The sequence below is a fragment of the Bacillus methanolicus genome (assembly GCF_028888695.1).
GTDB classification, from domain to species: Bacteria; Bacillota; Bacilli; order Bacillales; family Cytobacillaceae; genus Bacillus_Z; species Bacillus_Z methanolicus_B.
In genome coordinates, this window is the sequence record NZ_PNFF01000002.1 from 820,344 (window position 1) to 1,051,029 (window position 230,686).

196 protein-coding genes, 1 tRNA gene, 3 rRNA genes, 5 pseudogenes, 2 CRISPR repeat arrays and 6 riboswitches (2 of these 213 only partly in view) are annotated in these 230,686 nt (G+C 38.9%); of the genes and pseudogenes, 157 read left to right on the forward strand and 48 right to left on the reverse strand.

Annotated elements, in window-relative coordinates; genetic code table 11:
* From C0966_RS15830 to tnpC (C0966_RS15845), 4 genes and pseudogenes are all read left to right on the forward strand, one after another.
* A protein-coding gene (locus C0966_RS15830; RefSeq protein WP_274856633.1) for a cation:proton antiporter crosses the window boundary here: on the forward strand, window positions 1-1,133 show its 3' portion. 94 nt of this gene lie to the left of the window's left edge; only the last 1,133 of its 1,227 coding nucleotides appear in the window; its start codon lies off the left edge, out of view; it ends in the stop codon at window positions 1,131-1,133.
* A gap of 562 nt (window positions 1,134-1,695) precedes the next feature.
* Window positions 1,696-2,022 (forward strand): IS66 family insertion sequence element accessory protein TnpA, encoded by a 327-nt coding sequence (gene tnpA, locus C0966_RS15835; RefSeq protein WP_274856634.1) that lies wholly within the window; start codon window positions 1,696-1,698, stop codon window positions 2,020-2,022.
* Complete coding sequence (tnpB, locus tag C0966_RS15840; protein ID WP_274856635.1) at window positions 2,016-2,282, forward strand: IS66 family insertion sequence element accessory protein TnpB; 267 nt, start codon at window positions 2,016-2,018, stop codon at window positions 2,280-2,282. Before tnpA (C0966_RS15835) ends, tnpB (C0966_RS15840) begins: the two co-directional genes overlap by 7 nt.
* 198 nt (window positions 2,283-2,480) lie before the next feature.
* Window positions 2,481-4,018: pseudogene (gene tnpC / locus C0966_RS15845) on the forward strand (IS66 family transposase); the annotation flags it as partial.
* Between the two features lie 50 nt (window positions 4,019-4,068).
* On the opposite strand, the pseudogene C0966_RS15850 reads toward tnpC (C0966_RS15845), so the two are convergent.
* Together C0966_RS15850 and C0966_RS15855 are read right to left on the reverse strand one after the other, a co-directional pair.
* A pseudogene (locus C0966_RS15850) lies at window positions 4,069-4,476 on the reverse strand (undecaprenyl-diphosphate phosphatase); the annotation flags it as partial.
* A 259-nt stretch (window positions 4,477-4,735) separates the two neighbouring features.
* A complete protein-coding gene (locus C0966_RS15855; RefSeq protein ID WP_342456749.1) occupies window positions 4,736-5,704 on the reverse strand; it encodes a sporulation protein in 969 nt (322 codons plus the stop codon).
* Between the two features lie 112 nt (window positions 5,705-5,816).
* Between C0966_RS15855 and C0966_RS15860 the strand changes: the two genes are divergently transcribed.
* The 4 genes from C0966_RS15860 (at window position 5,817) to C0966_RS15875 (ending at window position 9,975) form a co-directional block, all read left to right on the forward strand.
* On the forward strand, window positions 5,817-7,031 hold the full coding sequence (locus C0966_RS15860) for an ISL3 family transposase (RefSeq protein ID WP_425535952.1): 1,215 nt from the start codon (window positions 5,817-5,819) through the stop codon (window positions 7,029-7,031).
* A gap of 421 nt (window positions 7,032-7,452) precedes the next feature.
* Window positions 7,453-7,848: a MerR family transcriptional regulator gene (locus C0966_RS15865; protein WP_274855688.1), complete on the forward strand. Its 396-nt coding sequence runs from the start codon at window positions 7,453-7,455 to the stop codon at window positions 7,846-7,848.
* Window positions 7,849-7,864: 16 nt separating this feature from the next.
* A complete protein-coding gene (locus tag C0966_RS15870; RefSeq protein WP_274853333.1) occupies window positions 7,865-8,560 on the forward strand; it encodes a zinc metallopeptidase in 696 nt (231 codons plus the stop codon).
* A gap of 77 nt (window positions 8,561-8,637) precedes the next feature.
* Window positions 8,638-9,975, forward strand: coding sequence for a hemolysin family protein (locus C0966_RS15875; RefSeq protein ID WP_274856637.1), 1,338 nt, complete (start codon window positions 8,638-8,640; stop codon window positions 9,973-9,975).
* A gap of 259 nt (window positions 9,976-10,234) precedes the next feature.
* On the opposite strand, the gene C0966_RS15880 is transcribed toward C0966_RS15875, so the two are convergent.
* From C0966_RS15880 to C0966_RS15935, 12 genes and pseudogenes are all read right to left on the reverse strand, one after another.
* Window positions 10,235-11,310 (reverse strand): IS3 family transposase gene (locus C0966_RS15880; RefSeq protein WP_274856638.1). Its coding sequence is split into 2 segments (ribosomal slippage): window positions 10,235-11,109 and window positions 11,109-11,310, totalling 1,077 coding nucleotides; the frame shifts between segments, so codons are not numbered across the junction.
* A gap of 41 nt (window positions 11,311-11,351) precedes the next feature.
* The gene (locus tag C0966_RS15885; protein ID WP_274856639.1) at window positions 11,352-11,804 is read right to left on the reverse strand and encodes a DUF1653 domain-containing protein; all 453 of its coding nucleotides are present in this window, start codon (window positions 11,802-11,804) and stop codon (window positions 11,352-11,354) included.
* Window positions 11,805-11,941: 137 nt separating this feature from the next.
* Window positions 11,942-12,712, reverse strand: a complete 771-nt coding sequence (gene istB / locus C0966_RS15890) for an IS21-like element helper ATPase IstB (RefSeq protein ID WP_274856640.1) — start codon at window positions 12,710-12,712, stop codon at window positions 11,942-11,944.
* Complete coding sequence (locus C0966_RS15895) at window positions 12,712-13,689, reverse strand: Mu transposase domain-containing protein (RefSeq protein ID WP_274856641.1); 978 nt, start codon at window positions 13,687-13,689, stop codon at window positions 12,712-12,714. The genes istB (C0966_RS15890) and C0966_RS15895 overlap by 1 nt, the downstream gene beginning before the upstream one ends.
* Entirely contained in the window at window positions 13,650-13,979 is a 330-nt protein-coding gene (locus C0966_RS15900) for a DDE-type integrase/transposase/recombinase (protein ID WP_274856642.1), read from the reverse strand. Before C0966_RS15900 ends, C0966_RS15895 begins: the two co-directional genes overlap by 40 nt.
* The gene (gene istB / locus C0966_RS15905) at window positions 13,976-14,734 is read right to left on the reverse strand and encodes an IS21-like element helper ATPase IstB (RefSeq protein ID WP_274853383.1); all 759 of its coding nucleotides are present in this window, start codon (window positions 14,732-14,734) and stop codon (window positions 13,976-13,978) included. Before istB (C0966_RS15905) ends, C0966_RS15900 begins: the two co-directional genes overlap by 4 nt.
* A complete protein-coding gene (istA, locus tag C0966_RS15910; RefSeq protein WP_274856643.1) occupies window positions 14,734-16,017 on the reverse strand; it encodes an IS21 family transposase in 1,284 nt (427 codons plus the stop codon). Before istA (C0966_RS15910) ends, istB (C0966_RS15905) begins: the two co-directional genes overlap by 1 nt.
* A gap of 88 nt (window positions 16,018-16,105) precedes the next feature.
* Complete coding sequence (locus C0966_RS15915) at window positions 16,106-16,456, reverse strand: helix-turn-helix domain-containing protein (RefSeq protein ID WP_274856644.1); 351 nt, start codon at window positions 16,454-16,456, stop codon at window positions 16,106-16,108.
* A 109-nt stretch (window positions 16,457-16,565) separates the two neighbouring features.
* Entirely contained in the window at window positions 16,566-16,856 is a 291-nt protein-coding gene (locus C0966_RS15920) for a hypothetical protein (RefSeq protein WP_274856645.1), read from the reverse strand.
* A 133-nt stretch (window positions 16,857-16,989) separates the two neighbouring features.
* A complete protein-coding gene (locus tag C0966_RS15925) occupies window positions 16,990-17,250 on the reverse strand; it encodes a hypothetical protein (RefSeq protein WP_274856646.1) in 261 nt (86 codons plus the stop codon).
* A gap of 722 nt (window positions 17,251-17,972) precedes the next feature.
* A complete protein-coding gene (locus C0966_RS15930; protein WP_274856647.1) occupies window positions 17,973-19,166 on the reverse strand; it encodes an ISL3 family transposase in 1,194 nt (397 codons plus the stop codon).
* Window positions 19,167-19,269: 103 nt separating this feature from the next.
* Window positions 19,270-19,584, reverse strand: a pseudogene (locus tag C0966_RS15935) (YitT family protein); the annotation flags it as partial.
* 135 nt (window positions 19,585-19,719) lie between these two features.
* On the opposite strand from C0966_RS15935, the gene istA (C0966_RS15940) reads away from it, so the two are divergent.
* Both istA (C0966_RS15940) and istB (C0966_RS15945) read left to right on the forward strand, forming a co-directional pair.
* Entirely contained in the window at window positions 19,720-21,279 is a 1,560-nt protein-coding gene (gene istA / locus C0966_RS15940) for an IS21 family transposase (protein WP_274856648.1), read from the forward strand.
* The gene (istB, locus tag C0966_RS15945; RefSeq protein WP_274853113.1) at window positions 21,276-22,022 is read left to right on the forward strand and encodes an IS21-like element helper ATPase IstB; all 747 of its coding nucleotides are present in this window, start codon (window positions 21,276-21,278) and stop codon (window positions 22,020-22,022) included. The genes istA (C0966_RS15940) and istB (C0966_RS15945) overlap by 4 nt, the downstream gene beginning before the upstream one ends.
* Window positions 22,023-22,069: 47 nt before the next feature.
* On the opposite strand, the pseudogene C0966_RS18715 reads toward istB (C0966_RS15945), so the two are convergent.
* Window positions 22,070-22,650 (reverse strand): annotated as a pseudogene (locus C0966_RS18715) (YitT family protein).
* A gap of 539 nt (window positions 22,651-23,189) precedes the next feature.
* Here C0966_RS18715 and C0966_RS15960 point away from each other — a divergent pair.
* Window positions 23,190-24,332: a cation:proton antiporter gene (locus C0966_RS15960; protein WP_274856650.1), complete on the forward strand. Its 1,143-nt coding sequence runs from the start codon at window positions 23,190-23,192 to the stop codon at window positions 24,330-24,332.
* A 627-nt stretch (window positions 24,333-24,959) separates the two neighbouring features.
* Here the strand turns inward: C0966_RS15960 and C0966_RS15965 are convergent.
* Window positions 24,960-25,508 (reverse strand): DUF3231 family protein, encoded by a 549-nt coding sequence (locus C0966_RS15965; protein WP_274856651.1) that lies wholly within the window; start codon window positions 25,506-25,508, stop codon window positions 24,960-24,962.
* A 712-nt stretch (window positions 25,509-26,220) separates the two neighbouring features.
* Between C0966_RS15965 and C0966_RS15970 the strand changes: the two genes are divergently transcribed.
* The 42 genes and pseudogenes from C0966_RS15970 to purD all read left to right on the forward strand — a co-directional run bounded on the left by C0966_RS15970 (window position 26,221) and on the right by purD (window position 74,631).
* The gene (locus tag C0966_RS15970) at window positions 26,221-26,883 is read left to right on the forward strand and encodes an SAF domain-containing protein (RefSeq protein WP_274856652.1); all 663 of its coding nucleotides are present in this window, start codon (window positions 26,221-26,223) and stop codon (window positions 26,881-26,883) included.
* Window positions 26,884-26,898: 15 nt separating this feature from the next.
* On the forward strand, window positions 26,899-28,050 hold the full coding sequence (locus C0966_RS15975) for an AAA family ATPase (RefSeq protein WP_274856653.1): 1,152 nt from the start codon (window positions 26,899-26,901) through the stop codon (window positions 28,048-28,050).
* Window positions 28,051-28,062: 12 nt separating this feature from the next.
* The gene (locus C0966_RS15980; protein WP_274856654.1) at window positions 28,063-29,415 is read left to right on the forward strand and encodes a CpaF family protein; all 1,353 of its coding nucleotides are present in this window, start codon (window positions 28,063-28,065) and stop codon (window positions 29,413-29,415) included.
* A complete protein-coding gene (locus C0966_RS15985) occupies window positions 29,412-30,338 on the forward strand; it encodes a type II secretion system F family protein (RefSeq protein WP_274856655.1) in 927 nt (308 codons plus the stop codon). Before C0966_RS15980 ends, C0966_RS15985 begins: the two co-directional genes overlap by 4 nt.
* Window positions 30,339-30,342: 4 nt before the next feature.
* Window positions 30,343-31,275, forward strand: coding sequence for a type II secretion system F family protein (locus C0966_RS15990; protein WP_274856656.1), 933 nt, complete (start codon window positions 30,343-30,345; stop codon window positions 31,273-31,275).
* A gap of 24 nt (window positions 31,276-31,299) precedes the next feature.
* Window positions 31,300-31,506, forward strand: coding sequence for a hypothetical protein (locus C0966_RS15995; protein ID WP_003351236.1), 207 nt, complete (start codon window positions 31,300-31,302; stop codon window positions 31,504-31,506).
* 123 nt (window positions 31,507-31,629) lie between these two features.
* Window positions 31,630-32,934 (forward strand): vWA domain-containing protein, encoded by a 1,305-nt coding sequence (locus C0966_RS16000; protein ID WP_274856657.1) that lies wholly within the window; start codon window positions 31,630-31,632, stop codon window positions 32,932-32,934.
* Window positions 32,935-32,946: 12 nt separating this feature from the next.
* Entirely contained in the window at window positions 32,947-34,572 is a 1,626-nt protein-coding gene (locus C0966_RS16005; RefSeq protein ID WP_274856658.1) for a hypothetical protein, read from the forward strand.
* Complete coding sequence (locus tag C0966_RS16010; protein ID WP_274856659.1) at window positions 34,562-35,149, forward strand: hypothetical protein; 588 nt, start codon at window positions 34,562-34,564, stop codon at window positions 35,147-35,149. Before C0966_RS16005 ends, C0966_RS16010 begins: the two co-directional genes overlap by 11 nt.
* A gap of 407 nt (window positions 35,150-35,556) precedes the next feature.
* The gene (locus tag C0966_RS16015; RefSeq protein WP_274856660.1) at window positions 35,557-36,228 is read left to right on the forward strand and encodes a hypothetical protein; all 672 of its coding nucleotides are present in this window, start codon (window positions 35,557-35,559) and stop codon (window positions 36,226-36,228) included.
* Window positions 36,221-36,700 (forward strand): hypothetical protein, encoded by a 480-nt coding sequence (locus C0966_RS16020; protein ID WP_274856661.1) that lies wholly within the window; start codon window positions 36,221-36,223, stop codon window positions 36,698-36,700. The genes C0966_RS16015 and C0966_RS16020 overlap by 8 nt, the downstream gene beginning before the upstream one ends.
* Window positions 36,663-37,070 carry a TadE/TadG family type IV pilus assembly protein gene (locus C0966_RS16025; protein WP_274856662.1) on the forward strand — a complete coding sequence of 136 codons (408 nt, stop codon included), beginning with the start codon at window positions 36,663-36,665 and terminating at the stop codon, window positions 37,068-37,070. The genes C0966_RS16020 and C0966_RS16025 overlap by 38 nt, the downstream gene beginning before the upstream one ends.
* Entirely contained in the window at window positions 37,067-37,735 is a 669-nt protein-coding gene (locus C0966_RS16030; protein ID WP_274856663.1) for a hypothetical protein, read from the forward strand. The genes C0966_RS16025 and C0966_RS16030 overlap by 4 nt, the downstream gene beginning before the upstream one ends.
* A gap of 133 nt (window positions 37,736-37,868) precedes the next feature.
* Window positions 37,869-38,138 (forward strand): hypothetical protein, encoded by a 270-nt coding sequence (locus tag C0966_RS16035; protein ID WP_274856664.1) that lies wholly within the window; start codon window positions 37,869-37,871, stop codon window positions 38,136-38,138.
* Window positions 38,116-39,276, forward strand: a complete 1,161-nt coding sequence (locus C0966_RS16040; protein WP_274856665.1) for a VWA domain-containing protein — start codon at window positions 38,116-38,118, stop codon at window positions 39,274-39,276. The genes C0966_RS16035 and C0966_RS16040 overlap by 23 nt, the downstream gene beginning before the upstream one ends.
* A gap of 235 nt (window positions 39,277-39,511) precedes the next feature.
* Window positions 39,512-41,191 (forward strand): DUF6044 family protein, encoded by a 1,680-nt coding sequence (locus C0966_RS16045; protein WP_274856666.1) that lies wholly within the window; start codon window positions 39,512-39,514, stop codon window positions 41,189-41,191.
* A 20-nt stretch (window positions 41,192-41,211) separates the two neighbouring features.
* Entirely contained in the window at window positions 41,212-42,249 is a 1,038-nt protein-coding gene (locus C0966_RS16050) for a glycosyltransferase family 2 protein (RefSeq protein ID WP_274856667.1), read from the forward strand.
* Window positions 42,218-42,631: a GtrA family protein gene (locus tag C0966_RS16055; protein WP_274856858.1), complete on the forward strand. Its 414-nt coding sequence runs from the start codon at window positions 42,218-42,220 to the stop codon at window positions 42,629-42,631. Before C0966_RS16050 ends, C0966_RS16055 begins: the two co-directional genes overlap by 32 nt.
* A gap of 334 nt (window positions 42,632-42,965) precedes the next feature.
* A complete protein-coding gene (locus C0966_RS16060; protein WP_274856668.1) occupies window positions 42,966-43,922 on the forward strand; it encodes an AAA family ATPase in 957 nt (318 codons plus the stop codon).
* A gap of 2 nt (window positions 43,923-43,924) precedes the next feature.
* Window positions 43,925-45,142 carry a DUF58 domain-containing protein gene (locus tag C0966_RS16065; RefSeq protein WP_274856669.1) on the forward strand — a complete coding sequence of 406 codons (1,218 nt, stop codon included), beginning with the start codon at window positions 43,925-43,927 and terminating at the stop codon, window positions 45,140-45,142.
* Entirely contained in the window at window positions 45,139-47,349 is a 2,211-nt protein-coding gene (locus C0966_RS16070) for a DUF4129 domain-containing transglutaminase family protein (RefSeq protein ID WP_274856670.1), read from the forward strand. The genes C0966_RS16065 and C0966_RS16070 overlap by 4 nt, the downstream gene beginning before the upstream one ends.
* A gap of 33 nt (window positions 47,350-47,382) precedes the next feature.
* Window positions 47,383-47,484: riboswitch (purine riboswitch) on the forward strand.
* 388 nt (window positions 47,485-47,872) lie between these two features.
* Complete coding sequence (gene guaA / locus C0966_RS16075) at window positions 47,873-49,393, forward strand: glutamine-hydrolyzing GMP synthase (protein WP_274856859.1); 1,521 nt, start codon at window positions 47,873-47,875, stop codon at window positions 49,391-49,393.
* Between the two features lie 109 nt (window positions 49,394-49,502).
* Window positions 49,503-49,604: riboswitch (purine riboswitch) on the forward strand.
* A 143-nt stretch (window positions 49,605-49,747) separates the two neighbouring features.
* A pseudogene (locus C0966_RS16080) lies at window positions 49,748-51,079 on the forward strand (NCS2 family permease).
* Window positions 51,080-51,226: 147 nt separating this feature from the next.
* Window positions 51,227-52,069: a glucose PTS transporter transcription antiterminator GlcT gene (glcT, locus tag C0966_RS16085; RefSeq protein WP_274856671.1), complete on the forward strand. Its 843-nt coding sequence runs from the start codon at window positions 51,227-51,229 to the stop codon at window positions 52,067-52,069.
* A gap of 182 nt (window positions 52,070-52,251) precedes the next feature.
* Window positions 52,252-54,312 (forward strand): glucose-specific PTS transporter subunit IIBC, encoded by a 2,061-nt coding sequence (gene ptsG, locus C0966_RS16090; protein ID WP_274856672.1) that lies wholly within the window; start codon window positions 52,252-52,254, stop codon window positions 54,310-54,312.
* 251 nt (window positions 54,313-54,563) lie between these two features.
* Entirely contained in the window at window positions 54,564-54,761 is a 198-nt protein-coding gene (locus tag C0966_RS16095) for a hypothetical protein (protein ID WP_274856538.1), read from the forward strand.
* Window positions 54,762-54,817: 56 nt separating this feature from the next.
* A 16S ribosomal RNA gene (locus C0966_RS16100) occupies window positions 54,818-56,369 on the forward strand.
* Window positions 56,370-56,771: 402 nt separating this feature from the next.
* Window positions 56,772-59,704 (forward strand): 23S ribosomal RNA (locus C0966_RS16105).
* A 219-nt stretch (window positions 59,705-59,923) separates the two neighbouring features.
* A 5S ribosomal RNA gene (gene rrf / locus C0966_RS16110) occupies window positions 59,924-60,039 on the forward strand.
* The 16S, 23S and 5S rRNA genes sit together here, the layout of an rRNA operon.
* A 967-nt stretch (window positions 60,040-61,006) precedes the next feature.
* On the forward strand, window positions 61,007-61,210 hold the full coding sequence (locus C0966_RS16115) for an NETI motif-containing protein (RefSeq protein WP_274856673.1): 204 nt from the start codon (window positions 61,007-61,009) through the stop codon (window positions 61,208-61,210).
* 84 nt (window positions 61,211-61,294) lie between these two features.
* Window positions 61,295-61,396, forward strand: a riboswitch (purine riboswitch).
* Between the two features lie 135 nt (window positions 61,397-61,531).
* On the forward strand, window positions 61,532-62,020 hold the full coding sequence (gene purE, locus C0966_RS16120; protein WP_274856674.1) for a 5-(carboxyamino)imidazole ribonucleotide mutase: 489 nt from the start codon (window positions 61,532-61,534) through the stop codon (window positions 62,018-62,020).
* Window positions 62,007-63,158: a 5-(carboxyamino)imidazole ribonucleotide synthase gene (purK, locus tag C0966_RS16125; RefSeq protein WP_274856675.1), complete on the forward strand. Its 1,152-nt coding sequence runs from the start codon at window positions 62,007-62,009 to the stop codon at window positions 63,156-63,158. The genes purE and purK overlap by 14 nt, the downstream gene beginning before the upstream one ends.
* Before the next feature lie 3 nt (window positions 63,159-63,161).
* Window positions 63,162-64,454, forward strand: coding sequence for an adenylosuccinate lyase (gene purB / locus C0966_RS16130; protein ID WP_274856676.1), 1,293 nt, complete (start codon window positions 63,162-63,164; stop codon window positions 64,452-64,454).
* A 135-nt stretch (window positions 64,455-64,589) separates the two neighbouring features.
* Window positions 64,590-65,315 (forward strand): phosphoribosylaminoimidazolesuccinocarboxamide synthase, encoded by a 726-nt coding sequence (purC, locus tag C0966_RS16135; RefSeq protein WP_274856677.1) that lies wholly within the window; start codon window positions 64,590-64,592, stop codon window positions 65,313-65,315.
* On the forward strand, window positions 65,303-65,557 hold the full coding sequence (purS, locus tag C0966_RS16140) for a phosphoribosylformylglycinamidine synthase subunit PurS (RefSeq protein ID WP_274856678.1): 255 nt from the start codon (window positions 65,303-65,305) through the stop codon (window positions 65,555-65,557). The genes purC and purS overlap by 13 nt, the downstream gene beginning before the upstream one ends.
* Window positions 65,554-66,240 carry a phosphoribosylformylglycinamidine synthase subunit PurQ gene (purQ, locus tag C0966_RS16145; RefSeq protein WP_274856679.1) on the forward strand — a complete coding sequence of 229 codons (687 nt, stop codon included), beginning with the start codon at window positions 65,554-65,556 and terminating at the stop codon, window positions 66,238-66,240. The genes purS and purQ overlap by 4 nt, the downstream gene beginning before the upstream one ends.
* Window positions 66,224-68,443 carry a phosphoribosylformylglycinamidine synthase subunit PurL gene (gene purL / locus C0966_RS16150; protein WP_274856680.1) on the forward strand — a complete coding sequence of 740 codons (2,220 nt, stop codon included), beginning with the start codon at window positions 66,224-66,226 and terminating at the stop codon, window positions 68,441-68,443. The genes purQ and purL overlap by 17 nt, the downstream gene beginning before the upstream one ends.
* Complete coding sequence (purF, locus tag C0966_RS16155) at window positions 68,428-69,843, forward strand: amidophosphoribosyltransferase (protein ID WP_274856681.1); 1,416 nt, start codon at window positions 68,428-68,430, stop codon at window positions 69,841-69,843. Before purL ends, purF begins: the two co-directional genes overlap by 16 nt.
* Window positions 69,844-69,916: 73 nt before the next feature.
* The gene (purM, locus tag C0966_RS16160; RefSeq protein WP_274856682.1) at window positions 69,917-70,942 is read left to right on the forward strand and encodes a phosphoribosylformylglycinamidine cyclo-ligase; all 1,026 of its coding nucleotides are present in this window, start codon (window positions 69,917-69,919) and stop codon (window positions 70,940-70,942) included.
* A 16-nt stretch (window positions 70,943-70,958) separates the two neighbouring features.
* On the forward strand, window positions 70,959-71,561 hold the full coding sequence (purN, locus tag C0966_RS16165; protein WP_274856683.1) for a phosphoribosylglycinamide formyltransferase: 603 nt from the start codon (window positions 70,959-70,961) through the stop codon (window positions 71,559-71,561).
* Entirely contained in the window at window positions 71,540-73,078 is a 1,539-nt protein-coding gene (purH, locus tag C0966_RS16170; RefSeq protein ID WP_274856684.1) for a bifunctional phosphoribosylaminoimidazolecarboxamide formyltransferase/IMP cyclohydrolase, read from the forward strand. Before purN ends, purH begins: the two co-directional genes overlap by 22 nt.
* A gap of 281 nt (window positions 73,079-73,359) precedes the next feature.
* A complete protein-coding gene (gene purD, locus C0966_RS16175; protein WP_274856685.1) occupies window positions 73,360-74,631 on the forward strand; it encodes a phosphoribosylamine--glycine ligase in 1,272 nt (423 codons plus the stop codon).
* Here purD and C0966_RS18605 read toward each other — a convergent pair.
* On the reverse strand, window positions 74,609-74,722 hold the full coding sequence (locus C0966_RS18605; protein WP_342456742.1) for an EYxxD motif small membrane protein: 114 nt from the start codon (window positions 74,720-74,722) through the stop codon (window positions 74,609-74,611). The genes purD and C0966_RS18605 overlap by 23 nt on opposite strands.
* Window positions 74,723-74,894: 172 nt before the next feature.
* Complete coding sequence (locus tag C0966_RS16180; protein ID WP_274856686.1) at window positions 74,895-75,173, reverse strand: YgaP family membrane protein; 279 nt, start codon at window positions 75,171-75,173, stop codon at window positions 74,895-74,897.
* A 166-nt stretch (window positions 75,174-75,339) separates the two neighbouring features.
* Between C0966_RS16180 and C0966_RS16185 the strand changes: the two genes are divergently transcribed.
* The 11 genes from C0966_RS16185 to C0966_RS16235 all read left to right on the forward strand — a co-directional run bounded on the left by C0966_RS16185 (window position 75,340) and on the right by C0966_RS16235 (window position 90,404).
* Complete coding sequence (locus C0966_RS16185; protein WP_274856687.1) at window positions 75,340-77,082, forward strand: adenine deaminase C-terminal domain-containing protein; 1,743 nt, start codon at window positions 75,340-75,342, stop codon at window positions 77,080-77,082.
* A 66-nt stretch (window positions 77,083-77,148) separates the two neighbouring features.
* A complete protein-coding gene (locus C0966_RS16190) occupies window positions 77,149-78,195 on the forward strand; it encodes a DUF3048 domain-containing protein (protein WP_274856688.1) in 1,047 nt (348 codons plus the stop codon).
* Between the two features lie 34 nt (window positions 78,196-78,229).
* Window positions 78,230-78,538 (forward strand): YerC/YecD family TrpR-related protein, encoded by a 309-nt coding sequence (locus tag C0966_RS16195; RefSeq protein ID WP_274856689.1) that lies wholly within the window; start codon window positions 78,230-78,232, stop codon window positions 78,536-78,538.
* Window positions 78,539-78,639: 101 nt separating this feature from the next.
* Window positions 78,640-79,326: a heptaprenylglyceryl phosphate synthase gene (locus C0966_RS16200; protein WP_274856690.1), complete on the forward strand. Its 687-nt coding sequence runs from the start codon at window positions 78,640-78,642 to the stop codon at window positions 79,324-79,326.
* 72 nt (window positions 79,327-79,398) lie between these two features.
* Window positions 79,399-81,606 carry a DNA helicase PcrA gene (gene pcrA / locus C0966_RS16205; RefSeq protein WP_274856691.1) on the forward strand — a complete coding sequence of 736 codons (2,208 nt, stop codon included), beginning with the start codon at window positions 79,399-79,401 and terminating at the stop codon, window positions 81,604-81,606.
* 55 nt (window positions 81,607-81,661) lie between these two features.
* Window positions 81,662-83,668, forward strand: coding sequence for an NAD-dependent DNA ligase LigA (ligA, locus tag C0966_RS16210; RefSeq protein WP_274856692.1), 2,007 nt, complete (start codon window positions 81,662-81,664; stop codon window positions 83,666-83,668).
* A 14-nt stretch (window positions 83,669-83,682) separates the two neighbouring features.
* Window positions 83,683-84,855, forward strand: coding sequence for a CamS family sex pheromone protein (locus C0966_RS16215; RefSeq protein ID WP_274856693.1), 1,173 nt, complete (start codon window positions 83,683-83,685; stop codon window positions 84,853-84,855).
* 160 nt (window positions 84,856-85,015) lie between these two features.
* Complete coding sequence (gene pruA / locus C0966_RS16220; protein ID WP_274856694.1) at window positions 85,016-86,563, forward strand: L-glutamate gamma-semialdehyde dehydrogenase; 1,548 nt, start codon at window positions 85,016-85,018, stop codon at window positions 86,561-86,563.
* Window positions 86,564-86,810: 247 nt separating this feature from the next.
* Window positions 86,811-88,403, forward strand: a complete 1,593-nt coding sequence (aceB, locus tag C0966_RS16225) for a malate synthase A (protein ID WP_274856695.1) — start codon at window positions 86,811-86,813, stop codon at window positions 88,401-88,403.
* 37 nt (window positions 88,404-88,440) lie between these two features.
* A complete protein-coding gene (gene aceA / locus C0966_RS16230) occupies window positions 88,441-89,727 on the forward strand; it encodes an isocitrate lyase (RefSeq protein ID WP_274856696.1) in 1,287 nt (428 codons plus the stop codon).
* Window positions 89,728-89,951: 224 nt separating this feature from the next.
* The gene (locus C0966_RS16235) at window positions 89,952-90,404 is read left to right on the forward strand and encodes a YueI family protein (protein WP_274856697.1); all 453 of its coding nucleotides are present in this window, start codon (window positions 89,952-89,954) and stop codon (window positions 90,402-90,404) included.
* Window positions 90,405-90,412: 8 nt separating this feature from the next.
* On the opposite strand, the gene C0966_RS16240 is transcribed toward C0966_RS16235, so the two are convergent.
* A complete protein-coding gene (locus C0966_RS16240) occupies window positions 90,413-90,991 on the reverse strand; it encodes a DUF7010 family protein (protein ID WP_274856698.1) in 579 nt (192 codons plus the stop codon).
* 459 nt (window positions 90,992-91,450) lie between these two features.
* On the opposite strand from C0966_RS16240, the gene gatC reads away from it, so the two are divergent.
* From gatC to C0966_RS16275, 7 genes are all read left to right on the forward strand, one after another.
* Window positions 91,451-91,741, forward strand: coding sequence for an Asp-tRNA(Asn)/Glu-tRNA(Gln) amidotransferase subunit GatC (gene gatC, locus C0966_RS16245; protein ID WP_274856699.1), 291 nt, complete (start codon window positions 91,451-91,453; stop codon window positions 91,739-91,741).
* Between the two features lie 12 nt (window positions 91,742-91,753).
* A complete protein-coding gene (gene gatA, locus C0966_RS16250) occupies window positions 91,754-93,211 on the forward strand; it encodes an Asp-tRNA(Asn)/Glu-tRNA(Gln) amidotransferase subunit GatA (protein WP_274856700.1) in 1,458 nt (485 codons plus the stop codon).
* Between the two features lie 12 nt (window positions 93,212-93,223).
* Entirely contained in the window at window positions 93,224-94,651 is a 1,428-nt protein-coding gene (gatB, locus tag C0966_RS16255; RefSeq protein WP_274856701.1) for an Asp-tRNA(Asn)/Glu-tRNA(Gln) amidotransferase subunit GatB, read from the forward strand.
* Window positions 94,652-95,016: 365 nt separating this feature from the next.
* Window positions 95,017-95,090: transfer RNA gene (locus C0966_RS16260), tRNA-Pro, on the forward strand.
* A 234-nt stretch (window positions 95,091-95,324) separates the two neighbouring features.
* A riboswitch (TPP riboswitch) is annotated at window positions 95,325-95,434 on the forward strand.
* A 112-nt stretch (window positions 95,435-95,546) separates the two neighbouring features.
* Window positions 95,547-96,068: an energy coupling factor transporter S component ThiW gene (gene thiW, locus C0966_RS16265; protein ID WP_274856702.1), complete on the forward strand. Its 522-nt coding sequence runs from the start codon at window positions 95,547-95,549 to the stop codon at window positions 96,066-96,068.
* 83 nt (window positions 96,069-96,151) lie between these two features.
* The gene (gene thiC, locus C0966_RS16270; protein WP_274856703.1) at window positions 96,152-97,921 is read left to right on the forward strand and encodes a phosphomethylpyrimidine synthase ThiC; all 1,770 of its coding nucleotides are present in this window, start codon (window positions 96,152-96,154) and stop codon (window positions 97,919-97,921) included.
* Entirely contained in the window at window positions 97,899-98,102 is a 204-nt protein-coding gene (locus C0966_RS16275; protein WP_274856704.1) for a hypothetical protein, read from the forward strand. Before thiC ends, C0966_RS16275 begins: the two co-directional genes overlap by 23 nt.
* 195 nt (window positions 98,103-98,297) lie before the next feature.
* Here the strand turns inward: C0966_RS16275 and C0966_RS16280 are convergent, their stop codons facing one another.
* Window positions 98,298-98,807 (reverse strand): MerR family transcriptional regulator, encoded by a 510-nt coding sequence (locus C0966_RS16280; protein ID WP_274856705.1) that lies wholly within the window; start codon window positions 98,805-98,807, stop codon window positions 98,298-98,300.
* Window positions 98,808-99,185: 378 nt separating this feature from the next.
* On the opposite strand from C0966_RS16280, the gene C0966_RS18610 reads away from it, so the two are divergent.
* Window positions 99,186-99,500 carry a nitronate monooxygenase gene (locus tag C0966_RS18610; RefSeq protein ID WP_342456743.1) on the forward strand — a complete coding sequence of 105 codons (315 nt, stop codon included), beginning with the start codon at window positions 99,186-99,188 and terminating at the stop codon, window positions 99,498-99,500.
* On the forward strand, window positions 99,463-99,687 hold the full coding sequence (locus tag C0966_RS18615) for a nitronate monooxygenase (protein ID WP_342456744.1): 225 nt from the start codon (window positions 99,463-99,465) through the stop codon (window positions 99,685-99,687). Before C0966_RS18610 ends, C0966_RS18615 begins: the two co-directional genes overlap by 38 nt.
* Before the next feature lie 66 nt (window positions 99,688-99,753).
* Here the strand turns inward: C0966_RS18615 and plsY are convergent, their stop codons facing one another.
* The gene (gene plsY, locus C0966_RS16290) at window positions 99,754-100,371 is read right to left on the reverse strand and encodes a glycerol-3-phosphate 1-O-acyltransferase PlsY (protein ID WP_274856706.1); all 618 of its coding nucleotides are present in this window, start codon (window positions 100,369-100,371) and stop codon (window positions 99,754-99,756) included.
* A 465-nt stretch (window positions 100,372-100,836) separates the two neighbouring features.
* Here plsY and C0966_RS16295 point away from each other — a divergent pair, with 465 nt between their 5' ends.
* The 9 genes from C0966_RS16295 to C0966_RS16335 all read left to right on the forward strand — a co-directional run bounded on the left by C0966_RS16295 (window position 100,837) and on the right by C0966_RS16335 (window position 109,790).
* Window positions 100,837-101,307 (forward strand): low molecular weight protein-tyrosine-phosphatase, encoded by a 471-nt coding sequence (locus tag C0966_RS16295; protein ID WP_274856707.1) that lies wholly within the window; start codon window positions 100,837-100,839, stop codon window positions 101,305-101,307.
* Entirely contained in the window at window positions 101,304-102,170 is an 867-nt protein-coding gene (locus C0966_RS16300; RefSeq protein ID WP_274856708.1) for a fructosamine kinase family protein, read from the forward strand. The genes C0966_RS16295 and C0966_RS16300 overlap by 4 nt, the downstream gene beginning before the upstream one ends.
* Before the next feature lie 311 nt (window positions 102,171-102,481).
* Window positions 102,482-103,048 (forward strand): sigma-70 family RNA polymerase sigma factor, encoded by a 567-nt coding sequence (locus tag C0966_RS16305; RefSeq protein WP_274856709.1) that lies wholly within the window; start codon window positions 102,482-102,484, stop codon window positions 103,046-103,048.
* The gene (locus C0966_RS16310) at window positions 103,045-103,557 is read left to right on the forward strand and encodes a hypothetical protein (protein ID WP_274856710.1); all 513 of its coding nucleotides are present in this window, start codon (window positions 103,045-103,047) and stop codon (window positions 103,555-103,557) included. The genes C0966_RS16305 and C0966_RS16310 overlap by 4 nt, the downstream gene beginning before the upstream one ends.
* Window positions 103,554-104,612, forward strand: a complete 1,059-nt coding sequence (locus tag C0966_RS16315) for a hypothetical protein (RefSeq protein WP_274856711.1) — start codon at window positions 103,554-103,556, stop codon at window positions 104,610-104,612. Before C0966_RS16310 ends, C0966_RS16315 begins: the two co-directional genes overlap by 4 nt.
* A 103-nt stretch (window positions 104,613-104,715) precedes the next feature.
* The gene (locus C0966_RS16320; RefSeq protein WP_274856712.1) at window positions 104,716-105,663 is read left to right on the forward strand and encodes a hypothetical protein; all 948 of its coding nucleotides are present in this window, start codon (window positions 104,716-104,718) and stop codon (window positions 105,661-105,663) included.
* A gap of 125 nt (window positions 105,664-105,788) precedes the next feature.
* A complete protein-coding gene (locus tag C0966_RS16325; protein WP_274856713.1) occupies window positions 105,789-106,619 on the forward strand; it encodes an undecaprenyl-diphosphate phosphatase in 831 nt (276 codons plus the stop codon).
* Window positions 106,620-106,882: 263 nt separating this feature from the next.
* Complete coding sequence (locus C0966_RS16330; RefSeq protein ID WP_274856714.1) at window positions 106,883-107,797, forward strand: diacylglycerol kinase; 915 nt, start codon at window positions 106,883-106,885, stop codon at window positions 107,795-107,797.
* A 523-nt stretch (window positions 107,798-108,320) separates the two neighbouring features.
* Window positions 108,321-109,790: a nicotinate phosphoribosyltransferase gene (locus tag C0966_RS16335; protein WP_274856715.1), complete on the forward strand. Its 1,470-nt coding sequence runs from the start codon at window positions 108,321-108,323 to the stop codon at window positions 109,788-109,790.
* Between the two features lie 112 nt (window positions 109,791-109,902).
* Here C0966_RS16335 and C0966_RS16340 read toward each other — a convergent pair whose 3' ends face one another.
* The gene (locus C0966_RS16340; RefSeq protein WP_274856716.1) at window positions 109,903-110,235 is read right to left on the reverse strand and encodes a hypothetical protein; all 333 of its coding nucleotides are present in this window, start codon (window positions 110,233-110,235) and stop codon (window positions 109,903-109,905) included.
* 231 nt (window positions 110,236-110,466) lie between these two features.
* Window positions 110,467-110,574: riboswitch (SAM riboswitch) on the forward strand.
* A 173-nt stretch (window positions 110,575-110,747) separates the two neighbouring features.
* Here C0966_RS16340 and C0966_RS16345 point away from each other — a divergent pair.
* The 5 genes from C0966_RS16345 (at window position 110,748) to C0966_RS16365 (ending at window position 118,251) form a co-directional block, all read left to right on the forward strand.
* On the forward strand, window positions 110,748-111,914 hold the full coding sequence (locus tag C0966_RS16345; protein ID WP_274856717.1) for an acetyl-CoA C-acyltransferase: 1,167 nt from the start codon (window positions 110,748-110,750) through the stop codon (window positions 111,912-111,914).
* A gap of 1 nt (window position 111,915) precedes the next feature.
* On the forward strand, window positions 111,916-113,904 hold the full coding sequence (locus C0966_RS16350; protein WP_274856718.1) for an AMP-binding protein: 1,989 nt from the start codon (window positions 111,916-111,918) through the stop codon (window positions 113,902-113,904).
* Window positions 113,897-115,102 carry an acyl-CoA dehydrogenase family protein gene (locus tag C0966_RS16355; RefSeq protein WP_342456751.1) on the forward strand — a complete coding sequence of 402 codons (1,206 nt, stop codon included), beginning with the start codon at window positions 113,897-113,899 and terminating at the stop codon, window positions 115,100-115,102. Before C0966_RS16350 ends, C0966_RS16355 begins: the two co-directional genes overlap by 8 nt.
* A 78-nt stretch (window positions 115,103-115,180) precedes the next feature.
* The gene (locus C0966_RS16360; RefSeq protein WP_274856720.1) at window positions 115,181-116,014 is read left to right on the forward strand and encodes a MetQ/NlpA family ABC transporter substrate-binding protein; all 834 of its coding nucleotides are present in this window, start codon (window positions 115,181-115,183) and stop codon (window positions 116,012-116,014) included.
* Window positions 116,015-116,424: 410 nt separating this feature from the next.
* Complete coding sequence (locus tag C0966_RS16365; protein WP_274856721.1) at window positions 116,425-118,251, forward strand: APC family permease; 1,827 nt, start codon at window positions 116,425-116,427, stop codon at window positions 118,249-118,251.
* Window positions 118,252-118,424: 173 nt separating this feature from the next.
* On the opposite strand, the gene C0966_RS16370 is transcribed toward C0966_RS16365, so the two are convergent.
* A complete protein-coding gene (locus tag C0966_RS16370) occupies window positions 118,425-118,895 on the reverse strand; it encodes a hypothetical protein (RefSeq protein WP_274856722.1) in 471 nt (156 codons plus the stop codon).
* Between the two features lie 279 nt (window positions 118,896-119,174).
* Here C0966_RS16370 and map point away from each other — a divergent pair, with 279 nt between their 5' ends.
* The 3 genes from map to rlmD all read left to right on the forward strand — a co-directional run bounded on the left by map (window position 119,175) and on the right by rlmD (window position 122,018).
* Window positions 119,175-119,918 (forward strand): type I methionyl aminopeptidase, encoded by a 744-nt coding sequence (gene map / locus C0966_RS16375; protein ID WP_274856723.1) that lies wholly within the window; start codon window positions 119,175-119,177, stop codon window positions 119,916-119,918.
* Between the two features lie 113 nt (window positions 119,919-120,031).
* A complete protein-coding gene (locus tag C0966_RS16380; protein ID WP_274856724.1) occupies window positions 120,032-120,202 on the forward strand; it encodes a hypothetical protein in 171 nt (56 codons plus the stop codon).
* A gap of 427 nt (window positions 120,203-120,629) precedes the next feature.
* Entirely contained in the window at window positions 120,630-122,018 is a 1,389-nt protein-coding gene (gene rlmD / locus C0966_RS16385) for a 23S rRNA (uracil(1939)-C(5))-methyltransferase RlmD (RefSeq protein WP_274856725.1), read from the forward strand.
* A 133-nt stretch (window positions 122,019-122,151) separates the two neighbouring features.
* Here rlmD and C0966_RS16390 read toward each other — a convergent pair whose 3' ends face one another.
* Window positions 122,152-122,436, reverse strand: coding sequence for a DNA-binding protein (locus C0966_RS16390; RefSeq protein ID WP_274856728.1), 285 nt, complete (start codon window positions 122,434-122,436; stop codon window positions 122,152-122,154).
* Window positions 122,437-122,860: 424 nt separating this feature from the next.
* Window positions 122,861-124,141: an IS110 family transposase gene (locus tag C0966_RS16395; protein WP_274854009.1), complete on the reverse strand. Its 1,281-nt coding sequence runs from the start codon at window positions 124,139-124,141 to the stop codon at window positions 122,861-122,863.
* Window positions 124,142-125,191: 1,050 nt separating this feature from the next.
* Between C0966_RS16395 and C0966_RS16400 the strand changes: the two genes are divergently transcribed.
* The 6 genes from C0966_RS16400 to C0966_RS16425 all read left to right on the forward strand — a co-directional run bounded on the left by C0966_RS16400 (window position 125,192) and on the right by C0966_RS16425 (window position 135,237).
* Window positions 125,192-128,053, forward strand: a complete 2,862-nt coding sequence (locus C0966_RS16400) for an SNF2-related protein (RefSeq protein ID WP_274856729.1) — start codon at window positions 125,192-125,194, stop codon at window positions 128,051-128,053.
* 16 nt (window positions 128,054-128,069) lie between these two features.
* Complete coding sequence (locus C0966_RS16405; protein WP_274856730.1) at window positions 128,070-129,758, forward strand: site-specific DNA-methyltransferase; 1,689 nt, start codon at window positions 128,070-128,072, stop codon at window positions 129,756-129,758.
* A complete protein-coding gene (locus C0966_RS16410; protein WP_274856731.1) occupies window positions 129,755-132,454 on the forward strand; it encodes a DEAD/DEAH box helicase family protein in 2,700 nt (899 codons plus the stop codon). The genes C0966_RS16405 and C0966_RS16410 overlap by 4 nt, the downstream gene beginning before the upstream one ends.
* A gap of 197 nt (window positions 132,455-132,651) precedes the next feature.
* Window positions 132,652-133,551, forward strand: coding sequence for a group I intron-associated PD-(D/E)XK endonuclease (locus C0966_RS16415; RefSeq protein ID WP_274856732.1), 900 nt, complete (start codon window positions 132,652-132,654; stop codon window positions 133,549-133,551).
* Window positions 133,552-133,569: 18 nt separating this feature from the next.
* Window positions 133,570-133,899 carry a DUF262 domain-containing protein gene (locus C0966_RS16420; protein ID WP_274856733.1) on the forward strand — a complete coding sequence of 110 codons (330 nt, stop codon included), beginning with the start codon at window positions 133,570-133,572 and terminating at the stop codon, window positions 133,897-133,899.
* A 210-nt stretch (window positions 133,900-134,109) separates the two neighbouring features.
* On the forward strand, window positions 134,110-135,237 hold the full coding sequence (locus C0966_RS16425; RefSeq protein ID WP_342456745.1) for an HNH endonuclease family protein: 1,128 nt from the start codon (window positions 134,110-134,112) through the stop codon (window positions 135,235-135,237).
* Between the two features lie 160 nt (window positions 135,238-135,397).
* Here C0966_RS16425 and C0966_RS16430 read toward each other — a convergent pair whose 3' ends face one another.
* The 4 genes from C0966_RS16430 to C0966_RS16445 all read right to left on the reverse strand — a co-directional run bounded on the left by C0966_RS16430 (window position 135,398) and on the right by C0966_RS16445 (window position 138,792).
* Window positions 135,398-135,628: a hypothetical protein gene (locus C0966_RS16430; protein WP_274856734.1), complete on the reverse strand. Its 231-nt coding sequence runs from the start codon at window positions 135,626-135,628 to the stop codon at window positions 135,398-135,400.
* A 177-nt stretch (window positions 135,629-135,805) separates the two neighbouring features.
* Entirely contained in the window at window positions 135,806-136,552 is a 747-nt protein-coding gene (gene istB / locus C0966_RS16435; RefSeq protein WP_274853113.1) for an IS21-like element helper ATPase IstB, read from the reverse strand.
* Complete coding sequence (gene istA, locus C0966_RS16440; protein ID WP_274853114.1) at window positions 136,549-138,108, reverse strand: IS21 family transposase; 1,560 nt, start codon at window positions 138,106-138,108, stop codon at window positions 136,549-136,551. Before istA (C0966_RS16440) ends, istB (C0966_RS16435) begins: the two co-directional genes overlap by 4 nt.
* 132 nt (window positions 138,109-138,240) lie before the next feature.
* Complete coding sequence (locus C0966_RS16445; RefSeq protein ID WP_274856735.1) at window positions 138,241-138,792, reverse strand: recombinase family protein; 552 nt, start codon at window positions 138,790-138,792, stop codon at window positions 138,241-138,243.
* A 147-nt stretch (window positions 138,793-138,939) separates the two neighbouring features.
* Here C0966_RS16445 and C0966_RS16450 point away from each other — a divergent pair, with 147 nt between their 5' ends.
* From C0966_RS16450 to tnpC (C0966_RS16465), 4 genes are all read left to right on the forward strand, one after another.
* Entirely contained in the window at window positions 138,940-140,220 is a 1,281-nt protein-coding gene (locus tag C0966_RS16450; RefSeq protein ID WP_274854009.1) for an IS110 family transposase, read from the forward strand.
* Between the two features lie 423 nt (window positions 140,221-140,643).
* The gene (gene tnpA, locus C0966_RS16455) at window positions 140,644-140,970 is read left to right on the forward strand and encodes an IS66 family insertion sequence element accessory protein TnpA (RefSeq protein WP_274856736.1); all 327 of its coding nucleotides are present in this window, start codon (window positions 140,644-140,646) and stop codon (window positions 140,968-140,970) included.
* Window positions 140,964-141,320, forward strand: a complete 357-nt coding sequence (gene tnpB / locus C0966_RS16460; protein ID WP_274856737.1) for an IS66 family insertion sequence element accessory protein TnpB — start codon at window positions 140,964-140,966, stop codon at window positions 141,318-141,320. The genes tnpA (C0966_RS16455) and tnpB (C0966_RS16460) overlap by 7 nt, the downstream gene beginning before the upstream one ends.
* Window positions 141,321-141,392: 72 nt before the next feature.
* The gene (gene tnpC, locus C0966_RS16465) at window positions 141,393-142,976 is read left to right on the forward strand and encodes an IS66 family transposase (RefSeq protein ID WP_274856738.1); all 1,584 of its coding nucleotides are present in this window, start codon (window positions 141,393-141,395) and stop codon (window positions 142,974-142,976) included.
* 617 nt (window positions 142,977-143,593) lie between these two features.
* Here the strand turns inward: tnpC (C0966_RS16465) and tnpC (C0966_RS16470) are convergent.
* The 4 genes from tnpC (C0966_RS16470) to C0966_RS16485 form a co-directional block, all read right to left on the reverse strand.
* The gene (gene tnpC, locus C0966_RS16470) at window positions 143,594-145,171 is read right to left on the reverse strand and encodes an IS66 family transposase (protein WP_274856739.1); all 1,578 of its coding nucleotides are present in this window, start codon (window positions 145,169-145,171) and stop codon (window positions 143,594-143,596) included.
* A 61-nt stretch (window positions 145,172-145,232) separates the two neighbouring features.
* Window positions 145,233-145,589 carry an IS66 family insertion sequence element accessory protein TnpB gene (gene tnpB, locus C0966_RS16475; protein WP_274856740.1) on the reverse strand — a complete coding sequence of 119 codons (357 nt, stop codon included), beginning with the start codon at window positions 145,587-145,589 and terminating at the stop codon, window positions 145,233-145,235.
* Window positions 145,583-145,903 carry an IS66 family insertion sequence element accessory protein TnpA gene (gene tnpA, locus C0966_RS16480; RefSeq protein ID WP_003352856.1) on the reverse strand — a complete coding sequence of 107 codons (321 nt, stop codon included), beginning with the start codon at window positions 145,901-145,903 and terminating at the stop codon, window positions 145,583-145,585. The genes tnpB (C0966_RS16475) and tnpA (C0966_RS16480) overlap by 7 nt, the downstream gene beginning before the upstream one ends.
* 168 nt (window positions 145,904-146,071) lie before the next feature.
* Window positions 146,072-146,212: a hypothetical protein gene (locus C0966_RS16485; RefSeq protein ID WP_274856741.1), complete on the reverse strand. Its 141-nt coding sequence runs from the start codon at window positions 146,210-146,212 to the stop codon at window positions 146,072-146,074.
* A gap of 613 nt (window positions 146,213-146,825) precedes the next feature.
* On the opposite strand from C0966_RS16485, the gene C0966_RS16490 reads away from it, so the two are divergent.
* The 6 genes from C0966_RS16490 to tnpC (C0966_RS16515) all read left to right on the forward strand — a co-directional run bounded on the left by C0966_RS16490 (window position 146,826) and on the right by tnpC (C0966_RS16515) (window position 155,503).
* The gene (locus C0966_RS16490; RefSeq protein ID WP_274856742.1) at window positions 146,826-148,754 is read left to right on the forward strand and encodes an ATP-dependent nuclease; all 1,929 of its coding nucleotides are present in this window, start codon (window positions 146,826-146,828) and stop codon (window positions 148,752-148,754) included.
* On the forward strand, window positions 148,747-150,669 hold the full coding sequence (locus C0966_RS16495; RefSeq protein ID WP_274856743.1) for an ATP-dependent helicase: 1,923 nt from the start codon (window positions 148,747-148,749) through the stop codon (window positions 150,667-150,669). The genes C0966_RS16490 and C0966_RS16495 overlap by 8 nt, the downstream gene beginning before the upstream one ends.
* 573 nt (window positions 150,670-151,242) lie before the next feature.
* A complete protein-coding gene (locus tag C0966_RS16500; RefSeq protein ID WP_274856744.1) occupies window positions 151,243-152,745 on the forward strand; it encodes a malate:quinone oxidoreductase in 1,503 nt (500 codons plus the stop codon).
* 427 nt (window positions 152,746-153,172) lie between these two features.
* Window positions 153,173-153,490, forward strand: coding sequence for an IS66 family insertion sequence element accessory protein TnpA (gene tnpA, locus C0966_RS16505; protein WP_274854035.1), 318 nt, complete (start codon window positions 153,173-153,175; stop codon window positions 153,488-153,490).
* Window positions 153,484-153,840, forward strand: coding sequence for an IS66 family insertion sequence element accessory protein TnpB (tnpB, locus tag C0966_RS16510; RefSeq protein WP_274854034.1), 357 nt, complete (start codon window positions 153,484-153,486; stop codon window positions 153,838-153,840). Before tnpA (C0966_RS16505) ends, tnpB (C0966_RS16510) begins: the two co-directional genes overlap by 7 nt.
* A 79-nt stretch (window positions 153,841-153,919) precedes the next feature.
* Window positions 153,920-155,503: an IS66 family transposase gene (tnpC, locus tag C0966_RS16515; protein WP_274854033.1), complete on the forward strand. Its 1,584-nt coding sequence runs from the start codon at window positions 153,920-153,922 to the stop codon at window positions 155,501-155,503.
* Window positions 155,504-155,619: 116 nt separating this feature from the next.
* Here tnpC (C0966_RS16515) and C0966_RS16520 read toward each other — a convergent pair whose 3' ends face one another.
* Entirely contained in the window at window positions 155,620-156,165 is a 546-nt protein-coding gene (locus C0966_RS16520; RefSeq protein ID WP_274856745.1) for a hypothetical protein, read from the reverse strand.
* Window positions 156,166-156,400: 235 nt separating this feature from the next.
* Between C0966_RS16520 and C0966_RS16525 the strand changes: the two genes are divergently transcribed.
* Together C0966_RS16525 and C0966_RS16530 are read left to right on the forward strand one after the other, a co-directional pair.
* Entirely contained in the window at window positions 156,401-158,716 is a 2,316-nt protein-coding gene (locus C0966_RS16525) for an AAA family ATPase (protein WP_274856746.1), read from the forward strand.
* Window positions 158,717-158,718: 2 nt separating this feature from the next.
* Window positions 158,719-159,975: an McrC family protein gene (locus tag C0966_RS16530; RefSeq protein ID WP_274856747.1), complete on the forward strand. Its 1,257-nt coding sequence runs from the start codon at window positions 158,719-158,721 to the stop codon at window positions 159,973-159,975.
* Between the two features lie 225 nt (window positions 159,976-160,200).
* Here the strand turns inward: C0966_RS16530 and C0966_RS16535 are convergent, their stop codons facing one another.
* Window positions 160,201-161,364, reverse strand: a complete 1,164-nt coding sequence (locus tag C0966_RS16535) for an acyl-CoA dehydrogenase family protein (RefSeq protein ID WP_274856748.1) — start codon at window positions 161,362-161,364, stop codon at window positions 160,201-160,203.
* Window positions 161,365-161,826: 462 nt separating this feature from the next.
* Between C0966_RS16535 and C0966_RS16540 the strand changes: the two genes are divergently transcribed.
* The 4 genes from C0966_RS16540 to C0966_RS16555 all read left to right on the forward strand — a co-directional run bounded on the left by C0966_RS16540 (window position 161,827) and on the right by C0966_RS16555 (window position 165,114).
* The gene (locus tag C0966_RS16540) at window positions 161,827-162,702 is read left to right on the forward strand and encodes a transporter substrate-binding domain-containing protein (RefSeq protein WP_274856749.1); all 876 of its coding nucleotides are present in this window, start codon (window positions 161,827-161,829) and stop codon (window positions 162,700-162,702) included.
* A gap of 199 nt (window positions 162,703-162,901) precedes the next feature.
* Entirely contained in the window at window positions 162,902-163,609 is a 708-nt protein-coding gene (locus C0966_RS16545) for an amino acid ABC transporter permease (protein ID WP_274856750.1), read from the forward strand.
* A 12-nt stretch (window positions 163,610-163,621) separates the two neighbouring features.
* Window positions 163,622-164,335, forward strand: coding sequence for an amino acid ABC transporter permease (locus C0966_RS16550; protein ID WP_274856751.1), 714 nt, complete (start codon window positions 163,622-163,624; stop codon window positions 164,333-164,335).
* A 23-nt stretch (window positions 164,336-164,358) separates the two neighbouring features.
* Complete coding sequence (locus tag C0966_RS16555) at window positions 164,359-165,114, forward strand: amino acid ABC transporter ATP-binding protein (protein WP_274856752.1); 756 nt, start codon at window positions 164,359-164,361, stop codon at window positions 165,112-165,114.
* A 377-nt stretch (window positions 165,115-165,491) separates the two neighbouring features.
* Here C0966_RS16555 and C0966_RS16560 read toward each other — a convergent pair whose 3' ends face one another.
* A complete protein-coding gene (locus C0966_RS16560; protein ID WP_274856753.1) occupies window positions 165,492-166,394 on the reverse strand; it encodes a LysR family transcriptional regulator in 903 nt (300 codons plus the stop codon).
* A gap of 124 nt (window positions 166,395-166,518) precedes the next feature.
* Here C0966_RS16560 and gltB point away from each other — a divergent pair, with 124 nt between their 5' ends.
* From gltB to C0966_RS16590, 6 genes are all read left to right on the forward strand, one after another.
* Window positions 166,519-171,081, forward strand: coding sequence for a glutamate synthase large subunit (gltB, locus tag C0966_RS16565; protein WP_274856754.1), 4,563 nt, complete (start codon window positions 166,519-166,521; stop codon window positions 171,079-171,081).
* Window positions 171,082-171,131: 50 nt separating this feature from the next.
* Complete coding sequence (locus C0966_RS16570; protein WP_274856755.1) at window positions 171,132-172,613, forward strand: glutamate synthase subunit beta; 1,482 nt, start codon at window positions 171,132-171,134, stop codon at window positions 172,611-172,613.
* Window positions 172,614-173,163: 550 nt separating this feature from the next.
* The gene (locus C0966_RS16575) at window positions 173,164-174,282 is read left to right on the forward strand and encodes an NAD(P)/FAD-dependent oxidoreductase (protein ID WP_274856756.1); all 1,119 of its coding nucleotides are present in this window, start codon (window positions 173,164-173,166) and stop codon (window positions 174,280-174,282) included.
* Window positions 174,283-174,682: 400 nt separating this feature from the next.
* A complete protein-coding gene (locus C0966_RS16580; protein ID WP_274856757.1) occupies window positions 174,683-176,221 on the forward strand; it encodes an MFS transporter in 1,539 nt (512 codons plus the stop codon).
* A 448-nt stretch (window positions 176,222-176,669) separates the two neighbouring features.
* Window positions 176,670-177,662: a VanW family protein gene (locus tag C0966_RS16585; protein ID WP_274856758.1), complete on the forward strand. Its 993-nt coding sequence runs from the start codon at window positions 176,670-176,672 to the stop codon at window positions 177,660-177,662.
* A gap of 145 nt (window positions 177,663-177,807) precedes the next feature.
* A complete protein-coding gene (locus C0966_RS16590) occupies window positions 177,808-178,101 on the forward strand; it encodes a DUF5316 domain-containing protein (protein ID WP_274856759.1) in 294 nt (97 codons plus the stop codon).
* A gap of 65 nt (window positions 178,102-178,166) precedes the next feature.
* Here the strand turns inward: C0966_RS16590 and C0966_RS16595 are convergent, their stop codons facing one another.
* Window positions 178,167-179,624, reverse strand: a complete 1,458-nt coding sequence (locus C0966_RS16595; protein WP_274856760.1) for a PLP-dependent aminotransferase family protein — start codon at window positions 179,622-179,624, stop codon at window positions 178,167-178,169.
* Between the two features lie 144 nt (window positions 179,625-179,768).
* On the opposite strand from C0966_RS16595, the gene C0966_RS16600 reads away from it, so the two are divergent.
* The 5 genes from C0966_RS16600 (at window position 179,769) to C0966_RS16620 (ending at window position 183,937) form a co-directional block, all read left to right on the forward strand.
* Entirely contained in the window at window positions 179,769-180,380 is a 612-nt protein-coding gene (locus C0966_RS16600; protein WP_274856761.1) for a LysE/ArgO family amino acid transporter, read from the forward strand.
* A gap of 240 nt (window positions 180,381-180,620) precedes the next feature.
* Window positions 180,621-181,376, forward strand: a complete 756-nt coding sequence (locus tag C0966_RS16605) for a YbaK/EbsC family protein (protein WP_274856762.1) — start codon at window positions 180,621-180,623, stop codon at window positions 181,374-181,376.
* Between the two features lie 465 nt (window positions 181,377-181,841).
* Window positions 181,842-182,498, forward strand: coding sequence for a 5-bromo-4-chloroindolyl phosphate hydrolysis family protein (locus C0966_RS16610; RefSeq protein WP_274856763.1), 657 nt, complete (start codon window positions 181,842-181,844; stop codon window positions 182,496-182,498).
* Complete coding sequence (locus C0966_RS16615) at window positions 182,495-183,670, forward strand: toxic anion resistance protein (RefSeq protein WP_274856764.1); 1,176 nt, start codon at window positions 182,495-182,497, stop codon at window positions 183,668-183,670. Before C0966_RS16610 ends, C0966_RS16615 begins: the two co-directional genes overlap by 4 nt.
* Window positions 183,671-183,751: 81 nt before the next feature.
* Window positions 183,752-183,937 (forward strand): DUF4083 family protein, encoded by a 186-nt coding sequence (locus C0966_RS16620; RefSeq protein ID WP_274856765.1) that lies wholly within the window; start codon window positions 183,752-183,754, stop codon window positions 183,935-183,937.
* Window positions 183,938-184,060: 123 nt separating this feature from the next.
* Here the strand turns inward: C0966_RS16620 and C0966_RS16625 are convergent, their stop codons facing one another.
* Window positions 184,061-184,723, reverse strand: a complete 663-nt coding sequence (locus tag C0966_RS16625; RefSeq protein ID WP_274856766.1) for a YcnI family protein — start codon at window positions 184,721-184,723, stop codon at window positions 184,061-184,063.
* Between the two features lie 301 nt (window positions 184,724-185,024).
* Here C0966_RS16625 and C0966_RS16630 point away from each other — a divergent pair, with 301 nt between their 5' ends.
* From C0966_RS16630 to C0966_RS16640, 3 genes are read left to right on the forward strand one after another with little or no spacing between them, the layout of a single operon-like run.
* A complete protein-coding gene (locus C0966_RS16630; RefSeq protein WP_274856767.1) occupies window positions 185,025-185,585 on the forward strand; it encodes an IMEF encapsulin system ferritin-like cargo protein in 561 nt (186 codons plus the stop codon).
* Between the two features lie 24 nt (window positions 185,586-185,609).
* Window positions 185,610-186,458: a family 1 encapsulin nanocompartment shell protein gene (locus C0966_RS16635; RefSeq protein WP_274856768.1), complete on the forward strand. Its 849-nt coding sequence runs from the start codon at window positions 185,610-185,612 to the stop codon at window positions 186,456-186,458.
* A gap of 13 nt (window positions 186,459-186,471) precedes the next feature.
* Window positions 186,472-186,816, forward strand: a complete 345-nt coding sequence (locus C0966_RS16640; RefSeq protein ID WP_274856770.1) for a 2Fe-2S iron-sulfur cluster-binding protein — start codon at window positions 186,472-186,474, stop codon at window positions 186,814-186,816.
* A 35-nt stretch (window positions 186,817-186,851) separates the two neighbouring features.
* Here the strand turns inward: C0966_RS16640 and C0966_RS16645 are convergent, their stop codons facing one another.
* Both C0966_RS16645 and C0966_RS16650 read right to left on the reverse strand, forming a co-directional pair.
* Window positions 186,852-187,331, reverse strand: coding sequence for a hypothetical protein (locus C0966_RS16645; RefSeq protein WP_274856771.1), 480 nt, complete (start codon window positions 187,329-187,331; stop codon window positions 186,852-186,854).
* A gap of 363 nt (window positions 187,332-187,694) precedes the next feature.
* A complete protein-coding gene (locus tag C0966_RS16650) occupies window positions 187,695-187,991 on the reverse strand; it encodes a hypothetical protein (RefSeq protein WP_274856772.1) in 297 nt (98 codons plus the stop codon).
* Window positions 187,992-188,478: 487 nt separating this feature from the next.
* Between C0966_RS16650 and C0966_RS16655 the strand changes: the two genes are divergently transcribed.
* The 7 genes from C0966_RS16655 (at window position 188,479) to C0966_RS16685 (ending at window position 195,650) form a co-directional block, all read left to right on the forward strand.
* The gene (locus C0966_RS16655) at window positions 188,479-190,278 is read left to right on the forward strand and encodes a PAS domain S-box protein (RefSeq protein WP_274856773.1); all 1,800 of its coding nucleotides are present in this window, start codon (window positions 188,479-188,481) and stop codon (window positions 190,276-190,278) included.
* Between the two features lie 358 nt (window positions 190,279-190,636).
* Window positions 190,637-191,815, forward strand: a complete 1,179-nt coding sequence (gene tnpB, locus C0966_RS16660; RefSeq protein ID WP_274856774.1) for an IS200/IS605 family element RNA-guided endonuclease TnpB — start codon at window positions 190,637-190,639, stop codon at window positions 191,813-191,815.
* An 81-nt stretch (window positions 191,816-191,896) separates the two neighbouring features.
* Window positions 191,897-192,739, forward strand: coding sequence for an arginase family protein (locus C0966_RS16665; RefSeq protein ID WP_274856775.1), 843 nt, complete (start codon window positions 191,897-191,899; stop codon window positions 192,737-192,739).
* A gap of 167 nt (window positions 192,740-192,906) precedes the next feature.
* Window positions 192,907-194,139 carry an MFS transporter gene (locus C0966_RS16670; protein ID WP_274856776.1) on the forward strand — a complete coding sequence of 411 codons (1,233 nt, stop codon included), beginning with the start codon at window positions 192,907-192,909 and terminating at the stop codon, window positions 194,137-194,139.
* Window positions 194,140-194,358: 219 nt separating this feature from the next.
* Entirely contained in the window at window positions 194,359-194,559 is a 201-nt protein-coding gene (locus C0966_RS16675) for a hypothetical protein (RefSeq protein WP_274856777.1), read from the forward strand.
* Between the two features lie 372 nt (window positions 194,560-194,931).
* Window positions 194,932-195,369, forward strand: a complete 438-nt coding sequence (locus C0966_RS16680) for a hypothetical protein (RefSeq protein ID WP_274856778.1) — start codon at window positions 194,932-194,934, stop codon at window positions 195,367-195,369.
* Window positions 195,357-195,650, forward strand: a complete 294-nt coding sequence (locus C0966_RS16685; protein ID WP_274856779.1) for a YxcD family protein — start codon at window positions 195,357-195,359, stop codon at window positions 195,648-195,650. The genes C0966_RS16680 and C0966_RS16685 overlap by 13 nt, the downstream gene beginning before the upstream one ends.
* Window positions 195,651-195,777: 127 nt before the next feature.
* Here C0966_RS16685 and C0966_RS16690 read toward each other — a convergent pair whose 3' ends face one another.
* Window positions 195,778-196,350 (reverse strand): permease, encoded by a 573-nt coding sequence (locus tag C0966_RS16690; protein ID WP_274856780.1) that lies wholly within the window; start codon window positions 196,348-196,350, stop codon window positions 195,778-195,780.
* Window positions 196,351-196,983: 633 nt separating this feature from the next.
* Here C0966_RS16690 and C0966_RS16695 point away from each other — a divergent pair.
* Window positions 196,984-197,883 carry an aldo/keto reductase gene (locus C0966_RS16695; RefSeq protein WP_274856781.1) on the forward strand — a complete coding sequence of 300 codons (900 nt, stop codon included), beginning with the start codon at window positions 196,984-196,986 and terminating at the stop codon, window positions 197,881-197,883.
* 379 nt (window positions 197,884-198,262) lie between these two features.
* Here the strand turns inward: C0966_RS16695 and C0966_RS16700 are convergent, their stop codons facing one another.
* On the reverse strand, window positions 198,263-198,748 hold the full coding sequence (locus tag C0966_RS16700; RefSeq protein WP_274856782.1) for a QueT transporter family protein: 486 nt from the start codon (window positions 198,746-198,748) through the stop codon (window positions 198,263-198,265).
* Window positions 198,749-198,756: 8 nt separating this feature from the next.
* A riboswitch (PreQ1 riboswitch) is annotated at window positions 198,757-198,801 on the reverse strand.
* Between the two features lie 411 nt (window positions 198,802-199,212).
* Between C0966_RS16700 and C0966_RS16705 the strand changes: the two genes are divergently transcribed.
* Window positions 199,213-199,635 (forward strand): DUF1801 domain-containing protein, encoded by a 423-nt coding sequence (locus tag C0966_RS16705; RefSeq protein WP_274856783.1) that lies wholly within the window; start codon window positions 199,213-199,215, stop codon window positions 199,633-199,635.
* Window positions 199,636-199,781: 146 nt separating this feature from the next.
* On the opposite strand, the gene C0966_RS16710 is transcribed toward C0966_RS16705, so the two are convergent.
* On the reverse strand, window positions 199,782-201,044 hold the full coding sequence (locus C0966_RS16710; protein WP_274856784.1) for a hypothetical protein: 1,263 nt from the start codon (window positions 201,042-201,044) through the stop codon (window positions 199,782-199,784).
* A gap of 114 nt (window positions 201,045-201,158) precedes the next feature.
* Complete coding sequence (locus C0966_RS16715; protein ID WP_274856785.1) at window positions 201,159-201,464, reverse strand: DUF3892 domain-containing protein; 306 nt, start codon at window positions 201,462-201,464, stop codon at window positions 201,159-201,161.
* A gap of 661 nt (window positions 201,465-202,125) precedes the next feature.
* Here C0966_RS16715 and C0966_RS16720 point away from each other — a divergent pair.
* The 6 genes from C0966_RS16720 (at window position 202,126) to C0966_RS16745 (ending at window position 207,803) form a co-directional block, all read left to right on the forward strand.
* Window positions 202,126-203,142, forward strand: coding sequence for an ABC transporter substrate-binding protein (locus C0966_RS16720; protein ID WP_274856786.1), 1,017 nt, complete (start codon window positions 202,126-202,128; stop codon window positions 203,140-203,142).
* Window positions 203,143-203,163: 21 nt separating this feature from the next.
* On the forward strand, window positions 203,164-204,036 hold the full coding sequence (locus C0966_RS16725) for an ABC transporter ATP-binding protein (RefSeq protein WP_274856787.1): 873 nt from the start codon (window positions 203,164-203,166) through the stop codon (window positions 204,034-204,036).
* A gap of 3 nt (window positions 204,037-204,039) precedes the next feature.
* A complete protein-coding gene (locus C0966_RS16730; RefSeq protein ID WP_274856788.1) occupies window positions 204,040-204,870 on the forward strand; it encodes an ABC transporter permease in 831 nt (276 codons plus the stop codon).
* A gap of 14 nt (window positions 204,871-204,884) precedes the next feature.
* Window positions 204,885-206,237, forward strand: coding sequence for an LLM class flavin-dependent oxidoreductase (locus C0966_RS16735; RefSeq protein WP_425535953.1), 1,353 nt, complete (start codon window positions 204,885-204,887; stop codon window positions 206,235-206,237).
* Between the two features lie 361 nt (window positions 206,238-206,598).
* Window positions 206,599-207,216: a hypothetical protein gene (locus C0966_RS16740; protein WP_274856790.1), complete on the forward strand. Its 618-nt coding sequence runs from the start codon at window positions 206,599-206,601 to the stop codon at window positions 207,214-207,216.
* A 170-nt stretch (window positions 207,217-207,386) separates the two neighbouring features.
* Window positions 207,387-207,803, forward strand: a complete 417-nt coding sequence (locus tag C0966_RS16745) for an SEC-C metal-binding domain-containing protein (RefSeq protein ID WP_274856791.1) — start codon at window positions 207,387-207,389, stop codon at window positions 207,801-207,803.
* A gap of 92 nt (window positions 207,804-207,895) precedes the next feature.
* On the opposite strand, the gene C0966_RS16750 is transcribed toward C0966_RS16745, so the two are convergent.
* A complete protein-coding gene (locus C0966_RS16750) occupies window positions 207,896-208,225 on the reverse strand; it encodes a nucleotide pyrophosphohydrolase (RefSeq protein WP_274856792.1) in 330 nt (109 codons plus the stop codon).
* Between the two features lie 342 nt (window positions 208,226-208,567).
* Window positions 208,568-210,002: a CRISPR direct-repeat array (repeat unit 30 nt; unit sequence GTTTTTATCTTACCTATGAGGGATTGAAAC).
* 340 nt (window positions 210,003-210,342) lie between these two features.
* Between C0966_RS16750 and C0966_RS16755 the strand changes: the two genes are divergently transcribed.
* The 11 genes from C0966_RS16755 to cas2 (C0966_RS16805) all read left to right on the forward strand — a co-directional run bounded on the left by C0966_RS16755 (window position 210,343) and on the right by cas2 (C0966_RS16805) (window position 221,863).
* Window positions 210,343-210,477, forward strand: a complete 135-nt coding sequence (locus C0966_RS16755; RefSeq protein WP_274856793.1) for a hypothetical protein — start codon at window positions 210,343-210,345, stop codon at window positions 210,475-210,477.
* A gap of 105 nt (window positions 210,478-210,582) precedes the next feature.
* The gene (locus tag C0966_RS16760; RefSeq protein ID WP_274856794.1) at window positions 210,583-212,556 is read left to right on the forward strand and encodes a TIGR02556 family CRISPR-associated protein; all 1,974 of its coding nucleotides are present in this window, start codon (window positions 210,583-210,585) and stop codon (window positions 212,554-212,556) included.
* A 13-nt stretch (window positions 212,557-212,569) separates the two neighbouring features.
* Window positions 212,570-213,508 carry a type I-B CRISPR-associated protein Cas7/Csh2 gene (cas7b, locus tag C0966_RS16765; protein ID WP_274856795.1) on the forward strand — a complete coding sequence of 313 codons (939 nt, stop codon included), beginning with the start codon at window positions 212,570-212,572 and terminating at the stop codon, window positions 213,506-213,508.
* Window positions 213,509-213,522: 14 nt separating this feature from the next.
* Window positions 213,523-214,257 carry a type I-B CRISPR-associated protein Cas5b gene (gene cas5b / locus C0966_RS16770; RefSeq protein WP_274856796.1) on the forward strand — a complete coding sequence of 245 codons (735 nt, stop codon included), beginning with the start codon at window positions 213,523-213,525 and terminating at the stop codon, window positions 214,255-214,257.
* A gap of 52 nt (window positions 214,258-214,309) precedes the next feature.
* Window positions 214,310-216,793 carry a CRISPR-associated helicase Cas3' gene (cas3, locus tag C0966_RS16775; RefSeq protein WP_274856797.1) on the forward strand — a complete coding sequence of 828 codons (2,484 nt, stop codon included), beginning with the start codon at window positions 214,310-214,312 and terminating at the stop codon, window positions 216,791-216,793.
* Window positions 216,781-217,293 carry a CRISPR-associated protein Cas4 gene (cas4, locus tag C0966_RS16780; protein WP_274856798.1) on the forward strand — a complete coding sequence of 171 codons (513 nt, stop codon included), beginning with the start codon at window positions 216,781-216,783 and terminating at the stop codon, window positions 217,291-217,293. Before cas3 ends, cas4 begins: the two co-directional genes overlap by 13 nt.
* Window positions 217,293-218,300, forward strand: coding sequence for a type I-B CRISPR-associated endonuclease Cas1b (gene cas1b, locus C0966_RS16785; RefSeq protein ID WP_274856799.1), 1,008 nt, complete (start codon window positions 217,293-217,295; stop codon window positions 218,298-218,300). Before cas4 ends, cas1b begins: the two co-directional genes overlap by 1 nt.
* 8 nt (window positions 218,301-218,308) lie before the next feature.
* On the forward strand, window positions 218,309-218,572 hold the full coding sequence (gene cas2, locus C0966_RS16790; protein ID WP_274856800.1) for a CRISPR-associated endonuclease Cas2: 264 nt from the start codon (window positions 218,309-218,311) through the stop codon (window positions 218,570-218,572).
* 9 nt (window positions 218,573-218,581) lie between these two features.
* A complete protein-coding gene (gene cas6 / locus C0966_RS16795; protein ID WP_274856801.1) occupies window positions 218,582-219,328 on the forward strand; it encodes a CRISPR-associated endoribonuclease Cas6 in 747 nt (248 codons plus the stop codon).
* 198 nt (window positions 219,329-219,526) lie between these two features.
* Window positions 219,527-221,228: direct repeats of the CRISPR family, unit length 30 nt; unit sequence GTTTTTATCTTAACTATGAGGAATTGAAAC.
* Window positions 221,229-221,312: 84 nt separating this feature from the next.
* A complete protein-coding gene (locus C0966_RS16800) occupies window positions 221,313-221,642 on the forward strand; it encodes a hypothetical protein (RefSeq protein ID WP_274856802.1) in 330 nt (109 codons plus the stop codon).
* Window positions 221,594-221,863 carry a CRISPR-associated endonuclease Cas2 gene (cas2, locus tag C0966_RS16805; protein ID WP_274856803.1) on the forward strand — a complete coding sequence of 90 codons (270 nt, stop codon included), beginning with the start codon at window positions 221,594-221,596 and terminating at the stop codon, window positions 221,861-221,863. Before C0966_RS16800 ends, cas2 (C0966_RS16805) begins: the two co-directional genes overlap by 49 nt.
* 167 nt (window positions 221,864-222,030) lie before the next feature.
* On the opposite strand, the gene tnpC (C0966_RS16810) is transcribed toward cas2 (C0966_RS16805), so the two are convergent.
* Genes tnpC (C0966_RS16810) through tnpA (C0966_RS16820) form a run of 3 tightly spaced genes read right to left on the reverse strand, consistent with a single transcriptional unit; the run spans window position 222,031 to window position 224,348 of the window.
* The gene (gene tnpC, locus C0966_RS16810; RefSeq protein WP_274853325.1) at window positions 222,031-223,626 is read right to left on the reverse strand and encodes an IS66 family transposase; all 1,596 of its coding nucleotides are present in this window, start codon (window positions 223,624-223,626) and stop codon (window positions 222,031-222,033) included.
* Window positions 223,627-223,675: 49 nt separating this feature from the next.
* Window positions 223,676-224,032, reverse strand: a complete 357-nt coding sequence (gene tnpB, locus C0966_RS16815; protein WP_096549681.1) for an IS66 family insertion sequence element accessory protein TnpB — start codon at window positions 224,030-224,032, stop codon at window positions 223,676-223,678.
* Window positions 224,022-224,348 carry an IS66 family insertion sequence element accessory protein TnpA gene (gene tnpA, locus C0966_RS16820; RefSeq protein ID WP_274853324.1) on the reverse strand — a complete coding sequence of 109 codons (327 nt, stop codon included), beginning with the start codon at window positions 224,346-224,348 and terminating at the stop codon, window positions 224,022-224,024. The genes tnpB (C0966_RS16815) and tnpA (C0966_RS16820) overlap by 11 nt, the downstream gene beginning before the upstream one ends.
* 813 nt (window positions 224,349-225,161) lie before the next feature.
* Between tnpA (C0966_RS16820) and C0966_RS16825 the strand changes: the two genes are divergently transcribed.
* The 5 genes in view from C0966_RS16825 to C0966_RS16845 are tightly spaced (at most 14 nt apart) and all read left to right on the forward strand, a layout consistent with a single transcriptional unit that may run on beyond the window.
* A complete protein-coding gene (locus tag C0966_RS16825) occupies window positions 225,162-226,358 on the forward strand; it encodes a CRISPR-associated protein (protein ID WP_274856804.1) in 1,197 nt (398 codons plus the stop codon).
* A gap of 5 nt (window positions 226,359-226,363) precedes the next feature.
* Window positions 226,364-227,692, forward strand: a complete 1,329-nt coding sequence (csx2, locus tag C0966_RS16830) for a TIGR02221 family CRISPR-associated protein (RefSeq protein WP_274856805.1) — start codon at window positions 226,364-226,366, stop codon at window positions 227,690-227,692.
* A gap of 14 nt (window positions 227,693-227,706) precedes the next feature.
* Window positions 227,707-228,609 (forward strand): type III-B CRISPR module RAMP protein Cmr1, encoded by a 903-nt coding sequence (gene cmr1, locus C0966_RS16835; RefSeq protein ID WP_274856806.1) that lies wholly within the window; start codon window positions 227,707-227,709, stop codon window positions 228,607-228,609.
* Window positions 228,606-230,264 carry a type III-B CRISPR-associated protein Cas10/Cmr2 gene (gene cas10 / locus C0966_RS16840; RefSeq protein ID WP_274856807.1) on the forward strand — a complete coding sequence of 553 codons (1,659 nt, stop codon included), beginning with the start codon at window positions 228,606-228,608 and terminating at the stop codon, window positions 230,262-230,264. Before cmr1 ends, cas10 begins: the two co-directional genes overlap by 4 nt.
* A protein-coding gene (locus tag C0966_RS16845) for a type III-B CRISPR module-associated Cmr3 family protein (protein WP_274856808.1) crosses the window boundary here: on the forward strand, window positions 230,236-230,686 show its 5' portion. The gene runs 689 nt beyond the window's last position; only the first 451 of its 1,140 coding nucleotides appear in the window; it begins with the start codon at window positions 230,236-230,238; its stop codon lies off the right edge, out of view. The genes cas10 and C0966_RS16845 overlap by 29 nt, the downstream gene beginning before the upstream one ends.

Genomic DNA, 230,686 nt, shown 5'->3' on the forward strand with positions numbered 1-230,686 from the left:
TTCTGATTATTCTAGGTATGCTAGTTGGACCACACGCCCCACAGATTGGGATTATTGACTTAACCTTTATTGAAAGTAACGACATTATCCAATTTTTAGGGCGTATGGGTGTACTATTTTTACTATTCTACTTAGGATTAGAATTTTCAGTTGGCAAACTGATGAAATCAGGCCGGAATATTGTAATAGGTGGGAGTATCTATGTAGCCATCAATTTTGCTTTAGGTTTTTTATATGGATTTATCGCAGGCATACCATGGATGGAAACCCTTATTATTGCCGGACTCTTTAGCGTGTCCTCTTCTGCAATTGTAGCGAAAGTTCTTGTCGATTTAAAAAGAACAGCAAATCCGGAAACAGAGCTGATTCTTGGGATGATTTTATTTGACGATATCTTCCTAGCTTTATTTTTAACGACAATGTCAGGTGTTTTGCTTGCCGGCTCTACTTCCTCCCTCGATATCATCACTTCCGTTCTTATTTCGGTTGGTTATATGTTAATGTTTTTTATTATTGCACGAAAAGGTGCTCCTTTATTTAATAAATGGTTAAATATAAAATCCGATGAGATTTTCATTATTGTTATATTTGCTACATTATTCTTTGTTGCTGGATTTTCAGAAACGCTTCATGTGGCAGAAGCGATTGGCGCCTTACTATTAGGATTAGTTTTTTCTGAAACTGAGCATCGAGATCGTATTGAACATTTGGTCGTTCCGTTCAGAGATTTCTTCGGAGCTATTTTCTTCTTCAGCTTTGGACTAAGCATTGATCCGTCTACATTAGCTGATGCGATTTGGTTGGCATTAGGCGCTGTTATATTAACAATTGTCGGAAACTTTGTTGCCGGCATGATTTCCGGAAGAAAAGCTGGGTTATCTCATAAAGCATCAACTAATATTGGTTTAACAATCATGGCTCGTGGAGAATTTTCAATCATTGTAGCCAATTTGGGGATTACAGCAGGATTAAATCCAATTTTAACACCTTTTACTGCCCTTTATGTTCTTATTTTGGCAACTGCAGGACCACTTATGACGAAAGAAAGCAAGAAAATTTACAAGTATTTAAACAAGATTTTTAAATGGAGTAAAGAACCGAAAAAGAAAAAAATTGAAGTTACAGAAGGTTGAAATAATACTTTTTTCCAAGTAACTATAAGTTTTTACCTCTAACTATGGCAAAAGGTAATGCAAAACATTTTAATGCTAGTTGAACTACACAGGCGGAACCTCTTTATAAAATCAAGATAATGATATAAAAATAAGAGTCTATTTTTATATCCGTAACAAAGTGTATAAGTATAGGACAGTTTTGAATTGTCATATATTTCAAAAAACGCCATACATTAGGCGTTTTTTTTCTTCTTCTTTTTAAGTGGGATTCCATATTTGTTTGCATTATCGATTATTTTTTTTGCTATTGCTGAAACCTCTTTTTTTCATTCTTTATTCTCCTTCCCTAGTTTATCCAAATTTCTTTTTATCAATCTTCACTAGGAACAAAAAGACAGTGTCCCGAACTTAAGTTTGGATTTTTGGAGGGGAAAATGATGATAAAAGAGAAGGGGAGACGTACCCGATCAGATAAAAAACGAGATGTGAAACCGACGTAACCGTAAAATAGTTCCCACCTATTAACCTAGATGATACTTTGAGATAATCTCTTCAAATCAATATTTGAGGAGGTTTTTTGATGTCTCGAGCAGAATTGCGAAAAGAATGGGAACTTCGGATCGCTGAGTTTAGGGCAAGTGGACAGACCCAATCCAAATGGTGTGCTGACAATAATGTGAAGCTCCATCAATTAAAATATTGGCTTAAGAAAATTGAAAACACAAATCGGATCTCAACACCATCAACTAATTGGGTCTCAATCACAATGGATGAACAATATGCCGAATCAAAAGACTCTTCATTATCCTTACAGATTAAAATAGGTCAAGCATCCATAGAGGTTAAACCAGGTTTCGACCCATCTTTCCTTGCGGAAGTCGTCAGGACGTTAAGATCGCTATGTTAAACGAAACAATGATCGCGAATGTTTACCTCGCCCGAGGGAGTACAGATTTGCGCAAATCCATTGATGGATTGGCTGCGTTGGTGAAAGAAGGGTTTGATCTAGACACCTTTTCGCCTAGCTACTTTGTCTTTTGTAATCGTAATCGGGATAAACTGAAAATCCTTCATTGGGAGCACAATGGCTTTTGGCTCTATTATAGACGTTTAGAGCGCGGAAAATTTCAATGGCCAACGGAAGAAAGTGATGTACCGCTAAAATAAAGCCGACGCCAGTTCCGTTGGTTACTTGATGGACTTCCACTTGAACAGCGCCAGGCTCATCCTGAAGTTACTGCGAGGACAGTCATATAAAATCATATTTTTTATTTACACACCAATTTTTAAAAGGGATTGATCAACATTTGTCGAATAGATAAAGTATGAAAAAGACAACAAAAACACCCACCCACCCAACCAACTGAAAATCTTCAAAAACGATGTGAATCCCTTGAAAAGCAAGTCGCTGAACTGACGGTGAAGCTAAAAGGGTATGAGGAACAGTTTCGCCTCAGCCAAAAAAGACGATTCGGCTCTTCAAGTGAAAAAACACATTCCGATCAACTAGAGCTTTCGCTCTTTAATGAAGCAGAGGTAGAAGCAGCCTCCAATTTAGAGGAGCCTGCTTCTGAAACCATTACCTACCGTCGTCGTAAAAAACGTGGTCAACGTGAAACGATGCTAGAAGACCTGCCTACGGAAACGGTTGAATACCGCCTTTCCGCAGAAGATCAGGTCTGTTCGTGCTGCGGTGGATCTTTACATGAAATGAGCACGGAAGTGCGTCAAGAAATCAAAGTCATTCCAGCTGAAGTAAAAGTGGTTAAGCATGTCCGTTATGTCTACGCCTGTCGCCATTGTGAACGTGAGGAGATCCATACACCGATTGTCACAGCGTCTATGCCGGCACCTGTCTATCCGGGCAGTTTAGCTTCTCCTTCAAGTATGGCGTATGTGATGAGTCAAAAATATGTGGAAGGGTGCCTCTTTATCGCCAGGAAAAGCAGTTTGAGCGATTTGGGTTTACATTATCCCGGCAGACGATGGCGAACTGGATGATCTATGGCGCAGATCAGTGGTTACGTTTAATTTATGATCGGATGAAGGATCATTTACTTAAACAGGAGATTCTCCATGCGGATGAAACCACTTTGCAGGTGCTCCATAAACCAGGTCGAAAGGCAACATCCACTTCTTATATGTGGCTTTATCGCACTGGAAGAGAAGGTCCGCCGATTACTCTTTATGATTACCAACAGACACGGGGAAAGGAACATCCTCGCAAGTTTCTGACTGGTTTCAAGGGCTACCTTCATGTGGATGGCTACTCTGGTTATCAAGGGATGCCTCATGTGACCCTAGTAGGTTGCTGGGCGCATGCAAGGCGTAAGTTTGATGAGGCCTTAAAGGTTTTGCCGGCTTCAAAACAATCCGCTTCGGTAGCTGCCAAGGAAGGGCTCAATTTCTGTAACCAACTTTTTGCGATTGAGCGTGACTTAAAGGATTCAACTCCTGAAGAACGCCATAAAAGTCGTTTGGAACGCAGCCAGCCAGTGCTGGATGCTTTTTCAGCATGGCTAAAAACGCAAAGGTCAAAAGTCCTCCCAAAAAACGCCCTTGGCCAGGCAATCCAATATTGCCTGAACCAATGGGATAAATTAGTGGGCTTTATAAAAGATGGTCGGTTAGAAATCGATAATAACCGTAGCGAACGTTCAATCAAACCATTTGTAATTGGCTGCAAAAATTGGTTGTTTGCCAACACCACACGGGGCGCTCAAGCCAGTGCAACGATTTACAGTATTATTGAGACAGCTAAAGAGAATGACTTGAATCCATTTACCTATCTTTTTGAGAAACTACCAAACATGGATACTAAAGATAAAGATGCCTTGGATCAATTAATGCCTTGGTCATCAACGATCCCATTAGTTTGTCGAGTGTTTAAAAAGAATACTTAAATCATAACTAAATCCCCATCTACTTATAGGTGGGGATTATTTGACGCTTACATTAAAATCGCCCCTACGACTAATCCTATGAGCACTGTATTTATAGAAAATAAATGTTCATCGATATAGTCTTCAAATAATAAACCAAGTATAGTTGCCGGCAATAGGCCAACTATTACTTGTTTCAATTCTAATTTATGCTCACGCTTTTGGTTTCCGGTTGGTTTTTTCTGTAATCCAAGTAAACTTATAAACCGATCTTTAAATAGAATGACTACGGCTAAAATGGAGCCTAATTGAATCACCACTTTAAATGTATTTGCCACTTCTGGTGAAAATAATTCTTTTGATTTAAACATGATGTCATCGACGATAATCATGTGACCGGTTGATGATACCGGTGCAAATTCAGTTAGTCCTTCAACGATTCCCAAGATAGTTGCGACAAAAATTTCCCACAAATTCATTTTTTCTCCTTTACAGACAGCCAAATAAGATGTATAAATCTCGGATTGCTGTTTTCTATTAAATTAACTTATATAGAGCAAGTTCACTATCTGGAATTATAAAAAAATTTATTATAGTCTGAATACTCTAAATATTTCCAGTTAACATATGTATTGGAAAAAAGCTTGGGTTTTGTATGAATCCAAGTTTTTTTACGTTGCAAAAAAAGTAAAATGGGGTTTCTCCATTATTTTTTAAAATAGATGATCATCTATATTCTTAGTCCTCATTATCAGAAAAATCACCAAAATCCATACCAGCTAAATCAATATCCTCTTCATCTAAACCTACGGACTCTGCTACATCTTCTAACATTTCATCTGCACCAAGGTTATCCATTATTTCATTTAATAACATACCACCTAAAACACCCATCGCCAGTCCTCCGACCATGCTTCCAATGCCACCTGCTATACCGCCTTTATGATGAGGTTGATAAGCATGATAGGAAAAAGGTTGTCTATACAATTCCGGTTGCTGGACTGTTTCTGCAATATACTGTTTGATAGAGGATACCAGCTTATCTTCATTCTCTAGTAATTCTTTTGACAAAACAAACTCTCGTTTTGCTTCAATTTCTCCGTAGCCAGATCGACAATCAACTTCCATCCAAATCTGGATTCCTGTTTCAACATAAGCAAAACGGATTTCTAATTCATTGATTTGGCCCGCAAACAACTGCGTAGGAAAAAACTCAAACTCCTGGCCATATGCATCAAGTTTTCCTGTAGTAGATTTTTCTCGGAAACCTAAACGGGAAAGAGCATTAAAAATGGATTGAATTTCTTTCGATTCTCCAATTGTAATATAATCAATATCTGTCCGGTCAACGCCTCCCTCAATATCAAGATGGGTATCAAAGTAATAAGAAACAGGCCCTCTTGATAACGGAAGAGTTGGTGGTATACGATAATGAAAAAGAAAGCGTTTTTCTTCTTTTTTTGAAATAACAAACGATCCCGTTAATGGCACCATTTCAACTTCACGTGAAATAGACTGGCCATTCTTTGTTGTGACAGTCATCATAAACTTAACTGCAAGCTGATTGATCTTTTGATCTACTTCGCTTCCTTTTAAAATAACCTCTCCTTGTACAACCTCATTAATCTGATAAGGACGATTTTCAATTTGTAAATCTACTGTCGCAGCTCCCTTACCTAATTTCGCTAAAAATTTTGGCTCTATAATATTTGTTGGGGTTTAAACACACTTTCGTTTGCATAAAAAATACACGCAAACATCCAATTCCTTTATACTTGAATTGTCCAGAAACAAGTTTAAAGAATGGAGTTGCGTGTATATGAATCTTATCATGAATATTCCTGGTTTAAAAGAGGTTGTCCTGACCAAAGTGGAACAAGTTGGGGAAGTTGTACAGTTTCATGTGGAGATGGAACGAAAGATGCATCGTTGCCCCCGTTGTAACAGAAAGACAAGCCGTGTTCATGATTACCGGATCCAGAAAATCCAGCATTTGAAATGGTTTGAGCGAAAGACCCAGATTTTTTATAGACGGCGGAGATATGTATGCAGCTGCGGGAAACGTTTCTCTGAGAAAAACTCCATAGTCGAGCGCTACCAACGCACTTCCATTGAGTGGAACCAGGCCGTATCCATCCGGGCCATCAAAGGAAAGACCTTCAAGGAAACCGCTGAGAACTATGGCACTTCTGCGTCGACGGTAGTCCGTCGGTTTGACCGCTTGGCGAGCAGTGAAATCCGTGCGGTTGAGGAATTGCCGAAAATCATTGCCATTGACGAATACAAAGGCGATACGAAGGAAGGCAAATACCAATTAATCATAGCCGACGGGGTGACAAAAAAGCCATTGGATATCCTCCCCAATCGGTATAAAAAAACCATTAAGCAATACCTTCAAAAGCACGGAAGCCAGGTCCAAGTGGTCATTATGGATATGAACCAATCGTTTAAAGCAGCCGTCCAGGCAGCGCTGGGCCGTCCGGTTATTATCGCAGATCGATTTCACTTCTGCCGATATATCTACTGGGCGCTTGATGCGGTGAGAAGGCGAGTCCAACAGGATTTTCACGACTATGACCGTAAAAAGTGCAAGCGAATGAAACATGTCTTCCACAGGGCCAGTGACCGCCTTACAGAAGAGGAACGCTGGTATTTAGAGCGTTATCCGGAGATGTCCGAGGAGCTCAGGAAGGCATACGAACTCAAAGAGGCCTATCGAGAATGGTTTACACGTGCCAAAGAGATTGGCAGGGATCAAATTGCCGTGGTGAAAGAGGAGTTAAAAGCGTTTTACCGATTGGTTGAAGCTTCGGAAATCCCAGAGATGGAGAAAGCCATAAAGACCTTTCAAAACTGGCGGACAGAAATTCTTAACAGTTTTGTTTATGACTGTTCCAACGGATTTTTGGAAGGGATCAATAATTTAACCAAAGTACTAAAACGGAATGCCTTTGGCTTCAGAAGCTTCAAACGCTTCAGGGCTAAAATTTTATTATCACATCAGTATAAAGGAATTGGGGTTCACATTGGATAGGGGTGAGGACACAAAGTCATCACCCCAACATTTGACGGAGAACCAAAATTTTTTGAGCATTCTCTTATCTCCTTTCAGTCTATACTTAATTTTATAATTTAAATTAGGAATAAAAAACCGGATGATCAACTCAAGATTGTTTATATTTTATTTTTCATTCCATCTCACTCATTTTTAAATTTTAATGAGATCTCTACACAAAAGATATTATAATCAACAAATGTTCATTAAATTGTCACTTTAAATGAAAACCAGATTTTCGATATAATGTGTTGTATAATAATAATAATAGCTTAGAATTTTGAAACCTTTTGTTACATCTTACGTATAACATAACAAATTGGTTTTACTTTTTGTCAAACCATCACGTTATACTTTGATTATTTTAAGGGGGTGATTCGATGGGGCTAAAAAATACCGAATTGGCGAACTTGCAGAATTGGCGAATGTTACAAAGCGTACCATCGATTATTACACAAATTTAGGATTACTAAAAGCAGAACGTACTGCTTCTAATTATCGTTATTACTCTCAAGAAGCATTAGAAGATTTAAGGTTTATCGAAGCCTGTAAAAAGCAACAACTAACCTTGCAGGAAATCAAAGAAGCACTTGTAAGGAGAAAACAAGGAAAGCAGACTGACATTGTTAATCAAGCAAATGATATAGCAAATCAAATTCATCACTTAAAAGAAAAAATTGAAGATTTATTGCCTTTAATTGAAAATCTTAATGAAAAAGAACGAAAACACATTACAAAAAGGCTGTCACCTGAAAGTATAACACTCATTCAAACTTTACTCATGTTATTAGGTTAAAAAGGAGGAACCAAACATGTTTTTTCATCCAATGGATTTCTTGATTCTTATTGCATTTGGACTTTCGATTTGGGCACAATTCAAAGTAAAAGGAAATTTCAATAAGTGGTCAGAGGTACCAACACGTTCTGGGTTAACCGGTGCTGAGGTGGCAAGACGCATTCTCGATCGGAATGGCTTGCATCATGTTCCTGTTGAAGTAGTTCCAGGTACTTTAACAGACCATTATGATCCGCTTAGTCGTGTTGTTCGTTTATCTGAACCCGTTTACTACGGATCATCCATTGCTTCGATTTCTGTTGCTGCTCACGAAGTTGGTCATGCGATTCAACACCAGCAATCTTACGGAGCATTAGTCTTACGCCACCGTATGTTCCCGTTAGTGAACTTTACATCCGGAATTGCTCCATTTTTGTTGTTAGGCGGATTTTTATTCCAAAGCCTCTCACTGATCGGTATTGGAATTATCTTTTTCTCAGCAGCTGTTGCCTTCCAATTAATTACTCTGCCTGTTGAGTTTAATGCCAGCTCAAGGGCTAAAAATTTAATGTTGGCTGAAGGAATTATGTATAATGAAGAGGAAAAAGGCGTTAATAAAGTGTTAAATGCTGCTGCTTTAACATATGTAGCCGCTGCTTTAATTTCCGTCTTAGAGTTAATCAAATATGTCATGATTTTCTTCCAGGGACAAGGACAAACAGAAGAAGAGTAAAACAAGATTTTTAACCATTTTTCATTTAATAGGAGGTGCTCCTGACTCGTTTCGTCTATACGAGTCAAGGATAATCAGTGGAAATAGTTAACCTGATATTAGTTGCCATTTTAATCGGACTTACGGCATTTTTCGTTGCTTCCGAATTTGCCATGGTAAAAATCAGATCGACACGAATCGATCAATTAGTCGCAGAAGGAAATAAAAATGCGATTGCCGCCAAAAAAATTATTTCGAACTTAGATGAATACTTGTCCGCCTGCCAGTTAGGTATTACAGTGACAGCATTGGGATTAGGATGGTTAGGTGAACCAACCGTTGAACACCTGTTGCATCCTTTGTTCGAAAAGCTAAATTTAGATGAGTCTCTTGTAAGCATTCTTTCTTTTACTTTTGCCTTTGTATTGATTACGTTTTTACACGTCGTAGTCGGTGAGTTGGCTCCAAAAACGTTTGCCATTCAGAAAGCAGAATCCATTACAATGTTATGTGCACGTCCTTTAATGTTCTTCTATAAAGTCATGTACCCATTTATTTGGGCATTAAATGGTTCAGCACGTGCATTTACAAAATTGTTTGGCTTTAAGCCGGTATCGGAACATGAAGTGGCTCACAGTGAAGAAGAACTGCGTATCATCCTTTCGGAAAGTTATAAGAGAGGTGAAATCAATCAGTCTGAATTCAAATATGTAAATAACATTTTTGAATTCGATGACCGGCTTGCCAAAGAGATTATGGTTCCCCGTACAGAAATCGTCAGTGTTTCAAAGGATGACACCATTGAGGACTTCTTAAAAATGGCAAAACATGAAAAATTTACTCGTTATCCTGTTGTATTGGAAGGCGACAAAGACCACGTCATTGGATTGGTCAACATAAAGGAAGTATTAACAGACTGTGTCCATGGGATGGATAAGAACCAAAAAACAATTGAATCCTATACGAAGCCAATCATCCAGGTAATTGAATCCATTCCCATCCATAATTTATTACTAAAAATGCAAAAAGAAAGAATTCACATGGCTATCTTGATGGATGAATATGGTGGAACAGCCGGGCTTGTAACCGTTGAGGACATTTTGGAGGAAATCGTAGGTGAAATCCAAGATGAATTCGACATGGATGAAGTACCTGAAATTCAAAAAGTACAAGAAAATCACTATATCTTTGACTCCAAAGTCTTAATTGATGAAGTGAATGATTTATTAGGAACAAATATTGAAAAAGAAGATATGGATACGATTGGCGGCTGGATACTCACCCAGAACTTCGATCTCGAAAAAGGTGAATCTGTGGTGTTTGGCGGATATGAGTTTAAGGTACTTGAAAGAGAAGAACACCATATAAAACGAATTGAAGTTTTTCCAGCCAAGGTCAATTCTGAGGTCCTGCAAGAAAAAGAGGTAACGTTCTAATAGTACAAGGCAAAGGCATGTACAAACAAGAGTGTACATGCCTTTTCTTTGGTGTTGCCCCTTCTTTTATTTACAAGGAGAAGTTTGAGTGTATAGCTGATCGCTAAATAAACTTCATGCTATGAGATTGCAAGTAATTTCTTTATTAATTCTGCGTAATTAAAGAAGATCGTTTAAAAAAATTCCTGTTTTAAAGGATTTACTCATGCCGGTTCATGTTCTTGAAAAAAGATCTGAAAGCTGGTATGTCAACACTAAACTAGACAATTTTTTTAAGGTGTTCCTTTTTGTATTCAATAGGGCTTAAATACCCGAGTGTTCCGTGAATTCTTATATGATTAAACCAATGTACATAATCATCTAATTCCAATTTTAATTGCTCTAAACTTTCAAAATATTTTCCTTTTACAAATTCTGTCTTGATAATTTTAAATGTGGCTTCGGCTACTGCGTTATCATATGGGCAACCTTTCATGCTTAACGACCGTTTAATCTCGAATGTTTCTAAAGCTTCATCGATTGTCTTGTTTTTAAACTCGTTTCCTCGGTCTGTGTGAAATAATTGAATTTGTCTTAAATCAGCTTTAATCATTGATAACGCTTGGTAGACTAGTCCAGCATCTTTATTAGGACCGGCACTATGCCCAACAATTTCTCGATTATAAAGATCGACAAATAAACAGATATAATGCCAGCTTTTTTCCACTCTCACGTATGTTAAGTCGCTGACTACAACTGTCAATTCTTTTTGTTGATCAAATTCCCTATTCAACACATTTTCAACTTTAGATTCATTACATTTATCCACATGTGGCTTAAACTGGGCAACTGTATATTTTGATACTAGCCCATTTTCTTTCATGATTCGGCCAATACGTCTTCTGGATGCAATTTTACCGAGTTTTTTCAACTCATGTTTTATCTTACGAGTGCCATAGTTCTGGCGGCTTTTATGAAAAATATCGACGATGGTAACCGTAAGTTCATCATCTGATTTGGATTGTTCTTTTGCTTCATAATAATAAGTGCTTCTTGGGAGTTGTAGGACGTCGCACATTGCTGATATCGAGTATTTGTGACGATTATTTTTGATCACATTTACTTTCGTCCTAGTATCAGCGCAGCTTGCTTTAAAATATCATTCTCCATCAGTAAACGCTGATTTTCTTTACGGAGTTTGATCAACTCTTCTTCTTCAGGTGTTCGGTTATCCTTCTCTTTAAATGAACCAGAGGTTTGGCTCTGTTTCACCCATTTGTCCAATGCAGAAGGAGTTAAATTGTATTCACTTAAAATGTCTTTTCTAGGCTTTCCATTTTCATATAGTTTGACCATTTGAGCTTTAAATTCATGAGTAAATGTTCTTCTAACTCTTGTTATATCGGTGCACCTCCATTAACTGAATGAGATGAAGTAGACTTCCAAATGTAGTGGGTAACCACCGCAACTTGACAAGGAGCCTCTACGGGCATGCTTTCCCAGCCAGGAAACCAGATGATGAAAACATCTGGCTTGCCAAACAGGCTAGCATACCCGCCTCTCCTAGTAAAGTTGCTGGTATGGGATCTCTTACGCTTGTTAGCAGTATACCCAGATTGGATGGTTAGTCTACCTGACCTTAATTTTTTTGTCCAGTTAAGTGTAGCCGATTCAAATCTTGGAACTAATTTACCTTCATGCTCTACTTCATCAAAGAACATTTCGTAAGGTCTAGCAAAGATTTTGCCTTTATCATCTTTATAAATAACTAATTTTTCGCCAGTTTCAGAATGTATAGCAATACAAATAAATTCGTAAATGTTCCCTTTAAAATGCCTATATTTTTTCACTTTGTTCTCAGTCCTTTTCTAGTCCTCAATAATATATGGTAAAAATAAAGTTAAAGCCATAATAATTCCAATACCCCACACAAATGGCTATGCTTTTTCGTTGTAACCGTCAAGTAGTTTTGAACACTTTTTGCTCGTTAATTTTGAACACTTTGTTTCTCAAAAATGGTAGTTCGATGCTTCGTTTTGTAACTGTCATTTTCATTTAGCTGAATGACCTCTACTCGATGAAGCAAACGATCCAAAATAGCCATCATGATCCCTTGGTCTCCCATCAATTCACTCCATTCTTCTGGTCCTTTGTTAGAGGTTAGAATAATGGAGCTACGTTCGTATAGATGGTTTACTAGATGAAAGAACAAATTTGCTTCCCTTTGATCGATAGCCATGTACATTAAATCATCAATGATGACTAAATCTGATTCTCTTATTCTTTTAAGCTGGATTTGCGACTTCCTTATATACTCTTCCGTTTTTAATTGGTGTACAAGCTCTCCCATAGTTGAAAAAGCAACCTTATAACCCTTATGAATGGCTTCTATCCCTAATCCAATTCCAATATGAGTTTTACCCGCCCCTTGAGGGCCTAATAGAATCAGATTGTATTGTTGCTCTAGCCAATTGAGTTCTCTTAATTGGTTTAATTGACGCTTACTAAGAGATTTCTGCTCTTCGATATAAAATTCATCTAATGTCTTTTGATAAGGGAACTGTGCCCATTTCAATCTCTTTTCCACATTCTTTTCTTCTCTTCGTTTTAACTCATACATTAGGAGCTCCTGTAGAAACTCTTGATAGGTCCACGACATTTTTTCTGCATTCCGAAGTAACACTGGCAGTTCATTAGCCGTTTCCGTCATCCGCAGATGGCGGAAATTTTCTTGAAGGATTTGTACCGTTTTCGTCATTATAAAGCGCCTCCTAATATCTTGATATAATCATCCATGTCCCTAGTTGCTGCTGTGGCTTTTATTGCGGGGTTGATATTTTTAGGTTCTTGAATCGAAGATGCTTTCGAAGTTTTTGTTTCTTTTAATCGAGTAAAATGTTGGGCAATATCCCGAAGATCATTGGCACTCCATAACTGATCTTTGATACAAACAGCTAGGGCTTTATCTATATCTTGTCGATATTGGGTGATGGCACATTGAATGACTTGTAATTGGTCCCGAATGTATCTTGGATAACGGATTCCAACCTCATGGATAAACTGCTCTGCTTTTTCTTGATCCTTAAACTGCCGAATTACGGTTTCTTTGTATGCTTGAATTCCTTTTGAGCGATCTCTTGTATGTTGACGGTTCTTTATCAATTCTCCTTTTCCGTGGCATAGTGGGTGTCTGGCCAAGACTTCTCCATGTGGTTCTCTTCTTATGATGAGCTCTTCCTCTTGGATTTCTACATACACCGTATTGTCTCCCCTTGGGCGATATGTCCCTAATGGAAGAGAATAACGATTGGATTTATATTTTATGACGTTGTCCTTATGAACCGTTCTTGGTATACTTGATACATGAGTGTTCTCGAAAGAGAGCAGGGAAGAGACTGGTATTAAGTGTTGCTTTTCGAGGGCGTGCACTTCTACCGGTCTCTTTTTAGTTGTATGATGTACATTGTAATTTCCTGTTCTTTCTAGCCATGCTAAACACTTTTCATTCCAAGCCTCTAGATTGGCATATACTCTATTTTTCGCAAAGTTCTTCTTTACAAATTTTACAACATTTTCCACTTTACCCTTACTCTGCGGATCTGCTTTTCTGCATAGGTAGATTCGAAATCCGCGTTCTTGCTTGTAAGCCTGAAATTCACTAGTTAGGATGATATCACCCGCATTTTCACTTACAGTTATAAGATGATCTTGATCATATACGATTTCCTCTGGCATTCCCCAAAAAACTGGAACGCTTTTTCATGACATCTGATCGTATCTCTCGTTGTAAAAGGTCGATCAAGCCATTCTACATATTTATAGCGAGAGTGGGAGAGAACAAAAGTAATAAAGTATAGTTTCACATCTTTATTTTCAGAATTCTTTATGATGATTTCCCCCCAATCCACTTGAACTTGTTGCCCCATTGGTAATTCTTCCACAGCTTCATGCGTTCGAACACGAATTACTATAAATGTCAACACAAATATGTACACTTTTGCTTGTTTAAGGATGTACAAAATCACTCGTTTTCTTTCGCCAAATGATCCTTTAAACGATAAGAATCTCCAATGATAGAGACAACGGTTGCGTGATGTAAAATGCGGTCTAAAATCGCATTGGCCAGCTTGGGTTCTTGAAAGATTTCATCCCATGCTTTAAAATTCACATTCGTTGTAAGAATCGTACTACGCTTCTCATAACGCATATCGATGAGTTGGAAGAAAAGCTTTGCGTCCTCGGCATCAATCGGTAAATAACCGATCTCATCAATAATTAATAGTTTATATTTTGTATAGTGTTTTAATCTGCTCTCTAACCGATTTTCTAAACGTGCTTTCTTCAGATTTTGAATTAAATCATGGCACTTAATGAAATAAGTGCTTGTACGTTTCTTCGCTGCCTCAATCCCAATGGAAGTGGCTAAATGTGTTTTTCCTACGCCACTTGGCCCTAGAAAAACTATGTTTTCATTTGCCTCGATAAATCGAAGCGTTAAAAAATCTAAAATTTGTTTTTGATTTATTGACGGTTGAAAACTAAAATCAAAATCTTTTATTTCTTTCAAATGCGGAAAAGCCGCAACCTTCACCATCGATTGAATCATATTTTGTTCACGTACATCAATTTCGTAATTCGTCAGTTTCACTAGCGTATCTACCAGTGACAATTGATGGTTAACGCTGAAGTCTAAGACTTCATTTAAATGCAAGGACATTTGCTTGAGCTTCAAATAATCTAAGTTTTGTATGAGTTGTTGATAGTTTGTTGGAGGATTCATTATTTATACACTTCCCCAATCGTTGCTAAATTCCGTTTTGCTAGATCATCAATATCCGGATAATTGGGCATGGAAACGCCCAAGGCTTCTTGATAATGTGCTTCCTGATAATTTAATTTCTTGTTACTTATAGGGTGTTGCGCAATCAGTTCCGTGTTATAATAAATCCATAAATGATTATCATACACTTGTAAGCCTACTTTCTTTCCTTGGTATTGTGCTGGTACCGAGTATTGGTTTGATTTGTAGGAAATCATGTTGGATGCATTGACTTTTACAAGCGTATGTTTGATCCGATAGGAATCTCTTACTTTCTCGGCTGGTAACTGGAGTAGGTGATTCCTTTCTTTTTTGAATTCTATCGCAGGAATTTTTCCAGTTCCTTGGTGGACCTCATGGTTCACCCGATGAGATAAGTCTTGCACAAATTGATGTAATTCTTCCAAGGTCAACTGACCTTGATAAGCATGAATTTCATCTAATATTTTCATTGTGGTTTCGACTTTTCCTTTTGTCCGTGGACGTCCAGCAATGCATGGCTTCACCTCAAAACCAAAATCCTTAGCGAATTGTGCAAACTTGGCATTTACTCTTCCTGGGGAATGTTCTGTTCTTGCCTCATCCATAACGGTTTTCATATTATCCGTGATTATTTCAGCCGGCACCCCTCCAAGAGCTTCGAATGTTTCTGTTAAGAAGGAAAACAGGACACTTTGTGATTTAGAAATACTCATTAGGAAGGTTCTGAAACGTGAATGAGATAGAATCAGTATTGCAACATTGATTTCAACGTTCTGACCATCCTTTGTTTCAAAAGGAATACTCTCTTTCCAATCCAATTGTGCTTGTTTTCCTATAGGCGTTTCAAAACGTACTGTGCCTTTAGGAGAAGGAATCCGTTTATCCTCTTCAAAGTAAGCATTAAATTCGGGCGTTTTTGCAATATACGCTCGAAACGTCGATGCTGCACAATCCAGTCCATGATTATCCTTTAAATACTGCCATAGCACACGTCGATAATAAAACTTCTGCTTAGCATCTTCCGAAAGTAGTGCCGCAATGATTTCATAGTATTCATCAATTTTGGAATGCTTCTTTCGTGTACGTTTAGGAATAAATCCATTTAAATATTTATCAATGGTTCTACGATCTACACCTAGATCTCTAGCTAATTGACTTTTATTAATTTTCATCTTCAAATGCTCCATTAGTTGTTTTAATTTTGGTAAGTCTTTAAGACTCTTAATCTCAAAATCAGATTCGACATTAATCGATATGTACATACTAACCACCTCATGATTAGTATGAAATCTAAAGTCAATTTTGTACATTATTATTCAAGCATTTGTGTACATATTTAAATTATCATTTCTAAATTACTTTAGGGATATGATAGATATCTCTCATTTCACTTACATAAGAGCGAACGGTACTTCCACCAACGTCCAATGTTGGATATCGTTCTTTTAACCAGTCCTCCACTTGAGCAGAAGATAGGTCTGGATGTTCCTTTAGCCAGCTTAATATCTGATTATGATACGGGTCTAATTTTTTTCTCCTGCTTCCTAAAGATGTAATCCACTCAGAGGCCTCCTCTAAGCTCATATCCAAATACTTGTAAACTGTGTTTCTAGAAATCTCTAATTTTTTTGCGATGGCTGCGACTTTAAAGCCTTGTTTCTTTAGTTGTTGTATTTCCACAAACAATAGTAATTTTTCCACCTTTCATGTCCTCCAGCTAAACAAATGATTAAAACTATCATATCTTAGCCGAGAGGAAAATTGGTAAAAAAGTGTTCAATCTTATTTGGCGGAAACTGTTGATTATAATTTAGCAGTTACATTCGTTAACAGCATAAGAAATTAAGATTGTTAATATTACATTAATAATACCAATAAAAAGACTTAATTTTTTATTTTTCTTCCTTATGGGAGTATTTTCATTATATGCATCAATTTCTTCTCGAATCATTTTATCAACATCACGCTCAATAGTATCGCCCAACAGAGCTAATAAACGTTGTTTTTCATCTTCTGGTGTTATATGGTACTTATCCTTTAATAATTCTTTTAGGGTTTCTTCTTTTTGAACTTTGATCAGCGACTCACGTAGTCTGCTCATCCAATTCACCTAATTTTTCTCTAATAACTTGGGCGTAGCGTTTATTGAAATAAAAAGTACATGATATACTAATGCAACTTTCCTCATTTCTATTACATTTTTATGGATAATTGAAAATGAAAAAAACTTCCCTTTAAGGAAAAGTTTTCCAAAAAATATCCATGTCCGGGATATGTTCCTTGTCGAGTGCCTGGACCTTCTCTGTAATATCCTGTTCTCCGTTGTAAACCACCTTCTCAATGACTGTATTCCTGTACCCAGTCTCCCTCTTAATCTGCCGGATCCATTCATGAGCGATTCCTGGAATATCTTCTTCTCTTCGAGCGGTGAAGTATCCGGATCGCATTAGTTTATTGCCTTCGATATCAAGATGGATTGTTAGTTTAATCTTCATTATTTATTAGTTGTATATCTTTTCGTTTGATATTGTTCTTTTTAGCTCATTCGGATAAACCTTTCTGAAGTGTTTTCATTAAATCCCCGTTTCAAATAAAAAGAGGACACCAATCAAACAGCAACATTGCTGCTCAATCAGTGTCTTTAGGATTTTGGTCTTGGATATATTTGGTTTTGTTTCCATTGTGAATCAGGGAATTCACTATGTTAAACCTATCAATATACACAATATCTATGAGATTCTCATACTACTTACGAGAAATTTAATGACTTCATTTAAACTTACCTTAGAGAATTTAAAGATCTTCTAAATTCTCATAAATAATCCTTGGTATATCTACAAAAAAGTCGCTATTAGGATGTACTTTGTTGATATAGCAGTCTATCCAGAAACGAGGATATCCAATTGAAAATACTTTGAAGGGGCTTTAAGATTCTATATAGGAGCGTAAAACTACGAATACCAAGGTTAGTGACTTGTTGTTTTATTATTAGTTTTGTTAGTAATTTAGAAAAAAGACACATTAATGAAGTCTCTTCACCATATTCTGTGATGTCCACACAATTCCTGAAATAAGTTAGCTAGATTGGTACTCAATCTAGAGTAGCCCCTTCATCAGCTTAGTGACCACTTAGTTGGTAGAAAGGAAGCTGTCAAGTGCTTTCCTTGACGGCTTCCTTTCTACCAACTACACTGTGGAAAGCTGATGAAGGACAAGGTCAGGCAGCCTGATTTTTATAAGTTTTACCTGTACATTCTAAAAATACACGGAGTCTAAATCTGTCTAAATTCCTAAAACCAAATGCACGTCTTTTGATATTCTTGATTTTATTGTTTGTGCCTTCAATCCGGCCATTTGTAAAGGGTGTAAGAAAGTATTGCAAAATTTGTGCTTTCCAATTTTCTAAGGTCTTGGCTACTTGATGGAATGACGGAAATGGGCTGCTCCATGCAAGTTGGATCCATTCTTCCAAGAGTGAATCAGCTGTATCAAAGTCCGGTGCTTGGTAAACTTCTCTAAATAGCTCTTTTAGAAAATAGGCATATGACAACTCTAGGTGCTCTTCGAGCATTTCGTCTAATTGTTGTTTTTCATTAGCCGTTAGCTTTTCAGAACCTTTCAAGAGCTTAAACCGTTCTTTTTTCAGGCCAGGAATATTCTTCCTTACTTGATCAAGTGCTTGGGTAACTTTTTGCACTACATGATACTTATCAATGACGATACAGGCCTCTGGAAATACGGATTTAACAGCTTTATGAAAGGGATCCCACATATCCATGACAACGGTTTGAACACACTTATTAGCCAGGATCTCCTTGGAGAGTAAGGTTAGAGTAGAATCATAACTACGTTGATGTTCCATACCAAGAACACTGCCGGATTGGGCATCCATTAGAACGGTTTCATATCGGTGACCCTTTCGAACAGCGATCTCATCAAGGCTAAGGACTAGTTCATTGTTTTCTAAAGCACTATCAAGATGTTCTAAATGCTCCATTTCTTTTTCTTTAGCGATGGAATAAAAAATTCTTTCTACTGTCGTATAAGGAACTTTTTCCTTTCGACTTACTTCTTGAATAGTGGATCCATTGCACATTTGATACAGATATTCTCTGTATCGATTGGTCTGATGTTTTTTAGGGCTAATCGATTCAAATGTTTGGGAAAATACCTCATTACAGTTGTGACAACGGTATCTGTTCACTCTGACAAATAAGAAAAGGGGTTTGCCTAATATAGATAGATCACGAACTTTTCTTGTCCGCCAGTCGTGGACATTACTGGTAAAAAAGCCGCAAAAAGTACAACGTTCTTCCATCGTATTTTTCTCAACATGTAACAGATTGCAATCTTCAAGAAATACTTGTTTAACAACTTCAAATTCTGGCAAATCTAGTGATACAAAAAACACTTACAGAACCTCCTGTTATGTTAAGTAGGCGCTAACATTATTGCCAGGAATCTGTGAGTGTTTTCATTTTTATTGGTTAAATCACAAAATGTGGTGATGAATCTTAATGAATATCTCTTTTCTTAAAACGTCCACCACGTACTTCAGCCATATCTGCTATAGCTAAAAAAGCATTTGAGTCATTTTCTTCGACAATTTCTTTAAGTTTAGCTTCCTCAAGACGAGTAATAACACAAAATATTACTTTTTTATCGTCACCAGAGAAAGCTCCTTCTCCACTCAAATATGTAACCCCACGACCTAATCGATTTAATATAGCCTCCCCAATGGTTTTAGCATTATCACTAATAATCCATGCTGACTTCGTTTCATCTAATCCTTTAATGACAACATCAATCGTTTTAAAAGCGATCACATGTAACCGATAAAATATAATTGACAGTTTCCGATAAATAAAATTTTACACATTTCATGTTCAAACTATTAAATTAGTTTTCTATCGCTGTTAGTATTTTTATTGTCGAGATATTAACGGTGATGGAGGATTTGAAAGGTGGACAAGTTTGAAGTGTATGTGGAGATACGACAATTATTGGAATTGGGATTCAGTAAGGCTAAAGTGGCTAAGAAGTTAGGAATCTCTAGGCCCACACTGTACCGGTATCTTAATCAAAACCCTAAGGAGATGGTTGAATGGATTGACTCTACTAATACAAGATCTAAAAAGTTAGATCCATATAAAAGCCAAATATTAACTTGGCTTAAAGAGCATCCTGACATGTCAGCTGCCCAAGTGGAAGATTGGTTAAAGGAAAGATATTCAAGTTTGGAAGTTTCCGAAGGTACCGTTAGGTCCTATGTTCGTGAACTGAGGATTAATTACGGAATTCCAAAGGAAACACTCCCCAGATCTTATGAAGCTGTTCCAGAAGTAGAAATGGGAGAACAAGTACAAGTTGATTTTGGGGAGACTCATCAATATACGCGAGGGAAGAAAAAAGTAAAACTATATTTTATAGCGTTTGTACTTTCCCATTCACGATATAAATATATGGAATGGTTAGATCGACCTTTTACTACTCGTGATGTCATACGTTGTCACGAAAATGCATTTCAATGGTTTGGGGGCATCCCTCGTGAAATTGTTTATGACCAGGATTCATTAATACTTGTTAGTGAAAATGGTGGAGATCTCATATTAACAAAGGAGTTTGAATCCTATCGACAAGAAAGAAAATTAAAATTGAGAGTATGCCGTAAAGCTGATCCGGAAAGCAAAGGGAAAATTGAAAACGTTGTAGGATATATCAAACATAACTTTGCTAAACATCGGGAATTCACAAATATTGATGAATGGAATGAGGCTGGCTGGGAATGGCTGAACCGCACTGGTAATTATAAAATACACAATACAACGAAAAAAAGACCAGTCGAAGTATTTCAGAAAGAAAAGCAATACTTAAGACCAGTCCTCAACAAATTATCTAACTTAAATCCTTACTCTAGTATAACAAGGGCTGTTCGTAAAGACAACACTATACGATATCAATCAAATCGTTATTCAGTCCCTCTTGGAACATATAACAAACAAAAAGAAGTTTATATAACTGAATCTGATGGATACTTGTTTATTTATGAAAAAGCAGACGGTCCTTTGATCGCTAAACATAAAATATTCCCTGGCAAAGGACAATTAATCCAAGATCGTCAGCATACACGAGACCGAACAAAAGGTATTGATGCTTATATTGAAACGGTCTCACGTTATTTCACAAATTCTGAACTTGCCAAATCCTATTTACAAGAAATTCGAAAAAAGAAACCTCGTTATATACGGGACCAATTACAAATTATTTTGAAGCAAATCCGATTAATAAAGCAGTCCGTAGTGGATAAAGCTTTGGAGGAATGCATGAATAAAAAGCTTTATACAGCAACCGACTTTACCGATATGGCTCAGTACCTTCAACAACAAAAACAAATAAACAGCAGCAGTAAGGATAAGGAACAAGTGGTAATACCAGTTGTGGAACGTAAAAATCAAATCAACCAAATCAATACGCAAAAACGTGATGTGAATAAATACATATCTGTATTGGAGGGGCAAAAATGAACTCATTATCAAAATCACAAGAGCTTTTAAAAGCTCTTCGTTTGAAGGAAACGGCTCATTATTTGCCAACTTTAGTTAAAGAAGCCGAAACGAACGATTCCTCATATCTCACTTTTCTTAATTGCATTTTAGAATACGAGCAAAAAAGAAGGGAAGAAAAGCAGTTAGAAAAGCGACTAAAGTGGGCAAATTTTCCGTTTCAAAGAACAATAGATGAATTTAATTTAGAGGAGCAACAATCATTAAGCAGGAAGCAATTGAATCAACTTAAGGAATTAACATGGATTGAACAATTGTATAACATCATTTTCCTTGGACCGCCAGGTGTCGGAAAGACCCACTTGGCGGTGGGTTTAGGATTTGTAGCTATAAATCAAGGCTATAAAGTGATGTTTATTACAATGGGAGAGCTGATACATACATTGAAAACAGAAGAAATTTCACGTAAATCTCAAACAAAAATAAAAAGAATCCGAAGTGCAGATTTGATTATTATAGATGATCTTATGTTTATGGCCATGGACCAACATGAAGCTAACTTATTCTTCCACCTAATTAACGATTTATATAATAAGTCGTCTATTATACTAACATCTAATAAAGCGCCAAAGGAATGGGGGGAATTATTAGGTGATCCAGCGATTACCACTGCCATCTTAGATAGAATTCTTCATAAAGCTGAAATTATTCACCTAAATGAAGATAGTTATAGAATGAAACATAGATCCTCTATATTTAATTAAAAGTGTAAAAAATTAATTATCGGAAATTGTAAAATTTCACTTGACGGTCACATCACATAGGCTAAAATTGAATACATCGCTCGATCCCAAGCGAAGACAAATCCAGCAGCACCTAGAATGAAGATATTAAAAAACATAATGATTTCGCCAACGGAGAAAGGGAGTTTTTTGTTCATGAGTATGGCGAGTATTTCAGTGCCATCTAATGCGCCACCATATCGAATGACAAGACCTACCCCCATCCCGAGAATCATCCCCCCGAAAATGGTAGCTAATAAAATGTCTTCTGTGAAGGCAGGTACATGGTGAAACAAAGTTGTAAAAATGGATAAAACGGTAATCCCAAACAATGTGGAAATAGCAAATGTTTTGCCAATTTGCTTATAACCCATAAAAAAAACGGTAAGTTTAAAAGAAAAATAAAGATCCCAAGCCGAAACCCTGTAATATGCGAAAGCATAATTGAAATACCTGTAATGCCTCCATCAATAACGTTATTAGGAACTAAAAAAATTTCAAGTCCTACTGCCATTAGAACAGCCCCGATAAAAATAGCAGTTGCCCTTTTAATGATTTTAGCTTTAGATAACCGTTGATGTCGAATCTGCATCTTACTCAATTCAGTCATTTTTTCCCCCTAATTTTCTAAAATTATTCTGCATATTTTTTATTATAACAAATTACGAAAGTAGCCTAAAGAAAATCAGCAAGATAGACGTCTCGGGCAGACTACGGGACGAGAAGGGGAGATTCCGGTCAAAATCCGAACTGCCGGTGGAGGGATCAAAATACGGATCGGGTAGGGAGATTAGACCTGTTAAAGTGAAGGGTACCTATGGAACATACTTAGTAACAACAAAGTTCTTTCAGATGGTGTTGGTTTAAGATAAAGTTTGATCAAATTTGTGCTAGCAATCGTTGGTAAATTGCTAATGAAAGAAATCTTTTATAGTTGAATAGAAAGATTAGTTCACACAGGAAAAAAGAAATGAAGAGTGAAATTTTACCTAAAGTATGATATGTTAAATATTAAAATTAATACTAATGTATTTTAGGAGGAGTCTGTCACCGAGGGATAATTATACCCATTGGTGACAGGCTCTTTTCTATTTATTAAGTTTTTAAGTTTGAAGCAAAATATAATTAATGAAAGGTGGGTATTTTTAGGTGATAATACTTCAGTTAGCCATTATTTTAATTGCATCAAAAATTGCTGGCAGTCTAAGCCTTAGATTAGGGCAACCTTCGGTTCTAGGCAAACTCTTGATCGGGATTATTCTTGGACCATCGGTTTTGGAATTAATAACAGAAACGGAAACTCTAGCGGAATTTAGTCAAATCGGTGTTATCTTGCTTATGTTTATTGCTGGATTAGAAACCGATGTTGATGAGTTTAAACGAACCGGAAAAGCTTCTACCTATGTGGGTTTAGGTGGTATTATAGTTCCTCTTGTTTTAGGATATTTTGCAGGAATAATACTTAACCTTACAACAATACAGTCTTGGTTTTTGGGATTATTACTCTCCGCTACCAGTGTCAGTATATCTGTACAAGCACTGAAAGAAATGAATCAAATAAAAACTCGTGAAGGAACCACTATCCTTGGAGCTGCGGTCATTGATGATGTAGTTGTTATTATCGCATTGGCATTTTTAGTGAGTTTTGCTGGGGGAGATGTTAATTTAACCACAGTGATTTTAAAGAAAATATTATTTTTCGTAACAGCCATTCTTGTTGGTTGGAAAGTAGTTCCTTGGTTCTTGAAAAAGTTTTCATCATTAAAAGTTACAGAAACTGTGATTTCGTCTGCTCTAATTATTTGTTTTGTTTATGCATATCTAGCAGAATACACAGGTGTCGCTGCCATAATCGGAGCATATATAGCAGGTCTGGCTATCAGTGTAACAAACTTCAAAAATAAGGTATTTGAGAAGATTGAAACGATTAGTTATTCTATCTTTGTTCCTGTATTCTTTACTTCCATTGGTGTCACTGCCCAATTTTCAGGTATTACTCAAAATTTAGGTCTAATTGTTTTATTAAGTAATATAGCTATTCTAACAAAATTAATTGGTGCATCAATTGGGGCAAAATTGGCTGGATTCAATTGGAATAGCTCATTAGGAATAGGTTCATCTATGGTGTCCAGGGGAGAAGTAGCATTAATTATTGCAACAATTGGTTTAGAATCTAAACTGTTAACTCAAGATATGTTTGCTGTCATTGTTGTTGTGATATTGGTTACTACTATTGTCACTCCCCCAATGATGAAATGGTTTTTAAATCAAAAATACAAGCAAGAGATTTAGCATAATCTTTTATGTAGAAGATAAAGCCTCCAAGTATTCTTGGAGGTTTGTTTGTTCATTTAGGAGTAGTTTTTTCTTTTTGAAAATATCAACATTAATATTTAATAAAGTTTTAAATTGTCAAAATCTGAACCGCTAGTGGAATAATTAAAATTCGGATTGGCTAGAAAGATTAAATTGGTTAAAGTGAAGGGGAGCTATAGAACGTACCTTGTACAAACAAGGTTTCTTTCTGACGGAGAGAAGGATTTAGTACTAATGGCTGGCTTTCTAATAGTGATGGCAATAATCTTTTAATGTTTTTGGTGCCACATTGATGCCAGTCTGAATATTATTCCATATCGTTGAGTGAATTTTCTTTAGACGAAAACGCACATATAAATAGGTAGAAACAAGGAAAAATTATTCGATATTATTCAAAATTATTGCCTAATGCATGGGCGGCATGATGTAATATAGCCGGCTTCTCTTCTGAGAACTAGTCACGTAGATGATTTTATTCCAAAGTATAGACTACTTCCTAAAAAAGGAGGTAGTCTTTTTTTTGTTATAAAAATTTTCAAAAAGGCTTATTCCTTTCATAAAAGAGAAAAAGCCCCCTAAGTGGAGGAGGCTAAATGAAATTTTCTATACGTGTGCAGGTTCAGGTATTTGTACGTGAAGTGGTGGAGGAATTAACCACCCTTTTTCTTTATTGATCCGTAATAACCTTACTCCATATTGTGCTTTTGTGATATGGAATTGTCCAAACATCATACCAATGTCTTCTCTTATCGATTGCCCCATAACTTGACTACATGCAACTAGTCCAGCCGCTATATCTTTAGCTACAGACGCGGCAATTTCAGGATCACTAAATCTTGCCCCAACTGGAATACTTTCTAATGCCGCTGATGGTCTTTCAGGTGGGGAAGGTGGTAGACCAATACCATTGGCTTTTAACAAATCTTCTATTTGTTCTATTTCTTGCTTCATGGTTTGGACAGTATCCTCAAGAAACTTTTTTAGGTCAGTATCACCAGTATGGTTAATGAATGTTTGGTACCCGGCTAAATAACCTTTTGTACCTGATAGATAACTCCAAACACCAAAAACTTCACCGTAGTGCATCGGTTCATTTTGTGGATTATCACTTAATATTCCCATAATTGTCCTCCCTAGTTTCAATATATCCATTTTGCGACCTCCCTTTCTCAACGTATGGTCACGTTTTTTATAATCCCAAAAAAGAAAGACGCTATTCGCCATTTATTATGATGGTTATTAAAGGAATATATTGTAATTTAAACATAATTGGTTTTATATATTCCTTAACGAATAGTGTCTAATGAAGCTGGGAACATTATTTTTTAAAAAGGAAGGAAACCATGCACTCAAAAGGATGTCTTTCTTGTTTTTAGTGATTTTTCAAGCGCAGCCGATCTTTTTATTGCACACCAAAAAAGAGAAATAAGTCCTACAAAATTTAACATTTGTAACATAAATTACAAAAAATTAATAAAAACAAAAAATATTTTGAAATTTCCTCTCTTATCCTCCTACGTCCCTATCTAACTTTTTCCCTAAAAAATATCTTGATTTCTAGATTTTGTAAGAAAAACATACCAGACAAACTTCGACAAACTCGTTCGCAAGTTTGACAGCATTATAAACAAATGGTAGTAAATTAAGTAAAAAGCAAGAAATTTTTTCTAAATATTGGTTTTTGTAAAGAATTAATCTCCATTTTTTGTATACATAAAAAAACCTTTTTTGGGAGAGAAGATGCAGGATGTTGGAGTCGAAGAGAAGATCCGCAATATTTTTAAGTCTTGCCTTCCTTTTAGCTTTGACGGCGGGATATTTAGTTTTACAGAAGGTTAAGGATCTAAATGCTGAATTGGGAGGAATGACAAAAATTTATGTTGCCAAGGAAGACATTCCGGCACGGACACTTATTCAGGAAAGTCAAATTACCACAATGGAGATACCGAATAGGTTTGTGAATAAGGCTCATGTGACGGATAAAGATGATTTAGTGAACAAAGTACTGGTTGTTCCTTTATCTAAAGAAGAGATCATCACAAAAAACATGCTCAAACCTTTTTCTAATTTACGTAATGAGAACAATCGATTAGTGGCCATGTATCCATCTGAGAAAGTCCAATTTGATCAGGTGATCGAAACTTTAGACAGAGTCGATATTATTGTTTCCACTGAAAACAACGGAAAGCCAAAAACGGAAATTTTCATGAGAGATGTTCCGGTAGCATTTGCACAAGGGGAAGGAGAGAAATTTGCAGGGGTTGCCCTGGAAGTCAGTATGGAGGATGCTCCGAAACTGATACATATGCAAAATTATGCAGATAAAGTTAGAGTACTAAAAGCAAATGTAGGAAAGGATGATTCGGGAGACATAACCAACGAATCGCAAGAAGCTGCTGAACAAGCGGCTGCAACGGAGAAGGCAGAAAAGACACACTCTCATACGAATCAACCACAAACAAAACCGTCTGCAAATCCTTCTGAACAAAAAATAAATCGTGCAACTAGCGAAAAGCCAAAACAATAAGCAAGAGGGAATACGATGGAACCGAATCTTAAAATTTTATTAGTCAGTGATGATGAGGTCATTCACAATCAAATTTTAAATGCTGTTTCAGGCAGTTATACTGTTCAATTAATCAACACCGGAGATGTGGTTCGCGAAGTGAACAGGGATGTTCAAGATATTGTGATCTATGTACAGCCTGAAAGTGATGTTGCTGTAGAAAGCATTCAGTATATTAAGTCGGTAAGCCCGTCCACATTAGTGATTTTTATTGCTAAAGGCTACGATTTTACCCAGCTGAGAAACATTACAAAAGCGGGAGCTGCTGAATTTTTTGTCTATCCGGAAGAACATAGTCTGTTTGTGAGCCGCTTTCCTGCCATTTTTCAAAACTATGAAAATCAGAAAATAAAAAAAGATGAGGTTTTTTCATCTTTTACGAGGGGAAGAGGCCAAATTCTCTCTATTTTTAGCGGAAAAGGCGGCAGCGGCAAATCGAATCTTGCTTCAGCCTTGGCGCAAACCATCAAGCTCGAGTCGACGGCGGAGGTCATTCTCATTGATTTGAATCTGCAATTCGGAGGGATTGAAACCCTTCTTTCCATTGAATCCAACCGTTCTATTGCAGATTTAACTCCGGTGATTAATGAGTTAAACGAAAGCCATATCCGCAATGTCTCGCAGAAACTTGAAACCTCTATGCTCGATGTGCTTATCAGTCCGTGTGATGCTGAAGCTGCAGAAATAATTACTGAAGAATTTGTCGCTAAACTGCTTAGAACATGCAGACGAAGTTTTGATTTTGTCGTTGTAGATTTGCCATCCTATATCAACAGCCAGGTTGTCACCGCACTGGAAGAATCAGATCAAATTTTCTATGTCCTTACTCCGGATACTCCTGCTTTGAAAGTATTAAAACAATTTGAAGAACTTGCAGTCAGATTGGGAATTGAACTTCCTTCAAGAACGTCGATTATCCTTAACAAAACCGGAAAAGAGAATGAAATCCAAGAAAAGGATTTAAAAAGTGTTCTCAGATTTCCGATTGCTGCATCCGTTCGTTTTGATCATAAAGGGCTTCAGCCTTTCCTGAATAAAGGGGAGCCGGTAAGAAAAACAGCAAATGAGAAAAGACTCATTCCTTTTGCGAAAGATGTGAAAAAATGGGCGCTTTCTGTATTGAAATAGGGGGATTTGCTAATGGCATCTTTATTTGAAAAGCGCAAAGAGAAAATGATAGGTTCAGCAAAGCTTCAATCCTATCAATATGAGAATCATCTTGTCGATGAACTGGTAGAACACTATAAGGCAAGATTGCTGAGGGATACAAACCTTGAGGCGCTCACTAAGCTTTCTCAGGGAGAGATGAGGTTAAGGATTGAACAGCTTGTAAGCCAATTTATGGCGGAAGAAAAAGTCATTATCTCCCGCCATGATAAAGAAATTTTGATTACTCGCATTCTTGATGAATCAGTGGGATATGGCCCCCTGGAGCCTTTAATCAATGACCCGTCAATTACAGAGATCTTAATTAACGGCTGGAACGAAGTGTATGTAGAGCGGTTTGGAAAACTTGAACTAACGGAAGTGACATTTCGTGACGATGACCATGTCCGCCATATCGTCGACCGGATTGTCGCACCGATTGGAAGAAGGATCGATGAAAGTTCACCGATGGTTGATGCCCGCTTGCCTGATGGAAGCCGGGTAAACGCGGTTATTCCACCGATTAGTTTAAACGGCACATTAGTTTCCATCCGGAAATTCCGAAAAGAACCGTTTAAGATGGAGGATCTATTAAACTTTCATACTCTTAACTCCGCGATGGCCGATTTTCTTGACGGCATTGTTAAGGCGAAGATGAATACGTTAATATCCGGCGGTACGGGAAGCGGGAAAACAACGATTTTAAATGTTCTTGCTGCATCCATTCCATACGGAGAACGGGTCATCACGATTGAGGACTCTGCAGAGCTGCGGCTGGACCGTCCAAACGTTGTCGGCTTGGAAGCGAGACCCGCAAACGTGGAGGGTAGAGGGGAAGTTACCATCCGTCAGCTTGTGAAAAATGCACTCCGGATGAGACCGGACAGGATCATCGTTGGAGAGGTGCGAAGCGGTGAAGCATTTGACATGCTTCAGGCCATGAACACTGGTCATGAAGGATCGATTACAACGGTTCACGCTAATTCACCTGATGATGCCCTCCGGCGTGTGGAAGCGATGGTTGTCATGGCCGGCATGGAACTTCCAAGCCATATTATTCGGGAATATATCGTTGGGGCACTTGATATTATCATTCAGGCTGCAAGGCTTACTGATGGAACCCGGAAAATAATTTCCGTTTCTGAGGTAGTTAAAAGATCAAACGGTTCCCATGAGATAAAAGAAATATTTCATTTTAAAAGGATAGGAATGAAATCGGATGGAACGATTGAAGGATATTTTACACCGACAGGTTACATCCCAGAATGCTTAGACAGATTAAAAGTGTTCGGAATTTTAATTCCGGAGGCAGCCTTTACTCCCGTATATGAGGAGGTGAATCCATGATACCGTTCATGTTCGCCACTGCAGCAGCTTTTTCTTTTATTCTCTCGATCTATTACTTTTTGGATTATCGAAAAGATAAGCGGGAATGGAGAAAGAACGTAAACGATTTTTATCATGGAGGAAAAAAGCGAAAAAGCATCATCGTTTTAATGGGCGACCGGTTTGATCGAACGGAAGCGGCCCAGCCGATTTATGAAAAGCTGCGGGCAGCAAACATACCGTTCACGCCTTCCGAATATATAGGCGCGTTGATCGTTTCCTATATGGGTATCATCATTATCTTGCAAAATTTTTTCAGTATTAATTTTCCAATTAACTTTGTTGTTGCAGGGCTCGTGCTAGAGGCTGGAAAAAGGGTGCTTTTTCTAGTGAGAAAGAATCGGATGAAGCAGCGGATTGTTGAGCAGCTCCCGGAAATTTGCCGGACTCTTGCAAATGCTACCCGGTCAGGAATGACGCTAACCCAGGGAATTAATCTCGTTGCCCAGGAAGTAAGTCAGCCGGCTAAAGGGGAATTTCAAAGGCTTGCACAGGAAATTGCTTTAGGCATTGATTTTAATTCAGCACTAAAAGCAATGGAAAAACGAATTGAAAGCAGGGAATTTCAGTTGTTTGTCGCCACTTTGCTGATCCAAAAGAAAGCAGGAGGAAACCTTTTCTCTGTGTTGGATGAAATGAGCCAGACTCTCGAAGAACGAAAAATTTTGCAGCAGGAAATTAAAACGATGACAGCCGAGCAAAGATATATTTCGTATCTTGTTCCAGCTATCCCTATTTTTCTAGTTTTAATGATGAACAATGTGGTAGATGGATTTTTGGATCCTTTATTTTCCGGTATTGGGATTATTCTTTTGATATTTTTCTTGGGAGGGACTGTTTTAACGTTCATTCTTGTTAGAAAGGTAACCAATATAAGGGTGTGAAAAGATGGATGGATTAATTGTCATTATCATTTGCTTGTCCCTCATTTTTTTAGCCCTTTCCTTGAGAAGTTTTTATAACTATTTGGTATTGAAAGAAGAACTGAAAGAGGAAATTAAGGAAAAAACGTTAATCTACAATGCTTTTGAAAAGAAAGTCACGAGAAAAGATAAGGCTATTTCGAAAATGCTGCAATATGCCGATGACTTTACCGCAATAGGCCAGAGGATTAATTTCTTCAGTGAGAATCACGATGTTCAAAAATTGCTGATGCAGGCAGGCTTTCCTTATCAATTAACAGTAGAGAGATTCCAAGGATTAAAAATATTCCTTCTCGTAGTCGGTCTAATCATTGGGGGAATTTCACTCGTATTAAGGCTGCCTTTTGCAGAGATTGCCGTCATTCTGTTCCCTGTTGCCGGTTACATGGGGGCGATTTTCTGGTTAAAACAGAAGGCGAAAAACCGTCAGGAAGAATTATCGTTTCAGCTGCCTGATTTTTTGGACACAATGAGTGTCACCCTCCAGGCGGGTGTCGGCTTGGATCAAGCTTTGAGGGATATCGTTCCTTATTTTGAAGGACCGATCAAGGATGAATTTGGACGATTTATCCAGGAAACGGATGTTGGTGTTCCGAGGACAGAAGCATACCGGTCACTCCTTGACCGAAATGACAGCCGGGAATTTCAAATGCTCATTAAATCGCTTATCCAGGGAGAGAGACTCGGGGTTCCGATTTCCCGGACGTTTAAACAACAGGCTGAAGAAATGAGGAAAATCAAAAAAGAAAAAATAAAAGAGCAGGCAGCGAAAGCATCTCCGAAAGTAACATTGATCACGACGTTCATCGTCATGCCTTCCGCCCTCATCTTAATTGGCGGCTTAATGGTGATCAATATGTTTCAAGACAATCGTAATCTATTTAATTTATTTAAATAAAAAAATTTAAAAGGAGAGATTGACATGAAAAAAATGATGATGAAAGTTTGGACGAAAATGATGTATCCGGTGAAAAATGAAAAAGGTGCTCAGTCTTTAGAGTGGCTTGGATTGGCGGCGTTGTTGATTTTGGTTCTTGGGATTATTTCACAGGCTGTTGATGGCCAAAAAGATGGAATTGGAAAAGTAATTGAAAATATTTTAAATAAAATTAATCAAATGGTTGGATAAAAAGGGGGATTTACCCATTCATATTGAAAGGCTGGTTGAAAAGTGAAGACATTATTAAAATCCCTATTTTTATTTCTTATAATACTAACCGTTTTATCAGCATGTAACAAGGAAGAGAAAGAAATGGATGGCCAAGTAAAACAGCAAGCGGCTGACCAACCAACAAAACAAGTATCTGAAAAAGAATATGAAAACAAAAATAGACATGAGGATGAGAGTATTGAACCAGAACCACTTCCGAGCACATATGAGGAGTTAGCTGCTCTTCCAGTTGGTGAACACGTTAATTTTAATCCCAAATTGGGCGAACCTGAAAAGACCCTTGAGGCCTTTAAAGGTTTGCCTGATATTTCATCTAATCCTTCAAAAAAAGAGTTGGACCATTTTTATAGAGAATTGTTAAAAATGGTGCAGAAAGATTTTAAAGGGCCGGAAGACCTTATTAGGCAGTTGAGGTTCCAATCAATTGGAAATCCCGATGTTGAAGATTCAAGATATCAGTTCAAAGAAAATCTGAATGTAGAAATTATTTTGGATGCTTCCGGAAGTATGGCCCAATCAACCGGCGGAAAGGTGAAAATGGATGCGGCAAAAGATTCGATTCTAGATTTTGTGAACCAGCTTCCTGAAGGAGCGAAAGTCGGGCTTCGAGTTTACGGGCATAAAGGCAGCAATGCAGATTCAGATAAGAAACTATCTTGTAGCAGCAGTGAAATTATGTATCCAATTTCACCATATAATGAAGGAAAATTTCAATCTGCTCTTAATAAAATTAAGCCGACCGGTTGGACGCCAATCGGATTGGCTCTTAGAGAAGCAAAGAAAGATTTGGATCAATTTGAGGGAACGAATAACACAAATATTGTTTACCTTGTAAGTGATGGAGTGTCTACATGTGATGACAATCCTGTTCAAGCAGCAAAAGATTTATACAATTCAAATATCTCTCCGATTATCAATGTAATTGGATTTGATGTAGATGCTGAAGGTCAAAATCAACTAATTCAAATTGCTGATGCAACTGAGGGTATCTATCAGAAAGTAAATGATGAAAGTGAACTAAAAAAAGAGCTTGAGAAAATAACAGACTTGGCTGAAACGTGGAAAGATTGGAAAGAAAAAAACATGCAAAAGATAGAACGCAAAAAAATCCAAAATGAACTTGATATCTTTGGCTACATTACAGGTGAAGAATACAATGCTTCATTTGAAAGGACTGAGATTGAATTAATTATTAGTATATTAGAGCAAAGTGGAAAAATGGATGATGATTCTCAGCAATATTTAGATCAGAAAAATAAGGAATATCATGATTGGATCTTATCTGAAGTTGGTAAGTTTAAAGAAGAATTGAAAAAACTTAATGAAAAAAGTTATGCAGAAGCAATAAAAGCTTTGGAAGAAAAGTACCAACAAAATACCCGGTAAAGGGGTGAAAAAATGAGTGAAAGGACCTTAAGCAGACTAGCTGCTCTTTTGATGATTACAGTCCTTCTATTTTGGAACTCTTTTCCGATCATCAGCTATGCAGGAAGTTTTATTACCCCTGGAAAGCCAATAAATCCGGGGAAAGCATTAACTCCGGGACAACCGATCAAGGGAGGTCAATTTATTATTCCGGGTCAGGTATATAATCCCGGAAAAGCAATTGCACCGGGAGAAGCGGGGCTACCAGGCAAAACAGGGGGAGCTTCCGGCCGGCCGATACTACCGAAGAGCCCATACCAAAATGGGACATTTATCATTCCAAACGCACCGCCGGTTCCACCTGGATTACTATATTGGCAATTAAAGAATCTAGAGACAGATGGCGCTCTTAAAGGGGGAACCCCTATAAATGGAGGAAACAGTTCTGCAGGCGGCCAAGGTCCGAGCGGCGGTAAAAATATAAATGGAGGCCAGGAACCAAATGGTGGTCAAAGTATAAATGGTGGTCAAGGCATAAATGGAGGCCAGGAACCAAACGGTGGTCAAAGTATAAATGGTGGTCAAGGCATAAATGGAGGTCAGGGACCAAATCGCGGCCAAGGACTAAATAGTGGTCAAGATGTAAATGGAGGACATGGTCCAAATGGGGGCCAAGGAATAAATGGTGGTCAAGGACCAAATAGCAGTCAAGGTATAAGCGGAGGCCAAGGAGCGAATGCAAATTCCGGACAGGAAGAAAAAATCCCATCTTTACTGAATGTTTTTCTTAAGTCAACTGATGGCGAGAAAGGGATTTTTGGACACATATCAGGATTTATCAGTGACTTCAAAACTTACGGACTTGGATTATTTTTAAATAGCAAAGTGGCTGGTGGCGCATTATCGTGGATAGCAGGATTTAAGATTGAAAAAATAGAAGGAACTTCAAATTATAAAGTATATGGAAAAAACAAATTAAATCATAAACTTCTTGATCGGCTTTACCAGAAATACAAGAACTATGATTTTAATGGTGAGGAAAAGACGCTTGGACCAAACTCCAGAAGAATTAGCGAAGCAAGATATAATTCTTTTTTGAAAAGTAAAAATCTTCGAACGACTGACTTAAGCATACTCGGATACGTAAAACAGTCACTTAAAACTGCTTTACATGACGGGTGGAACCCTTTTACAAAGGGTGCTATCAATCCTAAAAACTGGATTAATGGCAATGCATTTAATAAAAGTTTCTTTGCTAAGAGCAACATTTTAAAAATGAGTGGACCTGTAAATTATCTTATGGCTTCGGCAGGTACCGTATATGATTACGGATGGGGAAAAAATGTTAACAAAGGATTTGGTTCGACTGACTTTGCTGCAGATTTAACAACAGAGGTTGCATTTGGGGTAGGATCAACAGCTATTGGAAGTTTGGCCTCAAGTGTTGCTACCGGAGCATTAGCCGGTTCCGTAGTGCCTGGATTAGGAACAGTTATCGGAGCAGGAGCAGGATTGCTAGCTGGTGCTGTAACAACTTATCTTATTAATGGAACTGCAACAGGAAGAAGAGTAAAAAAAGCGGTCTCTAAAGGAATAAAGTGGGCTTATGACGGAGTAGTTTCAGGTTTCAGAAAGTTGGGTGGTTTATTTGGTTCATAGAAGCACAGATTTTAAAAATAGTTCAGTTTCGGGGCTTATTATATTAAATGTGATGTTTGGAACTTTTGCAAGCTTAATTCCAACAGGCTCTTTAACGATTTTCCTGCTGAACATGGGATTAACGATTATTGAAGTTGCAATATCATGGCATTGGTGGCGTACAATTCCGAATGAAGTACGATATACATCACTGGTTTGTTTTCTCATGTGTATAACATTTGGAATCTTTGCAACAATCCCATTACTAAGATTGACTTTTGGAACTCTGCTATTCTGGTTAATTTTATTGCTGTATTTAATGGTATTAGGCTATTCAATATACTGGAAGGAATTACTTTTCCAGGCTTTTCACAGGCCTGGAAAATCAAAACTATCAAAAGGAATTGCTGCTTTTTTATTTGTATTGATTATTATTGGTGCTCTTTCTTTTAGAAACGGACAGGAAATGCTGATATTGAGCATTCTTAATGATCATCAAGGTGCAATCTTCGTCTCTTTATTTTCTTTTATTATTGGGCTGTTCGTGACTTTTACAGCTTCGTCTCTTCTAAAAAAGCCGGAGGAAATATCAAAATAAGCATGGAATTGAAATCATTATTTATGGGGGAATAAAAATGTTTGATGTTTCAGGGTTTTTAAAAACATTAGGGATTGTACTGTTAACAACCATCATAATATCCTTCATAATGGGTCTATTCAATATTGGCAATATCACATTATTTCTCTTATTAATGTACTCTTGTACTTATATTTTGAATGGAATCTTGGCACCAATATGGAATTCAAAAGCCCCCTATTTTGCAAGCTATCTTTCAAGTATTACATTGACAGTTATTAACTTGTTATTTGCGTTTTTTGTATTGGATATAATGGTTTTTTCAGATCCAGTAGAAATTAATCGAGGACTGGTCCTGAATTCAACTTTATCGTTATTCGCAACTTTGCTTACTTTGAAAATATTAAAAAGAAGACGGGAGATTCATAATGGTTAGAGATATTATTGACATCTATAACCGCAATGTTATTACAATACTAATCCTAAGCTTGGTTCTCGTTTTTCCGGTTACTTTCTTTGTGTATTTTGCATCAATTTACTTATATCAAGCAGATTCAATTGAGTATGCAAATTTACCCGTTTTATATTTGCTGGTATTAAATTTCACTGTATTATTTCCCCCATTTTTTTCTCTTGCTCAAAATGATTTAAATGATAGGCTTTATAAAAAAAGGAAACTTATAATGATTTTTATTAATAAATTCGGATATATTACTTTTTTAACACTAGCCTTTTTCTTTATTGGTATTTTCGGTTCGTTTTTCTTTTTTATTCCCACATTTATTGCTGGATGCTTAATGCTACTTTTCCCCCTTTTTTCAGATGAAGGAAAAGTTGGGATATCCATTCGGAAGACGTGGACTATTTTTAAAAAGGAACATATCTTTATACTTTTGGACATTTTATTATTAATTTCATTAAATGTACTCGCTTGGGCAGGTGCGACTTATTTAGTAGCTAATTTTGAGAATAATACGATGGTCTATATTCTATTAAGAGCAATAATTAATTCAATAATATTTCCATTAGTATATTTTTACTTAACTATTAAATATAGAAAAGATTCTAACTTTTATATACAGGAGAAAGATTATGTTTAAAAGAACATCCCAAATGTCGAATCAGAGCAGCCTGAAAAAAGTAAATGTAGCGCTAGTAGTTTTGTTAAGTATTTTAACTATGGGAGTATATTTAGGATATTGGATTTTAAATAGAAGAAAAAGCATAGAAGCTATCAGTAAAAACAACTTTATTCCTTTTAAGTGGTGGTGGGCTTGTACTATATATCTAATTATTTCATTGGTTTATAAAATAATAGGAACATCTATCTTAACAGCCTATGGAATGGCGATCTTTGATTCAGTTGATATTATTTTGTCTTTTTATTTCTTAGGACTTCTTTATTATTCAGTATTTAGAATAAAAGAATTGCTTGAAAATATTTATAGTGAAGAAACATTCAGGCCATGGATGCTTGTTTTATTCCACTTCTGGTACCTTCAATTTAAAATAAACCGATTGGAGGGGATGACAAATGAGAAACCCGGAATCGAACAAGCGCTGGCAAAATGAAAAAGGTTCGGTAAGCATTGAATTTCTCGGTATCCTTCCGTTTTACTTTATGTTATTCCTGCTGCTGTGGCAGGTGGTGGCTTCAGGATACGCGGTATTTACTGCTAAAACAGCGGTCAATAATGCGGCAAAAACTTATGCGGCTACAAATAAAATAGATCAAGCAGAGAAATCTGCTAAAGAAACTCTCGGCAGCAGTAACGTTATTACGTATAAAGACCTTGTCCCTACGGATTTAGGAAACGGGAAGTTTAAATTAATCTTATATACGAATCACTCCCTTACGTTTATTCCTAAACAATGGAGAGAAAAAGCATCTTTGGAATTGGAGCAGGAAGCCATCGGCAAGGTGCTGGTGCCAGTGCCATGAAATATGTCCAAAATGAAAAAGGCAATGCCGCATTTTATCTGCTCTGGCTGCTTGGAATAGTGGCGATCATTTTTGTCCTTACCATTAATATTGTCAAAGTATACGTAGTGAAAGAGCATGCCAATCTTGCCGTTGAACAGGCGGCATTGGGAGGTACAGCAGTTCTGTTAGAGAAAACGGAGGAAGCCGTTGAGGAATTTGATACAAGCATTGATCTACAATCTATTGCTCAAAAAGGATTAGATGGTCGTAGTGTCGGGGAGCTAATTGAGGAAAAGAAAAAGGAGTACATGGACAATGGAGCAGATGAAGCAGATGCTTATATAAAAGCAGCGAACGAGATATTGCCTGATAAACTACAGAAATACCCACTTTTGAAATATGAATTTACGAAACGCTTCGGCAGCTCCGCCTCTGAAATTCCGGAAAAAGTTCGTTCAACCGTACAAGACATTATTATTGAAAATAAAGCAAATACCGAAGATACAGAAATAGAGTTCTCACAAGAGAAATGGCGCCTCGAAATAAAATCTACCACAACATTTGAATCCATTTCCGATCATAAATTTATTTCGAAGTTCTTTAAAGATATTCCTCAAGAAGGGTATGGCCCGAGCCTCAAATATATGGAGAGTGTTTATTCCGAGACTGGTATACTGCCATGAGAGCAAGACTGTTAATACGATTTTTTAAAAATAGTAAAAAAAACTTGGAAACGAAAACAGGTTTAATAAAGTAAGTATACGGAAAATAAATTCTGAAATATAGGAATAATTCCATAATACTGGAGGTTATCGAATGGAACGTTTCAAACGAAGGGGATTATTTCTTTGGATTTTATGCTTGTTTCTTATAGCCGGCTGTTCCCACAAAACAGAAACGGAGACAAAAGAGCCTGGAAAAAACTCAAAAGCCGCAAGTGAAGAAAAACAGGAAATACCGAAAGCAGCCCGGACATTAGAAGAAATGATTGACCAAAAGGAAGGCGTGCTTGTAGCTAAATATATGGATCAAGAAATCGAAACGATCACAGGCTGGAACGGGCATGGACTACAATCATTTTTATAATGAAACGTTCAAGCCGAAATCAGAGAAAGAACTCCGTACATACTTTGAAAAACAGAAAGATTTAACAGGTGACGAAGTCTATGATTATCTTGTTTATATGCTTGGATCCGGAAAATACAGAGAATACTATGATCAGTTAATCGCTTATGATCACGGATTTGTCATGCCTGAGCTCCCGGAAGGACGTGATGAAATTGAAACGAAACAAAAGAAGATGAATGTCGTCGTTTTAATGGATGCGAGCGGAAGCATGAAACAGAAAGTATCCGGCGGTGTGAAAATGGATCTTGCCAAGGATGCAATTGGAAAATTTCTTGAGCAAATTCCTGAAGAAGCGAATGTTTCGCTGCTGGCTTACGGCCATTTGGGGACAGGTAAGGATTCGGATAAAGCGAAATCATGCTCTGCTGTAGAGCCGGTCTACCAGTTGAAACCGTATGTTTCCACTTCCTTTACCAAAGCTTTGAACTCATTCAGCGCAAGCGGATGGACGCCTCTGGCGGGGGCAATCGAAAAAGTTCATGACATGCTGAAACCATATAATAATGAGGATTATCACAATGAGGTGTTTATTGTCAGCGACGGGATTGAAACGTGTGGAGGCGATCCTGTCCAGGCTGCAAAAAAGCTGCAGGAGAGCAACATAAAGGCTAAAGTGAACATTATCGGTTTTGATGTGGACGATCAAGGACAGCAGCAATTAAAGCTGGTTGCGGAAGCCGGAGGCGGAGAATACGCAACGGTTCGAGATAAATCCGAACTCGAAATCACCGTCTTGAAAAAATGGCGGCCAACGATCGGGCAGCTTGTTTTTACACAGGGAGTCGGTTTAAAAGAAATGGAAGAAGCCATGAAAAGAATGAACGATATATACAATCCGCTATATGAAATATCAAACAGGGAAATGCACCGGATCAAAAACGCCGCATACTTCTTAAATTCGGAAGAGCTGATAAGTGATGAGGTCGAAGGCGAAGTGCTCCGGCTCGCAGATGATATGTATGAACGAAGGCAAAGCCACTTCGAAGAAATCAAAACAAAGAAGGAAGCGGAAAGGGAAGCCGCGAGCAAAGAAATCAATGACAAAGTTGAAGCATGGCGGAACAAATGGAAAGAAGAGATCTGGGAAGATACTTAATAATGTATATCACTCATTTCCTTAAGCAGCTATAAGGGGCTGACTCGTAAGGGTCTGACTCCCTCCGGCAAAGACAATATATAGAATGGCTTTTTCAAAGTTTGTCTATATGTTGTATTGGAGGGGTCTGACTTTTTGCTTAAGAGTCAGCCCCGCTTTTTTATGCGGCAAGAATGGAATAATTTCCTCGATATTGCAAACTTTATAAGTAACCCTTCGATTCGAGGTGTAAGGCGTGGCTTCAAAATTCATTCAAGCGGAGCGAAGGCTTGTGGTTTTTGCTCTTCTGTTTATTGCAGTATTTCTTTCTCCTTTATTCATTCTCGGAGAAAATGCTCACATTCGGGTTCATGATAATCTCGATTCCAATATTGCCTGGTATAAGGTGTTGGCAGAGAGCGGGGAACTATTCGGGCCCATCAAGGCAACGATTCCACAAATCATTAATGGAAACTTGTCGAGAAATGCATTTGGAACGGAGTTTAGCGGGATTGTTTGGCTGTATGCTCTTTTTCCGACGATGGTCGCTTATGGATTGAGCCAGGCAATTACGAGATTTATCGCTTTTTTAGGAATGTACCTACTCTTGAAAAAGCATTTTATCCAGAAACCTGAATGGGCTTGGATTCGGGTCGGGGTGGCTCTGGCGTTTGCGCTCCCGCCATTTTGGCCGTCCGGCATGCTAAGTACGCTTGGAATGCCGCTTGCACTTTGGGCTTTTTTGAATATCCGCAATGGGGAAAAGTCATGGAAAAACTATCTTGTCTTAACGCTTTTGCCTTTTTACTCAAGCATTGTGCTCGGGTTTTTCTTTTTCTTAAGTGCAATGGGGATTCTCTGGCTGACCGACGTTATGAGAGGAAAAGGATGGAATCTTCGTTTTTTGTGGTCGATTGTCTATATGACGCTTGTTTATTTCATTGTGGAGTATCGGCTAGTCTATTCATTTCTGTTTGAAAATGAGCCCAACAGCAGGGATGAATATTTTCATGCCCGCCATGAATTTTGGAGATCTATTCGCCTGTCTGTCAAAAATTTTGTGCTTGGCCACCACCATGTGATGACGGTACATACTTTTGTTATTCTCCCGGTTATTTTTGTTGCCTTTTATTTTGTGATAAAACATCGTCTCTGGAAAAAGGAAAGAGTGTTTGTGTTTTTATTCTGGTTGAACGTTGCCTTATCTGCCTGGTATGCTTTTTGGTTTAATAAGGCATGGCTTCCTTTGACTGAGAGATTTCATTTTCTCGATACATTTAACTTTGCCAGGTATCATTTCTTAAGGCCGCTTGTTATTTATTTGCTGTTTGCCCTGGGCTTGCGAATCATGTGGGTGCAAGGTCCGAGGTGGAGACAGGCGGCAATCGCCTGCATCTTTGCCCAGGTGATCCTTCTCAGTTTTTCTAATGAAGAAATTATTTTTCAAAATAAGCCTACGGTAAAACAGTTTTTTGCAGAAAAGCAATTCAATGATATTAAAGAATACATTGGGCTTCCTCAAGAACAATACCGGGTTGCGTCGATCGGGATCCATCCGGCGATTGCCCAATATAACGGATTTTATACACTGGACACGTATAACAACTTCTACCCGCTTTCATACAAATATCAGTTCCGAAAGATTATTGAAAAAGAATTGGAAAAAAACAAAACGATCCGGACTTATTTTGACGAGTGGGGCGGCCGCTGCTACATTTTTACGGATGAGCTCGGGAAGCACTATATGATTAAAAAAACGTCGAAAAAACGGCTGAAACATCTGGAATTGAAAATCGAGCCTTTTAAGGAAATGGGCGGACGCTATATTTTCTCTGCCGTGCCGATCGATAATGCAGAAGACAATCAGCTTCATCTCGAAAATATTTTTGAATCAAAAGAATCAGCCTGGAAAATTTACTTATACAAAGCAATGTAAACCTCAGGAGGAAAACAGCTATGAAAAAACCGGTTCTTACGATTGTTGTTCCCTGTTATAACGAGGAAGAGGTTTTGCCTGAAACTTTTTCCCGGCTTCACAGCCTGCTAATCGATTTAATGCATGAGGAGCTCGTTGCCGAAAACAGCAAAATCTTATTTGTTGATGATGGCAGCAAAGACAGGACATGGATGCTCATTCATAAAGCGAGTTTGAAAACGGACTTGATCCGCGGTTTGAAATTGTCGCGAAATGTTGGGCACCAAAATGCATTGCTGGCGGGCTTATTTACAGCGAAAGCGTCATCGGATTGCGTTGTTTCCATCGATGCCGATCTGCAGGATGATATATTTGTTATTCGCGAATTTATCCAAAAGTTCAATGAAGGCTATGAAATTGTGTACGGCGTCCGCAAAAAGCGCGAGACCGATACGTTCTTTAAGCGAAACACGGCACAAGGTTTTTATAAATTAATGCAAAAAATGGGCGTGAACCTTGTCTACAACCACGCCGATTTTCGGCTGATGAGCAGGCGGGCGCTTCAGGAGCTTGAACGATTTGAAGAGGTGAACCTGTTTTTAAGAGGGATTGTGCCCTTGATCGGATTCAAATCAACGTCGGTTTACTATGGACGTAAAGAGCGATTTGCCGGGGAAACGAAATATCCTTTAAAGAAAATGCTCGCGTTTGCCTTTGACGGAATCACTTCCTTTTCGGTGACGCCGATCCGGTTCGTGTTATTTATCGGCCTGGCCTCATTTTTTATTAGTCTTATTTTCGGAGTCTATTTTTTAGGGTTAAAATTTTTCGGTCAGACGGAAACCGGCTGGACTTCGTTAATTGCCTCGATTTGGCTGATTGGCGGGCTGCAGCTGATTGCGATCGGGCTCGTTGGTGAATATATTGGGAAAATTTATAAAGAGTCAAAGCGCCGTCCGCGGTTTATTATTGATGTTGACTCCTTCAACATGCCAATGAAGTTTCCGTTAAGAGATAACCAGGAGATAAACGATGAGTTATTTCACTATGATCTTCGAAACGTATCTGAAACGAACTAACTCGTTTGTCCGTTTTTTGGCAGTTGGAGTCGTCAATACATTGATTGGTTTGACGATCATGTTTTTGCTTATGCATGCTGTCGGATTGTCTTATTGGCTGTCGACTTTTCTCGGAAACATGATCGGCGCGATGGCGAGTTACTTCTTGAATCGGAGTTTAACGTTTGGCAGCCATGTTCCGATCATAAAAGGAGGATTCCGATTTGCAGCAGTGATTTGTTCCTGTTATTTCATTTCCTATACGATCAGCCGAATGCTGGCGGAGGGAATAAGAGGTGATTTTCCATTACGTGAAAAAGATTTCGCCGTTATCATGGGAACAGCCATCTATACTGTTACCAATTATTTGGGGCAAAAATATTTCGTATTCAAACGAGAGTAACCGTGTCGTGAACGGGAGTAAAAGCCCCGTGAGCGGGAGTAACCAGCATCTGAACGAGAGAAAATACACCTTGAAAGAGAGTAACCACCCGTCTATTTTTGAAAGGAAATAGAACGGGTTTTTTTGTGTTTTCAGTTAGTGTAATTGGCAAATGTTTGTTTTTAGAAAATAAATGAAACTTCATTTAGTGGCAACCCGTCTATTAATTAATTGGGAATTTGCCTGTAATTTTTACAGGATTTTTACAAATTTTGGCGAATATATTTATTTGTTTCTTCCCCTTGCATTTCGGGGTTTCAAAATACTTTTTAAAGAAATTTCAGGAGGATAAATAATGTCATTCGATCAAATGAACCCAACGATTGAAAGAATTTTGCAAAATATTGAGAAAGTTATGATCGGAAAAAGAAAAGTAGCTGAGCTGTGCCTTGTTGCCTTATTGGCGGAAGGACATGTATTGCTTGAAGACGTTCCCGGTGTCGGGAAAACAATGATGGTACGAGCCCTTGCAAAATCTGTGAATGCAAATTTTAAAAGGATCCAGTTTACTCCCGATCTATTGCCTTCAGATGTAACAGGTGTTTCGATTTATAATCCTAAGGAATTGGAATTCCAATTCAGACCGGGTCCAATCATGGGCAATATCATTCTTGCAGATGAAATAAACAGAACGTCTCCAAAAACCCAGTCTGCCTTGTTAGAGGGGATGGAAGAGGGCAGTGTGACAATTGACGGTGTTACCCGAAAGTTGGAAAAACCGTTCTTTGTTATGGCGACTCAAAACCCGATTGAATACGAAGGAACATATCCGTTGCCTGAAGCTCAGCTTGACCGGTTCTTATTAAAAATGAAGATGGGTTATCCGGAAATCGATGAAGAAATGGAAGTACTGAACCGGGCTGAAAAAATTCCGCCGATTGAAGAACTGCAGCCGGTAATCAGTCTTGAAGAACTAAGAGAATTACAAAATCAAATAAAAAACGTATATGTTGACCAAACAATTAAACGTTATATTGTGGACATTGCCAATGGTACAAGATCACATTCAAGCGTTTATTTAGGGGCAAGCCCGCGCGGATCGATTGCTTTAATGAAAGCAGCTCAAAGCTATGCATTCATGTATGGAAGAGATTACGTCATTCCGGATGATATTCAGTACCTGGCTCCGTATGTTTTTGCTCATCGAATTATTTTAAAATCAGAAGCAAAATTTGAAGGCATTTCAGCTGAAGAAATTGTGAACCGGGTCTTGGCGAGGGTCCCTGTTCCCGTACAAAGGTTAGTGAAATAATAATGAGGACATTTTTTGCGGCACTTAAAGGAATTTGGAAATTAATCGTGTTGTTGTTATTAATCCTTCTTACTTTTTCATACGCCATGTTTCAAGGAGGGTTTGTAAGCTGGTTTTTGTTTTATAGCTTTCTGCCTTTCGCGTTTTATGCACTTGCCTTGTCTTTCTATTCATTAAAAGATATGAAAGCTGAGAGGGTTTTTGTTAAAACGGAATATAATGCCGGAGAAACTGTAAAGATTCAGGTCCATTTTACGAGGGCAAAAGGTTTTCCGTTATTTTATATGGTCATTGAAGATGGTTTGGAAAATCCGCTTTCATACGCCAGACAGAAGAAAAAAGCGAAAACTTTTATTTTTCCCGGCTTTCGAAAAAAGATTTTCATAGAGTATTTAATCGAAGAAATACCGAGAGGAGAACATTTTTTCCGGACGATTCGGATAAAAACGGGAGATCCGCTTGGTTTAATCGAAAAAGAAAGGATGCTTCCTTTAGAAAATAAAATTCTCGTCTATCCGGCCTATGAAGAACTTATTTACAGGCCTCTTGAAAATCATTATGACCAGGGAATGACCGCATCGAAGGAACGGGTGCAAAGGGATACTTCCATGGCCATCGGAATTAGGGAGTATCAGCCGGGCGACCGTTTTTCATGGATTAACTGGAAAGCGACCGCAAAACGGAACGAAATTATGACAAAAGAGTTTGAACAACGCCAATCCCACGATGTTTATATCATTATGGACTGTTCACCTGATCCACGTTTTGAGGTAATTGTTTCATTTACGGCATCCATCACAAGAGCGATCTTAAAGAAAGGAGCACAGGCAGGCCTTCTCACATCAGGAGCGGAACGGGGCGCTTTTCCGATTCGCGGCGGAGAAAGCCAGCAGTTAGAGCTGTATTACCACCTTGCAAAAGTAAAGGATAACAGCCCGGTTACACTAGATCGAATTGTTGAATCTGAGAGGTTTTTCACGCAACAAAACGTTACGCTTATGCTTGTAACGGCCCAGTTAACAAAGCCTTTAATTGAAAAAGCAGGGTTTTTCACTCAGCGAAAAACTCCCTGCATTCTCTTCTTAATAAAAAAAGCGGGGGAAGCTGCTTCTAAGCAAGAACTCTCTTTAAAAGCCGCCGCTAATGCCCGGGGGATCAAACTTGTCATGGTTCAGGACGGCCAATTTCAAGATGCGTTTTCGGAGGTGAACCTGCGATGACCGCTAACGAAACAAAGAGAAATGCTGCACATTTTCTTTTGTATACTTTCGCATTTTTACTGTTGTGGGAGTGGCTGAGACCTTTAGAGCAGCTAACCGATACAGCCTACATTTGGATTTTTTTACTTTTTCTATTTATTTCGCTTGCCATGTCTTTTTTGGGAATAAAAATGGCTGTTGGTGCTGCAGTGAAGATTATATATATTTTGTATGTCCTGAATTATTTGTATTTCGAAGGATCATTCTTCAGCTTTCAATGGATTCCCCTTTTGATCGCTGATTCACAGGAAAACATTGGATATCTGTTTGAAATGGATTGGCAAAGCCTTACCAATGTGTTTCGAAGTTTGCTGTTATTTATTTTGCTATGGCTCATGACATATCTTTTGCAGTATTGGCTAATTATCCGCAGGAAGATTCTTATCTTTTTCTTTATGACATTAGTTTACGTCACAGTACTTGATACGTTCACTCCTTATGCTGCTGATACTGCAATTATCCGGACTGTCATCAGTGGTTTTGCTGTCATGGGAATGTTGACTTTTTACCGATTAATTGAAAAAGAAGCAATCAGAAAAGATGATAAATTTTCAAGAAAATGGATGATTCCGTTAGCAGGAATGATTGCTTTTAGTGTTCTATTTGGTTATGCTTCACCAAAAGCCGAGCCGATTTGGCCTGATCCTGTTCCTTATATTAAATCGTACAGCCAAAAAAATAACGGAAATGGAAATGGCTCTGTTAAGCGTATTGGATATGGAACAGATGATTCGCGGCTCGGCGGGCCATTTATTGGTGATAATCAAGTTGTTTTCAGGGCGCAAATAGAATCGAGGCATTATTGGAAGGTTGAAACAAAAGATGTATATACAGGGAAAGGCTGGGAAGCTTCTGACGATAAACCAAAAAGAGTTACGATCCTTCAGGAAGACAAAGTACCTTTTTCATCGTTTGCAGCAGGAGTCAAAACAGAAAAAGAAACAGCTTCTTTATTCTTTAGCAAGAGGTATCCTCATATTGTCTATCCTGCCGGTGTACAGAATATTGATGCCGGTCCTAATGTTTCGTTTGAGCTTGATATGAACACGGAAAAAATTTACTCATTTAAAGACGGACAGGCAGAACCTTTAACTCAATACTCGTTAAACCACGAAATTCCGACGTTCAGCGTTTCCGCATTAATGAAAACAGTCAGTGCGGATACAAGCAGGATGAGTAAGGAATTTATCCAGAGGTATACACAACTGCCGGACAAATTGCCGCAAAGGGTCAAGGAGCTGGCTATACAAATTACCTCCGGAAAAAAGACATGGTTTGAGAAGGCCAGGGCAGTTGAGGATTACTTCCGCCGCAGCCCGGAGTTCATTTACGACCAGCTGAATGTTCCGGTTCCCGGGGAAGGCGACGATTATGTTGATCAATTTTTATTTGAAACAAGACGCGGCTATTGTGATAATTTTTCCAGTTCCATGACTGTTCTTCTCCGGACTCTTGGCATTCCGGCCCGCTGGGTAAAAGGATATACAGAGGGAGAATTTAAAGAGCTTGGTGAACAAAATCATCGTATTTTTGAAATTACCAATAACAATGCCCATTCATGGGTTGAGGTATATTTCCCAAATGCCGGCTGGGTTCCATTCGAACCGACGAAAGGTTTTTCAGGCAATGTTCACTTAAATTTTGATACGTATAAAAACAATCAGACAAGCAGAGAAGATACAGAAAAGCTAGAGAAGCCGCAAGATACGCCAACACCGGAAAAATCGGATAACAAAACAAATACTAAGTCTTCTTTCTCATATTCCGAACTATGGAACAAAGTAAAGACATTTTTTGCGAAACGCTGGCTTGAGATGTTTCTTGTTGGAGTTCTTTTAATAGCTGTTTTGTTGGGAGTTTATAAAAAACGGTCAAGGTGGCTTCCATACTATTTAATCTGGAAATATAAACGAATTGATAAGGATGAACAGTTTGCAAAAGCGTATTCTGCATTGTTGAAACAGCTGGAACTGATTGGTTTAAAGCGGAAAAATGGCCAGACGTTAAGAGAATATGCCCGCTATGTTGACACCTTTTTCTCATCAAGTGAAATGAGCAAGTTAACGAACCGTTATGAGCAATTTTTATATAGAGGGAAGCTTCAAACCGGTTCGTGGGATGAATCGAAAGAATTATGGGAAAATTTAATTAAAAAAACGATAGCTTGACCGCGATTTTACCCTATTGTTACAATAATTTTATATATGAATATTGTAACCCTTCATATATCCTCGATAATATGGATCGAAAGTTTCTACCAAATCACCGTAAATGATTTGACTATGAAGGCAGATGATTCTATATGTTGCTCACGCACCTAAACTAGAATTCTGCTTTTTTATTGGAAGGAGAGTTCTAGTTTTCTTTTTATTCATCAGGGTTTGGCAGAAAACGTGCATGTGTTTTAAACTCCCAACCCTAACATGGAAATAGGGTTCATTTTAAAACATAACCAATAAAATAAGGCGGTGTGAGCGAAGCCAAGCACAAAATATTTACAAAGCTAAAACATGTATCTTTCTAAAAATAGGTTGCTTTTTTATTTTTGTTAGCTCAGCTCCGCCCCTTTTCCACAGAAAAAATGAAAAGTTTCGACAATTGCTGAGAACACTAGAAATTAGTGATTGAATAATATCTTTTATCAATGAGGTGAACAGCTTGCCAGGAAAAACAGAGTTGCAAAACCAGGAAATGATTGTTGTTCTCGATTTTGGAAGCCAATATAATCAATTAATCACGAGAAGAATCCGTGAATTCGGCGTCTACAGTGAACTTCATCCTCACACAATTACAGCTGAAGAGATAAAAAAAATGAATCCTAAGGGAATCATTTTTTCCGGTGGACCAAACAGCGTATATGAAGAAAATGCATTTCGCTGTCATGAAAAAATCTTTGAACTGGGCTTGCCGATTCTTGGAATTTGTTACGGTATGCAGTTAATGACAATGCATTTCGGCGGGAAAGTAGAAAGAGCAAAGCATAGGGAATACGGAAAAGCTGCCATAAATATTGAGCATCAAAGCAAACTGTTTGAACAGCTTCCGAAGGAACAAGTTGTGTGGATGAGCCATAGTGATTTAGTTGTTGAAGCACCGGAAGGTTTCACAGTTGATGCAGTTAATCCTTCATGCCCGATTGCTGCTATGAGCGATGAAAGCCGAAACTTATATGCGGTTCAATTCCATCCCGAAGTCCGCCACTCTGTCTACGGAAATGAAATATTGAAAAACTTCGTATTCGGAGTTTGCGGCTGTAAAGGCGACTGGTCGATGGAAAATTTCATCGAAATGGAAATTGAAAAGATCCGTCAAACAGTAGGGGATAAGAAAGTTCTTTGCGCACTTAGCGGCGGTGTTGACTCATCCGTTGTTGCCGTTTTAGTTCACAAAGCGATCGGCGATCAATTAATTTGTATTTTTGTTGATCACGGCCTGCTTCGCAAAGGGGAAGCAGAAAGTGTGATGAAAACTTTTGCTGACGGCTTTAACATGAATGTGATTAAAGTCGATGCAAAGGATCGCTTCCTGAATAAACTGAAAGGCGTCACCGATCCTGAGCAAAAGCGGAAGATTATCGGAAATGAATTTATTTATGTATTTGATGATGAAGCTGCAAAACTGGAAGGAATTGAATTTTTAGCCCAAGGTACTCTTTATACAGATATTATTGAAAGTGGTACGGCAACTGCTCAGACTATTAAGTCCCACCATAATGTTGGGGGTCTTCCGGAAGATATGCAGTTTAAGCTGATTGAACCTCTTAACACGCTTTTTAAAGATGAAGTGCGCGCTTTAGGAACAGAGCTTGGAATTCCTGACGAAATCGTTTGGAGGCAGCCTTTCCCTGGTCCTGGACTTGGTATTCGCGTACTTGGGGAAATAACAGAAGAGAAATTAGAAATTGTTCGTGAATCGGATGCGATTTTGCGGGAAGAAATTAAGAAAGCCGGCCTTGACCGCGATATATGGCAATATTTTACGGTATTGCCTGACATCCGCAGTGTCGGAGTAATGGGAGATGCCCGCACATATGATTATACAATCGGCATCCGCGCTGTTACATCGATTGACGGCATGACATCCGATTGGGCGAGAATACCGTGGGATGTTCTTGAAGTCATTTCAACGCGGATCGTGAATGAAGTAAACCATGTTAACAGAGTCGTCTACGACATCACAAGCAAACCGCCTGCGACAATTGAGTGGGAATAAGTAGTTGAAGGTTAAAATCATAAAACACGAACAAAACAAAAAAACGAACAGATAATGTTCGTTTTTTTGTTGACGTGCTTCTGAAGCCCTGTTAAAATAAAAACGAAATGAATAATTTGTCTCATTACGTCGTATAATCTTGGGGATATGGCCCAAAAGTTTCTACCGAGCTACCGTAAATAGTTCGACTACGAGGTAAGTGTTTTGATAATGGGGTTATTAATGTACATGTCTTTATTTTTTCGTCTTAAAGCCCCTTGTTTTTACACAAACCTGTTGTCGGCGCTCCGGTATTTCGGAGCGTTTTTGTTTTGGGGCTGACCAATATGACGCAACTTTATAGGGGGAAAAATAATGAAAAAATACTTCCAATTCGAGGAACTTGGAACGAATTATCGCCGCGAATTTTTAGGTGGGCTGACAACGTTTTTGGCTATGGCATATATTTTGATTGTCAATCCGCTTACATTGACACTTGCGGATGTAAAAGACTTGCCTGATGCCTTAAGAATGGATCACGGAGCAGTATTTGTGGCAACAGCGCTTGCAGCTGCTGTCGGTTCCATTATTATGGGACTTGTCGGTAAATATCCGATCGCACTTGCGCCAGGCATGGGTTTAAATGCATTTTTTGCCTATACAGTTGTTTTAAAGCACGGGGTACCGTGGCAGCATGCGCTTGGAGCCGTTTTTATTTCAGGTGTGTTTTTCTTATTACTAACGATTACCGGGCTTCGTGAAAAGATTATCAACGCGATTCCTGTTGACTTAAAATATGCAGTAGGAGCAGGAATTGGTTTGTTTATTACTTTTATCGGGCTAAAGGGTGCAGGCGTTATCGTAAATAATGATGCAACACTTGTCGGTTTAGGGGATTTATCAAACCCTAATACGCTGCTTGCGATTTTCGGTTTAGTGATTACTGTGATCATGATGACAAGAGGGATTAACGGAGCTGTGTTTTACGGAATGATCATTTCCGTTATCGTTGGGATGATTTTTAATTTGATTGAAGTTCCGAAACAAGTGGTAGGTGCGGTTCCAAGTTTGGAGCCGACATTCGGGGCCGTTTTTTCTTCCTTTGGAGATCCTTCTTTCTATACAACAACAATGCTCGGTATTATCTTAACGTTTTTATTCGTAGATTTCTTCGACAATGCCGGAACATTGGTAGCGGTAGCCAATTAGGCCGGTTTGATGAAAGACAACAAACTGCCGCGTGCGGGCAAAGCATTATTTTCCGATTCGATCGCATCTATTGTAGGGTCCATTTTTGGAACATCAACAACAACATCTTATATTGAATCATCTGCAGGGGTTGCATCAGGCGCAAGAACTGGTTTTGCATCCTTGGTAACAGCCGGGTTTTTTATCCTTTCACTGTTCTTCTTCCCGGTATTATCAGTCGTAACATCACCGGTAACCGCACCTGCTTTAATTATCGTTGGTGTATTAATGGTTTCTTCCTTAGGAAAAATTGATTGGACTCGATTTGAAATAGCGGTGCCTTCTTTCTTAACGATGATCGCAATGCCTCTTTCATACAGTATTGCCACAGGGATCGCGATAGGTTTCATTTTCTATCCTATCACGATGATGGTGAAAGGACGGACAAAAGAAATTCATCCAATTATGTACGTGTTCTTTGTCATCTTTGTTCTTTACTTTATGTTCTTGACGGAATAGTGTATGCGGGGATTCAGCAATAAGCTGTTTCCCCTTTTTTATGTTTAGCTAAAATATGAATGCGTTTACTTTTTTGATTGACTTCTTTTTCCCTCATATAACATAATAGGGTTATATCGAATGCTGTCGAAAAATCGGAGGATGCGGATGCCGAGTTTAGTTGTTACCAAGATTTTGAATAATAATGTCATTATTGCCGAACATCCCGCTTACGGAGAAGTCGTAGTCATCGGAAAAGGGATCGGGTTTAACCGGAAACAAAAAGATCTGATTGAAGCTTCGGCAGCTGAAAAACTTTTTGTTTTACGTAATGAAAAAGAACAGAAAAACTATTTAAAGCTGTTGCCATTTTTAGAGGATCATTTACAAGAAGTCATCATTTCGGCAATTGAACTTATAAAAGCGAGAACGGCCTCGCAATTAAATGAACATATACATGTAGCTCTGACAGACCATCTCATGTTTGTTGTCAATCGGATCTCAAAAGGGATGGAGATACGCAATCCGTTTCTTGTTGAAACAAAAGCTTTATATCCAAAAGCATTTGGAATTGCAAAGGAAGTTGTCGATTTATTTACGGAAAAGACGGGGATTCAACTCCCTGAAGGCGAGGCAGGCTTTATTGCCCTTCATATCCACAGTGCAGTGGCCAATAAAGATTTGTCTGAAGTAAATCAACACTCCCAACTTATCACAAAACTGATCAATATGATTGAAGAGCAAATGGATAGTAAAATTGATAAAGAAAGCATAGATTATATGAGGCTCGTACGCCATCTCCGCTTTACAATCGAACGGGTAAAAAATGGCGAAAAAGTTGAAGAACCGGAAAAAATATCATTGCTATTGAAACAAGAATACCCTTTATGCTATAATCTCGCGTGGAAGCTCATTAAGGTTATGCAGCAAACGTTAAAACAACCAGTGTTTGAGGCTGAAGCGGTTTATTTAACGATGCACTTGCAAAGGCTTCAGAAAAAAATAAAATAGCGATTAACTTTTTACGTGTTACTGATTCGATCAGGCATGAGTAAAGAAGATAATTGGATTAAAGTTTTATGGGTACTATATATCTGTAGAACTTTTTCATTATTCTCTTCTTTTCTCATGCTTTTTTATTTTGTTCAAAAATGAAAACGCTTAATGGGCTAATAAATATTGGAGGTTTTGTTATGTTTAAAAAGGCTTTTGGTGTTTTGCAAAAAGTCGGTAAGGCATTGATGCTGCCAGTTGCATTACTTCCTGCAGCAGGTATCCTTCTTGCGTTGGGTGCTGCTCTTAGAAACCCGGCTTTATTAGAATTAGCCCCATTTTTAGATAACAGCGGAGTAGATATGGTTGCTGCTGTTATGCAAAAAGCAGGGGATATTGTTTTTGGAAATCTTCCGTTGCTGTTTGCTGTCGGTGTTGCAGTTGGGCTAGCGGGAGGAGAAGGTACGGCAGGCCTTGCTGCGATTATTGGTTACCTGATTATGAACGTTACTATGGGTACAGTACTTGGCATTACCTCGGAAGATGTTAACGGATTAAACTATGCCAATGTGCTTGGTGTTCCAACCCTGCAAACAGGTGTATTTGGAGGTATTATTGTTGGTATTATTGCAGCAGCTCTATACAATAAATTCTATGAAATTGAATTGCCGTCTTATTTAGGCTTCTTTGCCGGAAAACGTTTTGTTCCGATTATCACTGCAGGGACTGCCGTTATTTTAGGTTTGATTATGATGGTTGTCTGGCCGCCAATTCAGTCCGGACTTAATGCATTCTCGCAAAACATGGTTCATGCCAACTTAACATTATCAGCTTTCATTTTCGGGGTCATTGAACGGGCACTGATTCCATTTGGTTTGCATCATATTTTCTACTCGCCATTCTGGTATGAGTTCGGTGAATATGTAACGAAGGCAGGAGAAGTGGTTCGCGGTGATCAACGAATTTTCATGGCGCAAATTACTGATAATGTTCAAAATCTGACTGCCGGTACATTTATGACAGGTAAGTTTCCGTTCATGATGTTCGGTCTTCCTGCTGCGGCATTAGCAATTTATCATGAAGCTCGTCCTGAAAGAAAGAAAGTGGTTGGAGGCTTAATGGCTTCTGCTGCCTTAACATCTTTCTTAACTGGTATCACAGAGCCGATTGAATTCTCATTCTTATTCGTAGCACCTATGTTATTTGCAATTCATACGATTTTTGCCGGCTTATCCTTTATGACGATGCATTTATTAAATGTTAAAATCGGGATGACATTCTCAGGCGGTTTAATTGACTATATCTTGTTTGGTTTAATAAACCCACAAACAAATGCATGGCTGGTAATCCCAGTAGGTCTTGTCTTTGCGGTTATTTATTACTTTGGGTTCCGTTTCGCAATCCGTAAATTTAATCTGATGACACCTGGGCGTGAAGCAGCTGAAGAAGAAGTGGAAGAATCCAAAGGTGAGGCTGGCGATCTTGCATACAACATTCTTGAAGCGATGGGCGGAAAAGAAAACATTTCTCATTTAGATGCTTGTATTACGCGTTTGCGTGTTTCAGTCAATGACGTTAAAAATGTAGATAAAGAACAGTTGAAAAAACTTGGCGCAGCAGGGGTGCTTGAAGTAGGAAACAATATTCAGGCAATCTTTGGCCCTCGCTCCGAAACCATTAAAGGACAAATGAAAGACATCATGGATGGAAAAAAACCTCGAGGTGTGGAATCAAATCCTGCCAAAGAGGTTGAACAGCAAATAGAAGAAGTGAACCCTAGGGCATTGCAGACAGAACACAATGCAGACGATGTGTTTGTATCTCCAATTAAAGGGGAAATCAAACCAATTACCGATGTTCCGGACGCAGTTTTCTCAGGGAAAATGATGGGTGACGGATTTGCGATTGTTCCGGCAGAAGGTACAGTTGTTTCTCCTGTAGACGGTAAGATTGTAAACTTTTTCCCAACAAAACACGCCATTGGTTTACTTTCAGATTCAGGCCGGGAAATTCTTATTCACTTCGGAATCGATACAGTGAACTTAAAAGGTGAAGGTTTTGAAGCACTTGTTTCGGAAAATGATCGTGTTCAAAAGGGGCAGCCATTATTAAAGGTTGATTTAGAACATGTCAAAAATAATGCAAAATCAACAATCACTCCGATCGTATTCACAAACCTTTCCGAGGGAGAAAAAATTGTTATCAATAAAACCGGAAATGTAGACTTAAAAGAAGAGAACATCATTTCAATTAGCAAGTAAAAATGATTTTGTAACCGGCTGCCAGTCGTTTTGTTTCCCTGGCAGTCGGTTTAATTTTTGGATAAAATTAGTAGTAATATTTTATTATAAAATGTATTGACTCTATTTATATTCGGTGATATTATATGAAAGCATTGTCGCTAACAACGACAAATTATTCATCTACTTTAAATAAAAAATGTAGTTGACACAGTATCAACGACATGATATATTAGTAAAGTCGCTTCTGAGCGATAGAAAACAATTGCTCTTTGAAAACTGAACAAACAAAAGCGTCAACAATTAAAAGTGGAGGCGACCGGTTAGCTTCGAAGGGCATTGGAGCTTCTGGCGGAAAAGTCCTTAAAGACTTTGACAGAAGAAGCGAAATGACCTCGCTGCTTAAAGCATCACCTAAAGGTCATGCTTTGCGCAAAATTGCGAAGAAGCTAATTCAAGCAGCTATTTAGCTGGGAGCCGAAACTAGCCAGAGTTAATTCTATTATTTATGAGCATATCTTACTCTTTTTTGGAGAGTTTGATCCTGGCTCAGGACGAACGCTGGCGGCGTGCCTAATACATGCAAGTCGAGCGGACTGATGGGAGCTTGCTCCCTGAAGTCAGCGGCGGACGGGTGAGTAACACGTGGGCAACCTGCCTGTAAGACTGGGATAACTTCGGGAAACCGGAGCTAATACCGGATAATCCTCTTTCCCGCATGGGAAAGAGCTGAAAGATGGCTTCGGCTATCACTTACAGATGGGCCCGCGGCGCATTAGCTAGTTGGTGAGGTAACGGCTCACCAAGGCGACGATGCGTAGCCGACCTGAGAGGGTGATCGGCCACACTGGGACTGAGACACGGCCCAGACTCCTACGGGAGGCAGCAGTAGGGAATCTTCCGCAATGGACGAAAGTCTGACGGAGCAACGCCGCGTGAGCGAAGAAGGCCTTCGGGTCGTAAAGCTCTGTTGTCAGGGAAGAACAAGTACCGTTCGAATAGGGCGGTACCTTGACGGTACCTGACCAGAAAGCCACGGCTAACTACGTGCCAGCAGCCGCGGTAATACGTAGGTGGCAAGCGTTGTCCGGAATTATTGGGCGTAAAGCGCGCGCAGGCGGTTCCTTAAGTCTGATGTGAAAGCCCACGGCTCAACCGTGGAGGGTCATTGGAAACTGGGGAACTTGAGTGCAGAAGAGGAGAGCGGAATTCCACGTGTAGCGGTGAAATGCGTAGAGATGTGGAGGAACACCAGTGGCGAAGGCGGCTCTCTGGTCTGTAACTGACGCTGAGGCGCGAAAGCGTGGGGAGCAAACAGGATTAGATACCCTGGTAGTCCACGCCGTAAACGATGAGTGCTAAGTGTTAGAGGGTTTCCGCCCTTTAGTGCTGCAGCTAACGCATTAAGCACTCCGCCTGGGGAGTACGGCCGCAAGGCTGAAACTCAAAGGAATTGACGGGGGCCCGCACAAGCGGTGGAGCATGTGGTTTAATTCGAAGCAACGCGAAGAACCTTACCAGGTCTTGACATCCTCTGACAATCCTGGAGACAGGACGTTCCCCTTCGGGGGACAGAGTGACAGGTGGTGCATGGTTGTCGTCAGCTCGTGTCGTGAGATGTTGGGTTAAGTCCCGCAACGAGCGCAACCCTTGACCTTAGTTGCCAGCATTCAGTTGGGCACTCTAAGGTGACTGCCGGTGACAAACCGGAGGAAGGTGGGGATGACGTCAAATCATCATGCCCCTTATGACCTGGGCTACACACGTGCTACAATGGATGGTACAAAGGGCTGCTAAGCCGCGAGGCCTGAGCCAATCCCAAAAAACCATTCTCAGTTCGGATTGCAGGCTGCAACTCGCCTGCATGAAGCCGGAATCGCTAGTAATCGCGGATCAGCATGCCGCGGTGAATACGTTCCCGGGCCTTGTACACACCGCCCGTCACACCACGAGAGTTTGTAACACCCGAAGTCGGTGAGGTAACCGTAAGGAGCCAGCCGCCTAAGGTGGGACAGATGATTGGGGTGAAGTCGTAACAAGGTAGCCGTATCGGAAGGTGCGGCTGGATCACCTCCTTTCTAAGGATTATTCGAAAAGCGAAGGCGACTGTTTAGCCTCGACAGCTGCTTGCGCTTCTGGCGGAAAAGTCCTAAAGACTTTGACAGAAGAAGCGAAGTGACTCGAGAGGCTAGGAGCCGTAGCTAGACAATAAAACATGAAGAGTTGATCGCTTTTGTTTGTTCAGTTTTGAGGGAGCAATTCCTTCATTAATAATAAGGTGAATCAGAAGCGAGCTATTTGAGGAAGCAAACGAGCGAAGACCGGAGCGTACCTGATTGTACGTGAGGATCTGAGTGAGTGAAGCTGACGAAGAAAAGCGAAGCTTATCATTTGCCGTTCGTTCTTTGAAAACTAGATAATTGTATTGAAGAAGGCAAAAGAAGAACCGAGTATCGCCATTTTAGGTTTCAAACCTTTTAGGTTAAGTTAGAAAGGGCGCACGGTGGATGCCTTGGCACTAGGAGCCGATGAAGGACGGGACTAACACCGATATGCTTCGGGGAGCTGTAAGTAAGCATTGATCCGGAGATTTCCGAATGGGGAAACCCCCTATCCGTAATGGGATAGGATCCTAACCTGAATCCATAGGGTTAGGAGGGCAGACCCGGGGAACTGAAACATCTAAGTACCCGGAGGAAGAGAAAGCAAACGCGATTCCCTGAGTAGCGGCGAGCGAAACGGGAACAGCCCAAACCAAGAGGCTTGCCTCTTGGGGTTGTAGGACACTCTGTATGGAGTTACAAAGGAACGGGGTAGACGAAGAGGTCTGGAAAGGCCCGTCAGAGAAGGTAACAACCCTGTAGTCGAAACTTCGTTCCCTCCTGAGTGGATCCTGAGTACGGCGGGACACGTGAAATCCCGTCGGAAGCAGGGAGGACCATCTCCCAAGGCTAAATACTCCCTAGTGACCGATAGTGAACCAGTACCGTGAGGGAAAGGTGAAAAGCACCCCGGGAGGGGAGTGAAAGAGAACCTGAAACCGTGTGCCTACAAGTAGTCAGAGCCCGTTCATGGGTGATGGCGTGCCTTTTGTAGAATGAACCGGCGAGTTACGATCACATGCAAGGTTAAGTCGAAAAGACGGAGCCGCAGCGAAAGCGAGTCTGAACAGGGCGAATGAGTATGTGGTCGTAGACCCGAAACCAGGTGATCTACCCATGTCCAGGGTGAAGTCCAGGTAACACTGGATGGAGGCCCGAACCCACGCACGTTGAAAAGTGCGGGGATGAGGTGTGGGTAGCGGAGAAATTCCAATCGAACTTGGAGATAGCTGGTTCTCTCCGAAATAGCTTTAGGGCTAGCCTCAAGTGTAAGAGTCTTGGAGGTAGAGCACTGTTTGGACTAGGGGCCCTCATCGGGTTACCGAATTCAGACAAACTCCGAATGCCAAAGACTTATCCTTGGGAGTCAGACTACGAGTGATAAGATCCGTAGTCAAAAGGGAAACAGCCCAGACCACCAGCTAAGGTCCCAAAGTATACGTTAAGTGGAAAAGGATGTGGAGTTGCTTAGACAACCAGGATGTTGGCTTAGAAGCAGCCACCATTTAAAGAGTGCGTAATAGCTCACTGGTCGAGTGACTCTGCGCCGAAAATGTACCGGGGCTAAACGTATCACCGAAGCTGTGGGTGGACACCGTTGGTGTCCGCGGTAGGAGAGCGTTCTAAGGGCGTTGAAGCTAGACCGCAAGGACTGGTGGAGCGCTTAGAAGTGAGAATGCCGGTATGAGTAGCGAAAGATGGGTGAGAATCCCATCCACCGAATGCCTAAGGTTTCCTGAGGAAGGCTCGTCCGCTCAGGGTTAGTCGGGACCTAAGCCGAGGCCGAAAGGCGTAGGCGATGGACAACAGGTTGATATTCCTGTACCACCTCTTTTCCGTTTGAGCAATGGGGGGACGCAGGAGGATAGGGCAAGCGCGCTGCTGGATTAGCGCGTCCAAGCAGTTAGGCCGCTGACGAGGCAAATCCCGTTAGCATAAGGCGGAGCTGTGACGGCGAGGGAAATGTAGTACCGAAGTTCCTGATTCCACACTGCCAAGAAAAGCCTCTAGCGAGGAAAAAGGTGCCCGTACCGCAAACCGACACAGGTAGGCGAGGAGAGAATCCTAAGGTGAGCGAGAGAACTCTCGTTAAGGAACTCGGCAAAATGACCCCGTAACTTCGGGAGAAGGGGTGCTTTTCTGGGTGCATAGCCCGGAAAAGCCGCAGTGAATAGGCCCAGGCGACTGTTTAGCAAAAACACAGGTCTCTGCGAAGCCGCAAGGCGAAGTATAGGGGCTGACGCCTGCCCGGTGCTGGAAGGTTAAGAGGAGGGGTTAGCTTACGCGAAGCTCTGAATCGAAGCCCCAGTAAACGGCGGCCGTAACTATAACGGTCCTAAGGTAGCGAAATTCCTTGTCGGGTAAGTTCCGACCCGCACGAAAGGCGTAACGATCTGGGCACTGTCTCAACGAGAGACTCGGTGAAATTATAGTACCTGTGAAGATGCAGGTTACCCGCGACAGGACGGAAAGACCCCGTGGAGCTTTACTGCAGCCTGATATTGAATTTTGGTACAGCTTGTACAGGATAGGTAGGAGCCTGAGAGACATGAGCGCCAGCTTGTGTGGAGGCGTCGGTGGGATACTACCCTGGCTGTATTGAAATTCTAACCCGCGCCCCTGATCGGGGCGGGAGACAGTGTCAGGTGGGCAGTTTGACTGGGGCGGTCGCCTCCTAAAAGGTAACGGAGGCGCCCAAAGGTTCCCTCAGAATGGTTGGAAATCATTCGCAGAGTGTAAAGGCAGAAGGGAGCTTGACTGCGAGACCTACAAGTCGAGCAGGGACGAAAGTCGGGCTTAGTGATCCGGTGGTTCCGCATGGAAGGGCCATCGCTCAACGGATAAAAGCTACCCCGGGGATAACAGGCTTATCTCCCCCAAGAGTCCACATCGACGGGGAGGTTTGGCACCTCGATGTCGGCTCATCGCATCCTGGGGCTGTAGTCGGTCCCAAGGGTTGGGCTGTTCGCCCATTAAAGCGGTACGCGAGCTGGGTTCAGAACGTCGTGAGACAGTTCGGTCCCTATCCGTCGCGGGCGCAGGAAATTTGAGAGGAGCTGTCCTTAGTACGAGAGGACCGGGATGGACGCACCGCTGGTGTACCAGTTGTCTTGCCAAAGGCATCGCTGGGTAGCTATGTGCGGAAGGGATAAGTGCTGAAAGCATCTAAGCATGAAGCCCCCCTCAAGATGAGATTTCCCATAGCGTCAAGCTAGTAAGATCCCTGAAAGATGATCAGGTTGATAGGTCTGAGGTGGAAGCGTGGCGACACGTGGAGCTGACAGATACTAATCGATCGAGGACTTAACCAATGAAAAAGCGGAAGAAGCCCGCTTGATTAAAATGATACTCATTGTTCTTCATGCTTCTTCATGCATTATCTAGTTTTGAGAGAATGAAAAAATTCTCTTCTACATAATGAATATATAAAACATTGTTGATGTAAGTCTGCTCCTGCGGCATAGCATATTCGAAGGTGAAACTGTTCACCTCGTCGCAAGCCAGCAGGGTTGATGTTTCAATGATGTAGGCTTGGTGGCGATGGCGAGAAGGTCACACCCGTTCCCATACCGAACACGGAAGTTAAGCTTCTCAGCGCCGATGGTAGTTGGGGCATTGCCCCTGTGAGAGTAGGACGCTGCCAGGCAAACGAAAGAACAACCGAAACTGGTTGTTCTTTTTGTATTTTGACGGTGATTTTATCAAAAAAAGAGCCGTTTCTTAGCTGAAAAGTAGAAATAACACCTGATTTTTAGAGGTTTACTCGTTCTGAATTCTGCTCTTCGGAAGGTTATGAGCCTTTATTTCATTTTATGAGCTTTCATTTTGATATATGAGCCTTTATTTTTAGATATGAGCCTTCATTCTGATAAATGAGCCTTCGTTTTGATTTATGAGTCCTCGTACCGAAATATGAGCCTTCGCTCCAACATATGAGCCCTCGTACCGAAATATGTTCCTCGTTCTGAAAAATGATTCCTCGTTTCGAAATATGAACCTTCGTTCCGAAAAATGAACCTTCGTTCCGAAATATAATCCCTCGTTTCGAATGAACTCTCGTTCCAAAATATGCACCTTCATTCCGACCTATAAACCTTCTTTCCGAAATATAAGCCCTCACTCCGACATATGACCCCCTTACTTTCATTTATGAGCCGTGACCCACTTTTATGAGCTTTCATCCCAAGTTAAAAGCAGCCTCCACTTTGCTGTCATATATTCTTCTGCCGAAAAAGTTAGGATTGCAAACAGGCATTCTGGCTTGATTTAAAAGCCATTTTCAAGATCATCCCGTTTCTAAAGTCTTTCCATAAACATATAAATCCCTGTAAAATAAGATGATTAGTCCACTGTCTTTCGAGTAACTATACTCTTTAATAGTATTTCATTTAAACGCAACCGAAAATTTCATACATATAATAATGAAAAGATGTCCATTGAACGGAATTTGTACCATCGGTCCTTCAGGAAATTGTAAGTACATATCATTAGCATTAATCGTACAACGTATAAGTATTGAGAAGGTTAAATTAACCGTATTGGTACATAGACAAATCTAAAACCATTAACAGCGATCTCGGACTAAAATCTGTAAAGAGAGGAAAATCATTTTCATGAGCAAAGAAAAAAAGAAAATGCTATTTGAAGTCCAAGAAAATGAGACGATTGATCAATGTCTTGAGCGGATGAAGAATGAAGGATACACTCCGGTAAGAAGAATGGAAAAACCTATTTTCAAAGAAGTGAAAACAGGCGATTCGATTCAATATGAGCCGATTGGAAGGCAAATTGTCTTTGAGGCCAAACAAATAAAATAGAAAAACCGAACATTCTTTTACTAAAATAATACATTGTTCGATATTTGGTTGACAAATTCATTTGTAAGCTGTTATGATGAAGACATAAAATAAACGTTTTGCCCTCGTATAATCATGGGAATATGGCCCATAAGTCTCTACCCGGCAACCGTAAATTGCCGGACTATGAGGGAAAGTTGATATGGCCGGATAAGACTAGTAGTATCTTTTTGAAGAGATATATTTTTACGTTTGTATTTTATGCCCGGGCAGATCACTTTCTCTTTAGTTTGAGAGAAGTGTCTGTTGCGGGTTTTTATTTTGAAATCTGGAGGGAAAAAGATGGAAGTTCAGGTTGGGGTAATTATGGGGAGCGTTTCCGATTGGGAAACGATGAAACATGCGTGCAATGTGCTTGATCAATTACAAATTCGCTATGAAAAAAACGTCGTGTCAGCCCACCGGACTCCTGACCTCATGTTTGAATACGCAGAAAATGCCCGCAAGCGGGGATTAAAAGTGATTATAGCCGGAGCAGGCGGAGCGGCCCATTTGCCTGGAATGGTAGCAGCGAAAACGACTTTGCCAGTCATTGGGGTTCCTGTACAATCAAGAGCTCTGAACGGACTTGATTCTCTGTTGTCGATTGTCCAAATGCCCGGAGGAGTTCCTGTTGCAACCGTGGCAATCGGCAAGGCCGGCGCAACGAATGCCGGACTGCTTGCGGCCCAAATCATAGGAGCGTTTGACCCGGCAGTTGCCGAAAGGCTTGATAACCTAAGAGAAGAAACGAAAAAGTCAGTTTTAGAAAGCAGGGATGGTCTTGTTTGATAAAACCATATTACCCGGACAAACAATAGGGATTATTGGCGGAGGACAGCTTGGGCGGATGATGGCAATTGCTGCAAAAGCAAGCGGCTTTCGAATTGCGGTGCTGGATCCTGTTGAAGATTCGCCATGCGGACAGGTCGCCGATTACAAAATCATTGGCCAGTATGGCGATTTAGAATCTGTTCAAAAATTAGCGCGGGTAAGTGATGTGATTACCTATGAATTTGAAAATATAAATGCAAAGGCATTGGAATGGCTTTGCGAAAATGCGTATGTTCCACAAGGTTCAAACCTATTGTATATTACGCAAGACCGCATTCAAGAGAAGGCAGCGATTCAAGCTGCGGGCCTTGAGGTTGCTCCTTATGCAGTCATCAGAACAGTGCAGGATATTTATGATAATATTAAGAAGCTTGACTACCCTGCGGTTTTAAAAACAGCCAGAGGAGGCTATGATGGCAAAGGCCAATTGGTGATCGAGGCAGAAAAGGATATTGCAGGCGCAAAAGAGCTTTTAGAAACGGGCGCATGTGTTCTTGAAAAGTGGATTCCATTTGAAAAAGAAATATCAGTGATTGTGGCAAGAAGTCCAAGGGGAGAAACTGCCGTTTTTCCGGTCGCAGAAAATATCCACCGGGACAATATTCTTCACGAAACGATCGTGCCGGCGAGAATACCGGATTCGATAAAAAAGGATGCAGAGGCAAAGGCGATTGGTCTCGCTGAATCACTTGGACTGGTCGGAACGCTTGCAGTTGAAATGTTCTTAACAGCGGACGGAACAATTTTTATTAATGAACTTGCTCCGCGTCCGCACAATTCAGGCCATTTTTCAATTGAAGCGTGTGAGACGTCACAATTCGAACAGCATATACGGGCGATCTGCAATTGGCCGCTCGGAAGTACAAAGCTATTAAAACCGGCTGTTATGGTCAATATATTAGGGGAACACCAGTCAAGCATCATTGAGAAACTGCCGGAGCTGCCTGATTGGAAAATCCATTTATACGGAAAAGATGAAGCAAAAGCAAAGCGGAAAATGGGGCACGCCACCATTTTGCGGGATTCGCTTGAGGCGGCTCTTACAGAAATTGAACAAAGCGGCATATGGAACAGTGAAGTTAAGATCGGAGGCTAAATCATGATAGAACGTTATACAAGACCAGAAATGGGAGCGATTTGGACGGAAGAAAATCGCTTTAAGGCTTGGCTTGAGGTTGAAATTCTCGCCTGTGAAGCTTGGGCGGAACTCGGTGTCATACCGAAAGAAGATGTAAAAAAAATTCGCGAAAACGCGTCCTTCAATATTGAGCGCATTAAAGAAATCGAAGAGGAAACAAGACACGATGTTGTTGCATTTACACGTGCCGTTTCCGAAACATTGGGTGAAGAGCGCAAATGGGTCCACTATGGGTTAACGTCAACTGATGTAGTTGATACAGCTCTTTCTTACCTCTTAAAGCAAGCGAATGAAATTCTTTTAAAAGATATTGAAAACTTTATTGAAATCCTTAAAAACAAAGCGCAAGAACATAAGTATACAGTGATGATGGGGCGCACCCATGGCGTTCATGCAGAACCGACAACGTTTGGATTAAAGCTTGCACTTTGGTATGAAGAAATGAAACGAAATCTTGAGCGTTTCAAGCAAGCGGCCGCAAACATTGAAGTCGGAAAGATTTCCGGAGCGGTTGGAACGTACGCAAACATTGATCCGTTTGTTGAAAAATACGTTTGTGAAAAACTTGGGTTAAAACCTGCGCCAATTTCCACTCAAACATTACAGCGCGACCGCCATGCCCATTACATGTCGACAATCGCATTGATTGCAACATCAATTGAAAAATTTGCCGTTGAAATTCGCGGTCTGCAAAAAAGTGAAACACGCGAAGTCGAAGAATATTTCGCTAAGGGGCAGAAAGGATCTTCGGCTATGCCGCATAAACGAAACCCAATCGGCTCGGAGAATATGACTGGAATGGCTCGCGTCATCCGCGGTTATATGATGACCGCTTATGAAAATGTTGCCCTTTGGCATGAAAGAGACATTTCGCATTCATCTGCCGAGCGGATCATTTTGCCGGATGCAACGATCGCATTAAACTACATGCTGAATCGTTTCGGGAACATTGTAAAAAACCTGACTGTTTATCCGGAAAATATGAAGCGCAACATGGACCGGACACTAGGTTTGATCTATTCGCAGCGCGTGCTTCTTGCGCTTATCGATAAAGGATTCTCCCGCGAAGAGGCATATGATACCGTTCAGCCGAAAGCAATGGAAGCTTGGGAAAAGCAAGTGCCGTTTCGCAGTTTAATTGAGATGGACGAAAAAATCACTTCTCACCTTTCGCCGGCTGAAATCGATGATTGCTTTGATTATAATTACCATTTACAACATGTAGACACGATCTTTGAAAGGTTAGGATTATAAAGGCACGAATTTGCCAAAAAATTCTTAATGCCGGACATGAACGATTAATATTAAAAGGGTAAGGATTTTCCCTTACCTTTTTCAAACCCAATTATACTGAAGATTCCTAATTTTCGTGCTAAGGAGGCTCCCTTGATGGAAAAACGAGCACTGTTATATGAAGGTAAAGCCAAAAAGGTTTATCAAACGGAGGATGACAATGTCGTCTGGATTGAGTACAAAGATTCTGCTACCGCCTTTAATGGTGAAAAGAAAGCAGAAATCACCGGAAAAGGCCGGTTAAACAATGAAATTACCAGTTTGCTATTTTCAAAGCTTCATGATGAAGGAATCGAAACCCACTTTATCAAGCGCTTGTCAGAAACAGAACAGCTGGTGAAAAAAGTTGCGATTATCCCTCTTGAAACAGTTGTTCGAAACGTTGCCGCAGGAAGCTTTTCAAAAAGATTAGGAATTGAGGAGGGAACACCATTCTCAAAACCGATTGTGGAATTTTACCTGAAAAATGATGAGCTTGGTGATCCACTTATTACAGATGCCCATATTCTTGAACTAAAGCTTGCCACTGAAGAAGAACTAAAAGAGCTAAAAGAAAAGGCATTGAAAGTAAATGACATCTTAATCAGCTTTTTTAAAGAAATTGGAATCCGCCTTGTGGATTTTAAATTAGAATTTGGGAAAGACGCTGACGGACGCATTATTCTTGCTGATGAAATTTCGCCGGATACATGCCGGCTGTGGGATGTAAACACAAATGAAAAGCTCGATAAAGATGTGTTCCGCCGCGACCTTGGAAATTTAACGGAAGCGTATGAAAATATTCTTGCCAGATTAGGAGGCCAACAAGCATGTACAAAGTAAAAGTTTACGTGACATTACGTGAAAGTGTATTAGACCCTCAAGGAACTGCCGTGAAAAATTCTCTTCACTCTTTAAACTACAGTGAAGTAGCGGATGTGCGAATCGGCAAATATATGGAGTTAACGATCGACAAAACCGACCGGGATGTGGAAACAATCGTAAACGAAATTTGCGACCGCCTGCTGGCCAATCCGGTTATTGAAGACTATCGCTACGAAATTGAGGAGTGTGTTGCTCAGTGAAATTTGCGGTCATCGTCTTTCCGGGATCAAATTGTGACGTGGACATGTACCATGCCATTAAAGATGAGCTTGGCGAAGAAGTGGAGTACGTATGGCATGATGCTGATAGTTTAGAAGAATACGATGGAATCTTGCTTCCGGGCGGTTTTTCATACGGAGACTACCTTCGTTCCGGAGCGATTGCTCGTTTTAGTAAAGTGATGAAAGAAGTTGTGAAAGCTGCGGAAGCAGGTAAGCCGGTTTTAGGTGTGTGCAACGGATTCCAAATTTTATTGGAAGCAGGGTTGCTGCCTGGTGCCATGCGGCGCAATGAAAGCTTAAAATTCATTTGCCGGCCTGTCGAGTTAAAAGTGGAAAACAATCGGACGATGTTCACTTCCGCTTACAATGAAGGGGAAATTATCACCATTCCAATTGCTCATGGGGAAGGAAATTACTATTGTGACGAAGAAACGCTTGCCAAATTAAAAGCGAATAACCAAATCGTTTTTACGTATCATGGAACGAATCCGAACGGCAGTCTTGCAGATATTGCCGGGATTATGAATGAGCGCGGGAATGTTCTTGGCATGATGCCGCATCCGGAACGGGCGGTTGATGAGCTTCTTGGCGGTGCGGATGGTCTGAAACTTTTTCAATCAATCGTAAAACATTGGAGGGAAACATATGTTGTCAACGCTTGAACCGACTCCTGAACAAATTAAAGCAGAGAAAATTTATCAGCAAATGGGCTTGTCAGATGAAGAATTTGCGATGGTTGAAAAAATTCTCGGACGCCTTCCGAATTATACAGAAACGGGCCTTTTTTCAGTCATGTGGTCAGAGCATTGCAGCTATAAAAATTCAAAGCCTGTGTTAAAAAAGTTTCCGACAACCGGAGAACGAGTGCTGCAGGGACCTGGAGAAGGAGCCGGAATTGTTGATATCGGCGATGAACAAGCGGTTGTTTTCAAAATTGAAAGCCACAACCATCCGTCTGCGATCGAGCCATACCAAGGTGCAGCAACAGGTGTGGGCGGAATTATTCGCGATGTCTTTTCAATGGGCGCAAGACCGATCGCTCTCCTTAACTCTTTACGGTTTGGAGAACTCGATTCTGCTCGTGTCCGGTATCTATTTAAAGAAGTAGTCGCAGGAATTGCCGGATACGGCAACTGTATCGGAATTCCGACAGTAGGCGGCGAAGTGCAATTTGATCCGTCCTACGACGGCAATCCACTCGTGAACGCCATGTGCGTAGGCATTATTGACCATAAAGATATTAAAAAAGGCCAGGCGCACGGTGTAGGAAATACCGTTATGTACGTTGGTGCAAAAACAGGCCGGGACGGAATACACGGGGCAACCTTTGCATCGGAAGAATTAAACGAACAGTCTGATGAAAAACGTCCTGCCGTACAAGTCGGCGATCCGTTTATGGAGAAATTGCTGCTTGAAGCCTGCCTCGAGCTCGTTAAATCGGATGCTCTTGTCGGTATCCAGGATATGGGTGCGGCCGGCCTTACAAGCTCGTCGGCCGAAATGGCGAGTAAAGCAGGTTCAGGAATCGAAATGAATTTGGATCTTGTTCCTCAGCGGGAATCAGGAATGACGGCATATGAAATGATGCTGTCTGAATCTCAGGAGCGGATGCTGATCGTCGTGAAAAAAGGCCGCGAACAAGAAATCATTGATCTTTTTTCTAAATATGGACTTGAAGCTGTTGCGATTGGCAAAGTAACGGATGATAAAATGCTTCGCCTCCTTCATAAAAGAGAAGTAGTTGCAGAGGTTCCTGTTGATGCGCTTGCGGAAGATGCACCTGTTTATCATAAACCGTCTAAAGAGCCGGAATACTTCCGTGAATTCCAAGCGATGGAGAACGACATACCGGAAGTGGCTGATTATAAGGAAACACTACTTGCCCTTTTAAAGCAGCCGACGATTGCCAGCAAGGAATGGGTGTATGACCAGTACGATTACATGGTGAGAACGAATACTGTTGTCGCGCCTGGTTCAGACGCTGCCGTTGTCCGTATCCGCGGCACGAAAAAAGCTTTGGCGATGACGACGGACTGCAACTCCCGATATATTTATCTCGATCCGGAAACAGGCGGAAAGATTGCCGTTGCAGAAGCAGCGAGAAATATCATTTGTTCGGGGGGAGAGCCTCTCGCAATTACGGACTGCCTGAACTTTGGAAATCCTGAAAAGCCGGAGATTTTCTGGCAGCTTGAAAAAGCGGTCGACGGAATGAGTGATGCGTGCCGCATGTTAGGTACCCCGGTTATCGGTGGAAATGTGTCCTTATACAATGAAACAAGCGGTGCGGCTGTTTATCCGACTCCTGTTGTTGGAATGGTCGGGCTTGTGGAAGATTTAAAGCATGTGACAACGCAAAACTTTAAAGAAGCCGGCGACCTTATCTACCTTGTCGGGGAAACGAAAGACGAGTTTGGCGGAAGCGAACTGCAAAAGTTGACATACGGACGTATTTTCGGAAAGGCGCCTGAATTGGATCTCGAAACAGAGAAAGTAAGACAGCAGCAAATACTGAATGCAATCCGAGAGGGCCTTGTAGCTTCTGCCCATGATGTAGCAGAAGGCGGATTTGCCGTAGCTGTGGCAGAAAGCTTATTCGGAACAGCCGGGTTAGGAGCAGATGTGAAAATTTCAGGCAACATTACGTCTGCATTATTCAGTGAAACCCAGTCCCGCTTCTTGCTTTCTGTGAAAAAAGAAAACAAAGAAGCTTTTGAAAAGCTTGTTAATGCAACTCTAATTGGAGAAGTGACCGATTCATCAGTGCTAAGGATTGTGTCTGAAACGAATGAAGAGATTATCTCGGCAGATGTGAAAGAATTGGAAAGAGCTTGGAAAGGAGCCATCCCATGCTTGCTGAAATAAAAGGAATGAATGAAGAGTGCGGGGTTTTTGGCATTTGGGGCCACCCTGATGCGGCACAAATCACCTATTACGGTCTTCACAGCCTCCAGCACCGTGGACAGGAAGGTGCCGGGATTGTCGTGACAGATGGACGCCACCTTACAGGTGTGAAAGGTGAAGGGCTGGTTACTGAAGTATTTACGGCAAATTCGATGGAAAAGCTGAACGGGAAAGCTGCAATCGGCCATGTCCGTTATGCAACTGCCGGCGGAGGCGGATATGAAAATGTCCAGCCTCTCCTTTTCCAATCCCAGAGCGGCGGATTGGCTGTTGCCCATAACGGCAACCTTGTAAATGCTAATGCGCTGAAGTTCCAATTAGAGGCGCAGGGGAGCATTTTTCAAACAAGCTCTGATACGGAAGTACTTGCCCATTTAATAAAACGCGCCGGATTACCTGAATTAAAAGACCGCGTCAAAAATGCGTTAACGATGCTGAAGGGGGCTTATGCGTTTCTAGTTATGACGGAAACGGAATTAATGGTCGCGCTGGATCCGCACGGTCTTAGACCGCTCTCGATCGGCATGTTAGGGGATGCCTATGTTGTGGCATCTGAAACATGTGCATTTGATGTAGTTGGAGCGCAATATTTGCGCGATGTCATGCCGGGAGAGCTCTTGATCATCAATGATGAAGGAATGAAATCTGAGCAGTTTTCGATGAATACAACCCGGGCTATTTGTACGATGGAATATATTTATTTTTCTCGCCCGGACAGCAATATTCACGGCATCAACGTTCATACAGCAAGAAAAAACCTCGGCAAAAAGCTGGCAATGGAAGCGCCGATTGAAGCCGATGTGGTAACGGGTGTTCCTGATTCAAGCATTTCCGTTGCAATCGGATATGCGGAAGCGTCAGGCATTCCTTATGAAATGGGTCTAATCAAAAATCGCTACGTCGGACGCACGTTTATTCAGCCATCCCAGTCGCTTCGAGAACAGGGAGTAAAGATGAAGCTTTCTGCGGTCCGCGGGGTTGTTGAAGGAAAACGGGTTGTCATGGTCGATGACTCGATCGTAAGGGGAACAACGAGTAAGCGGATTGTGTCGTTGCTAAGAGAAGCGGGCGCAACAGAAGTTCATGTTGTGATCAGCTCTCCTCCGATTAAGCATCCTTGTTTTTACGGAATTGATACTTCAACAAGAGAAGAACTGATTGCATCGGACAATTCGGTTGAAGAAATCCGCCAGTTGATTGGCGCTGATACGCTTACGTACTTGTCAGTAGAGGGAATGATTGAGGCGATTGGCAAGAATGAAGACGGTGAAAATCGAGGGCACTGCCTCGCTTGTTTTACAGGAAAATATCCGACGGAAATATATCCGGATACTCTCCAGTATTATTATCAAAAAAATTAACGAATAGCAGAAGGGCCATTTGAGCCCTTGATGCCTTTTTCCTTTCCAAGAGACTTTCTAAGGAGGATCATCAATGGCGAACGCTTATAAACAAGCGGGTGTGGATATAGAAGCAGGATATGAAGCGGTTTCGCGCATGAAAAAGCATGTGCAAAAAACGATGCGTGCCGGTGTTTTAGGCGGCCTGGGCGGATTTGGAGGCATGTTTGATCTTTCATCCCTTCAATTAAAAGAGCCTGTGCTTGTTTCCGGTACGGACGGAGTCGGAACGAAACTAATGGTTGCGTTTTTAATGGATCAGCACGATACGATCGGAATCGACGCCGTCGCCATGTGTGTGAATGACATAGTTGTTCAAGGAGCAGAACCGATTTACTTTTTAGATTATATTGCTTGCGGGAAGGCAGATCCTGTGCGGATTGAAGCCATTGTGAAAGGAATCGCCGATGGTTGCGAACAGGCAGGATGTGCTTTAATTGGCGGAGAAACAGCTGAGATGCCAGGAATGTATGAAGAAGATGAATACGACTTGGCAGGATTTGCAGTCGGCGCCGCAGAAAAGGCAAACCTTATTTCAGGCGAAAGGATTAAGGCCGGCGATGTGTTAATAGGATTAGCCTCAAACGGAATCCATAGCAACGGCTATTCACTTGTACGAAAGATCTTTTTCAAAGATGCCGGAATGTCTATTTCCGATCATGTTGCAGAATTGGGCTGTACATTAGGGGAAGAGTTGCTTCGTCCGACAAGGATTTACGTAAAGCCGATTCTATCAGCCCTTCAGAGTTTGGAGATAAAAGGGATGGCCCATATAACCGGCGGAGGGTTTATTGAAAATATTCCACGCATGCTGCCGGAAGGGCTTGGTGCAGAAATTCACGAAGGTTCATGGCCGGTGCTGCCGATTTTCCATGTGATGGAGTCTGTCGGAAACTTAGAGCGCGGCGAAATGTACAATATTTTTAATATGGGTATCGGCATGGTTTTAGCTGTGGATGAAAAAATAGCAGCTGATGTGATCGAGCATTTCAATAATAGTGGAGAAAAAGCTTATCAAATCGGAATTGTTACGGATCGAAACGGAATCGAAATTCGTTGAAAAACGGAGGATAGTCATGAAAAACATCGCCGTATTTGCTTCGGGAAGCGGCAGCAATTTTCAAGCGATACTTGATGCCATTAACAATGGGAGCCTTGAAGCCACTATCAAGCTTCTTGTAAGCGATCAGAAAAATGCGTATGCAATTGAAAGGGCAAAGGCAGCCCAAATCCCGCAATTTGTTTTTACAGCAAAAGATTATATCAATAAAGAAGAATACGAAAAAGAAATCGTGCACGAACTAAAGAAATATGGCGTCGAATTTATCGTTCTCGCAGGCTACATGAGGTTAATTGGTCCAACTTTATTAAAGGAATATGAGGGCCGAATCGTCAATATTCATCCATCCTTGCTTCCTGCTTTTCCGGGCAAGGATGCGATCGGACAGGCATTAGCGGCAAGGGTGAAGGTGAGCGGTGTGACTATTCACTTTGTTGATGAAGGGATGGACACGGGGCCAATTATTGCCCAGCAGGCTGTTAGCATTGAAGATTGTGAGACTCGCGAAAGTTTACAAAGAAAAATTCAGGCCGTCGAGCACAAGCTATATCCTGAAGTATTGCAAAAGCTCTTTTCTGCATCAAAGGAGGAAGAACAATGGGAAAAAAGCGTGCACTAATCAGTGTCTCAAATAAAGAAAATATCGTGGAATTTGCCAGACAGCTAGCCGAACTCGGTTTTGAAATTATTTCAACGGGAGGTACAAAAAAGGTCCTTCAGGAAAATAAAATCCCTGTAATTGGCATCAGTGATGTTACTGATTTTCCGGAAATATTGGAAGGCCGGGTTAAAACGCTTCATCCGAAAATCCACGGAGCTCTTTTAGCTAAATTTGATGATAAAGATCATCAGCAGCAAATTGCCTATCATCAGATTAAGCCAATCCAGCTTGTTTGCGTGAATCTTTATCCGTTCCAGGAGACGATTGCAAAGCCTGATGCAACGGTCGAAGATGCGATAGAAAACATTGACATCGGCGGTCCGACAATGCTAAGAGCATCAGCGAAAAACCATGAGCATGTAACAGTCGTGGTCGATCCGGCTGATTATGAAACAGTTTTATCTGAATTAAGAAATTCCGGAGAAGTGCAAAAAGAGACGCGCCGGAAGCTTGCGGCAAAAGTTTTCCGCCATACAGCCGCTTATGATGCGTTAATAGCAGAATATATGACGGAATTGGTGGAGGAAAAAACACCTGAAAAATTAACGGTAACATATGAGCTGAAACAACCGCTTCGCTACGGGGAAAACCCGCATCAAAAAGCTGCTTTTTATAGGAAGCCGCTAGGTTCAAAGTTCTCTATTGCCAATGCCGAGCAATTGCACGGAAAAGAGCTTTCCTATAACAATATCAACGATGCCGATGCCGCGCTGCAAATTGTAAAAGAATTTACAGAACCTGCAGCTGTGGCCGTAAAACACATGAATCCTTGCGGCGTTGGCACAGGTGAAACGATTTTTGACGCGTTTTCAAAAGCGTTTGAAGCAGATCCTGTTTCAATTTTTGGCGGAATTATTGCTTTGAATCGTGAAGTGGACGCAGAAACGGCCAAGAAGCTTCATGAAATCTTCTTAGAAATTATTATTGCGCCTTCTTTTTCAACAGAAGCTCTTGAAATTTTAACATCGAAAAAGAATTTGCGTTTGTTGACTATTCCGTTTGGTGAACAGCAAGCCGGCGAATTAAAGCTTACCTCTATTGAAGGCGGCTTGCTCGTTCAGGAACAGGACGCGTTTACGCTTGACGATGCAACGATTTCTGTTCCAACAAAGCGGGAACCAACCGAAGAAGAATGGCAGGCTTTAAAGCTTGGCTGGAAAGTTGTTAAGCATGTAAAATCAAACGCAATTGTTGTAGCCGGCAAAGACATGACGCTCGGTATCGGCGCAGGGCAAATGAACCGGGTCGGGGCTGCGAAAATCGCTCTTGAACAGGCTGGTGAAAAAGCAAACGGAGCAGTGCTTGCATCTGATGCGTTTTTCCCAATGGATGATACTGTTGAAGCGGCAGCAAAAGCCGGAATTACAGCAATTATTCAGCCTGGCGGTTCGATCCGCGATGAAGATTCGATTAAGAAAGCAGATGAATACGGAATCGCCATGGTCTTCACTGGCGTAAGGCATTTTAAACATTAATCATCAACTGGTAAATATGGAACTGGCTCATAAAACTTGAAAAGTGGCTCATAAAACTTGAAAAGTGGCTCATAAAACTTGGAAAGTGGATCAAAAAACCTGGAAAGTGGATCAAAAAACTAACTTGGAAAATGGATCATAAAACACCAAAAGTGGATCATAAAACTGCAAAACCGGCTCATAAACCATAAAAACTGTTTATAAAACCAGAAATGGCGCATAAAACAGCAAAATTGGCGAAATATCATAAAATAGAAGTTCACACTTGCGAGGTGGAAAAATTGAAGGTACTTGTCATTGGACGGGGCGGCCGTGAGCATGCCATTTGTACAAAAGTCCGCGAAAGTGCATTGGTCGATAAAGTATTTGTTGCTCCTGGGAATCCAGGAATGGAAAATGCGGCCGAACGGGTTTTCATTGAGGAACATGATCATGAAAAACTCCTCGAGTTCGCAAAAAAAGAAGATATAGGCCTCACCATCATCGGACCGGAAGTTCCACTTCTAGAAGGGCTGGCCGATCGCTTCAGCGAAGCCGGATTAAAAGTATTCGGCCCGAAAAGAGAAGCGGCCTTAATCGAGGGCAGCAAATCCTTTGCGAAAGAACTTATGAAAAAATATGAAATTCCGACAGCAGAATATCAAGTTTTTTCAAATTATGAGGAAGCAAAGGAATATATTTTGGAAAAAGGCGCTCCGATTGTTATCAAAGCGGATGGGTTGGCTGCAGGAAAAGGAGTAACTGTCGCCCTTACGGTAGATGAGGCACTCACAAGCATTGAAGAAATGCTGCTTCATGAAAAGTTTGGTGCTGCATCCTCAAGTGTAGTGATAGAAGAATTCCTTAGCGGCGAAGAATTTTCTCTTATGGCTTTTGTTCATGGAGAAACGGTCGTTCCTCTTGAAATCGCACAAGATCATAAACGTGCTTATGACGGGGACAAAGGTCCTAATACAGGGGGAATGGGGGCGTATTCTCCGGTTCCGCACATAGGCGAGGATACAGTTGAAACGGCGATTGAAACGATTTTAAAACCGGCTGCAAAAGCGCTTGTTGCGGAAGGAAGAAGCTTCTCCGGCATCCTTTATGCGGGCCTTATTAAGACGGAAAAAGGTCCGAAAGTAATTGAGTTCAATGCCCGTTTTGGCGATCCGGAAACGCAAGTTGTTTTGCCGAGAATGAAATCGGATCTTGTGGCCGTGATATTGGATTTATTAGATGGAAAAAAACCTGAAGTCGAATGGGATCAGCAGGCAATGCTTGGAGTTGTAGTCGCGGCAGAAGGCTATCCTGAGTCCTACAAAAAAGGTTCTGTTTTAAATGGGCTTCCTGAACTTGAAAGAGAACTGACGGTTTTTCACGCCGGAACCGAGAAAAATGAAGAAGGTCACTATATTACAAATGGCGGACGAGTGCTGCTTGCAGGTGCAAAAGCGGAAACCCTGAAAGAAGCGCAGGATAAAGTTTATTCAGGGCTTGCAAATTTACAATGCAGTGACGTGTTTTACCGTAAAGATATCGGCCATAAAGCTATCGTACTCGCTTCTTTTTAGTTTTTCGGACATAAACAAAAAGAAGGGCAACAATGCTTCCAATTAACGTAATTAAAACAAATGACATATCCATCACATATTCCAGAAACATTTGAAGTTATCTCCTTTCATAACAGGGCTGACTTTTAAGGGTCTGACTCTCTTAACAATGACAATGTATAGAATGGTTTTATTAGTGCTATATGTTGTATTGTAGGGGTCGACCCTTTTGCTTTTATGCCAGCCCTTATCTTTGTTGTTTGAAAAATTGAGAAAAACGGGAATTACGATGGATTATACGGAAGCATTTGATCCTCTTGTTCGTTGTTGCCGCGGATGTCATTGTTAACCGTCGTTTCTTGTGCTCTTTCAAACAGGGCAGTCACAGGACAAAAACGAACAATTCCTTCCGCCACCTTCATTGCCCCGATCAAAGCCATAAAAAGATAAGAATCCCGCCAAGGCCTTTTTACAAGCTTCGCAGTGCTCCATGATAGAATTGTCAAGCCGATTGTAATCCGAATTAATGCATTTACAATTCCGATATTTGTTTTTACATTCATAAACGAAAACACTCCTTACAAAATTGTAATAATCAATTTACGATTCTTTAATGCGTTAAACAACGAAATATGATAATATATTAAACAACCCTAAATGTAAGGGCTTTCTTTTGCGATATTACTGGCTTTTTAAAATAAAAATATTTCAAAAATGGGAGGGAGCAAGGTGCTGGAACAGCGTTATCAGTGGAAAAATAAGCACTTGCGTGAACATGTTTCCGTTTTGGATGGAAAACTGCCACCGACGATACTTTTAAAAAACGCCCGTTATTTAAATCAAACATTCCGCAAATGGATGACAGCAAATGTATGGATTTATAAAGACCGCATAGTCTATGTCGGCGAAAAAATGCCTGAAAACATAGAAGGATGTGAGACGATCGATTGTTCTGATGTGCTTCTGGTTCCGGGTTATATTGAACCGCATGCCCATCCATTTCAGTTATATAATCCCCATTCATTTGCACGGTATGCATCACAATTCGGCACGACAACGTTGATTAATGACAATATGGTTATTGCTTTGCAATTAGAAAAAAAGAAAGCGTTTTCTTTATTGAGCGAATTGCGAAATATCCCTGTATCAATGTATTGGTGGTGCCGATTTGATGCTCAAACAGAATTACTAAATGAAGAAAATGTTTTTTCGCATGGAAATATAAAAGCATGGCTTGACCATGATGCTGTTTTACAGGGCGGTGAATTGACCGGATGGCCGAAACTCCTTGACGGAGATGACATGATGCTCCACTGGATACAGGAAGCGAAAAGAATGAGGAAAAAGATTGAAGGACATTTTCCGGGAGCCTCGGAAAAAACACTTGCAAAAATGATGCTATTGGGAGCAGATTGCGACCACGAAGCCATGACCGGGAAAGAAGTATTGAACAGGCTGTTGCAAGGATATATGGTTTCGCTTCGTTATTCTTCTATTCGCCCTGATTTGCCGCAGCTTCTGGATGAAATCCATGAGATGGGAATCGGTGTGTACGATAAATTCATATTTACAACGGATGGAGCTTCATCTTCATTTTACGAACAGGGAATTATTGACCAGATGATCCGAATTGCAATTGAGAAAGGCGTCCCGCCAATTGATGCTTATAATATGGCAACCATTAACGTTGCGAAATATTATAATTTCGAACATTTGCATGGAAATATCGCGACAGGAAGAGTTGCTAATATCAATTTTATATCAGATGAGAAGAATCCTACTCCTGTTTCCGTTCTTGCTAAAGGGAAATGGGTGAAGCGAGATGGAAAAGATTGCTGGGATAGTCCGTCTCTTGATTGGAGCGAAAATGGATTTGAACCGTTCTCAATCGATTGGGAATTGACTTCCGATGATTTGCAATTTTCCATGCCTTTCGGTATTAATATGGAAAATTCTGTTATTACAAAACCGTATTCCATAAACTTAGATGCTTCGGTTGATAAACTATCCATGTCACATGACGAATGTTTTTTCATGTTGATTGACCGAAACGGAAAATGGAGGATTAATACGCTTGTCAAAGGATTTGCACGTGAATTGCACGGACTCGCAAGTTCATTTTCTAATACCGGTGACATAATTTTAATAGGCAAGAATAAACAGGATATGTTTGCTGCGTTTAATCGGATGAAAGAAATCGGAGGAGGTATCGTAATTTCTGAAAACGGGGAAATTGTGCTGGAAATTCCTCTTCAACTTAAGGGACTTATGTCTTCGAAAAATGTGGAGGATTTGATTAAGGAAGAAAAACAATTGCTGCAATACTTGCGAAAAAAAGGATATCGATTTGCCGATCCGATCTATTCATTGTTGTTTTTTTCTTCAACCCACTTGCCCTATATACGGATTACCCAGCAAGGAATGTACGATGTCATGAATAAAATAGTACTCTTTCCGTCAATAATGCGTTAAAATATAAAAGTGATAAAGGAAAATGAATAACGGAAGAAGAGTTAGGGTATGTAGGAGTGTGTTTATATGGTAAAAAAATGGGTCGTTGCCGGATCCATTATGCTTCTGCTTTTGACAGGCTGCAACAAGCAGGAAAAAGCAGAAGTAGCCGGGGAAAAAGAATCAGATGAAGTGGTTCAGGAAGAAAAAACAGATACAGAGTTTTCCTACCAATTTCCTTTGACGGGAATCGGTACAGAAGAACAATCGACACGCCGGGCAATCGCAGTTGTAATTAATAATCACCCTGCTGCCAGGCCGCAGTCAGGCTTGCAAAAAGCAGACATTGTTTATGAGGTGCTGGCAGAAGGGGATGTAACAAGGCTTCTTGCCGTCTTCCAAAGTGAAATGCCTGATCAGATTGGCCCTGTCCGTAGTGCAAGGGACTATCTTATCGAACTTGCCAAGGGGTTTAACAGCTTGTTTATTGCGCACGGTTACAGCCCTGAAGCCAAAAAAATGCTTGAACAAGGATATATTGACAACTTAAACGGGATGACTTATGATGGCACTCTGTTCAAGCGGGCAGATTTTCGAAAAGCTCCTCACAATTCATATATTTCTTTTGCAAATATTACAAAGGGAGCTGAGCTAAATAATTATGAATTAATGGAAAGTCCTGATCCGCTGAAATTTTATCAAAAAGAAGAGCTTGACCAGATAACTGGAAAGCAAGCTAGTTCCGTTATGATTTCTTATTTTTCCAATGATTTGTTTAATGTCAGCTACGAATATGATCCTGAAATTGAGAAATACAGACGCTATACAAACGAAGAACAGACAGTAGACTATGAATCAAAAGAGCCGGTGCGTGTTGACAATATTTTGATTCTTGAAATGGAACATAAAGTGGTTGATAATTACGGCAGGCGCGATATCAACTTAACTTCAGGCGGCAAAGGATATTTGCTGCAAAAAGGGAAATGGAACGAAGTAGAATGGAGAAACGAGGACGGCAAAATTGTTCCATATTTCAATGGGAAAGAAGCATCCTTCGTGCCCGGAAAAACATGGGTCAATGTGATTCCATCTGATCCGGGATTAACGGAATCCGTTTCTTTTGAATCCAACTAAAATAATATTTCTAGCTTAAAAAGGGGTATTAAGTATGCAAATTGATAAATTAAGAGGAAAGCAACTTGATCAATTGTTTAAGGCAATCCTTTCTTTAAGAGATTTGGAAGAATGCTACCGTTTCTTTGATGATCTTTGCACAGTCAATGAAATCCAGTCGCTGGCCCAGCGTTTAGAAGTAGCCCGCATGCTCCGTGAAGGAAATACGTATCATAAGATTGAAACAGAAACGGGAGCCAGCACTGCTACGATCTCACGCGTGAAGCGCTCTTTAAACTACGGAAATGATGCCTATGCAATTGCATTAGATCGAATAAAAGAACAAGAAACTGTAAGTGATTAAACATCTCTTAAACCGAAGACTGGCTTCGGTTTTTTCTTTTTGGATTACTTTTATCAATGCTATAATGGTGTAATGGAAGTAATAATAGGAGGCAGTTGGCAATGTATGATATTCGCGAGTGGCGCCATGTGTTTAAGCTCGATCCAAATAGATCCATAAACGATGAAGATCTCGAAAGAATCTGTGAATCCGGCACCGATGCTGTTATTGTAGGGGGAACGGACGGCGTTACCCTCGAAAATGTTCTTGATTTAATGTCTAGAATTCGCAAATTTTCGGTTCCATGTGTGCTGGAGGTTTCAACCATTGAATCTGTCACACCGGGGTTTGATTACTATTTTATTCCAACTGTATTAAACAGCCGCGACCCTAAGTGGATCACAGGCTTGCATCAGCAAGCAGTGAAGGAATACGGGAAGATTATGAACTGGGAAGAAATTATTATGGAGGGCTACTGTATATTAAATGAAGACTGTAAGGCTGCCCGGCTAACAAACGCAGATGTAAACCTTGATCAAGAGGATGTCGCGTCATTTGCGATGATGGCTGAAAAAATGTTCCATTTGCCGATTTTTTACCTTGAGTACAGCGGCAAATACGGTGATCCGGAATTAGTCCGCGAGGTAAAAGAAGTGCTCGAAGAAACGGTTCTTTTTTATGGCGGCGGAATTGAATCAGAAGAACAGGCAAAGGAAATGGCAGCCCATGCGGATGTAATCGTCGTCGGTAATGCTGTTTATAAAAATTTGGACAAGGCCTTAAAAACAGTCTCAGCAGTTAAATCATAAAATTCCGGTTGAAGAAGGCATAGTGTCTAATGTAAAATGAGAACAAACGTTCGTATGGTGGTGAAAAATAACATGCAATTTTTAACTGATAAATTGTTGAGCGGATTGAATCCGCAGCAGCAAAAGGCCGTCAAGGCAACGGACGGGCCTCTTTTAATTATGGCCGGAGCCGGAAGCGGAAAAACGAGAGTGCTGACGCACCGCATTGCCTATTTGATGGTTGAAAAAGGAGTAAATCCGTTCAATATTCTGGCGATTACGTTTACAAACAAAGCGGCCCGTGAAATGAAGGAACGGATTCAACATTTGATGGGCGGTGCCGGAGAGGAAATCTGGATATCAACCTTTCACTCCATGTGTGTAAAAATCTTGCGAAGAGATATTGACAGGATCGGATTTAACAGAAATTTTACCATTCTCGATGCAACAGATCAGCAATCAGTGATTAAAGGTATTTTAAAAGACAAAAACATAGACCCGAAAAAGTTTGATCCGCGGGCGATTTTAGGGTCAATCAGCTCGGCAAAAAATGAACTAATTGATCCTGAAGAATTTGCCAAGACAGCCGGAGGTTATTACGAACAGGTTGTCAGTGATGTCTACACTGAATACCAGAAACGGCTAAGCAAAAATCAGGCGCTTGATTTCGATGATCTGATTATGACAACCATTCAACTGTTCAAGCGCGTTCCTGAAGTTCTTGAATATTATCAGCGAAAATTTCAGTACATTCATGTCGATGAGTATCAGGATACGAATAAGGCACAATATATGCTTGTAAAGATGCTGGCAGCACGATTTAAGAACCTTTGTGTTGTCGGAGACTCGGATCAGTCAATCTACCGCTGGCGAGGAGCGGATATTGCCAATATTTTATCATTTGAAAAAGATTACCCCAATGCACAGGTTATTTTATTAGAACAAAATTACCGCTCGACAAAAAGAATTTTGTCAGCGGCAAATGAAGTGATTGCCAATAACGTAAACCGCAAGCCTAAAAATCTTTGGACGGAAAATGCTGAAGGAAATAAGATTGTTTATTACAGGGCGGTTAGCGAACAGGCAGAAGCACAGTTTGTTGCGGGAAAAATTAAAGAAATGGTTGAAAGCGGGAAGCGTCGGCTATCTGATATTGCCATTTTGTACCGGACAAATGCCCAGTCGCGTGTAATGGAGGAAGTGCTGCTGAAATCAAACATCGAATATTCGATTGTCGGCGGTATTAAATTCTATGACCGCAAAGAAATTAAAGATATCCTCTCTTATCTTCGCTTGATTGCCAATCCGGATGATGATATCAGCCTGCAGCGGGTTATCAACGTACCGAAAAGAGGCATAGGATCAAGCTCGATTGATAAAATTGCGAACTTTGCGCTGACCCATGATATGTCGATGTACCAGGCGCTGGAGGCAATTGACATGATTGGCTTGAGCCCAAAAATTGCGAAAGCTGCGGCTGAATTCCGCGATTTCATTCAAAATTATACAAGAATGCAAGAGTATTTATCTGTTACGGAACTTGTTGATGAAATCCTTGATAAATCAGGCTACCGTGAAATGCTGAAAGCGGAAAAATCACTTGAAGCCCAGAGCAGGCTGGAAAACTTGGAAGAATTTCTATCTGTTACGAAAAACTTTGAAGAAACGAGTGAAGATAAAAGCTTAATAGCTTTTTTAACAGATTTAGCGCTTGTTGCAGATATTGACAGCCTTGATGAAGACGGCCAAAAATCGGATGCGGTCGTGTTAATGACGCTGCACTCCGCAAAAGGGCTGGAATTTCCGGTAGTCTTTTTAATTGGCATGGAGGAAGGAGTATTCCCACACAGCCGTTCGTTAACGGAAGAAGCGGAAATGGAAGAGGAACGCCGTCTTGCCTATGTCGGAATCACACGTGCCGAAGAAGAGCTTTATTTAACTAACGCTCAGATGCGGACGCTTTTTGGACAGACAAAAATGAATCGTGAATCCCGTTTTATTAAAGAGATCCCTGAAGATCTTTTAGAGGCAATTCATAAGGTTCAGAACGAGGCTGCTCCTTTTGGAATGACATCCAGACAACCCGAAAGGCGCCCGGTTTTGAGACCGGCGGCAGCCTCTACCGGAGGCGATCGTATCGACTGGAAAGTGGGCGACAAGGCCGAACATGGCAAATGGGGGATCGGCACCGTTGTCAGCGTAAAAGGCGATGGTGAAGGAACCGAGCTTGATATTGCTTTTCCGAACCCGATTGGAATTAAGCGGCTGCTGGCAAAATTTGCACCGATTAAAAAAGTGTGAGATCCTTTTCACATTTAGTTTCTAACGATAATCTTTATATGGAAGGGTTGGGCTTATGGATTTACAAACAGCTGAAAAGCGGATAAAAGAATTGCAAAATCTTCTTAATCAATATAACTATGAATATTTTGTCCTCGATAAGCCATCCATACCAGATGCCGAGTATGACCGTCTTTTGCGTGAATTGATTGAATTGGAGTCCCAATTTCCACAATTCAAGACTCCTGATTCACCAACCCAGCGTGTCGGAGGAGAAGTTCTTGACATGTTTAAAAAGGTGGAGCACCGGACGCCGATGCTCAGTCTTGCCAATGCGTTTAACGAGCAGGATTTGCGTGATTTTGACCGGCGAATCCGCCAAATGATCGGGAACGACTTCTCCTACGTATGTGAACTGAAAATCGACGGCCTTGCCGTGTCTCTTCGCTATGAAGACGGCCTGTTTGTTCAGGGGGCAACAAGAGGAGACGGCACAACTGGAGAAGATATTACAGCGAACTTGAAAACAATTCGCTCAATTCCATTGAGGCTTAATGAGCCGGTTACAATCGAAGTTCGCGGAGAAGCTTTCATGCCTAAGCGGTCTTTTGAAGCGCTAAACAAAGTCCGGGAGGAACGCGGCGAAGAGCCGTTTGCTAACCCGAGAAACGCAGCTGCCGGTTCTCTAAGGCAGCTTGATCCCCGAATCGCTGCTTCCCGCAATCTTGACATCTTCCTGTATGGAATTGGTGATGTCGGCCAAACCGGTGTTGTCAGCCATAGTGAAGGCCTTGATTATCTTGAAAAGCTCGGATTTAAAACGAACAAAGAGCGCAAAACTTGCGCAAACATTGATGAAGTGATTGAGTATGTCAACAGCTGGATTGAAAAACGCCCGACTCTTGAATATGACATCGACGGCATTGTTGTTAAAGTAGACTCTTTAGAGCAGCAGAGAAAGCTTGGAACAACGGCCAAAAGTCCCCGCTGGGCGATTGCCTATAAGTTTCCGGCAGAGGAAGTTGTCACGATTTTAAAAGATATCGAACTGAGTGTAGGGCGTACAGGAGTTGTCACTCCAACAGCGATTTTAGAACCTGTCCGGGTTGCAGGGACAACGGTGCAAAGGGCGTCCTTGCACAATGAAGATTTAATTCGTGAAAAAGATATTAAGATCGGTGACCATGTCGTTGTGAAAAAAGCCGGTGACATTATTCCGGAAGTTGTTAATGTGCTGGCAGATGTGAGAACCGGTGATGAAAAAGATTTCAACATGCCGACCCATTGCCCGGAATGCGGGAGCGAATTAGTCCGGCTTGACGGAGAAGTGGCTCTTCGCTGTATAAATCCGAAATGCCCGGCTCAAATACGTGAGGGTCTTATTCATTTTGTTTCAAGAAATGCGATGAATATAGAAGGGCTTGGGGAGAAAGTCATTTCCCAGCTTTTTGCCGCAAATCTTGTCCATGATGTAGCCGACATTTATAAATTAACCCGGGAACAGCTGCTCGGATTGGAACGAATGGGGGAAAAATCCGTCAATAATTTGCTTCAGGCCATTGAAGCATCGAAGCAAAATTCACTTGAAAGACTTCTTTTCGGGCTTGGAATTCGACATGTCGGTGCAAAAGCAGCCAAAACGCTTGCGATGGAATTCGGTACAATGGACAGGCTGGTTTCTGCAAGCAGGGAAGAGTTGACAGCCATAAATGAAATTGGGGAAAAAATGGCTGATTCCATCGTGACATTTTTTGAAAAAGAAGAAGTCAGAGAATTAATCAAGGAATTAAAAGCTGCCGGTGTTAATATGGAATATAAGGGTACAATCCCAGTATCGCCTGCCGAATCAGATTCGTACTTTGCCGGAAAGACGATTGTGTTAACTGGGAAATTAGCACAGCTAACACGAAATGAAGCAAAGGAAAAAATTGAGGCTCTTGGCGGTAATGTTGCCGGAAGCGTGAGTAAGAAAACGGATCTTGTCATTGCAGGAGAAGATGCCGGTTCGAAACTCGCAAAGGCAGAGGAACTTGGAATTGAAGTTTGGAATGAGGAGAGGCTGCTTGAAGAATTAACGAAATAAGAGGTGGAAATGCGGTGAGAAAACTTTCAATAATCGCGTTATCTCTCATCCTCTTGCTGACTGCATGTGCGCCGAACTTTCAAAAGCAGGAGGAAGTCGTCCAAAAAACAGACGACTCGAAAAAAGAAAAAGCGATTATTCCTAAATACAAAATTTCGGAAAAATACTATCGGACAATTATGCCTTTTGAGCCGAGTGAAGCTCGCGGCCTTGTCGTGAACAATCTTAATACGAGATATGACATTAGTGAATTTGAAACAGGCTTGATCAGGCTTGCCCAAAATACATTTGATCCTGATGAATATGTGTTTAAAGAAGGACAATATCTTGACCGGAAAACGGTACAACTTTGGTTAAACCGAAAGTTTACACCTGAACAGTTAAAGGAAGAAAATCTCAGCGAAGAAGAAAACATTGGGCTTAACCCGCTCGATGACGGAAAAGGCGACATCAAAGAACGGAATAATAGGAATCCGATTTATCTTGCCCATATTTTGGAACACGACTACCTTAAAAAAGGAGAAAATGAAACATATCATCTTGGCGGTGTTGTGATCGGCCTAGCTTTAAATTCAGTCCATTATTATCAAACAGAACAATTTGGAGCCACCTTTGAAAAGAAAATCCCACATGATGAACTTGAGAGAGAGGGGAAAAAAATAGCTGAAGAAGTGGTCAAACGGTTAAGAAAAATGGATGGATTAAAAGATGTGCCAATTATGATAGGGCTGTTTGAACAGGAAAGCCGTTCTTCAGTCGTACCCGGCAACTTTTTTGCTTACACGAATGTAGCAGAAGGCAGTTCAAGTATTGGTGAATGGGAAAAAGTGAATGAGGATTATATGCTGTTTCCTTCTCCGGAGGCAGAAGAGAAACACCGTGACGATTGGACAATGTTTCAAAACTTTAAACAGGATGTAGAAGAATATTTTCCTAACTTTAACGGCGTTATCGGCAAAGCTTTTTATGCAGAAGGACAGCTGCAGGAACTAAATATTAATATCCCGATCCAATTCTACGGAAAAGCCGAAGCAGTAGGATTTTCCCAATATGTAACCGGATTGGTAATGGAACATTTTCCTGATTATATTTCTGTTAGTGTGAACATTACATCCGTAAATGGTCCGGAAGCATTAATTGTCCGAAAGGCCGAACAGGATGAGCCGTTTGTTCATATTTACGAGTAAAATGTGTAGCCAGAGGGTTTTCTGGCTCTTTTTTATTTTGGATATTAATCTTTAGGAATACTGGGAAAAATAAGAATATTTCCTATGTTTGAAGTGAAGAAAAGAAACATGATAGAATGGTAACTGTGTGTAAACGCTTAATTCATAAGGAGGCAGGAAAATGGTACAACCATACAAACATGAACCTTTTACAGACTTTACTGTGGAAGAAAACCGCAAAGCGTACCTGCAAGGCTTAAAAACAGTTGAGAGCTATTTAGGTCAAGACTATGATTTAGTCATTGGCGGTGAGCGCATCTCAACAGAAGATAAGATTGTTTCCATCAATCCTTCCAATAAAGAGGAGGTTATCGGCCGCGTTTCAAAAGCAAACAAAGAGCTTGCTGAAAAAGCGATGCAGGCTGCCGTAGAAGCGTTCAAAACATGGAGAAAAGTAAAGCCGGAAACACGTGCAGATGTACTGTTCAAAGCTGCAGCGATCCTTCGCCGCCGCAAACATGAATTTTCAGCGTTATTGACAAAAGAAGCAGGAAAGCCGTGGAAAGAAGCGGACGCCGATACAGCAGAAGCGATTGACTTCCTTGAATACTATGGACGCCAAATGCTTCGTATTAAAGATGGTGTACCGGTAAACAGCCGTCCAAATGAGTTCAACCGCTACGACTACATTCCATTAGGAGTCGGAGTCATTATTTCCCCTTGGAACTTCCCGTTGGCGATCATGGCGGGAACAACGGTTGCGGCTATTGTATCCGGAAATACAGTTGTGTTAAAACCTGCATCTGCCACTCCGGTTGTTGCAGCGAAATTCGTAGAAGTGATGGAAGAAGCAGGCCTTCCAAAAGGCGTGTTAAACTTTGTTCCTGGAAGCGGTGCAGAAGTAGGCGACTACTTAGTTGATCATAAAGATACTCGATTTATTTCCTTCACGGGATCCCGCGATGTGGGCTTGCGCATTTACGAACGAGCATCGAAATTAAGTGAAGGCCAAATCTGGCTGAAGCGAGTGATCGCGGAAATGGGAGGAAAAGATACCATTGTCGTTGATAAAGAAGCTGATCTTGAATTGGCAGCACAATCGATCGTAGCGTCTGCGTTCGGATTCTCCGGGCAAAAATGTTCGGCTTGTTCCCGTGCGGTTATCGTTGAGGATGTATATGATCAAGTATTAAACCGCGTCGTGGAGTTGACGAATCAATTAACAGTTGGAAATCCTGAAGATCAAAACACTTTCATGGGTCCTGTGATTGATCAAAACGCGTACGATAAAATTATGGAATATATTGAAATCGGGAAGAAGGAAGGCAAACTGATGACAGGCGGGGAAGGAGACAACTCTAAAGGCTTCTTCATTAAGCCGACTGTATTTGCCGACCTTGATCCTAATGCGCGCATCATGCAGGAAGAAATCTTCGGACCTGTTGTCGGCTTTGCAAAAGCAAAAGATTTCGACCATGCAATTGAAATTGCGAACAACACTGAATATGGTTTAACAGGTGCGGTTATCTCAAATAATCGTGAACACATCGAAAAAGCGCGCGAAGATTTCCATGTCGGAAACCTGTACTTTAACCGCGGATGTACTGGCGCCATCGTTGGGTACCAGCCGTTTGGCGGATTCAACATGTCCGGTACAGACTCAAAAGCAGGCGGTCCTGACTACTTGCTTCTTCACATGCAAGCAAAAACAACTTCAGAAATGTTCTAAGAACTTTCAGCCCCTTCCCATTTTGGGAAGGGGTTTTTTGCGTTTCTTCAAACTTTTTTCCATCCCCTAATCCCCAATAGTAAAGCCACTGGCATGAATCAAAACACCCTGAAGATAGGCTTTAAAATGTTTTATTAAAAAAATTTTTTCAAAAAATTATTAAAAGGGTTTCATTTTTAAAAAATCTGTTATATAATACAAAATATAAACAATATGTGTATTATAACAAAGGGGTGTATCAAAACTCATGTCCACTCAAACGACAGGCATTGAAATTGTTGGTTCGATGAAACTAGGATATGAAGAAATCCTAACGACTGAAGCACTCAACTTTATTGAAGAATTGGAAAAAAAGTTTGGCCCGCGGAGAAAAGAACTGTTACAGCTCCGGCAAAAACGGCAAGAAGAAATCAACCAGGGAAAACTCCCGGACTTTCTTCCTGAAACAGAGCATATTCGAAACGGAGATTGGACAATAGCGCCGCTTCCGGACGATCTCCGCGACAGACGCGTGGAAATTACCGGACCAACTGATCGAAAAATGATCATAAATGCGTTGAATTCCGGTGCCAAAGTCTTTATGGCGGATTGTGAGGACGCCACTTCGCCAACTTGGGAAAACATCGTCGAAGGGCAGATCAATCTTAGAGATGCAGCGAACCGGACGATCTCGTTTGAAAATCCAAACGGCAAGAAATATGAATTGAACGAAAAAACAGCCGTACTTCTTGTTCGTCCTAGAGGACTTCATCTTGAAGAAAAACATTTGCTTCTTGATGGAAAACCGATTTCCGGCAGTTTCTTCGATTTTGGAATGTACTTTTTCCATAATGCGAAGAATCTGATTGCGAGAGGAACCGGCCCGTATTTTTACTTGCCGAAGCTTGAAAGCCATCTTGAAGCAAGGCTTTGGAATGACGTATTTGTTTATTCACAGGAAAAGCTAGGTATCCCTCAAGGAACAATTAAAGCAACGGTTCTTATTGAAACGATTTTGGCTGCGTTCGAAATGCATGAGATTTTATACGAATTAAGGGATCATTCCGCCGGATTAAACTGCGGGCGCTGGGATTATATTTTCAGCTACTTGAAAAAGTTCCGCAATCACGAGAATGTCATCTTGCCTGACAGATCACAGGTGACAATGACTGTTCCGTTTATGAGATCTTATTCACTGTTGACAATTCAAACATGCCATCGCCGAAAAGCACCGGCAATTGGAGGCATGGCGGCACAAATTCCTGTTAAAAACGATCCGAAAGCAAATGAAGAAGCTTTTGCAAAAGTACGTGCCGATAAAGAGCGGGAAGCACGCGACGGTCATGATGGGACATGGGTAGCACACCCTGCTTTAGTTCCGGTAGCGCTTGAAGTTTTCAACCGGGAGATGCCTAATGCCAATCAAATTGAAACAAAAAAACTTGAAGATCTCAACGTTTCAGCCAGCGATTTGATCGAAGTTCCTGAAGGCACGATCACTGAAAATGGTGTCCGAATGAACATCAATGTCGGAATTCAATATGTTGCATCATGGCTCGGCGGCAGAGGAGCAGCGCCAATTCACAATCTTATGGAAGATGCTGCTACAGCCGAGATTTCAAGGGCGCAGCTTTGGCAATGGATCCGCCATCCAAAAGGTATTTTAGATGACGGCAGAAAAGTGACCGTTGAGATGTACGAGCAGTTTAAGAAAGAAGAGCTTGAAAAAATTAAGCAGGAAATTGGTGCGGAAAGCTTTGCAAATGGCCGATTCGATGAAGCGGTTGAATTGTTTGACAAGCTGATTTTAGAAGATGAGTTTGCTGATTTCCTAACTCTTCCGGGTTATGAAATTTTATAGATAAATAGATTTATAAATTTTAAGGAGGATATTAAACATGACAGATTCTAGAGTACAACAATTGCAGGAAAGCTGGGAAAAGGATTCTCGCTGGAAAGGAATTACCCGTCCTTATTCAGCAGAAGATGTAATCAAATTACGAGGATCAATTGACATTGAGTATACACTGGCACGCCGCGGAGCGGAAAAACTTTGGAAGCTTGTAAATGAAGAAGATTTTATTAATGCACTTGGCGCGCTTACAGGTAATCAGGCTGTTCAGCAAGTAAAAGCAGGTTTGAAAGCTATTTACTTAAGCGGCTGGCAAGTTGCAGCTGATGCAAACCTTGCTGGACATATGTACCCTGACCAAAGCTTATATCCGGCAAACAGTGTGCCGCAAGTAGTAAAGCGTATTAATCAGGCTCTGCAGCGCGCTGACCAAATCCATCATTCTGAAGGAGACAATTCAATTGATTGGTTTGCTCCGATTGTAGCCGATGCGGAAGCAGGCTTCGGCGGCCAGCTGAACGTGTTTGAATTGATGAAAGCGATGATTGAAGCCGGAGCTGCCGGAGTACACTTCGAAGATCAGCTTTCTTCAGAAAAGAAATGCGGACACCTTGGCGGAAAAGTATTGCTTCCAACACAAACTGCAGTGAAAAACTTGATTGCAGCCCGCCTCGCAGCTGACGTAATGGGTGTACCAACTGTATTAATTGCCCGCACGGATGCGAACGCAGCGGATATGGTAACAAGTGATGTGGATCCGTACGATGCTCCGTTCATTACCGGAGAGCGTACAGAAGAAGGATTCTTCCGCACAAAAGCCGGTTTAGATCAAGCGATTGCCCGCGGATTGGCGTATGCACCGTATGCTGATATGATCTGGTGCGAAACATCTGAGCCAAATTTAGAGGAAGCAAGACGTTTTGCGGAAGCGATTCATGAGAAGTTCCCTGGTAAACTGTTAGCTTACAACTGCTCGCCATCATTCAACTGGAAGAAAAAGCTTGATGATGAAACAATCGCGAAATTCCAGGTTGAACTTGGAAAAATGGGCTACAAGTTCCAATTCGTTACACTTGCAGGATTCCATACTTTGAACCACAGCATGTTCGAACTAGCAAGAGGCTACAAAGATCGTGGAATGGCAGCTTACTCAGAACTGCAGCAAGCGGAGTTTGCAAGCGAAAAGTACGGCTACACTGCTACAAGACACCAGCGTGAAGTCGGAACAGGCTACTTCGATGAAGTTGCAATGGTGATCTCAGGCGGAAAAGCTTCAACAACTGCTTTGAAAGGCTCAACAGAAGAAGAACAGTTCACCGTCGCAGCAAAGTAATAGCTATACCTTTTATTGCCATGATTTTTCACCTTAATTTCACCTAAATTTCTCCCAAATTCTTTACCTTCTTTACCACTTTAAAGCACAGCGGGCCAGACCCGCACCGCTTTAAAGTGGTAAAGGAGGATTTTTTTGCTCTTGATGGATACGATGAGAATGCACTTTTTTTTGGGTATGTTACATACAAAGATAGTAGCCTTATGGTAAAGGAGGAATTGGTGTTGCCGAAACAAAATGTTGATGATTATATCCAGCAGGGGATTCATGGCCCGAAAGAAACCAAACCGGATGAACGGCGAAAATTTTTAGGCACACTGAGAGAAAGGATTGTCGTTGCCCTTACACAACAGCAAGTGAGAGAAAACGGGATTTATAAAGAAGCTGAGACTTTAATGATGGAAAACCCGAAAGCCCACCTCTACTTAAACGGGAATATGGATTATTCCCATTTGTCCAAATATATAAAAGTGGCAAAAAAATACAAAATTGAGTCTACAATCGTGGCAAATAAAGACCATGACACAGAAATTGGCCTTGTACTTGCCTATGATCATGCAATCGATAAGGAAGATATTTATCTTTCGAAGCAGAAAGAGGAAAAGCAGCAGTCCCAAAAAGGAAAAAGCAAAAAAGGCCTGCTGTCCGTTTTCAGAAACGTTTTTAAAAAAGGATAGAGCGGATGCTACTGGTTCGTTGACACTCCCGATCTGTTTTGCATACCGGTACGGGATAGATTTTCTACTTCTTTATTCAAACGGAACGCCGTTATCGAGTAAACAACTATTAAAACAAACGGCAAAATTTTATAAGCTTCAGCCATGTAAATATAACCGATCACGGTTGATGCTGCGACTTGAGCAACCGTTTGAAATAAATAGGCATTGCTTTTATAAATCCAAACATACGGGAAAAAATGTGCCCCTGCAAGGATGCCGATAATAAACGGAATCCATTGGGGTTCATTCATCATGACAAGAATAACGACAGGGATAAAGAATATTTGCACCCCTCCGACCAGGCCTCCGACTGTAGAAAGAGGATTATCCTTTGCTAAAAAGTCAATCTTAAGCAGTTTCGCGATTGCAAATCCGAGCGGCAGGATCAGCCCGATACCGTAAACATATATCCAAATAAGGATATTTTGTGGAAAAAGAAACCCGGAAATGCCGGCTGCCAGCCAGAAGAAAATGCCCGCATAAAACATAGGGACTCCTTTTTTCGCACGTATTGATAGATCTTCATGCAATTTTTCAATACTCATGAAATCTTCTCCTTTTTTCAAAATATCTTTACGCACGTCTTTATCAAACCGGAATTTTCTTACATACTGACTTAATTATAAGAAATGTTTCTTCCAAGCGACAGTATATTTTTTCTGAATTTAAAAAGTTTTTCAGCAACAATAAACATGCGGACCATCACATTTACTGATGAAAACAAACTGTTTAGGCTGTGCGATTGCAAATGGACAGTGTGAAGCTATGGGCGGAGTTAATGCGAAAACGCGATTTTCATGTTCATTCGAAATATGGAAAAAGAGCAGTCAAACAGTAAGAACTTGATTAAATTCATGTTAAAATAACGAAAGATATGATGTTTTGAACCTTTCTTCATTTTTGAAAATTGCAGGAAAGAGTTTCAAACAATCTTGCTCTAAAGCGCTAAAGTCTGATATGATCATATTATTTGAGTGAAAAGGAAACATTCGGAGGTGACTAGCATGTCAAGGATTTCAAAAGACCAGGTGAAGCATGTCGCCCATCTGGCAAGACTTGCGATTACAGAAGAAGAAGCTGAAAAATTTACGAAACAGCTGGACGCAATTATTTCGTTTGCTGAGCAATTAAATGAGCTTAATACGGAAGACGTAAAACCAACTTCGCACGTTCTGGAAATGAAAAATGTGCTGCGCGAGGACAAGCCTGAGAAAGGACTTCCACAGGAAGAAGTATTAAAAAATGCTCCGGAACATGAGAAAGGACAATTCAAAGTACCGTCCATATTAGAATAAGGAGGGATAAAAGTGAGCTTATTTGATCATAAAGTTTCAGAGCTCCATGAGCTTTTACATAAAAAAGAAATCAGCGTTTCCGACCTTGTTGATGAATCGTACAAACGAATCAGCACGGTTGAGAATAAGGTGCAGGCATTCTTAACATTGGATGAAGAAAATGCCCGTGCTGCTGCCAGAAAAATGGACGAAAAGCTAGGTGCAGATGAATCAAAAGGATTGCTGTTTGGCATGCCAATCGGAATAAAAGACAATATCGTTACGAAAAATTTGCGAACTACGTGTGCAAGCAAAATTCTCGAAAACTTTGATCCTATTTATGACGCAACGGTCATGAAAAAATTACATCAAGCAGAAACCATCACAATCGGAAAGTTGAACATGGACGAATTTGCGATGGGTTCTTCTACTGAAAACTCCGCTTTTCAAAAAACACGCAATCCATGGAATTTGGAAACGGTGCCTGGAGGGTCATCCGGCGGCTCAGCGGCCTCTGTCGCAGCAGGCGAAGTGCTTTTTTCTTTAGGTTCTGATACAGGAGGATCCATTCGCCAGCCGGCAGCGTTTTGCGGTGTAGTAGGACTAAAACCGACATATGGACGCGTTTCGCGCTTCGGCCTCGTTGCGTTTGCGTCTTCTCTTGATCAAATCGGGCCGATCACCCGAAATGTTGAAGATAATGCATATTTATTACAGGCGATTTCAGGTATTGATCCAATGGATTCCACATCAGCGAATGTGGATGTGCCGAACTTTGTGGACGCACTGACAGATGATATTAAAGGGTTAAAAATTGCAGTTCCAAAAGAATACCTCGGAGAAGGGGTGCGAGAGGAAGTACGCCAGTCTGTCCTTGATGCGTTAAAGGTGCTTGAAAAATTAGGCGCTGTATGGGAAGAAGTTTCCCTTCCGCATTCAAAATATGCACTGGCTACTTATTATTTGCTTTCTTCTTCAGAAGCATCCGCCAACCTTGCTCGATTTGACGGCGTCCGTTACGGATACCGGACTCCAAATGCGGAGAACTTGATTGATATGTACAAAAAGACTCGTGCTGAAGGCTTTGGCGATGAAGTCAAGCGGCGAATCATGCTCGGTACGTTTGCTTTAAGTTCGGGATATTATGATGCTTATTACAAAAAAGCGCAAAAAGTGCGTACGCTTATTAAAAAAGACTTTGAAGATGTCTTTGAAAAATATGATGTAATTATCGGACCGACTACTCCGACACCGGCCTTTAAAATCGGGGAACAAGTGGATGATCCGTTAACGATGTATGCAAACGATATTTTAACGATTCCTGTCAATCTTGCAGGTGTTCCGGCAATCTCTATTCCTTGCGGCTTTGCAAATGGCTTGCCGCTTGGCCTGCAAATTATCGGCAAACATTTTGATGAAAGCACCGTATATCGTGTTGCCCATGCGTTCGAACAGGCAACTGATTTTCATAAACAAAAACCACAGTTGTAAGGGGTGAGAAGAATGAAATTTGAAACAGTGATAGGCCTTGAAGTACACGTAGAATTAAAAACTGATTCCAAAATCTTTTCGGCAAGCCCGAACCAATTTGGCGCTGAACCTAACACAAATACTTCTGTTATTGAACTCGGATATCCGGGCGTACTGCCTGTTTTGAATAAAAAGGCTGTCGAGTATGCGATGAAAGCGGCCATGGCACTAAACTGTGAAGTGGCAACAGAAACGAAGTTTGACCGCAAAAACTATTTTTATCCGGATAATCCGAAGGCATATCAGATTTCCCAATTCGATAAGCCGATCGGCAAAAACGGCTGGATTGAAATCGAAGTGGACGGGAAAAAGAAAAAAATTGGAATTACCCGCCTACATTTAGAGGAAGATGCAGGGAAATTAAACCACGAAAACGGCTATTCCCTTGTAGATTTAAATCGCCAGGGCACGCCGTTAATTGAAATTGTTTCGGAGCCGGATATCCGTACTCCTGACGAAGCGTATGCCTATCTTGAAAAATTAAAATCAATCATCCAATATACGGGTGTGTCTGATTGTAAAATGGAAGAGGGTTCCCTACGCTGTGATGCAAATATATCAATCCGCCCGGTTGGCCAAAAAGAATTCGGAACAAAAACCGAGTTGAAAAACTTAAACTCTTTTAATTTCGTCCGAAAGGGTTTGGAGTATGAAGAAAAACGCCAGCGGGAAGTGGTGCTTGCAGGCGGAACGATTCAGCAGGAAACGCGCCGGTATGATGAAGCGACAAATACGACGATTTTAATGCGTGTGAAAGAAGGTTCGGATGACTATCGCTACTTCCCGGAGCCTGATCTTGTGGAATTGTATATTGATGAAGAGTGGAAAGAACGCGTAAGAGCAGAAATTCCTGAGCTGCCTGATCAGCGGAAAAAACGCTACATCGAAGAACTTGGACTGCCTGCTTATGATGCTGCTGTTTTAACAGTAACAAAAGAAATGGCTGACTTCTTTGAGGCGACTGTCAAAGCCGGTGCAGATCCAAAACAAGCATCCAACTGGATGATGGGAGAGGTGTCTGCTTACTTAAATGCGGAACAAAAAGAGCTTCACGAAGTGTCTTTAACGCCTGAAAGCCTCGCGGGCATGATTAAGCTGATCGAAAATGGCACAATTTCTTCGAAAATCGCCAAAACAGTATTTAAAGAGTTAATTGAAAATGGCGGAGATGCAGAGCAAATTGTCAAAGAAAAAGGACTTGTTCAGATTTCCGACGAAGGAGCGCTTCTAAAAATTATTGCAGAAGTCATTGAGGCGAACCCACAATCAGTACAAGACTTTAAAAATGGGAAGGGTAAAGCGATCGGCTTCCTTGTCGGCCAGGTAATGAAAGCGACAAAAGGACAAGCCAATCCGCCGTTGGTCAATAAATTATTAAATCAAGAATTGCAAAAGCTATAATTCTGTAGAGGCTGTCTTATAAGGGTCAGACCTCATGTGCATTTATCGATATATAGCACATTTATCCAACATTATGTCCTATATATTGTGGTATAGGGTCTGACCCTAGGCTTTTGAGATAGCCTCTTTTTAATTTTTAGCAGATTAAGATCGGTCTTCTGGTCGGCACTGTTTTTGTCGAAATGAGCTTAGCAGCATTTGACAATTTCCGCATCTATTTCCCGGGAAAAATGTATGATATTCATGCACTCTTTCGAAAATTAATCAAACGTTTGATTAATAATTTGTTCATCGTTTTTTGAAGAATGGTGTAGAAAAAGGATATTGGCACATACCGAGTGAATATAGTAAAATATATGTGCCGTCGGGATATAGCTCAGCTTGGTAGAGCACTAGCATGGGGTGCTAGGGGTCGCAGGTTCGAATCCTGTTATCCCGATTTTTAATATTCAAGAGTTATTATCAAAGGGGGGGCTGATTCAGAAGCAAAGGATCAGCCCCCTCACTAAAAAACATTCTACATATTGTCATTGTCGGAGGGGCCAGACCCATAAAGGGTCAGCCTCTTTTTTGTCTTCTCTTAATTAAATAGAATTTTCGAAAGGGAGAAAAAAATCAAAAAAGTCCTTGCAATCATCAATGACTGTGATATATTAAACTATGACAATAATATAATTGGCACTAGGGGTGCCGGAGAATGGCCGGCTGAGATAAAGATCCGAATCTTTGACCCTTTTACCTGATCTGGTTAGTACCAGCGTAGGGAAGTGTATTGACTTAGTCATACAAAAGCAGATTCCTTCCGTTGGAGTCTGCTTTTTTTGACTCCGGCGATAATGAATATTTGCATGGTATTCCCTATCCCCCAGTGCCTGAACATTGGAGGGATTTTTTTGTGAAAAAAACACAGAAGCTTACGTTAACTGCCATGATGATTACGATTGGTACACTGACAAGCCACATGTTTTTTATCCCGATAGGATTTGCCAAAGTTTTTCCAATGCAGCATTTTATTAATGTTTTGTCAGCAGTTTTATTAGGTCCGTATTACGCAGTGGCTCAGGCGCTTTGCGTATCCATTTTAAGAAATCTAATGGGAACCGGCTCCGTTTTTGCGTTTCCGGGGAGTATGATCGGGGCCTTTTTGGCAGCATATTTATTTTCAAAGACGAAAAAGACATCTATGGCTTTTGTTGGTGAAGTCACCGGAACAGGTTTGTTGGGTGCTCTTGCTTCATATCCGATTGCAGTCCTTTTACTGGGAAAAGAAGCAACAATATTTGGATTCATTCCTTCGTTTATGGTCAGCTCCTTATCAGGTGCTTTTATCGGTTATGTCATTCTGACTGTTTTTTTGAGAAATACTGCGGCAAAAGAGAAGTTACTTGAAAAGACATCTTTTCATAACAGGATTTGAATATTTAGACAAATTTGCACCATATCAGCTCTTTAAAGCCGCATGTATCAAATAAATATTCAATTTTGAGGAGGAACTATTATATGACAAACGATTTTACTCAAATGATGTATACTTTTCCGGGAAGCAAAAAAGTGTATGTGGAAGGATCAAGACCTGATATTCAGGTCCCGATGCGGGAAATCTCGCTCAGCCCGACAGAATCCATGTTTGGAAAAGAGGAAAATAAGCCTGTGCGTGTGTATGATACAAGTGGTCCATACACTGATCCGAATTATGAGGTTGATTTGAAAAAAGGGCTTCCAAAGCTTCGCAGAAAGTGGATTTTGGAAAGAGGAGATGTTGAGGAATATCAAGGCAGATCTGTTAAGCCTGAGGACAATGGCTACCGCAGCGAAGAAGAAGCAAACCGGAAGATCGAGGTTTTTCCAAATACGAACAACCGTCCGCTGAGAGCGAAAAAAGGGCGCAATGTCACGCAAATGCATTATGCAAAAAAGGGAATCATTACCCCTGAGATGGAGTTCATTGCGATCAGAGAACAGCTCGATCCTGAATTTGTCCGCAGTGAGGTAGCTAGGGGAAGAGCAATCATTCCGGCAAATATTAATCATCCTGAGGCCGAGCCAATGATTATTGGGCGCAATTTTCATGTGAAAATTAATGCGAATATTGGGAATTCGGCTGTATCCTCGTCAATTTCAGAAGAAGTTGAAAAAATGACTTGGGCCGTCCGCTGGGGTGCCGATACGATCATGGATTTATCGACAGGAAAAAACATACATACAACAAGGGAATGGATTATTCGAAACTCTCCGGTTCCAGTCGGAACAGTGCCAATTTATCAAGCACTTGAAAAAGTGAAAGGCGTGGCCGAAGATCTGACATGGGAAGTTTACCGGGACACATTAATTGAGCAGGCGGAGCAAGGTGTTGACTACTTTACGATACATGCCGGAGTTTTACTTCGCTATATTCCTCTGACTGCAAAACGGACAACCGGGATTGTTTCCCGCGGAGGATCGATTATGGCTCAATGGTGCTTGGCACATCACGAGGAAAATTTCTTGTATACTCACTTTGAGGAGATTTGTGAGATTTTAAAAGCGTACGACATTTCCGTCTCATTAGGAGATGGTCTAAGACCGGGTTCAATTGCCGATGCAAATGATGAAGCGCAATTTGCAGAACTTCAAACGTTAGGCGAGCTTACTGAAATAGCGTGGAAGCATGATGTCCAAGTAATGATTGAAGGCCCGGGACATGTACCGATGCATCTTATAAAAGAGAATGTGGATAAGCAAATGGAAATTTGCAAAGAAGCTCCATTCTACACATTGGGACCTTTAACAACAGATATAGCACCGGGATATGATCATATTACATCAGCGATTGGTGCGGCGATGATCGGCTGGTTCGGCACAGCGATGCTTTGTTATGTTACGCCAAAAGAGCATTTAGGCTTGCCGAATAAAAATGATGTAAGAGAAGGGGTTATTGCTTATAAAATTGCGGCGCATGCAGCTGATTTAGCAAAAGGCCATCCTGGTGCCCGCATAAGAGATGACGCACTTTCAAAAGCACGTTTTGAATTTCGCTGGAATGACCAGTTTAATCTATCTCTTGATCCTGATCGGGCGAGGGAGTATCATGATGAAACACTTCCAGCCGAAGGAGCAAAAACAGCTCACTTCTGCTCAATGTGCGGTCCAAAGTTCTGTTCGATGCGGATTTCACAGGATATTCGAAATATGGCAAAGGAAAAGGGCATGACCGAAGATGAATTTATTAAGACTGGAATGAAAGAAAAAGCACAGGAGTTTGTCGATAATGGATCAGTTATATATAAATAAAGATCGGGAATCTCTTGTTGTCGAAGAGTTGCAGGAAGAGGTGAAACGTCTCAAGGAAAATATTAATCAACTAGAACAGCAAATTCACTTCATTCAAAAGAATTGTAAACATGTTTTCCTTGAATTTGAGGGCTTTCGAAAATGCATAAAATGTCAAAAAATTGATGTTCAATATTATTAAAAGTAAGAAAAAATGACTTAAAAACATACTAAGATTAGTAGCACAGATCACGGCCATGATCTGTGCTACTATTTTTTATAGTAGAAGGCTGACCCGTAAGTTCCCGGCTCCCGTCAGCAGTTATTAAATATTGTAGAAACATTGTTTCAATATTTAATAACTATGGGTGCCAGGCTCTTCTGGGGTCAGCCTCTCTTAAAATCCGAACAGCATACTGATAAATTTTTTTCTCTGTTTCTTTTTTTGGCCAGACTGATCAAAAACAAGCAGGTTTTCTGATTTTTTCTTCTCGCTATGCTTTTGCTCAAGAAGTTCAATACGTTTATGCAGTTTTTTTATTTCATTTTGCAGTTCCTCGATTTCGCGTCGGTGCTGGAGAAGCTGATAGGAGACGACGGAATCTGCTTTATCATCAAGTTTTCTTTCCAAATCATTTATTTTATTGACTAGTTCCTCGTTTACTCTATCATTATTTGATGTCTTAGCCGTACCTTTGCGTGTTTTTTTTGCAGTTACGGCAAGATCTTGAAGAGGAACACCGTTTTTGAGCTGTTCATGAACTTGTTTTAAAAGTTCAATATCTTCATCAGTAAACACATAATGTCCAAGTTCATTTCGTTCCATTTTAAGATTCAGCTGCTTCACCCATCGCTGAACCGTGCTTTGTGAAACTCCTAATAACTTTGCAACAGCACTTGTATTCATCATGATCCCCCCTCTTTAATTTTACAGTTCGATGTTCTTTTGGAAATTCCTTTCCGGTTGACAAAACAAGTTTTTATTCGGCAAAGAAAGTGGTTTCTTACGATTTTTTTTTTAAGGATGTCGATAAATAAGAGAAGGTTATCGAATGCTTAAATAAATTAGCCTTATAAAAAGAACTTTACAAATGGCGCATTGATGCATTTAAAAAATAGAACAAAAGGTAAGCTTTTATTTAAGAATTCACAATAATTATGTAAAAAACTATTTTAAAAAAAGGAATTTAATTTTGGGAATCGAAATTTAATACATATTTTTAAGTAGAAAGACCGTCTTACAAAAATTACTTCTAATTTTCTTACGAGAAAGGGGTGGCCGACGGTGGCATGGAATGAAAATCAAGTTACAAAACTATTAAACATTCAATACCCGATTTTCCAGGCACCAATGGCAGGAGGGATTACGACCGCAGAATTAATCAGTGAAACTTCCAATCACGGGGGTCTTGGAATCATCGGGGCGGGCTATATGAAGCCGGAGGAGATCCGAAATGAGATTCTTAAAGTCCGCGAACGAACTTCAAAGCCGTTCGGGGTGAATTTGTTCGTTCCGTCATTAAGTGTTGACGAAAGTTTTTTCAGGACGGCTGGCAAGGGGATTGAAAAATATATTTATAGAAGAAATGGCGCCTTATGAGGAGCAGATTCCGCCGTTCCCAATCCAAAATACATTAACTGGAACGATCCGCAAAAAATCAGCCGCTTTAAATAACAAAAAATATATGTCCCTTTGGGCAGGCCAAGGGGTGCGTCTCGCAAAACAAACCACCGTAGCAAAACTAATGGCAAAACTCGTGCAGGACATAGATGCTTTAACACGTTAATGCACTGCGGGTCTGGCCCGCAGTGCGTTAATGCGTTAACGCTTTACTGTAGTGAGGGCAAGACCCTCAAAGGGATGCAGGGGGATTGATTCTGTCGTTTTTTATTCGTTTGTCATTGATTTTTGGTTCTTCTTTATTGATGAAGTTCCGGATGTTGGAGCGGTGCAAGAAAATAAGAAAAATCGTAAAAAGTGCAAAAACAATCGAATAGAATGTATCCTGCTGAATTAACGAAAAAATGAATAAAGATATACCGACTGAAATCGAACCGAAAAACACATATTTTGTAAGGGAGATCACCAGAAAAAAAGAAGTGTAAGCAATCACAAACATCCAAATATTTGAAACGAGAAGCACCCCTGCGGTAGTCGCAATTGCCTTTCCGCCCCGAAAGCCGGCAAAAACGGGGAAACAATGGCCAATAACTGCAACTAGCCCAAAATACAGAGGATCAATTTGGACGGAAAACATAGCAGGCAGCAAAGAAGCAAGCGCACCTTTTCCGACATCGACGAGCAATACCACAATTGCAGCTTTTTTCCCCAATACTCTCAATGTATTTGTTGCTCCGGGATTATTGCTTCCATGCTCCCTTATGTCTATTTTGAAAAAATATTTGCCGAAAAACAAAGCAGTTGGGATGGACCCCAAAAGATATGCTAAAAGAAAAAGAAACCATGTCATAATTTATTTCTCATCCCTTTCAGTGGAAAGGGGCGGAGCTGCGTTAACAAAAATAGAAATGCCAACCTACTTCAGGAAGATACAAATGTAGATTTGCAAATATTTAGAGCCTGGCTTCGCTCACACCGCCTTATTTTGTTGGTTATCTTCTAAAATGAAACATAGTTCCATGCTAGGGTTGGGAGTTTAAAACCTATGCCTCGTTTTTTGTTTAAGACGTCTCTATTCCATCATTCGTTTCATAACTTAAGAGAACTATATGATCTCCCCCGTAAACAAACGATGAACAAACCCTGTCTTAATTGTATTCAACTTCATTTTACCATATAATATTTTTATCGTAATATTCTAAAAAATACTTTCCATACTGTTCAGCATGTTTGTTATGTTTGTGTTTTAAAATTGCAAACACAAAAAAATTCCGCTACAAAAGCAAAGATACTTTTGATTGAAAGGAGGTCAAACATGGTTAAAGTACTGTTTGTCTGTTTGGGGAATATTTGCCGCTCACCAATGGCTGAAGCAGTTTTTCGACATAAAGTTAAAGAGGCAGGACTGGAGGATAAAATTTCTATAGATTCGGCTGGAATTGGCCACTGGCATGTGGGGAAGCCCCCTCATGAAGGCACCCGACGGATTCTCACTGAGAACAACATTGACTATGCTGGCATAACAGCCAGGCAGATAAGCTCGGAAGATCTGGAAGAGTTTGATTATATTATCGCCATGGATGAGGAAAATGTCCGCCATTTGAAGAAGTTGGCTCTGGAGGAGCACCATTCTAAAATTGTCCGTTTGCTGGAACTTCTCCCCGGCAGTGACATTCTGAATGTACCCGATCCTTATTATACGGGAAACTTTGAGCATGTGTATGAGCTGATTAATAATAGTTGCGAGCATTTGCTGCGCCATATCCAGCAGCGTGAGCAGCTATGATACATAAAGTAGAGGCCATTTTGCATGAAATGGGAGACCAATCAGCACTGAATGAGGTGACACCTGTTTCCGGTGGTGATATCAGCCGGGCCTTTCAAGCGAAAACAGCCAATGGTGTCTATTTTATTAAAATGAACGATAAGGCTCCTGAGGATTTCTTTCAGAAAGAGGCTGAGGGACTAAACCTTTTACGACAAGCAGGCGCTTTATCTGTTCCAAAGGTATATCATGTCAGCCCCTCATCAGCCGATGACGGGTATATCGTCATGGAATGGGTTAAAGGGGAGCCGGCACCTGATGCGGAATCCCGTTTAGGGCATGGCCTTGCATTATTACATCAGCACACCCATACGCACTATGGATTGGCTGAAAACAACTATATTGGCAGGCTGCCACAGCCTAATGGCTGGGAAAAGAGCTGGACTCGTTTCTTAAGAGAACAGCGCTTAGGATTTCAAGCAAAATTAGCCGATAAAAGAGGGAGACTCCCCACAGGACGAAAAATAAGGCTTGAAAAGCTGCATGACAGACTTGAGCAATGGGTTCCCGATTATCACCAGCCTGTCCTTCTGCACGGGGATCTGTGGAGCGGGAACTGGTTGGCCGGCCCACGGGGAGAACCTTATCTGATTGATCCGGCTGTCTTCTATGGAGAACGGGAGTTTGAACTTGCTTTTACCGAACTGTTTGGAGGCTTTTCCCCTCGTTTTTATGCCGCTTATCGGGATGTCCAGCCATTATCCGATTACTATGAGGAAGTTCGCCCCCTTTATCAGCTGTATTACTTGCTTGTGCACTTGAATCTGTTCGGTGAATCCTACGGTCCGGCTGTGGATCGCATTTTAACATACTATGTAGGCTAAGAGGAGCATACCTGAAGTACAGAAATAGAATAATATGGTTAATTCTTCGACACTGTACTGGAGATTTCCTGAATCGTCTACTTTTCATCTATTTTATGATAATATTAACTTTTTTCCATTTGTAAAACTCCAAAAATTGGATAAAAGCTACTGAAAAGGAAAAATGAAAAAAGGAGCTGCAGCAGCAGTTTCTTTTTTTGTTTTTTCTGCAGATTATAGGTTTTTATGTGATTGATAAAACCATATAGAAATAAAAATAAAAAAAATCATTTCCCCTGTAGGGATTACCTAAAAAACTTTCGTCTATTAAGGTGAAAGCTGCAAGAAAGGAGGGGAGAGAGATCAGCGACGAGGTTCTGATTCAAAAAATAAAAGAAGGCAGTGACCATGCTTTCAGTCTTTTAGTCGAGAAATATCGCACGGATGTGTTCCGGACCATTTTTGCTATATTAAGAGACCAAAGAGAAGCAGAAGACGCTGCCCAAGAAGTATTTTTAAAAATTTATCATTCTCTCCCCAACTATGAAAATCAAGGTCTTAAAACTTGGATCATGCGGATTGCCGCTAATCATGCCATTGATGTAAAACGGAAGATGGACAGGCGCCGGGAGGAGATCATCGATGCGATTGATCAAATGACTCCGGGAGAGAGCGTCGAATTAAAAATAATTAAGAAGGAACAGCGAAATCTTGTGAGGCAAAGGCTTCACGAGCTTCCGGAAAATTACCGGGATGTCATATACGGTTTTTATATAGACGAAAAAAGCTATCAACAGATGGCAGAGGAACAGCAGGTTCATGTGAAGACGATCGAGACAAAGCTCTACAGGGCCCGCAACTGGATGAAAAAGCATTGGAAGGAGGACGATTTTTCATGACACATTTTCCTTATGAAGAATGGGAGAAATACATAAAAAATGAACTAAATGAGGATGTCCGGGAGAAGTTAGAGGATCATCTTTATTCGTGCGACCAGTGCTTAGATATTTACCTTCAGGCGGTTACTGAACATGAAAATGAACTTCCTATGATTTCCAGTGAATCAGATTTTACCGATCGAATTATGACCGAAATCGGAAAAATGAAAGAAGCGGAACCAGATTTGGAACCGGCTAGGAAAGCCGGGCAGCCAATTCCGATTGACGAAGGAAGAAAAAAAGCAAAGCCTTTTTACGATACAGCTGTTTTCCACTACTTCCTGGCAGCGGCAATGACATTGCTGTTAATGGCAACCGGGGTTTTTCAGTCCATTACAAACTATACTGACAAAGTAAGAACAACACACATCCAAGAAAAACAGCCTTCGGTAACAGAAGGGATTATGGACAAAACGTTTGCTTGGATGGACAATTTTGACGCAAAAATCAAGGAGGCGAATAATGAATGAGAAAGCCGTCAATTGCATTTTTACTATCTGTAATACCGGGGCTTGGACATATTTATTTAGGGAAAGTATTTCGGGGGATATTTTATCTTTTGGCATCGGCGGGACCGGTTTTTCTTGCGCTTTTATTGATTCTGATGTCCAATAACGGCGAATATATCGCTGTGGCGTTTATTGGCATTTTCTTTTACATGATCAGCTTCATTGATTTTTGGATTGTTTTCTCAAAACAAAATCGTTCAGTTGAACAAAGTAGAGAAAACGATCAAGAAGTAACCCGTTTCTATACGATCATCCTTTCATTTGTTCCCGGACTTGGCCATTTTCAACTCGGTTTAATGAACAGAGGACTATCGTATCTGGCAACGTTTCTCGGACTAGCTGTAATGATATTTTTTGTCGCCATTCTTTCAAAACGGAGCGAGTTTCTCGTATTTTTAGCCATATTGCCGGTGATCTGGGTTTACGGTTTTTTTGATGCGATGCAGCAGCTGAATAAAAAACAGCGCGGAGAACAGCTAGTAGATCGGACAATATTAGAGGACTTTGAAACAAGACGTGAAGATGGGAGAAAAAGCAAAGCCATTGCCACATTTTTGTCCATTTTTCCGGGGGCGGGCCATCTTTATCTCGGCTACCAACGCCGTGGAATTCAGCTGATGGCTGCGTTTCTGTTCTCGATTTATATTTTGGATATTTTGCGCCTCGGGATCTTTCTGTTTTTCATTCCGATCATTTGGTTTTACAGCTTTTTTGACGGTTTACAAAAGGCATCAAAATATGGAGAAGGGCCAATCGATGATACCCCGATTATTTCCTATTTTGTGAATCACCAGAGATGGATCGGGATCGGGCTCATTCTTTTAGGGCTTTACTACTTAACGACGAATATTGTGATCCCGGCGATTTCGCCAATGTTGCATGATGTGATTGACATTGATTTGACATATTGGTTTGACCGTTATTTCCAAATGGTGGTTGTATGCATTTTACTGATTGGCGGGGGATTGAAACTGCTTTTTGGCAGTAAAACAAAAGACGGGGAGGCAACAAAATGAAAAAGAAACGGGGAATGATGAAAAAATTGATCGGTGCTGCAATGATTGGCGGAGGGATCACCCTTCTTTTCGGCAAAAAAGGAAAAAGAAGGGCGGTGGCAAAATGAGAACGTGGCGTGTTGGCACAATTTCAATGGGGGCATCCCTTCTTCTTCTCGGTATTTTGCTCCTCTTGTTCCAATGGATGGGCTATGATGTAATGAATATCATGGTGTCTTGGTGGCCGTTCATTCTGATCGTGCTCGGGCTGGAAATACTCGTTTACCTTTTTATCTCCCGCCAGGAAAAACCTTTCTTAAAATACGATTTTCTCAGTATTATCTTTATCGGCGTTTTAGGAATGGTTGGAATTGGTTTTGCGGTTTTAAGCTCAACAGGTATAATCGATAAAGTAGAGGAAATGCTGGCACGGGAAGAAAAAACATTTCAACTCCCTGAGTATTCACAAAAAGTCGGTCCTGATGTAAAAAGGATTGTCGTTCAAACGGACCGGTATCCGATCACGATAGAGGGCACGCATGAAAAAGAAGTATCGATGTTCGGCACATACCGGGCTTGGACCGGTGAAAAGGAAGAACTAGTGAAAAAAACAGAGGATTATTTATCTGTTCAGCAAAAAGGAGATTCTCTTTATGTCAATGTGATCAGCCTTCCGAGTGAATCTGGGATGTTCGATCGGTTTGCGACATTAAATGCAACGCTTCTTGTTCCAACCAGTGTGAAATTGGAAGTAATCGGACAGGACAATTCGATTACGTTAAAACCGCGCACACTGATGAGCGATTGGAGCGTCGACAGTGCCTCAGATGTTCTCGTGCATTTACAGAAAAACAGCGATGTTTTATTATCAGCAATAGGTGCCCAAGAATTGTACAGCGCGCATCATCAGTGGCAGGTTGAAGAAAACAAGAGTGAACGAGCCGCCAAAGAGGGCGCTGAACAAGGATTTTCCGAAGAACCGTATCAAAACGGCACTTTTAAGCTCGGAAACGGGACTCACAGCTTACAAATTATGAACGCTTTTCGTGTAAGCCTTATTTCTGTTCAGTAACCGTTGCCGGCATAGGTTATATTTTGCAGTTCCACTTGGACTATGGCATGATTTTAGAGAAAGGGAGTAAAAAAGCTGCTCCCGGTTTTTGTTTTAGAGAATAATACGAGGAGAAACGTAGCACTATGGATTTCATTACGATTTTAAAAGCGATTATTTTAGGAATTGTAGAAGGATTGACAGAATTTATACCTGTTTCGTCGACGGGCCACATGATTATTGTGGATGATATGTGGCTTAAATCAGAGGAATTTTTAACAAGATATGGAGCAAATACGTTTAAAGTTGTCATTCAGCTCGGCTCGATTTTAGCTGTAGTGGTCGCTATGAAGGACCGATTTATTGATTTATTAGGTTTGGGCCGCCGCAACAAAGTAGGCTTTGAAGAGCAGGGGCGACTAAAGTTAACACATGTGATCGTCGGCTTAATTCCTGCAGGTGTGTTAGGAGTATTATTTGAAGATTATATTGATGAACATTTATTTACGACTGGCAGTGTGTTAATCAGTTTGGTTTTTGGTGCTTTTTTGATGATTATTGCTGATGTATTCGGCGGGAAAAACCCGAAAGTTCACACTGTTGATCAAATTACATATAAGCAAGCTTTAACAATAGGGCTTATTCAATGCTTGTCTTTATGGCCTGGATTTTCCCGTTCCGGTGCGACGATTTCCGGAGGCGTTTTAACAGGGTTGAGCCACCGGGCTGCCGCTGATTTTACGTTTATTATGGCAGTGCCGATTATGGCCGGTGCCAGCGGGATTTCATTATTGAAAAACATTGAGTATATTTCGTTCGATGCCATGCCGTTTTTTATTGCCGGCTTTATTAGTGCATTTGTATTTGCTTTGATCTCAATTAAATTTTTCTTAAAGCTTATTGGAAAAATTAAACTCGTACCGTTTGCGATTTATCGGATACTTTTAGCTCTCGTTATTTATATTGTTTATTTTTAATCAAACAATTTTTTCGAAAAATGGTATCTTTTTTTTCGTTCATTTCGTCTATATATAAAGTAATGTATGATCTGTCATGTTCTTAATAATCGCTAATAAATGCTTTTTCTTTGGAAAAATGCCTGAAAAAGGTATATGATTATGTCCGGTAGAACAGGGTATAAGTGTGTATCATGAAACCGACAATGTTTAAGAACAGTCCATAAGAAGTTCTGTGTTATTTATGAAACCTAATAAGTAATTTTATTAATAGGATGATGGGTATGAAACGAGCAAGAATCATTTATAATCCGACTTCAGGCCGTGAATTGTTTAAAAAGCACCTTCCGGAAGTGCTGCAAAAGCTAGAAATGGCCGGTTATGAAACGTCCTGCCATGCAACGACCGGCGAGGGTGATGCAATTCAAGCAGCAAGGACCGCGGTGGAGCGCCGCTACGATATTGTCATCGCTGCCGGCGGAGACGGCACGATCAACGAAGTGGTAAACGGGATGGCGGAACAGGAATATCGGCCAAAGCTAGGGATTATTCCGGTGGGAACAACCAATGACTTTGCCCGGGCTCTACATATTCCGCGGGACGTCGAGGCGGCGGCAGATATTATTGTAAAAGGTGATACGATTCCAGTCGATATCGGAAGAATGAATAACCGTTATTTCATTAATATCGCCGGGGGCGGCCGGCTGACAGAGTTGACGTATGAAGTGCCGAGCAAGCTGAAAACAGTGCTTGGACAGCTCGCCTATTATTTAAAAGGGATCGAGATGCTTCCGTCCATTCGGGCAACAGAAGTCAGCATCGAATATGACGGTAAGCTGTTTGAAGGGGAGGCGATGCTGTTCCTTGTGGCCTTGACGAATTCTGTCGGCGGTTTTGAAAAGCTGGCTCCTGACGCATCCATTAATGACGGATTGTTTACGTTAATAATCCTGAAAAAAATCAATCTTGCTGATTTTATCCGGATCGCAACATTGGCGATACGCGGAGAACATTTAAATGATGAAAATGTTATTTACACAAAAGCAAACCGGGTTAAGGTGCATTCCAAAGAAAAAATGCAATTGAACCTTGACGGAGAATACGGTGGATTACTTCCGGCGGAATTTGAAAACCTGTACCGGCATTTCGAAGTATTTGTGCCAATTGAAAAAATTCGTCCGCAAGACCGTCCATTATAAAAAGGGGGCCAGGCCCTCATTTTATTTAACGTTATTTGGGAAGTATTTGACAAGAAAGTGCTTGTAAAATTTATGTAAATAAATGTTGTAAATGAGATGGTACCGGGAATTCTCCTCCCGGTCTCATCTCTTTTTTCTATTTCCCTGCCATTCATCCCCCGCTTCAATTCTCCGAAAAGAGAAAGGTGCATGCCACTTTTTTGTATTTTTGCAATATTTTTAATTACAAAAATACTCTTAATATGATAAAATACTACACGAACTCTAGTTCTAAAAATCTCCTATCATTTAAAATCGGTAGATATAGTATGCAGAAGTTCAATTGGCGTTAGAGGCGTATTGTTTTTTTTCGTAAGGTCTTTTAGCATATAATAAAGGGAAATGAAGGCAATTGCTATTCTGGGAAATATTCCATTCGAAAGTTTCAATGCAGGAAAAATAGGGGAATGCTCTTAAGAGACAAATTCGCTTGCAGAAAAGGGAATATCTTGACAATGTGGACAATGTGGTTGGAGGGAAAAAAGTGAAACAAATTTACAATGATGACAGCTTGACACTGCATACCGATCTTTATCAGATTAATATGGTTGAGGCATACTGGCGCGATAACATCCATAACCGGAAAGCGGTATTTGAAATGTTTTTCCGGAAACAGCCGTTTGGAAACGGATATGCTGTGTTTGCCGGATTGGAGCGAATAATTCAATATATTCAAGATTTTCGCTTTACCGATAGCGATATTGAATATTTGCGGGAAGAAATCGGTTTTAGTGAGGATTTTCTTAGTTATTTAAAGGACTTGCGCTTTACCGGAAACATCCGCTGCATGAAAGAAGGAGAATTGGTTTTCGCGAATGAGCCGATTCTCAGGGTTGACGCTCCGCTTGCTGAAGCGCAGCTGATTGAGACGGCCCTCTTGAATATCGTGAACTACCAAACGCTGATTGCAACAAAGGCTGCCCGTATCAAGCAAGTTGTCGGAGATGAAGAAGTAATGGAGTTCGGTACGAGACGAGCACAGGAAATGGACGCAGCCATCTGGGGAACAAGAGCGGCGTATATTGCCGGCTTTGATTCAACCAGCAACGTCCGTGCCGGAAAATTGTTTGGCATCCCTGTTGCCGGAACTCTTGCTCATTCTATGGTGCAGGCATACAAAGATGAGTATACTGCATTCCTAAAATACGCGGAGGCTCATAAAGATTGTGTCTTCCTTGTTGATACGTATGATACGCTTCATTCAGGCGTGCCGAATGCAATTCGTGTGGCGAAAGAGCTTGGAGATAAAATTAATTTTAGAGCGATCCGTCTCGACAGCGGCGACCTTGCCTATCTATCGAAAGAAGCACGCAAAATGCTCGACGAAGCCGGTTTTCATGACACGAAAATTGTCGCTTCAAGCGATCTTGATGAATATACGATCAGCAACTTGAAGTCCCAAGGTGCGAAGATCAACAGCTGGGGAATCGGTACGAAGTTGATCACCGCCTACGATCAGGCTGCTCTAGGAGCTGTTTATAAGCTTGTCGCTATCGAAGATGAAAACGGTAACATGGTTGATTCAATCAAAATTTCATCCAATCCTGAAAAAGTGACGACACCCGGACTAAAAAAAGTTTATCGAATCATTAATACTGTCAGCAACAAAGCAGAGGGGGACTACATTGCGCTGGAGGATGAGAATCCACAACAGGAAAACCACCTGAAAATGTTCCATCCGGTCCATCGGTACATAAGCAAATCAGTCACTAATTTTATCGCAAAAGATTTGCATGAAGACATTTATGTAGACGGCAAGCTTGTTTATGAGCTGCCATGCCTTGAAGAGTCACGCGAGTATGTCCGGAAAAACCTCGCTTTGCTATGGGATGAATACAAACGCACGATGAATCCTGAGGTATATCCGGTTGACTTGAGCCAAAAGTGCTGGGAGAACAAAGTACGAAACATCGCAGAAGTCCGCGAGAAGGTTAAGAAAATGACGGAAAGTTAAAAGGAAAGGGTCTGGATTCTTTCGACGATGACAATATTATAGAATGGATTTTTAGAGTTTGTCTATATGTTTACGGGAGGGGCCTGTTCCCTCCTGATTTTCTAATCATTAATTAAGAGTTCGTACAGGAACTGGCAGTTATCATTTCGTTAAAATAACTTTTTAGCAAAATCCACCGGGCGGGATAAAGATGAATATAATCTTCTATCACTTCCGGTGAGTACATTACCAGGCAATCAAGATTCGGTTTGTTCAACTTTAAATCATATAAAAGAGCATGCGGAATGGTGTAATGGTCATAAAGTTGATAGGGATTAAGCTTGACCATTTGGATCTTTTTATTCTCTGCTAAATCGAAAAGTGCCTCTTTCTGCAGCTGGATGCTTTCATTGATTGATAAGCCAAATAATCTTTTCCTCTCATTAATGAAAAAAATGCCTTGCATATGAAACCTCCGTTCCATTTTGATTATTACTGTTATCGCCAAAAAGGAGCGAAAGCACACACTTCACTGAAAAGGGCTTGAAAAATTAACGCAGAAAAGAAAAAATTTTTTTCCTTACAATACCAATGATGTAAACGCTCTCTATATTTTTGTTGGCAAAAAATTAAGTTGACAATAGCGCAAATGGGTTTTAATATTCAAACTATCAAGAAAGTTAAAAAATAAAATAGACTCTTATCAAGAGTGACCGAGGGAACAGGCCCTATGACGTCCGGCAACCTCCTTTACGGAACGGTGCCAAATCCTGCAGAATGAGATTTTCATTCTGAAAGATAAGGTGAAACAGAACGGAAAACAGTAGCCTCTTTCAGAATGAAAGAGGCTTTTCTTATTGATAATAATAGTACCATGAGAATTCGGCGCCGGATAAGGTTTTTGGATTAGTGCGAAACCCTCTTGGTTAGGGGACAATTTTTATAACCCATTAATTGAACAGGAAAGGATAAGAGAGTATGGCAACCGTAATTTTAGAAGGAGTCCGCACCCCATTTGGAAAATTTAGAGGAAAACTCGCAGATGTAACAGCTAAACAGCTGGGAACCGTCGCAGTTAAGGAATTGCTTCGCCGGATTCCGGAAGCGAAAAAGGCAGACGGAGTTTTGCTTGCCCAAGTAATTCAGGCCGGAGAAGGACAAAACCCGGCACGAAAAGTGGCCGTAGAGGCGGGAGTGGATCTTTCGGTACCTGCCATTACGCTTAATAATGTTTGTCTTGCCGGATTGGCTTCCGTATCGGATGCTGCCCGCCGGATTGCTTTACAGGAAGGGCAGTTATTCATAGTAGGGGGCTATGATTCGATGACGAACGCTCCGCACACAGCCAACTTGCGAAAAAGTGTCCCGCTTGGAAAAGCAGAGTTTACGGACACATTAATCAATGACGGCCTATGGTGCTCCCTCTCAAACGAATCAATGGGTGTATTGACTGACAAGAAAAACAAAGAACTGGGAATCACTCGAAAGGAACAAGATGAATATGCATGCCTTTCACAGCAACGGGCTTTTTCAGCATTAAAAGAAAACCGTTTGCAGGAAGAAATCACTCCTGTATACGTAAATGAAGAATTGGTAAAGGAAGATGAAGGCATTCGCCCAAACACCACTATTGAAGGATTAGCGAAACTCCGTCCCGTTTTTACAGAAGATGGAACGATTACAGCAGGAAACGCATCGCAAATGTCAGATGGAGCAAGTGCCGGAATTGTCGCAAGTGAGACGCTTGCTGAAAAACATGGATACACACCTCTTGCAAGAATTATCGGTTGGGCAGATATTGCGGGTCCGGATACGAGCCTCCATTTAAAACCGGCTCTGGCAATTGAAAAAGTCCTCGAGAAGACGGGGCTTGCGGTTAATGATATTGACTTGTTTGAAATTAACGAAGCGTTTGCCAGTGTGGCAATTGCCAGCTGCAAAAAGCTCCGGATTCCATACGAAAAAGTGAATGTTAACGGCGGAGCGATCGCTATCGGCCATCCTTTAGGAGGCACCGGTTTCCGGCTGCTCTTAACTCTTGTTCATGAATTAAGACGGCGCGGCGGCGGAAAGGGAATTGCGGCACTTTGCGGCGGGGGCGGCCAGGGAACAGCAGTCCTAGTAGAAGTTCCGGAGAGGTGGTAACATGACAGCAAATATTCAAGAAACTTTTGATTTCCTCAACCAGCAAGATCCGGTGTGGTATCCTGATAAAACACTCATTGAAAATGCAAACATCCAATTATTCATGAAAAAACATAGTATCCCTAACATCGAAGAACTCCACAGAAAGTCGATACAGAACCCTGAATGGTTTTATGAAAGCGTGCTTGAAGAGCTTGAAATACCATGGCGAAAGCCGTATGAACAACTTTTGAATACAGAAAAAGGCATTCCATTTGCAAAGTGGTTTACAGGTGGAAAAACCAATCTTCATTATTACACCATTGAAAAACAGATCAGCCTTGGAAGAGGTAATAAGATTGCATTGATCTGGGAAGGAGAAGATGGCTGCTCGATATCTTTTACCTACAAAGAACTAAACGAAAAAGTAAATGAGCTTGCAGCTGCCCTTAAATCCCTTGGAGTTTCTAAAGGAGACCGCATCGGGATTTACCTTCCGCCCATTCCGGAAGTGCCAATCTCTTTATTTGCCTGTGCAAAAATTGGTGCGGTTGTTATTCCGGTGTTTTCAGGATACGGGGCCGAGGCCGTCGCATCAAGGCTGATTGACGGAGAAGCAAAAGTATTGATCACAGCCGACGGTTTTTATCGCCGTGGAAAGACCGTCAAGATGAAGGAGGAAGCTGATCGGGCAATTGAGCTGGCTCCATCGGTGCAGCGAGTCATTATTGTGAACCGCTTAAACAGGAACATTGCCATTAATCCGAGTAAAGATATATGGTATGAGGAGTTAATTAGAAACCATTCATCCCAGGCGACTGAGACCGAATTCGTCGATTCCGATGATCCTTTCATGATTTTGTATACATCCGGTACGACCGGACGGCCGAAAGGAACCGTTCATACACATACAGGATTTCCGTTAAAGAGCGCGCTAGATTTGTATTTTTGTTTCGATTTAAAAAGAACGGACCGCATATTCTGGCTGACAGACTTTGGCTGGATGATGGGCCCGTGGCTGCTGCTCGGTGCCGCAGTGCACGGCGCAACAGTTATCCTCTATGATGGGAGCCCGGATTTTCCTCATGAGGGGCGGCTCTGGGAATTAATCGAACGCCATCAAGTTTCAATCTTTGGGATTTCTCCTACTCTCATCCGCTCACTGATGACAAAAGATGTTGACGTGCCTAATCTTCCGTCTCTACGGATTCTTGGCTCGACAGGGGAACCGTGGAATCCGAATGCATGGTACTGGTATTTAGAAAAAGTCGGGAACGGGCGGTGCCCGATTATTAATTATTCAGGAGGTACAGAAGTGTCAGGAGGAATTTTAGGCACCTATCCCATTTTTCCACTGAAACCATGCGGGTTCCATGGGCCAATACCTGGAATGGCTGCCGGCGTTGTCAATGACCGCGGAGAAAAAGTGGACCATGCAGTCGGGGATTTAACCATAACGGCTCCGTTTGTAGGGATGACGAAATCATTCTGGAACGATGATAAACGCTATTTAGAAGCCTATTGGTCTAAGTGGAAAGGAATTTGGGCGCACGGTGATTTTGCCGCAGTGGACCGCCATGGATTCTGGTATTTGCTTGGACGTTCCGACGACACAATCAAGGTGGCCGGGAAACGGATCGGCCCCCCAGAAATCGAAGCAGCGGTAACGGCTCATGAAGCTGTAAAGGAAGCGGCAGCAGTCGGAATCCCGCACCCGGTCAAAGGAGAAGTTCCTGTCGTTTTTGCCGTTTTACACAATCGCGAGTCTTTACACCCTGAATTGGAACAAGAATTGCAAACTTATGCAGAACGCTCTCTCGGGAAAGCCTTGAAGCCGGATAAAGTCCATATCGTTTCAGAGCTTCCATATACACAGAGCGGAAAAATTGCCAGAAGGGTCATCAAATCATCGTATCTCGGCGAGTCGCCGGGGGATATTTCGACCTTGAAAAACAGCGAAGCGCTAAAGGAAATTACCGAAAGGGGAAAGGGAATTGAGTATATTGGCTAAAGAACGTAAACAAATCGATCTATCTGAAGAATTGTCTAGGCCTTTTATTCAAAATGAACGCCAGGAAGCTCTTTTTCGCCAGGCAGCGGTGCTTGCAGATCGTTTTCAAACGAGGGCGGCAGAAATCGATGAAGAGGGGAGGTTTCCGTTTGAAAATTTTCAGGATCTGAAAGACTCCTCCTATGTTTCTCTTTCCGTTCCCGAAAAATTTGGAGGCAAAGAAATTTCGCTTTACGAATTTCTCCTGCTGCAGGAAAGGATCGCCCAGGGTGATGCTTCGACCGCTTTATGTATTGGCTGGCACGTTGGGGTTATTTACGACCTCAGGGAAAGGCAGACATGGGAAAGCGCCAAGTTTGAATGGATTTGCCGCGAAGTTGTGCAAAACAAGGTGTTGATTAACCGTGCGGCCACAGAGATTGCAACAGGAAGTCCAACGAGAGGCGGCAAACCGCAAACTACCGCAGTTAAAAAGAATGGCAAGTGGATAATCACAGGAAGAAAGTCGTTTACGTCAATGGCCGTTGGCCTTGATTATTCATTAGTAACAGCAACGATCGAAGAATCAGGTGAGGTCGGCTCCTTTTTGGTTGATCATCGGCTTAAAGGAGTCAGTGTGGAAGAAAACTGGGATATGCTCGGGATGCGCGGTACGAGGAGTGATGACCTTGTGCTTGATCAGGTCGAGCTGCCGGAGGATGCGCTTGTAGAATTGGATCAATTAGATAATCCGAATGCTAAGACTTCGAGGGCATGGCTGCTTCATATTCCGGCCTGCTATCTCGGAGTTGCGATTGCGGCCAGAAATTATGCGGTTACTTTTGCGGCAGAATATCAGCCGAACAGTCTTCAAAGTCCAATTAAAAATGTTCCAGAGGTGCAAAGGAAAATTGGCGAAATGGATTTGGAGCTTTTAAAAGCAAGAAACGTTCTATACTCTGTAGCACGGCGCTGGGATACAGAACCCGACAAACGTGAAGGAATGGCCGGAGAACTGGCGGCAGCCAAACATATCGCAGTCAACAGCGCCAATGCAGTGGTTGATTTAGCGATGAGGATTGTAGGGGCAAGAAGCTTGCAAAAATCCAACCCGCTTCAGCGTTTTTACAGGGATGTCAGGACAGGGCTTCACAATCCGCCGATGGATGATGCAGTTATTTCTTTGCTCGCAAAACAAGCATTGCAAAATTTTAAATAAAGTAAAGTAAATAATCGATTTGAAGTGGAAAATCCGGTATTAAACACATGACTTTCAATTGAAAAAGGAGGAAAAGAAATGAGAACTTATAAAATAGTATTTTTTGCAGTCGCGCTGGTGTTTACCATGGTCTTATCTGCATGCTCGGGCTCGGATCAACAAGCAAATGGTACTGAGAAAAAGGAGATTAAAATCGGTGCTACAGCAGGGCCATACAGCGACCAGGTAACTGAGGGGATCAAGCCTTACCTTGAGAAAAAAGGATATAAGGTCGAAGTCGTTGAGTTTAATGATTATGTTCAGCCGAACATCGCCCTTGATAAAGGATCGATTGACGCAAACGTGTTTCAGAACGAGCTCTACATGAAGGAGTTTGCTAAATCAAGAAACTTGGATATCGTCGAGGTGATCAAAGTTCCGACAGCCCCGATTGGAATCTATTCCAAAAAGCATAAATCGATAGACGAAGTCGAGGAAGGAACTACCGTAGCGACATCCAACGACCCGGTAAACCAGGCGCGCGCTCTTATCATGCTTGAACAGCTCGGCTGGATCACCTTAAAAGAAGGAATAGATCCGACAAAAGCGTCTGAAAAAGATATTGCCAAGTATAACAAAAAAATCGTCATTAAGCCGCTTGAACCTGCGCAGCTTCCTAGAGCGCTTGAAGATGTCGATTACTCTTTTATTAATGGAAACTTCGCTATTTCGTCCGGGTTTAAGTTGAAAGATGCCGTCTTATTGGAAAAAACTCCTCCCCATTATATGATAGGAGTTACGGTTAGAGGGAAAGATAAAGACGCCCAATTCGTCAAAGACATTATAGAAGCTTATAAATCAGAAGAATTTAAAAAATTAAATGAGGAAAACGAAAAGTATGAAGGTTACGTTTGGCCGGACTGGATGAAATAATTGGACCATATTTAAAAATTTTGTGAGGCTGACCCAAAAATAAGAGTCAGGCACCCTTAGCTGCTAAATATCGTTTCTGCAATATTTAGTAACTGCTTACGGGAGCCGGGCACTTATGGTTCAGCCTCTTTTTTAATTGAAAGTTAAAAAACCATTGTATTTTTTTGCTTTTAAAATGTTACTGTCACAAATAATTACCATATAATGAAATTTTCACTTTACAAAACACTTTTTCAGGGGTATATTTGCTGAGTGATTTAATTATTCAATACATATCTTATACCGTTTTTCCCTCTAAACGGAATAAATAAGAAAAATACCATATTACAGTACTCATTAATTGAGTGATATATCTCCATACTATTTACATACTTATTCATGAATTCTGTTTGTGAAACAGGAGTGTTGCTATGCGTTTATCAATGTTCAAAAAGGTCCTGATTGGAAAGCCTCTCAAAACAAGTGAATTAGGAGAACAAAAACTAAATAAATTAAAGGCTCTTGCCGTCTTGTCGTCAGACGCCCTTTCTTCAGTTGCATATGGCACTGAACAAATTTTAATTGTTTTAGCGACGATAAGCGTTGTTGCGTTTTGGTATTCAATTCCAATTGCGATAGGCGTATTAGTTCTATTAACTGCTTTGATTTTATCTTACCGGCAAATTATTTATGCTTATCCCCACGGGGGCGGCGCTTACATCGTTTCAAGGAGCAATCTTGGGGAAAATCCCGGGCTTATTGCGGGGGGTTCGTTGTTAGTAGATTATATTTTAACCGTAGCCGTGAGCGTTTCAGCCGGAACGGATGCCATTACATCCGCCTTTCCGGGATTACACGATTTTAAGGTAATCATCGCTTGTTTATTAGTTGTTTTTATCACGATTTTAAACCTTAGGGGTGTTACGGAATCTGCTTCGATTCTCGCCTATCCCGTTTATTTATTTGTTTTCGCATTAGTACTCTTAATAGGTGTAGGAACATGGAAAATACTCACTGGTCAAGTGCCGGCGGATTTACATACACCGATCGGCACAGCTGTTCCCGGGATTAGTTTATTTTTGCTGCTAAGAGCTTTTTCATCCGGTTGTTCAGCCCTTACCGGCGTAGAAGCGATTTCGAATGCGGTCCCAAACTTTAAAGAACCTGCAGCAAAAAATGCAGCCAATACATTAGTTATGATGGGAGTTATCCTTGCAATTCTTTTCTCAGGCATTACGTTTCTTGCTTATTGGCTGGGAATAGCACCGAAAGCTGAAGAAACCGTTGTCTCCCAAATCGCATCAGAAGTCTTTGGAAGAAATCTTTTCTATTATTTCATTCAAGGAACTACGGCTCTTATCTTAGTTCTCGCAGCAAATACCGGTTTCTCTGCTTTCCCGCTGCTGGCCGTTAACTTGGCTTCAGATAAATATATACCGAGAATGTTTTTAATTCGCGGAGACAGGCTTGGCTATTCCAATGGAATTATCACCCTGGGCATCGCATCCATTTTCCTGATTATTGCTTTTAGAGGGGAAGTAGAACATCTCATTCCGTTATACGCAGTTGGGGTTTTTATTCCTTTCACTCTTTCGCAATCAGGCATGATTGTCAAATGGCTGAGAGAGAAGCCGGCAGGATGGGTATATAAGCTGACCGTTAATTTAATTGGAGCCCTTATTTCCTTAACTGTCGTGATCATTTTCTTTACGACGAAGTTTTCTCAAGTTTGGTCTGTGCTTGTTTTCTTACCGGTCATTGTATTTTTGTTTCATCGAATTAAAAGCCATTACGAAGCTGTGGGAGAACAGCTCAGGATCAATCAAAATGAGGAACCTCTGAAGCTGGAAGGGAATGTAGTGATTGTTCCGGTTGCAGGGATTACAAAAGTGGTTGAAAATTCATTGAACTACGCCCGCTTAATTGGGGACACAGTTATTGCCGTTTATGTCGCCTTTGACCGTGAAAGCGAAAAACGGATGGAGGAAAAGTGGAAGGAATGGAAGCCTGATATTCGCCTCGTAACCCTGTATTCCCAATACCGAAGTGTAATGAAACCACTTGCCCGATTTCTTGATTTAGCCGAGGAAAAAGCTGAGGAAAACAATCACACTCTAACAGTGTTAATACCTCAGTTCATCACAAAGAAAAGATGGCACGATATCTTGCATAATCAATCAGGATTACTTTTGAGGTTATACCTCCTTTATCAAAAAAATGTGATTGTCACGACGGTACCGTATCGATTAAAAAAATAAAATGCTGGATCTTTTGCACCGTTTTTAAAGAAGCCTTTTTTGGGCTTCTTTTTTTAAAACGGATTAAAGTTTACAAAAAATCATACGACACAAAAAGGAAGCGGCTTTAGCTTGAGAAATATTAATTCTTTTTTAAAAAAGAATAAGGCTGGCAGAACCAGCCCTAATAAAAATTAACTTCCCTCACTTTGCTGCTCGCTTCCGTTTGCAGAAGAAATACCCATAGACCGCAAAGTTTCTTTTGCTTGATTTAAAGTAGTTTCGGCTTGTTTCTGCCAGTTCATAATCAGTTTGATGAAGGGTTTAAATTCAGGAGCCGCATTTTGTTCCATTATTTTCAAACCTTCTCGTACTTCTTTATCCTGATTCTCAGCATTTTTTATACACGTGACAAGTGTGTCAATAATGGATTTCCGCTGCTCTCCATTTGCTAACCTTTGGGCTGAACCTGTTGCGCTAACCCGATGATAGGAAGCAGGGACTAAATGATTATGCATTTCACTATTTCCTTTTAAATCTTTTGTTGCCGGAATATGGTACAGCTCACTGCTCATAGCACATACCATTTCTTCAGCATATAAACTTTGATTTAGTAAAGCTAAAACTTGTGTCCAGTTATTCACACGATAATAATAAGGATACAATTGATCAGCTCCCTTCGCAGAAGAGTGTTCCCATCACTATTTTTATGATGATCGTTTAAATTTCATGCAATTAATGTTGAGTGATGGATCGCCTTTTTAGAGCAAACTTAATTATGAGAAAAAGTATTTGGAATTTTCTTAGCAGTGTATTAAAAAACATGTATAATAGTAAAACAGCGATTTCAAATCGAAGTCGAACTTTGTTTAAAAATGAATATACTTAGTACTCATTTTTTTATTTTGAAAAATTGAAAAGTAGATGCAGGAGGATTAATAGTTGTGATAGTAAAAACGGAAGAAGATCTTAAAGGTCTGCAAGAGATAGGGAAAATTGTCGCAACAATACGCGATGAAATGATTCAAAAAACAAAGCCCGGTATTACAACAAAAGAATTGGATAATTTTGCAGGAGATCTTTTTGAGAAATTTGGAGCAGTTTCAGGGCCGAAAAGTCAATATGATTTTCCGGGCTTTACTTGTATAAGCGTGAATGAAGAAGTCGCCCATGGGATTCCGGGGCAGCGTGTCATTCAAGAGGGCGACTTAGTAAATATTGATGTTTCCGGCTCTAAGAATGGCTATTTCGCAGATACCGGGTTATCTATTGTGGTTGGACAAGGAGATTCGGTTCTATTTAACCTATGCGAAGTTGCGAAAAAAGCCTTTGAGGCAGGATTAAATAAAATCAAAGCGGCTTCAAGAAAAAACGGAATTGGAAAAGCTGTTTATCAAACTGCCAGACAACATGGTTTTACAGTAATCAAAAATCTTACCGGGCATGGAATTGGTTTAAGTTTGCACGAACCTCCGGACCATATCTTAAATTATTATGACGCCTGGGATAGAGAATTGTTAAAAGAAGGCATGGTCATCGCGTTCGAACCTTTTATTTCAACAGGTGCGGAAGAAGTGATAGAGAAAGGGGACGGCTGGACATATATTACAGAAGACAAAAGTTTTGTCGCACAAATTGAACATACAATCATCATCACAAAAAATGGACCTTTGATTGTTACGCTTTAAGAAGCTTAAAGATCGAAGGTGGGCAAAAATTTCTTCTGAAAAAATAGCTTATGGTTTAAAAATTTTCGCAACAGACGAAAATAGAAATAGAGTAACAAAGAGAGGGGAGCTCAATGCTAATATTAAAACATTATTTCTTAAGTGATATTGAACGGTTCCAGAAAGAAAAAATAGTCCTTGATTCAATGAAAAGCATAACAGAAGAAGAAGTCTTCGTAATGGATGATAGAGAGCTATTGGAAATATACAACGAATGTGTTAAAGAAAAGCTTATCACAGGATAGGCTTTTCTTTTTGAATGATGATTGGCACCCTGGGATTGTGAATTATCTTTAGACTCGAATATTAGAATGAGGGCTCATAAAAGAGAAATTCATCAAGGGTTTCGCTGCTTGAAAATGGCTTATGCAGGGACATTCTGGACTTTAATCAAACGTTTGATTAAGACTCATAAATTTGGAAAATCGCTCAAGAATTAGGCGCCATTCGTTTAGGAGAGTTTCTTAAAACTTTCTGGTTATCGACCACATTTTGAATATATTAACCACATTTCATGATTTATCGACCACTTTTTAAATATATCGGCCACATTACATAATTTATCAACCACTTTTTGAATTTATCGACCACTCTTTCGCAATACGGCCGTCTTTGTGCTACAATCTTTTCTGTCAAATCGTACACTAAAATTACAAGCAAAGGAAGAAAGCAATGAGCAAAACACTTCCGGTTCAAAAAAACGAATATATAGATGTTACTTTTGAAGACTTAACACATGATGGAGCAGGCGTTGCCAAAGTGGATGGATACCCGATTTTTGTACCAAAGGGACTGCCGGGCGAAAAAGCAAAAATAAAAGTCATTAAAATAAACAAAAGCTATGGCATCGGCCGGCTGATTGAGATTTATGAAAGGAGTCATTACAGGGTTGACGTGGCAAGCTCCGACGCCCACAAATACGGCGGCTGCCAGCTACAGCACATAAGCTATGAAGGCCAGCTGAAATATAAGGAAAATCAAGTCCGGCAAGTGCTCACCCGCATCGGTAAACTTGAAGATGTCAAGGTCCATCCCATTTTAGGCATGGACAACCCATGGCACTACCGAAACAAAGCGCAAGTTCCTGTTGGTGAAAAAGACGGTAAACTCATTGCCGGCTTTTTTAAACCGCGAAGCCATGAAATCGTCGATACAAATGAAAGTTTGATTCAGCTTCCTGAAATAAATGAAGCGGTTCGGACAGTGAAGGAAATTTGTATCGAGCTCGGAATTCCGGCTTATAATGAAGAGGCACATAAAGGTGTTCTTCGCCATATTATGGCCCGCTGCGGCAAGCAAACAGGGGAGCTTATGGTTGTCATTATTACCAGAACAGCCGAAATCCCGCACAAAAACAAACTAGTTGAGGAAATTATCGCCCGTCTCCCGAAAGTAAAATCGATCGTCCATAACGTAAATCCTAAACGGACGAACGTCATTTTAGGTGAGAAGACAACCGTACTTTGGGGAAATGAAGTCATCTATGACTATATCGGAAACGTGAAATTTGCCATCTCTGCCTTGTCCTTTTACCAAGTGAACCCTGACCAGACGAAAGTGCTGTATGACAAAGCTCTGGAGTATGCCGGATTGACAGGGGAGGAAACAGTCATTGATGCATACTGCGGCATCGGAACGATTTCACTGTTCCTGGCCCAAAAAGCAAAAAAAGTATTCGGCGTTGAAGTTGTGCCTGAAGCGATTGAAGATGCAAAGCGTAATGCCGAATTAAATGGAATCACCAATGCTGAATTTGCCGTCGGTGAAGCGGAAACCGTCATACCGAAATGGTATAAAGAAGGAAATCGTGCAGAAGTGCTCCTTGTCGATCCGCCCCGTAAAGGCTGCGATGAGGCGTTATTGAAAACTATTATAGACATGAAGCCGAAGAAGGTTGTTTACGTATCATGCAACCCGGCTACACTTGCCCGTGATTTGAGGATCTTAGAGGATGGCGGATATAAGACAGTTGAAGTGCAGCCGGTGGATATGTTTCCGCAGACGACGCATGTTGAATGTTGCGCGAAGATAGTTTTAAAAGAAGAAACAGGTACTAATTGAGTAAATAATTCCATTGTTGTGGAGTAAAAATCCACTGTAAATCACATAATAAATAGCGATCATAAAAAGCTTGAGGAAAATTTGTCCTCAAGCTTTTTATCGTTTGTCTCTATTTAATTATGAATGCGATAAATTAATTTTTATAAATTTCATTGGATGAGAGCCATTCTAAAAAATGTTGATACGGATAGTATGTAGTTCCATTTAACTCAACTTTTGGTGCATTTGGACATTTTCTTAGTAGCTCATTTACCTCTTCTTTACTTAACCCTAAATAAAGATATAAATCCTTTTCTTTAATTAAAGTGGGATACCCGGAGAAACTTCCTTTTGGATTTTTAAAATTTTTCAATCCATCTCCTATGAAATAGCCCAGAGCTGCTAACCCTAAACCGACCCAAAAAGAACTTATTTCCATTCTTATGACCTCCCTCTATATACTTTAAAATTCTCCCGAATACTCACGTTTTCTCTAAATTTCATTAACACCTAATAGTTGATCCACCGAAAATCATGGTTATAAATTGAATTTATTTAAATTTCTTACAGATGGGGGGCCATCCTACCAACCAAACTGGTATTGTTTGGTAATAACAGTTATGACCGTGCGCAAAATCTCCACTCATCTCACGGTCGCTAACCCTCCCATGTATCACCGGATTGGGATCCATACATTCCTTCGTCCTGCGTATCCATGAGGTGGAGGTCGGATAAGCTCCTCAGCTGGGTCATAAGCCCGTATGGTAAAAATAAACTCCGACTCGGCACTATTGGTGTTTGTCTTTAGAAATACTTGAAGTATTCGATAGTAATTTGATTAACAAATTGGTTAATAAATCGGTTTAAGCAACTTGTAATGTAATTTGAGGCAAGCCTTGCAATAATTTTGAACCATCAAATTCACACTGTTTTTGACCAATGACAAATAAGACACGTAATAGCTTACAACACAAAGCGATGAGAGACTGTTGCTTTTTTAAAGGCCTTTCAGATCGTTTTGTATAGTATTGATGTAAAGCTTTAAAAGTTGGATTATGGGCAACGAGTGGCCGAATCGCTAGGTACAGAGCTTTACGCAGCCTGCTTCGTCCCCGTTTCGTTATTCTGGTTTGTCCTTTAAATTTTCCAGAACTATGCTCACGTAATGAAAGGCCTGCCAGATTAACTAATTGCTGAGGGTGACTGTACTTTGTGAGATCACCCACTTCAGCGAAGAATAGAGCGACTGTTGTAACACCTAACCCAGAAATATTCATCATTTGCTTAGCACCTGGGATCGTTTCTACAAGAGCTTCTAGCTCCTGATCCAACTCTTCCAACTGCGTTTGATAAAGCTCATATTGGTCAATCAGATATTCCATTTCACGTTTGGCAAACTGAATCCCGATTTGAATTCCAATGCTCTTTTTGGCCGTTTCCACTAGTTTCGTTGCTCGCTTCATTCCAACTCCTCGTTGTACAAATGGCTTCCACTTTGAGAGAATCTCTTCAGGTGTCATTTCTTTAATTTGAGAAGGAAATGGAAACAGTTTTAGCGTGCAAAGAGCTGCTTTTCCTTCCCAATCCCCGAAAACATCGAAAAACTCCGGAAAATAACGTTGAATCAAATTTTGAATACGTCCTTCTGTGATGGCAAGCTGTTGAGTGAGCTGATCTCTTATTTTGACGCCTTCTCTTAGTTCCGCGTAAATGCCGTCTAAGAGATTTGGTACGGAGTATCGGCCGTCTTTAATCAGCTGTGCAATCACTCTGGCGTCTTTTGTATCGTTTTTTGTTGGAGAGTTGTCATCAAGCTCTTTGCTTTTCTTTACATGCATCGGATTGACTAGCACAAAGTCATAGCCCTTTGCGGTAAGGAAATAAGCGAGATTTAACCAGTAGGGCCCGGTTGGTTCAACCCCAAAAATCACATGGTTCTTATCATTTTCTTTTTGGTGTCGATTCACCCAATCTAAAAGCATTTGGAAACCATGTATGCGATTTTCAAAGATCAAGCGTTTTCCAAATTCAATTCCTCGATCGTCTTGTGCCCGTGCCACGTGTTTGTCTTTGGCAATATCAATGCCGATTATTAATGTTGATGGTGTGATTTGCGAGATTTTTCGATTTTGAGTATAATTCATTATTGAGTCCTCCTTGGTAACTTATTAATTCGGGGTCAATGCATTGACACCCTGTACTATACCAAGAGGGCTCTTTTTGTTTCAAACCTCAAATTTCTTCATTACAGGAATGCTCCTTATCTTAATAATACGGATCTATAATTATCATAGTTTCAGAAATTTATTATAATTTAGAATCTCCCAACGTTCGTCATGAAACTTCAAAACATATCCCGATGTTTACACGGAAAAGGACATTCTTCATTACAAATTGACAGATAAAACGAAAGTCTAATACATCGGAAAACATAATCACATCTTTGGAAGAGTTACCGTAATTTCTTGCCCTGCTAGGTAAGAAAGTGTTCATTTCTACTTGGCGGTTACATCATATCGTCAGCTAACAGATTGATGTATCTTCTTTTAAGATTTTTTAATACATCAATCTGTTTATTTATTTTATCAATTTTCTTTTGGTAGCCACTTTTCAATAAAAAATCCGCAGAATTACATAGCCTAGCGATAGCTAACGGCTAGGTAACTTCAGCGGATCTCGCTTTTTCGGTTTACACTATTCGTTTTTACTGCTCTTTTTTATATTGGATTGTTTTCTAGCCTTGATTAACTGACTTAACCTTTTGGATTCATGTTCATTTAACCAAATGTAAACACTTAATTTTGTAATTTCATCGTGAAAGGTATCAATTGTTTTGTCTACAGTAACGATATGGACTACTTTCTTCATTTTACAAAGGTAAATTAGTTCCCTCGATAATTCACTATTTCTTAAAATTCTAGAAAAATTAGTAGCAACATTAACTCAGTATAAACAGAATCAAGTTGCCAATCCTTCTCAGAAATAAAGGCTTTAATCATTTCTTTTAATAGGGTTTGAAGAACTTTTTTAAAAAAATATATTTATGATTCACATTAAGATTTGAATTGTTGCTAATATAGCATATTAGTTATTTAATGGAAATAGATAGCAATATTTTTTAATGGTAAAATAGAACCAAAATTATTAACGGAAAATAGTATTACATAAGAAGATTTGTGATGTGGGGGGGTAAAATGAGTACTTATTATCATAGCCAGTATTATGCATATGAATTAACAAAACAAAACTCATCTTCTTCAATTGGAAGACTAAGCCAATCATTAATAAATGCAACAGTTGATTTAAATCCCCATCAAGTTGAAGCGGCATTATTTGCTTTTCGCGCACCATTGGAAAGAGGGGCTTTATTGGCCGATGAAGTTGGGTTAGGGAAAACAATTGAAGCGGGATTAATAGTTAGCCAATTGTGGGCAGAAAGAAAAAGAAATATTTTAATTATAGTACCGCCTCCATTACGCAAACAATGGAGTCAAGAATTAATGGATAAATTTTACATACCTTCTATTATTCTAGAAAATAAAAATTTCAAAGAGATGCAATCTACTGGAGTAATAAATCCATTTTATCATCAAGATTTAGTAGTAATAACGTCTTTTCAGTTTGCAAAGAATAAGGCTAGTGAAATAAGAAGAGTAAATTGGGATTTAATTATTATTGATGAGGCACACCGTTTAAGAAATGTTTATAAGAAGTCTAATAAAATAGGTCGGGCATTACGTTCAGCAACGGAAGGGTTTCCTAAATTATTATTGACCGCAACACCATTACAAAACTCATTAATGGAATTGTACGGACTAATTAGTTTTATTGATCCACATATCTTTGGAGATGAAACTTCTTTCAGAAAGCAATTCTCACGTGGATCAAGAGAAATGTCACAAGCTGACTTTATTGATTTAAAACAACGTATAAGTCCCGTTACTCACAGAACTTTAAGAAGGCAGGTAACGGAATATGTAAAATACACTAAACGTATTCCAATGACACAAAAGTTTATGCCAACAGAAGCAGAATGGGAATTATACGAAAAAGTATCTTCATATTTGCAAAGAGATTTATTATTTGCTTTACCAAAAAGTCAGCGATCATTAATGACATTGGTAATTCGTAAAATACTGGCTTCTTCATCTTTTGCTTTAGCTGATACACTTCATTCCCTTATTAAAAGATTAGATGATCTTTTAATTGAGGAAAAACAAGAAGATCAAGGGAATAATCAAGAAATTTATGAAGATATTGATGAATTTAATGATACCTTGGAAGAATGGAATGAAGAGAATGAAACAATTGAATTTAATGAGTTAACTGATGAAGAGATTAAAAAGTTAATTTTATCAGAAAAAAGAGAATTAGAATCCTATTATGAAGCTGCGAAGTCAATTACGAATAATGCAAAGGGAGAAGCCTTACTCCTTGCTCTTGAAAAAGGCTTCCAAAAAATGAAAGACTTGGGAGCGAATGATAAAGCCGTAATATTTACAGAGTCAAGAAGAACTCAATTATATTTAAAAGAAATGCTTGAGGACCAAGGATATAGTGTTGTTATGTTTAACGGTCAGAATTCGGATCCAGAAGCTAAAAGGATTTACGAATGGTGGCTGGAAAAACATCAAAATGATGATAAGATTACAGGTTCAAAGACCGCTGACATGAGAGCGGCGTTGGTTGAATATTTCCGCGAACATGCTGAAATCATGATCGCAACTGAATCTGCTTCAGAAGGAATAAATCTTCAATTTTGTAGTTTAGTAGTAAATTATGATTTGCCTTGGAACCCTCAAAGAATTGAACAAAGAATAGGAAGATGTCATCGCTATGGGCAAAAATATGATGTTGTTGTAATAAATTTCTTAAATCAAAAAAATGCTGCAGATCAAAGGGTATATGAATTACTATCAGAGAAGTTCAAGCTTTTTGAAGGATTATTTGGTTCATCTGATGAAGTATTGGGTTCATTAGAGTCGGGTGTTGATTTTGAGAAAAGAATTCAAGAAATCTATCAAACATGTAGAACTGCAGAAGAGATTGATAATGCGTTTACTAGATTGCAAGAAGAATTAGATGAACAGATCCGAAATAAAATGAAAGAAACACGGATAAGTTTAATGGAAAATTTTGACGATGAAGTCAGAGAAAAATTAAGGGATAATTATGAACAGACTAACCTACAGTTGAACAGACTGGAAAGATTTTTATGGAATCTCTCAAAAATAGAAGGTGAAAGAGAAGCTTTCTTTGATGACAATTCACTTAGCTTTATAAAAGATAATAAAAAATATCAATTAATGTCTCATTTAAAGAAGGGACAAAATAATGAAAATGTTGTTCATTATCGATTATCACATCCTTTAGCGGAAAAATGGGTCGGAAAAGCAAAAAGCAGAATTTTAATACCTAAAGAACTCACCTTCAGGTATTGCGATTATGAAGGGAAAATTAGTGTTATCGAATCAATGGTAGGAACGGAAGGTTGGCTTTCATTGGATTTGTTAAATGTAGAATCTGTTGAAGTTGAACAGCATCTAATATTTTCAGCAGTAGATAGTAATGGAAACCAACTTGATCAAGATATTTGTGAGAAATTATTCTTATTACCGGCTGTTGAACATGAAGAAATTGAAATTCCTACTTCGATTAATAATACACTTCAATATATTAGAGAATGCCAAGAAGAAGCAGTATTAAACAGTATAATGGAACGTACGGCGGAATACATGGATTCCGAACTAGAAAAATTAGATAGATGGGCAAAAGATTTAAAATTAAAGCTTGAAGTGGAAATTGATGAACTTTCTGTTGAAATTGATTATCTGAAAAAGGAATCCAAAACCATTCGTAATTTACAAGAAAAACTTGAAATGAATAAAAAAATTAAAGAACTCGAAAAGAAACGAAATGATATGAGACGAAATTTATATGATCAACAGGATCAAATTGATGAACAAAAAGATAAATTATTTGAACAAATTGAAGCAAAGCTGCAACAAAAAGTTACGAAACAGCATTTGTTTTCATTGAAGTGGAGAATTGTTTAGGAGAGGTGTTAAAGTCTTGAGTAAAAATAGGCTTGAACTAACATGGATTGGAAAAGATGAAAAATTAAATTTGGAACCGAGAATCTTGATAGAGGATCGTGAATATTCATATCATGCAGAAAAAAAATATAGTGAAGATGAAATATTTGATAATAGATTAATTTTTGGTGATAATCTCCTTGCATTGAAGGCACTTGAGGAAGAGTTTACAAATAAAATTAAGTGTATTTATATTGATCCTCCGTATAATACAGGAAATGCTTTTGAGCATTACGATGATGGATTAGAACATTCTATTTGGTTAAATATGATGAAACCAAGATTAAATATATTAAGGACCTTATTGAAAGATGATGGTGCAATATTTATTCAAATAAATGATGAAGAAATGGCTTATTTAAAAGTATTATGTGATGAAATATTTGGAAGACGAAATTTTATTACAAGTATATGTGTTAAAATGTCCCATCTAAGTGGTGTTAAAATGAGTCACATAGATAAGAAACCACCAAAAATAAAGGAATTTATTTTAATTTACGCTAAAGATAAAGAAAAGGTTAGATTTAATCCTATTTACGAAAAAGATGACTGGTTTAATGTTTTTGATCGTTATAAAAGTTTCTTAGTGAAGGATGAGAGTGATCCAGATGATATATCTAAATGGAAGGTGATTCCACTAAGAGAAGCTGCTATTAATAATAACATTAATCCAAATAATAAAGAAGAATATGAAGAATTTTGTATTAATAATGCAGACCGTATATTTAGGACTGCTCGAAATCGTAGTAAACAGTTTGAAGAATTACCTAATGATGATGTTTTTCGTGAAATTGTTACCCCAAGTGGAATGAAAAAATTAGTTTATAAAAAAGAAGAAGTATTATTTTGTATCGATAAAATGAAAGAAATTGATGGGAAACTTTCACCAGTTAAGCCATTGGGGGATATTTGGCTTGATATTGGAATTAATAATTTGCATAATGAAGGATCTGTAGATTTTAGAAATGGAAAAAAACCAGAAAAATTGATTAGGCGTATAATCGAAATGGTAACAGATAAGGGAGATTGGGTATTAGATTCATTTGCCGGTTCAGGTACAACAGGTGCTGTAGCTCATAAATTGAGAAGAAAATGGATAATGATTGAATTAGGTGAACATTGCTATACACATATAATTCCTCGGTTAAAAAATGTTATAGATGGTAGTGATCAAGCTGGTATTAGTTCTGCTGTAGGCTGGAAAGGAGGAGGAGGATTTAGATTTTATAAGTTAGCTCCTAGTCTTTTGGAAAAAGATAAGTATGGTAATTGGGTTATTAGCAAACAATATAATGCTGAAATGTTGTCAGAGGCTATGTGTAAACTTGAGGGATTTAAATATAACCCGGATAAAAGCGTTTATTGGAAGCATGGTCAGTCAACAGAAAATGATTATATCTATGTAACAACTCAATTTGTTAATCAGCAGTTAGCAGCAGATATTGCTGATCAAATGAAAGAAGATGAAACATTATTAATTTGCTGTAAAGCATTTAATGTAAACCAAGAAGACTTTCCAAATATTACATTTAAAAAAATACCTCAGTCTGTATTAAAAAAATGTGAATTTGGTAGGGATGATTATAGCTTGAACGTTCAAAATCTTCCTATGATGGAAAAGGAACCAGAGCAGATGGAATTGTTTGATGAGGGGGATGTGGAATGAATCGATTTGTAAATCAGATCTCAAGTCGTCTTAGCCTAAGAGACCCGCAAAGGGAATCTTTGGAAATATTAGCTGAAGTAGTAGAAAACATCTCCCTAGAAAAAAACACAACAAGTGAGCAACTTCAGCAAAAACTAAATGTTATTAAAAATCTTTTTCCTAGCGTTGAAGATTTTGAAAGGGATTTTCCTTCTATTTGTTTTGCACTTGCTACAGGTGTTGGTAAGACAAGATTAATGGGGGCCTTTATTTCATATTTATATCTGACGAAGGGCATCAAAAACTTTTTTGTTTTAGCACCAAATTTGACTATCTATGAAAAACTAATTCAAGACTTTACTCCGAATACAAAAAAATATGTATTTAAAGGAATTTCACAATTTGCTACAAATGAACCTTTAATAATTACTGGAGAAAACTATGAAGAAAGTGCATTGCTACTACTTGATCCAGATCGTGTAAAGATAAATATTTTTAACATTGCAAAAATCAATGCTGAAGTAAGAGGTGGAAAATCCCCTCGGATTAAAAGATTAAGTGAGTATATTGGAGAAAGTTATTTCAAATATTTATCTTCATTACCTGATTTAGTCTTATTAATGGATGAATCACATCGTTATCGGGCTTCTGCAGGAGTTAAAGTGTTAAATGAATTGAATCCAGTTTTAGGGTTAGAACTAACGGCAACACCACAAGTTGAAAAAGGGCAGAGATCCATTCCATTTAAAAATGTGATTTATAGTTTTCCATTATATATGGCAATGGAAAAGGGTTATGTTAAAGAGCCAACTGTTGCTACTCGTGAAAACTTTGATCTATCTAATTATTCTGATGAGGATTCATTAGAACTCATTAAACTTAATGACGGTATATTGGTACATGAAGAAACAAAAGTTGAACTTGAAGTATATGCAAGGGAGAATAACAAACCCATTGTAAAACCATTCATTCTAATCGTTGCTCAAGATACAGAACATGCTGAAAAATTATTGAATATCATTAAAAGTGATGATTTCTTCAATGGAAAATATAAAGATAAAGTAATTACTGTTCATTCAAAACAATCAGGTGAAGAAAAAGACGAAACGATTCAAGAACTGCTTGCATTAGAGGATCCAAACTCTAATATTGAAATTGTAATCCATGTTAACAAGTTAAAAGAGGGTTGGGATGTTACAAACTTATATACAATTATCCCATTAAGGGCTGCTAATTCAAAAACTTTGGTTGAACAATCCATTGGCCGTGGACTTCGTTTGCCATATGGAAAACGAACAGGAGTTAAAGCGGTTGATAGATTAACAATTATCGCTCACGATCGATTCCAAGAAATTATTGATGAAGCCAATAATCCAAATTCTGTTATTCGTAAAGGTGTTTACATTGGTAAAGATGTTGCGAAATCACAAAAGAAGGTTGTTTCTGTTGAATCTAATGTGAAACAAAGTATTATTCAAAAAATCGCCGGAGATGACTTAAGTAAAGAAGATGATAGTGCTAAGCAAAGGGTAGAAATTAAAAGAAATATTGCAGAAACAACACTCAGGACAATTCAAAAGTTAACTGAAATTCCATCTAATACTCATTTAACAAAACCGGAGATAAAACAAAAAATTATTAAAGAGGTAAACTCTACATACCCTGTAGGTCAGATAGAATTTGTTTTTGAAGATCAATCAAATATAGTTGAAGAAATTGTTGATACTGTCACTGAATACATTGTTGAGAAAACGATAGACATTCCAAAAATCATTCTTCAACCAAAAAACGAAATTACTTGGGGATTTGAAGATTTTGATTTAAAAGTTTCAAATATTAATTTACAACCAGTTACTCAAGATATTCTATTACAGGAACTTAGAACTAGACAAAGAGATACGTTGCATTTCAAAGTGGAGATTAATGAAGATGAACCATTAGAGAACTATATTATATCTAGATTAATTGATTTTGATGATATTTCATACGAAGAGCATGCTAATTTGCTTTATAAATTAGTAGGTCAATTAATTGACCATCTAAGATCGTACTTAAAAGATGACAATGATGTGAGAAATGTTTTGTTATATAATCAACAACTATTAGCAAATAACATACATGCACAAATGTTAGAGCATTATGTGGAATCAAAAGTCGAGTATGATGTTCATGTGAGAAGTGATTTCGAAGTACTTAAAACAAATACTTTTTCTGTAGATATTGATGAAGAGGTTAGAGATTTCCGAATTCCTGTGGAAAATCCTTCAGCAATAAAGGGAATGAGTTTTGGTGGGTTTAGTCGCTGTCTATATCCAATTCAAAAATTTGATGCAGAAAATGAGCGTCGATTTGCCGTTATTTGTGAACAAGATCCAAAGGTGAAGATTTGGTTTAAACCAGCTTTAAATCAACTAAAAATCTATTACAATCAAAAGCAATCATACAACCCGGACTTTATAGTAGAAACTGATGTAAAAAAATACCTTGTTGAATTAAAAGCTGCAAACAAAATTGATGGTGATAAGGAAGTAGAAGCGAAAAAAGCTGCCGCAATTGAATGGTGTAAATATGCAACTAATCATGAATTACAAAATGGTGGCAAGGAATGGGTTTATCTATTGATACCACATAATGATGTTAATGAGAATATGACAATAGCTGGGTTAGAAGCAAGATATTCTAGAAATAATAGTATAAAATACTATCGGCATGATTGATGAGATCAATAGAAATGCGGAAGAAATTGCTGGGGCATGAATTAAAATTAGAAAACAACAATGATTCAGAGACACCTTGAATATATTCAAGGTGTCTTCTGTTTTAAGGAGGGTAATCAATGGAGACTGAGATTTTCAGAAAGGAAATTAATAAACGCTGAAAATAAGATATTATATTAAATAAGGGGGGGATAGGATTGAGCAATGCAGAATATGAATACGGATACATTCAAAAATTGTTTATAAAGTTTTGCTTTATCTTTAAAAATATTAATCTCGAAATAGATGTGCCGTCCGATTATTCCGAAACGGTGCAACTATACTTGCCAAAAGAATTAAATGAAGAAAGAACACAAATTGGTTCCATTCAATACGGAGGTATTAAGTATCCGATAATGGATAATGATTCCATCCATCTTAAATATGTTGAAATAAGACTGAAAGGAGAATTTTTAAGAACGATCGGCAAATATAATGAAATATATAATTTACTAAAAGAAAATGATGCAAACGATTGGATAAAGTATAAGTTTACATATTGCAAAGAGGATATTATTCTGGCAAGAAAACTTGCGAATATCATTTCTAGAGGTCTTGAAAGAGAATTTGGAAAAAAATATTTAACAATTGGAATTGATAAAAAGATACTAGAATTACCTAGACAAAGGCCAAAATACACTTTTTCATATAATCAAAGTGAAGCAGTAAAAATTATATCTGATATTTTAATAGAACAAGGTTATGATATATCCCGGTCATCAAAAAGCAATCCGACATATCATATAATCGTATCATCCAATGGGAAATCTGCCCGAATACTGGTTAGGAATCTTCAACATGATTCTGCTTATAAGGATTCTACTATCCCTTATCAGGTATATAAGATTGATGCTTTTGAAACGACTGATGAGCAGGAGATTGGAATAAAAGAAATTGACTTTGTTGTCGGATATAATTTTAAAGACAATGTATTTGCATGTTTAAGCATTGATGATTTTTTAGATAAACGAAGCAGAGTTGTACATGAGAAAGAAGGTTTGCGATCTGAGTTTTTTAATTCTTGGGATTTATTAAGCAATTATTTTAGTAATTATTAAAGCAAAGGAGAAGTCTGTATGGGAAATGGAAAAATTGATTCAGATAAAAAAGTACTACAAAAGATATTCTCACCTGATTTTTGGTTTTTAATTCCGGAATATCAACGGTCATATGTATGGCAAACTGAAAATATTGTTGATCTTATTGATGACTTATATTATGCATTTACTTATAAAAATGAAAATGAGTATTTTCTCGGTTCTCTTGTATTAAAAAGAACAGATAACCATGAATTTGCTGAATATGAAGTGTTAGATGGACAGCAGCGTCTTACTACATTTTTCCTGATGTTTGCCGTTTTAAGAGATTTACTAGACAATCCTTCATATAAAGCTAATCTGCAGTAAAAGATTTACCAAAAAGCAGATGAATTAGATATGATACTGGAAAGACAACGTATTACTTATCAAATTTGAGATGATGTTGAAAGTTTCATAAAGAAATATGTCATTAAAGAAAATGGCACTAGTTTAATTGAAGAGTTAAAAGCGGAACGGGAAAAGGATAATGTCTCGATTTCTAACATGGCAAATGCCATACTAGTTCTAAGGGAACAATTGCAGGATAAAGAAGATTTAGATGAGTTTGTCAAATTTTTATTTAACAAGGCATTACTTATCTATGTTTCCACAGATAATACTGAGGATGCATTCCGAATGTTTACAATTTTAAACGATCGAGGTATTCCATTAACAAGTGCTGACATTTTAAAATCAATGAATATTGGCCATTTGAGTAACGAAAAAGAAATTAAAAAGTATGCAAAATATTGGGAGGAAATCGAAGGGCGATTCGGGGAAGGGTTCGATCGCTTTTTAAACTTTGTCAGAACAATCATTGTTAAGGAAAAAGCAAGATCAAACTTACTGGATGAATTTGAAGAAAAAATTTATAAACTAGGTAAGCTAAAAAAGGGGCATGATACACTTGAGTTTATAAAACAATATGAAGAAGTGTATCAAAATGTCATAGAGTTGGAAGATACCGAGTTAAGCAATCAATTTAAAAACCTTATTACCATTATGAAAATTGGCCTTCGTTCAGAAGATTGGATTCCGCCGTTAATGTTTTATTATGCTAAATTCAAACACCACAAATTAGATGAGTTTTTAAGAAAATTGGAATTTAAATTTGTCGGCGATTGGGTTGTAGGGGTCAATCCGACTCCCCGTCTGGAAGCAATGAATGCAATACTAAAGGCCTTAGAAAAAGCAAATAATCCGGAGGAATTATTTGCGAATAAGGATATATTTGCTATTGATATAGATGAATTTAAAAGAAATATTAGCGGCAATATTTATAAAAAGCAATATGCAAAATACCTTTTATTGAAAATCGAATACTTAAAGAGTGATAATACCGTTCATTTATCTGGTTATAAGAATATAAGTGTAGAACATATACTACCTCAAAATCCTGACCCAAATAGTAAATGGGCAAAGGATTTCACGGAAGAAGAACATAAATATTGGGTAGATAAAATAGCCAATCTCGTCCTAATTAATAAGAGAAAAAATAGCTCTTTAAGCAATTTGGATTTTATTGAGAAAAAGAAGCGTTATTTAAGTGGACGTATTGATGTATTTCATGCAAATAAAGTATTTATAGACCAGAAAAATGAGTGGACCCCTAAAGTGCTTCAAGAAAGAGAAGATGAGATTGTTCAGATGTTAATCAAAAACTAGGCTTTACAAATGAAATGGCCATCGACAACCGATATTTCGGTAAAATAAGCAGTTTGAAAATTAGGTTTTCGGTAAAGTACTCATCGAGATATCTTTCGGTGGTTACTTTACCGAAAATTATTGTTGAGGAACTCTAGATATTAAGGGATATGTCCTGTTCTTAATTTTTGTTAAATGAGATAGCCGGTAATAAGCTCGCCAATGTAGGCATTTTTTTATTTTTGTTTAGGTAGAGAAAGGTGAGAGATCCAAAACGTATTTTAGCATTGGTAATTGCCCGGAATACTTCTTCTTTCAATTCCATTAATACATCTTGAATTTTCAAATGTTCTTCTAATGAAATAATTGGCTCGACATGATGGAGGACTTTATAACCGTACGAAGTCTTCATATGTGCCGCATAAAAAAAGATTTTCCAGATATTTCAATAATTCCTCGTATTTTTTGTTTTTTAAGGTCTTTTTGTATTTCATTAAGATGTTAAACAAATCATCTGCTTTAATGACTTCGGTCACTTGTGACCGTCAAGTGAAATATTACAATTTCCGATAATTAATTTTTTACACTTTTAATTAAATATAGAGGATCTATGTTTCATTCTATAACTATCTTCATTTAGGTGAATAATTTCAGCTTTATGAAGAATTCTATCTAAGATGGCAGTGGTAATCGCTGGATCACCTAATAATTCCCCCCATTCCTTTGGCGCTTTATTAGATGTTAGTATAATAGACGACTTATTATATAAATCGTTAATTAGGTGGAAGAATAAGTTAGCTTCATGTTGGTCCATGGCCATAAACATAAGATCATCTATAATAATCAAATCTGCACTTCGGATTCTTTTTATTTTTGTTTGAGATTTACGTGAAATTTCTTCTGTTTTCAATGTATGTATCAGCTCTCCCATTGTAATAAACATCACTTTATAGCCTTGATTTATAGCTACAAATCCTAAACCCACCGCCAAGTGGGTCTTTCCGACACCTGGCGGTCCAAGGAAAATGATGTTATACAATTGTTCAATCCATGTTAATTCCTTAAGTTGATTCAATTGCTTCCTGCTTAATGATTGTTGCTCCTCTAAATTAAATTCATCTATTGTTCTTTGAAACGGAAAATTTGCCCACTTTAGTCGCTTTTCTAACTGCTTTTCTTCCCTTCTTTTTTGCTCGTATTCTAAAATGCAATTAAGAAAAGTGAGATATGAGGAATCGTTCGTTTCGGCTTCTTTAACTAAAGTTGGCAAATAATGAGCCGTTTCCTTCAAACGAAGAGCTTTTAAAAGCTCTTGTGATTTTGATAATGAGTTCATTTTTGCCCCTCCAATACAGATATGTATTTATTCACATCACGTTTTTGCGTATTGATTTGGTTGATTTGATTTTTACGTTCCACAACTGGTATTACCACTTGTTCCTTATCCTTACTGCTGCTGTTTATTTGTTTTTGTTGTTGAAGGTACTGAGCCATATCGGTAAAGTCGGTTGCTGTATAAAGCTTTTTATTCATGCATTCCTCCAAAGCTTTATCCACTACGGACTGCTTTATTAATCGGATTTGCTTCAAAATAATTTGTAATTGGTCCCGTATATAACGAGGTTTCTTTTTTCGAATTTCTTGTAAATAGGATTTGGCAAGTTCAGAATTTGTGAAATAACGTGAGACCGTTTCAATATAAGCATCAATACCTTTTGTTCGGTCTCGTGTATGCTGACGATCTTGGATTAATTGTCCTTTGCCAGGGAATATTTTATGTTTAGCTATCAAAGGACCGTCTGCTTTTTCATAAATAAACAAGTATCCATCAGATTCAGTTATATAAACTTCTTTTTGTTTGTTATATGTCCCAAGAGGGACTGAATAACGATTTGATTGATATCGTATAGTGTTGTCTTTACGAACAGCCCTTGTTATACTGGAGTAAGGATTTAAGTTAGATAATTTGTTGAGGACTGGTCTTAAGTATTGCTTTTCTTTCTGAAATACTTCGACTGGTCTTTTTTTCGTTGTATTGTGTATTTTATAATTACCAGTGCGGTTCAGCCATTCCCAGCCCGCCTCATTCCATTCATCAATATTTGTGAATTCCCGATGTTTAGCAAAGTTATGTTTGATATATCCTACAACATTTTCAATTTTCCCTTTGCTTTCCGGATCAGCTTTACGGCAAACTCTCAATTTTAATTTTCTTTCTTGTCGATAGGATTCAAACTCCTTTGTTAATATGAGATCTCCACCATTTTCACTAACAAGTATTAATGAATCCTGGTCATAAACAATTTCACGAGGGATGCCCCCAAACCATTGAAATGCATTTTCGTGACAACGTATGACATCACGAGTAGTAAAAGGTCGATCTAACCATTCCATATATTTATATCGTGAATGGGAAAGTACAAACGCTATAAAATATAGTTTTACTTTTTTCTTCCCTCGCGTATATTGATGAGTCTCCCCAAAATCAACTTGGACTTGTTCTCCCATTTCTACTTCTGGAACAGCTTCATAAGATCTGGGGAGTGTTTCCTTTGTAATTCCGTAATGAATCCTCAGTTCACGAACATAGGACCTAACGGTACCTTCGGAAACTTCCAAACTTGAATATCTTTCCTTTAACCAATCTTCCACTTGGGCAGCTGACATGTCAGGATGCTCATTAAGCCAAGTTAATATTTGGCTTTTATAAGGATCTAACTTTTTAGATCTTGTATTAGTAGAGTCAATCCATTCAACCATCTCCTTAGGGTTTTGATTAAGATACCGGTACAGTGTGGGCCTGGAGATTCCTAACTTCTTAGCCACTTTAGCCTTACTGAACCCCAATTCCAATAATTGTCGTATCTCTACATACACTTCAAACTTGTCCACCTTTCAAATCCTCCATCACCGTTAATATCTCGACAATAAAAATACTAACAGCGATAGAAAACTATTTTAATAGTTTGAACATGAAATGTGTAAAATTTTATTTATCGGAAACTGTCAATTATATTTTATCGGTTACATCACTTCATAGAAAAATGATTTAAGGTCATTAACAACCTTTGGATTCGGTATATATTTTACGTCTTTTCTTTTCCCGACTCGATGATATCCAAAAATAGCAGAAGGAAACTGCTTCATCGTATCCGTTCTTCTGCCGGATATGTTTTGCCCCTCAACTTGTGAAAATATCCCATATAATGATTCAATCGAAAGTTTTGGAGAAAATGGCGGTTGCTTTGTTGATGTAAAAATCACTTTAATTCCGTATTTATAAAACTCTTTAACTAGTGCAACGTATTCATAAAAGTTTCGGGCTAAACGGTCTCGCCTATAATCAATGATGGTCTTGACCTTTTTATGCTGTATAAGAAATTGTAATTTTTGCAAATTGGGGCGATCCTCCATTGCTAATTTATTGGCGGAAACGTCCTCATCTTTTAACCAAATTACTTTTTCTTTTTCAATATGATTGTTATTGATATAAGCTTCAGTAAGCAGATTTTGTTTTTGTATGTCTTGTTGGGCCGTAACCGTAAAATAGTTCCCACCTATTAACCAAGATGACACTTTGAGATAATCTCTTCAAATCAATATTTGAGGAGCATTCCTGTAATGAAGAAATTTGAGGTTTGAAACAAAAAGAGCCCTCTTGGTATAGTACAGGGTGTCAATGCATTGACCCCGAATTAATAAGTTACCAAGGAGGACTCAATAATGAATTATACTCAAAATCGAAAAATCTCGCAAATCACACCATCAACATTAATAATCGGCATTGATATTGCCAAAGACAAACACGTGGCACGGGCACAAGACGATCGAGGAATTGAATTTGGAAAACGCTTGATCTTTGAAAATCGCATACATGGTTTCCAAATGCTTTTAGATTGGGTGAATCGACACCAAAAAGAAAATGATAAGAACCATGTGATTTTTGGGGTTGAACCAACCGGGCCCTACTGGTTAAATCTCGCTTATTTCCTTACCGCAAAGGGCTATGACTTTGTGCTAGTCAATCCGATGCATGTAAAGAAAAGCAAAGAGCTTGATGACAACTCTCCAACAAAAAACGATACAAAAGACGCCAGAGTGATTGCACAGCTGATTAAAGACGGCCGATACTCCGTACCAAATCTCTTAGACGGCATTTACGCGGAACTAAGAGAAGGCGTCAAAATAAGAGATCAGCTCACTCAACAGCTTGCCATCACAGAAGGACGTATTCAAAATTTGATTCAACGTTATTTTCCGGAGTTTTTCGATGTTTTCGGGGATTGGGAAGGAAAAGCAGCTCTTTGCACGCTAAAACTGTTTCCATTTCCTTCTCAAATTAAAGAAATGACACCTGAAGAGATTCTCTCAAAGTGGAAGCCATTTGTACAACGAGGAGTTGGAATGAAGCGAGCAACGAAACTAGTGGAAACGGCCAAAAAGAGCATTGGAATTCAAATCGGGATTCAGTTTGCCAAACGTGAAATGGAATATCTGATTGACCAATATGAGCTTTATCAAACGCAGTTGGAAGAGTTGGATCAGGAGCTAGAAGCTCTTGTAGAAACGATCCCAGGTGCTAAGCAAATGATGAATATTTCTGGGTTAGGTGTTACAACAGTCGCTCTATTCTTCGCTGAAGTGGGTGATCTCACAAAGTACAGTCACCCTCAGCAATTAGTTAATCTGGCAGGCCTTTCATTACGTGAGCATAGTTCTGGAAAATTTAAAGGACAAACCAGAATAACGAAACGGGGACGAAGCAGGCTGCGTAAAGCTCTGTACCTAGCGATTCGGCCACTCGTTGCCCATAATCCAACTTTTAAAGCTTTACATCAATACTATACAAAACGATCTGAAAGGCCTTTAAAAAAGCAACAGTCTCTCATCGCTTTGTGTTGTAAGCTATTACGTGTCTTATTTGTCATTGGTCAAAAACAGTGTGAATTTGATGGTTCAAAATTATTGCAAGGCTTGCCTCAAATTACATTACAAGTTGCTTAAACCGATTTATTAACCAATTTGTTAATCAAATTACTATCGAATACTTCAAGTATTTCTAAAGACAAACACCAATAGTGCCGAGTCGGAGTTTATTTTTACCATACGGGCTTATGACCCAGCTGAGGAGCTTATCCGACCTCCACCTCATGGATACGCAGGACGAAGGAATGTATGGATCCCAATCCGGTGATACATGGGAGGGTTAGCGACCGTGAGATGAGTGGAGATTTTGCGCACGGTCATAACTGTTATTACCAAACAATACCAGTTTGGTTGGTAGGATGGCCCCTCATCTGTAAGAAATTTAAATAAATTCAATTTATAACCATGATTTTCGGTGGATCAACTATTAGGTGTTAATGAAATTTAGAGAAAACGTGAGTATTCGGGAGAATTTTAAAGTATATAGAGGGAGGTTTTTTGATGTCTCGAGCAGAATTGCGAAAAGAATGGGAACTTCGGATTACTGAGTTTAGGGCAAGTGGACAGACCCAATCCAAATGGTGTGCTGACAATAATGTGAAGCTCCATCAATTAAAATATTGGCTTAAGAAAATTGAAAACACAAATCGGATCTCTACACCATCAACTAATTGGGTCTCAATCACAATGGATGAACAATATGCCGAATCAAAAGACACTTCATTATCCTTACAGATTAAAATAGGTCAAGCATCCATAGAGGTTAAACCAGGTTTCGACCCATCTTTCCTTGCGGAAGTCGTCAGGGCGTTAAGATCGCTATGTTAAACGAAACAATGATCGTGAATGTTTACCTCGCCCGAGGGAGTACAGATTTGCGCAAATCCATTGATGGATTGGCTGCGTTGGTGACAGAAGGGTTTGATCTAGACCCCTTTTCGCCTAGCTACTTTGTCTTTTGTAATCGTAATCGGGATAAACTGAAAATCCTTCATTGGGAGCACAATGGCTTTTGGCTCTATTATAGACGTTTAGAGCGCGGAAATTTTCAATGGCCAACGGAAGAAAGTGATGTACCGCTAAAATTAAGCCGCCGCCAGTTCCGTTGGTTACTTGATGGACTTCCACTTGAACAGCGCCAGGCTCATCCTGAAGTTACCGCGAGGACAGTCATATAAAATCATATTTTTTTTTATTTACACACCAATTTTTTAAAAGGGATTGATCAACATTTGTCGAATAGATAAAGTATGAAAAAGACAACGAAAACACCCACCCAACCAACTGAAAATCTTCAAAAACGATGTGAATCCCTTGAAAAGCAAGTCGCTGAACTGACTGTAAAACTAAAATGGTATGAGGAACAGTTTCGCCTCAGCCAAAAAAGACGATTCGGCTCTTCAAGTGAAAAAACACATTCCGATCAACTAGAGCTTTCGCTCTTTAATGAAGCAGAGGTAGAAGCAGCCTCCAATTTAGAGGAGCCTGCTTCAGAAACCATTACCTACCGTCGTCGTAAAAAACGTGGTCAACGTGAAACGATGCTAGAAGACCTGCCTACGGAAACGGTTGAATACCGCCTTTCCGCAGAAGATCAGGTCTGTTCGTGCTGCGGTGGATCTTTACATGAAATGAGCACGGAAGTGCGTCAAGAAATCAAAGTCATTCCAGCTGAAGTAAAAGTGGTTAAGCATGTCCGTTATGTCTACGCCTGTCGCCGTTGTGAACGTGAGGAGATCCATACACCGATTGTCACAGCGTCTATGCCGGCACCTGTCTATCCGGGCAGTTTAGCTTCTCCTTCAAGTATGGCGTATGTGATGAGTCAAAAATATGTGGAAGGGCTGCCTCTTTATCGCCAGGAAAAGCAGTTTGAGCGATTTGGGTTTACATTATCCCGGCAGACGATGGCGAACTGGATGATCTATGGCGCAGATCAGTGGTTACGTTTAATTTATGATCGGATGAAGGATCATTTACTTAAACAGGAGATTCTCCATGCGGATGAAACCACTTTGCAGGTGCTCCATGAACCAGGTCGAAAGGCAACATCCACTTCTTATATGTGGCTTTATCGCACTGGAAGAGAAGGTCCGCCGATTACTCTTTATAATTACCAACAGACACGGGGAAAGGAACAACCTCGCAAGTTTCTGAATGGTTTCAAGGGCTACCTTCATGTGGATGGCTACTCTGGTTATCAAGGGATGCCTCATGTAACCCTAGTAGGTTGCTGGGCGCATGCAAGGCGTAAGTTTGATGAGGCCTTAAAGGTTTTGCCGGCTTCAAAACAATCCGCTTCGGTAGCTGCCAAGGAAGGGCTCAATTTCTGTAACCAACTTTTTGCGATTGAGCGCGACTTAAAGGATTCAACTCCTGAAGAACGCCATAAAAGTCGTTTGGAACGCAGCCGGCCAGTGTTGGATGCTTTTTCAGCATGGCTAAAAACGCAAAGGTCAAAAGTCCTCCCAAAAAGCGCCCTTGGCCAGGCAATCCAATATTGCCTGAACCAATGGGATAAATTAGTGGGCTTTTTAAAAGATGGTCGGTTAGAAATCGATAATAACCGTAGCGAACGTTCAATCAAACCATTTGTAATTGGCCGCAAAAATTGGTTGTTTGCCAACACCACACGGGGCGCTCAAGCCAGTGCAACGATTTACAGTATTATTGAGACAGCTAAAGAGAATGACTTAAATCCATTTACCTATCTCACCTATCTTTTTGAGAAACTACCAAACATGGATACCCAAGATAAAGAGGCCTTGGATCAATTAATGCCTTGGTCATCAACGATCCCATTAGTTTGTCGAGTGTTTAAAAAGAATACTTAAATCATAACTAAATCCCCATCTACTTATAGGTGGGGATTATTTGACGCTTACGTTGGGCCGAACTCACTCTACTATATACAGCTATAAAATCATCTTGAATTTTATGAGGTTCAAAATATTGGGATGGTTGCATATGTTCTACTCCTTTTCAACAACATCTTTACTTTCCGTAAGCAGGAATCCCTTCATGGTAGGTTTTAAATCAAGTTGATCAATTAAAATTTTTTCAATCAGCCTTTTGTAACCGCCAAGTAGAAATGAACACTTTCTTACCTAAAAATGCTGAATAAGATTGAACACTTTTTTCCAGTAGAGACGTGCACTTTATTTGGAGAGGCGGGCATGATAGCCTTTGTCGGCTGAGCCAGATTCATTGATATATCAGGCTTCCTGGCTAATAATCTTGCCCGCAGAGGCTCCAAGTAAAGTGACAAAATGCCAGCACTAACTTCCAGTAAAGTGTTCACTACTAATTAGCAAAATGTGTTCAAAGTTATCAGGCGGTTACACCTTTTCATAAAATAGTAAGATTCCTCTTGTAAGTCTTCACTAAACGAGACTTTTACTATGTAAGCGTAAAATAATCCCCACCTTTTAATGATAGGGATTAAATACTATTATTGTGATAAGTTATTAAAAACCCGACAATTCAAAGGAATTGTTTTGGACCAAGGAAGTAGTTGATCAAGCTCATCCATATTGCTTATATCCATATTGGGAAGCCTTTCAAATAAGTAGCGAAGATAATAAAATGGATTTAATTTATTCTCTTTTGCTGTCTCCACAATACTGTAAATGATTGAGCTGGCCTTAGCTCCTTTCGGAGTATTGCTAAAAATCCAGTTCTTCCTTCCGATCACAAATGGTTTAATGGATCGTTCACTTCGATTATTATCGATTTCTAAACGTCCATCCTCTAAAAATGCCACGAGTTTTTCCCATTGGTTGAGGCAGTATGTAATGGCTTGACCTAATAGACTCTTTGGTAAAACATTGCTTTTCTCTGTTTTTAGCCATGCTGAAAAAGCCTCCAACAATGGTTGGCTGTGTTTAAGTCGTTTTTTATATCGTTCTTCTGGTGTACATTCTTTCAAATCACGCTCGATGGCAAATAGCTGATTACAGAAATTGAGTCCTTCCCGAGCTGTGACTGCTGAATGACGTTTGGATTCAGGAAGTACGTTTAAAGCCTCATCGAACTTTCTGCGGGCATGAGCCCAACATCCAACTAATGTTACGCCGGATACCTTATGGTATCCTGCATATCCATCGACATGCAGGTATCCTTTAAACCCTTTTAGGAATTCTTTGGCATGTTCTCCTGCTCTAGTTTCCTGATAGTCATAAAGGACAAGTGGTGGATCCTCTCTTCCAGTCCGATAAAGCCACATGTAAGATTTCGATGTACTTGACCTTCCAGGTTCATGTAAAACCTGAACAGTTGTTTCATCCGCATGTAGAATGTCTTTAGAGAGGAGATGCTCTTTCATTCGTTGATAAATTGGCGCAAGCCATTTTTCGGCACCATAAAGCATCCAATTGGCCATGGTTTGCCTGGATAAGATCACACCTAATCGTTTGAACTGTTGTTCTTGGCGATATAGAGGTAGCCCCTCTACATATTTTTGATTCATAATATATGCCATGCTTGACGGTGAAGCTAAACTTTTTGGATACACAGATTTTGGGGCAGGTGCTGTAACGATTGGTGTCTCTATTTCATTACGCTCACAATGACGGCATCCATAGACATATCGAACGTGTTTTAAAACTTTGACTTGAGCCGGAATAATCACTAATTCTTGTCGTACTTCTGTGCTCATTTCGTGTGTTTTTTCACCGCAACACGAACAGACCTGCTCTTCTTCGGGTAAACGATATTCAATCGTTTCCATAGGCAGGTTTTCAAACGTAGCTTGACGTTGACCACGTTTCTTTTTACGACGATATGTAATTGTTTCAACAGTTGGCTCTTCGGCTTTTACATTAGACTCTACCTCTGCTTCATTGAATAAAGGTAGTTCTAATTGATTAGGATTTGTTTTTTCGCTTGAAGAGCCAAATTTTCGTTTTTGACTAAGACGATACTGTTCTTCATACCATTGTAATTTCGCCGTCAATTCAACGATTTGCTGTTGAAGTTTTTCAATTAATTCAAATGGGTTTTGGGTAGGATTCTTTAAATTTTTCATCATGTAGTAATAATTCGACGGTTTTAGCTATTTTCCTCCAAGGTTTTTGTTAAAAGTAAAAAATTCATATAACTGTTCTAGCCTTTACTTCTGGGTGTGCTTTCTTTTGCTTCATTGCAAGACCATCCAATAACCAGCGTAATTGCCGATAACTAATTTGTATCGTTCCAGTGTCATTTTCATTTGGCCATTGAAATTTTCCTTTTTCCAATCGACGATAATAAAGCCAAAAACCATTATAGTCCCAGTGAAGAATTTTTAATTTATCTCGCTTTCGATTACAGAACACAAAATAGCTTGATGAAAAGGGATCTAAATCAAATCCCTCTTTCACCAAAGCAGCTAATCCATCAATGGATTTTCTCAAATCAGTACTTCCTTTTGCCAAGTAAACTCGTTCAGCTCTTGTACCAACTAACATGTTGATTTCAACGTCCTAACCACTTCTGAAAGAAAGGCCGGATCGAAACCAGGTTTTACTTCAATTGAAATCCCACTAATTTCAATCCGTAATGAATTTTCAACTGTTTGTGAATGATCTTCTAGGGTAACGGATGCCCATTTTGTAGACTTTCCTTGATTTTTTATTGGATTTTCAATTTTTCTTAACCAGTATTTAAACTGGTGAATACTCCATTGATTTTCCTTGCACCAGTTTACTTGAGTTTGACCGCTTTTACGATAGTCAGCGATTCGTTGTTCCCAAACCTTTCGTAATTCAGGATTCTTAGGCATAAAAAAACCCCCTTCAATTTCATCTTGAGGAGATTATCTCATGAAATTAGCACATCAAGAAGGTGTGCAAGATTTGACGCTTACTTTACTATATCTTTTCGAGATATGAACTTCCCTCCCGTCAAATACCGCTTTTTATAAGGATTGACGGGAGAAAAAGGTTTTAAACTATTCAGAGTGTTTAACCAAATTTAAAGCCATTTGCATTTGATAAACATATTCGTAATTCACTTGGTTGAATGTTTCAATGAACACTTTTGTCTCAATGGGAACTCCTAAATCCTTGAGGAGATAAAGCAAGTTTGACATTTTTATCAGGAGCCTCCTTTCCATAGAATAAAATAAATCGTTCAATGATCTGTTTTGAAACTTCAACTTTTTCACAGTTTTCTAAAATTCTGTTGAGCCAGTGGTTTTAAACTTCATGCTTGTCTATAAATCATCCCTCCAGTATAAAAGACCGCAGCACATGGTTATCTTCGTAAGATAACATCATGTAACCGCGGCCCTCGCATATTATGGTTACTTCTATTTAAATTGAACTAATAGGTTAATCAGAAATCATTATAGCTTCTGAATTCGTCATTTTTAGAGGGAATGAAAAATTTTTTTGAAATAGAAAAAGAAGAAATGCAGCATGGCATTTCTTCCCTGACAGACCTACAAGTTGCAATAACATTAATATTTTATCTATGATTTAGTATTTTTAAACGGATTGATTAAAAAAATTTTAAAATTTCACTTTGTATTATAAAATATTAATAGATTTAAACTAGTACCACTCTGTAAAATATCCTGCAAATTTCTATATAAAACAACAAGAGAAGCAGAAGTCTATTCTAATTTTTAACTTCTGTTTTTTTTATTATGTATAACATTTCTTGGGAATTAAAAAGATATAAAGTTGATTGGGGTAAAGCGTATGTTATTGAAAGAGGTAAGAATAAAAAATTTTAGAAGTATAAGAGAAGTTAAGGTACCAATAGCAAAGAATACAATATTAATAGGTGAAAATAATTCGGGAAAGACTGCTTTTTTAGATGCAATCAGGTTAGCATTAGGGAAATCTAATAGAAAATTTTCCCCATTTAGTGAGTATGACTATTTTCTAAATGATGATAACAACAATCCACATTCATCTGAAGGAATAACAATAGAATTTATATTTAGAGAAGAAAAACCAAACCAATGGCCTGAAAAAATATCTCAAATTTTAGGAGAGATAGTTCAACCTATGATATGGGAGGAAGATGAAGAAGAATCGATTAACCAAATTTGGTTGAGAATAACCTCCAAATATGATGAATCTCAAAAAGATTTTATTATTGAAAATAATTTTCTAAATGTAAATGGGGTACCACTAACCAGTAGATCATCAGCTAATAAATATCGTGATTTTTTACAGTTTACGCCGGTATTTTATTTACAGGCTTTACGTGATATAAATGATACATTTAGTACCAGTTCTCCTTTTTGGGGGAGATTTTTAAAACAAATTAATATCCCTAAAGAGAAAATGGAAGAAATCCAAACTAGTCTGTCAAAAATTAATCAAGATATTATATCCAGTGATAGTAATTTAGATGAAATGATTAAGGCGCTAGAAAGTATCAATAGAGTACTATCTCTAAATAATAAAGAAGTGGTTTCTATAAATGCATTACCTTTAAAAACTTGGGATATTCTTTCTAAAGCACAAGTTGTAATGAAAGGTAAGGGAAGCAATATAAATTTTCCGTTAGAAAAACATGGTCAAGGTACTCAGAGTCTTGCGACGTTATTTTTATTTCAAGCATATATTGATGTATTATTAAAAACTAATTATGCGGATGAAACTGAAGCTATCTTGACTTTAGAAGAACCAGAAGCTCATTTGCATCCTCAAGCGATTCGTTCACTAGCATCGAAGATTAATAGTATATCATGCCAAAAAATTATTTCTACTCATTCACCTTACTTTATTCAAAATATGGATTTAATGGATTTAAGACTGTTTAGAAAAAAAGGAACAGAAACAGTTATTCATTATTTAAAAGATAGAGTTGATGTAGTAGTAGAAGCTAAAGATAGTTTACTCAGGTTTATTAAGGCAAAAGGTGGAAAATTTAAATTTAATGAAATGAAAAATGTGTTAACAACATTTGAACCAATTAATGAGCAGGAAGCTAAGGGACTAAAAGGAATGTTTAGGGATACTGAATATTTTAATCAAATCGAAAAATTTATCGAAGAATCTCAGTTAATATTAACCCATGATGAAAAGAATAACCTTTTTACTTTTGTACAAAGAACTCGTGGAGAACTCTTTTTTGCTAGAGGATGGTTGCTTGCTGAGGGACAAACGGAGTATATAGTACTGCAATATTTTTCAGAAGTTTTAGGTATACCATTAGATGATTTTGGTATTAGTATTATAGATTACCAAAATAATGGTTCCCCGGGTGCTTTTATTAAGTTAGCAAAAATTCTAGGATTTCCTTGGTATTTACTAACAGATAATGATGATCAAGGAGAAAGTACCATTTCTCAAATTAAAAAAATCGGATATAAGCAAGAAGAGATAGATGATTTTGTATCTATTCTTCCTCAAAAGGATTTTGAAACGTTTTTAACATATAATGGGTTTCATAATGAATACAAGATAATTGCTACAGAAAGAGGTTATACTATAAAAGAAGATCAGATGGGACTTATAGATAAAGATGAACTAGCCACAATTATAAAAAAAGATAAAGTTGGAAATGCAAATCGGCTAGTAGAACTCTTAAAGGGAAAAAATATGACCCAAGAAAGAGTGCCTTTTCTAATAAAAAATTTAATAGAAAGGTGTGTAAGCAGTTCAAATGAATGATACCTTTGAATTTGAGTTGTCCACATTAACTGATTTACAGAAACAGGCTGTAAATTGGAATGAAGGACCACTAGTTGTAATAGCGGGTCCGGGGTCAGGGAAAACAAGAGTTTTAACCTATAGAATTGCAAGATTACTTAAAGATTCAATAAACGATAATTTCAGAATTTTAGGTCTAACTTTTACAAATAAAGCTGCCGATGAAATGAGAAATAGAATAAATAAATTAATCCCAGATTCAAACAGCAGACTATATATTGGAACATTCCATAGTTTTTGTGCAGATGTTCTCAGAAATCATGGTTCTAATATTAGTATAAATCCAGATTTTACAATTTATTCTGATTCAAAGGATTTAAATGAAATAATTAAAGATGTAAGAACAGAGTTGGAGAAAAAGGGTGAAATAGGTTCGATTGGAGTATCTAATCTTTTACCAGTAATACAATATCTTCAAAAAAATTTAATTGAACCTGATGAATCTTTAAGTGGTATGATAAAAAATGCTGACCTTAGAAGTGCAATTGAAAAAATATATGCAGGTTATATAAAAAGATTAAAGGAAATAAATGTATTAGATTTTGAATCATTAATTTTTCAAACATATTTGTTATTTAAAAAGTATCCATTTATTGCAAACCATTATCGAAAAATGTATCCATATATATGTATTGATGAATTTCAAGATACAAATTTTGCACAATATCAGATGATTAAACAGTTAACCAAAAACAAACATAGAAATATTTTTATTGTTGCTGATGATGATCAATTAATTTATCAATGGAATGGTGCAAGTAATAAAAGAATATATGAATTTAAAAATGATTATGGAGCAGATATAATCCAGTTACCTGATAATTTCCGTTGTCCTCCAGAAGTAGTAAATTTGGCTAATAATCTTATTGCTCATAATAAAGGAAGATTAAATTATAAAGAACCAATTCGAGCAATGAAAAAAATAGAAAATGATTCTAGTTCTATTCGTTTCAAGAGTTTTAATTCATTTGAAGAAGAAACTGAGTGGATTGTTGAAGATATACAAAAAAGAATAAATAATAATGACGGTTCTTCCTATTCCGTTATTGCAAGGTCAAATAAATTACTATTCAAAGTGTATGAAGCATTAAAAGATAGAGGGATTTCAACGGTTATATCTAAGAGGAAGAATGAGTTTGAAAGTCCTCCAATATCATGGATGCATAGTTTGCTTCGATTAGCAAACAAAAGAAACGATGAAAAATATTTAGATCAAGTAGTTAGTTCTTTTGAAACTTTCACGAATCAAAAAATTGATAAAGATGAGGTAATAGCTTGGAGCGAATCTAGGGACGGAGATTATTTAAAAGGATATTATAATTTGATGTCAACATTTAAATTTGATGATAATTATTTAACGTCATTAAATCTGAATTTAATTGAAGGAAGAAATTTTATTAAATTTATTGAGGATAGTCTTCAATGGTTAAATACAGATATATTTATTGAGCAGTTTGATATGGAACAAAAGCAGTTATTTTTAGATGAAGTAGAAGTTTGGAAACAATTAATGACAAGTTTTTATTATAAATATGGATTTAATGACGTATCATTAAGTACATTTTTACAAGAGCTGGATTTATCTTCAAAACAAATTGAGCCAAGTGAGAACACTATACAATGTATGACAATCCATTCAGCAAAAGGGAAAGAGTTTGATCATGTTTATGTCTTAGGGCTGGTAGAAGATGAGCTACCCTCATATGCTAGTAAGAAAAAAGGTGATCATAGTATTGAAATGGAGGAAGAAAGGCGGAATTGCTTTGTAGGAATAACTCGTACTATTTCTACACTTACATTAACTTATTCACATAGATATAATGGTTGGGAAAAACAACCATCACGTTTTTTATATGAAATGGGACTTTTAAAATAGATCAAGATAATCTCAAAAGAAGTCTTTATTAATTAAGGCAAACACTGCTACATCAATATATCTGCGATTACCATTCAAGTCATGTTGAGTGTTGTGCGTTGCTAAAATTACCTTAAGTTAAATAGAAGCAGATGGTAACGAGAGTCTATAAAAGATCCTCGCAGTACCGTCTGCTTTTATTTCAATCCGTTCAAAAAGTCAATGCAATAAATCAGGAGTAAAAGTATAAACAAACTATCAAACTTTTTTCGTCACTTCTAATAAAGGTGATACTGTTTAGGAATGACCTCAAACACATAACGGAGAAGGTCGATGTTTGTTGATTTTTCATTAACGATATGCCTCTCTCTATCATAGATACTATGGCTTGGGAGACCAAAGTGAATTTGAAATAATAGAATATGAAGTAAATAAATGGTTTTTGTGTGTTCCTAGGCCTTGTGGAAGGACTTCTCACTTTTTATAAGCTTTTAAATAATTTATAATTATCATATAATAGTAGATAATTTAAATAATAAATATTTGTAATACACTATGATATGTTTATATTTTAGACAGAAAAGGTTGGTAAAAATGAGCAGCAGAGAAATTAAATCAGACGTTATTTTAATTGGCGCCGGAATCATGAGTGCGACTTTGGGGACACTCTTGAAAGAGTTAGCACCGGAATGGGAAATCAAAGTGTTTGAGAAGCTCGCAAACGCAGGAGAAGAAAGCTCTAACGAATGGAATAATGCGGGAACGGGGCATGCGGCACTTTGCGAGCTTAACTATACACCTGAAAAACCGGATGGATCTGTAGATATTAGCAAGGCTATAAAAATTAATGAACAGTTTCAGGTTTCAATGCAGTTTTGGTCCTATCTTGTAAACAGCAATCTGATTCGTAAACCGCAGGACTTTATCAGGCCAATACCTCATATGAGTTTAGTGCAAGGGAAAAAAAATGTAGCTTTTTTGAAAAAACGTTTTAAAGCGCTTTCAAATAATCCTCTGTTTCAAGGGATGGAATTTTCCGATGACCCTGAAAAACTGAAGGAATGGATTCCGCTTATCATGGAAGGCCGTACACCGAATGAACCGATAGCGGCAACAAAAATCGACTCTGGAACAGATGTCAACTTCGGTGCTTTAACACGCATGTTGTTTGACCACTTAAAGAGTAAAAACGTCGAGATAAACTACAAGCATAGTGTTAAGGATATTAAACGTACTAGTGACGGCTCGTGGAAAGTGAAAGTGTATGATATCGATAGCGGTAAAATCGAATACCATACTGCAAAATTCGTCTTTATCGGCGGTGGGGGCGGAAGTCTGCCTTTACTTCAAAAAACGGGTATTCCTGAGTCAAAACATATTGGAGGATTCCCGGTAAGCGGACTATTTATGGTATGCAACAATCCGGAAGTTGTAGCGCAGCATCATGCAAAAGTATACGGTAAAGCTAAGGTTGGTGCTCCTCCAATGTCTGTTCCGCATCTTGATACAAGATATATCGATAACAAAAAATCATTGCTGTTTGGACCGTTTGCCGGCTTCTCGCCAAAGTTCTTAAAAACAGGTTCAAATTTTGATTTGATACGTTCCATAAAACCGAATAATATCTTCACTATGTTGGCGGCCGGCGTAAAAGAGATGGCATTGACAAAGTACCTGATCCAGCAAGTTATGTTATCGAATGAAAAGCGCATGGAAGAATTGCGCGAGTTTATTCCGAACGCAAAAAGCGAAGATTGGGATATAGTGGTAGCAGGCCAACGTGTGCAAGTTATCAAAGATACTGAGGCCGGCGGTAAAGGAACACTTCAATTTGGTACGGAAGTTGTTAGTGCCGCTGATGGCTCGATAGCTGCATTGCTCGGCGCTTCTCCGGGTGCTTCTACTTCCGTTCACGTTATGCTTGAGGTTTTAGAAAAATGCTTTCCACAACATATGAAAGATTGGGAACCGAAAATAAAAGAAATGATTCCTTCTTATGGCGTGTCACTAGTGGAAAACCCAGAGCTTTTGCACGAAATTCATGCTTCAACTGCGAAGACGCTTGGTCTAAGCGAAAAAGATCTGGTCTTTAGTTAATACTTTGAATGATATAGGTTCACTAGACTCTTGGTTTGTAAATGTTTATTATAAAGAAAACGAGCCATTTTATATCACCAAGTACGGAAAATATGAAAAAAGTAAAACTAAAAATTTAACAGAAGAGCCAAAAAAGCCAGTATCCAAATAGTCAATGCGAACTAATTGGAAACTGGTTTTTGCTTTATATAACTCTTGTATTTTGCAAATTATCATTTAGAATTTATTGTAAAATAAAAGTAAAAATTCAATTTAGTTAAGTGCTAATGTTTAACAACATGAAGAAAGGGATGGGGGATCATTTGATGGTTCCAAAAATTTTAAATGAAGTACTTATTAAATGGTAACCGTAAAATAGTTCCCACCTATTAACCTAGATGACACTTTGAGATAATCTCCTCAAATCAATATTTGAGGAGGTTTTTTGATGTCAAAAGCAGAATTGCGAAAAGAATGGGAACTTCGGATCGCCGATTTTAGGAATAGTGGACAGACCCAATCCAAATGGTGTGCAGACAATAATGTGAAACTTCATCAATTAAAATATTGGCTTAGAAAAATTGAAAACACGAATCGGATCTCAACACCGTCATCTAAATGGGTTTCAGTCACAATGGATGAACAATATAGCGAATCAAAAAACACCATACAGATTACTATAGGGCAAGCATCCATAGAGGTGAAACCAGGCTTCGACCCATCTTTCCTTGCGGATGTCGTAAGGACGTTGAGGTCGCTATGTTAAACGAAACCATGATCACGAATGTTTATCTCGCTCGAGGGAGCACAGACTTGCGCAAATCCATTGATGGCCTGGCTGCGTTGGTGAAAGAGGGTTTCGATTTAGATCCCTTTTCGCCTAGCTACTTTGTCTTTTGCAATCGCAATCGGGATAAACTGAAAATCCTTCATTGGGAGCACAACGGCTTCTGGCTCTATTATAGACGTTTAGAACAAGGAAAATTTCAATGGCCAACGGAAGAAAGTGATGCACCGCTAAAAATAAGCCGCCGCCAGCTTCGTTGGTTGCTTGATGGGCTTCCGCTTGAACAGCGCCAGGCTCATCCTGAAGTCACCGCAAGGACAGTTATCTAAAAAACATATTCTTTAAAATTTTTTATTTGCACACTCATTTTTAAAAGGAATGAATCATCATTTGTCGAATAGATAAAGTATGAAAAAGACAACGAAAACACTCACCCAACCAACTGAATATTTTCAAAAGCGTTGTGAATCTCTTGAAAAGCAAGTGGCTGAACTTACTGCGAAACTGAAATGGTATGAGGAGCAGTTTCGCCTCAGCCAAAAAAGACGATTTGGCTCTTCAAGTGAAAAAACACATGCCGATCAATTAGAGCTTTCGCTCTTTAATGAAGCAGAGGTAGAAGCAGCCTCCGTTTTAGAGGAGCCTGCTTCTGAAACCATTACCTACCGTCGTCGTAAAAAACGTGGTCAACGTGAATCGATGCTGGAAGACCTGCCTACGGAAACGGTTGAATACCGTCTTTCCGCAGAAGAGCAGGTTTGTTCGTGTTGCGGTGGATCTTTACATGAAATGAGCACGGAAGTGCGTCAAGAAATCAAAGTCATTCCGGCTGAAGTAAAAGTGGTAAAGCATGTCCGTTATGTCTACGCCTGCCGCCGTTGTGAACATGAGGAGATCAATACCCCAATTGTGACAGCGTCTATGCCGGAGCCTGTCTATCCGGGCAGCTTAGCTTCCCCTTCAAGCATGGCGTATGTGATGTGCCAAAAATATGTGGAAGGGCTGCCTCTTTATCGACAAGAAAAGCAGTTTGAACGACTTGGGTTTACTTTATCCCGGCAGACAATGGCGAACTGGATGATCTATGGCGCAGATCAGTGGCTGCGTTTAATTTATGATCGGATGAAGGATCATTTACTCAAACAGGATATTCTCCATGCGGATGAAACCACTTTACAGGTGCTCCATGAACCGGGCCGAAAGGCCACATCCACTTCGTATATGTGGCTTTATCGCACAGGAAGAGAAGGTCCGCCGATTACTCTTTATGATTACCAACAGACACGGGGAAAGGAACATCCTCGCAAGTTTCTGAATGGTTTCAAGGGCTACCTTCATGTGGACGGCTACTCGGGTTATCAAGGGCTTCCTCATGTAACCCTGGTCGGTTGTTGGGCGCATGCAAGGCGCAAGTTTGATGAGGCCTTAAAGGCTCTGCCGGCTTCAAAGCAACCAGCTCCGGTAGCTGCCAAGGAAGGGCTCGATTTTTGTAACCGACTTTTTGCGATAGAGCGTGACTTAAAGGATTCAACCCCTGAAGAACGCTATCAAAGTCGTTTGGAACGCAGCCAGCCAGTGCTGGAGGCTTTTTCAGCATGGCTTAAAACTCAACAACCAAAAGTTCTCCCAAAAAGCGCCCTAGGCCAAGCAATCCAATATTGCCTGAACCAATGGGATAAATTAGTGGGCTTTTTAAAAGATGGCCGTTTAGAAATCGATAATAACCGCAGCGAACGTTCGATCAAGCCATTTGTCATTGGCCGGAAAAATTGGCTGTTTGCCAATACCACCCGAGGCGCTAGGGCCAGTGCGACAATATACAGTTTGATTGAGACAGCTAAAGAGAATAACTTAAATCCATTTACCTATCTCACTTATCTCTTTGAGAAATTACCAAACATGGATACCAAAGATAAAGATGCCTTGGATCAATTAATGCCTTGGTCATCAACCATCCCCTTAGTTTGTCGAGTGTTTAAAAAGAATACCTAAATCATAACGAAATCCCCATCTATTTTTTAGGTGGGGATTATTTGACGCTTACATTAAATGAATTTAAAAGCACTTCACTTTTTTCTCATACCAGCACCCCATCCTGTGTACAGTATTTAGTACGATTTAATTTTTGCTTCTAATTGTCGGAGCGATAATTGATTTAACTCTGGAAAACCTTCTTCTTGCAGGGTAATTGTTTTTCCTTCGTAAACAGGGTAGACTCCTTGCCATCCTCCGACAATGGTATAAAATTCTGTTCCAGGAACAGGTTTTAGAAAGCAAACATATTGACCCTCAGCCATCGGTCCCGGGTAAACTTTATTGATAGGATTTAAAGGATGAGGAAGTGGTTCAATTCCGGTTGATAACACGGTGATGATACGGTCACCGGTTCCCTTTACATATTTGTTGATATGAAAGCTTTGTACAAAATTGACGAGCTGCCCACCCTGTACAGATTTTTCTAACGGTTGTTTCTGATGGGTAGTATCGAACCAACCATAAGCAATGAATGTTGAGCCATTTACTAAATCCTTTATTTTTGCAACATGTTTGATATTTACTACTTGTTTTGGAATGGCATGATTATGAGCCTGAACAGGTAAATGAAAAGCAAATAGCAAACATATACAGATGAAAAACTTAGACCATACTTTCATTCAATCACCTCATAACATATCTTTGTTGACCGTTACTATTGTTTAACATTCTTTCCTTGTTTATGTGACTGTTTAAAAAGGTGAGACTATTAATGTTTACAAATGTAATAAAATTTGATCAGCTATTAATTAAGACCAGAATAAGAAATATATTATCTTAAAATTCCCTTTTTTCTTGTATAAAATGATAATAAGGGAATAATTAGCATGTTGCAAAAGTAAAGGAGTTTAAGAAATGGGAAGAATTTTTTTCGGAAAATTTGGAAAGGATAAGCCGGAGCAGATAGAAGAGAAGTTCTATGCTGCTGGTCCAGAGGGCAATCCTTGGTATGGAGGCATTAAGCCGGGAGATTATGTTTTCCCGATTTTTAATTCGAAGATTAATGCTCTTTGGAAAGTAAAGGGCTATGGTGAGAAGCCAAACAGAATTCACAAGGAAGATAACTGGGTCGTCTTTTTTGATGAAGTACATAAATTTGAAGAACCTGTGAGTGTTCAAAAATTTATTAAATATCCATACTTTGAATATGACATTAATTTACTTAATAAAATATCTAAGGCGACTATAGGGTGTGGTTTTTTCGAGATAAAACTTTCACCCAATTCACCTGATCATCCAACACTCTATCGTTTTCAAAATGAAAGAAAAATATTTATTACTCTAGAAAATACTGCAATAGATACGAAAGAAAATGATATAAATATTATTGTTAACCATGATACACAAATTGTAGGTATAAAAATATATCAAAACGGGGCTTGGAATCCTTATTCTCCTCTTCAAAATTTATACAACGAAAAAAACCCAACAAAATATTCGTTAAATCAGTTATTAAAGTATGCACAAGAAGATATAGCTCCAAATAAAGAAAAATATATTAAAAGTGTCCTATCAGAGCTGGAAGACAAGGGGTATTTTATTGTCGATAACCCTATTCAGCTTTATGACAACATATTAGTTGGCAGAAGAAAAACACCTAGAACTTCATCTATAAACGATGTTAGTAATCCTAGGGAAGAAGAAGATCACCAACATGATGATGCAGAAGTCCATTGGGAAGAATTAGAAGAGTACAAAAAATACGCGGATTTATTGGAATTTAATCCCAACCTAATACTCTATGGTCCACCGGGAACAGGTAAAACTTATGCTACAAAAAAGATCATCGAATGTTTTGAGACGAAACGAAATGGTAAATATGTGAAGTTTGATACTGTACAGAAGGAAGAGCGTGTTAAATTTGTCACTTTCCATCAATCATACTCATATGAAGAATTTATTGAAGGAATTCGTCCTCAACTCAGCAATGAAGACAACACTGATCTTAAATATAAAATTGAAGACGGTATTCTAAAAGAATTTGTAGAGTCTGCATCTACTCAATTGTTAAAAGCAGATATACACTCAGATGACATTCAGTTAATACGTGATTCTTCAAAGATATGGAAAGTGTCATTGGGACAACGAAGCAGTGATGATGTTTATAATGAATGCAAGAAAAAGAAAGTGATCGCTGTCGGTTGGCTCAAAAATCAAGATCTAACAAATTTCTCATATGAAGATATATTTACAAGTTTAAATAAAGAAAGATTAGATGATGAACCTGTGCCGTTTCAAGATGCTAGCAGCTTAGATAATCTCGTGAATCAAATGAGCATTGGGGATATTATTCTTGTCTATGATGGTCCAACAACTATTCGGGATATAGCAATTGTAAAAGGTAATTATAAATACAAAACAAATATGATTTATCCTCACACAAGAGAAGTAGCATGGTTAAAAGAGTTTGAGGAACCAGTAGACATTTTTGAACTTAATGGGCGGAAAATATTAACGTTAAAAACAGTTTATGAACTAACAAGAATATCTATTTCCGATATTCTTAAGCTGGTGCACGTAGAGGAAAAAGAGAAACAGCACGTTTCTTCAAATGATATTAAGCCTTATTATTTAATCATTGATGAAATTAATCGAGGAAATATATCTAAAATTTTTGGAGAATTAATTACATTAATTGAGAAAGATAAGCGAAATAGTGTAAGTGTTACTTTGCCTTATTCTAAAAAGTCTTTCACAATTCCTGAAAACTTATATATTATTGGTACGATGAATACAGCTGATCGTTCAATAGCGATGTTGGATACAGCATTAAGAAGGCGTTTCTCATTTCTTGAGGTTGAACCTGATCCTTCAATTTTTATCAAACCTTATTTAAATATAAGCTCAAGGGTCAATAATTCAATAGAATTAGACAAATTGCTAGATGCTCTGAATAAAAGAATTCAAAAGCATTTAGATAGGGATCATCGAGTTGGGCATGCTTACTTTATGGATATCATCACTTTAGAAGATTTATATAAAACATGGTACTATAAAATTCTTCCTTTGCTTATGGAGTATTTTTATCAAGACTTTGAAACCATCAAAGAAATTATTGGCTCAAAATTTTTGGATGAATATGGGAATGTTAATTACTTAAGTATAAAGCCCAATAATCATCAATATTCTGAGTTTGAACAAGCAATTATGGCCATTTACACGGAGAAGTAAAGATGAAGCCTTCAGAAATGATTACAGTGTTTGAAGATCGAACTAGTTTTGTTAATCTTACTCCGGAGCAAACGAAAGAGCTTCAGTCTTTTGAACGGATTTGGGGTAGCCAAAATTTAATTATACGTTCAGATAACCGAGTCTTGTTAAAGAAATATGTTGGCTTTGTTGCATCTAACAATTTACAAATACAAATTCTTCCTAAAATTTTCCGAGATGGCGAATCAAGAGAAATAGAAGCAGAGAAGGAGCGTTCTATACAATTATTGTTTCGTCTTCTCACTTACTCGAACTATTTAAAGGTAAAAGAAATACCTACTCCAAAGATGGTTTCAAAATATCAAAATGATATTTTGGAAATATTTATAGCGATCTTTATTAAAGAATTTCTTAATCAATTCAAGGTAAATGTTCATCGTCAATACGAGCCAATTGAAGAAAACACACAGTTTATTAAAGGGAAAATCATGTTTCAAAAATCCCTGCTAAGAAATCATGATCTCAATCATTTGCATTATGTAATCTATGAAGAATTTACGGAGGATACCCTTCTAAACCAAATTCTTAAAACTACTATTGAAAAACTTTTACGAATAACAAAAATAGCTGAAAATAAGAAAAGGTTAAAAACAGGACTACTGTATCTACAACATGTCCAGACAATAACATTAAACAAAACAACTTTTGATAAGGTTCGTTTTAATAGATTAAATTACCGATATCTGCCGTTATTTAATTTAGCAAAATTATTTTATTATAATGAACAAGCTGGCATGTCTAATGGGGATGAATATACCTTTACATTTTTAGTTCCTTTAAATGAATTATTTGAATATACGGTTTTCAAAGCTTTAAAAGGTTTAAAAGGGAATTCAGTTCTTTATCATAAGCCTCAAAAATATCTAGATAAAAAGAAAAAAACATTTTTGTTAAAACCAGATATAACGATTTTTAAAGATGGAAAAATCGAAACGATCATTGATGCAAAATATAAAAATCCGATCCATGGCTTAGACGTAAACGTATCACAAGCAGATATTTATCAAATGCTTTCGTATTCACTGGCATATAATTGCAAAAACATTATCTTAGTTTATCCGATGTTCCGCGTTAATAATGGATTGATGAATCCTCTTGGTGAATATGAAGTGGAAACGGAAAATGGGATTGTTAAAATAACAATTATTCATGTTGATATTTGTAGGGATAATTTAGATGAAATAAAAAATGATTTAATGGAATATTTAAAAATATGCTAAATATAGCTCGACCAATAAGTTTAGGTATAAAAGAATGTTTATTGCAAAATAGATATGGGGATTTACAAAATAAAAATCCTGCAGCCCAACGGGGTAATCATTGAGGTGTTGTATGCTATGGCACGCATGAGGGATCTGTGAGAGGCGCATGAGTAATTCATGCGCCTGTTCTTTGTCCAGCGAATGTCCAATAAGTTATACTATTTTCCAACTTCGAGTAATGTTTTATTTCTTTTTGATTTCTTTAATAGCTGTTTGAGCTAATTTAGAAATCGTCATATCATCCATTGGTGGATTGTGAAGGCCTGCTCTTACATCACGATAATATCTTTGCAATGGATTTGACAATTGAAGACTTTTAGCTCCAACTACTCTCATCGCTTTATCGACGATATTGATGGCTGAGTTTGTAACAATATGCTTTGCCGCATTAAGTTCATTTGTAATATATGAACGGCGCGACTCATCATCATAAGCTTCCGCTACACTATATAAAAAGTGTCTCGCTTTCATTAATTCTAAATCAATTTGGCCAATTAAACTTTGCACATTCGGCAATTCACTAATCGTTCCTTTTATGCTATTTGGTGAATATACGGAGGCAAATTTTACGGCATAGTCACGAGCTGCTTGTGCAATCCCTAAGTAGCAAGCCGGAATATGCAAAAGCCAGCCATTCAGATTATTGCTTTTTGATTCTTGATTTGGCTCTACAAAGTTTTCTTCTTCTATTTCAACGTTATCAAGTACAAGGTCATGACTTTCTGTTCCTCTCATGGCAATAACATCCCAAGTTTCTTTAATAGATAAGCCTTTCGCCTCTCTTTCAATTAAGAAAGTTCCAACTGCTTCCTTTTCTTCCACCCATGCAGTTACAAGAAAATGGGTAAGAACCGGCGCCATGGTCGTAAACGTTTTTTGACCTGAAATAATCCATTTATCTCCTTTTTTCACTGCATACGTTCCGGGGCGGCCGCCGCGGGTCGGACTGCCGGTCTGCGCTTCACTAGCTGCTCTGTTCACTAAAGCACCATTCAATATTTTTTTTGCAAAACTGGACAGCTTATGATTTTCCCATAGTTTTTTCTCGAATAATTCACCAACGACACTTTGATGCCAGCCGATGGCCAATCCGGTCGCACCATCAAAACTAGCAATCGTTTCCTGGAAAAGAATCATATCTGTTACACGAAGCCCCTCGCCTCCGTATTCTTTCGGCAGGATACTTTTTGTGTATCCCATATCTACAAGCGTTTGGATATTCTTCTTTGGAAACTTTGATTTTTCATCGCTTTCCTTTGCCTCACTTTTAAACGCTTCTTCATGTTTTAATAGTTTTTCGATCCATTCTCTTTGGATATCAGTTTTAATAAATAAATTTTTCGACACGTTTCACACTTCCTTAAGTAAATTCCGTTCATTATTCATCTTATTAGATTCAAAGACAGACAGTCACAACGATTCAATTAACTAAATATTAAAATAATATTTTATTGTAGCATACACCTTGGAAAAATTATATATCTGTGCCAAGTATCAATAAATCCCATCAAGGGTAAATGTAATAAAATTCCTTACTCCGATTTTTTTCCTCTTACAAAAATTTTACTTGAACAGTTGACTTTCAAATGTCTAAGAATTATTATTAAAAAAATTATTTACATACTTAACCTATAAAAATAGTATGATTTAGATTTAAAAATGAGAAAGGTGGTGCAGCTATTTTCGCTCACGGTAAAACTAAGGCGAAACTATATAAAAATATGAAATTGCTGTAGTGAAAGATGGAGTTAAGAATCTAAAGAAACCAATAAATTTTAAAAATTAAGATTAATAGAGGGGGTTATAAGATTGAGAAATAAAAGGTTTTTGAAAGGGGCAGCAGCAGGTTTAGCATTAGTCTTACTATTAGCAGGATGTGGATCAAGTACATCCTCTGGTTCAACTTCTAATGCAACAGAAGGCAATAATTCAGAAGTTAGGAAAGTAAAAATAGCATATGACCAATCTTCAAAACCTATTTCCTATACAGATGAAAATGGGAAAGCAACCGGATATGATGTAGAAGTTATGAAATTGGTTGATAAATTGCTTCCAGAATACGAATTCGAATTCGTAGGAACAACAAGTGATGACTTATTGTTAGGCGTTGAACAAGGTAAATATCAGGCAGGTGTTAAGAATGCATTCTGGACTGAGGAAAGAACGAAGAAATTTCTCTATCCAAAGGAATTCCTTGGATTGAGCAGTACGGGCCTTGTGTTAAAGAAAAAAAATGAACATATTAAAACTCTGTCCGATTTTGCCTCAGCCGGACTTACCTTAGCGCCAATTGCCGCTAACAATGCTCAATATACAATTATTGAAGAATACAATAAGGCTAACCCGGACAATCAAGTGAAACTGGAAGCCGGGGATCAATTCACAGTTGATGTCGTTCAATGGGTGAATGAAGGACGGGTTGACGGCGGTGTAATGATTGAAGGTCCTTTTAAAAATCAAGTACTTGCAAAGGATGGTCCATACCACCATTTAGCTGATGAGGTTGTTTACAATGAGTTCGCTGTCATCAAAACTTGGCCATTGTTTAATAAAAATGAACAGGAATTGGCAGATGCTTATGATAAAGCTATTAAGCAGCTGAAAGAAGAAAAGAAGACAAATGAATTAAGCGTAAAATACTTTGGCAGAGATCTGTTCGAGGTATTGGATAGAGTAAAAAGATAATAAAAGTAATCAAGAAAGCATGACTTATTTCCCGAAATAAATGAATCATTAAAGTTACAACTTGTCACTTTCTTTATTAAGGTTGCTAAGTGTGAGGTCGCCTTAATAATTAGAAAGTGGCAAGCTTTGTTCCGTTAAGTCTTTGAATTTATTAAATGAAAATTGATTACAATGCGGAAACCGATGATGGAGATGAAACATGGAAAAATATTTCGATGTATCATATATATTCGAGTCAATACCAGAGTTAATACCATTTTTGAAAGTAACATTTATGGTTGCCGGTCTATCCGTTCTGTTTGGAACGTTCCTAGGTTTCATCTTAGCAGTCATGAAATTAGGAAAAAGTAAGATTGCTCAAAAAATCGCCTATGGTTATACGACAATAATAAGATGTACACCATCTATTGTTCTGCTCTTTCTAACTTATTATGGCATTCCGGCAATTGCAATAAATTTCGGTATAAATTTGAACAACATTCATACAGCTGTATTTGTCGTTATAACTTTTTCACTACAATTTGCTGCGGCAATGTCTGAAGTAATCAGAACAGCGTATGAATCGATAGACAGAGGGCAGTTTGAAGCTGCAGTATGTGTAGGGTTAAGTAATACACAAGCCTACAGAAGAATCATTTTACCGCAGGCTTTTGTAGTAGCATTGCCAAACTTCGGTAATAGTTTGCTAGAGCTGCTTAAAGAAGGGTCCTTAGCATATACAATCGGATTGATCGATGTGATGGGAAAAGCCGAGTTGATTATCAGTAGTAACTATAATGCTCATGCATTAGAAATCTATCTTGGGTTATCTATTATTTACTGGGTGCTTTCAATAATCATTGAACAGATTTTCCTGAAATTAGAAAAAATATTCAGTAAAGGTAAACAAGTAATAAAAACGACATAAGGTAGTGATAAAGTGTCGCAAGGAATCGATTATCAATTTTTAGTGGAGACATTTTTTGTAGCATTATCAGGGGTGCCTACAGCGCTGATCATTACAGTTGTAGCATTACTGGTTGCGTTGCCATTAGGTTTTTTATTTGCACTGACTCGAATAAATAAAATTCCAATTTTAGATCAATTTGCACGAGTATATGTTTCTTTTGTAAGAGGAACTCCGGTTATTGTTCAAATTTTTATTATCTATAACAGTGTTCCACTATTGTTAACTACGATTTTTGAAAAGTATAACATCGAAACGAGTATTTACGAAGTCAATCCAATTTGGTACGCATTCATTGTTTTCTCCTTAAATACGACAGCTATTCTTACAGAAGTATTTCGTTCCGCAATAAGCACAGTCAGCAAAGGACAACTGGAAGCCGCCCAATCAGTTGGACTAACAAATGTACAGGCATTTAGAAGGATTATCATTCCTCAAACATTGGTTGTAGCCCTTCCAAATATTTGTACAGCCACTGTCAATCTTATTAAAGCTACATCTTTAGGTTATGCAATGTCATTGAAAGAAATTACTTTAAGAGCAAAAGTGGCAGCCAATGAAGGCTACAATTATCTGGAAGCTTATATCGATATATTCCTTGTATATTTGATTATATGTAGTTTAGTGGAATATTTATTCAAGCTGTATGAAAAACGCTTGAGAAAGTATAGAGTAGCCAATGCTTAAGATTGAAGCAGGAGATGGATCACATGTTAGAGATTAAAAATGTACATAAATCATTTGGAAAGAATATAGTTTTAAAAGGAGTGGACTTAAAAATAGATAGAGGGGATGTTGTCGTCATCCTTGGACCAAGCGGATCAGGTAAGACAACATTACTTAGATGCATTAATTTTCTTGAAAAAGCAGATCAAGGTCAAGCAATTTTTGGAGATATTCATGTTGATCTTCATCGAGCAACAAGAAAACAAATTCATACAATAAGAAAAAAGACTGCTTTTGTATTTCAAAATTATAACCTGTTTAATAATAAAACAGCACTAGAAAATGTAACAGAGGGGCTTATTATTGGAAGAAAGGTTCCAAAAGAAGAAGCGATTGAAATTGGGAAAAAAGCATTGGATAAAGTAGGGCTGTCAGAAAAATACAATGCTTATCCCAGTGAATTATCAGGTGGACAACAACAAAGGGTAGGCATTGCAAGAGCAGTTGCTTTAAATCCGGACATTATTCTATTTGATGAACCAACTTCTGCACTGGATCCGGAATTAGTCGGTGAAGTTTTAGCAGTTATGAAGAAAATTGCAAAAGAAGGAACGACCATGTTGGTTGTTACTCATGAAATGTCTTTTGCGCAAAACGTAGCAACCAGAGTGATCTTTATGGATGGCGGAGTTATAGTAGAAGAAGCACCACCTAAAGAATTTTTTACCCGGCCAAAAGAAGAAAGAACAAAACAGTTCTTAAAGCGGGTAATAACAGAGGATTTTACTTATTATATTTGAGGCTTGCAAAAAATTTGGCTTGCAGAATCTTGTAAATCAATAACATTATTTAGAAATATTTGTCTAACCAAGGAAATCAAGAGAGACAAACTTCCAATTTTCGAGGCATGTTGAGTACGTTGCGCAGATAGTCTTAAAAAAAAGCAGGAACCAATTAAGGAATCCTGCTTTTTTTATTATGGGGGTAAAAATTGGTAATGAATTTAGGGAGATCCATTTTTGCCTAATTCAACAAATCCATCTTTTTGCAGAAAGAGAAGGCCAAATTGTTGAATGGCTATTTGACAAAGCAACAAGTGTTTCATAGCAATGTTTGAAAACAAAAAAGAATGCAAGAGTTCAGATCAAACTTACTGCAATATGCGAGAACCTTTTTCTTACTGATATCTCTCCAGCGTTGAGAAAAAGTCTTGTACAAATCGATAAAACACTTTAACGGATGGTGCGAGTTCGTAATGATCGGAAATAATGACACCGACGTTTCGTTTGACATGCGGCATTTCGATTGGCACCTTTACTGCGAAGCGGAGCACCGTCTCATAAAGGGCGCTTTCCGGAAGAAGAGTGACGCCAATCCCTGCGGAGACGAGCCCTTTGATTGCATCTAAATCTTCGCCTTCCGATGAGATGATCGGTGAAAATCCTGCTTGTCGGCAGGCATCAAGCACCATTTGATGCAAAATGTACCCTTGAGGAAATGTCACAAACGGTTCGTTGCGCAGCTCGTTTAGTACTAAGCTGTTTCGCTTGGCGAGCGGATGATTGTTTGGAAGAAGAGCGGCAAACGATTCGGAAAATAAAATCTCCCCTTTAATTCCCGGTTCTCCCTTCGGAACCGGCCCGAGAAAAGCCAAATCGACTTCTCTATTTTTCACCGCTTCGATTAAGAATTTGTAAGATCCTTGGCGCAAATGAAACGAAACATTCGGATGTTTTTCTTTAAAAGCGGAGATGACCATTGGCATCGTATGGCTTGCCAGACTAGTTGGAAATCCGATTTTGATTATTCCGCGTTCCGGATCTAAATATTCTTCGATTTGTTGTTTTGCGAATTCAATTGCTTTTAGCGCTGTTTCAACATGAGGCAAAAAGTGCCGGCCGACAGGGGTGAGTTTCACATTTCGTCCTTCCCGTTCAAATAGCTGTACTCCAAGTTCGGCTTCTAAATTGCCAATCTGTCTGCTTATGGCGGATTGTGCGACGTGAAGAGCTTCAGCCGCTTCGGAAACGTGTTCCCGTTTGGCCACCTCTAAAAAATATTGAAGTTGTCTTAGTTCCATTTTCCTTCCCTCTCTGCTATTTATATCAAAATGAGATTAATTTAATCTAAATTATATATTGTTTATATTATTTTTGAAAACTAAAATAATACTTACATTGTAAATGGAACGGGAGGGAAAGAAGATGAAACAATACGGAATACCGAAAGTACAAGGGCTTTATCGTCCTGAATTTGAACATGATGCGTGTGGTATCGGCTTTTATGCTCATTTAAAAGGAAAGCCGTCACACGATATTATTAAAAAAGGCCTTCATATGCTTCGCCAGCTTGAACATCGCGGCGGGCAAGGAAGCGATCCGGAAACAGGCGATGGTGCAGGTATTATGGTACAAATTCCGCACGAATATTTCCAAGCGGCATGTGGAGACATGAACCTTCCGCCAAAAGGACGTTATGGCATCGGCATGGTCTTTTTGCCTGAAGATGAGGAGAAAAGAGCGTATTACGAAATAGAAATCAATAAAATCATCGAAAAAGAAGGGCAGAGGTTATTAGGCTGGCGTACGGTGCCTGTAAATGTCGAAAAAATCGGAAAATTAGCAAAACAAAGTAAACCGTTCATCCGTCAAGTGTTTATCGCAGCTAGCGACGACATTCAAAAGGAGCTTGCATTTGAACGAAAATTGTATGTCATTCGCAAACAAGCGGAAAAGCTTTTTCAAAATAATGAATGTTATTTTGCCAGCCTCTCAAGCCGGACGATTGTATATAAAGGATTGGTTACACCTGAACAAGTAGATGAATATTACATCGATTTGCAGGACGAACGGTTTCAATCAGCATTTGCTCTCGTTCATTCACGCTTTAGTACGAACACATTCCCTAGCTGGGAAAGAGCGCATCCAAACCGCTATTTAATTCATAACGGCGAAATCAACACATTAAGAGGAAACGTCAATTGGATGATGGCGCGGGAAAAGCAATTCGTATCCGAACTTTTCGGTGAGGATTTGGAAAAAATTACACCAATTTTAGATATGAACGGCAGCGACTCATCCATTTTAGATAATGCGTTTGAATTTTTTGTACTCGCAGGGAGAAAATTGGCCCATGCGGCGATGATGCTCATTCCGGAACCATGGTTTTGGGACAACGACATGGACGATGACAAAAAGGCGTTTTACGAATACCATAGCTGCTTAATGGAACCATGGGACGGCCCAACGGCGATTTCGTTTACGGATGGAAAGCAAATCGGTGCAATTTTAGACCGCAACGGTTTAAGGCCGGCGCGTTATTATGTGACAAAAGATGACTATATTATTTTTTCATCTGAAGTTGGTGTCATCGATGTTGAACCAAGCAACGTGCTATATAAAGACCGGTTAAGCCCAGGGAAAATGCTTTTAGTCGATCTAGAACAAGGCCGGATTATTTCTGATCAGGAAATTAAAGAAGAAATTTCCAAAGAAAAACCATACCGTAAATGGTTGAACGAACAAATGATTACGTTAAATGATCTGGATATTCCGGAAGATACGGAGCCGGTCAAAAACCTTGTCACATTGCAAAAAGCGTTTGGCTATACGTATGAAGATGTAGAAAAAACGATCATTCCGATGGTCAATGAAGGAAAAGACCCAACAGGTTCGATGGGAATGGATGCATCGCTTGCGGTGTTGTCAGACCGTCCGCAAAGCTTGTTTAACTATTTTAAACAGCTATTTGCCCAAGTCACCAACCCGCCGATTGATGCAATTCGCGAATATATTGTGACATCGACGATGACGCTTCTCGGCAAGGAAGGAAATATTCTTCATCCTGATGCATCGGCCGCCCGCCGCATTCGCTTGGATACACCGATTCTTTCAAACGAAGAACTTGCGGCGCTAAAGTCGAACCCGTATCCTGAGTTTAAATGTGCGACAATTCCGACATTATTTACCGGCGATTTGAAAAAAGCGCTCGACGAACTTTTTGAAAAAGCGGAAAAGGCGATGGAAAACGGCGCGGTGCTTCTTGTCTTGTCTGACCGGGGCGTCGACGAACAACATGTCGCGATTCCGACTTTGCTTGCCACAAGCGCGCTTCATCAATATCTGGTTCGTCAAGGAACACGCACGAACGTAAGCATGATTGTCGAATGCAGCGAAGCGAGGGAAGTTCATCATTTTGCCGCTTTAATTGGATACGGTGCGGATGCGGTCAATCCGTATTTAGCGCTTGAAACGATTCGAAACACCGTGGAAAACGGAATTATTTCGCTTTCCTATCATGAAGCGGTTAACAAATATAAAAAGGCGGTTACCGATGGCGTTGTCAAAGTCATGTCGAAAATGGGAATTTCGACGGTGCAAAGCTATCGCGGTGCGCAAATTTTTGAAGCGGTCGGCATCAGTGAAGAAGTGATTGAACAATATTTCACAGGTACGGCGTCGCAAATCGGCGGCATCGGGTTGGACGAAATTGCCAAAGAAGCAAAAATGCGCCATGCAGCTGCTTTCCAAACGTCATACAAAGACGATGTATTAGATCCGGGAAGTGAACTGCAATGGAGACGGAACGGAGAACATCACGCATTCAATCCAAAAACAATTCATATGCTTCAATGGGCGTGCCGGAAAAATGATTATAAGCTTTTTAAAGAATATTCAAAATTAGCAAATGAAGAACAAATGGCCTTTTTGCGAAATGTGTTTGAATTTGATGAAACAAGAACCTCGGTTCCGATTGAGGAAGTTGAGCCGGTTGAATCGATTGTACGCCGCTTTAAAACAGGAGCGATGTCCTTCGGTTCGTTAAGCAAAGAAGCGCATGAATCGCTTGCCATCGCAATGAACCGCATCGGCGGAAAAAGCAACAGCGGTGAGGGTGGAGAAGATCCGAGCCGTTACATGCCGGATGAAAACGGAGATCTGAAGAGAAGCGCGATCAAGCAAATCGCTTCCGGCCGCTTTGGTGTAAAAAGCCATTATTTAGTAAACGCGGATGAATTGCAAATCAAAATGGCGCAAGGGGCAAAACCCGGCGAAGGCGGACAGCTTCCTGCCAACAAAGTGTATCCGTGGGTTGGAAAAGTACGTGGATCGACGCCTGGTGTAGAATTGATTTCTCCTCCTCCGCATCATGATATTTATTCGATTGAAGACTTGGCACAGCTTATTTTTGATTTGAAAAACGCCAATAGAGATGCGCGGATTAGCGTGAAACTTGTTTCGAAAACAGGTGTCGGTACGATTGCGGCGGGAGTTGCGAAAGGAAGTGCGGACGTAATTGTCATAAGCGGATATGACGGCGGTACAGGAGCGTCGCCAAAAACGAGCATTAAGCATGCCGGGCTTCCGTGGGAGTTAGGTCTTGCGGAAACGCACCAAACATTAATGTTAAATGGTTTGCGCGACCGCGTTGTGCTTGAAACAGACGGTAAATTAATGACTGGCCGCGATGTCGTGATGGCCGCATTGTTTGGCGCCGAAGAATTCGGTTTTGCGACAGCCCCGCTTGTCGTTTTAGGCTGTGTGATGATGCGCGCATGCCATCTAGATACATGTCCGGTTGGCGTTGCGACGCAAAATCCAGAGCTTCGCCAAAAGTTTATGGGAAAACCGGAACACGTGATCAACTTTATGTATTTCATAGCCCAAGAAATGCGTGAAATTATGGCACAGCTCGGTTTCCGCACGGTGGATGAAATGGTCGGAAGAGTCGACGTCTTAAAAGTAAGCGAGCGTGCGAAAAAACATTGGAAAGCGAAGCATTTGGATATGTCTCGTTTACTTTATCAAGTAGACGGTCCTCGGACATTTGCTCGTCCACAGCAGCATAAAATCGAACAAACTCTTGATTTCAACAAAATTTTGCCGGCAGTCGAGCCTGCGCTTGAGCGAAAAGAAAAAGTCGAGCTGCACCTACCTATTCGTAATGTAGATCGCAATGCCGGAACGATTACGGGAAGCGAAATTTCGAAACGCTATGGGGAAGAAGGGCTGCCGGAAGACACAATTCGCCTTCATTTCACAGGATCTGCCGGACAAAGCTTTGCTGCTTTCATTCCAAAAGGAATGACGATGACGCTTGTTGGCGATGCAAATGATTATATTGGAAAAGGGTTATCCGGCGGAAAAGTGATCGTCCATCCGCCAGAAGAGGCATCGTTTGCTTCTGCGGATAACGTCATTATCGGCAACGTCGCTTTCTATGGAGCAACGAGCGGAGAAGCGTACATTCGCGGACGCGCCGGCGAACGGTTCTGCGTTCGAAACAGCGGCGTGAACGCTGTCGTTGAAGGCGTCGGCGATCACGGCTGTGAGTATATGACAGGAGGGCGTGTCGTGATCCTTGGATCCGTCGGGAAAAACTTTGCGGCGGGAATGTCCGGAGGAATCGCTTATGTGTTGGCCGATGATGAAAACGAATGGCAAAAAACAGCGAATAAAGAATTAGTGTTGTTCGAGCGTCTCGAAGATGAAGAAGATGTTATCGAAGTACATCAAATGATTACGAAACATTATCAATATACCGGAAGCAGAAAAGCATCTCATATTCTAGCAAATTGGGAAAAGTATGAAGATAAATTTGTGAAAGTTATTCCAAGAAACTACAAATTGATGATCGAAACCATTAAAGCGATGGAACAATCCGGGCTTTCTCAAGATGAGGCGATGATGGCTGCATTCGAAGCAGTAGCAAAACGAAAAAAAGCTGCGGTAAACGAACCAATCGCATTACAAGCGGTCGCTAAATAAAATGATCGTTATCTCGTTCATCTTTTCATGAAGAGGAGGGTGAAACACAAATGGGAAAAATAACAGGATTTATGGAATATACTCGCGAAGAAGAAACGAAACGTGGCCCTCTTTCTCGCCTGGAGGATTGGAAAGAATATAGCTTTGCGTTTTCCGATGAAACGCTCGCAAGACAAGGTGCCCGCTGCATGGACTGCGGGACCCCGTTTTGCCATATGGGACTGGAATTGAACGGCTTAACATCTGGTTGTCCGATTCATAATTTAATCCCTGAATGGAACGATTTAGTGTACCGAGGCAGATGGAAGGAAGCTCTTGAGCGGCTGTTGAAAACAAACAACTTCCCGGAATTCACCGGAAGGGTTTGCCCTGCGCCTTGTGAAGGTTCCTGTACGGTAGCGATTTCCGACCCGGCAGTCGCTATCAAAGGAATCGAGCGGGCGATTATTGATAAAGGATTTGCTGAGGGATGGATTCAGCCGCGAATTCCGCAAAAACGAACAGGAAAAAAAGTGGCGATTGTCGGTTCCGGGCCTGCCGGTCTTGCTTGCGCCGACCAGCTCAATCAAGTTGGCCATTCGGTAACAGTGTACGAGCGGTCCGACCGAGTCGGCGGATTATTAATGTATGGCATTCCAAATATGAAACTCGAAAAAGAAATTGTCGAGCGGAGAGTTCGACTTTTAGAACAAGAAGGGATTACGTTCGTAACAAATACGGAAGTCGGAAAAGATATCACAGCCGAAGAGCTGCGTTCCCAATATGACGCCGTCGTATTATGCATCGGCGCGCAAAAACAACGCGACCTCACGATTGAAGGAAGAGAGCTTGAAGGCGTTCATTTTGCGATGGATTATTTAACAGGTGCGACGAAAAGCTTGTTTGACTCAAATTTTGAAGATGGCAACTTCATCGATGCGAAAGATAAGCATGTCATTGTAATCGGCGGCGGTGATACGGGTGCTGACAGTGTTGCCGTTGCATTGCGTCAAAAATGCAAAAGCGTTGTGCAGTTTGGCAAGCACCCGGCATTGCCGAAAGAACGGTCGGATAATAATCCGTGGCCGCAATATCCGCTTGTATTTTCACTTGATTACGCGTATGAAGAATCAAAAGCGAAATTCGGCACTGACCCGCGGGAATATTGCATTCAGACGAAAAAAATTGTCGGCGATGAACATGGTCGGGTCAAAGAACTTCATACAATTCAAATGGAAAAAATAATCGATGAAAATGGCAATGCAATATTTAAAGAAATTCCTGGCACCGAAAAAGTTTGGCCATGTGATTTAGTATTTATCGCCATCGGCTTTGAAGGTCCGGATCAGCCTATTTTGCAGCAATTCGGCGTCGAAACCGTCAACAAAAAGGTAAAAGCGCCGTACGGCAAATACACAACAAACGTCGAAGGAGTATTTGCAGCCGGAGACGCCCGCAGAGGCCAAAGCTTAATCGTTTGGGCGATTCACGAAGGCCGGGAAGCGGCGAGAGAAGTGGACCGATTCATGATGGGTGCGACCAATTTGCCGTAATGTGAGAAATTCCTCTTGAAAACTCTTTGTTTTCAAGAGGAATTTTTTATGTGAAAAAAGAATGATAAATAAAAAGCAGCCGGCTAAACGAACTGTTTTCTAATCAAGGTTCCTATTTTGGTGTGAAGGCGTTTCATGGTTGGATACCGGTTCTCTGCCAAGTTTAGGCTTCCAATTTTTCAATTTATTTTTCAAGTAATCCTTTAAGAAGTCCCGTTTCTTTTTTCGCCTTTTATCACGATTTTTTATGGAAAGTCACCACCCTTTCGTTACTGAACAGAGCTATTTTTCCTTTATTATAACCTCTACATTCTTAATTATCGAATTGATGCTCTAAATATATGCTAAAAATAATTCTAATAGTGTTTATGCTATTATAAGTTAATCCATCACTTTCTTTACTTTTATATATTCCTGCTCGTACTTTAAGCAGTAACATCCAGTCGAAATGCAGTAACTTGTTAACAACTTGCATACCGGATAAAAATAATAGCAGTTAAGAATAATTAGCAAATAAGAAATTGAGTCATTTCAGAAAAGGTGATTATTAATGAAAAAAATGATTGTGGTTGGAGCTGGAATTCTTGGTGCGTCTACCGCTTATCACCTGGCAAGATCCGGAGCTGATATTACGTTGGTTGATCGTATTGACCGAGGACAGGCGACGGATGCCGCAGCGGGTATTATTTGTCCTTGGCTTTCGCAGCGGCGCAACAAAGCGTGGTATCAGCTAGTGAGAGGCGGGGCGCGATACTATCCTGCTTTGATTGACCATTTGGAAGCAGATGGTGAAACAGATACTGGCTATAGCCAAGTAGGGGCAATCAGTCTTCATACAGACGCGGATAAACTGGAAAAGATGGCGGAAAGGGCGCGCAAACGACGTGAGGACGCACCCGAAATCGGAGAGATTTCAATTTTATCCCCAACTGAATCAAAGAAGCTGTTTCCGCCATTATCTGAAGAATATGGTTCTGTTTATGTCAGCGGAGGAGCTCGTGTAAATGGAAGAGCTTTACGGAACTCTTTAGTCAATGCTGCCATTAAGAATGGGGGAACTTTCCTTCAAGGGGATGCCACCCTAGTTTTTAAAGACAACGAGGTCACTGGAATCAAGCTAAATGAAAATATATTGGAGGCTGATCAGGTGATTGTCACAGGAGGTGCATGGTCAAAAGAACTATTACAGCCGCTGGGCATCAATTTTTTAGTAAAACCCCAGAAGGCGCAAATTATACACCTTAAAATTCAAGACATAGATACGAGCCAGTGGCCGGTTGTCATGCCTCCTAATGATCAGTATATTCTCACATTCGAAGACGGTCGAGTTGTCGTAGGGGCAACACATGAAGATGAGGCAGGATTCGACTGCCGAGTGACAGCAGGGGGAGTACATGAAATTTTGGGAAAGGCCTTGGCAGTAGCGCCTGGTTTAGCGAACAGCACCATGATTGAAACAAGGGTAGGCTTTCGGCCGTTCACACCCGGTTTTCTTCCTGTCATCGGATCATTGCCCAACTATAAAGGATTATTTATTGCAAATGGGTTAGGAGCTTCAGGCTTAACAAGTGGCCCTTATCTCGGCTCTGAACTTGCGAAACTTGCACTCGGCAAACAAACAGAAATTGATCTTAGTCTATATGATCCAGCTGGAGCACTTGATGTTTAGTTCCGAGTCGCCTTTACGTTGCAGTATTATGTAAAGAAGATACATTACTGCTTCAGATACTTGCCTTAAAGTTAATCACGTATTGAACGGGAGGAAAGAGGATCCGAACGGGAGTAATCATGTATTGAACGGGGGTAAAGAGGTTCTGAACGGGAGTATACGTGTATTGAACGAGAATAAAGAGGTTCCGACCGGCAAAATCCAAAAAGATATTGAGTTGTTCTGACTGATTTTGTTCATTCACATTTGAAAGAAAGTCTGGATCTGGACATCATTTCAATAGAATCCGAATCTTTTTGATTGTCGAAAAAATGTTTCCTTTTTTTGTTGTTTTTTACATATAAAGTGTTATTCTATTTTCAGGGGAAATAGATGATTACAAGGGGGAGAAGGAGAAGTAATGGAACAAAAAAAAGGGATGTCATTTGTTATTTTAGCCATGGCACTGGGACTTTTTATGGCATCGCTTGATAACACAATAGTTTCTGCCAGCATTAATCAAGTTATCAAGGATATTGGCGGATTCGATAAAATGAGCTGGATTTTTACTGCTTATATGCTGGCCGCAACAAGTACCATGCTCGTTTTCGGAAAAATGAGCGATTTATTTGGACGAAAATTGTTTTATTTAATCGGAATCAGTTTGTTCCTGATTGGATCTGCTTTAAGCGGAACTGCTCAAACAATCGATCAGCTGATTGTCTATCGTGTTATTCAAGGGATTGGTTCAGGAGCCATTTTTCCGATTTCGTTCACGATTATTTATTCGATTTCAACAGATCCTAAGCAAGCTGCCAAAATGTCTGGCGTTTTTGCGGGGATATTCGGCATTTCGTCTGTTTTTGGCCCGCAAATTGGTACTTGGATTTCCGAGACGTCTTGGCTGGGCTGGAGATGGTGTTTTTATGTGAACGTGCCTTTCGGTATTGTTTCTATCATCACATTGTTGTTAGCTTTAAAGGAATCTAAGTCAGATCAAAAACCAAAAGTTGACTATCTTGGGACAGTGCTGTTGATTTCTTCAACCGTTCTGCTGCTTCTCGGTTTAGAATGGGGCGGGAAAGATTATGCATGGAACTCGGTTCAAATAATTGGGATGTTTATTGGAGCGGCTTTATTGATTGTGTTGTTTTTACTAGTGGAAAGTAAGGCTAAGGAACCGATTTTGCCTCTTGCCATTTTCAAAAATAAAATGGTGCTGGGCACAAGCATTGTCGTGTTTTGCCAAGGAGCCATCATGTTCTCTGCGATTACTTATCTCCCTATTCTTTCAGTGGCTGTTATCGGGAACGAAAACTCGAACAGTGTATTAACGCCAATGATGCTTCCGATAATGATCGGTGCAATTGCAGGCGGTTTCCTTTGTACGAAAATTCCTTTCCGTACCATAATGGCTTTTTCCATGGCGGCCGGCATACTCGTGGCTTATCTGCTGGGATCCATTACGCATGATACGGCGAAGTGGATGGTAACACTTATCATGATCACGTTGGGGCTGATTGTTCTTGGTCCGCTTATGAGTGTTTCGCAAAACGCTGTAGCTCAATCCGTTGATAAAAAATATATCGGAATCGCTTCTTCGATTGTAGGATTTTGGCGCAATATTGGCGGTGTGATGGGGGCTGCGATAACAGCGACGATTGTGAACAATGATTTGAAAGAGAAGATGACTGAATTTGCGTCAGCCTCCAAAATGCCTGCTGATAAGGTACAAGAGATAGCAAAACCAGAAATATTAATGCAAGAAAATGCACAGATTCCCGCCCAGGTTGTTGATTTTATGAGAGGCGCAGTTGAAACGGCTTTGCACCACGGTTTTATATTAGCACTAATTGCCGGTATTATCGGATTTCTAGTTTCATTATTTGTAGGTGGCGACCGTTATACGTTTGGTAGAGGTGTAAAAGAGGCAGGCAAAGAACAATTACCTGCAAGCTAATGGCCGTTTATCCGTCTGTTTTTTAATTAAAAAAAGCTCATCCTTTGACGTATTCCATAGGATGGGCTTTGCTATATTCAAGGGCGAATATCTCTCACTAACATCAGTATTAATGACAAAATACAGCAAAAAGCACAGGAGTTTCCGGATATTTGAAAGGGGCTGACTCATAAACAAAGGGTCAGACCCCTCCAATACAACATATAGACAAACTCTGAGAAAATAATTCTATATATTATCATTGCTGGAGGGAGCCAGACACTTTTAAGTCAGCCCCCTTCGCAACTGACCTTCCCTCATCCCGTTCTTAAGGGATGGGCTTTCCCCCTTAGAAATCTGTAATATCGAAAAGGGGAAAAGAATAGAATTAGAGTATGAGAAACTCCTTTGATGTATTTTTCAGGACGGCATCAGGTTTTAGAATTTATAAAGAAAAGTTGGGAGAAAAATGAGAAAGCTTGTATGGACAGTTTTCATAATTTTGGCAGCTAGTTTAATAGGATTGATTGGATGTTCAGAAAAAACAGCAAAAGAAGAAGAGTTAGAGAAAAAAGTAGTTGATTTAAAACAGCAAGTTGATCAGTATAAGAAAGAAAAAAAGAAAAAAGAAGAAGAAAAGCCGATAGTAGTCAATGTGGTCGATCCAAATACGAAGAAGGTGATAAAAACGCTTTATCCGAAGGATATGGGATTTAAAACTAATTTCGAAAAGTATAAAGCGGAAATTGAAAACTGGGCAAAGACTTTGGCAAGGGGAACGGAAACAACGGCTGGATATGACCAGAGAATGATTCCTGATAGGATAGGAGAAAATGGTCAGATCATTAAGGGAAGACCGAGAGTGATACTAGAAGAATCAGAGTTAACGGAAAAAGTGATTAAGGCTTCGGAAAAGGGCGGGACTGTAGAGTTGCCTCTATATGTTTTCAAAAGCGAATATAAGCCTGAAGAAGTTCCACATTTGGGAGAAGTGGTGGTTGCTTCGTATACAACCTATTTCAATAGCAATGTTGCGGGAAGAACGAGAAATATCGAGCTATCTGCACAGGCCATCAATAATGTTATTATCGGGGTTAAAGATATATTCTCTTTTAATACGACTGTCGGACCGAGTGACGCAGCACATGGATATCAAAAAGCAGAGGAAGCTGTCAATGGAAAATTAGTCATGGGAATTGGAGGAGGCATTTGCCAAACGTCATCTACTTTGTATAATGCGGTAGATAAACTGGGGGTTGCCTATATAGAGAAGCATCATCATTCGGTGAATGTCGGGTATGTGCCAAAAGGAAGAGATGCAACAGTATCATATGGAGGATTGGATTTTAGATTTCAGAATACGACAGGTGTACCATTGCTGTTGAAAGCATATGTAAAGAAAGGGTCTCTAACCGTAGAGGTGAGAACGTCGAAAGCGAATCAAGCCCTTTTAAAAAAATGATTAAATGATAGACAGAAATTAACGGTTGGATTTATTCTTTAATGAAATTATAAGTTCCCTCGAAGAATCCTTCATTAAATAACAAGAGAACCGTAGGGTAAAATTATGGTACTTTTAGAAATTTAGAGTGGGAGGGAGCGGGAAAATGAAAAAGTCGTTTTTGGCTGGGATTGTTTTTTTAATGTTGGTTTCTGTTGTTTCGATCGTTCTTGATGATTGGAATCTTATCATAAAAATTTCCGGCGGTATTGGATTATTAGCAATTTTAGCCTCTGGTCTTTTCGTTGGTGCGTTTGTAAGCGGTGATAGAATGAGGGCAAATTTTTCCTCTGAAACAAAGGAAGACCGTTCAGAACGGTTGCGAACCGTAAATATTCTCCTATTGTTTGGTTTGCCTAATCTTGCAGCTGCCGTTGTTTGCTATATGGTGACAACTTAGATAAATAAGTAGATACAATGTAAAAATAAACAAAGGGTCTGACTCCTCCAATAGGAGTCAGACCCTTAAGAATCAGTTCCCAAACTTCGAATGATTTGACTAAGTTGATAGATTCCTTGCTTAAGTTCCGGCAATGAAGCATAAGCGTAAGATAACCGCAAGTATTGGTTTGGTTCTTGGGAATAAATATTTCCCGTATTAAGGAGTATTCCCTTAGATAATGCTATTTCATAAAGATTCCTCATTGATAATTTTGGTTTTATTTTTAACCAAATGAAAAAGCCGCCCTTTGGAAAATTCCATGTGGCAATGTCGCTCAGATGAGTCTCCAAAGCCTCCATTGCTGCTGCCCTTCGAATTTTTAGCTGCTCCCTGACAAATTCAAGATGCTTCTGATATAAATCACTTGCTAACCATTCAGCAGCAGCTTTTTGCGATAACGAACTAGAGCCATAGTCGGTTTGCATCTTAATATCTGCCAATCGTTCAATGACCGGTTCCGGACCGACAATCCAGCCAATCCTCAAACCCGGGCTTAACGTTTTGGACAAACTGCCCAGATACAATACGTGTCCATGTTTATCTTTTGCCTTTAAAGGGGAAGGAGGAGGCTCGTCTATCCATAATTCCCCATAAACATCATCTTCGATTAAGGGCAAGCTTAATTGTTCACATATTTTCATGATATGTTTTCTTCTTTCTTCCGTCATGAGTGTGCCTGTTGGATTATGAAATGATGGTATCAAATACAGCAACGATCCATTGTATTGTTTTTTATATCTTTCAATTAATGAAGTTCGGATACCATGTTCATCCATAGGAACGCCAACCAACTTCATGCCGGCAGATTGAAAAACATTAACAGAATACAGATAAGATGGTTTTTCGAGTAAAACCGTTGAACCTCTTTTCAAAAGGCCGATTGAAATCAATTGCAAGGCTTGAAGAGCCCCGGAAACAATCAAAATTGATGATGGAGAAGTATTAATTCCCAACCTTTTTAAATGGTTTGTTAATTGGCTGCGAAGAAAAAAATCTCCTTTTGATTCCTCATATCCTAAAGACATTTTCCGATCGAAAATCCGCGGAAATATTCTTTGCATTTGTTCGTATGGAAGGAGCTCAGGTGAAAGTTCTCCTGTTCCTAAGCGAATGATGTCTGGGTAGAACTCGGCTTTGTTTATCTCTTGAATGGTTGGCAAATTGGGTTCATGAATCCCTGCTTTTACATAAGCGTTCCAATCGGGGGGTGTCGTGGATGTCAGAAGACTCCAAGTATTATTAACAACCCTTGTTCCCCCTCCGCTTTTTCCTTCAAGTAAACCTTGGGCCGTCAATTCATTTAATGCCGTAACAATAGTGCTTCGGTTTACCTCAAATGCTTTAGCCAATGCTCGTTGGGATGGGATTTTCGTTCCAACGGTCCATTCTCCATTGAGGATTTTTTCTTTTAAATATTCTTCAATCTGTTTATGTAAAGGAATTGTTGATAGGCGATTTGGTTTCCACCCCAAGTTTTCCATTGCAAACCCTCCAAGCCAGTTTCCTATCTCCATTATATAAAATTTGGTTGGTTTCATATCCATCCAAATGGATGATGACAAAGGGTATGTTCCCTTCTAAAATACAGTCATAATCAATAGTCATAAACAATGGAGGGAAAAAGAATGAATGAAGCAATCATCCACGGGGTTATTCTTGCTTTCGGATTAATTTTGCCTTTAGGTGTTCAAAATGTATTTGTTTTTAATCAAGGAGCCATTCAACCTGCATTTCTGCGTGTTCTCCCGGTCATTATTACAGCATCTCTCTGTGACACAATGTTGATTCTCCTTGCCGTGCTTGGTGTTTCCGTTATCGTGTTAACATTCACATGGCTGAAGATCATCATTTTAGGGATTGGCATTGTGTTTCTTATATACATGGGCTGGGATATTTGGCACAGTGAACCGAAAGTCAATCACACGAACGAGGAACGTTTTTCAGCTCGGAAACAAATTGTATTTGCTGCTTCCGTTTCCTTGTTAAATCCGCATGCAATCTTGGATACAATTGGTGTCATCGGGACAAACTCGCTTCGCTATACGGCTGATGAAAAATGGGCGTTCACTTTCGCAACCATTTTTGTTTCTTGGCTCTGGTTTTTCGGGTTGGCAATCATAGGGAGAATGGTAGGCAGACTAGACCAAACAGGAAATATCGTAAAAAGAGTCAATAAAATTTCTGCCATCATTATTTGGAGTGTTGCCTTGTATATGGGCTGGCAATTATTATCTTAGGCCTCTGCTATCATACTTTTACTTCAAAGATAGAGTTCAATCGAGAACATTTTAACAAATTTATATAGGGTTATTCAAAAGCCATAGGAGAACAAGATTTTTTCTATCATCTGGGATGTTCCATTCTTATAATGAGTAGTATTAATTATTTGACTTTTTCGAAAGGTGTTAAGTAATATATACAGAATACTAGTCAGATAAGAAAGGAGGAAATATCCAGCATCATACAACCTTTTACTTGTGAATGCTTTTGCAACAGAACCATTTAGAGGCAATCCAGCAGTTGTTTGTATATTAGATAAAACTCCAAGTGATCAATTCATGGAACGGCTTGCCCATGAAATGAATCAACCTGAAACAGTTTTTGCTTGTCGTAAAGCGGATAATGAATATGATTTACATTGGTTTACTCCAAAAGCAGAAATTAAATTCTGCGGCCATGGTACATTAGCGTCGGGAAAGGGAAGGATGAACAAGATGTCGCTTGAAAGTGTAAAAGTCCATTTTAAACAGTGGAATCGTGAAGATGATGTAATGGAATTTGAAACATTGACTGCTACGGTTGAGGAAGCCGCTGACACAATTGGCGTCATCCCCGCTCGAATTGCGAAGACGCTATCCTTCAGGGGAGAAGGGGACAAAGGCATCTTAATCGTAGCTGCTGGTGATGCCAAAATCGATAACAAGAAATTTCGCCGCACATTTGGCTTTAAGGCCCGTATGCTCACGCCTGACGAAGTGCTGGAGCAAACCGGGCATGTTATAGGCGGAGTTTGCCCGTTCGGGTTGAAAAATGAGATGGACGTCTATCTGGATATCTCAATGAAACGCTTCGAAACCCTTTTCCCCGCCTGTGGAAGCACAAACTCTGCCATCGAATTGACATGTGATGAATTATTTCAATATTCATTTGCTAAAGGATGGGTAGATGTTTGTAAAGGATGGGAAGAAGTCGAGTCTAGAGAGACGGTAGCCGTAAACAATGATGAACTTTGAAATGAACTATACAAAAGTATTCGATCAAACAACCGGTTGTGTTAGTAAACGACTGGTTGTTTTTTATACTTTTTAGGGGATATCTTCGCAGCTGCTGAAAAAAATGGAGAAATACACCGAAGGGTTATCTTATGTTGAGAAACTGTTAAATGAAATTAATTCAATAACTAAGGGAGTCTTGCTGTCAGCAAGGCTTTTTTGTTAATAAAAGCAATTATGACGAATTATGACAAAAAAAGAAGTGGCCAAAAATAAAAAAGGTAGTAATCGTATTAGAAAAGAAATTATATTATTTTTAAAAAATACGCCCCAGGTCTTAGATACTTTACATTTATGGTCCTTAGAAGGAATAATTATTTTCGAGTATGGTTAAGTTTGAGGTAGTCATTTTCTTCAAGAAACGAAACTCTTATTCTTTTTATCCGTATAATTAGAAAAAGAGTATATGACAGGGGTCGATATACGATGAATCGGTTTTTAGCATTTCTTGTCCGAATGTTGATTGCAATCCCGACAGCTGCCACTGTTTGGCTGGTGAGTTTTATTTCTTTCGATCAAACGTTTATGTTTTCGACAGCATTTTCCTTGGCCGGAGCGATTCTCACATATTGGATGATTTCAGTCTATTTGAAGTATCGATTCTTAAGAAAACATCGTCTAACTAGAAAAGAATATCGATATATTAAGAAAAATTTGGATGAAGCTAAACCAAAAATTTCTCGTTTGCATAAAGCGCTTATTTCCATACGGCATATTCCATCTTTGAAACAAAGAATGGAATTTATTCGAATCACGAGAAAAATATACATTTTGACAAAAAAAGAGCCGAAACGTTTTTACAAGGCGGAACGATTTTATTTTTCCCATTTGGATTCGGCCGTTGAGCTGGCAGAGAAATATGTTTTCTTATCTTCGCAGCCAAAAAAGGACCGGGAGCTGGAAAAATCCCTTGTTGAAACGCGCCGAACGTTAGAGGAGCTCAAAACTTCGATTGAAAATGATTTATATCAAGTCCTTTCTGATGACATAGATCAGCTGCATTTTGAATTGGATGTGGCCAAGCATTCGATAAGAAAAATCAAGGAATCACAATTACATGAAGAAGGCAGGAGATTAAAATGAACGAAAACAATTCATCACTGTTAAAAAAAACAAGCAATGAGGATTTAATGGATGACTTGCTTTCTAACCCGTTTGGAGAGAATGAAAAAATACCAATTCTCGAAAAGCATGAAGAAAAGCAAGTTAGACTTATTGACGTGATCCCGGAAGAACATAAGGCAAAGGCCTATCAGCTTGCGGAACAGATTGACCCGAAAAATCATGAAGCGATTATCTCATATGGAACGCCGGCCCAATCCAAGCTTTTGTCATTTTCGGAAACTATGCTTGAGCATGTCCAACAAAAGGATGTAGGCGAGATAGGAAGTATCATAAACGACTTAATGAGGAAGCTGAATGAGGTGAACCCTGATGAGCTGAAACCGGGTCGGCCGTCCTTATTCGCGCGCATGTTCGGAAAGCTATCAGCATCCATACAGGAGGTACTTTCCAAATATCAAAAAACAAGTGCACAGATCGATCGGATTAGTATGAAGTTAGAAAGAAGCAAAAATATCCTTTTATCAGATATCGCCATGCTTGAAAAGCTCTATGAAAAAAATAAGGAGTATTTTCAAGCCTTAAATGTGTACATTGCAGCAGGTGAATTAAAGCTTGAAGAATTGTATAAAAAGACGATTCCGGAGCTTAAGAAAGCAGCTGAAGAGACAAACGATCAAATGAAGTTTCAAGAAGTAAACGATATGATCCAATTTGCCGACCGTCTGGAGAAACGTTTGCATGATTTGAAATTAAGCCGGGAAATTACAATCCAAAGTGCTCCTCAAATCCGCCTAATTCAAAATACAAACCAGACGCTTGTCGAGAAAATCCAATCTTCCATAATGACGGCGATTCCACTTTGGAAGAATCAGGTTGCGATCGCTCTCACATTGATCAGGCAGCGCCATGCCGTCGAAGCACAAAAACAAGTATCAAAGACAACAAATGAGCTTTTGCTAAGAAATGCAGAAATGTTAAAAACGAATACGATTGAAGCGGCAAGAGAAAACGAGCGCGGCCTCGTCGATATCGAGACATTAAAGAAAACCCAGGAAAATTTAATCGCAACACTCGAAGAGACCTTGCGGATCCAGGAAGAAGGGCGAAACAAACGCCGCCAAGCCGAAATTGAGCTGGCTTCTATGGAAGACGAGCTAAGGAAGAAGTTGTTAGAAATAAAAGGGGAGTAATCCCCTTTTAGTTTATTTTCGTAAAAAGTTTCTTCTATTGGCTGCTTAATATTTTTGTAGAAAAGGATGATTGCTTTGAATATGGCAGATTTAGTATTTCAAATTTTTTCAATGTCTCTAGTTATTTTGTTTTTTGTATCAATTGGTCTGTTAATTAATTCATTGGTAAAAAATCAAAAATATAAGAACCATTCCAATACAGCAATTGAGCAAAAGTTGGATAAAATTATCGAACTTCTGGAAAAAAACAATAATGATAAAAATTGAAGGTGATTTAGTGGGAGTTATGAAAAAACTCATATGGTATTTTACTAAATAAACATTATTAAGAAGGGATAGAAAAATATAGAACAAGCAGAAAATAACTGCATGTTCTATCCATAGTTGATCTTATTTGCGGCGGAATCCCATTATCAATGCCCCAATTGAAAGTAATAGAGCAATAATCGATAGAGCCATTGTTGTTGTTTGTGTGCCGTCATTCTCTGATTTCGCTGTTGCAGCTGTATCTTTTACAGAATCATTATTACCGGCCTGATGGCCATCATGGTGACCGGTATTTTGTTTCTCTGATGCAGGTGCTGCAGTAATCTTCGTGAGCGAATGGGGTGTATCGGAGCCTTCAACTCCTGTCCATTCTACGATACTGTTGTCTTTATAGTATTGGAAAGCATCCCAAGCAGCGTCTTGTTCTTTGTCTGGATTTTTTGCCACAAATGCAAAACGTTGGAATTGTCCAGGTAAAATTCCCTCGCCTTTTGCTGTCCATGTAATCGATGTTACTTTGCCAGATTCGTCTTTTTCAGTGGTTGTTGCCCATCCTGGCACCGGCTCATATGACTTATATTCTAATCCATCAGGAATTTTCAATGTTACTTTTGTCGTCGCAACCTCTTTTTCAACAGGTACTTTTACCGTATAAGTTTCCCATGCTCCGGGAGCTGAAGTACTCGGATTTACAGTGACATGTGCACTGGCTGTACCTGCAAAAAGAGCCATTGCTGTCATGGTTGAAATAAGAACTGCGGATGATTTTTTAAAGATATTTTTCATTTTATTAAATCTCCTTTCGTTTGTGCTCGCCCCTTCTTATCCTTTAACTCGACCTTAAATACGTTTACTCCTTCTACATTGTTATTACATATGCCCATGCTTATCAAAAAATCAATTGCTCATTGTATAGCAGCCCATGAAAGTCTTTACATTTCAACTATAGGATAAACTTGTGATGAAATTGTGATAAAACCAGGGGGGATATTCTATTTTTTATGATTTTCTAAAGGTAAAAAGATGTAATAAATATGAAGTTAAATGGCAATAATGGCAATTATCATAAAATCAAGAGGTGTAGTGAGTGAAAGACGAATTAAACATTTTTTATCGAATTTTTACAACTACCAAGGATGCAATCGAAAAATTTATGAGTATGCTGGACCCTGTCATTCAAAATGCCAAGGATGATCATGAACGTCTATATTATCACCACATTTATGAAGAGGAAGAACAAAGGCTATCACGTTTAGTGGAACTTATTCCGCTTATTAGTAAATTTGAAAAAGAAAAAGATGAGAAAATCTTTTCACCGGCCAACAATGAGTTTAATCGCCTTTTACAAGAATTAAATCTTGAAAAATTCGGATTGCATAATTTTGTAGAGCACTTGGATTTAGCTCTTTTTCAATTTACAGATGAGGAACGAAGTTCACTGTTAAAGCAAATGAGGGATGTTTCCTACCAAGATTATCAACAAGTTAAAGAAATGTTAAATAAGATAAATGAACGATTTGACCATGACTATGTCGATCCGCACGCACATCATGATGAACACCACGACCACTTAGCTCCACCTGGTTCTTCACCAATTATAAAACAACTAAAGAATAAAAAAGGGTTTACTGTAGGCAGTTTATTATAGCGAAAGATGTAGGAGGAGAAAAGAATGGGCAAGACTCAACTATTTCCGGATTCACCATTAACAGATCAAGATTTCTTACAATTAGATCAAACCGTCATTGACACTGCACGAAGACAATTGATTGGACGCCGATTTATCGAATTGTACGGCCCGCTTGGAAGAGGAGTACAAAGTATTTTTAATGACATATTTATTGAAAACCACGAAGCAAAAATGGATTTTCAAGGATCATTTGATACAGAAATCCAGTCCAGTAAGCGGGTAAATTACACAATCCCGTTACTTTACAAAGATTTCGTTCTATATTGGCGTGATTTAGAACAGGCAAAAGTTTTAGACATCCCTATTGATTTTTCCGCAGCTGCAAATGCTGCCCGGGATGTGGCGATATTAGAGGATCAGATGATTTTTCACGGATCAAAGGAATTTGATATCCCTGGGTTGATGAATGTAAAAGGTCGGTCCACACACTTAATTGGAAATTGGTACGAATCAGGAAACGCCTTTCAAGATGTAGTGGAAGCAAGAAACAAATTACTTGAGATGAAGCATAATGGACCGTTTGCTCTTGTTTTATCACCGGAGTTATATTCATTGTTGCACCGCGTACATAAAGATACAAACGTTTTAGAAATTGAACATGTTCGTGAACTTGTTACAGATGGGGTATTCCAATCCCCGGTTTTAAAAGGAAAAACGGGAGTCCTCGTCAATACAGGGCGAAATAATCTTGATCTTGCTGTTTCAGAGGACTTTGATACAGCATACTTGGGAGAAGAAGGAATGAACCATCCTTTCCGTGTGTATGAAACGGTTGTTTTGCGGATCAAACGACCATCTGCCATATGTACACTAGAAGACGGCGGAGAGTAATGGATGAGTGCCAATGAATAAAAGAGCATTCACTGTTGGCTCCCTTATTCCCAGAAATATGATGATTCATAAAGTTTCAAGATCTAAACCAGAACGTCAGCACCTTAATGAAATTATTTTGCTTCAAAACCAAATGAGATTTAAGATCGAACCTACTAAAGGAAATTTATTAGATGTTGCTTTAGATCAAGGGCAAGCCTTGCAATATAAATGCCGAAAGGGAACTTGCGGAGTGTGTACAGTAAAAGTGATAGAAGGATTATCTAGCTTATCCCTTCCAAACGAAAAAGAACAAAAAAAGCTAAAGAAAGCCTTAAACGATCATTATCGACTAGCTTGTCAAGCAGAAATTCGTTAAATGAAAAACGAGGTCCCCTCTGGAACCTCATTTTTTTATGCTAAAACGCGTTCATTTAAATGAATAAGCTTTTCTTCAATTGGGAATGGAAGTGAAATATTGTGCTTCTTAAGTTCTTTTACACTTATATCTCGAACAAGTTTTAACGCTTCTTTCTTAAAAGAATGTGTGACAAATCCATCATTTACTTCACATAACTTTTGTAAGTATTGTAAAGTACCTTGTAACAATAATTGTTTCGCATGTGTATTATTAAGCTGGCAAATCAACTTATGCTGCAATCCTTTAATCACAGCAATTTGATCAACGTGCGCCATAATATTTGTTCCATTCTCATCTATAAAACATAGGGAAACATATTGACCTTTTGATAAGTCAATATTCGTAAATACCGGGTTATGGTATATTTCACCAGATGACAAACGAATCAAGTCTGCTTCTGCAGCTCCGCCTATTTTACGGTGATTTGAAATAACAGTATGAATATCCTTCAACCCATGTAACATGTTAAACATATGGTTTCCCCCTGACCGATATCTTAACGCTTCTGAAATTATTGTAGGGAAAATGAGAATCATTGTCAATTGGTAGTGCTTTCCTACTTTGAGAATATGTAATGCATCTACCATTAATGATTCAAAAAATGCTAATACCGCTTATTTAATATTAAACCGAGAGTTATTTCCGGTTCCGGTGCAGAAACAATTTAGGATTGAATAGCTAAGAGTGCAGCCGGGGATATCACGAGTTTTTGTTTTATAAAAACAGTAAGCGACCTTGTTCAACTTGATAAGATGATAAGGTCGCTTTAACTTTAATGATGTATATGAAACAATTAATTAATTAATTAACTGAGTGACTATGAAGGCAGCTCAACATCATTTGCTAGTTGATTCTTCAGGAGATGTTTCTTCATTTGCGGGTTCCTCTGTACTCGTATCACCGTTAGCGGGATCTTCCGGATTCGCTTCCCCGCTTGTAGGTTCTTCAGTACTATTCTCACCGCCTGTCGTAGGTTCTTCAGTATTCATATCACTATTTGCAGGTTTTTCTGTATTTATCTCTCCGTTAGTTGGCTCTTCTTGAGGATTCATGTCTTGATCAGTGTTGCAGGCCGTAACAACCATTAAAGCAAATACAGGAATCGAAAGTTTCCAAAGTTTTTTAAATACCATTACTATTCCTCCTCATTATTTTTTAAAGACGTTTCCTTCTATGGATTTTTATTGCATGGGATTTTCAACTCCCTTCCTTCAAACGTAAAGCCATTATAAACAAGCAATTCTGAAAAATTTGTCGATTAATTCAATATTTACCTATCTTTAAATGAACTGTTAACTTACATTAATAAAAGAAAAGAGACTTTATTATTTGCAGTGTTTTTTTTTGTTAAAGAAATATCTTGAACAAGGATTTGTTGGATGGAGGAAATTTTGATGGCAATGACACAAACAGTATTAATACGTGGTCTTTTATTGTGAATCTTTTCATGATTCCCAATATATAGTATGAATAAAAATTTTTATGGTATAAGGTAATGGATTTTTTCAGAATATTATTGAATTAACTGACGTCATTTCTTTAAAATTGTAAAAAAGGAATTATTAGAAAATTGGATAATTTAACTTTTTTTTAAGAAAATATTTCATAGGGGGAAATGGTATGCAACTTATATCAAATCATTTAGAGCCTAAATTACTGCAATCTTACCAATTATTTTATGAAGATAGTCCAACCCCTTTTTTAATAAGAGAAAATAACACATGGTTGTATGCAAATGCTGCAGCTCTGAACCTTTTAGGAATTAAGCAAATGTCGGATTTTATTGGTACGGAAGTAAGTGATTGGATTGTACAAGAGAAAACGGTTATGGAAAAGTGGATTTACCTACAGAAAATAGTAACGATTGATCTATTTTGGAAAACAACACATGGTAAAGAGATCTACTTAGAAACCCATAACATACCAATTGTAGAGTCTCCAAACATGTTTCAAGTATTTATCCGTAAAAATCTTACGACGAATCATAATCAGAGATTAAATGATATTAAACTAAAACTTATTGCTGATTACACAACTGAAATGGTTGGAGAATTAGATTTAACTGGTAAATTCATATATATTTCGCCATCTTATCAAGAAATTACAGGTTATATACCTGAACTCGCTATAGGTGAGAACCCCTTTGATTTGATTCATCCTAGTGAAAGGGAGTCGGTTTTTGAACGTTTTTTACAGATTATTCATAATAGTGAAATCCTGACAGTAGAGTGTAAGTTTTTACATGCAAGAAATGATTACATTTGGTTAGAAACACATTTTATTCCCGTTGTGGAAGATGAGAAGGTAAAACATGTGACTGTGGTTTCTAGAGATATTACGAAAAGAAAAGAAGCAGAAGAGAAATTACGCAAAAGTGAAGCCCAACACCGAATTATTTTAGAGCATTCCAATGACCTAATTTGTGTTGTCACCACAGAAGGTATATATGAATATGCTTCCCCTTCTTATAAATTCATTTTAGGTTATGAACCAAAAGATATTGTGGGTAAAAATGTTTTTTCCTTTATGCATGATGAAGACATTCCTAAATTTAAAGAGTATTTATCACTTCTTGAAAAAAAGAAAAATAATTATTTCACTCTCACTTTTAGAAAAATAAATATAAATGGACAAGAAGTATTTTTTGAAGGCAAAGGAATGTCAGTTGAAGCACCAAATGGGGAAATTGAAAAATATGTATTCATATCAAGGGATATAAGTGAAAAACTAAAAACGGAAGAATATGTGAGAAATAACGAAAAGTTAGCAGTTTTAGGACAATTGGCGGCAGGTATCGCGCATGAAATAAGAAATCCACTGACGTCCATAAAGGGATTTGTCGAGCTGATTGAAGAGAACAATACCTTACCTGCAATTCAATCCTACTGTCGAATAATAAACGATGAATTAAATCGACTAGAACAAATTGTTAGTGAGTTTATGATTTTAGGTAAGCCTCAAATTCTTAAAATGGAAAAAAATATTAATCTACATCAATTATTAAAGGAAACGATTTTTATTCTGACTCCTCAAGCAACTCTATATAATGTTGAATTAATACATAATACATCATCTGAAGAAATATATATGAATGGTGAACCAAACCTCTTAAAGCAAGCCTTTATGAACATTATCAAAAATGCAATTGAAGCCTTGCCGAAAGGTGGAAAAGTGGTAATATCGGCAGAAATACAAGACGAAAGCTGTATCATTTATTTTGAAGATAATGGAATAGGGATTGAAGAGGATAGATTACAAAACATTGGAGTTCCTTTTTATTCGAATAAGGAGAAAGGAATGGGACTGGGTTTAACGATTACAAATCGTATTATTACACAACACAAAGGGAAAATGATATTTAACAGCAAACTTAATGAAGGGACACTCGTAAAAATTATATTACCTCTGACTAATGAGTAAATTCATTCAGCATTCTCTGTATTCAGTACAGTATTGACCTTTTTTGACCAAATTGGTATAATAAAAAAAGTATATTAATTAGGAAAGAATACTAAAGTAAACAACAAAGAAGATGAACACTACATTTTGTAGAAATTCATCTTCTTTTTATTGTTTAAAAACATACATCTTGAATAAACCAAAGGAGATGCAAGAGAAATGGGATTATCGTTTCCCGAAAGAAGACTCCCACTTCAAGGAATGGGAAGGGCGAAGCCCAATGAGTAAGTGGAGATGAATGTCGGTTAGCGATAGCCAAAACCTTCCTCACTATGCTATAATAAGAACAAACGTTCCATATGGAAGTGAGGTGAACGACATGATCGTCCACAAAGCCTATAAATTTCGCATCTATCCAAACAAGAAACAAATGGAACTCATTAACAAAACGATTGGCTGTTCAAGGTTCGTTTTTAACTTTTTTCTTGCTAAGCACAAAGCAAAGGACGCTTACTGGCATATTTGCGCAGAAATGGTTCAAAACGGTCAGCTACCAAAGAATAATTGGAAGGGTGAGTACTTCAACAAGGAAGAAACCATAAAATCACTTCCTGAATTAAAAAAACAGTATGAATTTTTAAAGGAAGTGGATAGTATTGCGTTGCAAAAATCAGTTGAAAATCTTGCCGACTCTTATGTTCGATACTACAAAAAACAAAACAAACAGCCTCGATTTAAGTCTAAAAAGAATCAGGTTCAATCTTACACAACGAAACATGTAAATGGAAATATAGCTGTTGAAGGCAACTATATTAAACTTCCTAAACTTGGACTTGTTCGTTTTGCCAAAAGCCGCGAAGTAGAAGGACATATCCTAAATGCAACAATACGGTGTAATCCTTCGGGTAAATACTTTGTTTCTCTGGGAACGGAGACAGAAGTATTTGAATGGCCAAAAACCCGTTCATCTATTGGGGTTGACGTAGGAATTAAAGATTTTGCTATTCTTTCCGATGGAACAACCTACTCCAATCCAAAATTTTTCCGCTCCTTAGAGGAAAAATTAGCGAAAGCACAACGGATTATGAGTAGACGAACCGTTGGCGGTGCAAATTGGTATAAAGCTAAAAAGAAAGTCGCCCGTATACACGAAAAAATAGCTAATGCAAGAAAGGATTTTTTAGACAAGGTTTCAACCGATATTGTCAAGAACCACGACATTATCGGCATGGAAGACTTGTCTATATCTAATATGTTAAAGAATCATCATCTTGCAAAAGCCATTAACGAAGTATCATGGTCACAATTCAAAAGCATGATTGAATATAAAGCAAAATGGTATGGAAAACAAGTAGTAACTGTTTCGAAAAACTTTCCTTCCAGTCAGCTTTGTTCAAATTGTGGCTATCAAAACAAAGACGTTAAAAATCTGAGATTGCGTGAATGGGACTGTCCTTCTTGTGAAACCCATCATGATCGAGATATTAACGCAAGCTTAAATCTTATAAATGAAGCTATAAGGCTTCTAACCGTCGGTGCAACGGGGCTAGCCTACTAAGATAACTGAAGATTACTTCGGTGTTCGTAGGAATCTCCCTCTTCAAACAACTTTTAAGGTCGTTAAGTGGTGAGTAGTTCAATGAACAAAGGTGTGACGTTTTTGAACTTCGATGAAACTTATTTTTCGCAGAAAAAACTTCAATCCTATACGCATGAGAGCATTGATTTTCTCAATCTTCTGCATGTAAACTTATATTGTGAAAAAGATTCGCTGGAGGAAATTGAAAGACGTCTTTCAGAAAGAAAACAGAAAGGTATTACGTTTATCGGCAGCGGAAACTATCACTATGTTACTTATTTATTGTTAAAAGAAATAGATAAACCGTTTACATTAGTTTTATTTGACAATCATTCTGACATGGATACGTCAGAGGATACAACTGAAGAGATCATATCTTGCGGTTCATGGGTTTCTTTTGCACTTAAACATATTCCGATGATGAAACAGATTATTATGATCGGACCTTCTTCAGCAAAGATTGCTTCTTCTGATTTTTCAAAAGTGAAAATTTTTCCTTTTGAGCGCCAACAAAACTATTCTTCCAAACGCATACTTTCTACCATTCAAACGGATACGGTTTATATTAGCATCGATAAAGATGTATTAAGTAAAACAGATGCTGTGACAAACTGGGATCAAGGAAACATGAGCATTCTCACTCTGATCCAATATCTGCAAGATATTCTTGAACACAAAGACGTTTGCGGTGTGGACATTTGCGGCGAAATGCCTTCATCGCCAATCAATTTGTTTATGCAAACCTATAAAGATTCTATTCAGAAAAATGAAATTGCTAATTTAAAAATTTTACAAACATGTTTAGGTACTTCACGCCAAAAATCATCAGAACAAAGGATTCGCACGTTCCACCTTACCAAATATACTAAAGCATATAAGGGGGGCGTTCAGATGCCTTCCTAACACCTTTTCACGTGCCTTCTAGTTAACAATTGTTCAGGAATAATTATCAATTCGATGTGTAGATTTTGTACATATATGTAGGAGTTGAAGCCGGTTATTGCATTAACGAACTATTTAGTTTAAAAATAAATAGAGGTAAAAAATTTAAGATTAGAGAGGAAATTCCCATGTCATCAACAAATTCAAATCCATCTATGGCTTCACTTTTACGAAATCGTTTCATCCTAACGATTATGACGGCCGGCTTGTTTATTCAGATTGGCATTTGGGTACGCAACTTTGCAATTTTATTGTTTGTCACGGAGAAGACGAATGGGGATGCGCTTGCCGTTTCACTCATATCCGTGGCTGAATTTGCACCGATTTTTATTTTCTCCTTTATTGGCGGTACATTCGCAGACCGTTGGCGGCCGAAACGAACGATGATCTGGTGCGACCTTTTAAGCGCTGTATCGATATTTGTCATCTTAATGGCTCTCCTGTTCAGCACATGGAAGGTTGTTTTCCTCGCAACATTCGTTTCCGCGATACTATCCCAATTCTCTCAGCCTTCAGGGATGAAGCTGTTTAAAGTACACGTTTCGGGAGAACAAATGCAGGCGGGTATGTCATTATTCCAGACGATGATGGCTACATTCATGATTATAGGTCCGGTAGTAGGCACTTTCTTCTTTCAACAATTTGGTATACACATCTCTATGGCGGTAGTAGGTATAGCTTTTCTATTATCTGCTCTCGTCCTGACCTTATTGCCTCCCGACCGAATTGAGAAGAAGGACGAAAGTGAGACGTCGCTCTGGCATGAAATGAAGCTCGGCTTTCAATATGTTTGGTCGCGCAAGATTCTTGTGACTTTGGGAGGCGGCTTCATGGCTGCTGGATTAGGGATTGGATTAATCCACCCGTTGGCCATCTTTCTGGTAACAGAGCGCCTTGGTCTGGAAAAGGAATACCTGCAATGGCTGTTCGCAGCCAATGGAGCTGCTATGATCATCGGTGGCGCGGTGGCGATGGTATTCTCCAATCGGATTGCGCCTCACATCCTGCTGATGCTGGGTATGGGAAGCATGGCTGCAGGAATTTTTATAATGGGTTGGTCCACTATGTTCTGGCTTACTTTAGTGGCTGAATTTATCATCGGTCTATTCATGCCTGCTCTCCAGATTGGCATTAATACGATTATACTGAACAATACCGACGAAGCTTTTGTAGGACGTGTAAATGGAATATTGACCCCTTTGTTTATGGGTGCGATGGTCATCACGATGAGCTTGGCCGGTATGTTGAAGGAACAATTCTCCCTAGTCGCGATCTACGAGGCCTCTGCAGCTCTCTTCCTTATTGGCATTCTGGTCACGCTCCCGATGTTCCGAATGCTTTCAACGGCTGAAGCCAAGTAAACAAAACACAATAAAGCATCAAGTGTTTTGTAGATCTTACCATTTGCTCTAGAATTGAATGAATGAACGATACTGAAAAAAATCAGTATCGTTTTTTTATATCTAAATTTAGATTACTGGAAAGCATGCGGAGTAACACGAATAAATAATGTACTGCCCATACACATTAATCCTTATTGAATACAATATAGCGATATTAGGGAGTAAAGGGGTGTTTAAATGTCTAAGGGCAAAAAAGAAAAAGTGATTCATGTTGATAAGTTAATCATTCATGCCAAGGAAGTTGATATTATTCATAAACGAAAAGAAGATGACAGAAAAGATGATTTTCAAAGGATTGATCCTTGGGGGTTTCTTTGGGGCAGGCCTCGAAGAATTCAAGAAAATAAGCAAGAGCCTGCTTCAGAAGAAAAACAATAAGATTTGATAGATAGATATAGAATTTCAAACACATTTAGCATCTAAAATTTTTCATTTGGAGATTATATCATAGGCTGACTCTAAAGTCGTTGAATAGCGACTTTTTCAAGTCAGCTTTATTTTGTGCCATTTTTTAAAAAAGAGAGCATTTGAGTGGAAGGCGCTCTAAAAAGGTGAACAAAGGCTTCCCATCTTCTCTCTTGAAAATTTGTCATATGAATGATTACCCCACACAAAAATGCAAATAGCCAAAAACGAAACCATTTCATACATATTCCGTATATAATGATGAAGATGGCAGTCCAGGCTTCTCGATAAAAACAAACGCACCTTACATCTGGAAAATTCAGTAAAATGGAGGGATTATATATTATGATGAAGAAATTATTAGCAGCCGTTCTCTCAATATCAATTGCTTTTACCCCGGTAGGAAGCTTTGTGTTTGACGGACATGACAATGTCGTAAGCGCAAAATCCTATAAATCCGGGAAGAGAAGCTTTAATCCGAGCCCATCAAGCCCATCACAGTACAAAAAAACGGAAACCAATTCATTTACGAAGAAATCAACAAATTCCAAGAGTTTTAGCGATTCCTATAAGAAAGGCGGCTTCATGCGCGGCCTTTTATATGGGGGGATTGCCGGTATGCTGTTGGGCGGGTTGTTAGGTAATTTAGGTGCTTTTGGTGCTGTTATCGGTTTTCTGATCAATTTCCTTGCGATCGTTGTACTTATTTCACTTCTTCGCGGCATTTTCAAAATGCTGAACAATAAGCGCAGAGAACAGGAAGAATATCCATGGAGACGTTAATCATCTCGGAACAGGATATCATCAATGCGGTCTGTATATACATCGCCGAAAAAAAGCAAATCAAGCCCGAAGAAGTTGAAGTGGAATTGATGTATGACGATGATTACGGCTTTTCAGCAGAGGTGTATGTTGCCGGCAGAAAACAAGTTCTTATCATGCAGAATTTAATAGAAGCCCTTCGCGGCTGGCTCGACCAAGTGCTGCACATGAATCCTTACTCCGGAATTGAGCTGGTGCTTGACGATGAGGAAGGGATTATTGCCCGCATCAAGGGTAATTAAAGTGAAAAGGTAAATTTCCTATTCAGTTAAGGAGATTTACCTTTTTCCGATTCCTCGGCAATTTTCGTTCCAAGAAGAAGTTCATTACTTAATATTTTTGTCGCAGTTTATTTAGTCGTAAAATTCATTATGCGGCACCAAGCACATCCGTGATCAGAGAAAGTACTAGTAAAATCCCCAAAATGATACTAGCTGTTATTGCCAATATTTTATTTTTGAGTTCCTTTCCCGGCACAATGGAACGAAAATACAAAATAAATCCAATTGCAATCAGAATAGATTCCAACAAGATACTAACTGCCGGGAATCTCCACAAACCAAAACCGAGCAATGGAAGATCCCAGAAATTACCCGGTAATATTGGCAAGTCTGCACGATGCACCAATAGATCAAGGAGCCAATGACTAAAGACCACCAATGAAATTACGAAACCGCCGCGCTTTCCCCAAAAGCGCCCTGCCAAAAGTCCGACGAAAAGCGCAATTAACAATGCCCCCAGAAGGGAATGAGAGTAGTCAGCGTGTATTAAAATTTCACCGTACCCATTTTCGGCTACAGGCACAATAGTTTCCACTCCGGACAAATAAAAAGGCACAAAAACCACATCAAGCATTTGTGTACTCAGCATGAGTGCCCAAAGCGGCACCTCCGGCGACTTGGCTTTGACTGCTGCTGCCAGTCCAAAATGTCCTGCGAACATTTACTACACCTCATTTCGCTTGGAGGAACGAATTCTTGCGTCTAACCAACCGCATCCTACTGTAAAAAGAAACAAAACAATAAAAAATTCATGCTTTCTTCCTCTCCTTCTTTCAATTAATGTAAAACTAATAATATTAGTTTAATAAATAACTAATATTATTAGTTTTTGCAAATATAATTTTCCAATTAAGGCGTCAGGCACCCATTAAAACCAAATGTAGATCAGAAGCTGCTTGTCGTATTAAACTTAAACGCTGATTTGCCGGTTTTTGGATCAGAGTTCATAAGCAAAGGCTATCAGCTATTAATCAGCAATTATAAAGTGGACGAAAGCGAGCGGATTGATCGCATTGTTTTACGTCCGTATGAGGCGAGGGTGTATTTGTTAGAGGATGATAAAAAATAAACGACAATTCGGCCATAGCCTTTGTTTGGAAAAGGTTATGGTTTTTTTTTTTGATCCGTGAAATTTTATCACAGAATAAATTTTAGTTTTGTGGAAATTTTAAATTGTCCGTTCCTGCTTCTAAAGCAGGGAAAATTAACTTATTTATGGAAAATATATAATAGAGTAAACTATTACGAAAATGTCTACGGTACTTCAATATACAAAAGAAAGGGCGGATCGTTTTTGAGTATATTGGATAAAAAGAAAATAATGGAAATTAGAGATCGTCTTCAAAAACGCGTCGTGAAACTGCCGGATGGCACTTCAGTTCCATGTTTAGGACAAGGAACATGGAAAATGGGAGAAAATCCACAGGTGAAAGAGCAGGAAATCAAAGCAATACAACTCGGCATAGAGTTGGGCATGAAGCTAATTGATACAGCTGAAATGTATGGAGATGGCGGTGCTGAACGTATAGTAGGCGAAGCGATCAAAGGACGCAGGGATGAAGTTTTTTTAGTATCGAAAGTGTATCCGCATAATGAAGGATTAAACATGATTTCAAAAGCATGCGAAAACAGCTTAAAACGGATTGGGACGGACTATTTGGACTTATATCTTTTACACTGGAGAGGCCGGATTCCTTTAGAAGAAACGATTGAAGGCATGGAAAAGCTTCGGAAAGAAGGGAAAATTCTAAGATGGGGAGTCTCCAATTTTGATACGGATGATATGGAAGAGTTATGGAACGCTGATAGAGGACAAAATTGTGCGACAAACCAAGTGTTATACCATCTAGGTTCCAGAGGAATTGATTTTGATCTACTCCCTTGGCAGCGAGAACATAACATGCCGATCATGGCCTATAGTCCAATTGCTCAAGGAGGCTCCTTAAGGAAACAATTATTAACGGATCCAATCGTCAATGAAATTGCAGAAAAATACAATGTAAAACCGTTGCAAATCGCGCTTGCTTGGACGATACGAACAAATGATGTCATTTCCATTCCAAAAGCTGTGCAGGAACAACATGTGATCGAAAACGCTGAAGCTGCTTCGATTGAATTGACCGAAGAAGATCTGAACAGACTTGATGAGGTGTTTCCGAAACCTACTAAAAAAATGCCGTTGGATATTATTTAAAAGAACTCCGTCTCGAATTCTTTTTTTACATGGGGTTTATTTTGTAAAGAATTGTTCAATTTGTTAATCCCGCGAAAATTTGAATGAATTCCGCGGAAATCTCTCATAATTCCGTCAAAAATCGAATGAATTCCGCGGAAATCTCTCATAATTCCGTCAAAAATCGAATGAATTCCGCGGAAAACACCAATAATTCCGCGGAAAAGTTGTATAATTCCGTAAAACCTCCCAAGAGGCCTCAATAGTACGGGATTAAGCACGGAAAGAATCAGTTTAAACATGTTGAAGAACCGAAGTTTAAAATGATGGAAGATTTCGATTTATAGATCTCCAAAAAAGAAGAGTTGCGGCTTCTTTGTACGCAACTCTTCATTTATGTCTATATCAATTTTTCGAAATTCACGCGCTTGTTTAGTGCATACATGATTGGTGCACCAACGATCATTACAACAAATTCGCCAATGGCAGTTGTCAGCCATGTATATAAGAAAGGCAAGCCAAATGCTAAATGAAGTTCCAGCGCTATGAGGAACATGGTGAAAGTAAACACCAAAGTATTAAACGCCATACGCGCCCATACGCCTTTTATAAAGCGCGCAGAAAAAATGGTGATTAATAAAGAGATAACAGTTTGTCCTACGCCAAATACAAGATCATATGCGACCATCGGCGAAAACAATAAATTGGTTAAAAAGACACCTAATACCATTCCGTAAATATATTTCTTGTTGAACACAACAAGATGGTTAAAAATTTCGGAAACCCGAAATTGTATTTGGGTAAATCCAAACGGCTGAATGAGCATGGAGACAGCAATATACAAGGCTGCCAAAATCCCATTCCCGACAAGTGTTTTGATATTCATATTGTATTCTCTCCTTAGTTTTTTATCGTGGGATGGTTTCGAACCACGTCGAGTGGACACTCGAAGAAAACATTATAATACACATTAAAAATTTGGTCAAAATAGAAGCCCGGCTGTACGAAACAGCTGGGCTTCTATTATCATCTATTTTGTTAGATGATAGGATAATTCTGAATGTATCGTGGATTACTATAGTAAGGCGGCCTTGGTCCAATTTATGAATTGAATAGCTATTTATAAAACCGAATTTCCATTATTTTAGAGGAAATCGATTTTTTGTATTAGCGTATTTACGTAACATAATGAAGTAAGAAATTTTCTCAGTTGATGACAAATTGAATAAAATAAACATTTAGATGACATATTGTTATATTTAAGAAAGTTGTTTTTCAATCAATTTAAAATGATATAATTTTCTGAAAAATATATTATCTTAAAGGGAAAGGAAAGGAGAGATTCTAATTATGTACGAACTAAAAACAAAAGAAACCGACAACAGTGTCATTGAGTTTATTGAAAATATCGAAAGCCCCAAAAAACGTGAAGACGCATATAAATTATTAGATATTTTTACTGAAACGACAGGTTATAAAGCAAAAATGTGGGGACCAAGTATTATTGGATTTGGTTCATATCATTATAAATATGAATCCGGCCACGAAGGCGATGCACCGCTAGTCGGCTTTTCACCTCGAAAAGCCAAAATCAGTTTGTATTTAGCTGCGGGTGACACAAAACGAGATGAATTGTTAAAGGACTTTGGAAAACATACGACTGGAAAAGGATGTGTGTACATCAACAAAGTAGCAGATATTAATGTTGATGTTTTAAAAGCGTTAATTAACCAATCTATAAGTTATTTGAAAGAAACCTATCCTGATAATTAAGGTGTTTAAAGAAAGTTGATGACTTAAGAATTCAACTTATGGTACCTGACACCTTATTTGTTTAATAGAAAGTTGTCCTACCCCAATATAAGAACGCCCTGTTGTTTCTTACAGCAGGGCAACTTTACCGAGAATGAAGTAAAGGTTTAAAAGTCCTGCAGCTTTATCACATCACCGTTATTTGCAAGCACACCGTATTCACAATCTAATTTTCCGCACAATACATATTTTTTCTGTTCGAAATCATAGACATATACAGGTTTTAATTCAATCTTTGTCCTGATTTTTTCAAAAGCTGTTTCTTTACTAATTGTGATATTTTCAGATGCAGTGTATTGATCAAACATGTCTAAAAAAGACTGATTGTCGATATAATTTGCTGCTTCTAAGGTATTTGTATCAATCAAAACCATTAGTTTTCGCTGGTATACCCGCAAGTCATGTTGCAAAGGTTTCAGTTCCGCATTGATATACCTGTTGTCACGAAAAAAATAAGTAAGCTTCCATTTTCCTGAGTCATCCGGATATTGTTTGCGTAAAAAGTTGACAACAGCTTCAATGCTTTTATCTTGATCCAGCTTCGTAATCGGGAATGTATCAGGATGCGGCTCACGTGAGAAAGCCTGCTCAATTGTAATTGTTTCACTTATGTTGATTTCGCGCCTTTTAAAAGGTCCTGAAATAGATGCATCCCAATAAAGGACTTTATCTATTTTTATGTACGGCCTTACATCTGGTTCAAATGGAATTGTTCCGGTTTTGTCATTCTTTACATATATTTCTTCCAGCCCGTACATAGGTATACATTTTTCTTTTTTCGAAGAAGGAAACTCAAGAAGCTTAACTTGGTTTCTTGCGGTTTGTTCCAAATCTTTAAGAGAAAGGGAAAATAACTCTTCTTTAAACATCTCTTTAGAATGAAAGCTTCCATTAACGGAAAAAAGGGTCAATCTTCCATTCTCATCAAATTCAAAGTGAATGGAGCCTGACGGTGAGATCGGAATACCATTGAAACATTCTTCGAAATAAATGTTTAATTCTTCTTGTTTCCTGATCCTGAACTGTTTGCCATATAACAATCCTGTTTCTTTCTCAATCCAATGTATTATTTCATTGATATCGTTCGTATTAAATTTTAGTCCAACCGCCAGGGATGTTCCGCCGACAAAAATAATTCGTCTAAATCGACGACTGTTTATGTCTAAATCAATAACTGCTGTACCAACAGGATTGCAATCCTCATCTGTATGTTCCGATATATTGTTTGGATACCACTCCATCGACAACATATAATCGGTACCATTTAGTATATTTTTTTCACGATAGATATTAACGGTATGTAATTGATAGTGTTCCAGGCCTATTTTTTCTTTTGTAAAATTAACCAATTCTTTTACTCTCGCATCCATTTTGGATTTCCACGCTCTCCTGTGATTTTTTCTTTAACATTATCATAGCATGACCAATTTGCAACAGGAGGTTCTATAGCAAAAAATGAAGAGCCTCATGCTCTTCATTTTTGATTAGAACTCAGGTAATTCATCTAAGTTGTTTTCTTTGATTCCGTCAGGTTCGCTTCTTAATATATCACGTCCGTATTTATGAAAGACGTCGACATTTGCGAGTTTACCTGCTTTTGCTTCCGAAAGAGCAGTAGGGTAATCAAGCTCCCTTCCAGAGCTTGTCTTAACAGCGATGATGTTATCATCTTCGTTTTTCCTGACAGCAATAATTTCTTCCTTACTTGAATTGTCCGGCGGTTGGTCAGTTTTAGCTTGTTGGGTTCCTTGATGCTTATATTGTTCGTATGCGTCTTCAAACTTGTTCATAGTCTTCCCACCTCCATTAATTTATGGTAGCCATTAGATGAAAGAATATGCGTGTTGGAAGAAATGTTTCAATTATTTATTTGATAATTTTCGTATTCATTCTTTAAAATTAAATAATGCACAATTCGTTGCATTATCTCTTGTCCAACTAACAACACCAATCTGAATGACGCTTGACGTCTTACTTATATAGGAAATTGCATCAAATTTTGTTATTGTCAAAAACCTAGTTGACAGATAAGATTAATTGGATTAAAATACACATAATTAATAATATTCAAACTTACATATGGTTAGTAAATATTGGTCAGTGAACGGAAATACATAGACATTGTTTTTTGTCTTATTTAAAGGGGAGATAAAGTTTGTGAGTAGTATAAATGAATAGTGAAGCTGATCGGAATACCGAAGGCTCCAGACTCTACAATTTGTAGGGATTGGAGCTTTTATTATTAGAAAGGCAGGTAATTGGATGAATGATATTGTTACAATTTCCGAGAGTTCCTCATAAGAATTCAGATCACCACCTAAATAAGTCAATTAAACCGAATAATGAGTGATGAATATATGGTTCTACCGGTCAACCGGAGACACGGATTCTATTTTATAGACTGTGTCTCTTTTTTAATTTATTTTGCATGAAACGCGGGGGGAAGAACAAATGAAGAAAAAATTAGTCAGCTTTCTAGTATTATTAATTGCTTTCATCTTAGCAGGCTGCGGAAATAGCAGTGTAAAGGGAAGTAAGGCAGAAACAAAACATGAAAAAACAACCATTGATTATTTAGCATTTACAGGTTCTGTTTATCCTGCGGAACTAGCAGAGGATTTAGGATATCTTGGACCAATCAAATTAAATTCAAAAGGATTTGTCAACGGAGGTCCTGAAAGCATTCAGGCAGCTGCGACAGGTGAAACAGATTTTGGGGGTGCATTTAATGGAGCGATTATTAAATTACTTGCAACAAATGCGAATGTTGAATGGGTCATTAATTATTATGGAACGAATGAAAAAACGTTTTTCGGAGCTTTTACAACAGAAGACAGCGAGATAAAAACAGCTCGTGATTTAATAGGCAAAAAAATTGCGATGAATACACTTGGAGCACACGGTGAATTTATCGTTAAAGAATATTTGAGAAAAAACGGCTTAACAGAAAAAGAAATTAAAAAGGTGACACTTTTAGCGATGCCGCCAATTAATATTGAACAGGCGTTGCGAAAAGGCCAAATTGACGTCGGACTTATCAATGGCGCTCTACAAGATAAAGCATTGGAGCGCGGTGGATTGAAACTTTTATTTAGTGATTATGACTTGTATGGGGCTTTCAGTGCTGGCGGATATGTTTTAAATAAAGACTTTGTAAAAGAAAATCCAAACACAGCGAAAAAGTTTGTTGAAGGGGTAGCGAAAGCCATCGAATGGTCAAAAACAACACCGCGCGAAGAAGTGATCGCTCGGATGGAAAAAATCATGAAAGAAAGAAATAAGTCAGAGGATACTTCTGCTTTGAAGTACTGGAAAAGTTATGGTGTAGCAACAGAAGGAGGAGTGATTCAAGAAAAAGAAGCACAGATGTGGATAAAGCAATTAGAGCAGGAGGGGCAGCTGCAAATAGGACAGTTAAAAGCTAAGAATCTTTTTACAAATAAATACAATCCCTATGCAAAAAAATAACTAAAAGGAGCTGTTCTTTTTATGAATCCGAAAATAATCTTAAGAAATGTTAGCAAAGAATTTTTAATAAAAAGCAAAGACACTAACGATGGCGTAAAAGATCAGAAATTTTCCGCTTTATCAAGTATTAATTTAGAAATTCAAAATGGAGAATTTTTCACGATTGTCGGTCCGAGCGGCTGCGGGAAATCTACACTTTTAGATTTGCTTGCAGGGTTATCGGAACCCACTTCGGGGGAACTGTTAATCGATAATCAGCCGATAATAGGAACGGGGCTAAATCGTGGTATTGTTTTTCAGCAATATGCATTATTTCCATGGAAAACGGCTCTTGGGAATATCGAATTTGGACTAGAAGCAAAAGGTATAGCGAAAAAAGAACGAATTGAGATCGCAAAAGAATATTTATCTTTAGTCGGACTTTCAAGGTTTGCCAATCATTATCCACATGAATTATCCGGCGGAATGAAGCAAAGAGTGGCGATTGCCAGAAGCTTAGCGTACGACCCGGAAATTTTATTAATGGATGAACCCTTTGCTGCCTTAGATGCGCAAACACGTGATACTTTGCAAATCGAATTATTAGCAATATGGGAAAAAACAAAAAAAACCATTGTCTTTATTACTCATGGTATTGATGAAGCTGTATTTCTTGGACAGCGAGTAGCCATTATGACAAGCAGGCCCGGTAAAATTAAACAAATAATTGATATTCCATTTACCGGTAAAGACAGAGATGAACATATGCGTTCCCACCATCTTTATGCCGAACTTAGAGAAGAAGTATGGAGCCATTTGCGCAAGGAAGTGATGAAAGCGCAAGTTAATGAATTAATTGATTTTCCGCCTCAGGCGGATGAACCAACCGGTATTTTCAAAAAAGGAGCGGTGTGATCAATGAGTAATATCGAACTAACTAGTACACTTCAGAAACGCCCCAGCAAAAGTCATTCTATTAAATGGCTTATGCCATTTATGAAAAAAACTGTGAAAAAAAGCATCATTCTTTTATTGTTGCTTGCTCTTTGGGAAGCTTTACCTCGTGCTGGGTTGGTGGATAGGGTGTTTTTGCCTCCCTTATCAGAGGTGCTACAGACGTGGTGGCAGCTCATGTTGTCAGGAGAATTAACAAGTCATATCAGCGCCAGCCTTGTTCGTTCTGTTTCAGGTTATTTTTTTGCTGTACTAATCGGCATTCCAGTTGGATTGATGATTGGGTGGTACACATTAGCTGGGGATTTATTAAATCCTGTTATAGAAGTGTTCAGAAATACAGCTCCGCTAGCTTTGCTTCCTGTTTTTACCTTGATTTTGGGAATAGGCGAAACATCCAAAATTGCAGTTGTTATTTATGGTTGCTTATGGCCTATTTTATTAAATACGATTAGCGGAGTAAGAAATGTTGACCCACTGTTAATTAAGTCTGCTAAATCGTTTGGATTGTCACCTTTTCAAATTTTTCAAAAAGTTATTTTGCCTGCTGCTATTCCTTCTATTTTCATCGGTTTACGATTGGCAGCTTCTCTTTCCATCCTTGTATTGATCGCTGCTGAAATGATTGGAGCAAAAGCGGGTCTTGGCTTTTTAATCAACTATTCGCAATTCAGTTTTCAAATTCCAAACATGTACGCCGGGATTATTACTATTTCATTTATTGGTTATCTAATCAACGCTGTGCTGATTAGGATAGAAAAAAAGTTCTCGAATTGGAAACCACAAAAAGAATAGAATAGGAGGAATCAATGGTGAGCAAAGGGAAAAGTCAAATGAAATTAGGGGCCTTTATAATGAGTGTAGGTCATCATGTAGCAGCTTGGCGTCATCCTGAAGCAGGAGCCACTGATATTTTGAATATTGATTTTTATAAAAATATTGCTCAAACAGCTGAGCGGGGAAAGTTTGACATGCTGTTTTTAGCCGATGTTCTCTCAGTACAAGATGATGATGCATCACTAAAATATAAGGCTTCTATTTACTTTGAACCGCTGACACTTTTATCCGCACTTTCAACTGTAACAAAGCATATCGGCCTTGCAGCAACAATCTCCACTTCTTATAATGAACCTTTTCATATTGCACGCAAAGTGGCTTCATTGGATCACATAAGTAAAGGCCGGGCCGCTTGGAATGTCGTAACTTCTAATTTGGAAAGCGAAGCATTGAATTTTAATAGAAAAAATCATTTAGAGCATGCTGTCCGTTATGAAAGAGCAAGAGAATTTTTGGAAGTTGTGAAAGGGTTATGGGACAGCTGGGAAAAAGATGCATTAATTATTGATAAGAAAACAGGGGTTTTTGCCGATGAGAAGAAAGTTCATACTTTAAATCATCAGAAAAGGTTTTTTTCCGTAAAAGGTCCATTAAATATTTCGAATCCTCCGCAAGGTCACCCGGTTATTATTCAAGCAGGTTCTTCTGAAGCAGGTAAACAACTGGCTGCAGAAACAGCTGATGTTATATTTACCGCTTGGCAAACATTAAAAGAAGCGCAGGCTTTTTATAAAGAAGTAAAAAGTCTAGTAGGAGATTATGGACGCTCTCCTGAAGATTTGAAAATTATGCCTGGCGTTTTACCTATCATAGGAAAAACAGAGCAAGAAGCAAAAGAAAAGGAACAACTTTTACAAGAACTTGTTCTTCCGGAACTTGGGGTATCGCTTTTATCTGGTTTGCTTGGGATTGATTTATCAACTTATCCGATTGATGGACCGCTTCCTGATTTGCCAAATGTCGATGAAATAAACGGCGGAAAGAGTCGTTATCAGCTTCTTCTTGACCTGGCTAAGAGAGAAAAATTAACAATCAGACAGCTTAGTTTGCGAATTGCTGGCGCAAGAGGCCACCGTACAATTAAGGGAACAGCAGAACAAATCGCCGATCAGTTGGAAGAATGGTTTATTAATGATGCGGCAGACGGGTTTAATATTATGCCACCATATTTCCCAGGAGGACTTGCAGATTTTGTTGATTTTGTCATTCCGGAATTACAAAGAAGAGGGCTGTTTAGAACAGAATATACTGGAAAAACCTTACGCGACCATCTTGGATTAAAAAGACCTGGTAATCAATTTGTAAAAGCTTTACAACAAACTTAATCTGAAACAATACTCATACTTATGTGTGCAAAAGATTAATTTTTCATATTGCGCCTAGTTAAGGATCATTTCTGCCAGGGGGTTTCTCTTTTCGTCTTGTCTTGCTTCTTTGACTGCTAGCTTATAGAAAGTTAATACTCAGAGCGATAACAATAAGAGGTATCGCTCTGAGTGCTTAGGGTCAGTCTTCATTGCGTTAAAGTGATGAGGGACTGACCCTTTTTGAATTTGCTTTTAGTACAATTTAATATGTTGTAAGATAAAACTGTTAAAGTAAATACTGAAAAACAGTTATCAATCTTTGTTGTTTACGGGATGGGAATTTTTATGATGTCTATTTTTACAGAATAGGGTGTTTAACATGATTGAATCAGGAAAAGTAAAAGAATTTCTTACACATGAAGAAGGGAGCATCCGCGAGTTTGCTGCAAAGTATTTTGCTGAAGGAAATTTCAGTGATGAAGATAAACTGGATATCATGCCGTTAATTTTGGAAAGCTGCGAGAAGTATAGTCAGCAAGAGATGATCAATCGGCTTGTGTTATCTTATGCACAAGAATTGCCGCAATCTACAGAGACGATTGCAACCATTCTTTCGAGGTTGGAAAAGAAAAAAGAGATTAATTATTGGTATGAGCCAATCATTGCCAATGCTTCACCTGATGTTGTAACTCCTTTCCTTGATGATCTGGACAATCTTCTTTCTGAACGAATTAAAAAAATTATCAGGCAGAAGCAAGAAATTGCTGCAAAGGACACCGAATCCCTACGGCGGGAGCTAATTGATTTTGGTGATAAATCGGCAGGGAAATATACAAATCAATTTGATTATAACTATGGTAAATATCTTGCCAGAGAACTTGCCGGAAGAAAGGATCTCTCTTCAGAATTAATTCTTGACCAGCAGGAGTTCCAATTTTACTCAATGCTTTCGCTGCTTCTTCTACATCTAAGTCACCTTCACTTGTTAACGCATTAATAAGCAAAGGTACCGAATCTGCCACCCGTCGTTCACCCAACATATATATCAGGTAAATATTTGTATAACCGCGATACTCATTCAAATCGTAGGATTGCAGCTACATTGTTTCATCCATTAAAGAGCGTTTTTTTCAGGAGGATTGGTCTTTCCGCTCGTTCGCATCCGGTGTGCTGGCAAATATTAAAAGAGAAGAAAGTGAAACTGCGATTCATGAGTTATTACAAAAAGAAGATGATTTAACTATTATTACTGTTTTGGCAGACGGACTATGCAAGCTGTTAAGTGTAAAGGGTATTCCAGTCGTGAAAAAATACATAGATGAGGATTATTACGACAGCGGGATGCTCTCACTTGAAGAGTCTCTCTATGTTACTTGTGTGATCCCCGGGGAAAAGCCGCCGGAAATGGAACAGTGGAAAAAAGAAATTGATAGAGATCAAAGCAAAACAACAAACAAAAGCAATTTTCTTCAAGTTCCGACACTGAATTTATTAGATGATTCAATGATAAAGACACAGCCATATGTTCGGGAAATCAAAGTTGGCAGAAATGCCCCTTGTCCTTGTGGAAGTGGGAAAAAATAGAAAAAATATAAGAAATGCTGCGAGAAATGATATAAGATAACAGGCACCGATTAGAAACAAACGTCCAATGATAGTGCCTGTCACTTTTTGCGTTATAGTTCATTGTATTTCTTGTTGCTACCGTAAGCTTTGTCAACTGGATACTTTAGTGCATTCTTTTCCATTTTATTTTTTGTAATTTTTTCTAGGTCCAATCCTAGGTTATCGGCCAATAAAACAAGATAAATGAAAACATCGGCCATTTCATCTTGGATATTTTGTAGATTATCAGAAACTGCTTGTTCACTCGTTTTCCATTGGAAATTTTCGAGAAGTTCTGAGGCTTCTATTGATATCGAAACTGCCAAGTCTTTAGTGTTGTGGAATTGCGCCCAGTTTCGTTCATCACGGAATTTAATGATTTCTTCTATAAATTGTTTCATAAAATCAACTCCTAATCTAATAGAAATTTCAATAATTCGATTATACTATTAACGTAAATATATTTTATTAGTACTCGATTACTGTAAAATATTAAAGTCAAAAATTTTATTTAACAATACAAAAAATACAGGTTATTACAAATGATAAAAATTTGTCGTCGACCCCCAATAGCGTATTAACTCCGAGGGATCGACGACAATGTTATTTTGAGAGTATTAGCGAGAAAAAACAAAGAACATAAAAGAAAATAAAGAATTGATACCATTTTCGTTTTAAGATAAAATAAAGTCAAATCAATTTTGATTATCCTTAAAATACTGTAATTTCAACGATTTTTGGGGGTTTTTATCTTACCTATGAGGGATTGAAACTTTTGTAGGTAAAGAAGTAATTCATTCAACAATTATAGTTTTTATCTTACCTATGAGGGATTGAAACATACAATGGGACGGGACACCAATAAAACTGTTTTTCGGTTTTTATCTTACCTATGAGGGATTGAAACTTCCATTCCATATAGCTTACTCGAATCAATCATAGAGTTTTTATCTTACCTATGAGGGATTGAAACTTTTAAGTCAACCATATATTTATATAATTGCTTTAGTTTTTATCTTACCTATGAGGGATTGAAACCCTACTGTAAAACGTTGTAATTCACTATATGAAACGTTTTTATCTTACCTATGAGGGATTGAAACATCCAAGTGGCTACGACCTAGAAGCTGAAAATTGGAAGTTTTTATCTTACCTATGAGGGATTGAAACAACTAATTTAAACTCGTTATCATCTTTTGTTCAACGGTTTTTATCTTACCTATGAGGGATTGAAACTAGGCTTTTCGATACGCAGAAACAAGGTCATTATTGAGTTTTTATCTTACCTATGAGGGATTGAAACCATATAGAATAAAAAATCGGAGGAATCGATAATGAACGTTTTTATCTTACCTATGAGGGATTGAAACGTATTTTGCATGGTGCAGCGGTTGACCGAAAAGGTGTTTTTATCTTACCTATGAGGGATTGAAACTAACTATATATCTATAATAGTAACTAATAGCTATAAAATCGTTTTTATCTTACCTATGAGGGATTGAAACTGTAGCAGTGCCATGTGGCAAACGGTCCTTCAAAGTGTTTTTATCTTACCTATGAGGGATTGAAACTTCATCCAGCGGGCTAATTCTTTCTGACATCTAGAGCAGTTTTTATCTTACCTATGAGGGATTGAAACCTCGCTGAAATTGACAACTATGAATCGTTGCTATTCACAAGTTTTTATCTTACCTATGAGGGATTGAAACCGATGATCGGCCCGAATGGATGAAACAAGAGGACAAGTTTTTATCTTACCTATGAGGGATTGAAACTCTTGCTGATCCAGCGCTTGTGCTCTGGATCATACGAAGTTTTTATCTTACCTATGAGGGATTGAAACCTATATCGTTGATCGAAAAAAAGATATGGTGATCAGCGGGTTTTTATCTTACCTATGAGGGATTGAAACAATTTCTCAAAGTTTTCCTTTTTATCTTCCTGAATGTTTTTATCTTACCTATGAGGGATTGAAACGTGGAATGGAATCTGATTTGGAGTTTCCATCGAATGGAGTTTTTATCTTACCTATGAGGGATTGAAACCACTGTTAGGGTAATCAGAAACTTCAACCATGTTCGGTTTTTATCTTACCTATGAGGGATTGAAACAAGAATATCATTTTTGCTTGTTGTTGCTCTTCCATTGGTTTTTATCTTAATTATTATGGATTGAAACATCGCTGCTCAAAATCAGGCAAAGCTGATTGCAAAGTTTGAATCTTAATAAAAAGGATATGAAATCAATAATAACTCAACATGAAAAAATGTTATGTTTAAATTATACATTTAGTGTATATAATTACCATTAGTATCTTAGCTTATAAAAGAATTGAAACATTAATAATGTGATCATTATCTTACCTATCAAGGATTGAGTAAACTTTCAGACAAAGATTAATAAACTTTTTCTTAATTCTTAATTAAAACTTGATAAAAAACTATGTTGCTTCTGAATAAATTTAATTAATAATGTAATCATATAAACACACAGAAGTTATTAACGAGGAGGCATAAAAATGTTTGAGAGAAAAGTCATTAATATATCGATCACATCAATTATAAAAGATGGAAATCATGTAAGGAAAATATCGAAAAAAGTCTATTTACATGAAGAAACAAAAAGGGAAAATTGGATTTTTAAAAACCGATAAAATCCAAAACAAGCCGTATGTTTAAACAATTTATTAAATTTCATGAAAAATATTGAAAAAACAGTAAATATTGATAAAATTTTTCTCAAAAGGAGGTGCAAAATTGTGATTAAAACAATCCACACTCTTGGCAATAAGTATTTAACTGAGGAAAACCCATCTGTTATTCAAGCGATTACTTTACCGATTGCAAAGCCAAATGGTGCAACCAAATATGTCATAATTGTTGATTTTTCTATTACAGAGAAAAAAGTAAAACTAACACCAAAAGAAATAAGTGAGTCTACGTCTTTGGAGTTGCTATGGATTGGTACTGCGGATGGAGCAGCGAGCCCACAATGGTATGGAACAGTGAGCAATGTCGAATATTTGCTTAGTCAAACAATTACAAATCTCCTCGAGCGTTGGAATCAAGAGAATTCCTACTATTCTCTTTTAAAGCAGGCACAAGATAATTTTTTCTTGGATCTTGGCGCGGCAAAAAAATCAGATGAACGATACCGCTATGTTTTTAATCCGGCATATATCGGGAGCGAATTAAAGGAAAAAGATGCGAAAAAGGCCATTAAGGAAACAGCGAAACTGTTTCAAGCTTATATTGAAAAAGAAGCCAATGTGAACATAAAAGATGTCCTTTTATATTCTCTAGCTATTGATGGACAGCTCGTCGTTTCGCATCCAGAGTATGAACGGCTTGTGATCGAAGAGAAATTAAGCGTATTTGAAGATGCGAAAAAGGGGGTATGTGCTCTTACAAACAATGACACCCTTGTCACAGGCGAAACAACAAAATTAAAATTTAACTACTACATAAACGATAAAATCAGTTTTGCAAGCGGCCTAGAGAAAAAATCATTTCTCAAAAACTTATCCATCAGTAAAGACGCTTATCAAGCAATTATGGCAGGAGAAGCGTATATTCTTCGCAACTTTAATACTCGTTTCAGTGGCCTCCCTTGTTATATCATCCCAGATTTCTTATACGATTTACCGTTTAAAGATGTTCTTCTTCAAGATATAAGCAATCGTATTAGTGAACTTGTTAGGACAGTTAAAACAGTCGAAACAGCTGAAGCATTGCATCGAGACATCGAAGACTACAAAGAATTCGGAGATCAAATAGACAACCATATTTCGTTGCATTTTCTCTTTTATACCAAAGCGCAGTCAGCATTAAAGGTAAACAAGCTATTATCTGATGTTCCTCTAACTCATTTGCGCCGACTGGGCTACGAGATGCGAAAAGCAAGAGAAATAGGACAGCGCTTTTTTAAGAACGAAAAATTTAACCTCGGCTTGGAACCGATCTATTATTTAATTCCTATGCGTGTTCAACGCGGGGAAAACTTTGAGAAACGTAAAATTTTACAAGTATACGAGTCACTATTAACGAATAAACCGCTTTCGTATCAATGGCTAATTGCGCAATTTGTGCAGCTTGGGAAGGTTCACATGTACGCGAGCTATAGTCTTTATCAATATAGCGATAAAAAAGAATACAATGATTTTAATTTGGTAGAAGCTATGGTCCGAGCACAATTGTTCTTGAAACTGTTGCAAAACCTTAACTTAATTAAGGAGGAAAGGGAGATGACAAAGGTTACATATGATTTGCCTGATACTGATATTGTCGAGTATATGGAGACGATGAATTATGATATCGCGCAAAGTTCTTTATTTTTGCTCGGCTATTTAATCGCGAGGATTGGTTCTGCGCAAGTTGTCAAAACAAATGAACGAGCAGAAGCGCTTGGACAAGCCCGGGGCGGTAAAACAGCAAACAAACCGATTTTATCGAAGATTAATTATCATGGCATGAATAGGCAAAAACTGATGATGCTTTCAAGCGAAGTATTTGAAAAGTTGGGACAACTTAAAATTAATTCCTTACAAAATGAAGCTGTTTATGCGGAACATAAACGTCTTTTTGATACAGCATTGCAGGAAAAATGGAATTTATCCGATCGTGAAAGCGTTTTTTATTTGTTATCAGGCTACGCATATGGAACAAAGCGGATTTTAAGAAGCGCGAAAAAAGACAATCCGTCATCTGAATACGAAGAGTTAAGCAATAAATAGGGAGGAATTAATGATGAACAATAGTGAAATTCTATTTCTTTATGACGCCAAACTTACGAACCCAAACGGTGATATTGATGAAGAAAATCGTCCACGCATGGATTATGAACGTTCGTTAAACTTAGTGAGTGATGTGCGTTTAAAACGTTATATTCGTGATTATTTGGAACAGCTTGGAAATGAAATTTTTGTAGGTAAAGTCGACGGAGAAACGGTGAATGCGACAGAACGCATTAAGCGTTTATTTGAGAAAAAGTATGATGGAAAAGTGAACCTTAATAAACTATCAAAAGAAGAACAAGATTGGATGCTTGACCAATTCATCGATGTCCGTCTGTTCGGTGCGACGATGCCGATTAAATCGGAGGATAAAGGAAGCTCAATGACGTTTACTGGACCGGTTCAGTTTAACTGGGGATATTCGTTAAATAAGGTCACACTTGTCGAGTCGGCAAGTATTTCATCGCATTTCGGTTCAGATGATAAAAACGACGGTGGGAATATAGGTAAGGATTATCGTGTGTATTATTCTTTTCTAGCTTTTCATGGGATTATAAGCGGTCACCGCACGGCGCATACAAGATTAACAGAAGAAGATGTTCGATTGTTTGATCAAGCGGTTGTTAAAGCGATTCCATTGAGCGCGACACGTAGCAAAGTTGGCCAATATCCGCGTTTGTACGTACGTGTGGAATATAATTCTCCTGAGTTTATTGCCGGCGATTTGCGAGATTTGGTGTATTTGGAAGAAACAGAAGGGCTGCGTAGCATTTCGGAAGTAGATTTGCATATTGATCAACTTGTAAATAAATTACTGGAAGTAAACAGTGAAATTTCAAGTATTCACTACTGGCAAGATTCTAACTTGATGTTGAATTATGAAGGGCAAAAAGGTATGCTAACAGCTCTTTTCCCATCCGAGTTGGCGGATAAACTCGTTCCTGTAATGTAAAAAGGGTGACGTTTATGAAGATGCTTATTTTTGACCTTATCGGGAAGATGGGTCATTTCCGAAAAATGGATACTAACTCATCTTCTCTATCGTACTCCTTTCCGCCACGAATGACGATTGCTGGCATGCTCGCTGGTATTTTAGGGATGGAGCGAGACAGCTATTATGAAGTATTTTCACCGAATCAATGTCAAATTGCGGTATCGGTACGTACACCGATTCGCAAAGTTATGCAAACGGTAAACTATATGTTTGTAAAATCAAAAGCCCATTTAAACAATAGTGAAGGACATACGCAAATTCCCATTGAGTTTGTGCTCCCGGGGGGAGATGAAGCCAATTTGCGGTATCGCATCTATTTTTCCCACCGTGATCCATCTATTTATGAAAGCGTGAAACATCGAATACAATCAAGCCGGTATGTTTATCCTCCGTATTTAGGGTTATCTGAATTACTTGGGAAGTTGAACTGGGTTGCTGAAGCAGAGGGAACGCTAGTAGAAAACGATGAGACAGTTCCAATCCATTCTGTTGTAAGAATTCCTGATTTGCGCGAGCGGTCTATTCAATTTTCAACCGAAACACGCATTATTAAGGAATTCATGACACGCCAGTTTACGAATGAGAGAATGATTTATGAAACCGATTATTACTTATTTGAACAATCGCGACAATTAGTCGCTAGTCCGGCTGTACCTTTTGTAGCCGTTGCTTACGGGGAAGAAAAAGAAAACGTTTTATTTTTGTAAAGCAGGGCAGCGGTGGGTTTACCGCTGCTTTGTTTTTCAAGGGGTGATTCAAATGTATTTTTCTCATAATAATCCAGAGAAAAAATTGACTGTGCATTTAAAGGAAGTATACGAATATTCGCAAGATATGCTGAAAAATGTACCGCTGTCTACTGAAAATCGCAATGTACTTGAATATATCAGCAAAATCGTTGCGGTAACGCACGATTTCGGTAAATATTTATCATATTTTCAGGATTATTTGCAAACCGGTGAAGAGAGCGGAGATTTGCATCACCATTCGTTTATTTCCGCCGTGTTTGCCGCTCACCTTTTACGCCATACGACAAACTTAAATGCTTCATGGTCTGAGTTTGCCCCATTATTAGGTTACTTCGTTATTATGCACCACCATGGGAATTTGCGTGACGTTTCCCTAGATGTAACAAGATCGCGCCATATTGTTGAAAATACCGTGCAAGATTCGCTACATTATCGAGTTATCACGTTGAAACATCAAATAGATGATATTAAGAAACATGCTTCTTCCATTATTGACGATTTGTCTTCTTTATGGAACGAGCTTTCCATTCCGTTGTCTTTTTCTGAGGAACTTCATCGTTTTCTTCAAGACTATGAAAAAACATTTGATGAGGTTTACCGTCAATATTACTTAATAAGCAAACGAAGAAAACTTGAACTAACGAAGGAACTTTACTATTATGCATTGGTACTGTATTCAGTGCTCATCAATGCTGACAAATTATCGGCTGCTAATATTAAGCGAAAGCCGCGCGTTTATATTCCAGACCATCTTGTTGACCAGTATCGCCAAGCGAATTTTGATGTGGAAGTGACAGAAGGGACGAACGGTTGGAGAAACCGCATGTACAACGTTGTCATGAAACGAATCGACTATGTTTCAAAGATGAAGCCAGAGCAACGATTGTTTACGTTAACGGCGCCAACTGGGGCGGGAAAAACGCTTTTGTCGCTTTCCGTTGCTTTAAAATGGCGCGAGCAAACAGAACGGAAGTATGGATATTCACCAAAAATTATTTACGCTTTGCCGTTTACAAGCGTCATCGACCAAAACGAAAAAGTCATTCGTGATTTGTTAAGTCAGTTAGCCGATTTTCACGCGAATGAACAACGGTATTTAGTGAAGCATCACCACTTATCTACCTTCCAATACAAAACTGAAAACGAGGAATTGCCACTTCGTAAAGCGTTGTTGCTGACGGAAAGCTGGGAGGCAGAACTGATTGTCACGACATTTGTGCAATTGTTTCATACACTGATTGGCTACGAAAATTGCACGTTGAAAAAATTCCACCAAATCGCCGGAAGCATTATAATTCTCGACGAAATTCAAAACGTGCCGATTGAGTATTGGCCATTATTTCGTTCTGTATTGCATAAAATGGCAGAATTGTTTTCCTGCAAAATTTTGCTATTAACGGCTACGCAACCGCTCATTTTTACTGAAGGAGAGACAATTGAGCTTCTTGAATCCGAGAACGTAAAACCGATTGATTTCTTTAAAGAAATGGAACGTGTCGAGCTTCATTGGTTAGGGGGAGAAAAAGGCGCGTATAGTCCTATTGAATGGATAGAGTTGTTTCAAAGCCGCTTTGAAGATGGAAAAAACTATTTAGCGATTTTTAACACAATTAAGACATCGATAGAAATTTATGAAGGGATAAAAGAATGGTTAATCGAACGCGGTTATGAGGTGATCTACCTTTCTACAAATATTGTGCCTCGTGAGCGGAAACGACGCATTGAGCAAATTAAACAGCTTTTAAGAGAGAAGAACAAAGTCGTTGTTATTTCTACGCAAGTTGTGGAAGCGGGAGTCGATGTTGATTTTAATGTGGTGTATCGCGATTTGGGGCCAATTGATTCTATCGTACAAGCTGCGGGGCGCTGCAATCGCAACAGAAAATTACATGAACTTGGTAAGGTGTATATTACTCCGATTGAGCGTGACGGAAAGTTAGAGTCACAGTATGTATATGGGGCTGTTCATACAAAGATAGCGAAAGAAGTACTGCCAAAAACAGCGGTTTCCGAGCACCAATTTTTTGATATCATTGCCCAATATTTTACTGATGTGCGAGGCAATAAAGCGTTTACTGCTTCTGATGGAATTATAAAAGCGATCGAAGAGTTAAAATTTGACGCAAAAGATAAACAAGGAAGCAAAAACGAGCCGGAATATGTATCCGAATTTCGGTTAATTGAAGATGCGCATCAAGCGGTGGATGTATTTGTCGAAGCAGAAGAACAAGCGACGAATATTTGGCAGCAATACATTCAGAAGGTGATCGAAGAGAAAGATTTCGAAATCCGATTCGAAAATTATTTGGGCATGAAAAAAGAAGTGCGCCAATATGTCATTTCGGCCCCGATTAAACTAGTAAAGAATCTTGACCGTGATTTGTTTGATAAAACAAGAATGCTTTACTTATCCAATGACATCTTAAACCAATACTACAATTGCGAATATGGGCTGATTCGCACAAGTGAGATGGTGGATGCATGGATTATGTAATGGATGTGAATGGAACGCATATTTGGTATTACTTTATTTGCAAGCGCGAAGTTTGGCTGATTATTCATCAAATCGCTGCTGATCAAGAAGATGATAACCTTGAAATTGGCCGCTTCATTTCGGAAACGAGCTATCAGCGCGAGAAAAAAGAGCTGCTTATCGGCAATATTAAAGTGGACCGAATTCGCCGCGAAGGGGATACGCTAGTTGTCGGTGAAGTGAAGAAATCATCAACATATGAAAAAAGCGCTCTCTATCAATTGTTGTACTATCTTGATACATTGCGAAAAATGGGGATTGAAGCGAAAGGAGAGCTGTTATTTCCAAAAGAAAAGAAAGTAACGAAAGTGGAATGGACAGAAGAAGGAAAACAAGTTTTGGAAGAGGCGATTGCTGATATCCGCCGCATTTCTCGCTTGCCAGTCCCTCCAGAGCCGAAGAAAATTGGATTTTGTAGAAGCTGCGCATATCGTGAATATTGTTTTGCGGAGGAATCGTGATGAAAAAGACGCTCTATATTTTTCAAAGCGGCGAGCTGATTCGTCAAGACAACAGTATTTGTTTTGAGACAGCCGAGCGAAAACGGGTGCTTCCTGTTGAAGATGTTAATGATATTTACATTTTCGGAGAAGTAAATGTCACAAAGAAGTTTTTGGAGCTTATGGCACAAAAAAATATTTGTATTCACTATTTTAATTATTACGGCTACTATACGGGAACGTTTTATCCACGGGAGCATTTAAACGCAGGGCACGTCATATTAAAACAGGCGGAAGCGTATTTAAATTCGGAGAAGCGTCTTGCTTTAGCGCGGAAATTCATCGACGGTTCGATCGGGCAAATGATACAAGTTTTGAAATATTATCAAAACCGTACACAAGCCAACAGCGATAAATTTAAGGAAATGATTCTGGATTTTCAATTAAGTCGAGAAAAACTGGAACAATGGACGAGTGTCGAGGAAATGATGTCGACTGAAGGACATGTGCGAGAAAAATATTATAGTATGTTTGATGACATATTAAATCGTAATCCAGATTTTTTGTTCGAAAAACGTTCTAAGCGACCGCCGCTCAACCGTCTAAATGCGATGATTAGTTTTGGAAATCAGATTTGCTATACGATGGTGTTAAGTGAAATCTACAAGACGTATCTTGACCCACGCATCAGTTATTTACACGCGACAAATTTTCGACGTTTTTCGTTGAATTTAGACGTTGCGGAAATATTTAAACCAGTTATGGTCGATCGCCTCATTTTTACTCTAGTAAATAAAAAGATGATTACAAAAAAAGATTTTGACAAACATATGGAAGGGATTTTGTTATCAGAAGAGGGAAGGAAAAAATTTATTGAGGAATTGGACAAGCGCATGAAAACAACAGTAAACCACCGGCATCTTGGAAAGTCCGTCTCATACCGCCGTCTCATTCGTCTCGAACTTTATAAAATTCAAAAGCATCTTCTCGGTGAAAAAGAATACGAACCTTATCGTTCGTTATGGTAGGTGTTACTATGTTTGTTATACTAGTTTACGATTTTGAAAAAAAACGTGTTGCAAAAGCCTTGAAGATCGCAAGGAAATATTTGTACTGGGTGCAAAACTCGGTGCTTGAAGGAGAGATTTCTGAAGCAAACTACGTCAAGTTGAAAACGGAATTGGCAAATATTATGGATCCTAATGTTGATTCTGTTGTTTTCTATACATTTCGTACGCAAAAATATACGAAGAGAGAAGAGATGGGATTGCGAAAAGGTGGAGAAGATAACATTTTATAGGGGGAACAAATGAGGCTTACAATTCAATTCAGACCGAAAAATGGTACACTTATCCTGCCAATTAATTACGAAGAGGTGCTACAAGGATTTTTATACCGTTCGATTCAAGATTTTGAATTAGCGAATTTTTTGCATGATTTTGGATATATGAAAGAAAAGCGGCGGTTTAAGATGTTTACATTTAGCCGATTGTCTGGAACATATCGGATTCATCGTCAGGAGAAAGAAATCGAGTTTTTTGATGAAGTAACATGGCAAGTTTCTTCTTTGTTAGATTCGCTTATTTTTGATTTAGCGCGAAACTATTTATTGAAGGAACAATTTTTGTTAAATGGACAGCCGATTCATATCGAGGAAACAGTTGTAAAGTCGAAAGAGATCGCTGAAAAATGTTCTTATCAAATTAGGATGCTCTCGCCGCTTACAGTCTACAGCACTTATGAAAACCGATACGGCGAAAAGCGAACCCATTTTTTCTCACCGTTTGATCCTGTTTTTTCTGATATGGTAGAGAAAAATTTTTGTAATAAATTTCAAGCCTATTTTCAAGAGCAGCCAACGGAAAGGATAACCATTAAACCGAAAAAAGTAACTCAAAAAGATAAGGTTGTTACAACGTTTAAAGATTTCCGAATCAATGCGTGGAATGGAACTTTCGAAATTCAAGCTCCATTGTCTTATCTAAAATTTATGTATGAGGTTGGCATCGGAGCGAAAAACTCACAAGGATTCGGAATGTTTGAAATCATAGAATAGTCTCCTTCCTTGTCGTCGACCCCCAATATTGCACTAATACCGGGAGATCGACGACAAAATTATTTTTGAGGTATTCACGAGAAAAACAAAGAAAATACAAGAAAAATAGGGAATTGATAACAATTCCGTTTTAAGTTAAAATGAAGTCAAATCGATTTGGATTATTATCAAAATGCTGTTATAGCAGCATTTTTTGGGGTTTTTATCTTAACTATGAGGAATTGAAACTTCAATATTAGGAATGAATATTTTAGTATTTGATGGTTTTTATCTTAACTATGAGGAATTGAAACATTTTGAATAATTTTTCCACTTCAATATCAAAAGCTTCGAGTTTTTATCTTAACTATGAGGAATTGAAACAAATCCGACATACATGCCCAAAACAATTTATACTTGTTTTTATCTTAACTATGAGGAATTGAAACTGTAAAGGAAAATATTTTTTGCAGTATTTACATTGTTTCCGTTTTTATCTTAACTATGAGGAATTGAAACTCAGCGAATGACTCAATCAAGTCAGTATCGATGTCAAGGTTTTTATCTTAACTATGAGGAATTGAAACCGACTTTGACAACGCGTTCTGATGGGCCTGTAAAGGTTTTTATCTTAACTATGAGGAATTGAAACGCGATTGTCCATTGAACGATTGCTATGACTAAAGAAATCGTTTTTATCTTAACTATGAGGAATTGAAACATTTGTGTAGCGATATTTTATGGACTGATTTTTTTATGTTTTTATCTTAACTATGAGGAATTGAAACGAACGCATCAAAATCCGCTTGTGTCGCTTCTCGAACGTGTTTTTATCTTAACTATGAGGAATTGAAACGATTTCACGTAAACCGCGTCTAATTGTTTTGCTTGGTTTTTATCTTAACTATGAGGAATTGAAACAAAGTTTCTCTTTTAAATCGTTGTATTTTAGTCCTTTGTTTTTATCTTAACTATGAGGAATTGAAACTGATAAAAATAAAAATCATCGTGACAAGAACCGTCACGTTTTTATCTTAACTATGAGGAATTGAAACATAGTGCGGTTACATCTTCCTGTGTTGGTTTCTTTCGTTTTTATCTTAACTATGAGGAATTGAAACATTAATTTTGCCGGCGATTGGATCAGAGCCGCGGGAAAGTTTTTATCTTAACTATGAGGAATTGAAACTAGCTTCCCGTCCGGGTTTTGACCCTTTCATGTTGACCGTTTTTATCTTAACTATGAGGAATTGAAACAAAATTATATAAGAGAATATGCTGAATTATGTAATATGTTTTTATCTTAACTATGAGGAATTGAAACATCCATGTGAACTTCAACCCATACTTCATTAAAGTATGTTTTTATCTTAACTATGAGGAATTGAAACTAGCGAAAATGAAACACCTTTTGATATCCATGTCACGTTTTTATCTTAACTATGAGGAATTGAAACTGGTGCAATAGGAGCGCCAGGGTATTCAGTAATCAGAAGTTTTTATCTTAACTATGAGGAATTGAAACTGCCATACTGACCCGTTACTCATTTGTGATAAACTGTTTTTATCTTAACTATGAGGAATTGAAACAAAGAATAGTATTCGTTTTTTCCAATTATCAAATGGGTTTTTATCTTAACTATGAGGAATTGAAACTAGCGAAAATGAAACACCTTTTGATATCCATGTCACGTTTTTATCTTAACTATGAGGAATTGAAACTGGTGCAATAGGAGCGCCAGGGTATTCAGTAATCAGAAGTTTTTATCTTAACTATGAGGAATTGAAACTGGAACATATAGCTGCGGTCATGAGGGCCGAGTGAGGTTTTTATCTTAACTATGAGGAATTGAAACTTTCTTCCTTAAAAAGAAATACCACACCACTAGAAGTTTTTATCTTAACTATGAGGAATTGAAACTAACACTTTGACAGATGGTGAACAATTGGAGGGTAAGTTTTTATCTTAACTATGAGGACAGAGTTTAAGCTGTTTAGTGATGAAATGGAACAACAGCTGCTTAAACAAATTAAAGCAATTGACTTTGAACAATTAAATCAAGTTTATCAACCATTAATTCCTACATTATCAGAAAAACCATTTACAAAATCACAGTTTCAGCAGTGGATTCATGATATGTTTACACAAGGCCGTAAGATTCGCCGCTGCATTATGCAGTGGAATGATAGTAATGAGTCCCTTGCGCCTTATGTCCAATTGTTATTTGTATTTTCTCTTCTTTTAGATGCCGATAAATCGGAAGCTGGGATCATGCAAAAGGAAACATGGTCGTTTTCGGATCGACTGTGTATGATTTTAATGAGAAACGTGTAGCTAAGGCGTTGAAAATTGCTCGTAAGTATCTTCATTGGGTGCAAAACTCTGTTTTTGAAGGAGAAATTTCACAAGCGAATTATAAAAAGCTTAAGATCGAATTGCAAAATATTATGAATCCGGATGAGGATTCGGTTATCTTTTATACATTTCAAACGCAAAAATACTGGTTACGTGAGGAATTTGGGTTAAAAAAAGGCGGTGACGAATTTATTTTGTAGAAAGAAGGAAGTTATGCAACTAACGGCAACTATGAAGACAACCGTCTGGCCCGAACGATAAAACTTTCTTTTTGTAAACCGGAATTGGTAGACTAAACTCTAAAGGGTTTGGGAAGTAAGCGTAAAATAACGCCCACGTGTTTTTTCGTGGGCGTTTATTATATGCTCTATTTAGTTTTATTTGGTATGCGACATTCTTCTGGAATTGTCTTCGACCAAGGAAGGAGTTGATCGATGGCTTCTACATCATTGTGATCTATCAATGGTAATTGTTCGAAAAGATAGGTTAAGTAGTTCAATGGATTTAATTGATTCTCTTTAGCTGTTTCGACAATGCTATAAATAATAGCGCTGGCTGATGCACCTTTCATCGATTGTGCAAATAGCCATGCCTTCCGGCCCATCACGAATGGTTTAATCGATCGTTCTGCACGATTATTATCGATTTCAAGTCGACCATCTTCTAAAAACACTATGAGCTTACTCCATTGATTTATACAATATGTAATTGCCTCTCCCAATTTGCTTTTTGGGGGAACATAAGGGCGTTTTGTTTTTAGCCATGCCAAAAAAGCGTCTAACACAGGTTTACTGTGTTCAAGACGGTATTCTTTGCGCTGTTTGGGAGTACAGTTCTCAAATTTTTCACTGATTTGTCTTTCAATCTGGAATAATTGATTACAGAATTGAATTCCTTCTGCAGCGGTTGATGATGTTTTATCCACATTGGCTGGTAATGCCTTCAGTGCTTCATCGAATTTTCGCCTTGCATGTGCCCAACACCCTACCAGTTCGACATCCTTTAATTCATGATATCCTGCATATCCATCTACATGCAGATATCCCTTAAATCCTTTTAGAAAAGCCTTCGGATGTTTACTGTGACGAGTCGTTTGATAATCATATAAGATGATCGGCGGTACGTCTCGTCCTGTTCGATACATCCACATATAGGACTTCGAATTCGCTTTTCGTCCAGGTTCTGCTAGAACTTGAAGTGTAGTTTCATCCGCATGTAGAATATCGTTTTCGAGTAATAGCTCATGCATCCGTTTATGTAAAATGGAAAGCCAATTGGTTGCACCATAAATCATCCAGTTGGCGAGCGTTTGGCGTGATAAATACACACCGAATCGTTCCAACTGCTTTTCTTGACGATAAAGAGGCATTCCTTCCACGTATTTTTGGTTCATGATATAGGCCATAGCCGATGCAGATGCCAAACTTTTTGGGTAAATTGGTGTTGGCATTTTGGCCGTGACAATCGGTGTCTCGATTCCTTCCCGTTCACATTGACGGCAACTGTAAATATGTTGAACATGCTCAACGACTTTTACTTGAGCAGGAATAATCTTGATTTCTCTTCGTATTTCCGTACTCATTTCGTGTACGGTTCCACCGCAACACAAACAAACCTGCTCTTCTTCGGCTAAACGATAGTGAATCGTTTCCGTCGGCAAGTTCTCTAGTTTCGCATCGCGTTGTCCTACAGACTTCTTCCGTTTATAAGTAATGGTTTCAAGTGTAGGTTCTTCCACTTCTGTATCCGCTGTGATTTCAGCTTCATTAAAAAGAGGAAGTTCGAGTTGATCCGGATTCGTTTTTTCACTGGAAGCCCCAAATTTTTTATGTTGGCTAAGGCGGAATTGTTCTTCCAACCATTTGATTTTAGCCTGTAAGGCTTCATTTTGTTTTTTGAGTTCCGCATTTCTCGCTTGCAGTTCTTCAATTGTTGATTCATTGGTTTGTTTGTGTTTGTTCATAAGTTAAAGAATAAAGGAAAGGAATTGACAGGTCAATGTCAAATTCCTTTTAAACCATGATTTTAGCTGATACTTGTTCATGTGCTTGTTTTTGTTCAAATGAAAGACCATCGAGCAACCAACTGAATTGGCGGGGAGTGATGCACAAAGGGCCGGGAGTTCTTTCATCAGGCCATTGAAAGACCCCTTTCTCTAAACGACGATAGTACAACCAAAACCCATTGTGATCCCAATGGAGAATTTTCAATTTATCTCGTTTCCGATTACAGAAAACAAAGAGATTAGAAGAGAAAGGATTTAACTGAAAGCTCATTTGAACAATGGCTGCTAATCCATCAATCGACTTGCGTAAATCCGTTGCCCCCGCTGCTAAATAAACATGTTGAATGGATGTTTTACTTAACATGTGTTTTCAGCACCTGAACCACTTCGTTGAAAAGGAGTGGATTGAAACCTTCTTTTACTTCGATGGAAAATTCCCCAATGTTAACGATGAGCGGGGAGTTTTTTTCATCCAACGGATGGGATACTTCAACAGTTAGCCATTGAGGGGAAGTCCGTGAAGTTTCAGTTGTCTCTAACTCTAGTCTTTTCATCCATTTATACATACTTTGATGACTTACTTGATTTTGTTTGCACCAAGCTTTTATACTTGACTCTCCACTAGATCGATAAGATTCGATTCGTTGTTGCCACAATTGTTTTCGTTCATCTGGGGACATAAAAATAAAAACCTCCTAACTTTTGATGTTGATCTAATTATCACAAAACATCAAAATGGTTAGAAGGTGTGGGATATTTGGCGCTTACTTTGGGAATGTTCTGTATCATTTGAGAAGTGTAGTGATGGAGCGCTTGTCGTCGATCCTCAATCGTGCAAAAACAGGGATCGACGACAAAATTATTTTTGGAGTATTTGCAAGAAAAACAAACTTACCTATGAGGGATTGAAACACGCCTTTTCTTTTTCCGGATCAAGGTCCACGACAGGTTTTTATCTTACCTATAAGGAATTGAAACCCTGTGATTGAGGGATGTTTTCCGCTTGACTACCTAATTTTTTATCTTAAATATGAAGAAGTGAAACCCCCGTGTATACATTTTTTTCACTTTCTGAATTAAACTTCTTCCATAACATTAAAAAACCAAATATTTGCTCTATTATCCAATTCACTTGGTACAGGAATGTTTTTGAATCCTGTACCAAGTTTTTTATTTGGAGATTAAAATAAAGCAATGTTTTATTTTCATAGCAATAGTTTTCAATTCATTAAATAACATACGACACAGGACACTGTAATGAGTGATTATATGTTTACTGTTTAATTCATTTGTACAGTTAGCTTTGCTATTTGCGTTAGATTTTCCAAGTAGCAATGAAATTTTGATGAAGGTTTTTTATCTTGATATACCTAAAGAAATTTGCTAGTTTCCTAGAATTCTAAGGGTATTTTTATTGTATCTGGTAATGTAACCCTTTAAAATTAATATAAAAGTTACCAAATTTATATAATATTGGAGTTGTAATAGGAAAAATGTACCATACTGTTGTGATGACGTGCGGAGTTTCTTTATTAACAGGGGAGTCGAATGTTTTTTCTATAAAAAGAGAAGGATTTCCTGAGCTCCATGCATCTTTGCAGGAAAAAGAGATTACGTCGAGCATAAACGAGGAGATTGAAAAATGGGTACGATGTGCGAAACGTGTTGTTCATGAAGTGAAAATGAGACCTAAAGAAGTGTCTGCTGAATTCTCTATGATGTATGCATTACGAAAAAGAGGGAAACTTTCAGATCGACCGACAGTCATTCTCCTCTTAACTAAAACGGTGGGCGGCATTATTACAGAAAAATTGCTTTGTTATCTATTTGAGAAACAGTTTCAGGCGGATGTGAAAGTTTTATACGTTGATATTGATGTCCAAAACCCAAAACAACTGAATTTGACGATCGGGGAATATATGTGGAAATTAAGTGATGCCTTAGGACGAGGAGAGCCAAACTCTACATGTTTTGCACCCATCGGCGGATATAAAGTAATGACATCCTTTGGCTATATCGTCGGTTCGTTTTTAAATTATCCGACTGCTTACTTGCATGAATATCATCAAATTTTACATGAAATTCCTCCAATTCCTTTAGATATTAATGATAATTTCGTTCACGAAAATATCGTGCTTCTCCGCAAATGCCAGAAAGATTATGTGAAATTCGAAGAACTATTTCTTGTTGAGCAAACTTGTGTTGAACAATATCCTTCATTATTTCAAAAGGAAGAAGGATTAGTAGGTTTAACTCCATTTGGTCAATATTTGTTTGAGCGTAACAAATATGAGCATTTATTTAATACGCGATATTTTGCTTCTAAGCAAGTTCGAGCATTTATGGAGCTAAACCATCATCAATCTATTTATCTTATTCAGCAAATGCGCGAACTAGTGAAGAAATTAAAGCATGGTGAAGGACGATTAGGCGAAATCATGCATGAGAAACAGTTTTCGACTATTAATCAACAAAAAGTACAATACCATCTTTATAAAGGAGCAAGTAATGGACTGACTGTTTTTCGTCTTGCCTACCGTTATGACGAAAAGGAAGATGCTTTATATGCGAACTATTTATGGTTAGACCACAATCGATATGAACGAGAAGCGGCTACAGGTCGGGGAATTTATCAATCAGAACAAGACTTTGCCGAAATAACTGATTCATCTTTCGTTGCTATGAGGTGATAGAAATGTCGAGAAAAATATTATTGTCCTTTTTGGGACTTAGTGAATATAAATCGTGTTTTTATATGTATCAAGACAGAAAGTCTACTTATAGCCGTTTTGTCCAAACAGCCATCTATGAATTAATGAAAAATGAAGGGGAAATGGACATTGTTATTTTTGCTACAAAAGAAGCGAAAGGAAAAAACTGGCGTGATTCAGTGAATAGTAAAGGCGAGTGGCTGGAAGGATTGGAAACGGCATTTCATCGCATCGCTCCAGAGGCTAACGTGAGGTTGGTTGAAATCGAGAGCTCACAAGATGAAGCGGCAAATTGGCAACTCTTTGATATCATTTTGCAAGAAATTCGAGAAGGTGACGAAATTTATTTTGATATTACCCATAGTTTCCGGTCCATCCCGTTTGTAGCATTAATTGTACTTAACTATGCACGGTTGGTAAAAAAGGCATCCATTGGAAAAATTTTGTACGGCCTATTTGAACAGCTGGGCAATCCGCGAGAAGTCGATCATATCCCTCCGGAAAAGCGGATTGCGCCGATTGTTGATGTGACGAACATGGCAACGCTGCTGGATTGGACGAACGGAATTGACCAATTTATTCGTACCGGGGATGCATCGATGATTAAGCAGTTAACCGGAACGGAAGTCGGGAAAGTTTTTCGAGATCAGTCATCTAAACCGGAAGAAAAACGACAAATGGCAGAACTGCGGAAACTGGCTGATCAGCTCGACTTGGTTGGAAAATCATTGCAAACATGTCGCAGCCTTGGAATTACGGAGGAAGTAAGGAATTTGCGTAATCAGCTACATACGGTTCGTGAGCTGGAAACGGACGCAATCAAACCGCTCATTCCGCTATTAGATGAAATGGAAAAGAAATATGAAGCATTTACAGTTGATGAACTTGACAATTATTTTGTCATGGCAAAATGGTGTGAAGAGAACAAACTTATTCAGCCTGGATTAACATTATTACAGGAAAACTGTATAACGGCTATTTGTCAAGTATTTAATATTGACCAAACTGATATACACAAACGCATGGATATCAACTCTGCAATTCGCATTTTATTGGAACGAATTCCGAAGGAGAACTGGCGTGTCCGAGATGAAAGTTTCGTTGAAGAGATGATTAGCAAACTTCAGCCTTATCGTGAATGGATAAAACCGTATAACGTCATTACTGAATACCGTAATGATATTAATCATGCAGGGGCTAGTGCTAATGCTCGTGAGGCAAAAGTTTTTTATAATCAGTTGTCTAAAAGTTTAAAAGAGTTAAAGCCATTGTTTGAAAAAATGTCGGAACTTTCAAAAGAAAAAACAATGTAAAGGAGTTAGAAACGATGAGCCGCGATCTGTCAATTCATGCATCAGCGGTTGTACAAAAAGATTTTTCGCTCACGTTCGTTACCCCAATGGTCATGCACGGAGCCAATCCATCCAAAACCGCCGAATTTCGTATTCCTTCTGTAAAAGGGATATTTCGTTATTGGTGGCGGACGTTACAAGATGAAACGAATTCTACATTGTTACTGGAAAAGGAAGAAGCATGTTTTGGTGGTACAATTAGACAAAAACTGAAATCGCCTGTATCACTCATACTTCAACAACCTTTAACAGGTATAAAGCCGGAAAATGTACTTCCGCATAAATCCAGTTCGTTTCGTCCAAAAAGTATGGATGTGAACAAAAAGGTTGAAGTAACGGTGAAAACGTTGCGTAAACATCAAGAGCAGTTTGATACATATGATTTGTATTTCCAATATATGCTGCATCTAGCGGGAATGGGTCAACGAGCACGTCGCGGTTTTGGTGCATGCCAATGGGATGAGCACCAATGGGAAAAAGTAGATGAGTTCGCTCATACGCTTAAAGAGGTACTGAAAAAATTAAGTGTACATGACCAATTCGATTTCTCTTTATATGAAAATTGCATTTTGAAAAGGAAAAAGAAAGCAAATACTTCTCATCCTGTCCTATCGGCTGTATGGATTGGCCAAGGAAAAGAAACGCATCAAGAAGTGTTAAGGATGTTTGGAGAAGCTTCACATAAAGCTAACCGTTTTGGCAATCTCGGCTCTGCCAAACCTCGCTTTGCTTCTCCACTATGGTGTACGGTAAGAAAAATAGGAGATTTGTATTATCCGATTGTGACGGAAGTACAAGCAAAAGACGAAAGATATACGAACGCTAAATATGAACGTGATCGTGCCGAGTTTTTACGTGTAGTTGGGGTGAGTGTATGAGCAATCAACATTTAGTCGTATTTACAGTAGGTCCTGTTCAATCATTTATCGCATCAGCAAGAAAAACCGAAGATTTTTGGAGCGGGAGTTTTATATTATCGCATTTTATCCGCGAAGCGATGAAAATGTTATCCGAGTTAGATCCGAAGTGCGAATTTATATACCCGAAAAATATACAGGAAACAGACGTAAAAACACGACACATCGCCTCATTGCCAAACCGTTTCACAGCTATAGTTCATAAAGATGCGCAAAGTGCAGCGGCTATCCTGCAAGAAACTGAGGGGCATGTGCGGAGAGTGTTTTATGACTTGTGTACTTCTGCGATTCACACCGTGTTTCCATCACTGGATAAACAAGAAAAAGAGATTCTAAAGGAAAAAGCGGTGAAACAAGTTGATGCGTTTTTAGAAGTGTATTGGGTAGTTGAACCTTATGATTCTAACATCCATTTCCAAGAGATAAGGGAAAGAGCGGAAAAAAGGTTAGGGGCATTAAAAAACGATAAACAATATCCGGGTTTTGCGCAATACGGATTAACATGCAGTGTTTGTAAAGAACGGGAAGCGTTATGTCTTGAGGATTTAAGGTTGGAAGACAAGTATGGGGATATGAAGCGAAAGTTAGCTGAAACGTGGAACAGACGTTCAGAAATATATAAAGTTTCAAACAGCAACGAGGAACAGGAACAGCAAGCAGGACGAATAAAAGACAACGAATTTTTATGCGGAATTTGTCTGGGCAAACGCACAGCGTGGGATTATTTTACGAACAAATTAGAAAATAAACATGTCTTCCGCCGCTTCCAGTCTGTATTGGATATTGGGAAAGGAAATTATTACGCCATTCTAATGATGGACGGAGATAATATGGGGCAATGGTTTTCAGGAGAAAACAAGAAAGACTTTAGTAGTGTCAGCGAACGATTGGCCCATTTTTCCCAACAAGTAGTACCTAAGATAGTCGAACAGGATTACAACGGGCGTCTAGTATATGCCGGCGGCGACGATGTGCTCGCTTTTGTGCCTGTGGATGAAGCATTGCACGTTGCTCAAGCGCTCCGTTTTGCATTTAGTCAACCGGAACAGGGACTTGGGGAAAAGGCAACTGCATCGATCGGACTGGTCATTGGGCATAAGAAGACCCCTTTACAAAGTTTATTAAACATTGTTCGCCAACTCGAGAAAAAGGCGAAAGGTTATGAAAATCCTCAATCAAAAGTGAAGAAAAATGCATTGGCTTTAGCTGTCCATACGCGATCCGGCGAGATATCTGAGGCGATAATGCCGTGGGAAATCGGTTCGTCTCGGACGGTGGAACTACTGCTAGATTTTATTTCATTGCTGCAGAACGATTTATCTTCTACGTTTATTTATCATTTTTCAAATGCTTTCTTCCCGCTTCTGTATGAAAATGAAGAGTTCCGAAAGCTTAAGAATCATGAGATGGTGCAAGTAGAATTACGGCGTTTATTAAAACGTTCTGTAAAAGAGGGAAGAAAAGTAGAATCGCTGGAACAGCACGTGGAAGCATTGTTAATGTTACATACTGTCTCAAGATCAGGTTATGATTTCTTGAATTTATTGAAAATGCTGACGTTCTTTAAGAGATCGGAGGGGGAAATGAGTGAAAAAGCTGACGTTAAAACCGGTTGATACATTTTTCTTTAAAAATCATCAGGTAACCGAAGCCGGGAATGATACGGTGATGGACGGCATTTTCCCTCCAAGACCAAACACCATTTATGGTGCATTGCGAGCAGCATATATTCATGAATATGCAACGTTTGAAGAGTTCGCACAACAAGGAAATGACATGGTGAAAAAGTGGATGGGGACACCGAACGAAACGGGAGAGTTTCAGATTACTTATTGCGGGCTAGAGTACAACAAAATTTTTTACCTTCCACTTCCTTTAGATTATCAAGTAGTGGAAGCGGAAGAAAAAATTATTGCGTATCCTCTGCACTTAAAAAAAGATACGGAACTTTCTTCACAATCAGGAAAATGGAGATTATTTTCTAACCGAAACGAAAAATCGAAAAGTTCTAGTCATCAATTTGTTCCTATCCAGCATT

Bases quoted from the DNA above. Each gene is read 5' to 3' on its own strand.
- C0966_RS16005 (WP_274856658.1), top strand. From the start codon at position 32,947: ATGAGTGAAAGGACCTTAAGCAGACTAGCTGCTCTTTTGATGATTACA.
- tnpB (WP_274856635.1), top strand. From the start codon at position 2,016: ATGTTAAACGAAACAATGATCGCGAATGTTTACCTCGCCCGAGGGAGT.
- C0966_RS16035 (WP_274856664.1), top strand. From the start codon at position 37,869: ATGGAACGTTTCAAACGAAGGGGATTATTTCTTTGGATTTTATGCTTG.
- C0966_RS16720 (WP_274856786.1), top strand. From the start codon at position 202,126: ATGAAGAAAAAATTAGTCAGCTTTCTAGTATTATTAATTGCTTTCATC.
- C0966_RS16560 (WP_274856753.1), bottom strand. From the start codon at position 166,394: ATGGAACTAAGACAACTTCAATATTTTTTAGAGGTGGCCAAACGGGAA.
- C0966_RS16580 (WP_274856757.1), top strand. From the start codon at position 174,683: ATGGAACAAAAAAAAGGGATGTCATTTGTTATTTTAGCCATGGCACTG.
- cas2 (WP_274856800.1), top strand. From the start codon at position 218,309: ATGTTTGTTATACTAGTTTACGATTTTGAAAAAAAACGTGTTGCAAAA.
- C0966_RS16055 (WP_274856858.1), top strand. From the start codon at position 42,218: ATGATCTTCGAAACGTATCTGAAACGAACTAACTCGTTTGTCCGTTTT.
- C0966_RS16545 (WP_274856750.1), top strand. From the start codon at position 162,902: ATGGAAAAATATTTCGATGTATCATATATATTCGAGTCAATACCAGAG.
- purC (WP_274856677.1), top strand. From the start codon at position 64,590: ATGGAAAAACGAGCACTGTTATATGAAGGTAAAGCCAAAAAGGTTTAT.
- glcT (WP_274856671.1), top strand. From the start codon at position 51,227: ATGCCGAGTTTAGTTGTTACCAAGATTTTGAATAATAATGTCATTATT.
- C0966_RS16365 (WP_274856721.1), top strand. From the start codon at position 116,425: ATGCGTTTATCAATGTTCAAAAAGGTCCTGATTGGAAAGCCTCTCAAA.
- cas3 (WP_274856797.1), top strand. From the start codon at position 214,310: ATGTATTTTTCTCATAATAATCCAGAGAAAAAATTGACTGTGCATTTA.
- C0966_RS16800 (WP_274856802.1), top strand. From the start codon at position 221,313: ATGGAACAACAGCTGCTTAAACAAATTAAAGCAATTGACTTTGAACAA.
- C0966_RS16060 (WP_274856668.1), top strand. From the start codon at position 42,966: ATGTCATTCGATCAAATGAACCCAACGATTGAAAGAATTTTGCAAAAT.
- C0966_RS16300 (WP_274856708.1), top strand. From the start codon at position 101,304: ATGATACATAAAGTAGAGGCCATTTTGCATGAAATGGGAGACCAATCA.
- C0966_RS16420 (WP_274856733.1), top strand. From the start codon at position 133,570: ATGGGAAATGGAAAAATTGATTCAGATAAAAAAGTACTACAAAAGATA.
- C0966_RS16295 (WP_274856707.1), top strand. From the start codon at position 100,837: ATGGTTAAAGTACTGTTTGTCTGTTTGGGGAATATTTGCCGCTCACCA.
- tnpA (WP_274854035.1), top strand. From the start codon at position 153,173: ATGTCAAAAGCAGAATTGCGAAAAGAATGGGAACTTCGGATCGCCGAT.
- C0966_RS16650 (WP_274856772.1), bottom strand. From the start codon at position 187,991: ATGGTATTTAAAAAACTTTGGAAACTTTCGATTCCTGTATTTGCTTTA.
- thiC (WP_274856703.1), top strand. From the start codon at position 96,152: ATGACAAACGATTTTACTCAAATGATGTATACTTTTCCGGGAAGCAAA.
- pcrA (WP_274856691.1), top strand. From the start codon at position 79,399: ATGCAATTTTTAACTGATAAATTGTTGAGCGGATTGAATCCGCAGCAG.
- C0966_RS16350 (WP_274856718.1), top strand. From the start codon at position 111,916: ATGACAGCAAATATTCAAGAAACTTTTGATTTCCTCAACCAGCAAGAT.
- tnpB (WP_274856740.1), bottom strand. From the start codon at position 145,589: ATGTTAGTTGGTACAAGAGCTGAACGAGTTTACTTGGCAAAAGGAAGT.
- cmr1 (WP_274856806.1), top strand. From the start codon at position 227,707: ATGAGCCGCGATCTGTCAATTCATGCATCAGCGGTTGTACAAAAAGAT.
- C0966_RS16360 (WP_274856720.1), top strand. From the start codon at position 115,181: ATGAGAACTTATAAAATAGTATTTTTTGCAGTCGCGCTGGTGTTTACC.
- C0966_RS16015 (WP_274856660.1), top strand. From the start codon at position 35,557: ATGGTTAGAGATATTATTGACATCTATAACCGCAATGTTATTACAATA.
- C0966_RS16640 (WP_274856770.1), top strand. From the start codon at position 186,472: ATGAATAAAAGAGCATTCACTGTTGGCTCCCTTATTCCCAGAAATATG.
- tnpC (WP_274853325.1), bottom strand. From the start codon at position 223,626: ATGAACAAACACAAACAAACCAATGAATCAACAATTGAAGAACTGCAA.
- C0966_RS16395 (WP_274854009.1), bottom strand. From the start codon at position 124,141: ATGAATTATACTCAAAATCGAAAAATCTCGCAAATCACACCATCAACA.
- C0966_RS16275 (WP_274856704.1), top strand. From the start codon at position 97,899: ATGGATCAGTTATATATAAATAAAGATCGGGAATCTCTTGTTGTCGAA.
- C0966_RS15925 (WP_274856646.1), bottom strand. From the start codon at position 17,250: ATGAAGATTAAACTAACAATCCATCTTGATATCGAAGGCAATAAACTA.
- gatB (WP_274856701.1), top strand. From the start codon at position 93,224: ATGAAATTTGAAACAGTGATAGGCCTTGAAGTACACGTAGAATTAAAA.
- tnpC (WP_274856738.1), top strand. From the start codon at position 141,393: ATGAAAAAGACAACGAAAACACCCACCCAACCAACTGAAAATCTTCAA.
- C0966_RS15965 (WP_274856651.1), bottom strand. From the start codon at position 25,508: ATGGATATATTGAAACTAGGGAGGACAATTATGGGAATATTAAGTGAT.
- C0966_RS16715 (WP_274856785.1), bottom strand. From the start codon at position 201,464: ATGAACAAGTTTGAAGACGCATACGAACAATATAAGCATCAAGGAACC.
- C0966_RS16755 (WP_274856793.1), top strand. From the start codon at position 210,343: ATGTTTGAGAGAAAAGTCATTAATATATCGATCACATCAATTATAAAA.
- C0966_RS16040 (WP_274856665.1), top strand. From the start codon at position 38,116: ATGGACTACAATCATTTTTATAATGAAACGTTCAAGCCGAAATCAGAG.
- cas7b (WP_274856795.1), top strand. From the start codon at position 212,570: ATGAACAATAGTGAAATTCTATTTCTTTATGACGCCAAACTTACGAAC.
- C0966_RS16400 (WP_274856729.1), top strand. From the start codon at position 125,192: ATGAGTACTTATTATCATAGCCAGTATTATGCATATGAATTAACAAAA.
- cas5b (WP_274856796.1), top strand. From the start codon at position 213,523: ATGAAGATGCTTATTTTTGACCTTATCGGGAAGATGGGTCATTTCCGA.
- C0966_RS16450 (WP_274854009.1), top strand. From the start codon at position 138,940: ATGAATTATACTCAAAATCGAAAAATCTCGCAAATCACACCATCAACA.
- rlmD (WP_274856725.1), top strand. From the start codon at position 120,630: ATGAGCAAAACACTTCCGGTTCAAAAAAACGAATATATAGATGTTACT.
- purL (WP_274856680.1), top strand. From the start codon at position 66,224: ATGTTGTCAACGCTTGAACCGACTCCTGAACAAATTAAAGCAGAGAAA.
- gatC (WP_274856699.1), top strand. From the start codon at position 91,451: ATGTCAAGGATTTCAAAAGACCAGGTGAAGCATGTCGCCCATCTGGCA.
- C0966_RS16330 (WP_274856714.1), top strand. From the start codon at position 106,883: ATGAAACGAGCAAGAATCATTTATAATCCGACTTCAGGCCGTGAATTG.
- C0966_RS16340 (WP_274856716.1), bottom strand. From the start codon at position 110,235: ATGCAAGGCATTTTTTTCATTAATGAGAGGAAAAGATTATTTGGCTTA.
- tnpC (WP_274856739.1), bottom strand. From the start codon at position 145,171: ATGATGAAAAATTTAAAGAATCCTACCCAAAACCCATTTGAATTAATT.
- C0966_RS16615 (WP_274856764.1), top strand. From the start codon at position 182,495: ATGAACGAAAACAATTCATCACTGTTAAAAAAAACAAGCAATGAGGAT.
- C0966_RS16380 (WP_274856724.1), top strand. From the start codon at position 120,032: ATGCTAATATTAAAACATTATTTCTTAAGTGATATTGAACGGTTCCAG.
- C0966_RS16710 (WP_274856784.1), bottom strand. From the start codon at position 201,044: ATGGATGCGAGAGTAAAAGAATTGGTTAATTTTACAAAAGAAAAAATA.
- tnpA (WP_274856634.1), top strand. From the start codon at position 1,696: ATGTCTCGAGCAGAATTGCGAAAAGAATGGGAACTTCGGATCGCTGAG.
- C0966_RS16680 (WP_274856778.1), top strand. From the start codon at position 194,932: ATGATGAAGAAATTATTAGCAGCCGTTCTCTCAATATCAATTGCTTTT.
- C0966_RS16700 (WP_274856782.1), bottom strand. From the start codon at position 198,748: ATGAATATCAAAACACTTGTCGGGAATGGGATTTTGGCAGCCTTGTAT.
- purB (WP_274856676.1), top strand. From the start codon at position 63,162: ATGATAGAACGTTATACAAGACCAGAAATGGGAGCGATTTGGACGGAA.
- C0966_RS16240 (WP_274856698.1), bottom strand. From the start codon at position 90,991: ATGAGTATTGAAAAATTGCATGAAGATCTATCAATACGTGCGAAAAAA.
- C0966_RS16595 (WP_274856760.1), bottom strand. From the start codon at position 179,624: ATGGAAAACTTGGGGTGGAAACCAAATCGCCTATCAACAATTCCTTTA.
- C0966_RS16555 (WP_274856752.1), top strand. From the start codon at position 164,359: ATGTTAGAGATTAAAAATGTACATAAATCATTTGGAAAGAATATAGTT.
- C0966_RS16050 (WP_274856667.1), top strand. From the start codon at position 41,212: ATGAAAAAACCGGTTCTTACGATTGTTGTTCCCTGTTATAACGAGGAA.
- cas4 (WP_274856798.1), top strand. From the start codon at position 216,781: ATGGATTATGTAATGGATGTGAATGGAACGCATATTTGGTATTACTTT.
- tnpB (WP_274854034.1), top strand. From the start codon at position 153,484: ATGTTAAACGAAACCATGATCACGAATGTTTATCTCGCTCGAGGGAGC.
- C0966_RS16320 (WP_274856712.1), top strand. From the start codon at position 104,716: ATGAGAACGTGGCGTGTTGGCACAATTTCAATGGGGGCATCCCTTCTT.
- C0966_RS15895 (WP_274856641.1), bottom strand. From the start codon at position 13,689: ATGCCAGAGGAAATCGTATATGATCAAGATCATCTTATAACTGTAAGT.
- C0966_RS16670 (WP_274856776.1), top strand. From the start codon at position 192,907: ATGTCATCAACAAATTCAAATCCATCTATGGCTTCACTTTTACGAAAT.
- C0966_RS16020 (WP_274856661.1), top strand. From the start codon at position 36,221: ATGTTTAAAAGAACATCCCAAATGTCGAATCAGAGCAGCCTGAAAAAA.
- C0966_RS16525 (WP_274856746.1), top strand. From the start codon at position 156,401: ATGGGAAGAATTTTTTTCGGAAAATTTGGAAAGGATAAGCCGGAGCAG.
- C0966_RS16725 (WP_274856787.1), top strand. From the start codon at position 203,164: ATGAATCCGAAAATAATCTTAAGAAATGTTAGCAAAGAATTTTTAATA.
- C0966_RS16585 (WP_274856758.1), top strand. From the start codon at position 176,670: ATGAGAAAGCTTGTATGGACAGTTTTCATAATTTTGGCAGCTAGTTTA.
- C0966_RS16065 (WP_274856669.1), top strand. From the start codon at position 43,925: ATGAGGACATTTTTTGCGGCACTTAAAGGAATTTGGAAATTAATCGTG.
- gltB (WP_274856754.1), top strand. From the start codon at position 166,519: ATGAAACAATACGGAATACCGAAAGTACAAGGGCTTTATCGTCCTGAA.
- C0966_RS16625 (WP_274856766.1), bottom strand. From the start codon at position 184,723: ATGAAAAATATCTTTAAAAAATCATCCGCAGTTCTTATTTCAACCATG.
- C0966_RS16570 (WP_274856755.1), top strand. From the start codon at position 171,132: ATGGGAAAAATAACAGGATTTATGGAATATACTCGCGAAGAAGAAACG.
- C0966_RS16325 (WP_274856713.1), top strand. From the start codon at position 105,789: ATGGATTTCATTACGATTTTAAAAGCGATTATTTTAGGAATTGTAGAA.
- purF (WP_274856681.1), top strand. From the start codon at position 68,428: ATGCTTGCTGAAATAAAAGGAATGAATGAAGAGTGCGGGGTTTTTGGC.
- ptsG (WP_274856672.1), top strand. From the start codon at position 52,252: ATGTTTAAAAAGGCTTTTGGTGTTTTGCAAAAAGTCGGTAAGGCATTG.
- C0966_RS16200 (WP_274856690.1), top strand. From the start codon at position 78,640: ATGTATGATATTCGCGAGTGGCGCCATGTGTTTAAGCTCGATCCAAAT.
- C0966_RS15870 (WP_274853333.1), top strand. From the start codon at position 7,865: ATGTTTTTTCATCCAATGGATTTCTTGATTCTTATTGCATTTGGACTT.
- cas10 (WP_274856807.1), top strand. From the start codon at position 228,606: ATGAGCAATCAACATTTAGTCGTATTTACAGTAGGTCCTGTTCAATCA.
- C0966_RS15920 (WP_274856645.1), bottom strand. From the start codon at position 16,856: ATGAGCAGACTACGTGAGTCGCTGATCAAAGTTCAAAAAGAAGAAACC.
- C0966_RS16500 (WP_274856744.1), top strand. From the start codon at position 151,243: ATGAGCAGCAGAGAAATTAAATCAGACGTTATTTTAATTGGCGCCGGA.
- C0966_RS16575 (WP_274856756.1), top strand. From the start codon at position 173,164: ATGAAAAAAATGATTGTGGTTGGAGCTGGAATTCTTGGTGCGTCTACC.
- C0966_RS16345 (WP_274856717.1), top strand. From the start codon at position 110,748: ATGGCAACCGTAATTTTAGAAGGAGTCCGCACCCCATTTGGAAAATTT.
- purM (WP_274856682.1), top strand. From the start codon at position 69,917: ATGGCGAACGCTTATAAACAAGCGGGTGTGGATATAGAAGCAGGATAT.
- tnpB (WP_274856774.1), top strand. From the start codon at position 190,637: ATGATCGTCCACAAAGCCTATAAATTTCGCATCTATCCAAACAAGAAA.
- C0966_RS16645 (WP_274856771.1), bottom strand. From the start codon at position 187,331: ATGTTTAACATGTTACATGGGTTGAAGGATATTCATACTGTTATTTCA.
- C0966_RS15970 (WP_274856652.1), top strand. From the start codon at position 26,221: ATGACAAAAATTTATGTTGCCAAGGAAGACATTCCGGCACGGACACTT.
- aceB (WP_274856695.1), top strand. From the start codon at position 86,811: ATGTCCACTCAAACGACAGGCATTGAAATTGTTGGTTCGATGAAACTA.
- C0966_RS16410 (WP_274856731.1), top strand. From the start codon at position 129,755: ATGAATCGATTTGTAAATCAGATCTCAAGTCGTCTTAGCCTAAGAGAC.
- C0966_RS16590 (WP_274856759.1), top strand. From the start codon at position 177,808: ATGAAAAAGTCGTTTTTGGCTGGGATTGTTTTTTTAATGTTGGTTTCT.
- C0966_RS16620 (WP_274856765.1), top strand. From the start codon at position 183,752: ATGGCAGATTTAGTATTTCAAATTTTTTCAATGTCTCTAGTTATTTTG.
- C0966_RS18605 (WP_342456742.1), bottom strand. From the start codon at position 74,722: ATGTTTCTGGAATATGTGATGGATATGTCATTTGTTTTAATTACGTTA.
- C0966_RS15980 (WP_274856654.1), top strand. From the start codon at position 28,063: ATGGCATCTTTATTTGAAAAGCGCAAAGAGAAAATGATAGGTTCAGCA.
- C0966_RS15985 (WP_274856655.1), top strand. From the start codon at position 29,412: ATGATACCGTTCATGTTCGCCACTGCAGCAGCTTTTTCTTTTATTCTC.
- cas6 (WP_274856801.1), top strand. From the start codon at position 218,582: ATGAGGCTTACAATTCAATTCAGACCGAAAAATGGTACACTTATCCTG.
- purS (WP_274856678.1), top strand. From the start codon at position 65,303: ATGTACAAAGTAAAAGTTTACGTGACATTACGTGAAAGTGTATTAGAC.
- tnpC (WP_274854033.1), top strand. From the start codon at position 153,920: ATGAAAAAGACAACGAAAACACTCACCCAACCAACTGAATATTTTCAA.
- tnpA (WP_274856736.1), top strand. From the start codon at position 140,644: ATGTCTCGAGCAGAATTGCGAAAAGAATGGGAACTTCGGATTACTGAG.
- plsY (WP_274856706.1), bottom strand. From the start codon at position 100,371: ATGACATGGTTTCTTTTTCTTTTAGCATATCTTTTGGGGTCCATCCCA.
- guaA (WP_274856859.1), top strand. From the start codon at position 47,873: ATGATTGTTGTTCTCGATTTTGGAAGCCAATATAATCAATTAATCACG.
- tnpB (WP_096549681.1), bottom strand. From the start codon at position 224,032: ATGTTAAGTAAAACATCCATTCAACATGTTTATTTAGCAGCGGGGGCA.
- C0966_RS16610 (WP_274856763.1), top strand. From the start codon at position 181,842: ATGAATCGGTTTTTAGCATTTCTTGTCCGAATGTTGATTGCAATCCCG.
- C0966_RS16740 (WP_274856790.1), top strand. From the start codon at position 206,599: ATGATTGAATCAGGAAAAGTAAAAGAATTTCTTACACATGAAGAAGGG.
- C0966_RS16705 (WP_274856783.1), top strand. From the start codon at position 199,213: ATGTACGAACTAAAAACAAAAGAAACCGACAACAGTGTCATTGAGTTT.
- C0966_RS16315 (WP_274856711.1), top strand. From the start codon at position 103,554: ATGAGAAAGCCGTCAATTGCATTTTTACTATCTGTAATACCGGGGCTT.
- C0966_RS16655 (WP_274856773.1), top strand. From the start codon at position 188,479: ATGCAACTTATATCAAATCATTTAGAGCCTAAATTACTGCAATCTTAC.
- istA (WP_274856643.1), bottom strand. From the start codon at position 16,017: ATGTACATATCGATTAATGTCGAATCTGATTTTGAGATTAAGAGTCTT.
- istB (WP_274853383.1), bottom strand. From the start codon at position 14,734: ATGAATCCTCCAACAAACTATCAACAACTCATACAAAACTTAGATTAT.
- C0966_RS16195 (WP_274856689.1), top strand. From the start codon at position 78,230: ATGCAAATTGATAAATTAAGAGGAAAGCAACTTGATCAATTGTTTAAG.
- purK (WP_274856675.1), top strand. From the start codon at position 62,007: ATGGTCTTGTTTGATAAAACCATATTACCCGGACAAACAATAGGGATT.
- C0966_RS15995 (WP_003351236.1), top strand. From the start codon at position 31,300: ATGAAAAAAATGATGATGAAAGTTTGGACGAAAATGATGTATCCGGTG.
- aceA (WP_274856696.1), top strand. From the start codon at position 88,441: ATGACAGATTCTAGAGTACAACAATTGCAGGAAAGCTGGGAAAAGGAT.
- purN (WP_274856683.1), top strand. From the start codon at position 70,959: ATGAAAAACATCGCCGTATTTGCTTCGGGAAGCGGCAGCAATTTTCAA.
- C0966_RS16030 (WP_274856663.1), top strand. From the start codon at position 37,067: ATGAAATATGTCCAAAATGAAAAAGGCAATGCCGCATTTTATCTGCTC.
- istB (WP_274853113.1), bottom strand. From the start codon at position 136,552: ATGAACTCATTATCAAAATCACAAGAGCTTTTAAAAGCTCTTCGTTTG.
- istB (WP_274856640.1), bottom strand. From the start codon at position 12,712: ATGACGAAAACGGTACAAATCCTTCAAGAAAATTTCCGCCATCTGCGG.
- C0966_RS16180 (WP_274856686.1), bottom strand. From the start codon at position 75,173: ATGAATGTAAAAACAAATATCGGAATTGTAAATGCATTAATTCGGATT.
- C0966_RS16280 (WP_274856705.1), bottom strand. From the start codon at position 98,807: ATGAATACAAGTGCTGTTGCAAAGTTATTAGGAGTTTCACAAAGCACG.
- C0966_RS16115 (WP_274856673.1), top strand. From the start codon at position 61,007: ATGAGCAAAGAAAAAAAGAAAATGCTATTTGAAGTCCAAGAAAATGAG.
- C0966_RS16025 (WP_274856662.1), top strand. From the start codon at position 36,663: ATGAGAAACCCGGAATCGAACAAGCGCTGGCAAAATGAAAAAGGTTCG.
- C0966_RS16390 (WP_274856728.1), bottom strand. From the start codon at position 122,436: ATGGAAATAAGTTCTTTTTGGGTCGGTTTAGGGTTAGCAGCTCTGGGC.
- C0966_RS16750 (WP_274856792.1), bottom strand. From the start codon at position 208,225: ATGAAACAATTTATAGAAGAAATCATTAAATTCCGTGATGAACGAAAC.
- C0966_RS16000 (WP_274856657.1), top strand. From the start codon at position 31,630: ATGGATGGCCAAGTAAAACAGCAAGCGGCTGACCAACCAACAAAACAA.
- C0966_RS15975 (WP_274856653.1), top strand. From the start codon at position 26,899: ATGGAACCGAATCTTAAAATTTTATTAGTCAGTGATGATGAGGTCATT.
- C0966_RS16730 (WP_274856788.1), top strand. From the start codon at position 204,040: ATGAGTAATATCGAACTAACTAGTACACTTCAGAAACGCCCCAGCAAA.
- cas1b (WP_274856799.1), top strand. From the start codon at position 217,293: ATGAAAAAGACGCTCTATATTTTTCAAAGCGGCGAGCTGATTCGTCAA.
- purH (WP_274856684.1), top strand. From the start codon at position 71,540: ATGGGAAAAAAGCGTGCACTAATCAGTGTCTCAAATAAAGAAAATATC.
- C0966_RS16070 (WP_274856670.1), top strand. From the start codon at position 45,139: ATGACCGCTAACGAAACAAAGAGAAATGCTGCACATTTTCTTTTGTAT.
- C0966_RS16735 (WP_425535953.1), top strand. From the start codon at position 204,885: ATGGTGAGCAAAGGGAAAAGTCAAATGAAATTAGGGGCCTTTATAATG.
- istB (WP_274853113.1), top strand. From the start codon at position 21,276: ATGAACTCATTATCAAAATCACAAGAGCTTTTAAAAGCTCTTCGTTTG.
- C0966_RS16530 (WP_274856747.1), top strand. From the start codon at position 158,719: ATGAAGCCTTCAGAAATGATTACAGTGTTTGAAGATCGAACTAGTTTT.
- C0966_RS16520 (WP_274856745.1), bottom strand. From the start codon at position 156,165: ATGAAAGTATGGTCTAAGTTTTTCATCTGTATATGTTTGCTATTTGCT.
- C0966_RS15990 (WP_274856656.1), top strand. From the start codon at position 30,343: ATGGATGGATTAATTGTCATTATCATTTGCTTGTCCCTCATTTTTTTA.
- C0966_RS16495 (WP_274856743.1), top strand. From the start codon at position 148,747: ATGAATGATACCTTTGAATTTGAGTTGTCCACATTAACTGATTTACAG.
- csx2 (WP_274856805.1), top strand. From the start codon at position 226,364: ATGTCGAGAAAAATATTATTGTCCTTTTTGGGACTTAGTGAATATAAA.
- C0966_RS16675 (WP_274856777.1), top strand. From the start codon at position 194,359: ATGTCTAAGGGCAAAAAAGAAAAAGTGATTCATGTTGATAAGTTAATC.
- C0966_RS16310 (WP_274856710.1), top strand. From the start codon at position 103,045: ATGACACATTTTCCTTATGAAGAATGGGAGAAATACATAAAAAATGAA.
- C0966_RS16825 (WP_274856804.1), top strand. From the start codon at position 225,162: ATGTACCATACTGTTGTGATGACGTGCGGAGTTTCTTTATTAACAGGG.
- tnpB (WP_274856737.1), top strand. From the start codon at position 140,964: ATGTTAAACGAAACAATGATCGTGAATGTTTACCTCGCCCGAGGGAGT.
- ligA (WP_274856692.1), top strand. From the start codon at position 81,662: ATGGATTTACAAACAGCTGAAAAGCGGATAAAAGAATTGCAAAATCTT.
- tnpA (WP_003352856.1), bottom strand. From the start codon at position 145,903: ATGCCTAAGAATCCTGAATTACGAAAGGTTTGGGAACAACGAATCGCT.
- tnpA (WP_274853324.1), bottom strand. From the start codon at position 224,348: ATGTCCCCAGATGAACGAAAACAATTGTGGCAACAACGAATCGAATCT.
- C0966_RS16635 (WP_274856768.1), top strand. From the start codon at position 185,610: ATGGGCAAGACTCAACTATTTCCGGATTCACCATTAACAGATCAAGAT.
- C0966_RS16190 (WP_274856688.1), top strand. From the start codon at position 77,149: ATGGTAAAAAAATGGGTCGTTGCCGGATCCATTATGCTTCTGCTTTTG.
- C0966_RS16665 (WP_274856775.1), top strand. From the start codon at position 191,897: ATGAACAAAGGTGTGACGTTTTTGAACTTCGATGAAACTTATTTTTCG.
- pruA (WP_274856694.1), top strand. From the start codon at position 85,016: ATGGTACAACCATACAAACATGAACCTTTTACAGACTTTACTGTGGAA.
- C0966_RS15860 (WP_425535952.1), top strand. From the start codon at position 5,817: ATGAATCTTATCATGAATATTCCTGGTTTAAAAGAGGTTGTCCTGACC.
- C0966_RS16490 (WP_274856742.1), top strand. From the start codon at position 146,826: ATGTTATTGAAAGAGGTAAGAATAAAAAATTTTAGAAGTATAAGAGAA.
- C0966_RS16685 (WP_274856779.1), top strand. From the start codon at position 195,357: ATGGAGACGTTAATCATCTCGGAACAGGATATCATCAATGCGGTCTGT.
- C0966_RS16600 (WP_274856761.1), top strand. From the start codon at position 179,769: ATGAATGAAGCAATCATCCACGGGGTTATTCTTGCTTTCGGATTAATT.
- C0966_RS16690 (WP_274856780.1), bottom strand. From the start codon at position 196,350: ATGTTCGCAGGACATTTTGGACTGGCAGCAGCAGTCAAAGCCAAGTCG.
- purE (WP_274856674.1), top strand. From the start codon at position 61,532: ATGGAAGTTCAGGTTGGGGTAATTATGGGGAGCGTTTCCGATTGGGAA.
- cas2 (WP_274856803.1), top strand. From the start codon at position 221,594: ATGGTCGTTTTCGGATCGACTGTGTATGATTTTAATGAGAAACGTGTA.
- C0966_RS16485 (WP_274856741.1), bottom strand. From the start codon at position 146,212: ATGTCAAACTTGCTTTATCTCCTCAAGGATTTAGGAGTTCCCATTGAG.
- C0966_RS16430 (WP_274856734.1), bottom strand. From the start codon at position 135,628: ATGAAGACTTCGTACGGTTATAAAGTCCTCCATCATGTCGAGCCAATT.